Below are 229,315 nucleotides of genomic sequence, written 5' to 3'. Positions count from 1 at the left end.
TGTACGGAGAGGGCGTTGCGGGTGGCGGCGGGGCCGCAGTAGTAGAAGTTCGGCTGGGCCTCGTAGCGCACGTTGAGTTCCCGCTCGCCGTGCGACTTACGGTCGGCCTGCATCGACGCGGTGGGGGCGGCGTGCGCGGCGAGGGCCGGGCCGGCGATCCCACCGGCGGTAGCGGCAACACCGGCGACGGTCAGGGCGGTCTTGCGGATCAGATCGGTACGCATGAGGGTGCACCTTTCGATCAGGGGGATACGCGCACACCGCCGGGGGACGGCAGCGCGTGAAAGGAAGTCAAAGAAGGGGATTGCCCGGCGGCCGCACAAGAGGCTCTGCTCGGGTGTCCGGGGGATGTAACCAGCCCGGCGGGCTCCGCATTCCACGAGCCTCGGCCCGGGGGTCCGTCCGGGCGGGGGCCACGGCGGTCTGCCATGTACAACGACCCCGCCCCGCCACCCATTCCACCGACCCGGGTGACACCCTAGACTCCGACATCGCGGGCAAGCCGGACAGCTAGCCCCAGCGAACCACCCGAGTCAATCCGGGCATTCGGCGTCGAATAGGCGAAGCGGGACGGCGACCCGAGGCATACGACGATCGAGCGATATGCCTGTGAGGCATAAATATGACTCACAGGCATATCGCTCACTATGGCAAGTGGGGGCGGACGTAGCCGGTGGCCCGTACCTCGGCCTCGCGTCGACCGGGACCCCGCACCCAAGCCGGCCGCGTCAGGCGTCGCGCAGCAGCGCGACCACCGCGTCGCGGGCGGCGCGCACGGCGTCCCGGGACTGATCGGTGTGGTCCAGTGCGTCGAAGCCGTGCCGCCCGTCCGGTACGTCGAGGATCCGCACCGAACGGCCACTCGCCGCCGCGGCCGAGGTGAATGCCTCGATTCCGGCCAGCACCGGCGGCATGTCCCGACCCGCCCGGACCAGCAGGATCGGCAGGTCGCCGGCGGACGCCACGGCGTCGACCGGGTGGAACCGGGCCTCGACCTCCCAACCGGGCAGCGGCTCCAGCAGCGGATAGGTGCCGACCAGCCCGCGCAGCCACGACGGCGCGGCGCGCAGCCAGTCGCCCAGCAGCAGGCCGCCGCCGGAGAAGAACCAGAGCACCAGCCGGTCGGCGTCGACCCGGGGATCGGCGCGGACCTGCGCGACGGCCGCCGCGACGTCCTCGGCCGCGGCCGGGAAGCCCGTCAGCTCGTCCACCCGGTAACTGACGACCGCGGCGACGAGGCCCTGCTCGGCCAGGAGGGCGCCGTATCCGCGGTAGAGGAGCCAGTCGCGCGGGTCGGACGCGCCGGGTGGCAGCGGTGCGCCGTGGACCAGCACCACGGCGGACCGGGGTTCGTCACCCGCCGGCAGGTGCAGGTCCACCTGGCCGTGCCGCTCGACGGGGGCGGCCGGCGGGGACAGGACGAACGGTGTCCGGTCGAAGGGCGTCGCCATGCCCGGATGGTAGCCGCCGAGCCCCTGCTCCGACGCCCCGTCGACCGTCCACTCCGGATGAAATGGGACAGGTCGGCAGGTGGTCTGTCACCATGTCGGGCATGGAGATCTGGCACAACCCGTCCTGCTCGAAGTCCACCTGCGCCCGCGCCACTCTGGACGAGGCGCGGGTGCCGTACCGGCTGCGGGCGTACCTGGAGCAGCCGCCGAGCGCGGCCGAGCTGACCGAGGTGCTGCGCCGGCTCGAGGCGCGCGCGTGGGACATCTGCCGCACCGGGGAGCCGGCCGCGGTGGCCCGGGGCATGGCCGACTGGCCCCGCGACGACGCCACCGAGCCCCGCTGGATCGAGGCGATGGTGGCGCATCCGGAGCTCATCCAGCGGCCGATCCTGCTGCTCGACGACGGCAGCGCGGTGCTCGGGCGTACCCCCGGAGCACTCGACGAGGCGCTGCGCCGCGCCGCGGCCGAGCCCGAGCGCTGAGCCGCGCCCGCCGGGTCAGGCCTGCTCGCCGGCCGGCGTGCCGTTCCCCGCGGCCTGCGCGTGCCGCTCGCGCAGCCGGTCCCGGATCTCCTCCGGCGTGTACGACCGGCGGCGCCGCTCGGCGCGGGCGATGACCACGCCGGACGCCGCGACTCCGGCCAGGCCGGCCAGACCGAGTACCTTCCACCACCGCATCCGTTGCCGCATCGGCCTAGGGTAGACGCTCATGAGCATCAGCCTGGACGAGGCCGTCGACCTGACCCGTACCGGAGACCTGTGGGTGTTCCGTGGCCGGAGCGTGCCCGACCGCGCCATCCAGCTCACCACGAACAGCCCGGTCAACCACGTCGGCATGGCCGTGGTGCTGGACGACATGCCGCCCCTGATGTGGCACGCCGAGCTGGGCCGCTCGCTGCCGGACATGTGGACCGGCAACCACCAGCGCGGCGTGCAGCTGCACGACCTGCGCGACGCGGTCTGCGTCTGGGCCAACCGGTACGGCCAGCGGGCCTGGCTGCGCCAGCTCGACCCGCCCGCCGACGCGGCGATGGAGCAGGCGGTGCTGCGTACCGTCGCCCGGCTCGACGGCACGCCCTTCCCCTCCACCGCCCAGCTCGCCTGGCGCTGGGCGCGGGGCCGGGTGCCGCAGGTGCGGCTGCCGGGCCGCCGGGACCGCTCCGGGTTGCCGCTACCGGACCGGGCGCTGGAGACGGCGTACTGCGCCGAGGTGGTGGCGGTGAGCTACGAGGCGATGGGGCTGCTGCCGGCCGGCCGCCGTCCGAACTGGTACGACCCGGGTCGGTTCTGGAGCGGCGACGACCTCGACCTGGCCGGTCAGGCCAAGCTCGGCGCCGAGATCGAGGTGCACATCCCGCCGCGCTGAGGTTTGCCGACGCCCGCCGGCGGCAATTGGTGACGCCGTGAGAGCCTCCACCGATCTCGACACGCTGACCGACTTCTTCGACCGGTACGGCGTGGCGCTCACCGCCGGCGACGTACCCGCCCTCGCCGGCTGCTACGCCCTGCCCGGGCTGGTGGTCGCCGACACGTACAGCTTCTCCTTCAGCACGCTGACCGCCGTCGCGCTCTCCTTCGTCGGCGCCGCCCCGGACTACCAGGAACGGGAGCTGGTCGCGGCGAACGCGCTGATCGAGGACGTGCAGCCGGTCTCCGCGCTGCTGACCGAGGTGGCCGTGCAATGGGAGTTCCTGGACAGCCAGGGTCGGGCGGTGCCGGGCGAGCGGTACCGCTACCTGCTGCGCACCACCGAGGACGGTCCGGCCATCTGCACCGTCATCCGCGCGGCGTGACGCGACGGCTCTCGGGCGGCCGTTCGGTGGGCGGCGTCGGTGCGGGGCTGACCCGACCGGATCGGTCTCGTGCGGCCAGCCGTTTTCCGGCCCGTACCGGCCGGACGGACCGTACCGGGCGGGCCCTCTGCTGTCGGGCGTCCGCGCTGGCTAGGCTGGCGCGGCTGCTCCGACAAGGGGGACCTCATGTCCGACCGCTCGGCCCCACGGCCGGGGGCGCGATCCGCACCCGCCGTGCTGGCGTCGATGCCGTGGATCGTCGTGCTGCTTGGCGTCGGTCTGCTCGCCGTCCTGCTGGTGTTCGCCCTGCTCTCCTTCCGCGGACCGGAGCACGCGGCGGCGCCCGAGCCGGCACCGCCGATGTACCTGCCGAGGATGCCCGCCGTGACGTCGTCCGTGGCGCCACCGGCCGACGCCCCGCTGGTCGCCGTGGACGCCACCCCGTCGCGGACGGCCAGCGCCACCCCGTCGCCGCGGGCCAGCACCCGCCGGCCGGCCGCGACGCCGACGACCCGCGCACCGGCCGCCGGGTCCGGCCGGGTGAGCGCGGACTACCAGGTCACCTCCAGCGACCGGGACTCGTTCTCCGCCCGGCTGACGGTGCGCAACACCACCGGCGGGGCTCGGGAGTGGCGGGTGGAGCTGCTGTTCACGGGCAACGTCAAGTCGATCCGGGCGTCGTCGGACTCGGGGCTGTCGGTGCGTACGCAGGGCAGTGGCTGGTTCGTGCTGAGCGGCACCAAGCCCCTTCCGGCGGGGGAGAGCGCCGTGGTGTCCATGACGTTCGGCCGGACCGGCAGCGGTGACCGGCCGGGCCAGTGCACCGTCAACGGGGCGGACTGCACCATCGGCTGAGCGCCGGACGCGTCCGTACCATGAGGACGGTGCCGGCGCGCAGGCTTCCCGGCCCTGCCGATGGATGGCTACGCTCGCCCGACCGCACGGATGAGGGAGGGGCATGTCCGGCACGCGTCGCCGCTCGTCCCGGGCCGCCGCCACGGCGCTCGCCTCGTCGCCCTGGGTGCTGGTGGCCACCGGGGTCGTGGTGATGGTGGTGCTGCTGGTCGTCGCGTTGACCGTGTCCCGCGGCCACGAGCCGGAGACCGCCCGACCGGCTGACCTGCCCGCCACCATGGCGCTGCCCGACCTGCCGTCGAGCCCGCCGTCGCGAGCCCCGGTCGCCCTGCCCGCACCGGGCGCCCCGCAGCTCACCCCGCGCCGCAGCGATCCGCCGCCCAGCGGGCGCCCCGCGTCCCCCGCCGCGGGACGGGACACGCGACCGGAGTCGGCCCCGCCGCCCCCGCCCTCGCCCCCGTCGTCGGTCACCGGGCGATACCGGGTGATGGAGGCCTGGGACGACGGCTTCATCGGCGAGGTGCTGCTCGCCAACGCCGCCGCCGGTCCCCGCCCCTGGACGGTGCGCCTGGTGCCGCCGGCCGGCAGCCGCGTGGCCAGCTCCTGGGTGGAGGGTGCGCCGCAGGGAAGTTCCCGGATGTCCGACGGCGTCTTCACGTACACCAGTGGGGTGGACCTCGACGGCGGCGCGTCCGTGGCGCTGCGGTTCCACCTCGAACGCACCGGCGAGAACACCCGCCTGAGCGGGTGCGCCGTCGATGGCGCCGCCTGCGCCGGCCTCTGATCCACCCCCCTGTCCGGCGGCGCAGGGCGACCTCCCCGTGCGGCGGAACGACGGCGCGTTTCGCAAGGAGGCTGCTTTGTTGCGACCATGTTTGCAAGGTATTGCAGAATGTTTCGGCAAGAGCTAGCGTGCGGGCGAATCAGCGACCAGAGGAAGGCCGTCGATGAAACCCCCGCCGATATCTCGCAAGGCACTGCTCGCCTTGGTCTCCACCCTCACCCTCGCCCTCGTCGGCGTCCCGGTCGCCGTCAACCAGCTCGGCGCGGACGCCACCGACCGGACCCCCACCGTCGACACCCTGGCCGCGGCCGGCGCCGCCCAGTGGGGCGCCGAGCCCTCGACCGAGGCCCTGCTGAAAGCCGGCGCCGGCACGGGACGCGCCGAGCAGTTCTACTTCGTACTGCCGGACCGGTTCGCCAACGGCGACCCGCGCAACGACTCCGGCGGCCTCACCGGCGACCGCCTCCGCACCGGCCTGGACCCGAAGGACAAGGGCTTCTACCACGGTGGCGACCTCAAGGGCGTCATCGACAAGCTGGACTACATCCAGGGCCTGGGGACGACCGCCATCTGGCTCGCGCCGATCTTCAAGAACCGCCCCGTGCAGGGCAGCGGCGCGGACGTCTCGGCCGGCTACCACGGCTACTGGATCACCGACTTCACCCAGGTCGACCCGCACTTCGGCACGAACGAGGAGATGCGGAAGCTGGTCAAGCTCGCCCACCAGCGCGGCATCAAGGTCTACCTTGACGTCATCGTCAACCACACCGCCGATGTCATCAAGTACGGCGAGGACAAGTACGCGTACGTCGACAAGAAGACCTCGCCGTACACCGACGCGCAGGGGCGCGCCTTCGAGGACCGCAACTACGCCGACGGCACCCGGGACTTCCCGACGGTCACCGCGGACGCGGGCCCGTACACGCCGACCTTCGCCGCCCCCGCGGACGCCAAGGTGAAGGTGCCGGCCTGGCTGAACGACCCGACGATGTACCACAACCGGGGTGACTCGACCTTCGCCGGCGAGAACAGCGAGTACGGCGACTTCTTCGGCCTGGACGACCTGTGGACCGAGCGTCCCGAGGTGGTGCGGGGCCTGACCAAGGCCTACGGCGACTGGATCGCCAGCACCGGGGTCGACGGCTTCCGGCTCGACACCGTCAAGCACGTCAACCTCGACTTCTGGCCGCAGTTCAGCCAGGGCATCAAGCGGGCCGCCGACGCCGCCGGCAAGAAGGACTTCTTCATGTTCGGCGAGGTCTACAGCGCCGACCAGGAGGTGACCTCGACCTACGTGCGGCGCGGTGGCCTGCCGGCAACTCTGGACTTCTCCTTCCAGGAGGCCGCGCGCGGCTACACCGCCGCCGACGGCTCCGCCAAGGCCCTCGCCGACGTGTACGCCCGCGACGACCTGTACGCCGCCCGGGACACCGGCGCCAACCGGCTGACCACCTTCCTCGGCAACCACGACATGGGTCGGATCGGCTCCTTCATCGCCGCCTCCGGCGGTGACGACGCCACCCAGCTGCGCCGCGACCAGCTCGCCCACCAGCTGATGTTCCTCACCCGGGGCCAGCCGGTCGTGTACTCCGGCGACGAGCAGGGCTTCACCGGCCCCGGCGGCGACAAGGACGCCCGGCAGGACATGTTCGCCACCAAGGTGGCGGACTACCTCGACGACGACCTGATCGGCACCGCCCGCACCCACGCCGACGACCAGTACGACACCGGCCACCCGCTCTACCGCACCATCGCCGAGCTGGGCACGCTGCGCCAGGCCCACCCGGCGCTGCGTGACGGCATCCAGGTCACCCGGTACGCGGCCGACGGCGCCGGCGTCTTCGCCTTCTCCCGGATCGCCCCGGCCGACCGCACCGAGTACGTGGTGGCCGTGAACAACGCCGCCACCACGCAGTCCGTCTCCGTCGACACCTGGTCCGCCGGGACCGCCTTCACCGGCGTCTACGGCGGCGCGGCCACCGCCACCGCCGGCGCGGACGGCAAGCTCGGCCTGACCGTGCCGCCGATGGCGGCGGTGGTGCTCAAGGCCGGCCGGCCCATCCCGCAGGCCACCGCCGCGCCGGGCATCACCCTCAGCGCGCCCGGCGCCGACCCGGTCGCCACCCGGACCGCCGTCACCGCCCAGGTCACCGGCGACCCGCTGGCCACCGTCACCTTCGCCGCCCGGGTGCCCGGCGGCAGGTGGACGCTGCTGGGCAGCGCGCACACCGCCCCGTACACCGTCCACCACGACCTGACCGGCCTGCCCGGCGGGACGAAGGTCGAGTACAAGGCCGTCGTCCGCGACGGCAAGGGGCGGACCGCCGGCACCCGCGCCACCGGCGTGGTCGGCACCCCGGCACAGAGCGCCGCCCGGGACTGGGCGGTGGTGCACTACCAGCGTCCCGCCGGCGGGTACGACGACTGGGGCCTCTACACCTGGGGTGACATCGACCCGGCGTACGCCACCGAGTGGCCCAAGGGGCAGCCGTTCGCCGGTGAGGACTCCTACGGCCGGTTCGCCTGGGTCAAGCTCAAGCCGGGCGCGAAGTCGGTCGGCTTCCTTGTCGTCGACAAGAACGGCAACAAGGACGTCGCGAACGACCGCACCATCGACGTGACGCAGACCGGCGAGGTCTGGGTCAAGCAGGGCGATCCGACGCTCTACCCGACCCGGCAGGCCGCCACCGGCGAGCCCGACCCGGCGGTCGACGAGAGCACCGCGGTCATCCACTGGCGCAAGGCCGACAACAACTACGCCGGCTGGGGGCTGCACCTCTGGGACGGCGCCGCCAACCCGACCGACTGGTCCAACCCGCTCAAGCCGGAGAAGATCGACGCCTACGGCGCGGTCTTCCGGGTGCCGCTGGCCGCCGGCGCGACCGGGCTGAGCTACATCATCCACTCCGGTGACACCAAGGATCAGCCCGACGACCAGCGGCTGGACTTCGCCAGCGCCGGGCGTGAGGTCTGGCTGCTCGCCGGGGTGAAGGGCCGGCTGCTGCCGCCCAGCTCGTCCGGCCCCGCCCGGGACCTGGACATCACCAAGCAGAAGGCGCACTGGATCGACCGGTCCACCGTCGCCTGGCTGACTCCTCCGACCGACGGCAAGCAGTACGCCCTGGTGGCCGCCCCGGCCGGCGGGCTGAGCATCGCCGACGGCGAGCTGGCCGGGACGTACACCTCGCTGCCGCTGCGGGCGCAGCGCAACGGGCTCACCGAGGCCCAGCGCGCGGCCTTCCCGCACCTGTGGTCCTACCGCAGCTTCACGCTGGACCGGGCCGACCTGGCCAAGGTCCCGGCGGCGCTGCGCGGGCAACTGGTGGTGACCGAGCGCGACGCCGAGGGCGTGCTGCTCGGCGCGACCGGCGTGCAGATCCCGGGCGTGCTCGACGACGTCTACGCCCGGGCCACCGACGCCCGGCTGGGCGCCACCTTCGCCGGCCGGGTGCCCACCCTCGCAGTCTGGGCGCCCACCGCCCGGACGGTGTCACTCCAGCTCTTCGACTCGCCCACGGCCGAGCCGAGGACGGTGGCGATGAGCCGCAACGACCGCACCGGCGTCTGGTCGGTGCGCGGCACGAAGGCCTGGGCCGGCAAGTACTACCGCTACCAGGTCGAGGCGTGGCAGCCGGCGGCGCAGAAGGTGGTCACCGCCGCGGTGACGGACCCCTACTCGGTGGCGCTCGCGCCGGACTCGACACACAGCCAGATCGTCGACCTGTCCGAGGAGGCGCTGGCCCCGTCCGGCTGGGCGAGTCTGCGCAAGCCGCCGGCGGTGCCGGCGTCGAAGGCGCAGATCTCCGAGCTGTCGGTACGGGACTTCTCAATCGCCGACGCCACCGTGCCGGCGGAGAAGCGGGGCACCTACCTCGCCTTCACCGACCCGAACACGGCCGGCATGAAGCACCTGAAGGCGCTCGGCGACGCCGGGGTCAACTACCTGCACCTGCTGCCTTCGTTCGACTTCGCCACCATCCCCGAGCAGCGGGCCGCCCAGCAGCAACCCGACTGCGACCTGGCGAAGCTGCCGCCGGACTCCGACCAGCAGCAGGCCTGCGTGGCGAAGGTCGCGGAGAAGGATGGCTACAACTGGGGGTACGACCCGCTGCACTACACCGTGCCGGAGGGCGGCTACGCCGTCGACCCGGCCGGGGCGAAGCGGACCACCGAGTTCCGGCAGATGGTCGCCGGGGTCAACGGCGCCGGGCTGCGCGTGGTGCTGGACGTGGTCTACAACCACACCTCCGCCTCGGGCACCGACCCGAAGTCGGTGCTCGACCAGGTGGTGCCGGGCTACTACCACCGGCTGCTGGAGGACGGCAGCGTCGCCAACTCGACCTGCTGCGCCAACACCGCGCCGGAGCACGCCATGATGGGCAAGCTGGTGGTGGACTCCATGGTCACCTGGGCCAAGGCGTACAAGGTGGACGGCTTCCGGTTCGACCTGATGGGTCACCACCCGAAGGCGAACATCCTGGCCGTGCGGGCCGCGCTGGACCAGCTCACCCCGGCCCGCGACGGCGTGGACGGGAAGAAGATCCTGCTCTACGGCGAGGGCTGGAACTTCGGCGAGGTCGCCAACGACGCCCGGTTCGTGCAGGCCACCCAGGCCAACATGGCGGGGACCGGCATCGCCACCTTCAACGACCGGCTCCGCGACGCGGTGCGCGGCGGCGGTCCCTTCGACGGCAACCCCCGCATCCAGGGCTTCGCCTCCGGTCTCTACACCGACCCCAACGGTGACACCGTGAACGGGACGGCGGCCGAGCAGAAGGCGCGGCTGCTGCACCACCAAGACCTGATCAAGGTGGGGCTCGCCGGCAACCTGCGGGGCTACCGGTTCACCGACTCGTCGGGCCGGCAGGTCACCGGCGCCCAGGTGGACTACAACGGCTCGCCGGCCGGCTACACCGCCGCGCCGGGTGAGGCGGTCACCTACGTCGACGCGCACGACAACGAGATCCTGTACGACGCGCTGGCGTACAAGCTGCCGCAGGGCACCTCGGCGACGGACCGGTCGCGGATGCAGGTGCTGGCGTTGGCGACCACCACCTTCGGGCAGGGGGCGGGCTTCGTCACCACCGGCTCCGAGCGGCTGCGCTCGAAGTCGCTGGACCGCAACTCGTACAACTCCGGTGACTGGTTCAACCAGATCCGGTGGGACTGCGCGCAGGGCAACGGGTTCGGCGCCGGCCTCCCGCCGGAGCAGGACAACAAGGACAAGTGGCCGTACGCGAAGCCGCTGCTGGCCGACCCGAAGCTGGTGCCGGACTGCGCCGCGATCAACCTGGCCGACGCCCGGTACGCGGAACTGCTGCGGATCCGGGAGTCCTCGCCGGTGTTCGGGCTGGCCACCGCCGGCCAGGTGCAGCGGCGCGTCGCCTTCCCGCTCTCAGGCGAGAACGAGACGCCGGGCGTGCTGACCATGACCCTGGACGCCCGCGGGCTGGACGGGACGTGGAAGTCGCTGACCGTCGTCTTCAACGGCACGCCGGAGACGGCGAAGCAGACGGTGACCGGCCTGCGGGGTGCGGACGTCGCGCTGCACCCGGTGCTGATGAACTCGGCCGACCCGGTGCTCCGGACGGCCTCGTTCGACCGGGCGGCCGGCACGTTCACCGTGCCGGCGCGCAGTGTGGCGGTCTTCGTCCAGAAGTGACCCCATGACGGTCCGGCCCCCTGCCACCGAGGTGGCAGGGGGCCGGACCTGTGTGTGGATCCCGAGCTGACCGGCGGTCAGTTGAAGCAGTCCTTGACGGTGCCGGCGCAGTTGGTGGGGTCGTTGTTGGTCACGGTCGACTTGTCGTCGAGCTCGGTGCCGGCCTCGTCGCGGCCCTGGAAGCGCGGCCAGGAGTCCTTGTCCTTGCCGTGGTCCTTGCCGTGGTCCTTGTCGTGGTCCTTGTCGTGGTCCTTGTCCTTGCCGTGTTCCTTGCCGTGGTCCTTGCCGTGGTCCTTGCCGCGGTCCTTGTCGTGGTCCTTGTCGTGGTCCTTGTCCTTGTCGCGGCCGTTGGCGATGCCGCCGCCGTTCTTGCCGGCGGTGTTGTTGGCGATGCGGGACTCGCGGCGCTTCTTGTCGGAGTCGTCCCTGCCGTCGGCCGAGCCACCCTGGCCGTCGGCGGACTCGCCCTTGTCCTTGTCCTTGTCCTTGTCCTTGTCCTTGTCCTTGTGGTCCTTGTTCTCGTCGCGGGCGGACTCGCCCTTGTCCTTGTCCTTGTGGTCCTTGTCCTCGTCCCGGGCGGACTCGCCCTTGTCCTTGTCCTTGTGGTCCTTGTCCTCGTCCCGGGCGGACTCGCCCTTGTCCTTGTCCTTGTCCTTGTGGTCCTTGTCGTCGCGGGCGGACTCGCCCTTGTCGTTGGAGAACCAGTCCTTGTGGTCGGAGGATCCGTTGACCTTGAGGACGCCGACGTTGAAGATGCCGCCGCCGCTCTCCCGGGCGTGGTTGTTCTCCACCTCGCTGTCCTCGAGGTCGACCCGACCGAAGTTGGCGATGGCGCCGCCGTTGCCCTCGGCGTTGTTGCGGGTCAGCGTGACCTTCTTCAGGTGCGCGCTACCGCCCCGCTCGACCAGCAACGCACCACCGTCGGCGTCACCGTCCTTGCGGTCGTCCTTGCGGTCATCGTCCTTGCGGTCACCGTCCTTGCGGTCACCGTCCTTGCCGTCACCGCGGCCCTGCGGGCCACCCGGTCCCTGCGGGCCACCGGGAGCCGCGGCGGGGCCGAAGGCCGGTCCCTGGGGACCACCCGGTCCGCCCGGCCCACCCGGTCCACCCGGCCCGCCGGGTCCGCCGGGTCCGCCGGGCCCGCCGGGGCCCTGGTCGCCGTACTTGAACTCGGAGGCGTTGCCGCCCTTGAGCGTGAGGTCCTTCAGGGTCAGGTCGCCGCCCTCGGCGACCCGGAACAGCCGGAACGTCTGCTCGGAGTCCCGCTTGATCGTGGAGTCCTCACCCTTGATGGTGATCTCCTGCTTGATCGTCGGCAGGCCCGTGCCGGACTTGCGGTCGTAGCCGTCCAGCTCGTAGGTGCAGTGCGGGGCCAGCTTCAACGTGCCACCGTGATCCCGGTTCGCCCGGTCGACAGCCTCGATCAGCTTCTCGTCGTCACACGGCACCTCCCGCACCCGACCGTGCTCGTCACGATCCCGGTCCTTGTCCCGGTCGCGGTCGCTACCGGCCCGGTCGTCGTGTCCCTTGCCCTTGTCGTCGCGCTTGTCGGAGTCCGGGCCCGCATCGCTGACGTTCTGCTTCGGCGCCGCCTGCGAGTCGCTGGCCCGCTGCGGGTCGTCGGAGTTGTCGTTGCGGGCCGCCAGCCCGCCTAGTGCCGCCAGGCCGACGACGCCGGTCAGGCCGGCCACGCCGGTGGCGACCCACAGCTTGCGTCGCCTAGTCGACGACAGGGCCGAAGGGGCCCCGCCGTCGGGAGTCGTTAGGTCGTTGGACATCAGAGCCTTCCGCCCTTTCCTGCTACCAGACGGGCTCGTACCACCTGAGCGGTACGAGCAGCTACAAATGGGTTGCAGCCTGTTATCCACACCGTATGAGAAGGATCCTCGCGACGCGGACGTATCTGAGAAAACCCCGCATTTCCCTCACATTGGTCGGGTGGGTGCAGCGGGGTGCAGCGGGGCGCAGGTCGTGAAGAAGGTGGTGAGCAGCGCAAACAGCGGCGGGCCCCGCCACCGGTGCCGCGACGACGGAAACGTCGCAGACACCGGCGGCGGGGCCCGCCGGGGGTCGTACCGGGTCAGCCGGGCAGGCGCGGACCCGCCTCACGCTGCTCGGCGAGCCAGGTCTCCACCTCGTCCGAGCGGCGGGGCAGACCGGCCGACAGGTTCACCGCGCCGGTCGCGGTGACCAGGATGTCGTCCTCGATCCGCACGCCGATGCCGCGCAGCTCCTCGGGGACCAGCTCGTCCTCGGGCTGGAAGTACAGCCCCGGCTCGACGGTCAGCACGTAGCCCTCGCCGAGCGGGCCGTCGCGGTAGTGCTCCTTGCGCGCGTTGGCGCAGTCGTGCACGTCGATGCCGAGCATGTGGCTGGTGCCGTGCAGCGTCCACCGGCGGTAGACCGTCGACGCCGGGTCCATCGCCTCGTCCACGCTCACCGGGAGCAGGCCGAGGTCCTTGAGCGCCTCGGCGAGGACGCGCATCGCGGTCAGGTGGACCTCCCGGAACGCCACCCCGGGCTTGATGATGTCGATGCCGGCCTGCTGGGCGGCGTACACCGCGTCGTAGACCTGGCGCTGCAACGGGGTGAACCGGCCGTCGACCGGCAGCACCCGGGTGACGTCGGCGGTGTAGAGGTTGCGGTTCTCCACGCCCATGTCCATCAGCAGCAGCTCACCCGGACGGGTGGCGCCGTGGTTGTGCACCCAGTGCAGGATCGTGGCGTGCTCGCCGGCCCCGACGATCGAGCCGTACCCGACGTCGTTGCCGTCGTGCCGGGCGCGCAGCGCGAAGATCCCCTCCAGCAGCCGCTCGGAGACCCCGCGGTCGGCCGGCAGCCCTCGGGCCACGTCCTCGAAGCCGCGTACGGTCGCGTCGACGGCGTCCTGGAGCTGGGCGATCTCCCACTCGTCCTTGACCAGCTTCAGCTCGGAGATCGCGATGGCCAGCTCGCGGTCGCGGGCCGGCTGGCCGTCGGCGCGGGGGCCGTCCCAGGGCCGCACGGCCGCGTCCACCCGGGCGTCGAAACCGCGCAACACCCGGGTACGCCCCGGCGCCAGCCCGGCCAGCGCCGCGTCCAGCTCGGTGAGGTCCTCGGTCGGCAGGCCCAGCTCGGTCGACTTCTCCGACAGGGTGTGCCGCCGGCCGACCCACAGCTCGCCGTGGCGGCTGCGGAAGAACTCGTCGGTCTTCCGCGAGGACCGGGGCCGCATGTACAGCGTGGCGTCGTGCCCGGAGCCGTTCGGGCGCAGCACGAGCACGCTGTCCGGGTCGTGGTCGCCGGTCAGGTAGACGAAGTCGCTGCCCGGCCGGAACGGGTGGTCGGTGTCGTTGGCGCGTACCTTCTCGGTGCCGGTCGGGATGACCAGCGTCTCGCCCGGGAAGGCCGCCGAGAGTGCGGCCCGGCGCTTGGCGTGGTTGGGGACCTCGGGGCGCGGGCCGACCGGCAGCGTGGTGTCCCGCCAGCCCTGGCGCATGAAGTCCAGGAACGCCTGCGGGAAGTCCGGGTCGTGCGACTCGGTGCCGTCCGCCGGCTTTCCGCTCGTCCGGTCCTCGGTCATGGTCCGCTCCCTCCGCCTCGTTGCTGGTCCAGACGGTACCCGGCCGGTCCCGGCCGGAAGAGCCTGCGGTGCCGCGACGGCCGCTTCACACGCGTGGAAAGATGACCACCATGTGCGGACTCCTGGCCTTCTTCAGTGCGCGCGGCGACGCCGCCGCTCACCGCGACAACATCGCCGGGGCGTTGGAATGCCTGCACCACCGCGGCCCGGACGAGACCGGTGTCGAGGTGGTCGGGGACGCCTCCGGCCGGTACGCGGACGGGGTGTTCGCGCACAAGCGCCTGGCGATCATCGACGTGGCCTCCAGCCACGAACCGCTGCCGTACGCCGACGGCCGCTACCTGCTCACCTTCAACGGTGAGATCTACAACTACATCGAGCTGCGCGACGAGCTGGTGCGCACCTACGGCGCCCAGTTCGCCACCGCCGGCGACGGCGAGGTGATCGTCGCCGGCTACCACTACTGGGGCGAGCAGGTGCTCACCCGGCTGCGCGGCATGTTCGCCTTCGTCATCTGGGACCGGCAGGAGCGGCGTGCCTTCGGCGCCCGCGACTACTTCGGCATCAAGCCGCTGCACTACCTGGAGACCGCCGACGGGCTCTACCTCGCCTCGGAGAAGAAGGCGCTGCTGCCCTTCGCGCACTCGAACTACGAGGGCGACGCCGGCATCGACACGGCCAGCCTGAGCCACTACCTGACCCTCCAGTACGTCCCGGAACCCGGCACCCTGCACAAGGGGATCCGGCGGATCGGCTCGGGGGAGTACCTGACCTGGAGCCCGGGCGGGCGCATCGACGTGCGCCGGTGGTACCGCCCGGTGTTCCGGCCCGCCCCGGTCACCGACGAGCAGCGGCTCTACCAGGAGATCCGGGAGACGCTGCGGGAGAGCGTCCGGATGCACATGCGCTCGGACGTGCCGGTCGGCTCGTTCCTGTCCAGCGGGATCGACTCGACCGCGGTGGTGGCCCTGGCCCGGGAGTTCAACCCGAACATCCTCACCTTCACCGTCGGGTACGACGTGCCCGGCTACTCCGAGATCGACGTGGCCCAGGAGTCGGCCCGGCACCTCGACGTGACCACCATCCCGACCAAGATCGGGCCGCAGGACATGATCGACGCCCTGCCGAAGATCGTCTGGCACCTGGACGACCCGGTGGCCGACCCGGCGCTGGTGCCGCTCTACTTCGTGGCCAAGAAGGCCGCCGAGCACGTCACGGTGGTCCTCTCCGGCGAGGGCGCGGACGAGTTCTTCGGCGGGTACACGATCTACCGGGAGCCGCTCTCCCTCGGCGCGGTCAACGGTCTGCCGGACGGGGTGCAGAAGGGTCTGCGCGCGGTCTCCAAGGCGATCCCGCAGGGGGTCAAGGGCAAGAGCTTCCTGGAGCGCGGCACCACTCCGATCGAGCAGCGCTACTACGGCAACGCCCGGATGTTCACCGAGGAGGAGAAGCAGCACCTGCTGCGCCGCTACGACCCCTCGGTCCGCTACACCGACGTGACCGCGCCGATCTACGCCGAGTGCACCGAGCTCGACGACGTCACCAAGATGCAGTACGTCGACCTCTACACCTGGCTGCGCGGCGACATCCTGGTCAAGGCCGACCGGATCTCGATGGCCCACTCGCTGGAGGTGCGGGTGCCCTTCCTCGACCGGGCGGTCTTCGACGTGGCCGCCGGCATCCCGGTCGACCTGAAGCTCCCGCCCCGCTCGGACGCCACCAAGTACGCCATGCGCCAGGCGTTGCAGGGCGTGGTGCCGCCGGCCATCGTCAACCGCAAGAAGCTGGGCTTCCCGACCCCGACCCGGGTCTGGCTGCGCGGCGAGATGTACGAGTGGGCCCGGCACGTGCTGGCCACCTCCGGCGCGGGCGACCTGATCGACCTGTCGTACGCGCTGCGGCTGCTGGACGAGCACAAGCGCGAGGAGGCGGACCACTCCCGCAAGGTGTGGACCGTGCTGATCTTCTGCATCTGGCACGCCATCTTCGTGGCCAAGACCCTCGACCCCGGCATCCAGCGCAACCAGTCCGCCCTGCTCACCAAGCCCGTGGTCGGCTCCATGGTCCGCTGACGGCCGGGCCCGGCGCGCCCGGGGCGCGCCACCGCCGTTGATCAAGAGGTTTGCGTCGACCGGAGTCCGCTCCGGCGACGCAAGCCTCTTGATCGTTTCAGCGGCCCGTCGGTGGGCGGGAGGTCAGCGGCCGGAGCAGGTGACGGTGGGCAGGGTGTTGGCGCCGGTGGTGGTCGCGGTGAAGCCGAACGTGGTGGTGCCCTCGGGGGCGATCGTGCCGTTCCAGGCCGCGTTGGCGACCGTCACCGCCGATCCGGAGGAGTTCACCGTGCCGTTCCAGAGGCTGCTGATCGACTGACCGCTGGGCCACGTCCAGCTGGCCACCCAGCCGCCGTACGCCCGGGCGCTGTGATTCATGATCATGACCTCGCCCTGGAACCCGCCGGGCCAGGAGTTGAGCACCTTGTAGACCGCCATGCAGTCGCCGCCCGGCGGCGGCGTGGTCGGGCTCGGCGGCGGGGTGGTCGGCGACGGCGGGGGAGTGGTCGGGCTCGGTGGCGGCGTGGTGGGGCTCGGCGGCGGTGTGGTGCCGCCGCCGGAACCGACCCCGGTCACCTCGCCGTTGCCCCCGTCGAAGGTGACGTCCGAGCAGCCGAAGAAGTTCTCCTGGCTGTCCGAGCGGACCCAGCGGGAGTAGACGATGTGCCGCCCGCTCTTGCCGGAGGGCAGGTTGCCGCTGAAGTAGTAGTGCCCGTCGTTGGTGCCGACCGCGCCGCGCTGCGGCGGGTTGGTCACCGTCAGGAAGGGCTGCTCCTCCAGGTCGCTCCAGGCCAGCGGTCGGGTCGGGCTCCAGCTGTCCTTCGTGACGTAGAAGTAGAACGTGCCCGGGTGGTGGGCCCAGTTGCTGTAGCGGAAGTCCAGCCGCGCCCCGGCGGTCAGGTGGGTCACCGGCCAGTCGGTGCGGGCCAGGTCGTACCCGGCGAAACCGGGGTTGCCGCCGCTGCACAGCTTGCCGTCGGGGATGAAGCCGACGGTCCGGCCGCCGGCGTCGGAGCGGAGCACGCTGAACCAGTTGTAGAGGGAGTTGGCGCCGCTCTGCGCGACCGCCGCCGAGCAGGCCGGGTTGACCGGCCTGATCTCGCCGGTCGGGCTGAGGCCGTCCTTCCAGCACAGGTAGGTCCGGCTGCCCGGAGTCATCGCCGCGCCGTGCGCGGCGGCCGGATCTGGACCGGAGGTCAGGGCGACGGCGCCCAGGGCGAGGGTGGCGGCCGCGGTGAGCAGCGCGGCCGTACGGGAACGGATCACGAGGTTCTCCTGACCCGCGGGGCGGCGCGACGGCCGGCCCCGCTGTGACGAGCGGATGCGACGATCGCGGCGTCACGGCCGGCGGCCCGGGAATCGGAAGGGCCGGATGGCCGCGCACCGCCCTCGGTCCGCGTCCCGCGGACCGGTGCCCTCGCGTCGGCTCCAGCTCGGCGCCGGTGGTGCGGCAGCCCCCGCACCGGCCCGGCACGCGTCATCCCACCACGCCCCGGCGACCCGGCGCAATAGGCGTTGCTCGATACGTGGAGACGGGGCTTCGCGCCCGCCGTGGCGGGCACTGTGCCAGCCTGGTACGAAGCGACGGACGCTGGGAGGCGACGTGGGATACGCGGTGGTGCTCGGTGAGGCGCTGGTCGACCTGCTCGACGCCGAGTGCGAGGGCCGGCCGGTCTTCCGGCAGGAGATCGGCGGTGGCCCGCTCAACGTCGCCGTCGGGGTGTCCCGGCTCGGCGGCGCGGCCGAGTTCGTCGGGTCGTTCGGCGACGACGTGCTGGCCGGCCGGATCCGCGCCTTCCTCGCCGACGCCGGCGTCGGGCTGGCCGGCGCCGTCGCCGTCGGGGTGCCCACCACCCTCGCGGTCACCACGCACGCCGGGGCCGAGCCCGACTTCCGCTTCTACGGCGAGCCGCCCTCGTACGGCCTGCTCACCGCCGACAATCTGGACCTGGCCCTGATCGAGGGCGCCGACGTGCTCTACTGCGGGTCGATCGTGCTGCTCTGCCCGCCGGTGCTCGCCGCCGCGCGGCACGCCTGGTCGCTCGCCACCGGCCTGCGGGTGTTCGACCCCAACGTGCGGCCCCGGCTGCTGAACGGTGCGTCGACGCTGGACGGGCTGCGGGAGGTGGTCGCGGAGTTCGCCGCCGGGGCGCACCTGGTCAAGCTGAGCGAGGCCGACGCCGCGCTGCTCTACCCGCGCGAGCCGGTCGAGGGGGTCGCGGCGTATCTGCGCGAGCTGGGGGCGGGCACCGTCGTGGTCACCCTCGGCGCGGCCGGCGCGATCGTCGCGGCCGGCCCCGACCCGGTACGCGTGCCCGCGCCGAAGGTGCGCGCGGTCGACGCCACCGGCGCGGGCGACTCGGTGATGGCGGCGCTCATCGCCGACCTGCTGGTCGACGGGGAGCCGGCCGAGCCGACCGACTGGCACCAGCGGGTGGCGTTCGCGCTGCGGGTCGCCGGCCTGGTCTGCGAGTCGCCCGGCGGGGCGGTGTCGATGCCCACCCGCGCCGAGGTGCTGGCCCGCTTCGTCGACTAGCCGGCACTGGCCGCCCTCGACCTCGCCGTCCGCGCCGCCGTTCCGGCCCTGGACCGCCTCCTGGCCACCCTCCGCGCCACGGACCGACCGGCGCTCGGCGGTGGGCCGTCGCGGCCCGGGACGGCCGGGCGTCAGGGGGTGCCGTTGAGCTCGGCGTAGCCGCGGCGGGCGGCGATCAGGGCGGGTCGGGCGCCGAAGGGCGCCTCGGCGGCGACCCGCTCGGGCGGGGCACTGCCGGTGTGGGCGGCGCGGATCAGCCAGGCCAGGTCGACCAGCTGGCGGTGCTGGGCCCGGACGAACTCGGCGTCGACCGGGTCGCCGTGCCCGGGCACGACCACCGTCGCGGGCGTGGTGAGCCGCAGCAGCTCGGCCACCGCGTCCGGCCACTGCAACGGGTACGAGTCCTCGAAGGCGGGCGGCCCGCTCTGCTCCACCAGGTCCCCGGCGACCAGCACGTCGGCGTCGGGCACGTGCACCACCAGGTCGGCGTCGGTGTGCCCGCGCCCCGGGTGACGCAGCACCACCCGGCGGCCCCCGACGTCGAGCACCGCCTCGGTGAGCACGGTGTGCGTCGGGGCGAGCAGCTCCGTCCCGGCCACCTCGGCGGCGAATTCCGGCCGCTCGCCACGCAGCTCCTCGTACGCCTCCCGGCGCAGCGCGTCCGGCCGCTCGCGCAGCGCGGCGGCGGCCAGCTCGTGGGCGTACACCGGGCGGGGTGGGTCGGCGGCGAGGGTGGCGTTGCCGAAGCAGTGGTCGTAGTGGTGGTGGGTGTTGACCAGCGTCCACGGGTGGCCGGTGACCGCCCGGGCCGCCGCGGCCAGCTCGGCGGCCTGCCCGGCGGTGGAGAGGCTGTCCACCAGCAACGCCTCCCCGTCACCGACGACCAGGGTGACGTTGACGTCGAGCACCGGCTCGCGCAGCACGTGGACCCGGTCGGCGACCTCCACGAACCGGAGGGTCATGACACCCGCGCCGCACGCGCCACGAAGCGCTGCCGGTCGACCAGCGCCCGCTCCACCCGGCCCTCGGCCACCGTCTCGGCACCGTCGGTGACGGTGACCTCGAACACCAGCCGCCGCCCGGCGACCTCGGCCAGCCGGGCCTGCGCCACCACCGTCCGCCCGACCGGTGTCGCCGCGCGGTGCTCCAGCTCCACCCGGCTGCCCACGGTCGTCGAGCCGGCCGGCAGGTGGGTGGCGGTGGCCGCGACGGTGGCCGCCTCGGCGAGGGCGAGCAACCGGGGCGTGCCGAGCACCGGCACGTCGCCGGAGCCCACCGCCTGCGCGGTGTCGGCGTCGGTGACGGTCAGCTCGACCCGGGCGGTCAGCCCGGTCGGGAAGGGGTTGTCCGACTGCTCCTGCATGGGCTCAGCGTAGGTGTTCGGCGGCGGCCCCGGCCACGACGACGGCGAACCGGACCACCCACCGCCGGGCGGCCGGCGCGGCGGCCCGCGGTGGCCGGGCGGGCAGGGGGGCAGCCGGCCCGGTGGTCCCCGTCAGCCGCCGTTAACCTTGACCGCGATGGCCGTCGTGACTGACCCCCAGCCCCCCGCCCCCACCGGACCGACCGTGTCCGCCGACGGCGGGCGTCGCCGCGTGATCGCCATGGCGGTCTGGGGCGCCGCCTTCGTCGTCGCCTGGCTGGCCATCGGCCTGCCGACCGACCCGGCGTACGCGTTCGTCTGGATCTGGGCGGCGACGATCGCCTGGAACTCGTCCCGTCCGTGGCGCAGCCACCTGCACTTCGCCCGGGACTGGGTGCCGGTGGTGCTGCTGCTGGCCGCGTACAACCTCTCCCGGGGCTTCGCCGACAACGGGGCGACCCCGCACGCCTACGAGTTGATCGTCGCCGACCGGGTGATGTTCGGCTGGGCCACCGGCGGCGAGGTGCCGACGGTGTGGCTCCAGGAGCACCTCTACCGGCCCGACGTGCAGTGGTGGGACGTCCTGGCCAGTTGGGTCTACTTCTCCCACTTCGTGGTGGCGCTGGCCGCCGCCGCGGTGCTCTGGTTGCGTGACCGGGGCCGGTGGGCGGCGTTCATGCGGCGCTGGGGGTTCCTCTGCGCCACCGGGCTGGTCACCTACTTCCTCTACCCGGCCGCCCCGCCCTGGTGGGCGGCGCAGAACGGCCTGCTCACCGAGGTCGCCCGGATCTCCACCCGGGGTTGGAAGGCGTTCGGCATGCACGGTGCCGGCAACCTGCTCAACGCCGGGCAGATCGCCAGCAACCCGGTCGCCGCGATGCCGTCGCTGCACACCGCGTTCGCCCTGTTCGTCGTGCTGTTCTTCCTCCGGGCCACCCGGAAGCGGTGGTGGCCGCTGCTGCTGGCGTACCCGCTGGCGATGACCTTCACCCTGGTCTACTGCGGCGAGCACTACGTGATCGACGTGCTGGTCGGCTGGGCGTACGTGGGGATGACCTTCCTGGTGGTCGGGCTCGCCGAGCGCTGGTGGGCGGCCCACCGGGCCCGCCGCCCGCTGGCGGCCCCGCCGACCACGGCCACCCCGGCGGCGGTCTCCCCGGTCACGGCCCGGCCGATCGCCGCCCAGCGGGTCGCCGTCGAGTCGGCCGTCGCCGAGCGGGCCAGCGCGCCGGCCGGGCAGTCGGCGGAGCAGCGCGCCGGCCGCTGAGCCGGCAGCGAACGCGCCGCGCCACTCGTCGCACCGTCAGCGGGGACGTGTCGAGCCACTCGCCCCGACCGTCAACGGGGGACGGGCCGCGCCACTCGCCCGGACCGTCAGCGGGTGCGCCGTGCGGCGTGCGCCCGGGCGATCAGCTCCGCGGCGAGCGCCCACGCCTCGGTCAGGTCCCGGTCGTGCGCCGCGGCGCCCGAACCGCCCGCGGTGTCGGCGTGCACCGTCGCCAGCCGCAGCCGCCGCTGCGCCGGCCCCTGCACCACCCGCACGCTCTGGATCCGGGCGTACGGCACGATCGCCAGCTGCCGGGTCAGCAGACCGGAGCGGACGGCGAAGACGCGCTCGCCCAGCCCGGCACCGAGCGCCCGTACGCTGAGCGGCCGCAGCCAGCGGGCCCGGGCCGGCGGGGGCGTCAGCGGCAGGGCGGTCAGCCGCACCCCGGGCAGCACCTCGGCGACGATCTCCTCGCCGGTACGCAGGTCGCCGACGGGCAGCAGCCGGTCCGGCCGGTTCCGGTCGTCCTGCTCGCCACCGGAGTAGCCGGCCACCTCCAGCCGCAGCCGCAGCCAGCCCTTCATCCGCCAGAGCAGCGGCCAGGTCACCCCGACCGTCTGCACCCGGTCCAGCGGCACGGTCTGCACCCGGGTCTCCAGCAGGCCGTTGCGGACGCGCAGGCGGTCCTCCTCCCGGTCCAGCCGGAAGCTCCAGTCGTCGAGCACCCGGCGGACCGGTTGCAGGATCACGCCGGCCATCGCGGTCAGCGTGCTGGCCACCGCGATGAACGACCAGGAGCCCTGGGAGAGGAACTGGGCCGCCACGAAGACCAGGCCGAACGGGAGCAGGAACGCCTGCGGGGTGAGCAGCTGGCTGACCAGCAGGTCGGTGTTGCGGACGGCGTGCAGCGGACGGCCGGCCGGCTCCGGTGGCACCCCGGCGCGTGCGACGGCCGGCGCGACCTCCCCGCCGGCGGCCCGACCCGCCACGGCGAGCAGCCGCTGCCGCAGGGCCTCCGCCTCGGCCACGCCGAGGTACGCCAGCGGCGCCTCGGTCTTGCCGCCGCCGACCACCTCCAGCCGCAGCTCGGCCAGGCCGGTGAGCTGGGCGAGCAGCGGCCGGACCACCTCCACCGCCTGCAACCGCTCCAACGGGATCGCCCGGGTACGCCGCCAGAGCAGCCCCTCGTGCACCCGCAGCTCCCGCCCGACGATGTGGTAGCCGGTGTTCCACCAGCTGATCACCGCCAGCACGGTCGCGCCCAGCGCGAGCACCACCACCATCCCGGCGAACACCCCGAAGCCCACCCGGGACAGGGTCGACCAGGACAGGCCCGCGATCACCACGACCAGGGACTTCGCCCCGTGCAGCACCGGGCTGAGCGGGTGCAGCCGCTGCCGCGGCTCCTCCCCGGCCGGGCCGGGCACGGGGGGAGACCCGGGTGTGCCGGGCGGCGGGGCGTGGGCGGGCGAGCCGGGCGCCGGGCCGTGACCCCCGGGCACGGGACCGTATCCGGGCGGCGGGCCGTATCCGGGCGGCGGGCCGTGTCCGGGCGGCGGGCCGTGTCCGGGCGGCGGGCCGTGTCCGGGCGGCGGGCCGTATCCCGGCGGCGCGGGCGCAGGGCCGTGTCCGGGTGGGCCGGGTGCCGGGGCGGGTGCCGGTTGGCCGAAGGTGGAGCCGTATTCGGGGTGGCCCGATGTCGGACCGTGCTCCGGTGGGCCAGGCGTAGGGCCGTGGACCGGCGGGCCGGACGTCGGGCTGTGTGCCGGTGGGCCGGAGACCGCGGCGTGGAGCGGTGGGCCGGATGTCGGGCTGTGTGCCGGTGGGCCGGAGACGGGGCCGGGTCCGGGTGGGCCGGAGACCGGCTCGGGTCCGGGTGGGGCGGCCGGTGCGGACGGCTCCGACGGGGCCGGCGCGGGGCCGGTGTCGGGCCGGGCCGGTTCCGGCCCGCGCGGCCCGTCGTTCACAGCCCCTCCGCGCGGTCTTCGCCCAGCGCGGTGAGCCGGTCGCGCAGCCGGGCCGCCTCCTGCGGCCGCAGGCCGGGCACCCGGGCGTCGCTGGCCGCGGCGGCGGTGTGCAGCTGCACGGTGGCCAGGCGGAACGCCCGCTCCAGCGGCCCGGCGCTGACGTCGACGAACTGCATCCGCGAGTACGGCACGATGGAGAGCCGCCGGACCACCAGCCCGTGCCGGACCAGCAGGTCGTTCTCGCGCTCGGCGTAGCCCCAGGCGTGGACGGCCCGGACGATCGCCACCGCCCGCCAGGCGCCGAGCAGCAGCACCAGCCCCAACGCGACGCCGAAGGCCCAGTGACCGCTGAGCGCCCAGCCGAGGCCGAGACCGGCCAGCAGCACGGCCAGCACCATCGCGAGCCGGAGCAGTTCCACCCAGATCAGGTCGCCGGAGATCCGCTGCCACCGGACGGTGTCCGGCCAGGGTTCCAGGGCGCTGACCGGACGCTGAGGTGGCTCGGCGCCGGTCACCGGGAAGATCCGCTCTGCGCGCTCACCGTTCGAGCGTATGCGATCCCGGCAGTGGTGCGACCTCGCGCAGGAAGCCGCGCGCGTCGAGGAAGTCGCCGAGGGACGTCCGGTGCTGCGGGCAGGCCAGCCAGGTCTTGCGCCGCTCAGGGTCGTGCAGGCGGGGATTGTTCCAGCGCAGCGCCCAGACGGCGGGAGCGCGGCAGCCACGGGCCGAACAGATCGGTGCCTCGTCGGCGGTGCTGGAGTCGGTCACCCGGGGCAGTCTAGGCCGGGGTGCCGGAAGTTTGAGCGCCGGGCGACCACGGGGGGAGCCGCCCGGCGACGGGGTGAATCGTACACGCGCCGGACCCCTGTGTGTCCACCCTCGTTCAGCGATTCGGCGAACGGGACGGCGCGGCGGAAATCGGCTTCTCCCTCCATCGGCTCTCAGCCAGGCATGGGAGTCTTGACACGCACCACGCCGCGACGACCGATCATGCTGTGGAGGACCGGTGGCCCAGCCGACCACGCCCGACGCCCCGACCCCGAACGGGTCGGCCCCCGAGACGCCCACGCCGGTGAGCACACCGGTGAGCACGCCGGCGGAGGATGCCAGCCTGCTGGAACGGGCGCTGTTCGAGATCAAACGGGTCATCGTCGGCCAGGACCGGATGGTGGAGCGGATGTTCGTCGCGCTCCTCGCCCGCGGTCACTGCCTGCTGGAGGGCGTACCCGGGGTGGCCAAGACGCTGGCGGTGGAGACCCTGGCCAAGGTGGTCGGCGGCGACTTCGCCCGGGTGCAGTTCACCCCGGACCTGGTCCCCGCCGACATCATGGGCACCCGGATCTACCGGCAGTCCAGCGAGAAGTTCGACGTGGAGCTGGGCCCGGTCTTCGTCAACTTCCTCCTCGCCGACGAGATCAACCGGGCTCCGGCGAAGGTGCAGTCCGCGCTGCTGGAGGTGATGAGCGAGCGGCAGGTCTCCATCGGCGGCGAGACGCACCGGGTGCCGAACCCGTTCCTGGTGATGGCCACCCAGAACCCGATCGAGCAGGAGGGCGTCTACCCGCTGCCGGAGGCGCAGCGGGACCGGTTCCTGATGAAGATCGTGGTCGGCTACCCGACCGACGCCGAGGAGCGCGAGATCGTCTACCGAATGGGCGTCGCCCCGCCGGAGCCGGCGCAGGTCTTCACCACCGACGACCTGATCGCCCTGCAGCAGAAGGCCGACCAGGTCTTCGTGCACAACGCGCTGGTCGACTATGCGGTCCGGCTGGTGCTGGCCACCCGTACCCCGGCCGAGCACGGGATGCCCGACGTCGCCCGGTTCATCCAGTACGGCGCCAGCCCGCGTGCCTCGCTCGGCCTGGTCCGGGCCACCCGGGCGCTGGCCCTGCTGCGCGGCCGTGACTACGCGCTGCCCCAGGACGTGCAGGACATCGCGCCGGACATCCTCCGGCACCGGCTGGTGCTCAGCTACGACGCGCTCGCCGACGACGTGCCCGCCGACCACGTGGTGCACCGGGTCATGTCGACGATCCCGCTGCCCTCGGTGGCGCCCCGCCAGCAGGCGACCCCGGTGCCGCCGGTCAGCGCGCCGCCCGGCGCCGGCTGGCCCGGGCAGCGGCCGTGACCTCACCCGTGCGCCCGGCCGGCGCCGGCGGCGAGCGGACCGAGGCGGTGCTGTCCCGGTTGCAGCTGCTGGTCACCCGCAAGCTCGACGGCCTGCTCCAGGGCGACTACGCCGGACTGCTGCCCGGCCCGGGCAGCGAGGCGGGGGAGTCGCGGGAGTACCGGCCCGGCGACGACGTACGCCGGATGGACTGGCCGGTCACCGCCCGGACCACCACGCCGCACGTGCGGCGGACGGTGGCCGACCGGGAGCTGGAGACCTGGCTCGCGGTGGACCTGTCGGCGAGCCTCGACTTCGGCACCGGGCGCTGGCTCAAGCGGGAGGTGGTGATCGCCGCGACCGCCGCCCTGACCCACCTGACCGTGCGCGGCGGCAACCGGATCGGCGCGGTGATCGGCACCGGCGCGGAGACCGTGGCGCCCGCCGGCCGGTGGCGCGCCGCCCCGCCGCCGCCCGCCGGGCCGGGCGTGCTCACCCGGGTGCCGGCCCGCTCGGGACGCCGGGAGGCGCACGCGTTGCTGCGGGCCGTCGCGCACACCCCGGTCCGACCCGGGCGCAGCGACCTGGGCGCGCTGATCGACCTGCTCAACCGCCCGCCACGGCGGCGGGGCCTGGCGGTGGTGATCTCGGATTTCCTCGCGCCGCCGCAGCAGTGGGGCCGGCCGCTGCGTAAGCTGCGGGTCCGGCACGACGTGCTGGCGATCGAGGTGGTCGACCCGCGCGAGTTGGAGCTGCCGGACGTGGGGGTGCTGCCGGTGGTCGACCCGGAGACCGGGGAGCTGCACGAGGTGCAGACCGCCGATCCCCGGCTGCGCCAGCGGTACGCCGAGGCGGCGGCCGCCCAGCGCGAGGCGATCGCCACCGAGCTGCGCGCCGCCGGCGCCGGGCACCTGCGCCTGCGTACCGATCGAGACTGGCTGCTGGACATGGTGCGATTCGTGGCCGCGCAGCGGCACGCTCGCACCCGGGGGACGACGCGATGATCCGTTTTCTGCAACCGTGGTGGCTGCTGGCCCTGCTACCGGTGCTGGCCCTCGCCGCGCTCTACGTCTGGCGGCAGCGCCACCGCCGGGCGTACGCGATGCGGTTCACCAACGTGGACCTGTTGCGGACCCTGGCGCCGAAGGGCCTGGGCTGGCGGCGGCACGCCGCGGCCACCGCGTTCCTGCTCGCCCTGGTGGCGCTGGCCGCGGGGATGGCCCGCCCGGCGGTGGACACCCGGGAGCCCCTGGAGCGGGCCACCGTCATGCTGGCGATCGACGTCTCACTGTCCATGCAGGCCGACGACGTGGCGCCGAACCGGTTGGAGGCCGCGCAGGAGGCGGCGAAGCAGTTCGTCGGGGAGCTGCCGGAGAGTTACAACCTCGGGCTGGTCTCCTTCGCCAAGTCGGCGAACGTGCTGGTCGCCCCCACCAAGGACCGGGAGGCGGTGACGGCGGCGATCGACGGGCTGACCCTGGCCGAGGCGACCGCCACCGGCGAGGCGGTCTTCACCTGCCTGGAGGCGATCCGCTCGGTCCCGGCCGACGGCACGGCCGGCATTCCGCCGGCCCGGATCGTGCTGCTCTCCGACGGCTTCCGCACGTCGGGCCGGTCGGTGGAGGAGGCCGCCGCGGCGGCGCAGGCGGCCAACGTGCCGGTCTCCACCATCGCCTTCGGCACCGACTCGGGGCAGGTCGACATCAACGGTCAGCCGCAGCGGGTGCCGGTGGACCGGCTGGCGCTGGCGCAGCTGGCCGAGACCACCGAGGGCTACTTCTACGAGGCGGCCTCGGTCTCCGAGCTGAAGCAGGTCTACCAGGACATGGGCAGCTCGATCGGGTTCCGCACCCAGCCGCGCGAGATCACCCAGTGGTACGCGGGGGTGGCCCTGCTGCTCGCGCTCTGCGCCGGCGGGCTGAGCCTGCTCTGGTCGTCCCGGATGCTCTGAGGCCCGTCCGGGGTGCGAGCGGGACCCGTCCGGGGTGCGGGCGGGCGGGACGGGTGGCCGTGCGGCCGGTGGTGGTCAGTGACCGCCGCCGGCCAGGACGAAGACGACGGCCACCCAGACGGCGGCGAGGGTGAAGCCCAGCGGGGCGACGTAACGGCTCATGGACGGCTCCGGGTGGCGGCTGGACGGTCCGCGCGTGCGGGGGCGGACCGCAGGGGTTGAGCAGGACGCGCACACGAAGTCGTGACCGGGCGGCTCCACCGTGGGCCGTCCCGCGAGCGGGACGGCGCGGGCCGGCCACCCCGGCGGTGGCCGAGGCGGGCGGTGCGGGGAGCGGGAGCTGGGTCAGCTCGACCGACTGAGTCGTGGCTCAGCGGGGCTGACGGAGGGCCCGGCCACGACTGGGAGGATCGCTATCTCGCACAGCGATCACCTCCTGCGGTCGGCGGGGCCCGGAACGCGGGCCGGACGCCGACCCGCAAACGCCGATCATCGTACAACGGGGACGCTGCCGCCGCGTATCCGGCCGAGCGTCTGGACCGACCTGGCCGAAGGGTCGGCGAGGAGGGGCCGGGAGGGGCGTCCGGACCCCTCGGGCAGGGTCCCGGGCGGTCCGGGCGTTAGCGCTTACCTGTCGGTAACGCCTAGGCTCCGACCGACGCAGAGATCAGCTGAGCAGAGGGGGACCCGTGGCCCGTACCGTGCTGGTGACCGGCGGTAACCGGGGGATCGGCCTGGCCATCGCGCAGGCGTTCGCCAAGCAGGGCGACCGGGTGGCGGTGACCCACCGCAGCGGCGACGCCCCGGCCGGGCTCTTCGGCGTCCGGTGTGACGTCACCGACGCCGCGTCGGTGGACGCGGCCTTCACCGCCGTCGAGGCGGAGCTGGGGCCGGTGGAGGTGCTCGTCGCCAACGCCGGCATCACCGACGACACGCTGCTGATGCGGATGTCCGAGGAGCAGTTCACCACCGTGGTGGACACCAACCTCACCGGCACCTTCCGCTGCGCCAAGCGGGCGTCGACGAAGATGCTCCGGGCGAAGTGGGGCCGGATGATCTTCATCTCCTCGGTGGTCGGCCTCTACGGCGGCGTCGGTCAGGTCAACTACGCGGCCAGCAAGGCCGGCCTGGTGGGCGTGGCCCGCTCGATCACCCGCGAGCTGGGCAGCCGCAACATCACCGCCAACGTGGTCGCCCCCGGCTTCATCGACACCGACATGACCGCCAAGCTGCCCGACGAGCGTCGCGCCGAGTACCGCAAGGCCATCCCGGCCGGCCGGTTCGCCGAACCGGACGAGGTCGCGGGCGTGGTCACCTGGCTGGCCTCGGACGCCGCCGGCTACATCTCCGGCGCCGTCATCCCGGTCGACGGCGGCCTCGGCATGGGTCACTGAGCACGACGATGGAGGAAACTGCAATGTCCGGACTGCTCGCCGGTAAGCGGCTGCTGGTCACCGGTGTCATCACCGACGCCTCGATCGCCTTCTCGGTGGCGAAGCTCGCCCAGGAGAACGGCGCGCAGGTCGTGCTCACCGGCTACGGCCGGCTCTCCCTGGTCGAGCGGATCGCCAAGCGGCTGCCCGAGCCGGCCCCGGTGATCGAGCTGGACGTGACGAACCCGGAGCACCTGGCCGGCCTGGCCGACAAGGTGCGCGAGCACGTCGACGGCCTGGACGGGGTGGTGCACTCGATCGGGTTCGCCCCGCAGAGCTGCCTCGGCGGCGGCTTCCTCGACGCCCCCTGGGAGGACGTGGCCACCGCGCTGCAGGTCTCCACGTACTCGTACAAGTCGCTGGCCATGGCGGCGCTGCCGCTGATGTCGTCCGGCGGCGCCGTGGTGGGGCTCACCTTCGACGCCACCAAGGCGTGGCCGGTCTACGACTGGATGGGCGTGGCCAAGGCCGGCCTGGAGTCCGCCTCCCGCTACCTCGCCCTGCACCTCGGCAAGCAGGGCATCCGCAGCAACCTGGTCGCCGCCGGCCCGCTGCGCACCATCGCCGCCAAGTCGATCCCCGGCTTTGACCAGTTCGAGGACGCCTGGACCGAGCGCGCCCCGCTCGGTTGGAGCCTGACCGACCAGGAGCCGGCCGCCCGGGCCTGCCTGGCGCTGCTGTCCGACTGGTTCCCGGCCACCACCGGCGAGATCGTCCACGTCGACGGCGGCTACCACGCGATCGGCGCCTGAGCCACCGGCGCAAGCCGGTGCCCGCGGGGTGGCCGCCGGGCCGGCACGGCCGTCGGGGGAGAATGGGACCATGGCGTACGACGCATTGGTGCTGGTCTCCTTCGGCGGCCCGGAGCGCCCCGAGGACGTGCTGCCCTTCCTGCAGAACGTGACCCGGGGCCGGGGCGTGCCGCCGGAGCGGCTCGACGAGGTCGTCCAGCACTACCTGCACTTCGGTGGGGTCTCCCCGATCAACCAGCAGTGCCGCGAGCTGCTCGCCGCGATCCGGGCGGACTTCGCCGCGAACGGCGTCGACCTGCCGGTCTACTGGGGCAACCGCAACTGGGATCCGATGCTCGCCGACACGGTGGCGCGGATGCGCGACGACGGGGTCACCCGCGCGCTGGCCTTCGTTACCAGCGCGTACGGCGGCTACTCGTCCTGCCGGCAGTACCAGGAGGACATCGCCGCGGCCCGGGCCGCCGTCGGCGCCGACGCCCCGGTGATCGAGAAGCTGCGCCAGTTCTGGGACCACCCCGGCTTCGTCGAGCCGCACGTCGACGCGGTGCAGGCGGCGCTGGCCCAGCTCGACCCGGCGAAGCGGGACACCACTCGGGTGGTCTTCACCGCGCATTCCATTCCCGTCTCGGCGGCGGCCACCGCTGGCCCGCACGGCGGCCGGTACACCGCGCAGCTGGCGGAGGTCGCCCGGCTGGTGCACGCCGCCGCCGCGCCCGACCTGCCGTACGACCTGGTCTGGCAGAGCCGGTCCGGCCCGCCGCAGGTGCCGTGGCTGGAGCCGGACATCAACGACCACCTGACCGAGCTCGCCGAGTCCGGGGTGACCAGCGTGGTGGTCAGCCCGATCGGCTTCGTCTCCGACCACCTCGAGGTGGTCTGGGACCTGGACACCGAGGCGCTGGAGACGGCCAAGCGGCTCGGCCTGGACTTCGTCCGGGCGGGCACTCCCGGCACCGACCCGCGCTTCGTGGCGATGGTCCGCGAACTGGTGGCCGAACGCACCACGCCCGACGGGGAGCGGCTGCGCCGCCGCCTCGGTGAGCTGCCGATGTGGGACACCTGTCCCACGCCGTGCTGCGTGCCGGCCGCCCGCCGCCCCTGAGACCACCCACTCCGACACCCCCTGGGACGAGACGATGCAGGACCGCAAGCCGGTGCAGAGCTGGCTCACCGACATGGACGGCGTACTGGTGCACGAGGGCCAGCCCGTGCCCGGCGCCCCCGAGTTCGTCAAGCGGCTGCGCGCCTCCGGCAAGCCGTTCCTGGTGCTGACCAACAACTCGATCTACACCCCGCGGGACCTCCAGGCCCGGCTGGTCCGGATGGGACTCGACGTGCCGGAGGAGGCGATCTGGTCGTCGGCGCTGGCCACCGGCCAGTTCCTCGCCGACCAGCGGCCCGGCGGCACCGCGTACGTGATCGGCGAGGCCGGGCTGACCACGGCGCTGCACGCGGTCGGCTACGTGCTGACCGACTTCGCGCCGGACTACGTGGTGCTGGGGGAGACCCGCACCTACAGCTTCGAGGCGATCACCAAGGCGGTCCGGCTGATCAACGACGGGGCCCGGTTCATCTGCACCAACCCCGACGTCACCGGCCCGTCGGTGGAGGGCGCGCTGCCGGCCGCCGGCTCGGTCGCCGCGATGATCTCGAAGGCGACCGGGGTGGAGCCGTACTTCGTCGGCAAGCCCAACCCGATGATGATGCGCTCGGCGCTCAACACCATCAACGCGCACTCGGAGACCACCGCGATGATCGGCGACCGGATGGACACCGACATCCTCTGCGGCCTGGAGGCCGGGTTGGAGACCATCCTGGTGCTCACCGGGATCAGCAGCCGGGTCGAGGCGGAGCGCTACCCGTACCGGCCGTCGCGGATCGTCGACTCGGTCGCCGACCTCATCGACGAGATCTGACCGACCGGCGTCGTGGGCCGGCCGCGCGCCGGCCGGGCGTCCGTCGCCCGTGCCGGCCGGCACGGGTACGCCCTCAGGGGCGCAGCGGAGCGTTGCAGGCAGCGACCAGCGCCTGCCGGCAGGCGGTGGTGAGCGGGCGCAGCGCGGCGTCGCGCTGCTGGGCCTCGTAGTTGTTGATCGCCCCGCCCGGCGCGCTGTGCCCGGCCAGGGCGAGCACCCGGTCCAGCACGGCCGCCCGGGCGAAGAGCCGCCGGGCGCGCGGGTCGAAGCCGGGCGGCAGGTCGGTGGCGCCGTCCGGGCGGCGCAGCGCCGCGAGGGCCCCGGCCAGCTCGGGCCGCCACTGGGCCACGTCGAGCCGGGTCAGCGCGGCGGTCGTCTCGGCCAGCGCGGCGGCCAGCTCGGCCTCGGCCTCCGCCGCGCCGGGTGCCGCGAGCGACGCCTTCGGCGCGTCGGCCGGCAGCGGGTACACCCGCCAGAGCACGGTCTCCCAGGTCATCCCGGAACCGGACGTGTGCGTGCGCACCTCGGGGATCAGCCCCAGCGGCCCGGCCACCACCGCCTCGCCGGCGAGCAGCGCCGCGCCGGCGAAGTCGCCGGGGCCGGGCAGGCCGCGCGGGTCGCCGGGTGCCGGCAGCACCAACCGGATCTCGTCGGGCGAGAGCTTGGCCAGGCTGGGCAGCGCGTCGCGCAGCGGGACGTCGGTCCAGGTGCCGGGTGCGTCCGCGACCAGGTGCTCCTCGTCGCCGGCGATGGATTCGGCGACCTCGTCGTACGGCACCAGGCCGGCGCGCCAGGCGCGTACCCAGGCAACGAACCGGCTCGACCGGCGCGGGGCAAGGGTGGCCGCGCCCGTTGCGGGGGAGGACATGCCGAAAGGGTACGTGGTCCCCGCCTGCCCTGTCTCGACTGCCGCTCCGGCCGCGTCACCTGCCCCGAACTGCCCGCTTCGCCCCCACCCGCCCGGCTCCGCCGCCGCCCCGCCACGGCCCCGCCCGGCCGCACCACCCCGTTGATCATGAAGTTGTTGTCACTCGCTACGGCGTGTCGGGGCGATAAGTTCATGATCGACGGGCTCGGGCCGGGCCGGAGCGAGTGCGGCGGCGCGTCGGCGGGCGGCGCGCCGGGGCGGCGGTTAGTTTGATCGACATGGCGCGGCGATACGGCGAGGACGTGCTGGCGGGGGACTGGCGGCGGCGGAAGGTGACCCCGGAGGTCGACGCCGAGCCGGACCTGGTGGTCGAGGACGCCGACTCCGGCTTCTGCGGCGCGGTGGTCGGGTTCGAGTCCGGTGCGGTGGTGCTGGAGGACCGGCACGGTCGGCGGCGCAACTTCCCGCTGCTGCCGGCGGCGTTCCTGCTCGACGGCCGGCCGGTGACGCTGCGCCGTCCGACCCGTGGCCCGGTCCCGGCGGCCCGCCGGCGGACCGCCTCCGGGTCGATCGCGCTCGACAACGTCCGGGCGCAGGTGGCCAAGACGAGCCGGATCTGGGTGGAGGGCGTGCACGACGCCGCCCTGGTCGAGCGGATCTGGGGTGACGACCTGCGGATCGAGGGCGTGGTGGTCGAGCCCCTGGACGGCATCGACGCCCTCGACGCCGAGGTGCGCGACTTCGGCCCCGGTCCGACCCGGCGGCTCGGGGTGCTGGTCGACCACCTGGTGCCCGGCTCCAAGGAGAGCCGGATCGTGGCGAAGGTGACCTCGCCGCACGTGCTGGTCACCGGCCACCCGTACGTCGACGTCTGGCAGGCCGTGAAGCCCGCGGCGCTGGGCATCGCGGCGTGGCCGGTGGTGCCGCCGGGGCGGCCCTGGAAGGAGGGCGTCTGCGCGGCGCTCGGGGTGGCCGAGCCGGCGGACATGTGGCGGCACATCCTGTCCCGCGTCGACAGCTTCGCCGACGTGGAGACGCCGCTGATCAACGCGATGGAACGCCTGATCGACTTCGTCACCGAGCCCGGCTGACCGCCCGCCGGCTCCCGCTCGTCCGCCCGCCGGTGTGGCCGGGCCGGCGACGCGCACCCGAAGGGCTCAGGGCTCCTGGTCGGGGGTGCGGGTGAAGACGAACGTGGCGATGTCGAGGGCGACCGCCCGGCCGGCCTCGTCGCGGACCACGGTGAGGAGCTCGCCGTCCTGGGCGCCGGTGCGGCCCCGCCACCGGTCCGGACCCTCGGGGGTGAACCGGAGCACCGGCTCGCCGACCCGGCCGGCCCGCAGCTCGCCGGCCGGGTCGGCGCGGAACTCGAACTCGACGCCCATCCACCACCAGCGGCCGGTGAGCTCGGCCAGTTCCTCCGGGGGCGGCGCGGCGGCCGGTCGCCACGGCGTCACCGGCTCGGGCTCGGTGTCGAGCACCAGGGTGAGCAGCTGCCGGGCGAGCCCGCCGAGGTGGGCCGAGCGCAGGCCGTACGCGTTGGCGTAGCCGACCACGGCGGTACGGCTCGGGCGGTGCACGGCCAGCGCGGCGACGTACCCGGGCATCGAGCCGCCGTGTCCGACGTAGACCCGATCGCCCTCCCGGTAGAGCTCCACCCCGAGGCCGTGCCCGCCGGTCCACGAGTCCAGGTCGCTGATCACCACGGGCGCGCACATCTCGGTCAGCGTCTCCGGGGCGAGCACGGCCGGCGCGGGGTCGGCGAGGAACGCCGCCCAGCGGGCCAGGTCCGCCACCGTGGACCAGAGCTGCCCGGCGGGCGCCATCGCCCCGGTGTCGGTACGGGGCTCCTCCCGCAGCGTGTCGTGCCACGGGTGCACCACGTAGCCGCGGGCGTACGGCTCGGTGGCGTCGTAGGTGGTGCGGTGCATGCCGAGCGGCGTCAGGAGCCGCTCCCGGGTCAGCTCCGCCCAGGGCGTGCCGGTGATCCGTTCCAGCACCCCGCCGAGCAGCCCGTACGCCAGGTTGGAGTAGTGGTACGCCCGGTGCGGCGGGTACGCGATCTTGTCGGGGGTCAGCCCGGCGACCAGCGTGGCCAGGTCGCCGCCCTCGGTCCGCTCCCACCACTGCCCGTCCGGCTCGCGTTGCAGCCCGCCGGCGTGCCCGAGGAGCTGGCGCAGGGTCAGCGCGCCGACCGGCGTGCCGGGCAGGTGCCGCTCCAGCGGATCGTCCAGGGCGAGCCGACCGGCGTCGCGCTGCTGCATGACCAGGGTGGCCGTCATGGTCTTGCTGATCGAGCCGAGCCGGTACTGCAGGTCGGCGTCGGGACGCGGGTGGTCCCCGGCGGCGGCGAGGTGGGCCAGCGTCCCGTCGCGGACGACACCCAGCACCAGCGACGGGGCGCGGCCGGTGGACTGCGCCTGCGCCACCAGCGCGTCAGCCCGGCGGACGGTCTCGGGCAGCAGGGGCACGGCGTTCTCCTCGGTCGGTCGTGGCCTACCCCGGCGAGCTTACTGATCATGGGGGTCGGTGCGGCGTGCGTCGGCGTGTCACGATTGATTGGTGGACGCCGTGGTGTGGGTCGTACTGGGTGTGCTGTTGGGCGTCGCCGAGATCTTCACGACGACGTTCTTTCTGATCATGTTCGCGGCCGGCGCGTTCGCCGCCGCCGGGGCCGCCGCGCTGGGCGCCCCGGTCCCGGTGCAGGCGCTGGTGTTCGCCGCCGTGTCGGTGCTCTCGGTGGCGTTGGTCCGGCCGGTCATCGCCCGGCACGCGCGCAGCGCGCTGGAGACCGGCGAGCAGGCGTTCGGGGTGGAGGCGCTGGAGGGCGCCACCGCGCTGGTGCTGGAGCGGGTCGACGACGGGCACGGCCTGGTCAAGATCGACGGTGAGCTGTGGAGCGCCCGGCCGTACGACGCGACGCAGTCGTTCGAGCCCGGTGAGCGGGTGCAGGTGATCAAGGTCCGGGGCGCCACCGCCCTGGTGTGGCAGGACGACATTTCCTCCCCCGGCGAGCTGCCGGAAGCGAAAAGGTGAGCGGTATGGAGTTTGCAGCGGTCCTGTTGGTGGCTGTGGCCCTGATCGTCGTGGTGACGCTGGTCAAGGCGGTACGCATCGTGCCGCAGCAGCGTCAGGACGTGGTGGAGCGGCTCGGAAAGTACAAGCGCACCTTGAACCCGGGCCTGAACCTGCTGGTCCCGTTCATCGACGCGGTGCGTACCAAGGTCGACATGCGCGAGCAGGTGGTCAGCTTCCCGCCGCAGCCGGTGATCACCTCGGACAACCTGGTCGTGTCGATCGACACGGTCCTCTACTACAAGGTGGTCGACGCGGTCCGGGCCACCTACGAGATCGCCAACTTCATCCAGGCCATCGAGCAGCTCACCGTCACCACGCTGCGTAACGTGATCGGCTCGCTGGACCTGGAGCGGGCGCTGACCAGCCGGGAGGAGATCAACCGGCACCTCTCCGGGGTGCTCGACGAGACCACGGGACGCTGGGGCATCAAGGTCACCCGGGTGGAGATCAAGGCGATCGAGCCGCCGGCGAGCATCCGGGACTCGATGGAGAAGCAGATGCGCGCCGAGCGGGACCGCCGGGCGGCGATCCTGACCGCGGAGGGGCACAAGCAGTCGCAGATCCTCACCGCCGAGGGTGACAAGCAGTCCGCGGTGCTGCGCGCCGACGGTGACCGGCAGGCCCGGATCCTCCAGGCCGAGGGTCAGGCCAAGGCGATCCGTACCGTCTTCGACGCCATCCACCAGGCCAACCCGAGCCAGAAGGTGCTGGCCTACCAGTACCTCCAGGCGCTGCCGCAGATCGCGAACGGCACCGCGAACAAGGTCTGGATCGTCCCGGCCGAGCTGACCAAGGCCCTGGAGGGCATGGGCGGCGCGCTCGGCGGGCTGAGCCGGATGGTCGGCGACGAGCCGACGCCGGAGGCCTCCAACACCGCCAGCGAGGTCGAGCGCGAGGCGGCCGAGGCCGCCCGGGCGGCGGCCACCGCCGCCCAGGCGATCCACGACGAGGTACGCGTCGCCGAGGCGCAGGCCACCGGCGGCAAGGCCCCGCAGGGGCTGCCCGCTCCGGAGCCGGTCTCGCCCGAGAGCCTGGTGAACGACCCGTCGGACCAGCGCGCCCGCGGCTGATCCGGCGGCCGTCCGACCCCGGACGGCAAATGCGAGAAACACTCATACGGCGTCCCGGCGCCTGCCACGATCGGTCTGACGGACGGGTGGTGGCCAGGAGCCGGGGCGCCGGATGCGTCCCCGCGCCGCCCGTCGGAGCGAGCGAGGTGACCATGGACCCGGCGAAGCGGTTCTTCTCCAGCACCCCCGTCCCCGGCGCGCACGATCCCGCCGGCCCGCTGGGCACCCGCCGTACCGGTGGGGGGTTCGGGGTGCTGCCCTTCGTCGGCGACCCGGGCCCCGCGGCGCCGGCCACCAACGCGAGCTGGGCGTGGTCGCTGCGGCGTTTCGCCCGCGCGTCGGTGTGGCTGCTGCCCGCGTACGCGGTGCTGTACGGCGTGGTGGCGATGGCCAGCGACGGCGGGGTGGGCAACGACCCGTACCCGGCCGACGGCCGGCCGCTCTACCTGGTGGGCTGGGTGGCCGCGGTCTGGCTGGGCCTGCTCGCCCTGCTGGCGTTGACCGGGCTGCTCGCCGCCACCCGCGACCGCAAGGTGGCCGTCACCGGGCTGCTGGTCAGCATCGCCGGCACCGTGCTGATGCTGCCCTTCGCCGGGCTGGCCGAGCAGACCCCGGTCTTCGGCACCACCGCCCGGATGCTGGTCCTGGTCGGCGCCACCTTCTACAGCGCCGGCTGGCTGTTCACCGGCTGGTCGGTGGCCCGCTCCGGGATGTTCTCGATGGGTGACGGCGTGATGCTCATGATCGCCGCCCCGCTGCTCGGCCTCGGCGGCGCGCTGATCGGCTCGCTGCAGACCTTCGGCGCCATCTTCGTCCTGATCTCCGGCATCGGCATCGGCTACCGCTCCGGCCGGCTGGTCCCCGCCGCGATCGCCCGCGACGCCGCCACCGCCAGCGTCCCCACCTCGACCGGCGGCCCCCAGGGCCCCCTCCCCGCCGCCTGACCCGCCCGCCCCCCGCGCCCGCCTTCGCCGGCGCCCGCCTTCGCCGGTTGATCAAGAAGTTTGCGTCGGGAAATGGCCGCCGGCTGACGCAAAGCTCTTGATCAACGCCAGGCAGTCGGGCGGGCGGGGACAGGAGGGCCGTGACGGGGGTGCGGGGGGCGCGGCGGTGCAGAGGGAATGACAGGGCGGAGTGGGGACGGGAGGGGTGTGGGGCGGGGAGATGGCTGGCAGGTCACGGTGAGTTAGCTGACAATCGCGTGCCGGGGTGGCCCGCTTCACGAATTGCTGGCAATCCTGGACACCATGCCCCGACCCCGGTCGCCGCTGTCGCGGCTCTTCACCGTGCTGCTCGCCGGCCTGCTCGCCGGCCTCGTTCTCGCGGTCGCCGCGCTGCCGGGCAACCTGCTCGCGGGCTCCGTGACCAAGGCGGCCCTCGGGGCGTACGACGAGCTGCCGGCGGCGCTGCGCACGCCGGCCACCCCGCAGCGGTCCTACCTCTACGCCAACGACGGCACGACGCTGCTCACCACGTTCTACGACGTGAACCGCACGGACGTGCCGCTGGCCGAGATCGCTCCGGTGATGCGGCAGGCGATCGTCGCCGCCGAGGACCGGCGCTTCTACTCGCACGGCGGAGCCGACCTGCGCGGGCTGGCCCGCGCCGTCGTCGCCAACCTGACCGGTGGTTCGGCCCAGGGCGGCTCGACGCTGACCATGCAGTACGTCCGCAACGTGCTCAAGACCGATCCCAGCCGCACCGCCGAGGAGCGGCAGGCCGCCACCGAGCAGACCGTCGGGCGCAAGCTCCAGGAGATCCGTTACGCCACCGCGCTGGAGGACTCCCTGAGCAAGGACGAGATCCTCAACCGCTACCTGAACATCGCGTACTTCGGTTCCGGGGCGTACGGCGTCGCGGCGGCCAGCCAGCGTTACTTCGGCAAGGCCCCGGCGGACCTGACCCTCGGCGAGGCCGCCCTGCTCGCCGGCCTGGTCCAGTCGCCCGACGAGTACAGCCCGATCGACGGCGACGCCGAGGCGGCGCTGACCCGGCGCGGGTACGTGCTCGACGCGATGGTCGCCACCGGCGTGATCACCGAGGCCCAGGGGGCGCAGGCCCGGGCCGAGAAACTCACCCTGCGTCCGACCGCCCAGCCCAACGGCTGCGTGGCCACCCGGACCGACGACGCCGGCTTCTTCTGCGACTACGTGCGCCGGTGGTGGCTGGAGCAGCCCGCGTTCGGCGCCACCGCCGAGGAGCGGGAGCAGGCGCTGCGCCGGGGCGGCTACCGGGTGGTCACCTCGCTCGACCCGGACGTGCAGGCCACCGCGGCCAGCCAGGCCCGCAAGGTGTACGCCGACGACGACGCGCGGGCGGTGCCGATCGCGGCGGTCGAGCCGGGCACCGGCCGGGTGCTGGCGATGGCGGTCAACCGCCGGTACGGCGTGGGGGAGAACGAGACGGTCAACCCGCTGATCTCCGGCGGCGGCAGCGTCGAGGGCTACCAGGCCGGCTCGACGTTCAAGATGTTCACCATGCTCGCCGCGCTGGAGGCCGGCAAGCCCCTCGCCACCGGCTTCGACGCCCCCAGCCGCCTGCCCACCCGGTACGCCGCCGAGGGCGAGGGCAGCTGCGACGGCAGGTGGTGCCCGGCCAACGCGAACCCGGAGCGGATGGACGGCTACCGGATGATGTGGGACGGCTTCGGCCGCTCCGTGAACACCTACTTCGTCTGGCTGGCCGAGCAGGTCGGCCAGGACAAGGTGGTGGAGATGGCGCAGCGGCTGGGCATCACCTTCCGCGCCGAGGCCGACGCGGACTTCGCCGCGAACGACGCCGCCGACTGGGGCGCGTTCACCCTCGGCGTGGCCGCCACCACCCCGCTCGACCTGGCCAACGCGTACGCCACCGTGGCCGCCGAGGGGACGTACTGCGCCCCGACCCCGGTGGTGTCGGTGACCGCGCCGGACGGCACGAAGGTGCCGGTCGGCCAGCCGTCCTGCAAGCGGGTGCTGGAGGCCGACGTCGCCCGGGCCGCGACCGACGCGGCGCGCTGCCCGGTGGGGCAGCAGTCCGCGTACCCGCAGTGCAACGGCGGCACGGCCAGCGGGGTGGACCGGATCGTGGGCCGCCCGGTCGCCGGCAAGACCGGCAGCTCGGAGAAGAACGCCACCGAGACCTTCGTCGGGTTCACCCCGCAGGTGGCGGTCGCCGGGATCGCCGCCAACCCGGACGACCCGAGCGACGCCGTCGGCGCCGCGGTGCAGAGCAAGGTGATCGACGCGGTCGCCCGGATCATCCGCGCCGCGGTCGACGGCCAGCCGGTCCGCGACTTCACCGCGCCGAGCCGCGAGCTGGCCGGCAACCCGCAGCGCCCCGAGCCGAAGCCGGCGCCCCGCCCGGACGAGCCGCGGCGCGAGCAGGAGATCCCCGACGACATCCTGCGCTGGCTGCAGAGCCGCCGCGGCTGACGGCCGGCCGCACGATCGTGGACGGTCACCGTTCCCCCTCGGGGACGGTGACCGTCGCCGGGTCAGGAGGTGCGGCGCGGGCCGACCCGGAACATGCCGGTCATGTCGTCGTGGACGGCGTAGCCGAACCGTCGGTAGAGGGCGACCGACCCGCCCGCGGCGAAGAGCCCCACGAAGGTGCGCGCCGAAGCGCGGCCGGCGATCCACTCCTCCAGCCGACCGAGGATGGCGGCCCCCACCCCCCGGCGCTGCCGTTCCGGCAGCACGGCGAGGTCCTGCAGGTAGTAGTAGATCGCCCCGTCGCCGATCAGCCGGCCCAGCCCGATCACCCGGTCGCCCTCCACCGCCACCACGGCGTGCAGCGAGGCGGCCAGCGAGGCGGGGATCGCCGCCGGGTCGTACGCGTCGGCCCAGCCGACGGCGCGGGTCACCGCGACGAACTCCTCGACGGTGGGCAGCCGGTCGACCAGTCGGTACTCCATGATCGAAGCCTAGGTCGGTGCTGTCGATCCGAGTCGTGGGTTCCCGTAGCGCGGGCGCCGTGATCCGAGGGCGGCCAGAATGAGGGGGGCCGCTCGCGCCGCGGACCGCCACCGTGGGCCCGGACGAGGGATGTCCGCCGAGGGGAGTGCCGCCATGGCAGTGGACGTGGTGACGGAGATCGTGATCGACCGGCCGGTCGCCGACGTGGCGGCGTACGCAGGCGACCCCGGCAACGCTCCCACCTGGTACGTGAACATCGAGTCGGTGGAGTGGCGCACGCCTCCGCCACTGCGGGTCGGGTCCCGTCTCGCCTTCGTCGCGCATTTCCTCGGTCGGCGGCTGGCCTACACGTACGAGATCGTCGAGCTGGTCCCCGGCGAGCGGCTCGTCATGCGGACCGCGCAGGGCCCGTTTCCCATGGAGACGACCTACCGCTGGGAACCGCAGGGCCAGGGGAGCACCCGGATGACCCTGCGCAACCGTGGCGAGCCCCGCGGCTTCGCGACGGTGACCGCCCCGGTGATGGCGGCGGCGATGCGCCGGGCGAACCGAAAGGACCTGGCCCGGCTGAAGGCGCTGCTGGAGCGGGAGCGCGGCGGGTCGGCGCCGGGAGGCGGCAGGACGATCGCCTAGTGCGGTGTCCACTAACGTTCACCGGATTTGCGGTGGGTGTTGTGGATCCTCGCCGTGGCAGCGAGCGACTCCCCTCCGGGTGGTGGGGCGGGCCTCCGCGGGCCAACTTGACCCTTACGCCGCTGGTGGTGCGTGGGGCGGCGGGGGTCACGTCGGGACTGGCCGGCGCCGGGTAGGTGGCGGCCTGCTCGACGGTGCGTGACCACCTGGGGCAGCACGGCGGCTGTCTTGGTGGTGGGTCCGCCGCCCGGGGTGCGGGTGGCGATGGTGGCGGCCGCGACGAGGTCGCGGTGGCCGGAGAATCTGCAGTGTGGGCAGGACAGGGTCCGCCCTCGGGGTTTCGGTACCCGCCGTCGGCAGGTGGGGCAGGTGGAGGAGGTGCCGCGTTCGTCGACGAGCCGGACGGTGATGCCGGCCAGGGTGGCCTTTTCGGTGAGGACCTGGATGAGCCGGCCGATCTGCCACTGCCGCAGCCGCAGGTTGTGCCGCCGCCCGGTAGGCAGGTCGAGCACCCCGCGGGGGTCGCCGACGTGCAGCACACCGACGCGTTGGCGCACCGACCAGGACACGACGGTGCGGGCGGCTTCGTGCTGGGCCTGGCGGACCCGCCGCCGATGCCGACCCTCCACGAGGCGTGCCCGGCGGCGGTGCTGCCGCCACCGCCGGGATCCCCGCTCACCTGGCTTGGGTGCCCGGCGGGCGACGGCGCGGCGGCGGGCTCTGGTGTCGGCGAGGTGCATGCGGTGTTCGGCGCGGATCGCCCGCCCCCCGGACACCAACAGCCCCTCCCCGTCGGGGCCGGCTACTGCGTAGGGGTGGATGACCCCCAGATCCACCCCGGCCACCCGGGCCGGATCCGGCTCCTCACCGGGCGGGTAGGTCGTGACGGCGACTTCGGCGGTGACGTCGAGGAACAGCCGGCCGCCCTCGCACAGCAGGGTGATCGACCGGATCTGTTCCACCGGATAGGGCAGGTCTCGCCCCAGTCGGACCCATAGCGGCGGGGTGCCTCTGGCGGTGGGGATGCGCACCCTCCGGCCGTCGAGGGTGAACGTGCCGTGATACCAGCGCACAGGCACCAACCCACGTCGGCGACGCGGGAACCGCGCCGACAGGTCACCGCCGTTGCGGCGCTTCGCCGCCGCGAACCACGCATCCGAAAACCGGCGCAACACCGACCGGGCACCCGTGGAGTCAAGCTCGGCGAACGTGCCCGGCCCGGACGCCGCCAACTCCCGGCACAACTGCTGATAACCGACCAACGGCGCGTCCCTACGGCGGCGCCGCCAGGCGTTGACCTCCAGCACGCACGCCCACACGTCACCAGCGGAGCGGAGCAGCCCGAAGCACCGCCGCCGCTGCCCCGATGTCACCCGCACCGCGACGCGCGCGGTGCGATGCACGACCGGCGGCGCGGACGGATCCCGACGACGAGGCACGAACTGAACCCAACACCACCCCTACGACATTTCCCTAAGGGGCGGCGAACCCGGCGAACGTTAGTGGACACCGCACTAGCCGCCGGGTCGCGCCTGGTCCCCGGACCCGCCGGTGACCAGCGGCCGCACCAGCCGGTCCAGGGCGGCGGCGACCGCCGTCGAGTCGGCCTCGCCGTCGAGCACCCGGAGGTCGGTGAACTCCGGCAGCGCCCGGTAGGCGGCGTCGAGTGCGGCCAGGTGGCCCAGCTCCTCGGTGTCGATGCCCCGCTCGCGCACCCGCCGCTGCGCCAGCGTGGGCGACACCGCCAGGAAGCAGACCAGGTCGGGACGGGGGAAGAGCGCGTACGCCGCCCGGACCAGCCGGACGCCCCGGTCGCCACGGGCTCGCATGATCACGTACTGGCACCAGGTCCAGCGGTCCATCACGCCCACCCGGCCGGTCAGCCGGACCCCGGCGACCGCCCGGGCCACGGCCAGCCAGCGCACCGTCGCCTCCAGCGCCGGGTAGAGGCGCCGGCCGAACAGGTGCACACCGTCACGCCGCCCGAGCCGGTGGGCCAGCCGGTTCCACACCGGGCGGCCGCCGGCGTTCTCGAAGTACGTCGCCCCGACACCCCGCTCGGACAGCCGTCGGGCCAGCGCCCGGGCCTGCGTCGACTTGCCCGAGCCGTCGACCCCGAGCAGCGCGATGATCATGGGACGGGCCATGCCCCGGCACGCTAGCCGGCCCGGGCAAGAAAATCTCCGCCGAGCTGTCGGGAACCGTCGGCCCGCTCCGACCCACCCGTGAGAGCGCCCACCGGAGGCGCCCGGGCGTGAGGAGAGATCATGCGCAAGGTCGTGCACTGGGTCCACCAGTCCCTCGACGGCTTCATCGAGGGCCCGAACGGTGAGTTCGACTGGCCGTCGATGGGGCCGGAGCTGTCCGCGTACTCGCTGGAGCTGACCGACCGGGCCGGCGCCTTCGCCTACGGGCGCAAGGTCTGGGAGATGATGTCCTGGTACTGGCCGCGCGCCGAGTCGATCTCGACGGACCCGCACGACCTGGCCTTCGCGCCGATCTGGCGGCGGACCCCGAAGGTCGTCGTCTCCCGGACGCTGACCGGCGCCGAGTGGGACGCGCAGGTGGTCGGCGGCGACGACCTCGCCAAGGAGATCACCGCGCTCAAGGAGCAGCCCGGCGGCGACCTGCTGCTCACCGGCGGCTCCGGCGCCGCCGCCGCGCTGACCGCGCTCGGCCTGATCGACGAGTACCAGGTGATCGTGCACCCGGTCCTGCTCGGCGGCGGCCGGCCGGTCTTCCCCGGCGGCCCGGAGCGGCTGGACCTGCGGCTGGCCGGGTCGCGCGTCTTCGACGGCCGGACCGTGCTGCTGCGCTATGAGCGTGCGGCGGGGTGAGGGTGGCCCGGGTCGCCCCGGCGACCCGCCCCGGCCGCCGCACCACGGGCACCGGGCAGAATCGTCGCCGTGCCCGTCCACCAGATCACCGACCCCGACGACGACCGGATCGCCGACTACCGCGCGTTGACCGACGTCGAGCTGCGTACCCGCTGGGAGCCCCCGCACGGGCTCTTCATCGCCGAGGGGGAGCTGGTGCTGCGGCGGGCGCTGCGCGCCGGCTACCCGGCCCGGTCGTACCTGGTGGACGCCAAGCGCGTCGACCAGCTCGCCGACCTCGACACCGGCGACGCGCCGGTCTACGCCGCCACCCCGGACGTGCTCCAGCGGGCCACCGGCTTCCACGTGCACCGGGGCGTGCTCGCCTCGTTCCGCCGCAAGCCGCTGCCGGCCGCTGCCGAGGTGCTGGCCACCGCCCGCCGGGTGGTGATCCTGGAGGACGTCAACAACCACACCAACCTCGGCGCGATCTTCCGGGCGGTGGCCGGGCTCGGCGTGGACGCGGTGCTGCTCTCGCCGACCTGCGCCGACCCCCTCTACCGGCGCAGCGTACGGGTCAGCATGGGCGAGGTCTTCGCCGTCCCGTACGCGAAGCTGGAGCCCTGGCCCGACGCGCTCGCCGAGGTACGGGCGGCCGGCTTCACCGTGCTGGCGATGACCCCGGCCCCGGACGCGGTGCCCATCCAGCGCCTCGACGCCGCCCAGCGGGCCCGTGCCGCGCTGCTGCTCGGCGCGGAGGGCGCCGGGCTGACCCGGGCCGCGATGGAGGCCAGCGACGCCCGGGTCGTCATCCCGATGCGCCGTGGCGTCGACTCGCTCAACGTGGCCGCCGCCACCGCGGTGGCCTGCTGGGAGCTGGGCCGCGACGACCCGCTCTGAGCCCCCACGGCTGGCCACCGGGCCGGGCTGTCGTGGGACGGGGTCACGGACGGTAGCGTGTCGCCCGTGTTCCCTACCGTGCGTGAGGTCCTCGCCCTGGACCCGGTCCGCCACGGCGCGCCGCGCCTGGTCGCCGGGGACGCCGGCCTGGACGCGCCGGTCCGCTGGGTGCACGTCGCCGAGGTGCCCGACATCGCCACCCTGCTCGGCGGCGGCGAGCTGGTGCTCACCACCGGCATCGGGCTGCCCGCCGACGATGCCGGCCTGCGCGCCTTCATCGGCGACCTGGCCGACGTCGGCGTCTCCGGGCTGGTGGTCGAGCTGGGCCGCCGGTACGTCAGCGGGGTGCCCCGGGTGATGGCGGCCGCCGCCGAGCGGCGCGGCCTGCCCCTGGTCGAGCTGCGCCGGGCCACCCCGTTCGTCCGGATCACCGAGGCGGTGCACGCGCTGATCGTCGACGCCCAGCTCACCGAGCTGCGCGCCACCGAGGAGATCCACCAGCGGTTCACCGAGCTGTCGGTCGAGGGCGCCGGCCCGGCCGAGGTGGTCCGGCAGGCCGCCGAGCTGGCCGGCTGCCCGGTGGTGCTGGAGAACCTGTCCCGGCAGGTGCTCGCGTACGACCCGGCGGGGGAGAGCGCCGAGCTGCTGCTGGACGGCTGGGAGCAGCACTCCCGGCGGATCCGTCCCGCCGGTCGCACCGCGTACGACGCCGACAGCGGCTGGCTGGTGACCACCGTCGGCGCGCGGGGGCAGGACTGGGGCCGGCTGCTGCTGCGCTGGCCCGGCGGGGGCGACCTGGCCGCCGGGATCACGCTGGGCGGCCGGCCGACGGGCACCCCGCCGACCCGGCTGACGATCCTGGTGGAGCGGGCCGCCTCCACCCTGGCGCTGGGCCGGCTGATCCGGCGCGACGCCGAGGGCCTGGAACGGCAGATCCACCGCACCCTGCTCACCGCCCTGCTCGACCACTCCCGCCCGGTCGACGAGGTCGCGCTGCGGGCGCGGGCGCTCGGCGTCACGCTGGAACGCCGCCACCTGGTCGGCGTGGTGGTCCGGCACCGCCTCGACGACCCCGCCGCCGAGGGCGCCACCGGGGAGAGCGCCGTGGCGGCCGAGTCGGCCCCGGAGGCCGGCCCGGCGCGGCTGCGGGATCTCGCCGAGGCGGTGGGGCAGGCGCTGCGGGAGGCGAAGCTGACCGGGCTGACCAGCGCCGTCGACGACCAGGCGGTGGGCGCGCTGCTCGCCCTGCCCGACCCGGCCGCGGAGGAGCGGGCGCTGACCGCGTTCGCCGCCGCCCTGCGCCGGATCCGGCTCGACGCCGCCCCGGCCCGTCCCGCAGTGTCCGGCGCCCTACCGTCGGACGCGGTGATCGTCGCCGCCGGCTCCGGGGTGGGCGGCCTGCGGGAGGCCCGGCGGTCGCTGATCGAGGCCCGGCAGATCGCCGACGCGGCCCGCCGCGACCGCCGCGACCTGCCCATCTTCCGGCTACCCCACGTCGGGCTCGCCGGGCTGCTGCACCTGCTGCGCGACGAGCCCCGGGTGCAGACCTTCGTCGAGCGGGAACTCGGCGCGCTGCTCGCCCACGACGCCCGGCACCCCCGCGACCAGCTGCTCGGCACGCTGCGGGCGTACCTGGAACAGGGCCGCAACAAGTCGGCGGCGGCCGCGGCGGCGCACCTGTCCCGGCCGGCGTTCTACGAGCGGCTGGCCCGCATCGCCCGCATCCTCGACGTCGACCTCGACTCGGTCGAGGCCTGCCTCTCCCTGCACGTCGCCCTGCTCGCCCTCGACGCCATCCGCACCCCCTGACCCTGCGCGCCTCCCGGGCCTGCTGTCCTGTTGATCATGAAGTTGTTGTCGTCCGCCGCGGCGTGTCGCGGCAATAACTTCATGATCAACGGGAGTGGTGACGGAGGGGGACGGGGGTTAGGTGAGGGCGGTGAGGGCCTTGGCGTAGGGGGCGGGGACGAAGTTCGGGCCGCCGGGGGTGAAGACGTCCGAGGCGGCCGCCGCCGACCAGGCGGTTTCCGGGACCGCGTCGGCCAGGGCCTGGACGACCGGAGCGTCGCGCCACTGGTCCTGCTCGGCGAGCAGGCTCAGCGCCACCACCGACTCCTCCACCTCGCCGACGCACTCGAACGGCTTGTGCCCGTCGACGCCGAGCAGCTCCCGGTAGCCGGGGATCTGCGCCGGGTCGGCCAGCAGGTCGCCGCCGAAGATGCGCACCACCCGCTCGCGCGGCATGAACGGCGCCATGGCCAGGAAGACGAACCGGCACTTCGGGCAGTCGCGGCACCAGCGCTCGCTCGCGTCGCGCAGCTTGAACGCGGCGTTGCAGCTGGTCACCACCGCGTCGTACCGGTCGATCGCGGCGAAGAGCCGGGCGATGTGCAGCTCCGACAGCGAGCGCAGCAGCGAGAAGTACGGCTCGGTGAGACCGGCGTGCTCGGCCAGCGCCGCCCGCAGCAGCCCCTCCGCCTCGACGCCCTTGGACCACTGGTGGTTGATCTCGTGACCGTTCCAGATCAGGTTCGGGTCCGACGCGGAGCGCTCGTTGGACATCACCACCGGCCCGAGCCCGTGCAGGACGGCGGTGGCGACCGCGATCAGCGAGTTGATCGCGGTGACCGGGATGTGGCCGTTGAGCGCGCCGGCCGCGTTGAGGTCGAACAGCACCGGGTCGATCCGCCGCCGGGCCGCGAGGGGGGCGAGCCCGGACGCCTCGTTCACCGAGACGATCACGTGGTTCGGGTTGACCGAGAACGGCACCGGGTCGAAGCCGGCCCGGCGCAGCGCCTCCAGACTGACGATGGAGTCCTTGCCGCCGCCGACGGCCGAGAGCGGACGACGGTCGGAGTCGTCGTACTCGCGGGCCGGGGAGACGGTGCCGGAGGGCACCTCCGGGCGCAGTTCGAGCACGTGCGGCAGCTGGTTGCGGTAGGCGTACTCGGCCAGGCCCTTGGTGTAGACGGCGGTGACCAGCTCGGCGGCGGCCGCGCCCAGCGGCGCCGGCAGCACCAGCCGGCGCGGCGCGGCGGCCTTGTAGTAGCTGACCCCGGCGACCACGTGCAGCAGCTCCAGGACCCGGCCCAGGGTGGCCACGGTCTCGTCCGACGGCGGGTCGGCGGGCAGCGGCAGGGTGATGGCCTCGGTGAACCGCTGCTCACCGTCGGGACCGGTCAGCTTGTAGTCGAACAACGCCTCGCCGGTGGCGAGGTCGATCGAGTAGGACGGGAAGGTGAAGGCGTCCATCCGCCGGAGCTGCTCGTTGGGCACACGCCATACTAGGCCCTGGTTCGTCCGGCCGTGTCCGGCTGCGCCGGACCGTGCCCCGTGCCACGCCGTCGAGACCCCCGAGGAGAGAGCCCGTGCGCCTGTCTGACCTGCGCGGACGTACCGTCGCCGTCTGGGGGGCCGGCCGCGAGGGCCGGGCGGCCGTGACCGCCATCGCCGCGCACGGCCCCGCCGGCCTGGTCGCCGTGGACGACAGCGCCAACTTCCTCACCCTGCCCTGGGAGGGTCCGCTCGCCGAGGCCGCGCCCCTGATCACCGGGGAGGCCGGCTTCGACCGGCTGGCCGCCGCCGACGTGGTGGTCCGCTCCCCGGGCGTGCCGAACACCCACCCGTGGATGGTGGAGCTGCGGGCGCGGGCGGCCACGATCACCCAGGGCACCGCGCTCTGGATGGCCGACCACGCCGAGCGGACCGTCGGGGTCACCGGCAGCAAGGGCAAGAGCACCACGTCCAGCCTGATCAGCCACCTGCTCGCCGCGGTGGACCGGCCGAACGTCTTCGGCGGCAACATCGGGGTGCCCACCCTGGACCTGCCCGAGGCGGACCTGTACGTGCTGGAGCTCTCCAGCTACCAGTGCACCGACCTGACCGACTCACCCCGCGTCGCCGTGGTCACCGCGCTCTTCCCCGAGCACCTCGACGCGCACGGCGGCGAGGCGGAGTACTACCGGGACAAGCTCAACCTGCTGGCGTACGGCCCGCGGACCGTGGTGGTCAACGGCGCCGACCCGCGGCTGGCCGTGGAACTGGGCGACCGGGCCGCCGTGCGCGCCGGCCGGCCGGACACCGCGAACGTGGCCAGCGGCCCCGACGGCACACCCTGGTTCCACCTGGCCGATCAGCCGCTCTTCCCGCGCGCCGTGCTGCCGCTGGTCGGCCGGCACAACGAGGGCAACCTCTGCGTGGCGCTGGCCGTGCTCGACGCGCTCGACGTGGACGTGGTGGCCCGCAAGGACACCCTGGCCGTGGCGGTCGCCGAGTTCCAGGGGCTGGCCCACCGGCTCACCGAGATCGCCGATCCGTCCGGCCTCACCTTCGTCGACGACACTCTCGCCACCAGCCCGTACGCGGCCATGCACGCGATCGACGCGTACGAGGGGCGGCCGTTGACGGTGATCGTCGGCGGCACCGACCGGGGGCTGGACTACAGCCCGCTCGCCGCGCACCTGGCCGAGCGGGAGATCACCGTGATCGGCATCCCGGACAGCGGCCCCCGCATCGTCGAGGCGCTGGCCGGGCTGCCGGCGGTGCGTACCGAACTCGCCGAGGACCTGGTCGCGGCGGTCGGGCTGTCCCGCAAGCTCACCCCGCCCGGCGGGGTGGTGCTGCTCTCGCCGGCCGCGCCCAGCTACGGGCGGTTCCGCAACTTCGAGCACCGCTCCGAGGTCTTCGCCCAAGCGGTCGCCGACACCGCGCGGTGACCTCCGCCGAGGACCGGGCCGGGGATCCCGACCGCCCCCGCCCGAGCCGGCCCACCGCGCACCCCACCGACCGGTACGGTTCCAACACCGAGCTGTACGCCACCGCGGGCCTCGTCGAGGGCGTCGAGTACGCCCTGCGCTACTGCCATCGATGCGCCCCGGACGAGCCGCCCGGCTGCGCAACCGGGACGACGCGGACGGCGGTCCTCGCGCCGCACGGTGGCGGCATCGAGGTGGGCACGTCGGAGTTGTGCCTCGCGGTCGCCGGCTACCACCCGGCGACCCTGGAGCCGAGCACCGACGGCAGGGGCCTGCACCACTACTGGATGTTCGAGGGGCTGCTCGGCTCCGGCAACGCCGCCCTGCACGTGACCTCGGTGAACTGTGACGACCCGTGGGCCGAGTCGATCTGCGGTGGGGTCCGCCACGCCGTCGCCCTGCACGGCTGCACGACCCGGCAGGCCGGTGAGCCGGACGGGGCCGAGGCGGTGGTGATCGGCGGGCTGGACGCCGGGCTGCGGGACCTGCTGCGCCGGGAGTTGGCGAAGGTGGACATCACCGTCGCCCGGCGGGTCAACCGCGCCATCGACGGGACCAGCCCGCGGAACATCTGCAACCGGACGGCGTCGAGGGCGGGCGCCCAACTGGAGCTGACCACGCCGCTGCGCGAGGCGATGTTCGGCACCAACACCTGGGACGGACGCAAGCACAGCACCCGGCCGCTGTTCTGGGACTTCGTCTCCGCGACCCGGACGGCACTCGCGCTGCACGCCGACGCCTGACACCCCTGACCCGAGCGGCCCCTGATCCGAGCGGCCCGGGTGCGGCGTGGGTCAGTCGAGCACCTCGTGCAGGGCCCGCATCGCGCGGATCGCCGAGCGGATCTCCTGGAGGTAGCGCCCCGGGGTGAGGGCCGGCTCGGGCAGCCGGACCAGGTCGGGCAGGGCCGGGTCGACGCCGACGGTGTCGATCGCGCAGCCGTACGGCACCGCCAGGGTGCGCAGCGCGTCGCAGTGCTGGAACGGCACGTAGATCGGCGCGGTCACCACCAGCAGCGCGTCGCCGGGGGAGAGCCGGACGTGCCCGGCCCAGAACCGCTGGGTGTCCGCCGTGTGCGCACGCCGCCGCTCCGGCTCGCTGGACGGGGCGGCGAGCACCCGGACCGGCGGCAGCCCGTCCGAGCGGTAGGTCCGCGCGGACCAGGAGTGGTGCGGGTGGCCGGCGTCGTGCCCGTCCTCGTCGTCGGGCGCGGCGACTCCGAGGACCGCGCGGACCGCCGCGTCGAGGGCGTCGACCTCGGTGTCGGCCGCGATCCCCGCCCCGGCCAGCACGTCCCGCTCCACCTCGGACAGCGGCCGGAAGCTGCCGAGCACGGCCACCTCCCCGTCCACCGCCAACCCGTGCCGTACCAGGTGGGCCGCGAACGCCACGCGCCGCAGGCAGGCGTGCGCCAGCCCGCCCAGGACCACCAGGTGGGCGTACCGGGGGTGGGCCGGTCGCACGGGGCGAACCAGGCCGAGCGCCTCGGCCGTGGCGTGCACCAGCGCGGCGGTGCTCGGGTCGAGGGTCGGTTCCCGCGCCTCGGGGCGTTCCCGACCGCCCCGGAAGTCCCAGTGCCGGGCGGAGAAGTCGTCCAGCCCGGCCAGCACGGCCGTCAGGTCGCCGGTCGGCCACTCGCCACCGAACCGGGCGACCAGCGCCCGCAGCGGCGGGGACTCCACCCAGGCCCGCACCCCGCGGGCGAGCTGCGCGGGCGACGCGCCGGCCGGGCAGTTTGGCAGCGCCACGTCCGCGATCCGCACCACCGGATCGTACCGACGGCCGTGGCCACGAGGAGCCCTTGTGGATCGGCACTACGCTGGGCGCACCGAAGAGATCGGGGGCTGCCGATGACTGGCGACGTGCTCCGTCGACGTTCCACCGGGCGTACCGGGTCGGCCAGTGGACTGGTCCGGCTGATGGCGCACACCGACCCGGTGGCGCTGATCGGCATCACCCTGTCGATCGCGCTCTCCGTCACGCTCGACCTCACCAACGCCGCCAGCGGCGTCGAGTCGCTGCTGGCCGGGCTGATGGGCATCACCATCTCGCTGCTGGTGGACTCGCTGGCCCGCGCGGAGCGCCGGTTCCACCTGCGTACGCTGCTGGACGGGCCACCCTGGCTGGTGCAGGGCGCGCCGGAGATCGTCGTCGCCGTCCGGGAGGCGGTCGAGCGGCACCCGGGCACCCGGGTCGCCGAGGAGGCGCAGCGCCGCTACGAGCAGTTCCGGATCGAGGCCGAGCAGCTCGCCACGGGGCGGGTGGTCCGGCGGGGCGACGACGACGAGGACCTGATCGGCGCCACCCGCGACTGCACCCGGAGTCTGCAGGGGCTGACCAACCTGACGCCGCGGGCCAGCGGCGAGCTGAGCTGGTGGCGCAGCGAGATCGGGCGGCGCTACTGGGAGGCGAACCTGGCGGCCCTGGCGCGCGGGGTGCGGATCACCCGGGTCTTCGCCTACGCCACGCTCTCCGACCAGCTGGTCGAGCTGGTGGAGAAGCAGCGCCGGGCCGGGGTCCGGGTGGGCCTGCTGCCACTGGGTGTCGTCAGCCCGCACCTGCACGTCAATCTGACACTCTGGGACGGCTCGAGCTGCTGGGAGGCCAGGATGAGCGCGCACGGGGAGATCAGCGAGAACCAGTTCTCGGTCAACCGCGCCGACATCGACCGGCTCACCCGGGTGTTCGACCTGTGCGCGAACGTCGCGACCTTCGAGGACTGACCGCGCCGGCGGGCGGTGGAGCGGAGATGGGCCAGCCATGACGTGGAGTGCCGTGCTCCTGGTGACCGCCGTGGTCTGGGCGGTCAGCGTGATCCGTTCGGTCCGGCTGCGGGCGTTCGTCTACAGCCTGCCGCTGCCGATGACGCTGGCCCTGGTCACCACGGACCACCGGGTCGACGGCGCCCAACTGCTCGGCGTGCTCGGCCTCAACCTCTTCTTCGTCACCGTGGCGCTGACCCACCACCGGTTGCGCTGGCCGATCCTCCTGGCCGACCTGGCCGGGATCGCCGCCTACGTGGCGTTGAGCGCCGGCCTGCTGGCGGTCCCGGTGCCGTTCGGGCCGGCCCTGGCGGGCACGCTGGCGCTCTGGCTGCTCGCCATGGTGGTGCTGCGCCGCCGCGCCCGGGCGGTCGCGGCGGCACCGGAGCGGCCGGTCGACGCCCGCCCGGACAGCCTCCCCGCCCCGGCCAAGCTGGCGGTGATCTTCGCCGGGGCGGTGCTCACCGGCCTGCTCGGCCAGCTGCTGCGCGGGATGGTGGTGACCTTCCCCTACTCCGGCGTGCTGGTCGCCGTCGAGGCCCGTCGCCAACTGGTCGACTTCAGCCGGCACTTCGCCCGCAACAGCCTCGCGCTGGTCGGGTTCCTCACCGCCTACCACCATCTCCAGGACGCGTCGCCGGTCGTCGCCCTGGCCGGGGGCTGGGCCGCCTTCGCGCTGCTGGCCACCGCCCTGCACCTGCCCCGCCGCCGCCGCGCCGAACCCGCCCCGGCCGGCGCCACCCCGGAGGCGTCGGCCGGCCCCGCCCCGGCAGCGCCGGCCCGGCCCGCGCCGGACCCCTCGGCCCGGCCCGCGCCGGAGGGTGCGGCCGGCGCCCCGCGCGCCCGGCCCCGGCCGCGTCCGACCGCCGCCGAGCGCCGCGCGACCACCTGACACCGACGCCCGCCGGTCAACCCGCCGCGGCGACCAGCTCCGCGATCCGGGTCAGCGGCTCGGCGTACGCGGGCCAGTCCAGGCCGTCGACGCTGACCTCGGCCCGCCGGCGTACGCCGTCCACCGCGCCCGCCCTGGTCACCATCTCGGTCAGCACGCCGTACGACCAGTCGGGGCGGAGCAGGTCGCGCAGGGCGGGCACCTCGGGGCGCAGCAGCGCCAGCGCACCCACCAGCGCCGCGGCGGCCCAGTTGGACGTGCCGCCGACGAGCAGCGCGTCGCAGCCGACCACGCAGTGGATCCGCTCGCCCCGGTCCACCACCCGGCCCACCAGCTCCGCCGGCAGTCGGCCCATGCCGAGTTCGTTGCCGCCGTCGCCGATGCCGATCCGGTAGGCGGAACCGGCGGTGTAGAGCCGGTCCAGCGGCGCGGTGTGGGCGCCGATGTCCTCGCCCCGCATGTTGCGCGGGCATCCGTCGAGGCAGGGGCCGACCCGCTCGCAGGCGACCAGGTGCGAGAGCGCGGCGTAGCGGGGCAGGGCGCTGCCGGCCCAGTCGTCGTACCCCTGGACCGGCGCGACGTCCAGCGGCACGTCCGGTGCGGCGGCCCCGAGCGCGGCGGCGACCACCGGCGCGCAGGGCGCGTCGGTGACCAGCCGGACCTCGCCGCCGAGCGCGCGCAGCGCGGCGGCCAGCTGGACCGCCCCGATCGGACCGTCGGTCTCGGCCGCGGGCGGGTCGGCGGCCGGGATGTAGAACCCGGTGAGGACGGCGGCGTCGGGCGCCGCGGCGAGCGAGCGGGCGGCGGCGAGCAGGCCGCCGGCCGCCGGTACGGCCAGCCGCGCGCTGCCCCGGCCCACCTCCCGCGCGGCCGTCCGCTCCAGCTCCGCGATGGTCTGCGCCAGCCGCACGTCGGACCTCCTGCAACCCGGGGGACCGGCCCAGCGTAGGGCGAGCGGTCCAGCTGGCCGCCGCTCTGCGGAATGAGTCGCGGATCGCTTCGATGTCCACCGGAAAGGATTGCGAAGGAGGCGGGCCGCCCCGGAAACCGCACCCGGCGGGTTGACGCGCTGTCAGGCCGCCACCCCGGCTGCGCTACACAGTGACAGTTGTCCCTGTCGCCGGGTGGTGGAAGCGTGCGGGGAACGCGAATCCGCCGCCGCTGAAGGGTGCGAGATGACCTCCGACGACCTGCTGGCCCGACACCGGGCCGTGCTTCCGTCCTGGATGCCGCTCTACTACGCCGAACCGATCGAGCTGGTGTCCGGCTCCGGTCGCCGGGTGACCGACGCGCAGGGCCGGACCTATCTGGACTTCTTCGGCGGCGTGCTGACCAACATGATCGGCTACGACATCCCGGAGATCCGGGAGGCGGTGGAGCGCCAGTTGCGCACGGGCATCGTGCACAGCTCCACGCTCTACCTGATCCGGCAGCAGGTGGAGCTGGCGGAGAAGATCGCCCGGCTCTCCGGCATCCCGGACGCCCGGGTCTTCTTCACCAACTCCGGCACCGAGGCCAACGAGGCCGCCCTGCTGGTCGCCACCAACCACCGCCGCTCCCACCAGATCCTGGCGGTGCGCAACAGCTACCACGGCCGGTCGTACGCGGCGATGGGCGTCACCGGCAACCGGAGCTGGTCGGCGAGCGCGCTCAACCCGCTCCAGGTGGCCTGGCTGCACTCCGGCGAGCGGCTGCGCGGCCTGCTGGCCCGCCTGGACGAGTCCGACCGGATCGACGCGGCGGTGGAGGACCTGCGCGAGGTGCTGGCCACCCAGACCGCCGGCGACGTGGCCTGCCTGATCGCCGAGCCGATCCAGGGCGTGGGCGGCTTCGTGGCCCCGCCGGACGGGCTCTTCGCCGCCTGGAAGAAGGTCCTCGACGAGCACGGCATCCTGCTGATCTCCGACGAGGTGCAGACCGGCTGGGGGCGTACCGGCGAGCACTTCTGGGGCTACCAGGCGCACGGCGTCACCCCGGACCTGCTCACCTTCGCCAAGGGCGTCGGCAACGGCTTCGCCCTCGCCGGCGTGGTCGGCCGGGCCGACGTGCTGGAGTCGGTGCCGGCGATCAGCTTCTCCACCTTCGGTGGCAACCCGATCTCGACCGCCGCCGGCAACGCCGTCCTGGACTACCTGCGCGACCACGACCTGCAGGCCAACGCGGCCCGCACCGGCGCGATCCTCGCCGACGGGCTGCGCGCCGCCGTGGCCGGTCTCGACTGCGTCGCCGAGGTACGCGGCAAGGGGCTGATGCTCGGCGTCGAGTTCGTCCGGCCGGGCGGCACCGAGCCGGACCCGGCGCTGACCGCCCGTGTCTTCGAGGCGTGCCGGGCCGGTGGGCTGCTCGCCGGCAAGGGCGGCCTGCACGGCAACGTGCTGCGGATGGGCCCGCCGCTGACGCTGACCGAGGACGAGGCCCGCGAGGGGCTGGCCATCCTCGTCGGCGCCATCCGCTCCTGCGCCTCGGCGGAGGTGGCGGCATGAGCGGGACGGACGACGTGACGGTCATCGGGCACTTCGTCGACGGCAAGCGGGTCTCCGGCGGCTCCCCGCGGCGCGGGGACGTCTTCGACCCGGCCACCGGCCGGCGTACCGGGGAGGTGGAGCTGGCCTCGGCCGCGGACGTCGCGGTCGCGGTGGAGGCGGCCGAGCGCGCGGCACGGGCCTGGCGGGACGCGTCGCTGGCGAAGCGCACGGCGGTGCTGTTCGCCTTCCGGGAGCTGGTGCACGCCCGCCGCGACCGGCTCGCCGAGGTGATCACCGCCGAGCACGGCAAGGTGCTCGCGGACGCCGCCGGCGAGGTGCAGCGCGGCCTGGAGGTGATCGAGTACGCCTGCGGCATCCCGTCGGCGCTGCGCGGCGGCTTCAGCGAGAACGTCTCCACCGAGGTCGACTCGTACAGCCTCCGGCAGCCGCTGGGCGTGGTGGCGGTGATCTCGCCGTTCAACTTCCCGGTGATGGTGCCGCTGTGGTTCGTGCCGGTGGCGGTGGCCTGCGGCAACGCGGTGGTGCTCAAGCCGAGCGAGAAGGACCCGAGCGCCGCGCTGCTGCTGGCCGAGTGGTTCGCCGAGGCGGGCCTGCCCGACGGCGTGCTCAACGTGGTCAACGGCGACAAGGAGGCGGTCGACGCGCTGCTGGACCATCCCTCGGTGCGGGCGGTGTCGTTCGTCGGCTCCACCCCGGTCGCCCGGTACGTGCACCAGCGCGGGTCGATGGCCGGCAAGCGGGTGCAGGCGCTCGGCGGGGCGAAGAACCACATGGTGGTGTTGCCCGACGCCGACCTGGACCTGGCCGCGGACGCGGCGGTCAACGCCGGCTTCGGCTCGGCGGGGGAGCGGTGCATGGCGATCTCGGCGCTGGTCGCGGTCGAGCCGGTCGCCGACGCCCTGGTCGCGAAGATCGCCGAACGGATGTCCGGGCTGCGCACCGGCGACGGGCGGCGCGGCTGCGACATGGGTCCGCTGGTCACCGCCGCGCACGCCGACCGGGTCCGCTCCTACGTGGAGTCCGGCGTGGCGGCCGGCGCGGTGCCGGTGGTCGACGGCCGGGACGTCACCCCGGACGGGGAGTCCGGCGGCTTCTGGCTCGGCCCGACCCTGTTCGACCGGGTCACCCCGGACATGTCGATCTACACCGACGAGATCTTCGGCCCGGTGCTCAGCGTCGTCCGGGTCGGCTCGTACGACGAGGCGGTCGAGCTGGTCAACGCCAACCCGTACGGCAACGGCACGGCGATCTTCACCAACGACGGCGGCGCCGCCCGCCGGTACCAGCACGAGGTGGAGGTCGGCATGGTCGGGATCAACGTGCCGATCCCGGTGCCGATGGCGTACTACTCGTTCGGCGGGTGGAAGTCGTCCCTCTTCGGCGACCTGCACGCGCACGGCGAGGACGGGGTGCGCTTCTTCACCCGGGGCAAGGTCGTCACCAGTCGCTGGCTCGACCCGCGCCACGGCGGGGTCAACCTCGGCTTCCCCACCCAGACCTGAGCAACCGCAGCACGCCCGCCCCGGCCAGGTACGCCACCAGCGCCGGGACGGGCGTGCCGAGCGGCTCCGGGGCGGCCTTCGGGGTGGCGCTGTTGACCAGCAGCCCGCCGATGACGGCGGCGTACCCGGCGACGGTCAGCGCCGCGCGGACCCGGCCGGCCCGGCGAATCCGCCGCCCGGTGCGGTGCCGGGCGCTGCGCGTCTCGATCGGGCCGAAGACGGCGACCAGCACGGCCAGCACCGCGGTGAGCAGCAGCAGCCAGGGCACCCGCCAGCCCCACCAGGCGGCCGAGCCGGCTCGTGGGGTGGGCAGCAGGCCGACGGCGTCGAGCATTCCGATCAGCAGCACGGCGGCGGTCAGGTGCCAGAGGAAGACCGTCAGCACCACCAGGTTGACCGCGATTACCACCCGCCACGGTCGGGGCCGGCGCAGCCAGCGTCGCGCCGGGGCGCGCAGCAGCAGGATCAGCCCGAGCTGGGCGGCGGCGAGGGCGAGCAGCGCCAGGCTCGGCGGCGAGGCGTTGTCCAGCCGCTCCCCGGGCACTTTCAGCATCGCCACCGGCCACGGCCCGACGACGGTGAGCAGGATCAGCGCGGCCAGGCCCCCGACCAGCAGCGCCAGCGCCGTCGGCCGGGAGGTGGGCAGGCGTCGCCGGCGTACGCCCGGCCGGTCGGACCCCGACGGTGGGAGGGCCGTCTCTGCCGGGTCGGGCGGTGCGGTCTCGGACGGTCCGGACGGTGGCCCGGTCGCGGGGGTGCGGGCGTCGTACCAGGCGAAGCCGAGCTGGTGCACCGCCAGCCAGCCGAAGACGTAGTTGCCGGCGGCCAGCGTCGCCGGCCCGGTCAGCCGGCCGAGGTCGCCCAGCGCCACCAGGGCGACGAGCGCCAGCGGCACGGCGAGCCCGTAGCGGCGGTGCAGCGCGTACATCGGCGGGGTGAGGGCCACGACCAGCAGGTAGGCGACCAGGAACCACAGCGGGATGGTGGCGAACCAGATCACCGTGCGCACGTGGGTGGGGTCGGTGCCGCGCAGCCGGCCCAGCGCCGCGCCGACGGTGAGGACCAGCAGCAGCGCGCTGGTGGGGCGGACCAGCCGGGCGCTGCGGTCCAGCAGCCAGCCGGCCCCGTCGCCGCCGCGGGCCCGGTGGCGGGTCAGGGACGCCGCGTTGGCATAGCCGCCGACCAGGAAGAAGACCGGCATCACCTGGGCCAGCCAGGTGAGTGGGTACGCCCACGGCAGGTCGGCGAGCGCGGAGTGCCCGGTCGGCCGGCCGGCCGGGTCCCGGCCGATCACGGTGACGCCCCAGTGGCCGGCGACGACCATGGTGATCGCGAGCGCGCGGAGCAGGTCGACGTAGCGTTCCCGCCCTGCCGGCGTGCGCTCCGCGAGCTGGCCCAGGCGGCGCATGGGCTCAGGCTATGCCAGTGCGGTGCGACCGGTGGTGATAACGGATCGGCCGCCGGGTCTTGAAGTCGACGCGCTCCTGCCGTAGAAATTCTTCAACAGCAACAGGCAAACTGAAGAGAATCAACGTGCCTCGACCGGCGGACGCCACCGGATGTCAGCGGCGATCCGCCCCACCCGAACCGAGGAGAGCTGATGAACAGGCGTGAGATCCTGCGGCGTACCGCCGCCGCCGGCCTGCTGGCCACCCCCGCGGCGGGCCTGCTCGCCGGCTGCGCCACCGGCGGTGGCGACGACAAGGCCGACGGCGGCACCTACCAGGGCACCAAGAGTGAGCAGAACCCCCTCGGGGTCAAGGAGGACGCGCCACTCGAGGTGGTGATCTTCAACGGCGGCTTCGGCGAGGAGTACGCCAAGGCCCACGAGGCCATGTACAAGGAGAAGTACCCGAAGGCGGAGATCAAGCACTCGGCCACGCAGGAGATCAGCAAGACCCTCCAGCCGCGCTTCGTCGACGGCACTCCGCCGGACGTGGTCAACAACTCCGGCGCCGGCCAGATCGACTTCAACGGCCTGGTATCGCAGAACGCCCTCGCCGACCTCGGTGAGCTGCTCGCCGCCCCGAGCCTCGACATCCCCGGCAAGACCGTCAAGGACACCCTGCTGCCCGGCGCGGTCGAGGTCGGCTCGTACGACGGCAAGTTCCTGGTGTTCAACTACACCTACACCGTCTACGGCATCTGGCACTCCACCAAGCTGTTCGGCGAGCGCAACTGGTCGTACGGGAAGACCTGGGACGACCACATCGCACTGTGCAAGCAGATCAAGGCCGCCGGGATCGCCCCCTGGACGTACGCCGGCCTGCACCCGCGCTACATGAGCTGGCCGCTGATCGCCACCGCGATCAAGTTCGGCGGGCCGTCGGTCGCCACCGCGATCGACAACCTGGAGCCGAACGCCTGGAAGTCCGACGCGATGAAGGCCGCGGCCGACGCCTGGCACCAGATCGTCAAGGACAAGTACATCCTGGAGGGCTCGCCCGGCCTGGACCACAAGCAGTCGCAGACCGCCTGGTGCCAGGGCAAGGCCGCCTTCATCTCCTGCGGTTCCTGGCTGGAGAGCGAGCAGAAGGACGTCACGCCGGCCGGGTTCAACATGACGGTCCAGCCGACGCCGAGCCTGGGCAGCGGCGACAAGCTGCCGTTCGAGGCGGTCCGGGGCACCGCGGGCGAGCCGTTCATGGTGCCGGCGAAGGCGAAGAACGTCGCCGGTGGCCTGGAGTACTTCCGGACCATGCTGTCCAAGAAGGGCGCCCAGGACTTCACCAAGAAGGTCTCCAGCCTCACCGTGGTCGCCGGCGCCACCGACGGCGTCGAGCTGCCGTACGGGCTGAGCACGGTGGTGAAGGCGCTGGACGCGTCCGGCACCAACGGCTTCAACTGGGTCTACAACAACTACTACCGCAAGCTGGAGCGCAACCTCGTCGACGCCGCGTGCGGCGAGTTCTTCAGCGGCCGGATCGGCCCGGCGGAGTTCCTCGACCAGTGCCAGAAGGGCGCCGACTCGATCGCCCAGGACAGCTCGGTCAAGAAGTACAAGCGCACCGCGTGACATCCCGGCCGGTGGGGACCCCCGAGGTCCCCACCGGCCGACCGCCGGGAGTTGGGGCCCACCGTGAAACATGGCAAGTACCCGCTGATCATCACCTTCCTGGTGCCGCCGGTGCTGCTCTACGTCGTCTTCGTCGTATCGCCGTACCTGCAGGCGTTCCAGATCTCCACCACCGACTGGCTCGGCTACTCCGCCGACGCCAACTCCGTCGGGCTGGCCAACTTCCGTGCGCTCTGGCACGACGACTACGTCTGGAACGCGCTGAAGAACAACGCGATCCTGCTGGCCCTGGTGCCGGTGCTGACGATCGTCCTCGGGCTCTTCTTCGCCACCATGCTCAACATGGGCGGGCGCAAGGGCCGGGCCGGGGTGACCGGGGTACGCGGCAGCGCGCTCTACCGCACCGTCTACTTCTTCCCCCAGGTGCTCTCGGTGGTGATCATCGCGCTGCTCTGGAAGGAGGTCTACCACCCCAACAAGGGCCTGCTCACCAGCGCGTTGCACGCGGTGGGGCTCGCCTCGCCCACCTGGCTCGGCGATCCGCGGACCGCCTTCTGGTGCGTGCTGGCCGTGATGGTCTGGAGCAACGTCGGCTTCTACGTGGTGCTCTTCGGCGCCGCGATGTCGGCCGTGCCGAAGGAGATCTACGAGGCGGTGCTGCTCGACGGGGCGTCCCGGCTGACCACCCTGCGCCGGGTCACCCTGCCGCTGCTCTGGGACACCGTCCAGGTCGCCTGGGTCTACCTGGCCATCTTCGCCCTCGACGGGTTCATCCTGGTGCAGCTGATGACCAACGGCGGACCCAACTTCTCCACCGACGTGATCGGCGTGCGGATGTACGACACCGCGTTCGGCAGCGAGACCAAGTTCGGCTACGCCTCGGCGATCGGCGTGGTGATGTTCTTCCTGACCCTGTCGGTGGCGGTGCTGTCCCTGCGCGCCGGCCGACGTGACCGAATCGAGTACTCTTGACCACCCTGGACGAGGCCGCCCCGGTCGCCGCGACGACCGCGCGCTCGGCCGACCGCCCGGTCCGCCGCGAACTCGGCGTCGCCAACGTCTTCTCGCACGGCTTCCTGCTGGTCTGGACCGCGCTGACGGTCCTGCCGCTGGTGTGGATGTTCGTCAGCTCGTTCAAGAGCAACGGCGAGATCCTCGCCGACCCGTGGGGCCTGCCCGAGACGCTGCACTTCGACAACTGGGCCCGGGCCTGGACCGGCGCGCACATCGGCCGGTACTTCCTCAACAGCCTGGTGGTGGTGGCCGGCTCGGTCAGCCTGACCATGCTGATGGGCGCCACCGCCGCGTACGTCTTCGCCCGGTACGAGTTCCGGGGCCGGCAGTTCGTCTACTACCTCTTCGTCGGCGGCCTGATGTTCCCGGTCTTCCTCGCCCTGGTGCCGCTCTTCTTCGTGGTCCGCAACGCCGGGCTCTTCGGCACCTGGACCGGCCTGATCCTGGTGTACGCGGCGTACTCGCTGCCGTTCACGGTCTTCTTCATGACCGCCTTCTTCCGCACCCTGCCGACCTCGGTGGCGGAGGCGGCGCTGGTCGACGGCTGCGGCCACTTCCGGCTCTTCTTCCGGGTGATGCTGCCGATGGCCCGTCCGGGACTGATCAGCGTGGCGATCTTCAACTTCCTCAGCCACTGGAACCAGTTCCTGCTGCCGCAGGTGCTGATGCAGGGCGACGAGTCGAAGTGGGTGCTCGCCCAGGGGCTCTTCGCGCTCTCGGTCAGCCAGGGTTACGCCGGCGACTACGCTCGGCTGTTCGCCGGCCTCACCATCGCGGTGCTGCCCGTGCTCGCCGTCTACGTGGCCTTCCAGCGGCAGGTCCAGTCCGGTCTGACCGCCGGTCAGCTCAAGTGACTCCTGTCCGATACTGATCAGCACGGCCCGGCCCGCCGACTTGACCGGTAGGAAAAGTCCTACCTATGGTGGGCGCATGACCGTGACCCATGTGCAGCTGCTCTCCGTGCCCGTCAGCGACCAGGACCGGGCCCGTGACTTCTACGTCGACGTCCTCGGTTTCGACCTGGTCCGGGACAACCCGATGGGCCCCGGGCAGCGCTGGGTGCAGGTGGCCCCGAAGGGCGCCGCCACCGGTCTCACCCTGGTCACCTGGTTCCCGACCATGCCGCCCGGCTCGCTCAAGGGCCTGGTGCTGGAGACCGACGACCTCGACGGCGACGTGGCCGCCCTGCGCGACCGGGGCGTCGTCTTCGCCGAGGACGGCATCCAGGTCGCCCCGTGGGGGCGCTACGCCACCTTCGACGACCCGGACGGCAACGGCATCGTGCTCCAGTCCACCCGTGTCTGAGGCCGACGTCTTCGCGGCGCTGGCCAACCCCACCCGCCGCGAGGTGCTCCGGCTGCTGCGCGAGCGCGGCGAGCAGCCGGTGCAGCGGCTCGCCAACCACTTCGACATGCGCCGGCCCAGCCTGTCCGAGCACCTGCGGGTGCTCAAGGACGCCGGCCTGGTGACCGAACGACCCGTCGGCCGGCAGCGGCTCTACGCGTTGCGCCCGGAGCCGCTGCGCGAGGTGGCCGACTGGCTCACCCCGTACGAGCGGTTCTGGCGGGCGAAGCTGGCCGAGCTGCGCGACGTCCTCGACGGGATGCCCGATGACTGAGCCGACCACGACGATCCGGGTCGATGAGTTCCTGCCGCACCCGCCGGCGAAGGTGTGGCGGGTGCTGACCGAGCCCGACCTGCTCGCCCGCTGGCTGATGCCGAACGACGTCGTGCCGGTCGTCGGGCACCGGTTCACCTTCCGTACCGAGCCGCGGCCGGCCCAGGGCTTCGACGGCGTGGTGCACTGCGAGGTGCTGGAGGTGGATCCGCCGCGCCGGCTGCGCTGGGCCTGGCGCGGTGGGTCGCTCGACACCGAGGTGAGCTGGACCCTGGCCCCGGAGGGGCGCGGCACCCGGCTCTTCCTGGAGCACAGCGGCTTCGACCCCGACGACCCGGTGCAGCAGCGCACGGCCACCCTGCTCGGCGGCGGCTGGCGCTCGCACGTCTGGCGCCGGCTGGCGGAAATCCTCGCCACCACCTGACACCACCGCGCCGCCCCAGGGGCCAGGGCCGGCTCAGTCGGTGGCGGGGACCAGCAGGGCGTGCAGGGCGACGGGATCGGTCACCTCGGGCAGTTCCCGGGCGGCGAGCCAGGCCGCCCCGGCCGCCCCGTCGCCGGCCGGGCGCACCGGGGCGTCCGGCCAGTGCCGGTGCGCCTCGGCGCGGACCGCCGCCGCCAGCGGGGTGTCCCCGGTGAGCAGCCCACCGCCGAGCACGATCGGCGTGACCGCGCCGGCCGGCCGGATCCGCCCGGCGCTGTCGACCAGGTGCGCGGCGGCCCGTTCGATCAGCGCGACGGCCTCCGGCTCGCCCTCGACGGCGGCGGCCACCACCAGCGGCGCGAGCCGGGCCAGTTCGACCGGGGGCCGCCGGGTCACCGCCTGGATGAGCGCGTCGACGGTGTCCCTGGGGCGGGCCGCCACCTCGGCGGTGCCGAGCAGTTCGGTGAGCAGCCGGCGGCCCAGCGGGCCGGGCGTCCCGGCGCTGTCCAGGGTCGCCAGCAGCCGGCGGACCGCCTCCCGGCCCAGCCAGAAGCCGGAGCCGGCGTCGCCCAGCAGCCAGCCGTGACCGTCGGCGACCCGGTCCAGTCGCAGGTCGCGTACCTGGGCGGCGATCGCGCCGGTGCCGGCGATCAGCACGGTGCCGTCCGGGGCGGCGGTGCCCGAGGCGTACGCGACGAGGGCATCGCCGTGCACCGCGTACGGGCAGCGCAGGCCGGCCTCGGCCCAGGCCCGGTCGAAGGCGGCCCGCCCCGCCGGGTCGGCCAGCAGGCGGGCGGCGCCGGCGAGGCCGATCGTGCCGGCGCGTACCCGGGTCGGATCGACCCCGGCGAGCGCGCCGCGCAGCGCGGTCAGCAGCTCGGCGGCGGCGCGTTCGGCGCCGTGGCTGGTCGGATTGCCGCCGCCGGCCCGGCCGGTGCCCAGGCGTTCGCCGGCCAGGGTCAGCGCGGTCGCGCGGGTGGACGTACCTCCGACGTCGAGACCGACCACGACGGTGTCGGACATGCTCACGGGCCTCCCGGTGCGGCGGTACGGGTGGGATTCATGCTGGTCCGACCCGGGCCCGCAAGGCAAGATCGGCGGTCGGCGGGGCCGGTGTGCGCCAGGTAACAGTTTGAAAACTTCGCCCACGCTATTGACACGGAGGGGCCTTCAGTAAGAACTTTTACCACTAACAGTAAACACTCCTTTCCGAAAGGCGCTCCGATGGTGGATCATGAGGTGGACACTTCCGCGGGGACCGCGGTGGTCGACGCCGACACGGTCGACCGGCGGGGCGCCGACGGGGTGCTGGCCAGAGTCCGGGCCGGCGCCGGAGAGCTGACGGGGGCGTTGCGTCGGGTCGCCGAGCACGTGCTCAGCGACCCGGAGGCGGCCGCTCGGGCCACCATCGTCGAGCTGGCCGAGCGCAGCGGCACCTCGCCGGCCACCATCACCCGGTTCTGCCGCGCCATGGGCTTCGACGGCTACGCCGACCTGCGGCTCGGCATCGCCTCCGAGACCGGGCGGGCCCGGTCGGCCGGGTGGACCGTCGACATCGGACGCGAGATCCAGCCCAGTGACCCCCTGGAGCGGGTGCTCGACCAGATCATGGCCGCCGACACCCGCGCCATGCACGACACCGCCACGCTGCTCGACCTCGCCGAGGTGGAACGAGCCGCGGTGGCCATCGCCGGGGCGTCCCGGGTGAACATCTTCGGTGCCAGTGGCAGCGCCCTGGTCGGCGAGGAGATGCAGTTCAGCCTGCACCGCATCGGCGTGGCCGCCTGGGCCTGGAGCGACGTGCACGAGGGGCTGGCCAGCGCGGCGCTGCTCGGTGTCGGCGACGTCGCGCTCGGCATCTCGCACACCGGGCAGACCCGGGAGACCATCGAGATGCTCGCCGAGGCCGGCAGCCGGGGCGCGACCACCGTGGCGCTGACCGGCTTCCCGCGCTCGCCGCTGGCCGAGCTGGCCGACATCGTGCTGGTCACCGCCAGCCAGGCCACCACCTTCCGCCCGGACGCGCTCTCCGCCCGGCACCCGCAGCTCGTCGTGCTCGACCTGCTCTACATCGCCGTGGCGCAGCGCACCCACGACCGCGCCCACGCGGCCTTCCGGCGTACCGCCCAGGCCGTCGACGGGCACAAGGCCGCGAAGGGGGCCGCCTCATGATCAGCGCACAGGGGTACGCCGAGGCCGTCCGCCCGGTGCTCGACCGGGTGGTCGACTCGCAGACCGAGGCGATCGGCCAGGCCGCCGACCTGATCGTGGCCAGCCTGCGGGCCGGCGGAGTGCTCCAGGCCTTCGGCGCCGGGCACTCCGAGGCGTTCGCCGCGGAGCTCGTCGCCCGGGCCGGCGGGCTGGTCCCTACCAACCGGCTCTCCCTGCACGACCTGGTGCTGCACGGCGACGCGCCCCGCGACCTGCTCGCCGACCCGAAGCTGGAGCGCGACCCGGCCGTCGCCCACCAGCTGTACGCCCTCGCCGACCCGCACCCGGCCGACGTCTTCGTGGTCGCCTCCCAGTCCGGCATCAACGGCTCGGTCGTCGAGCTGGCGTTGCTGGTCAAGTCGGGCGGCCACCCCCTGATCGCGGTCACCTCGGTCGCCCACACCGCACGGGTGGCCCCGCGCCACCCGTCCGGCCACCGGCTCGCCGATCTCGCCGACGTCGTGCTGGACAACGGCGCGCCGTACGGCGACGCACTGCTGCCGCTCGAGGGCGGCGGCGCGGTCTGTGCGGTCTCCTCGGTCACCACCGCGCTGCTGGCGCAGCTGTTGACCGCGGAGGTCGTACGACGGTTCCACCAGGCCGGAGAGGTCCCCCCTATCTACCTCTCCGCCAACGTCCCCGGTGGGGACGAGCACAACCTCGCCCTCGAGTCGCGGTACGCCGGGCGTCTCCGGCGAACCGCCTGACCCGACACACAAGGAGAGACGACGATGTCGATTACCCCCGAGAACCCCGGCGATCTCAGCCGCCGGACCCTGCTGCGGCGCGCCGCCGCGGCGGGCCTTCTGGTCACCCCGGCCGCCGGCCTGCTCAGCGCCTGCGCCGGCAGCGAGCCGGAGAAGTCCGACAACGGCGGCACGGCGAAGAGCAAGGACAACCCGTTCGGCGTGAAGGACGGCAGCGCCGTCAAGGTGGTCGTCTTCAACGGCGGACTGGGCGACCAGTGGGCCAAGGAAGACAAGACCATCTTCAACGCCAAGCACCCGAACATCACGGTCAACATGTCTTCCACCCAGAAGATCAAGACCGAAGAGCAGCCGAAGATGGCGACGCAGCCCAGCGACCTCGTCATGAACTCGGGCGCCGACAGCATGGACCGCGCCACGCTGATCAACGAGGGCGCCATCGAGCCGCTCGACGACCTGCTCACCGCGCCCGCCTGGGACGGCGAGGGCACCGTGGCCGACTCGCTGCTGCCCGGCACCGTCTCCGACGGCACGCAGAACGGCAAGTTCTACGTGGTGAACATCGCCTTCACCGTCTGGGGCAACTGGTACAACGCGGCCAGGTTCAAGCAGGAGGGCTGGGAGGCGCCGAAGACCTGGGACGAGTTCTTCGTCCTGGCGCCGAAGATCAAGGCCAAGGGCATGGCGCCGTACGTCCACGACGCTGTGCACGGCTACTACCCGCGCTGGGCCCTGATGGCCAGCATCTGGAAGTCCGCCGGCAAGCAGGTCGTCGTCGACATCGACAACCTGAAGGACGGCGCCTGGAAGGCCGACGGCGTCCTCAAGGCGCTCGAGCCGTGGGAGAAGCTGGTCAAGGACAAGCTGCTCCTGCCGGGCAAGCTCGACCACACCCAGTCGCAGCAGGCCTTCCTCGACGGCAAGGCGGCGTTCATCCAGGTCGGCACCTGGCTGAAGAACGAGATGGCCGCCACCATCCCGCCGGGCTTCGAGATGACGCTCTCGGACTACTGGAGCAACCCGGGCGACAAGGCCGCCAAGGACGTGTTCGCCTCCTCCGGTGAGGGCTTCGTGGTCCCGAGCAAGGCCCCCAACAAGGAGGCCGCCAAGGAGTTCCTGCGGGCGATCCTGTCCAAGGCCGGTTCGGCGAAGTTCGCCGAGCTGACCAAGTCGCTGGCCTCCACCAAGGGCTCCGGCGACAACGTGCAGGACTCCGCGCTCTCCAGCGCGAACACCCTGATGAAGAACGGGACCTCGGACCTCATCTCGGTCAAGTTCCCGGACTTCTACGCCGACCTGGACAAGGAGAGCCAGAACCTCTCCGAGGAGCTGATGGCCGGCCGGCTCACGGCCCAGCAGTTCGTCGACAAGATGCAGGCGGCCGCCGACAAGGTCGCCAAGGACTCGTCGATCAAGAAGCAGACCCGCACCGCCTGATCCGACGGAGAGAGTGAGTCCAATGCGGCACGGAGTCGCGCGTTTCGTCACGGGCTTCCTGGCCCTGCCCGTCGCGCTGTACCTGTTCTACGTGGTGTGGCCGTTCGCGCAGGCGGCGGGATACTCGCTGACCGACTGGGGAGGGTACTCGGATTCCCAGCGCTTCGTCGGGCTGGACAACTACGTCCGGCTGTTCTCCGACGAGCTGATCAGGAAGGCGTTCTGGCACAACGTCTTCTTCCTGGTCACCGTGCCGCTGTTCACCATCGCGCTGGCCCTGTTCCTCGCGTTCCTGCTCAACGTGGGCGGACGCGAGGACAGGGCCGGCATCCGCGGGGTGTTCGGGTCGAGCATCTACAAGGTCATCTTCTTCTTCCCGCAGGTGCTGTCGCTGGTGGTCATCGCCGTCATGTGGCAGCAGATCTACCGGACCGACCAGCAGGGCCTGATCAACGGCCTGCTGACCAAGGTCGGCCTGGTCGACCCGCAGAACCCGATCGCCTTCACCGCCGACCCGGAGCCCTTCCTCGGCGTCCCGGCGGTGCTGTGGTGGCTGCTGCTCATCGCGGTCTGGAGCGGTGCCGGTTTCTACATGGTGCTCTTCTCGGCGGCCATGCAGTCGATCCCGAAGGACATCTACGAGGCGGCCCTCCTCGACGGCGCCGGCCGCTTCCACACCTTCTTCCGGGTCACCCTGCCCCTGCTCCGGGACACCATCTCGGTCGCCTGGGTCTACCTGGGCTTCATCGCCCTGGACATGTACGCCCTGGTCTTCGTCATGACGCCGAGCCAGGGCGGCCCGAACCACGCCAGCGAGATCTTCGCTTCGGTGATCCAGTTCAACGCGTTCCAGAAGGGCCAGTTCGGCTACGCCTGCGCGATCGCCGTGGCGCTGGCCATCTTCACCATCCTGCTGGCCGCCCTCCAGCTGAGGATTACCCGCCGTGAGCGGATCGAGTTCTGAGGAGGCCTGGACGATGAGCACGGTGACCCACACCTCCGGTCAGCGGCGACCCGATGCGGTGCCGCCGGCCGGTCCGGCAGCGAGCCGGCGGGCGGAAGCCGCCGCCAAGAGCGTCGGCGGCCGGATATTCAACGGCTTCTCGCACCTGTTCCTCGCGGTCTGGGCGATCATGGTGATCTACCCGCTGCTCTGGGTGGTGATGTCCGCACTCAAGACCGACTCCGAGGTGATCCGCGAGCCGCTGTCGCTGTTCCCCAAGTCGCTGCAGTGGGACAACTTCGCCCGGGCCTGGACGGCCGGGATCGACAGCTTCTTCCTGAACACGCTGCTGGTGCTCGTCTTCAGCGTGACCCTGACGATGCTGCTGGGCTCGATGGCGGCGTACGCGCTGGCCCGCTACGAGTTCCGGGGCAACCGGCTGATCTACTGGATGTTCCTGTCCGGGCTGACCCTGCCGATCTACCTCGCCGCGGTGCCACTGTTCAAGGGCGTCTACAACATGAACGTGGTGTTCCCGCTGCTCGGCCCGAACAAGCACCTCACGCTGATCCTGGTCTACGTGGCCTGGTCGATGTCGTTCACCGTTTTCTTCATGCATTCGTTCTTCCGGACGCTGCCCAACTCGATCGCCGAGGCGGCCCAGGTCGACGGGGCCTCGCACACCCGGGCCTTCTTCAGCGTCATGCTGCCGATGGCCAAGCCGGGCCTGATCAGCATCGGCATCTTCAATGTGCTGGGCCAGTGGAACCAGTGGTACCTGCCGACCCTGCTCATGCAGTCGGTCGCCGGCGAGCCGAAGCACCAGGTGATCGCCCAGGGGCTGATCGAGCTGTCGGTCAACCAGGGCTACAAGTCCGACTGGTCGGGGCTGTTCGCCGGCGTCACCATGGCGATGCTGCCGGTGCTCATCGTCTACATCGTCTTCCAGCGCCAGGTGCAGTCCGGCCTCACCGCCGGCGTCAGCAAGTAACCCCGCCCCACCTCCGGTCTCGACGCACTTCCCGGAAGTCGACGCACTTTCCCGGAAAGAGTGGCTATCCCGCCGCGGATAGCCACTCTTTCCGTGAAAGAGGGGCCGTGCCGGGGGTCATGGGTGCCAGGAGCGCCAGAGGGCGGCGTAGGGGCCGTCGGCGTTGACCAGGTCGTGGTGGCTGCCGATCTCGGTGATCCGGCCGTCGGACAGCACGGCGACCCGGTCGGCGTCGTGCGCGGTGTTGAGCCGGTGCGCGATCGCGATGACGGTGCGCCCGGTGAGCACGGCCGCGAGGGCCCGCTCGGTCCGCCGGGCGGTGGTCGGGTCGAGGGCGGCGGTCGCCTCGTCGAGGATCAGCGTGTGCGGGTCGGCGAGCACCAGCCGGGCGAGGGCGAGCTGCTGGGCCTCGGCCGCGCCGAGTTGCCGGGCCCCGTCGCCGAGCGGGGTGTCCAGGCCGTCGGGGAGCGCGGCGTACCAGTCGGCGCCGACGGTGCGCAGCGCGGAGCGCATCTGCTCGTCGGTGGCGTCCGGCGCGGCGAAGGCGAGGTTGTCGCGTACCGAGCCGATGAAGACGTGGTGTTCCTGGGTCACCAGGGCGATCCGGCGGCGGCGCTCGGCCGGGTCGAGGTCGGTGACCGGGCAGCCGCCGATGCTGACCACGCCCTGGCGGGGCGCGTCGATCCCGGCCAGCAGCCGGGCCAGGGTGGACTTCCCGGCCCCCGACGGGCCGACGACGGCCAGCCGCTCGCCGGGCCGGACCTCCAGGTCGATGCCGTGCAGCACGTCGTGGCCGGCGGCGTAGGAGAAGCGGGCCCCACGTACGACGAGTCGCTCATCACGAGGGCTGCGCGCGGTGCCGGGCGCCTCCGGCGGCACCAGGCCGACACCGAGCACCCGGGCGAACGAGGCGAAGCCCCGCTGCGCCTGCTCTGTCCACAGCAACAGCCGGTCCAGCGGTTCGATGGCCTGTTGCAGGTAGAGCGCGGCGGCCACCACCGCGCCCAGCGAGACGTCCCCCCGGGACAGCAGGTACCCGCCGACGAGCAGCGCCGCGGCGACCGGCAGCGGATAGCTGGCCTCCACCACGCTGAAGAAGACCGTCCGCAGCCCGAGCGTCGCGCGCCGCGCGGCCCACAGCCGGGCGATCCGCGTGGTGCCGCGGGCGATCCGCTCGTCGGCGAGGCGGAACGCCTCGACGGTGCGGGTGCCCTCGGCGGTGCTGGTCAGCGTCTCGGTCAGCGCGGCGGCGGCCGCGCCCTCGGCCAGGTACGCGGGGCTGGCCCGGCGCAGGTACCAGCGGGTCGCCGCCCCGATCGACGGCAGCCCGGCCAGCGCCGCCAGGCCGAGCAGCGGGTGCAGCAGGAAGACCGCCCCGAACAGCAGCGCCAACTGCACCGAGGCGATGACCATGGTGGGCACCACGTCGCGGACGGTGGTGCCGACGGTGGACACGTCGACCGAGCTGCGGGTGGCCAGTTCCCCGGAGCCGGCCCGCTCGACGACGGAGACGGGCAGCTCGAGCGTGCGGTGGACGAAGTCCTCGCGCAGCTCCGCCACGGCCCGCTCCCCGAACCGATGGCCCGCGTACTGGGCGTACCGGGAGAGCACCGCCTGCACCAGGACCGCCCCGCCGATCGCCAGCGCCAGCCGGTCGACGGTGGCCACCCCGGCACCCCCGGTGACCCGGTCGACGATGCGGCCCAGCAGCCACGGCGGGGCGAGCCCGGCGACCGCGGCGGCGCTGTGCAGCGCCAGCACGCCCAGGACGGCGCGCCGGTGCCGGCCGATCAGGTCGCGCAGCGCCCGGCGTACGGTGCCGCGGTCGGCCACCGGCAGTCGGCTCACCGGAGGGCACTCTCGGAGTCGGTGGGCCGGTCGACGTCCGGGTCGGCGCTGTCCCGGGCCACCAGCCGCCGGTAGTCGGGATCCCGGTCGAGCAGGTCGGCGTGGCCGCCGGTGCCGACGATCCGGCCGCCCTGCAGGTGGGCGACCGTGTCGGCCCGGCCGAGCAGCAGCGGCGACGTGGCCAGCACGAGGGTGGTCCGGCCGGCCCGCGCGGCCCGCAGCCGATCGGCGATCCGCGCCTCGGTGTGCGCGTCCACGGCGGAGGTCGGGTCGACGAGGATGAGCACCTCCGGCTCGGCGAGCAGCGCCCGGGCCAGGCGCACCCGTTGGCGCTGGCCGCCGGAGAGCGTACGGGCCCGGGCGTCGAGCGGGGTGTCGAGCCCGTCCGGCAGCGCCTCGGCCACGTCCTCGGCGGACGCGGCGCGCAGCGCCGCCACCACCGGCTCGTCGTCGGTCCCCGGCCCGCCCCGGTCGTCCTCGCCCGGTCGGGGGCGCAGGACGTCGCGCAGCGTCCCGGCGAACAGGTACGAGTCGTGGTCGGCGACCAGGATCCGGGCCCGGACCTCGTCCAGCGCGATCCCGGTCAGCGGCACACCACCCCAGGTGACGTCGGAGGCGACGTACCGGCCGAGCCGGTCGGCGAGCGCCAGCGCCTCGGCCGGGTCGTCCGCGGCGACCCCGGTCAGCCGCCCGGCGCGCACGGTCAGCCCGGTCACCGGATCGTGCAGGTCGGCGGGACCACCGGGCGCGGGCACCGCCTCCGACCGGCGGGCCGCCGGCACCCGACCCCGCTCACCGGGCGCGGTCCGGGGGCCGCCGACGTCGTCCGGGACCAGGTCGAGCAGGGCGACGATCCGGCGGGCGGCGACCCGGCCGCGGATCAGTTCGTGGCTGCCCTCCAGCAGGAACCAGACCGGCACGACGAGGGTCGCCACGTATCCGTAGACGGCGACCAGCTCGCCGATGCTGATCTCGCCGGTGACCGCCATCCGGGCCGCCAGCCACACCACCGCCGCGAGGAACAGCCCGGGGATCGCGACCGTTGCCGCGTCGATCCAGCTGTTGACGGCGCCGACCCGGTAGCCCTCGGCGAGCAGGTCCCGGGAGCGGGCGGCGTACCGGCGGGCGAACAGGTCCCGGCCGCCGACCCCGGCGAGGACGCGCAACCCGGCGACGATGTCGCCGGAGCGGGCGGTGAGGGCGCCCTGCTGCTGCCGGTAGACCGACTCGGCGCGGTCGAGGCGGCGCAGCAGCGGCCCGACCACCAGCCCGACCGCCGGCACGCCCACCAGCACGCAGAGGGCGAGGAAGGGGGAGATCGACCAGAGCACCACGGCGATGACCGCGTAGGCGACGACCGCGCCCACCCCCGGGCCGGTCAGCGTCAGCACCTGCGCCGTCCAGTCGATGTCGGAGCCGCCGACGGTGGCCACCTCGCCCGCGGCGACCCGGCGCGGCAGCACCGCGCCGATCCGGGACAGCTGCCGCAGCACGACGGCGGCCGAGCGGGCCTTGGCGTCCTCCCGGATGAAGGTCATCGTGCGGTGCCGCATGATGCCCAGGTAGGACAGGCCCACCCCCGCGACGACGATCGCCGCGACCCAGAGCCACAGGGCGCGGTTGTCGTGGGCGCGCAACCCGTCGTCGACCGCGCGGGCGATCAACCAGGGCCGCACCGACAGCCCGACCATCCAGGCCGTGCCGAGCAGGCTGCCGCGCAGCACCCGCCAGGGCTGGCAGCGGACCAGCCACCACATGTAGCGCAACGGCCCCCTAATGTCCGGAGTGCCGGGCTCGGAATGGGGGATCTGCGGGGGCACCCGCCCACGCTACCGACCGGCGCGATGATCCACCGACCCGTCCGTCGGCGTCCCGGCCCGCACCGCCGGCCCTGTCCGGCCGGCCGGGGCGGGTCTCGCCGGAAGCCGGGGGCGGCGGCGCGGGCGGGCGGATCGGTCGGTGTCACACGGGCGAGGCAGAATCGCATCCGTGCTGGTGGCGGTGGTGGCGGACGAGCGGGGCGGGGGAGTCCTCCAGCCCCTCGACGCCCATGGGCGTCCCGCCGGCGCGGCCGGCGCCGTCGCCGACCTCGCCGCCGCGGTCGCCGCGCGGGAGGCCGCCGAGCACCCGCGCTGGGTCTGGGCCTCGGGTGTCGCGCTCTATCCCGCGCTGCTGCGCGCCGGGGTGCGGGTGGAGCGCTGCCACGACGTCGAGCTGACCGAGGCCCTGCTGCTCGGCCACGCCGGCCGCTGGGGCGAGCCGCGCTCGCTCGCCGCCGCGCACGCCCGGCTCACCGGGGCGGCCGTGCCGCCCGACCCGCCGCCCCGGCCGCCCGCGCCGCCCGGGCACGGCCAGGTCGCGCTCTTCGACGCCGTCCCCGGGCCGCCGGGCCCGGGCATCGAAGCCCTGGTCGAGGTGTACGCCGACCAGCTCGCCCGGATCGCGGCCACGCAGCACCCGGGCCGGTTCCGGCTGCTGGTCGCCGCCGAGTCGGCCGGCGCGCTGATCGCGGTGGAGATGGGCGCCGCCGGCCTGCCCTGGCGCGTCGACGTGCACGACGCGATCCTCGACGAGCTGCTCGGCGAGGCGTCCCCGGTCGGCGGGCCGCCCCGCCGGCTCGCCGAGCTGGCCGCCCGGATCGCCGACGCCTTCGGCGTACGTCAGGTGCACGCCGACTCCCCGGCGGAGCTGCTGCGGGCGTTCGCCCGGGCCGGGGTGGAGCTGCCCAACACCCGGGCCTGGGTGCTGCGCGGCGTCGACCACCCGGCGGTGCCGCTGGTCCTGGAATACAAGGAGCTCTACCGGATCTGGACGGCGCACGGCCGGGCCTGGCGGGACGCCTGGGTCTCCGACGGCCGCTTCCAGCCGGAGTACGTCCCCGGTGGGGTGGTCTCCGGCCGGTGGGCCACCCGGGGTGGTGGCGCGTTGCAGATCCCCAAGGTGATCCGGCGGGCGGTGGTGGCCGATCCGGGCTGGCGGTTGGTGGTCGCCGACGCCGGTCAGCTGGAGCCCCGGGTGCTCGCGGCGGTCTCCGGCGACGCCCGGCTGGCCGCGGCCGGCGGGGCGGGCGACCTCTACGCGGCCCTGGCCCAGGACGCCTTCGCCGGTGACCGGGCGCGGGCCAAGGTGGCCCTGCTCGGGGCGATGTACGGCCAGACCGGCGGGTCGGCCGTGCCCGCGCTGGCGGTGCTCAAGCGCAGCTACCCGACCGCGTTCGGCTACGTGGAGGCGGCGGCCCGCACCGGCGAGGCGGGCGGCCTGGTCCGCTCCTGGCTCGGGCGCACCTGCCCGCCCGGCACGGCGGGGTTCGTCGACGGCGACGAGGCGGGCGTCGACCCGGACGTCGGCGCCGACCCGCAGTCCCCGCGTGCCCGGGCGGCCCGGTCCCGGGGGCGGTTCACCCGCAACTTCGTCATCCAGGCCACCGCCGCCGAGTGGGCCTCGACGCTGCTCGCCACGCTCCGGGGCGAGCTGGCCGGCACCGCCGCCGAGCTGGTGTTCTTCCAGCACGACGAGGTGATGGTGCACTGCCCGGCCGAGCAGGCCGAGGCGGTCGCCGCCGCGGTCGGCCGGTCCGGCGAGCGGGCCTCGGCGCTGCTGTTCGGGGACACTCCGGTCCGGTTCCCGCTGGATCTGTCCATCGTCGACTGCTACGCCGACGCGGCATAGCGCACAATTTTCCTATTTGCCCCGCTACCCGGCGCCGGGGGCGCTCGTTGGGTCCGGTGTGCGCAACGGGCCGGGCAGCTCTGCTCGGTCCGTCTTCACGACGGAGGTGGCGCAGCTGAACCGGATCGCAGGGATGATCATCGCAGCGGGCGGGGGACGCCGGATCGGCGGACCCGAGGCGCTGCTGCACCAGAGTGGCACGCCCCTGGTGAACCAGATGATCGACACGATGACCGAGGCGGGCTGCGAGCAGATCGTGGTGGTTCTGGGCGCGGCCGCCGACCAGGTGCGGGAGACCGCCGACCTGAGCCGCGTCACGGTGGTGGTCAACCGTGCCTGGGGCACCGGGGTCGGCTCCTCGATCCGGGCCGGCCTGGCCGCGCTCGCCGACGAGGGGGTCGAGGCGGTGGTGGTCGTCCCGGTGGACATGCCGGGCCTCACGCCCGCCGCGGTACGCCGGGTGGCCGCGCTGCCGTACCCGGACGTGCTGGTCTGCGCCACCTACGACGGGCTGCGCGGCTACCCGATGCTCTTCGGCCGGCGGCACTGGTCCGGCATCGCGACCCTGGCCAGCGCCGACGTCGGCGCCCGGCCGTACCTGCTGGCGCACAAGGACCAGATCGTCGACATCGCGTGCGATTCGGTGGCCGACGGCAGCCGGGTCGACACGCCGGAGCTGATGGCGCTCTACGGCCTGACCGTCCCGCCGCAGCGCGTCGGCGTCTGAGCCGTCCCCGGTACCCGGCACGCCGCCCGCTGCGACCGGTGCTGGTGGCCCCGTCGGCCAGTCTGGTCCTGGTGCCGCGATCCGGAGTGGATCACACGACGGGTGGCACCATCGTTCGGTCCAGGTCGAACAGGGCGGCGGCGCCGTCCCAGCACACCGCGCGCAACCAGTCGTCGCCCAGGTCGAGCCGGGCCAACCCGGCCAGTTGCTCGGCGTACGGGTAGGGGATGTTCGGGAAGTCGCTGCCCAGCAGCACCTTGCCGGCCAGCCCCAGCTCGCGCAGCCGGGGCAGCTCACCGGCGGGGAAGGGCACGAACCGGTCGAAGAACGGGGTGAACGCCATGGTGGTGTCGAGCCGCACCCGCTCGTACCGGTCCGCGAGGTCGAGGAAGGCGGCGTAGTCGGGCGCGCCGAGGTGGGCCACGATCGCGCTCAGCTGCGGATGCCGGGCCAGCAGGGCCGCGAAGCCCGCCGGCCCGGTGTGCGTGGTGCCGACCGGGGCGTGCCCGGCGTGCACCACCACCGGCACGGCCGCGTCGGCCAGCAGCCCCCACACCTTGTCCAGCGCCGGGTCGGTCGGTGCGAACCCGCCGACCTGGACGTGCACCTTGAACACCCGGGCGCCGCCGTCCAGCGCCTCGGCGACGTACCGGGGCGCGTCCGGCTCGGGGAAGAAGGTCGCCGAGGGCAGGCACTCCGGCGTGGCCCGGGCGAAGTCCAGCGTCCACCGGTTCAGCTCCGCCGCCATGCCGGGCCGGTGCGGGTACGCCAGCGCGCTGAACGCCCGTACGCCCATCCGCCGCAGGTGCGCCACCCGGTCGTCGTCGCTCCACCGGTACCGGATCGGCCACTCGGTGCCCACCAGCGGCCCGGCCGCGTCGAAGTACGCCCACACCCGGCGCAGCAGCCGGGGCGGCAGGAAGTGCACGTGCACGTCGGCCAGCCCGGGAATGCCCAGGTACCGGCAGAACGCCGGAACGTCGTCGTCGTCGGCCGGCACCGGCCCGCTGGTGGTCACACCTCGATATTGAACCGGTGCAGCACCGACGGCGCCACCAGCCCGACCGCGGCGAGCACGGAGAGCACGGTCAGCGCGGTGCGCAGCACGATCACCTCGGCCTTGCTGCCGGTCCGCAGGGCGATGCCGTTCGGCAGGCCGACCATCAGCCACATCCGCCGTTTGATCGGGATGGGCCACAGGATCGGCACCCCGGCCTTGGTGATCATGTCGCCGAGGATGTGCACGAAGCAGCCCACCCCGACGGCCAGGCCGATCATCGGATAGCCCCGGTCGCCGGGCAGGTTGGCGAAGGTGAACCAGGCGGCGGCGGCCGAGGCCAGCGTGACGATGACCCAGCCGGCGCGCTCGGCCCACTCGTCGAAGAGCCCGCGCAGGGCCAGACCGATCATGAAGAACAGGATGCCCACCACGGCCCACTTGCCGTACGCCGCGCAGAGCGCGGTGGTGCCCCAGCCGACGAGGACGGTGAACGGCAGGGTGTGGGTCAGCGTCCGGTGGCCGTTGCTGCGGCGCGGGTCCCGGCTCAACTTGGTGGCGTAGTAGACGCCGAGCGAGATCTTCTCCATCACCTCGGCGATGAAGAGCGAGAAGACCCCGAAGGTGCGGGCCACCGTCGCGCCGCCCTGGTTGCGGGTGACCTTGCCGGAGAGGTCGAGGTCGGGGAAGAGCGCCCCGCCGGCGCAGACCGCGGTGCCGACGGCCAGCGCCAGCGGCGACTGGTGGTAGTCGGCGAACTGGTCCAGCGCCCACGAGCCGGTCAGCCACACCGCCGCGCCGGACAGCGCGTGGGATGGTCCCATCATGTCGCGTCGCCCTCCCCAGGTTCTTGATCGACAAAACTACGCCACTGTGCCAGAGCCGCCGCCGAGGGGGCAATCACCCGGACGGTCCACAGGGGAGGGCGTCAGGCGGTGGGCCGGAAGCTCTGCCGGATCATCAGGAAGTATGTCGCGTTGACCTGCCAGTCGAACTCTTCTGTCAACCATGAGACGGTGTAGGCCCGGCCCGCCGCGACCGCCACGATCAACCGGGCGGTGTGCACCTGCACGCCGGCGGCGTTGAGCCAGGAGCACTCCCACAGCGCCCCGCCCCGGAACATGTCCAGCCGGGAGATGTCCACCCGGCGGTAGCCGGGCAGCGCCCCGTCGCCGGTCAACCGTCGCTCCTCGGCCCGCCAGTGGGCGACCGGGTCCGCCGGCGCGACGCCGGGGGCCACGCTGAGCACCCGTCCACCGCCCGGCTCCCGGAAGCAGGTCACCGTGCCGTCGGTGAAGCGCAGCCAGCGGGCCGGGGCGGCGATCCGGAAGCCGGTCGCGTCCTCGTACCAGGTCCACCCGGCAACCAGCGCGGGCTCGCCGGTCGGCGGGGGCACGGAGGGGACCGGGGTGGCGTCCGCCGGGGCGGGCGTGCCGCACGGAAAGGCGACGGGCCGGACGGCGGTCGCGCCCCCGCCGCCGCCTGGGGAGGGCGACGCCCGGTCGCCGCCGCCGCGCAGCGCCGCCGTGACCCCGGCGCCGACCAGCAGCGTGCTCGCCACGGCCACCGCGACCAGCCCCTGCCGCCGGCGGCGCGTGCCCCCCCGGCTACCCGGGACGACCGGGGCGGGTGCGGCGGCGGTCCACGGCACGACGGCGTCCCCCGGTGTCGGCGGGCTCGCCGCCCGCTCGCCCCCGCCCCCGGCTGGCGCGTCCGTCGGCGTCGGGGCGTCCGCCGGTGTCAGTGCGCCGCCCGCCGCCGGGCGGCCGGCCTCCCACGACGCGGGCGGCGCGGCGGCCGGGACGCCATCGGCGGCGGCGAGCGCCGCCCGCAGCAGCCGTTCCGCCTCGACCGCGGTCGGCCGTCGCCACGGGTCGCGCTGCAACAGCCCCTCCAGCACCGGCCGGAGCGGCCCGGCCCGGCGGACCGGGTCGGGCGGCTCGGTGGCCAGCGCGCTCAGCGTCGCCATCGCGGTGGGCCGGGCGTACGGGGACTGGCCCTCCACGGCCGCGTACAACGTCGCGCCCAGCGACCACAGGTCGGTGCGCGGGTCGGAGACGCCCTCCCGGGCCCGTTCTGGGGCGACGAACTGCGGTGAGCCGAACACCAGGCCCGGGCCGGTCATCAAGCCGTCCCCACCGTCGAAGGTGGCCAGCCCGAAGTCGGTGAGCATCACCCGTCCGTCGTCGGCGACCAGCACGTTGTGTGGCTTGACGTCGCGGTGCAGCACCCCGGCGGCGTGCGCGGCGCGCAGCGCGGCCAGCACCGCCAGCCCGATCCCCGCGACCCGCCCCGGCTCCAGCGGTCCCTCGGTGGTGAGGATCTGCTGCACCGAGCGGGACGGCACGTACTCCATCACGATCCACGGGCTGTCCCGGTCGTGCACGACGTCGTAGAGCCGGACCACGTTGGGGTGGTTCAGCCGGGCCGCGGTCCGCGCCTCGCGCAGCGTCCGCAGTCGCAGCTCGTCCCGTTCGGCCTCGTCGAGCCAGTTGGGCGGGACGACCTCCTTGACCGCGACGTCCCGGTGCAGCATCTCGTCGCGGGCCAGCCAGACCCGGCCCATCCCGCCGCTGCCGACCAGCTCGAGCAGCCGGTACCGCCCGGCGACCAGCAGTTGCTGCACGACGCTCCCCCTCGGCTACCCCCGAATACACGATATCCAGCGGCCTGCGGTTTCTCATCCACAGCGCGGTCCGGTCCGGGGGTGCCGTCAGGTCGGTGAGACCACCTCGGTGACCCGGCCGCGGAAGCTCTGCCGCACCACGGTGAGCTGCCCGGTCGCCGCGGCCCAGTCGTCATCCGCCGTGCTCCAGCCGAGCAACCACCCGCTGGCCTCGTCGCCGGGCAGCAGCCGCAGCGCGTGCTGCCGTTCGCCGAACGGGGCCGTCCAGCGGCACTCCCACTGCGCACCCCGGCCGGTGGCCGCGCCGATCCGCACCTTGGCGTAGTTCGGCAGCGTGCCGGCGTCGACCAGCCGGCGCTCCTGAGACCGCAGCCAGGCGACCGGGTCGGGATGCTCGGCGGTGACCGGCTCGACGCTGAGGGTGCGCCGACTGGACGGGTCCCGGAAGCAGGCGACCCCGTTCTCGGTGAAGCGGAGCCAGCCGACCGGCACCGTGACCCGCCAGCCCTCCTCCACGTGCCAGGTCCAGCCGGCGGGTGGGCGGAAGCCGCCGTCGGCGGTGCCGGGCCGGGCGACGATGGGCTCGCCGACCGGGTGGGGCCGCAGGCAGGGGAAGGGCGGGGGGTTCGGCGGATGGCCGCCGTCCGGCGGCGGCGGCCGGCCCGGTTCGCGGCCGTACGGTCGGTCCGGCCCGCCGTCCTCAGTGGAGGCGGAGCCGCCGGTCGGTGTGGCGGTCGGCGAGCCGTCCGCCTCGTCGTCGACGATCGCGAAGGCGGTGCCGATCCCGGTGGCCGCCGCCACGCCCAGCGCCGTCACCACCAGCGCCACCCGGCGCGGGGTGAGCCGCAGCCAGCCCAGGACGCGCGCGAGCACGGCGCCGAGGTCGACCCGCGGGGCCGGCCGGTCACCGGCCGCCGTGGCGGACTGGCCGGCGCGGGTGGCCGCGCCCTGCGCTTCGCCGGACCCGGCCGGACTCTCCTCGGCGGCGGGCAGCGCGGCGCCGGAGCGGCCCGGCGGGGCGTACGGCGACGACCGGCCACCGGACGATCCCGTGCCGCCACCGCCACCGCCGGCTCCGGACCGGTCCGGCAGGCCGGGCCAGGGCGGCGGTGGAGTCACGATGGTCGCCGAGCGGGCGACGGAGTGCACCACGGTGGGCGGCTCGGCGGCGGGCGGGGCCGGCGGGTGCGCGGCGGCCGCGATCAGTCGGTCGGCCTCGTCGTGGCGGATCCGTCGGCGCGGGTCCCGGCGCAGCAGCCCCTCCAGCGCCGGCCCCAGCGGGCCGGCGTGCGGCGCCGGGTCGGGCGGCTCGGTGGCCAGCGCCGCCAGGGTCGCCATCGCGGTGCTGCGGGCGTACGGCGAGCGCCCCTCGACGGCGGCGTGCAGGGTGGCGCCGAGCGACCACAGGTCCGCCTCCACGCTGGACACGCCCTCGGCGGCGCGTTCCGGGGCGACGAACTGCGGCGAGCCGAGGATCATCCCGGGCCGGGTCGTCAACCCGTCGCCACCGTCGAAGGTGGCCAGCCCGAAGTCGGTGAGCATCACCCGCCCGTCGTGGGCCATCAGCACGTTCTGCGGCTTGACGTCGCGGTGCAGCACCCCGGCGTCGTGCGCGGCGCGCAGCGCGGCCAGCAGCGCCCGCCCGATGCCGGCCGCGCGCACCGGGTCGACCGGGCCGGTGTCCTCCAGGACGGCCTGCAACGTCCGGGAGGGGACGTACTCCATCACGATCCACGGGTGGTCGTCGACCTGGACCACGTCGTAGACCCGGACCACGTTGGGGTGGTTGAGCCGGGCCGCGGTGCGCGCCTCGCGCAGCGTCCGCAGCCGCAGCTCGTCGCGCTCCGCCTCGGCCAGCCAGTGTGGCGGGACGACCTCCTTGACCGCCACCTCGCGGTGCAGGATCTCGTCCCGGGACCGCCAGACGCGGCCCATCCCGCCCCGGCCCACCAGTTCCACCAGGCGGTACCGGCCGGCGATCACTTCCTGCTGCACGGTTCTCCTCACCGTTGGCCGACGTACACCGTAGCCAATGGATCGGGGGAGACCTATCCGTCGTCGGGACCGGGCCGTTCAGCAGGCCGTCCCGTCCATCGCCAGCAGGTTGCCCTCCGGAATGGCGATCCGCGCTCGCCCGCCGGCCAGCAGCGCGGCGGCCCGCCGCGCCTGGAAGGCGCCGTGCTCCCGTTGGGCGGCGGCGTAGCTGCCCGCGGTGCGGGCCGCGATGGTCGCCCAGCCGTACCGCCGGCTGACCATGGTGCGGGCGCGGCGGGCCACCCGGCGGGCGAAGACCTCGTCCCGCAGGAGCTGGTCCACCGCGCCGGCGAGGGCGTCCGGGTCGCTGTGCGGGAAGGTCACCCCGGTGACACCGGGCTCGACGATCTCGGCCAGCCCGCCGGTGCTGGCCACCGCCAGCGGCGCGCCGGCCGCCGCGGCTTCGAGGGCCACCATGCCGAACGGCTCGTAGAGGCTCGGCACCACGGTCGCGTCGGTGGCGGCCAGCACCGCCGGGAGCTGGGTGGCGTCCATGAAGCCGGCGAAGCGGACGGTGTCGCCCAGGTCGAGCCGCCGCGTCTGGTCCACCAACTCCTCCCGGTACGGCCCGTCGCCGGCGATCACCACCCGCAACCCGGGGTGTCGCCGGCGCAGGTGTGGCACCGCGTGCACCAGGTGCTGGACGCCCTTCTCGTAGACCAGCCGGCCGGCGTAGCCGACCAGGGGGCCGTCCCCGGCGAACCGGGCGCGGGCCGAGGCGACCGCCCGGGGGCGGGCGTGCCAGACCCGGTCGTCGACGCCGTTGGGCACCACGTCGACCCGTCCGGCCGGCACCTCGAAGAGCCGGCTGACCTGCTCGCGCATGTAACCCGAGCAGGCGATCACCCGGGCGGAGGCATTGCTGAGCCAGTGCTCGACGCCGTGGATGGTGCGGTTCATCTCCTCCGGCAGCCAGCCCTGGTGCCGGCCGGCCTCGGTGGCGTGGATGGTGGTGACCAGGGGCAGGTCGAGGTGCTCGGCGAGGGTGATCGCGGTGTGTGCGACGAGCCAGTCGTGGGCGTGGACCACGTCGTAGTCGCCGGACTCGGCGGCGCGCAGCGCGGTGCGGGTCAGCGTGTGGTTGAAGGCCATCGTCCAGGCCAGCAGGGAGCCGGTGGCCAGCGGGAAGGTCACCGGGTCCTCGGCGGCGCGCAGCACGCGCACGCCGTCGGCGTACTCCTCCAGGGGCGCGCCCTCGGCGTGCCGGGTGACGACGGTGACCTCGTGCCCGGCGGCGGCCAGGGCCACCGACAGCGCGTGCACGTGCCGGCCCAGTCCACCGACGAGCACGGGCGGGTATTCCCAGGAGAGAATCAGCACCCGTTGGTGCCGGGCGGGGTGGATGTCGATCACGTCGGCGTCAGGTGACATGAAGCCCCCTTTGAGTTGTCCCCCGTACGTGCGGCGGAAGGCACCCCACCGGGTGCCCGCCGTCTCGCCTGGGTCGGGGCCCATCCTGCCGATCGCTGGATAACCAGCGGAGACGCCGTCGTTGCCGGGATGTAACGCCTGTTTAGCGCAGCCGGCGGACCCGCAGCAGCTCGGCCACCGACCACGCCTGGAACGGGCAGCCGGTCGCGGCGTGCGGCGGGGCGCCGTCGGCCGTCTCACTCACCGATCCTAGGCCATAATCGCCCAAATGGCCCTCAAGTCCGACCAAAAGGTCATCGGTGGGCAGACCGGCCTTCCGGTACGCGTCGACGAACGGTCCGATCAGCCACGGCCAGACGGTCCCCTGGTGGTAGGCGGTGTCCCGCTCGGCCGGCCCGCCCCGGTGCCGGGCCGCGAAGTCCGGGGAGTCGGGGGAGAGGCTGCGCGGGCCGAGCGGGGTGAACAGCCCGGCCGCCACCCGGCGCAGCACCGCCGGGTCCGGCTCCAGCGGGGCGTACGGCAGGGACCAGGCCAGCAGCTGGTTGGGGCGCAGCAGGTCGTCGTCGTGGTACGCCGCCCCGCCCAGCGGATAGGCCGGCGCCGGCGCGTCCACCACGTCGTGCAGCCAGCCGGCCGGCGACGGGAACCGCTTGCCGAACGCCTCCCGGGCCCGGGCGTGCAGCCGCCACAGCTCGGCCGCGTCCCGGCCGGCCAGCTCGGTCAGCTCGGCCAGGCCGGCCAGGCCGTTGACCCAGAGCGCGTTGACCTCGACCGGCTTGCCGGTGCGCGGCGTCACCGGCACTCCGTAGACCCGCGCGTCCATCCAGGTCAGCGCGGTGCCCGGAATGCCGCCCTGGGTGAGCAGGCCGTCGGCCGGGTCGACCGCGATGCCGTACCGGGTGCCGGCCAGGTGCGCCTCGACCACCGCGTGCAGCGCCGGCAGCAGTTCGTCGCCCAGGTCGGTGTCGCCGGTGAGCGTGACGTGCCGGCTCACCGCGTGCAGGAACCACAGCGTCGCGTCGACGGTGTTGTACTCCACCCGGCCGGTGTCGGCGGTGTTCGCCAGCATCCCCTCCGACAGCGTGGCCCCGTACGAGCGCAGCAGCGCCCGCCCCTCGTCGGCCCGCCCGGTGCACAGGAACAGTCCCTCGTACGAGGTCATCGTGTCCCGTGACCAGGCCCCGAACCAGGGGTAGCCGGCCACCACGTCGGGCCCGGCGGACGTGCGCACCACGAACGCGTCCGCGGCCAGGGTGAGGGTGGCCTCGACCGGGTCGGCCGGCTTCGCCGCCGCCACCACCGCCCGGTGCCGTCGGCGGGCCGCCGCGACCACCTCGGTCGCCGACGGCGGCTCGTCAGCGAGGTCACCGGCCCAGGCCAGCACCGACACCGTGTCGCCGGGGCGGTCCAGCGCGCCGGCGAAGCGGCCCGCGTACCAGAGGTCCTCCTCCGGGTGCAGCCCGCGCGCGGCCTCCTCGCGGTGGTGCACGCCGAGCCACCACTGCCCCTCGGGCGTCCAGTCCGGCCCGGCCAGCCGGAACGAGCCCTCCACCACCGCGCCGCCGTCGACCGGCTCCATCCGGGGCGCCGGGCCGTCCGCGCGGCGCTCGCCGTGCGCGTCCCGCCAGGTGCAGGCCGCCGAGAGCTCCAGCCGGACCGGGCCGCCGGCGACCAGCCGGTGCACCACCGCCACGCCGGGGCGGCCGTGGGTCATCGCCAGCTCCCGCTCGATCACCACGTCGCCGATCCGCCAGCGCCAGCGCGGCAGCCCGTCGACCAGCTCGAAGCGCTCCAGCAGCTCGAAGCCGCGCGGGTCGACCACGCCCGAGGACCACTCGTGCGCGCCGAGTCGCACCCGCGCCCCGGAGGGCAGGGTCACCGCCGGGTCGAGGCTCACCAGTCCCACCCGGCGGGACGCCGGCGTCTCGCCGGCCACCACCAGCAGGCCGTGGTAGCGCCGGGTGCGCAACCCGCTGACCGTGCCCATCGCGTACCCGCCCAGGCCGTCGGTGACCAGCCACTCCCGGGTCGCCCCGCCGGCCAGTTCGCCGCAGACCTGCGGACCGAAACCGATCTCGATCAACTACTTTCCTCCTGCGGCCGCGAGGTGTGACGCGCCACGACGACAATGGCCCTTGTGGTGAAGTACCCGGGCGGCGTCGAAGATGTGCACGTGTTCACCGACTCCTCGCCCTCCGACGCACCGTCCCCCGACGCCGAGCGGCTCCGGCTGGCCCAGGCCGACGCCCGGGAGCAGGACTGGCGCGCATGGGGTCCCTATCTGTCCGAGCGGGCGTGGGGGACGGTACGGGAGGACTACAGCGAGCACGGTACGGCGTGGGACTACTTCCCCCACGACCACGCGCGGTCCAGAGCCTACCGGTGGAACGAGGACGGCATGGCGGGCGTCTGCGACGACCGGCAGACCTTCTGCTTCTCCCTCGCGCTGTGGAACGGTGTCGACCCGATCCTCAAGGAGCGGATGTTCGGCCTCGGCGGCGACGGCGGCAACCACGGCGAGGACGTCAAGGAGTACTGGTGGTACGAGGACTCCACGCCCACCCACTCCTGGATGCGCTGGCGCTACCACTACCCACAGGCCGCCTTCCCCTACGACGAGCTGGTCGCGGTCAACGCGCTGCGCGCGCGGGACGAGACCGAGTACGAGCTGGTCGACACCGGGATCTTCGACGACGACCGGTACTGGGCGGTGACCGTCGACTACGCCAAGGCGTCCCCGACCGACATGTGCATCCTCGTCACGGTCGCCAACCGGGGCGACGAGGCGGCCACCCTGCACGTGCTGCCGCACCTGTTCTTCCGCAACACCTGGGCCTGGGGGCTGCCCGGCGCCGATCGGGTCCCCCGGCTGGTCGGCGAGGGCTCCCGGCTGGTCGGTGAGCACTGGGTGCTGGGCCAGGTCCTGCTGGAGGGCGACGGCGCGCCGACCCCGCTGCTCTGCGACAACGACACCAACGCCGAGCGGCTCTGGGGGCTGCCGGGGCGGTCGCCGTACCCGAAGGACGGCATCAACGACCACGTCGTGACCGGCGCCGCCACGGTCAACCCGGCGCGGGAGGGGACCAAGGGGGCGCTGCACTACGTCCTCGACGTGCCCGCCGGCGGCCAGCGGCAGATCCGGCTGCGGCTGACCCGCACCGCCCCGCCGCCCGGCACCTCCCCGCCGCCCCCGGCGGACCTGCGCGACGGCTTCGACGCCGTGCTCTGGGCCCGCCGGGCCGAGGCCAACCGGTTCTTCGCCGGGGTCATCCCGGCGGCGGCCAGCGCCGACGAGGCCCTGATCGCCCGGCAGGCGATCGCCGGGCTGATGTGGGGCAAGCAGTTCTACCACTTCGACGTCAAGCGGTGGCTGGAGGGCGATCCCGGCTCCGCGCCGCCGCCGGCCGGTCGCCGGCACGGGCGCAACAGCGCCTGGTGGCACATGAACAGCTTCGACGTGTTCTCCATGCCCGACCCCTGGGAGTACCCCTGGTACGCCGCCTGGGACCTGGCCTTCCACTGCGTCAGCATCGCCCGGGTCGACCCGGGCTTCGCCAAGGACCAGCTGCTGCTCCTGCTCCGCGAGTGGTACCTGCACCCCAACGGGCAGATCCCGGCGTACGAGTGGGCGTTCGGCGACGTCAACCCGCCGGTGCACGCCTGGGCGGCGCTGAAGGTGTTCGAGATCGACGGCGGGCGTGACCACGAGTTCCTGGCCCGGGTGATGCACAAGCTGCTGCTCAACTTCACCTGGTGGGTCAACCGCAAGGACACCGGTGGCAACAACGTCTTCGAGGGCGGCTTCCTCGGGCTGGACAACGTCGGCCCGTTCGACCGGTCCGCCGCGCTGCCGGTGGCCGGGGTGCTGGAGCAGTCCGACGGCACCGGCTGGATGGCGATGTACGCGCTCAACCTGCTGGACATGGCCATCGTGCTGGCCGAGCACGACCACGCCTACGTCGACACCGCCACCAAGTTCTTCGAGCACTTCGCGTACATCGCGGCGGCCGCGTACTCGCAGGGGCTCTGGGACGAGGAGGACGCCTTCTTCTACGACGTGCTGCGGCTCGCCGACGGCAGCCAGGTGCCGCTGCGGGTGCGTTCGGTGGTCGGGCTGCTGCCGCTGGCCGCCACCACCCGGCTCACCGCGCGTACCCTGCAACGCCTGCCCGAGCTGGGCGCCCGGCTGCGCTGGTTCCTCACCCACCGCCCCGAGTACGCCGACGTGATCGGCTCCCGCCGGCTCGGCCCGGACGGCCGTCAGCAGCGGCTGCTCTCCATGGTCGGCCCGGAGCAGGTGGTCCGGCTGCTCGCCCGGATGCTGGACCCCGACGAGTTCCTCTCGGACTACGGCCTGCGCACGCTGAGCCGCGCCCACCTGGACAAGCCCTTCTCGGTGACCCTGGGCGGGCAGGAGTTCGCCGTCGGGTACGAGCCGGCCGAGTCGACCAGCGGTTTGTTCGGCGGCAACTCCAACTGGCGGGGCCCGATCTGGATGCCGACCAACTTCCTGCTGATCAGCGCGCTGCGCGACTACGCCGCGTTCTTCGGCGACGACCTCCAGGTGGAGTACCCGACCCGCTCCGGGCGCAAGTGCACCCTGGACGAGATCGCCGACGACCTGTCGGCCCGGCTGATCTCGCTGTTCACCCGGGACGACTGGGGGCGGCGGCCGATCTACGGCGCCGCCCAGCTCTTCCAGACCCACCCCGACTGGCGGGACCTGATCTGCTTCCCGGAGTACTTCCACGGTGACAACGGCGCCGGCCTGGGGGCCTGGCACCAGACCGGGTGGACCGCGCTGGTCGCGGACCTCATCCTCACCCTGCGGCGCTGACCGGCCGGGTGAGAGTCGCCAATCCGTCACCTAACGGTGACCGGGGGTGATCGTCGCTAGCATCGACCGGGTGTCGCCCACCGACGGCCCGGACGCCGAGCCGGCTGGTTCGAACGCGCCGGCCGAGTCCAACGAGCCGGCCGCGCCGAACGAGCCGGCCGAGCCGGCCCGGGTCGTGGCGGCCGCCCGGCAGCTGGCCGAGGCCGAGGGGTGGGCGGCGGTGACCCGCCGCCGGCTGGCCGAGCGGACCGGGATCGACATCGAGACCCTGTACCGCCGCTTCCCCGATCCGGCCGCGCTGGTGGCCGCGGTGGCGCTGCGCGGCTTCGCCGACCTGGCCGCCGCCCTCGCCGCCGCCCGGGAAGCGGCCGGCGACGACGGCGCCTGGCCGGCGGTGGTGACGACGTACCTGGACTTCGCGTACGCCAACCCGGAGGTGTACGACGCCATGCTCGCCCACACCCCGGACCTCACCCTCGGCCGCGACCCGGCGCCCGGCGCGCCCCGCGCCGCCTTCGCCGAACTGCGCGCCGCGCTGACGCCGTTGGCCGTCGGCCGCGACCCCGACGCGCTCGCCGAGATCGGCTGGGCCCTCCTGCACGGCACGGTCATGCTGACCCGGGGCGGCCGGCTGCGACCGGAGACGCAGGAGCAGCGGGAGGAGTTGATCGCGGCCGGGCTGTTCGCCGCGCCCTGACCGACGGGGTCGCGTGTCGGGGGCCACGCGGCGGTGTAACCCGGATGACCGTCGCCGGCGGCGCGCAGTAGCGTGTCCCGGAGCCAGACCGGGAGGGAAACCGATGGAACAGCGCCGGGACGCGGCGGTGCTCGTCTTCGACGCCGACGACACGCTCTGGGAGAACAACGTCGTCTTCGAGCGGGTGATCGACGACTTCCTGGACTGGCTGGAGCACCCGACGCTGGACCGGGCGCAGATCCGGGCGGTGCTGGACGACATCGAACGCGCCAACGCGGTGGCCCACGGTTACGGCAGCAAGGTCTTCCTGCGCAGCCTCGGCGAGTGCCTGGAGCGGCTGCGCGAGCGGCCCGCCACCGAGCGGGAGCGCCGGGAGATCGACGAACTGGCCGCCGCGCTCGTCGCCCACCAGGTGGAGCTGATGCCCGGCGTCGCCGACACGCTGGACGCCCTCGCCGGCCGGTACGACCTGCTGCTGCTGACCAAGGGCGACCGGGAGGAGCAGCAGCGCAAGCTCGACGCCTGCGGGCTGCTGCACCACTTCGACGCCGCGCACATCGTGATGGAGAAGGACGTCGACACCTACCGCTGGCTGGCCCGGGAGCACGGCTTCGACCCGGCCCGCGCCTGGATGATCGGCAACTCTCCGAAGTCCGACATCCTGCCCGCCCGGGCCGCGGGCATGAACGCGGTGTTCATCCCGAACGACAACACCTGGGTGCTGGAGCACGACGAACTCGATCCGGCCGACGAGGGTGTGCTACGCCTCAAGGAGTTCACCGACCTGCTTCGGTACTTCTGAGCCCGCGCGGGCCGGTAATGTCCGGTAGGTGCCCCTGACGTTCCCCTCGCACCTGGCGCCGGTGCTGCCGCTCAAGCTGTGGCGACCGCGCTGGTTCGACGGGGTCGCGCTGGCCACCGGCGCGGTGTCGCCGGACGTCGCCTACCTGTTCACCGGCACCGGGATCGAGCTGGGCGGGCACACCCACACCGCGGGCGGGGTGCTCTGGTGGGGTCTGCCCGTCGCGCTGGCCTACGCCTGGATCGTCCGCCGCACGGTGGCCGGGATCGCGGTGCACCTGCCCGGCGACCGGCTCTTCGCCTGGCGGGATCACGCCGCCCTCGGCGCGGTCCGGCACCCCTGGCAGGTCACGGTCTGCTCGGCGCTGATCGGCGCGGCCAGTCACGTGCTCTGGGACCGGGCCACGCACACCGAGCGCTGGCTGCGCCTGGTCGGGATCGAGGACTTCCACGGGCACACCGGCATGTACTGGTGGTTCTTCTCGGACCTGGTCAGCACCGCCGTCGGCGGCGTCGTGGTGGTCGCCCTGGCGCTGCGGGCGGCCCGCCGGGGTGAGATCTTCCAAGGGGTACGACCGCCCGCGCCGCCGACGCGGCCCGCCGTCTTCTGGGCAGTGGCCCTGCCGGTCACCGCCGCCGGGGCGACGGTGCTGCCGCTGCTGCCGGCCGCCACCGTGCCCGCTCCCGCCGGGGTCCGACTGCTGCACCTGGCGGCCCTCGCGCTCATCGCCGGCGCCGCCGCGGCGGGAGCGCTCTCCGTCGGGCCGACGGACCCTGGCCGGACGGGTCGCTTCGAGGAGAAACAGCGTCAACCCGGGTAGCCGCGTTACGCGGACATGCCGCATTTCCTGATTGGTATCAATCACATTCGGCGGAGCCCCGGAATGCTTGTCCGAGCGGCGGCCGGATGCCTAACCTGGGCGCGCGTTCACGGCTCTTCGGGGTGAGTCGGGAACGCACCGAAGTCCGGTAGTTGGGCACCGTGGAGCTGAGTGCAGGCGGGCCGGCTCGCCGTGCTGAGCCCGGCGTGGGCGGCGTGCCACGCCCGCCGTGCTCGCAGCGGCGATTCCGCTACCACACCGGACGGCTGGTGGTCAGGGCCGGGGAGTTGCGGACCCGGTCCTGACCCGCCACCAGAACTGTTTAGCGCCGATCCCTCTTCTCCACCGGAAAGAGAAAGCGTCGCGAGCCTCTCCCGCGTTACATCGACCCGCCGAAATTGTGCGACGAGATCCGTCACCATTTCCGGGACACCGGGAAGACGGCCGGGATGCGATCATCTGGCGAATGGAACCAACTCCTATCGCCGGTGGCCCCGTCGGGACGACGACGGGCCGGGCGAAGCCGATCCCGCCGCCCAACCGGGCCTCCCGGTTGACCACCCTGCCCGCCGCGACCACGCAGGTGGTCGTCGTGACCGGCGACGGCTACAGCACCACCTACGCCACCTTGGAGACGTTCCACAAGGTCAACGGCCACTGGGTGGCGGTGTCGGCGCCGCTGCCGGCCCGGATCGGCTCGAAGGGCTTCAGCGACAACCACCTGGAGGGCGTGCCGAACACCCCCACCGGGGTCTACTCGTTCGGCCCGACCATGTACGGCATCGGCGCGAATCCCGGCGTGCGCTACCCCTACCACCAGGTCGTGCAGTACGACTGGTGGAACGAGAACCCGGACTCGCCCGCGTACAACACGTTCCAGCACACCACCACCAACCCGGGTGGTTGGAGCGAGGCGCTGTGGACCGAGAAGCCGGCGTACACGCACTTCGCGGTGATCACGTACAACATGTCGCCGAACGTGGCCGCGCCCGTTCCCGGGAAGGGCAGCGGGATCTTCCTGCACGAGTACAGCACCTCCGGCGGCAACGCCACGGCGGGCTGCGTGAGCATGTCCCACGCCAACCTGGTCTCGGTGTTGAAGTGGCTCGACCCGGCCCGCTCGCCGCGCATCGTCATGTGCCCGGTGCAGAACCTGGGCCGTTACTAGCCAGTTCCGGATCCACCAGGAGCCTCCGGCCGAACGGCCGGAGGCTCCTTCCGTTCTCCGTGCAGCGTCGTCGCGAAGTAGCCGCAAGATAGCAGCGCGCATATCGACGCTTCCTAGCCTCCACCCGACGTGTCTGTCGAGGACCGGAGGGTAATGATGAAGGGACGATCACGAGGTCCCCTTGTCGGGGGACTGGTGCTGGCCCTGGTGGCCACGCTGGGCGGGATGGAGGCCCTGCCTGGCCGACAACCCGACCAGCGGTTGGCGGATGCCGACCTGACGGCGGGCGCCCCGGAGGACGATGGTCTGTTCTCCAAGCTGGGTAACGCGGCACGCGACATGGTCGACGGTGGGCCGCGCAAGGCCCGGCCGGAGGCGGTCAGCGCCGGCCTGGCGGTGAACGAGAAGCCGCCGCCGGCGAAGAACTGGCCGCCGCAGAAGCGGGTCAAGGAGCTGACCGGCAAGCGGACCGCCAACGGCAAGGTCTATCAGCTCGCGGACGGTCGGACGCAGGCCGAGATCTCGATGGTGCCGCTGCACTACAGGGACGCCAAGGGCAAGTTCCAGACCATCGACACCACCATCCGCCCGGCCAGGGACAAGGGGTACGTCCAGGGCAACCGGACCAACACCTTCACCAGCCTCTTCGGTGACAGCTCCGACGAGCTGGCCCGCTTCGAGAAGGACGGCCGGAGCATCGAGCTGGGCCTGGCCGGCGCTGCCAAGAGCGTCACGCCGAAGGTTTCCGGCTCCACGGTCACCTACCCGGGCCTCGCCGGCGGCGCCGACGTCGTCTACGACGTCACCTCCACCGCGCTCAAGGAGAAGATCGTTCTGCACCGCGCCCCGACCGGGCCGGTGTCGTACACCTTCACCCTGGACACCGCCGGACTGACGGCGCAGCAGCGCCAGGACGGCTCGATCGCGTTCGTTCCGCGCGGCGGCGGCGAGCCGGCGTTCGTGATGCCGGCGCCGTTCATGTACGACGCGAAGGACGACAAGGCCTCTCCGCACGGCAAGGTGTGGAGCGACAAGGTCACCCAGCGGGTGCAGCAGATGTACGGGCAGACCAGCGTCACGGTGTCCGCGGACGCCGGCTGGCTGGCCGACCCGGCCCGCGTCTATCCGGTGGTGATCGACCCGACCATCAAGATCCAGCCAGTGCCGACCGACGCCCAGGACACCCAGATCTACCAGGGTGCGGCGACGACCCCACACGGCAACACGTACCAGCTGGGGGTCGGCACGGACAGCAGCTACTCGTGGCGGTCGCTGGTCAAGTTCCCCCTCGACCCGAAGATCGTTCCGCAGAACACCGCGATCGACGACGCCCGCCTGGAGATGTACTACGACCAGTCGCTGTACACCTGGCAGTACGACGTCCTGATGGAGGCGCGGCGGGTCATCGCCCCCTGGGACGAGACCACCGCCACCTGGGCGTCCATGAACACCAACATGACGACGACCGCCGCCGGCAACCTCGTGCAACTCGACGACGGTGACACCGGCACGTCGGTGAGCGGCACCTGGAACTACTCCACCAACGCCGAGCTGACCCCGCTGGCGGTGAAGACCGACTACCGGTACAACGACGACCTGGTCACCGGGAACACCCACACCTGGACCCCGACCATCACGGAGACGGGCGACTACAAGGTCGAGGTGCACTACGTCGGGGAAAGCGACCGGGCCAACCCCACCCCGTACAACGTCATCCACGCCACCGGTACCGCGACCCCCTCGGTCAACCAGACCACGCCGGTGGCGCGCGGCAGCTGGGCCTCGCTCGGCACGTACCGCTTCAACGCCGGCACCGCCGGCAGGGTGGTGCTCAAGGACGTCGCGGGCAAGTCCGTGATCGCCGACGCGGTGCGCTTCACCCGCTGGGGCGTGGCGAACAAGCCCCGCGCCATCTCCAGCGCCTGGAGCTCCTTTGCCGTCCGGGACGTGGTGCAGCAGTGGCTCACCGGTACGCCCAACCACGGCTTCATGATCAAGGCCGTGGACGAGGTCACCAAGAAGCGTGGCGGCGCCATCTTCGAGGGCTCCGAGTACAACTACATGAACGACCGGCGGGACTACAACCTGCCGAAGCTGGTCGTCACCTACGGCCGGCCCGGTGTGGCCGTGAGCCCGCCGACCACGGTCACCTCCACCGGCGCGGTCCTGACCTGGCCAGCGTATGTCGACCCGTCGACAAGCCCGGACGACGACGTCGTCGAGTACCAGGTGCACCGCAGCCTGGAGCAGGTGTTCGCCCCGTCGGCGACGACGCTGATCGCGCCGGTCTCGTCAGCCACCCGGACGTACCAGGACACCACGGCGGTCCCGACGCCGGCGGCCGAGACCGACCCGATGAAGCGCAAGTTCTACTACTACATGGTCGCGGCGAAGACCAGGGACGGGCAGGTCATCGCCGGCCCCACCCAGCCGGTGATGCTGCCGAAGGCCGGTCAGATCACCCGGATCTACCGCACGGCGGCGACCAACTCGACCGGCACCGACGGTGTCATCGACACCACGCTGGCGAACGGCACCACCATGAAGGACACCAACGTCGACGTCTACGACGGTGACCCGTACGTGGCGGTGGGCAACAACTCGGATCCCGCCACCGGGTACGGCGACACCCGTGGCCTGGTCAAGTTTCCCACCCTCAGCGGAATCCCCACCGACGCGCAGGTGGTGGACGCGGATCTGCGGATGTGGAACACCTACCTGTATCCGGGCACCGACCAGGACGAGTACGTCGACGTCTACCGGTTGAAGAACTCGTTCGACGAGAAGACCGCGACGTGGAACCGCCGCAACGCGACTGCCCTCTGGACGACCGCCGGCGGCGAGTACGACACCTCCTGGAAAGCGAGCTTCAACGGCTTCACCAACGACCCGGAGTGGGAGAGCTGGGACGTCACGACCGCGGTGAAGGGCTGGCACACCGCCCCGGAAACCAACTACGGCTTCCTGCTGCGCCAGCGTGACGAGGTCAACCAGACGGCGCGGGCGATGATGCTGTCGTCCGAGGCGAAGGAGCCGCTGCTGCGGCCGACGCTGGAGGTGACCTACCTCGAGCAGACCGCCGAGTCGACGTACTACGCGGCCTCGACGCCGCAGACGCTGACGCCGAACGCCACGTACACCCTCCCGGTGACCGTGTCGAATCCGACGCTGGCGCCCTGGAACACCACCGACTGGGAGCTGTCCTACGACTGGAAGCGGTACGGCGCCTCCGGTGTCCTCGAGGACCTTCCCGACGACAGCTACGAGCTGCGTACGCCGCTGCCGGCGAACGTGCTGGCCGGCCGCACGGTCGACATCACCGCCCAGGTGAAGACCCCGCCGTCGTCCACCGACGGCAACAAGCGCACCGAGTACGTGCTCAGCTGGGACCTGCGCAGCAAGCTCGACGGCCGGAAGCTGTCGGACACCGGCCCGATCAAGGGTCTGCCGCAGAACGTGGCGGTGGAGGAGCCGACCTCTGACCAGCTCGGCCTGGAGAAGTTCTACTCGTACGCGGGCAAGAACACCGGCGCCGGCGGCACGCTGATGAACAACCTGTACGCCGGCAACACCGTCTGGTCGTACAACGCGATCAACAACCCGTCGCGTGGCCTGTCGACGTTCGTCCGGATGTCCTACAACTCGCTGGACACCACCGACTCGGTCGCCGGTTTCGGCTGGTCGCTGCAGGCGTCGTCGATGATGCGCCTGGGCACCCCGCTGGACTTCCACCCCAACCCGAACCCGACGAAGGTCACCCTGACCGACGGCGACGGCACCAGCCACTGGTTCACCTGGGACGCGGCCACCTCCGAGTGGAAGAGCCCCAAGGGGGTCAACCTCTACCTGCAGAAGAACAGCCCGGTCGACTGCAAGCCCAACGTGCAGGAGCGCAAGGCCTGGGTGCTGACCAAGCCGGACCGCACGCAGTTCTTCTACGACTGCGAGGGCTTCCTCTCCAGCACGGTCGACAACAACGGCAACGAGATGCTCTTCACCTACGAGGAGCGCAAGAGCAACAACAAGCCGACCAAGTTCCTCAAGTACATCACCGACCCGACCGGCCGGATCACCCTGACCCTGGACTACTACGCCAAGGGCCAGACCTACGACTACATCAACGACACCACCTGGGCCCGGGTGTCCGGTGCGACCAACCTGACCAACCCGAAGATCATCGACCACGTCTCGCAGATCACCGACGTCTCGGGACGCAAGCTCACCTTCACCTACACGGACAAGGGTCTGCTCGGTGAGCTGATCGACGGCGCCGGCTCCACCAACGGCGCGCCGAAGACGTTCAAGTTCCGCTACGACATGACGCAGGGGAACAAGAACGTCAAGCTGGTCAAGGTCACCGACCCGCGGGCCAGCGCCACCGGCCAGGCCTACTCCACCGACCTGGTCTACAACTACCCGCAGGCCGGCGACGACCCGAAGTGGCACTGGCGGACCAAGTCCTACACCGACCGGCTCGGCCACCCGACGACCTTCGGCTACGTCGACCCGGATGCCACCAACAACATCCAGACGACGGTCACCGACGCGGAGAACCACGCCACCACCTACCTGATGGACGGCTACGGACGGTCCATCCAGACCACCAACGCCAAGAACGAGGTCACCAAGCTCGGCTGGGACGACGATCACAACGTCACCCGGCTCGAGGAGGCCAACACCGCCGTCTCCACCTGGGAGTACGACACCAAGACCGGTTACCCGACGGTGGTGAAGGACGCCGAGGCGGTCAAGAACGGCTGGCCGGGCACGGTGCTGACCTACCAGCGCCAGCTCAACGGCTACGTCGCCGAGGTGCTCACCAAGACCAGCTCGGAGGGTCGCAAGTGGAGCTTCGCGTACACCGCCGAGGGTGACATCGAGTCGGTCACCGATCCGCTGGGCAACACCACGGCGACCGCCGGCGACTACACCAGCACCAACACCTACGACGAGTGGGGCCAGCTCCTCACCGCCAAGGACGCCAGGGGCAACATCACCCAGTACGGCCCCTTCCACGTCAGTGGCTACCCGACGACCATCAAGGACGCCGGCGACGGGTTGTCGTACTTCACGTACGACGCTCGGGGCAACGTCACCGAGGTCAAGAACGGCAAGGACGCCAAGGTCACCCAGGCGTACGACACCTTCGGCCGCCCGACCACCAAGGTCGAGCCGGTGGACGCGGCCAACGGCCGATTCATCACCACCACGGCCCCGGAGTACGACCCGAACGACAACATCACGAAGGCGTACGCGGCCAACGGGACGGCGTCGACGTCGGTCTACGACCGGGCGGACCAGGTCCTCGAGACGCTGGCCCCGAAGGACGAGACGACCGACCCGGAGCGGAAGACCACCACGACGTACGACAAGGTCGGCAACGTCCTGACCGTCACGGAGCCGCAGGGCAACCTGACCGCGACGGTCGGCGACTTCACGACGACCACGAAGTACGACGTGATCTACCAGCCGATCGAGGTCAGCAACGGTCTCGGCCAGAAGGTCAGCACGGAGTACGACAACGTCGGCAACGTCAAGGTCCTCTACGACGCCAAGAAGAACGCCAGCGCCGCGGACGACTTCACCACGAAGTTCGACTACGACTGGAACCACCGGGTCGTCAAGACCACGGACGCGCTCGGCAAGTTCACCACCGCCCGCTACGACAAGGACGGCCTGACGGTCGGCAGCACCGACGCGGACGGCAATGAGTCGCTGGCGAAGTACGACCCCCGCGGCGCGCTGGTGGAGTCGAAGGTGCCGCACAGCAAGGACGGCGCCGGCACCATCACCTACCGCACCACGAAGTACGAGTACGACCAGGTCGGCAACGCGACGAAGGTGATCAGCCCGCGCGGTGTGAACACCGACGACGCCGTCGACGCCGACGACTTCGCCACCCAGAAGGTGTACGACAAGCTCAACCGGGTCGCGGAGGAGTGGTCGGCCTACGACAAGGACGACAGCCGCTACAACACGCCCAACAAGACCATCTACACGTACGACTCGGTGGGCAACCTGGAGAAGGTCAGTGCGCCGCCGTCGGACGGGCAGACGGTCCGCAACGACACCACCTACACGTACTACGACAACGGGTGGACCAAGACCACGTCCGACCCGTGGGACATCACCACGTCGTACGACTACAACGACCTGGGCCAGCAGACCAAGACCACGCTGACCTCGGCCGGCGGGTCGCAGTCCCGGACGATGACCTGGGACTACTTCCCGTCGGGCAACCAGAGGGGTAGGTCGGAGGACGGCCTGCCGGTCGGCAAGGACGTGGTCCTGGTCGACAACTCCGACACCCACAACACCGCCACCCAGGGCACCTGGACGAGCGGCGCCGCCACCGGCGCGTACGGCTACGACGTCGGCACGGCGCCGGCGGGCAGCGGGTCCGCGCAGTTCAACTGGCAGCTGACCATCCCGCGGGACGGCAACTACGAGGTGTTCGTCCGGCACCCGCAGGTGACCGGTGCCGCCACGGACGCGAAGTTCACCGTCACCCACAGCGGTGGCAGCGTCACCAGGACGGTGAACCAGACGCAGAACGCCGGCGCCTGGGTGAGCCTGGGCAGCTATGCCTTTACCGAGGACGGTGTCCAGAAGGTCACCGTCACCGACCAGGCGACAGGCAAGGTGCTCGCCGACGCGGTCAAGCTGGTGCGGGACAACGCCGCCGACGTCGACAACGAGAAGAAGGAGTTCACCTACCGGTACAACCCGAACGGGATGATGGCCGAGGTCAAGGACCTCAGCCCGGGCGCGCAGATCGACCGGTACGAGATCGGGTACGACGACCTCAACCAGATCGACTCGGTCAAGGAGTTCGTCGGGACGGCGACGACGCCGAAGAACACCACGTCGCTGACGTACGACCCGAACGGCAACCCGCTCACCTCGACCCACGACCTGACCTGGTCGAAGATCGAGTACGACGAGCGGGACATGGTCGCCAAGGTGACCAACGCCGACTCGGCGACCGCCGGTAACCAGCAGATCTCGACGTTCACCTACACCGCCCGTGGGCAGATGCTCAAGCAGGCCAAGCCCAACGGCAACACGGTGGACTTCGAGTACTACCTGGACGGCGCCACGAAGCGTCAGCTGGAGAAGACCTCCGGCGGGGCGACGGTCGCCGAACACAACCTGGAGTACTCGGCCAACGGGCACCCGTCCCGGGACGTTATGAAGTTGATGAACGCCGACAACTCGGCGGACCACATCGACAACACGTACGTCTTCTCCTACGACCCGCAGGACCGCATCAGCCGGCTCGACAAGACCGGTGACAGCAGCTCGGTGGAGTCGTACACCTACGACGCCAACAGCAACACGGTGGCGCAGACGATCGAGGGCGCGACCAGCACCAGCAAGTACGACCGGAACCGGCTGCACTCCACCACCTCCGGTGGGGTGACGTCGACGTACAACTACGACCCGTTGGGTCGCCTCGACACCATGTCGATCGGTGGTCAGCGGGCGCAGAAGTACTACTACGACGGGTTCGACCGGACGGCGAAGACCACCGCGGGTATCGGTGCGACGGCGAAGTCGACGACCTACGTGTACGACCCGTTCGACCGGACGGTGTCGCAGACGACGGGTTCGAAGACGACGGCGTTCACGTACCTGGGGATGGACAACCAGGTGCTGCGGGAAGAGGTCGAAGGTAAGGCGACCAAGTCCTACCAGTACGCGCCGTGGGGTCAGCAGCTAACCCAGATCAAGCACAAGGACGACGGCAGTCGGGAGTACTCGCAGTTCATCTACCGCCCGCGTGGCGACGTCGTCGGTATCACGAAGGAGGACGGCAAGACCCGAGCGACGTACGGCTACACGGCGTACGGCAAGGACGACGAGTCGCAGTTCACCGGTGTGGACAAGCCGGGTGCGCAGGCCGAGGGTGAGGAGCCGTACAACGCGTTCCGGTTCAACGCCTCCCGCTGGGACGCCGGCTCTGGCACGTACGACATGGGGTTCCGTAACTACGACCCGGGCCTGAACCGGTTCCTGACGCGGGATTCCTACGGCGGCGCCATGGCCGACATGGGGTTGGCGACGGATCCGTTCACCGGTAACCGGTACGCGTTCGCTGGTGGTAACCCGGTCAGCTTCGTGGAGTTGGACGGGCACCTGTTCGGGATGTCGTGGTCGGACGTCGGCCACGCCGCCCTGGACGTGGCGGGCATGGTGCCGGTGATCGGTGAGGTCGCCGACGTCGCCAACGGCATCTGGTACCTCGCCGAGGGCAACTACGTCGACGCGGCCATGTCCATGGCTTCCGCTATCCCGCTGGCCGGGAACGCGGTGGCCGCGGCGAAGCTCGCCAAGACCGGTAAGAAGATCGCCGACGGCATCGACACGACCAACGACACCCGCAAGGCCGCCGAAGCGGGCACCGCCGGAGCCAAGGGAACATCACCCACCGGCACGCCGCAACCCAAGCCCGCCGACAACCCCACCGCCCCGAAGAAGCCGGAATGCAACAGCTTTGTACCCGGCACAAAGGTGCTTTTGGCGAACGGAGATACCAAGCGGATCGAAGATCTCAAGGTCGGGGATCAGGTTGCCGCTGAAGATGTAGAGTCACGCTCCCTGCAGCGTCGTCCCATCACGAAGCTGATCACCGGGAATGGCATCAAGCACCTTTACACCATCGCCGTGGATGTCGACGGCCGAGCGGGCTCGAAGGTCGAGACGATCACCGCGACGGGCGGCCACCGGATCTGGCTTCCGGACGCAGGCGCATGGGTAGCGGTTGATAAGCTCAACGTTGGCGATTGGATGCAATCGGCGTCGGGCGCCTGGGTGCAGATTGTTTCAATCAAGCACTTCAGCCGTCATCAGCGGGTGCACAACCTCACGGTTGATGGCGTCCACACCTACTACGTCGTCGCCGGTGGCACTCCGCTACTGGTGCACAACGATGGTGAAGACCTGTGCGAGATTGCCCGCGAGGAGGCGCGTGACAGCGACACTAACAACACGGCCGTCTCCGCCGCGCGGGACACCTACACCGGGGAGGTTTTCACTGGTGAGAGTGGGGCGCTGCCCAGCTACGTCAATCCGGACCTCCGGCCTCGCCTTGAGGCGGCCCAGGACATGCAGGCCAGTGGCCACCATGTGGAGCCCTGGGACCCGGGCACGTGTGCGGAGTTCCATGCCTGCAACGAGGCTATGAACAACGGAGCCAAATTGGACGAGATTGAATACGGTACCGTCCGTAAGGATACCCTCGAAGGTTTCCCGTCCTGCGGATGGTGCCGAATCATCCTGGGCGGCCCGGGCGGTGCGCGTGACAGGACACGGCTGTGACGGAGGCTGGCGAGCATCTTGATCTGAGTGAGCTCCTGACGCGTAGCGGATGGCATCCGGGTCGTCGAGTCGACGTTGAAGACGTGCTGTCGGTATGGAGGCAAGGAGGCTATAGGGCCTCCAGTGCTGCCGTAGAGTTTGTCCAGGAGTTCAACGGGCTTGAGTTGGCGTATCCTCGGTATTTTCCCGAAGATGGCGTTGATGGCCTTTCGCTTGATGCAGTCTCTGGCACCAGGGGGATCAGTCAATCCTTGGTGAGAGAGTACGAGGAGAGGGTTCATGAGGAGCTATGTCCCGTAGGTAGGGCGGCATCGGGCCACATGACTCTTGTGATAGGTCCGTCTGGAAAGGTGTACGCAGGGTACGACAAGTACCTCGCTGTGTTCGGGGAAAACTGGCGAGAGGCGTTGAGTAATATAATCAATCGGGTTCAGCCACCTCGAATTCCTTGACAACGCTAATCTCGCCGAGGACGCGCAAAATGGTGACCGGAAGGAATGATTGAGCTGAATCGCGACTCGTAGCGAGCTACGGTAAGAAATGGAAGGGGCCCCATCGGATTCGTTTCCGGTGGGGCCCTCGTTTTCTTGAGCGGCGGGAAGCCGTACAACGCGTTCCGGTTCGACGCCTCCCGCTGGGACGCCGGCTCTGGCACGTACGACATGGGGTTCCGTAACTACGACCCGGGCCTGAACCGGTTCCTGACGCGGGATTCCTACGGCGGCGCCATGGCCGACATGGGGTTGGCGACGGATCCGTTCACCGGTAACCGGTACGCGTTCGCTGGTGGTAACCCGGTCAGCTTCGTGGAGTTGGACGGGCACCTGTTCGGGATGTCGTGGTCGGACGTCGGCCACGCCGCCCTGGACGTGGCGGGCATGGTCCCGGTGATCGGCGAGGTTGCCGACGTTGCCAACGGCATCTGGTACCTCGCCGAGGGCAACTACGTCGACGCGGCGATGTCGATGGCTTCCGCTATCCCGCTCGCGGGTAACGCGGTGGCCGCGGCCAAGCTGGCCAAGACCGGTAAGAAGATCGTGACTTCTATGACTTTGACCGACGGTGGGGCGAGGGCGAACTGGCGTCGATGCGCAACGGCAGCGGGGAGGAGTACAACATCGTCTTTACTGCGGATGGCGCTTTCATTCGGGGCACCTACAGCGACTCGCCGATGCACATGCACACCGGGGGTCGGCTCTGGCCCGGTCTCCTTGACGGGCTGCCGGCACAGTTCGAGCCGTTGGTACGCGAGCCCGCCTTCTGCTACGAGGACGGGACCATGGAAGCCACCTTCCTATTGTGGCGGAGCGTCACTGACGATCGCTGGCACGCCGGCAACGAGATCGACTTCTCGCCAGCGGACGAGGAGGAGGTCGACCCGGACGGATCCTGGCTGCTCGACATCCTCTGCGACGAGATCGTGGACGAGTACATCCAGCACGCCCAGGAGGTTTACGAGGTTGACCTCGACAGGGGTGCGGTCGAGCACATCGTCGCGCTGCGCCCTCTCACTGACGCTGTGGTTCGCGTGCTGAACCCTGACGGGCGGATGGCCGACCTGCGAGAGAGGGCGGCGGAGTTGGACTACCCGGTCGAATCGCCTGACCCCTTGCGCACCGAAACCCAGCTCATCTAGGTGCTTTGTCCATGGACGTTGGTGACAGGGCTGGGATCTTGAAATAGGTGAGGACCTCCGGGTGAGGTGGAGCGGGCATTGGGATACGAGGATAGTCGCGGCGAGTCCAGCCTGGCGGAGAGCCTGCCGCCAGGCTGGCTCCTGGGGCGTATCGTTGCGCAAACCCGACATGGTCAGGCGGAACCGGCGCTCCTACGTCTGCGTGAGGTGCTTTCTGTCGCAGTTCAGCTCGAAGCTGAAGGTAAGACGGAGCTGGACACATGGCGGCGGCGCCTTCCATCCTGGTTCGTAGATGCCAGTGAGGCTGTCGCGGACGACTCTGATGAGTCGCCTGTGGACGGGAGTGAGCTGGAGGATGACGCGTGGCCACTTGAGTCGTGGGCTGCGTGGTTTGACCGAACGGAAGATCCGGATGGTCTATCACGGTGTTGGCGGTGGTGGCATGCAGAGGCACGTGGGAACAGAATCGAAATCCTGCTCTGCGTAGATGGGTTCCCGTGTCCAGTTGACAGCCTCAGATGGGTTGTACAAGCGGCTGGTGCCACCTTCGTCGGCGACCTTGAGGCAACTGATGTGGAGACGCTGGCGGCGCGGGGAAGGCAGCCGCGACTGACGCTCTGGTCCAGCTGCTGAGCAGTGTCGCCAGCGACGGGGTCCGGACTCCGGAGTGCGACATGTGTCGTGCTTCGGTGTCCGGGCTCCGTGTTGTTGCATCAACGTGTACTCCTTCAGACGCCCAGTCGTAAGTTGGGTCATGCAACGTCGAGTTCACCGGTGTGGACAAGCCGGGTGCGCAGGCTGAGGGTGAGGAGCCGTACAACGCGTTCCGGTTACCGATTTCGCTTGGGACGCCGTCGTCCATTCCGCCCCCGATTCAGTTTATGTGTGCGTTCAGCACTCCATCGACGGTCCGGTGGTGGTCGACCTGCACGAAGGAGATTCCCCGGAGTTGGCGATCGAAGGGGCTCGAGAGGTCCTGTCCAGGTCGGTCGACCTCGCCACGCGAATCTGCCGGCAGGGCGCCGAGCGATCTATCGAGATTGAGGACGATGTGCCTGCCCTCCGAGGCAGCTTGGGAGAAGTGATCGACGGAAGTGACCCGGACGGGCCACCCTTTGAGACGGAGGTCGTTGATCATCTGGTCCTGGCTACCGAGGTGCTGGACTTCGTGGCTGCTCCGGACGAGTTGGATGAGTTGCAGGAGGTATTCGAGCGTGCCGAGGAGTTGGCGGAAGCTGCGAGGGAGATGGGAGAGAGAGACTTCCCGGGTGGTGAGTGGGAGGTCGTGGATTTTGTCGGCTTGGAGAATGAAGCCAGGCATGCTGATCTCGCCGAACTGCGGAGCGCCCAGCAGGGCGGGCGTGATCCGAACCCTGCCAGCCTGCTTGCCCGCAGTGAGTCTTTTGCTCGGCAATACGCTGATGTGATCGAGAAATGCTATTCGGATGAAGATGCGGGCCGCTCGTAAAGAGGGCTGATCTAAGCGGCGCCCGTCCCCCGGTGGGGACGGGCACCGCCTCGCGGGCAAGCATCCGCGTTTCTGGCGGTCAGGCCGTGATCGGGTAGTCCAGCTCCGCCGCCCGCTCCCGCAGATCCGCCAGTCGCTTCTGCGGATTGAGCGCCTGGATGACCTCATCGGTCAGGGGCTGCAGCGCGAGGATCTGCTCGACCACGGCTTTGTCCAGCTCGGTGTCGTAGACCGACCAGGCGTACTCCAGGTACTCCTCGGCGGCGCCGTCGCACAGGATGTCGAGCAGCCAGGCCCCGTCGGGATCAGTCTCCTCGTCGTCGGCGGGGGAGAGGTCGATCCCCTCGCCGGCGTGCCACCGGTCGTCCCCGGAGCGCCGCCAGAGCACGAACGTGGCGTTGAGCGCGCCGTCCTCGTAACAGAACGTGGGCTCGTGCACCAGCGGCGCGAACTGTGGGGGCAACCCCTCCAGCAGGCCGGGCCACAGCTGGCCGCCGGTGTAGTTGTGCATGGGGGAATCGTGGTAGACGCCGCGGATGAAAGCACCGTCGGCGGTGAAGACGATGTCGTACTCCTCGCCGCTGCCGTTGCGCATGGACGCCGCTTCGCTCTCGCCCCGTCTGCGGCTGTAGTCGTAGTAGACGCCGTCGACGATGGAGTCGAGCATCGCCAGGGCTCGGGAGCGGTCGCGGACCACATCGATTGGTGGCAGCTTGGCAGCAGTGTCGTAGACGGTCACCCGGCAAGGCTACGAGTCGGCGCTGGACCTGAGGTTGTGGTCGGTTGCTGAGCAGTACCTGCCGGTGATCGACGGGCCCGGACGCCGAGTGCGACGGGTGTTCTGCCCACTACGTCCGCTGGCCGTCGCCAGGAAGCCGGCGGCCGAGTCGGCAGGAGTGGCGCGACGGATGCGGCGAAAACTTCCTGCTCCGCCGATCGGATGAAGCGGGCCCCACCGAAGGTCAGCGGGGCTTGATCGAGTGGATCACCAGACCGGCCGAACGTAGATCGTGACACACTGGAGTCGCACGCCCCTCGCCCGTCCGGCTGCTTGGCGGACGACCTCCTCCGGTGTGGACTGATCTGGACCGCTCCCGTCGTTGTTTCAACCTGGCAACATTGGGGTAGTTCACTGATTGGCAACCGAGCAGGCGTGCGGCGATGACGATCACACCATGTGACCACGCGCCGGGAGCGCTCTCCGCTACCTTTTCGTTACGGTGACACACCGTCTGCGGCCATTGATATTCGTCACCTTCCGTTGCCCGATTTCTCCCTTGTTGCGCCGGCAACCGTCCACCTAACCTGGGCGCGCTCGGGTTCAACGGGGGAGCGGCGATGAAACTGCAGATTCGGCTTCTGGGCAGCATGGAGCTGCGCGTGGACGACCAGGTCGTCACGCCGGGCGCGGCCAAGCGGCAAGCCGTCCTCGCCGGCCTGGCAATGGAGGCGAACCAGTCGGTCTCGTTGCAGCGGCTGGCCGACATGGTGTGGGCCGACATCCCACCAGCCTCCGCGGTGGCGAATCTGCGTTCCCACGCCGCCGGCCTGCGCCGGGAGCTGGGCGACCGATTGGTCGCCCGGCCCAACGCGTACCAGCTGCGGTTGTCGCCGCACGAGCTGGACGTCACCGAGTTCCACCGGCTGGCGGGAGAAGGGCGGGCACTGCTCGCCACGGCCGATCCAGCTGGCGCCGTCACCACTCTCACCGCCGCGCTCGCACACTGGCGCGGGGCTTCGGGTGACGGCCTGCCTCGTGGCACCGTGCTGGACAGCCGGTGGGCGAGCCTCGACGAGCAGCGGCTCCAGGTATTCGAGGAACTCGCCGAGGCGCGGCTCGCCGCCGGCGAGCACGGTCAGCTCCTGCCCCAGCTACGCGTACACCTTGCCGCGCACCCGCTGCGCGAGCGTGCCTGGGGGCAGCTCATGCTCGCTCTCTACCGCTGCGGGGACGTCCCGGCGGCACTGACGGTGTATCGGGACGCCCGGGCCATATTGGACGAGGAGCTCGGCATCGAGCCGGGCGAGGAGCTGGCCAACCTGCACCGCGCGATGCTGGACCGGGCTTCGGAGCTGGCGTACACCCCGCCGGCCGTCCCGGTCACGACGACGACCCTGCCGGTCGCTCCGCCCCCGGCGCCGCCGGGCGACGCGCCGACGCCTGCGCCGTGGCCCGGCGGGAGCGTCGGCTGGACCGTCCCCCGAGAGCTGCCGGCGGACCTGGTCACCTTCGTCGGCCGCGCCCGGGAGACCGCCGAGGTGGTCACGGCTCTCGGCGGTACGGCGCCGGCAACGGTGGTGGTCACCGGCGCCTTCGGCAGCGGCAAGACCGCCCTGGCGGTACGCGCCGCGCACACCGTCGCGAACGCCTTCCCGGACGGGCAGGTCTTCGTCGACCTCGGCCACCAGCGTTCAGTGAGCCCGGGTGAGGTGCTGGCGCGGGTGCTGCGCGCGCTCGGAGTCGCCCCCGCCGACGTACCGGAGAACACCGACGAGCGGGCCGGCTGGTTCCGGTCGATGGTCGCCGGTCGCCGGCTGCTGCTGGTCGTCGACGGCGTCACCCGGGCCGCCCAGGTGCGACCGCTGCTCCCGGCCGGACCCGGTCCGGCCCTCCTGGTGGTCGGCCAGACCCGACTGAGCAGCCTGGACGGGGTACGGCGGGTGACGCTGCGCCCGCTGGGCGCCGCCGAGGCGCGTAACCTGCTCGGCACGCTCGCCGGCCCGCAGCGGCTTCTCGCCGACGCGACGGCCACCGCCGAACTGGTACGCCTCTGCGCCGGTTCGGTGCTCGCCCTGCGCATCGCCGGCATGCGCCTGGCGGCCCGCCCGGGCAGGTCGGTGGAGGCCCTGATCGGCCAGCTCGCCGACGGGCGGGAGCAGTTGGACCTGCTGGACTACGAGGACCTGTCGGTGCGGGCCAGCCTTGCGGCCGTCGTCGCCGCTGTGCGTGCCGAGGACGAGGTGGCCGGGCAGCTCCTGGTGCTGCTCGGCGCGGCGCCCGACGCCCCGCTCCAGCCCGACCGGGCGGCCCGGCAGCTCGGCGTCTCCGCCTCCCGGCTGCGTCGCGCCCTGGACGATCTGGTCGACGCGCACCTGGTCCATCGCGACGAGCCCGGCCGGTACCGGCTGCCGGGGCTGGTCCGGGAGTACGCCGCGGAACTGACCGCGGCGCGGCCCGTCGCGGCGCATCCGTTGACCGGTTGGCGGGTGGATCCGCTGGCCGCCTGACAGGTTGCCGATCGGAGTGCCAGCCACCGACGATCTCGCTCTGGCGGACTGTAGCGGGCGGTGACCCCGAGCCCTGACTCGTCAGCGCATTACCGCCCTGCAAACCGACGGGTCCAGTGCGGGGCCGGCCCGGTCGGACGGCGCCTGTGTCAGGAAGCCGAGCCGCGGACGATGGCCACCGCCACCCGGCAGAACTCGTCCATGTCCGGGTTGAACCCGGCCGCGATGTCCGGGTGCAGCCCGGCGCGGGTCTCGTCGAGCAGCCGCTGGCAGACCTGCTCGATCGGCTCGCCCGCGTAGCTGGCCCGGACCCGTTCGGTGGCCGCCTGCAGGGCCGAGGTCAGCTGATCCTCCAGCGCGCCGCGCAGCTTCTCCTGCACGGGATCAAGCGCGCTCGGATCGAGCGTGACATGTGGCTCCGACATCGGCGCTCCCTTCGTCGGCGTCCGCGGTACCCCACCGCGGTCGTCGGTCAAACCCCGGCCGGTACGGCGGCCACCCGGACCTGGTACGAGAAGTCCTCCGCGGGCTCCTCCGCGTACGACAGCCGCCGGATCTGCCGGTCGTCGTCGTAGAGCGCGACGTCGACCAGGACACCGAGATGGGCCAGCCCGATGTTGGCGACCCGCTTCTTGTCCTGGAGCACCGCGCACACCCCGCCGAGCAGGGTGCTGGCGTCCGAGGTGCGGTGCCCGGGCGGGCAGCGCAGGATCAGGTCGACCTCGACGGGCCCGGCCAGCGGCGTCCAGCCGGTGCGCTGGGCCGCGGCGCAGGCCGCCTGGAGCAGGGCGCGGACCCTCGTCGCCTGCCGGTGTCCGGCGGCGAAGATGGACAGCGCCTCGGTCTTGACCGGTGGCAGGCCGCTCACCTCGAACGTCAGGGCGAGAGCGCGGGTGTCCTGCACGACGGCACCTCCTCGTGGGGACGATCCTGCCCAACCGGTGGACCGGCGGAGGGAAGTTCGCGCGAGAACCAACCGTTCGGGCGGGCTGGGGTCGGCCGGAGGCGTATCGACTTCGACGGCGACGCGCTGGCTGGTGAAGCTCACCTGACGCTAGTCGACCCGGCGGGCGCGGGGTAGCCCCACCGCGCCCACCTGCTGGGAAAGCCCGAAGGTCAGGCCGGCCGACGCGGGGCGAAGGCGCAGAACTCGTTGCCCTCCGGGTCGGCGAGCACCCACCAGCCGACCGTCTCGTCGGGCTCGCGCAGCAGCGTCGCCCCGGCGGCGATCAGGGCGGTGGCGTCCGGGCCGGTCAGGTCGACGTCCCAGTGCACCCGGTTCTTGACCCGCTTGCGCTCCGGCACCGGGTCGAAGACCCAGTAGTCCCAGGGGAAGCCGGTTGCGCCGACCACCGAGGCGTGGCCCTCCGCCGTGGTCTTCACCCGGCCGCCCACCACGCCCGCCCACCAGGTGGCCTGGGCGGTCGGGTCGGCGCTGTCCACCACCATCTCGAACGGCCCGGACCGCCTGCCCTCGCGAGGCGCGAACGCGCAGAACTGGTTGCCCTCCGGGTCGGCGAGCACCCACCAGCTGATCTCGGCGTCGGGTTCCCGTACCAGCCGGGCGCCCGCGGCCAGCAGTGCCGCCGGGCCGGCGTCGGCCAGTCGCAGGTCGAGGTGGACCCGGGTCTTGCCGGTACGCGGCTCGGGCACCCGGTTGACCCAGATCGACTCCGGCCCGGCCCCGCCCGGCCGCGGGTCGACCCGGAAGTCACCGTCGCCGGTGTCGACCACCTCGCCATCGAGGATCCGGGCCCAGAACCCGGCCAGCGAGCGGGGGTCGGCGGCGTCCATGCAGAGGTCCTTGAAGCGCGCGATCATCCGGTCATCATGCCCGCCCACCCCGACAACAGGCCGCCCCGCCGCACTGCTGCGAGCCGCCCCGCCCACCTCATGATCCCCGGTTTGCGGCGTGTTGCGGTCTTACGCGAGCGGGACACCGCGACACGCCGCAAACCGTGACTCGCGAGCCGTCACCCGCGTGCCGCGAGCCGTGACCGGCGAGCCGCGAACCGCGAGCCCCGAGCCGCGACCAGGCGAGGCACGAGCCGCAAAACCGCGAGCTGTGACATCCGACCCGCGGCGCGGCGAGCCGTGGCCCGTGAGCCGCAAACGGGGCAGGTCAGCGGCGGCCGCGTTTGACCTCCTGGAAGGCCGGCATCCGCAGCAGCGGCAGCAGCGAGTCCCAGATGGTCAGCGCGTCGTCGAGGTCGGGCACCTCGGTCAGGATCGGCCCGTGGATGCCGCGCTCTGCGCCCGGCACCATCAGCACCGGCGCGCCGATGTCCGGGCCCGCCGACGCGTACGCGAGGGCGTGCGACTCGCGTACCGCCTCGTCCCAGCGCTCGTCGTCGAGGGCCGGCGCCGCCTCGCCCAGCCCGGCCGCGTCGACGGCCGCGGTCACGATCGACGCGGCGAGCGGGTTGCCCGCGTCGTGGCTGCGCGCGCCGAGTTCGGCGTAGAAGCGGGCGACGTCCTCGGGACGGCCCTGGGCGCGCAGCGCCTCGACCAGCCGCAGCGCCCGGCTCGACGCGGTCAGCACGTCGGCGAACTGCGGCGGGACGTTGCCCTCGTTGAGGATCGCCAGGCTGAACGCCCGCCACTCGACGCTGAGCCCCCGGGCCTCGGCGACCCGCACCAGCCAGCGCGAGGTTCGCCAGGTCCACGGGCAGGCGGGGTCGAAGAAGAAGGTCGCATCCATCGGCCGAGCCTACGGCGGGGCTGATCGACCCGCACCGCGTGATCTCCGGCACACCCGCGCGGGCAATGCGCGTCGTCACGCTGAGGTTTCGCGCCGTCGCGGGTCGGGCACTGTGGGCGCACGAAACGCCCGGACTTGGCGCGATTCCGCCGCCCACCGTCCCGGCCGTCTCGCCGTGCGCCGGGGCACGGGCCTTCCCCCGGTCTCTCGCCGAAGAAAGGGGGAGGGCGATGACGACAGACCCCGAAGCGACCCGACATCGGCGCCGTGCGGGCGTCCGGCTCGGGGCGGCGGCCGCCGCGCTGGCGCTGGTCGCGCCACTGGCGGCGTGCGGGTCCGATGGCGGAAGCGGCGGTACGCCCACGATCAACCTGTACTACCCGCCGGAGCAGAACCTCCAGAAGGTGGTCGACGACTGCAACGCCCAGGCACAGGGGCGTTACCGGATCGCCTACCGGGTGCTGCCGCGGCAGGCCGACGACCAGCGGGTGCAGCTGGTCCGTCGGCTGGCCGCGCAGGACCCCGGGATGGACGTGCTCGGCCTCGACGTCACCTGGACCCAGGAGTTCGCCAGCGCCGACTGGATCCGCGAGTGGACCGGCCAGGACAAGGCCGAGGTGGAGCAGGGCACGCTGACCGGCCCGCTGGAGACCGCCCGGTACGAGGGCAAGCTCTACGCCGCCCCGAAGAACACCAATGTGCAGTTGCTCTGGTACCGCAGTGACCTGGTGCCGCAGGCCCCGACCAGCTGGGACGACATGATCAAGGCAGCCCAGGACCTCAAGGGACAGGGCAAGCCGTACCAGGTGCTCACCATGGGCGCCCAGTACGAGGGACTGGTCGTCCTCTACAACACCCTGGCCGAGAGCGCCGGCGGGAAGATCCTCAGCGACGACGGCAAGCAGGCCGTGATGGACGACGGGACGGTCAAGGCGCTCGACCAGCTCAAGCGCTTCGCCACGTCGGGCGTGGCCTCGCCGTCGTTCAGCAACGCCACCGAGGACCCGGTACGGCTGGAGTTCCAGGCCGGCGGTGGCGCCTTCCAGGTCAACTGGCCCTTCGTCTACCCGGCCTTGCAGGAGGCGGACCCGGAGCTGGCCAAGAAGGTCAAGTGGGCCCGGGTGCCGGGCATCGACGCCAACACCCCGAGCAAGGTCACCATCGGCGGGGTGAACATGGCGGTCAGCGCCTACTCGAAGCACCCGACGGAGTCCTTCGAGGCGGCCAGGTGCATCCGCAACGAGAAGAACCAGAAGTTCTCCGCCATCAACGACGGCGTGCCGCCGACCATCGAGAAGGTCTACGACGACCCGGAGATGGCCGAGGCGTACCCGATGAAGGAGACCATCCTCGACGAGCTCAAGGAGCCGGCGGTCCGACCGCTGACCCCGGCGTACCAGAGCATCTCCACGGTGATGTCGGCGATCCTGTCGCCGCCGTCGGCGATCCAGCCGGAACGGACGGCCGACGAGCTGCGCGACGCGATCTCCGACGCCCTCCAGTCCAAGGGGGTCCTGCCGTGACCGAGCGAACCCAGCGCCGCCGGCCGACCGGTGGCGGCGACCGTCCGGAGGTGACGGCATGAGCATCAACGCCACTCCCACCGGGGCGGAGGTCGCGGCCGAGGCCGAGCGGCCCACCGGCCGGCACGCGGCGGTGCCCGCCCAGCGGGCCGGCCGCCGGGCGAAGACCCCGCTGAGCGAGAACAAGAAGGCCGAGCGCCGGCTGGGCTGGCTGCTCTGCGCCCCGGCCGCGCTGGTCATGCTGCTGGTGACCGCCTACCCGATCATCTACTCGGTCTGGCTGTCGCTGCAGCGCTTCGACCTGCGCTTCCCGGACCAGCGCGAGTTCATCGGGCTGGAGAACTACGTCACCGTGCTGACCAACGAGTTCTGGTGGACCGCGTTCGGCGTCACCATGCTGATCACGGTGGTCACCGTCGCGGTCGAGCTGGTGCTCGGCATGGGACTGGCGCTGATCATGCACCGGACGCTGGTCGGCCGGGGCATCGTCCGCACCGCGGCGCTGATCCCGTACGGCATTGTCACGGTGGTCGCCGCCTTCTCCTGGCGGTACGCCTGGACGCCCGGCACCGGTTACCTGGCCAACCTCTTCGACGGCAGCGCGCCGCTGACCGAGCGGGCCAGCTCGCTGGCGATCATCATGCTGGCCGAGATCTGGAAGACCACCCCGTTCATGGCCCTGCTGCTGATGGCCGGGCTGGCGCTGGTCCCGGAGGACCTGCTCAAGGCCGCCTCCACCGACGGGGCGACCGCCTGGCAGCGGTTCACCAAGGTGATGCTGCCGGTGATGAAGCCGGCGATCCTGGTCGCGCTGCTGTTCCGCACCCTGGACGCGTTCCGGGTCTTCGACAACATCTTCGTGCTGACGGCGGGCGGCAACGAGACCTCCTCGGTGTCGATGCTCGCCTACAACAACCTGATCCGGGGCCTCAACCTCGGCATCGGTTCGACGATGTCGGTGCTGATCTTCCTCACCGTGGCGATCATCGCCTTCGTCTTCGTGAAGCTGTTCGGTACCGCTGCCCCCGGCAGCGACGACGGGGAGAGGCGCTGACATGGCCGAAACCACCACCCGGGCGAAGCTGCGCTGGGGTCTGCTGGACGTCATCGTCGTCGTCTTCGCGCTGATCCCGGTGCTCTGGATCGCCTCGCTGTCGTTCAAGACCCCGGCAACCCTCACCGACGGGAAGTTCATCCCCCGCGAGTGGACGCTGGACAACTACCGGACGATCTTTGACACCGACCAGTTCGTCCGGGCGCTGGTCAACTCCATCGGCATCGCGCTGATCGCCACGCTGATCGCGGTGGTGCTCGGGGCGATGGCCGCGTACGCGATCTCGCGGCTGGACTTCCCCGGCAAGAAGCTGCTGGTCGGCGTCTCCCTGCTGATCGCGATGTTCCCGCAGGTGTCGCTGGTGTCGCCGCTGTTCGAGATCGAGCGGCAGCTCGGCCTCTTCGACACCTGGCCGGGCCTGATCCTGCCGTACATCACCTTCGCGCTGCCGCTGGCGATCTACACGCTGTCGGCGTTCTTCAAGCAGATCCCGTGGGACCTGGAGAAGGCGGCGAAGATGGACGGCGCCACCCAGGGCCAGGCGTTCCGGCGGGTGATCGCCCCGCTGGCCGCGCCGGGCCTGTTCACCACGGCGATCCTGGTCTTCATCTTCTGCTGGAACGACTTCCTCTTCGCGATCACGCTCACCTCCACCGAGCGGGCCCGCACGGTGCCGGTGGCGCTGTCGTTCTTCACCGGCGAGTCGCAGTTCGAGGATCCCACCGGGGCGATCTGCGCCGCCGCCGTGGTGATCACCATTCCGATCATCCTGTTCGTGCTCTTCTTCCAGCGCCGCATCGTCTCCGGACTGACCTCCGGCGCAGTCAAGGGATAGGTGGTAGTCGTGGCTGACATCGTGCTCGACAAGGTGAGCAAGCGGTTCCCGGACGGGACCGTGGCGGTGCAGGACGTCGATCTGGAGATCGCCGACGGCGAGTTCGTCATCCTGGTCGGCCCCTCCGGCTGCGGGAAGTCCACCACCCTCAACATGATCGCCGGGTTGGAGGACATCAGCTCCGGTGAGCTGCGCATCGCCGGGCAGCGGGTGAACGACAAGGCGCCCCGGGACCGGGACATCGCGATGGTGTTCCAGTCGTACGCGCTCTACCCGAACATGACCGTCCGGGAGAACATGGCCTTCCCGCTGCGGCTGCAGAAGCTGGACAAGGAGACCATCAACCAGAAGGTGGAGGAGGCGGCCAAGGTCCTGGAGCTGACCGCGCTGCTGGACCGCAAGCCGGCCAACCTCTCCGGCGGCCAGCGCCAGCGGGTGGCGATGGGTCGGGCCATCGTCCGCCAGCCCAAGGCGTTCCTGATGGACGAGCCGCTGTCCAATCTGGACGCCAAGCTGCGGGTGCAGATGCGCACCGTGGTGTCCCGGCTGCAGAAGCAGCTCGGCACCACCACCGTCTACGTCACCCACGACCAGACCGAGGCGATGACCCTCGGCGACCGAGTGGTGATCATGCGGGGCGGCGCGGTGCAGCAGGTCGGCCCGCCGCAGGAGCTCTACGACCACCCCCGCAACCTCTTCGTCGCCGGTTTCATCGGCTCCCCGTCGATGAACTTCCTGCACGCGGCGGTCTCCGACGGCACCCTGCGGACCGCGCTCGGCGACGTGCCGATCGGCGACCGGCTCCGCCGGCAGCTCGAAGGGGCCGACGCTCCCCGCGAACTGATCCTCGGCATCCGTCCCGAGCACTTCGAGGACGCCGAGCTGGTGGACGACGAGACCCGCCGCCGGGGCATGGAGTTCGAGGCGCCGGTGGACATCGTCGAGTCGATGGGCTCGGACAAGTACGTCTACTTCACCGTCGAGGGGGAGCGGGCCAGCGCCGCCGAGCTGGAGGAGTTGGCCGCCGACGCCGGCGCCGCCGACTTCACCGGTACCGGGGCCAGCCTGGTCACTCGCCTGTCGGCCGAGTCCCCGGTGACGGAGGGCACGAGCCGCCGGGTCTGGTTCAACCTGGAGAAGATCCACCTGTTCGACCCGTCCAGCGGGCGCAACCTGACCCTGCACGAGGGCCGGGCCGCGGGCGCGCTGGCCGACTGACGGTCGTCGCCGAGGGGCCGGTGGATGTCGTACCCCCGGCCCCTCTCGCGTTGCCGCCCCGGCCGCGGCCCCCCATTCTGCGGCTCAGTCTGGGGCACCTTCCCAGCCTCGGTATCGTCACCGATCGTCACACCGCCTTCGCCGCCCGACACCCAAGCCGCACGCTTTGCTCTGCTGCCGCCCCGGCAACAGTTACCGTCCGTCCCTGTCGCCGGGAGGGCAGCAGAGCAAAGCGTGCGAGGCGAGGGTGGCGAGGCAGGGAAGGCGTTCCGCATCCTGGCAGGTCACGGAGGTGGCGCGTGTCTCGGCGGCGGCGCCGGTTGCAGGTGGAGGTCAGCCCGATTACGGACCGTGACGATGCGGGTCGCGCGGAGCCGAGGTCACCAGGAGTGATGAAGGGGCAGGCCGAGGAAGTCGGCGTACCCGGTGAGGGCCGCCTCGACCCGGCCGCGCATCGAGTCGTCGAACGGGGTCAGCTGCCGCACGATCACGCTGACCCGGGCCCGGCCGATGGTGCGCTTCCAGGTGCCGACTACCCGGCCGCCGCGCACGATCGTGGACTGGAAGACGCCGTTGCCGCCGGGGACCACGGCCTGCCGATGCGCCGGGTCGAGCATCAGCGTGCGGTCCTTGTAGCCGAGCAGGTACTCGTCGAACCCCGGCAGCGCCAACACGTCGTCGGGCGCGGTGCGGGGCGCGTCGAGCAGGGCCGCGTCGAGCACGGCCGGCACCCCGTCCACCTCCACCGTGGCCAGGTCGTCGCCGGCCACCGCGATGCCCCGCCGGGTGTCCGTCGCGGTCAGCCCGGTCCACCCGGCGAAGTCCTGTCGAGTGGTCGGCCCGTGGGACCGGAAGTACCGCAGCGCCAGCAGGCCGAGCGCCTCGTCGCGTTCGGGACGGCGCGGCTCGGGCGCCCACTCGTCGAGCAGGGCGAACGTCTGCTCTGTCCCGACGTGCGGGGCGATGCAGGTGACGCCGCGCTGGCTCGCGTACCAGAGCAGGTGGTAGCCGCGCTGGCCGGACGGGTCGAGGCCGGCGGCGGTCAGGGTGGCCAGGCACTCGGCGCGGGTGAGCCGGCCGCCGCCGGCCAGCGCCGCCCCGAGCACGTCGGCCGCCCGGTCGGCGTCGGCCTCGGTGAGGCCGAGCGCGGCCCGGCGGGCCGCCGCGCCGCTCAGCGCCCGCACGCCGGTCACCTCGAGCATCCAGCGGGCGTCCCGCGGGGGTACGAGGTGCACGGTGCCCCGCATCGGCCAGGTCCGCAACGCCTCCCGGCGTTCCAGCGCCGCCCGCACGTCCGCCACCGTCCACCCGGGCAGCCGGGTGCCCAGCGACCACAGACCACTCGCCGCGTCCTGCGCCTGCATCGCGCCGAACCACTCGACCACGCCCGCGACGTCCCGCGGCCGGCCGCCCGGGTGCTCCCGCAACAGCAGGCTGGTCATCCGTAACGCCAACGCCTCGCCGCCGGTCAACCGCACAGTGCCGCCCTTCGCCCGGAAACGACGGTCAGCCTAGGCGGCAGCACCGACACCGATCCGGACACGCCGCCGGGCGGGCGGGCCGTGGCCCACCCGCCCGACGTCCACGATCATCGACCGTGGCGACCGCGGTCAGCGCCGTCGGCGTGCCGGCTCCGGCACGTCCGCGTCGACCCGCTCGCGGCGGACCTGCGCGTCGATCGGCTCATCCTCGACGATCTCGTCCTTGGTCAGCCGGACCCGCTCGACCGGCACCTGGTCCTTGCTGACCACCGGCCGCTCGGCGCGCAGCTCCATCTCACGCTGCTCGTCGCGGATGTCCGGCCGGACGTCGCCGCGGTTCGCCGCGGTGATCGGCTCGCGCACCACCCGTACCTCGTCGTGCTCGACCGGCACCGTGGTGTGCACGTCCTCGGTCACCACGTGCTTGCTCAGCCGGGCCTTGCCCGCCGGCTCGCTCTGGGTACCGACCCGCAGCCGCTCCTCGGACCGGGTCATCTCCGGCGCGCCGGGCCGCCGCTGCGGCTGCTCCTGCTGCTGCTGGAGCTGGTAGTGCCGGTAGAGCTGGGCGAGCTGGTCCGCGCCGAGCGGCGCCTCGGTGCCCGACTCGACGGCGGGCGCGCTGCGCACGGTCGCCTTGTCGTACGGCACCCGCAGGCGACCCTCGGCCATCCCGGCCCCGGCCAGCGGCGCCATGGACTCGTGGTGGCCCATCACGCCGGTCTTCACGCTGACCCAGGTGGCCTCGCCGGCGGGATCGGCCCAGACCTGGGCCACAGTGCCGATCTTGGCGCCCGAGCGGTCCTGGACGTCCTGCCCGTACAGCGAGCGGACCTGCTGTTCGGTGAATCGCATCGTTCGTCCTTCCTCTCGTGGGTCACGACCTGGCTACCCGGCCCGTCCAGAGCGCATTCGTGGGGACGTCCGTGGATAGCAGCAGCGGGAGGAGAGGTGGCGGAGGGGACGCATAAGTGTCGGGACATCGGGGATGCGCCGTCCGGGACCGTAGCGAAGAATGCGAGGTATGAGATGACCGCGTCAAGTGAGCCCGCCCCGCGCGCCCGCCCCGCCGGAGGTACCCCGGCCAAGACCAGTGCCGCCGCCACCTTCGCCCTGGTGTTCGGCGTGGCGGCGCTGTTCAGCGTGCTGACCGCCATCCTCGCCTGGATCGGTCTGCTGCTCGGGATCATCGGGGTGATCCTGGGGATCGTCGGGCTGAAGATGAGCCGCCGCCCGGGGGTGACCGGGCGGGGGGTGGCGATCGGTGGGCTGGTGCTCAGCGTGCTCGCGGTGCTGCTCGGTTTGGCCCTCGCGGCCGGGATCAGCACCTTCGTCAACGACGAGGGTGCGGTGAACCGCCTCCAGCAACAGGTCGACGACCTGCGCGACCGGCTCGACGACTGAGCCGGACGCGGTCCGCCGACCCGGTGCGCAGCTCCCCAGCTGACACGGGCCCTGATCGCGCTACGCCCGCTCTCGCGGGCGGAGCGCGATCCCCCGTTCAGGTCCATCGGGCGTCGGCGATGTCCCGGGCCGCCGGCACCCGTGCGACCAGGATCCCGGTCGGCGAGACCGGCGGGCACCGCCCGGCAGGGAACTTGCGCAAATCTTGAGCCGGCTACGTCCCGGCGCCGGGAGGGTGGACGCGGCCGAGGAAGTCGCGCATCAGGGACACCACCTCGTCGAGGTGGGTCTCCAGCAGCCAGTGGCCGCCGTCGAGCAGGTGCAGCTCCGCGTCCGGCAGGTCGCGCAGGTACGCGCGGGCGGCCCCCTCGGGCATGTACCCGTCGTGCGGCCCCCAGACGATCAGCGTGGGCGGCCGGTGCTCCCGCAGGTACGCCTGCTGACGCGGGAACCAGTCGACGGTGCTCCGCTGGTCGGCGAGCAGGTGCACGAGGTGGTCGGGGCCCGGCGGCCGGCCCACCTGAGCCCAGGAGAGCGTCCACAGGTCGGGGCTGATCCGCTCGGCGATCTCGCCGGGCACCTCGCCCAGGAACTCGGCGCGGAACCCGCTCTCCGAGACGTGCTCGGCCACCTCGGCCAGCGCCTGCGGGCTGGGGTCGGCCCACATCTTCTTCAGCGGCGCGTACTTCGGTCCATGCTGGTCCTCGTAGATGTCGCCGTTCTGGATGACCAGTGCCGCGACCCGTTCCGGCGCGCTCATCGCCAGTCGCAGCCCGAACTGGGAGCCGTAGTCCTGCAGGTAGATGGCGTAGCGGCGCAACCCGAGGACGTCGGTGAACCGGCGCAGGAAGTCGGCGTACCCGTCGAAGGTGTAGGCGAACGGCGCCGCGTCGGCCCGGGTGTAGCCGAAGCCCGGCAGGTCGGGGGCGAGCAGCCGCCAGCGGTCGCCGAGCGCCGGCATCAGGTTGCGGAACTGAAACGACGACGACGGGTAGCCGTGGGGCAGCAGCACCACCGGGGCGTCCACCGGCCCGGCTTCCCGGTAGAACGTGCGGATGCCGTCGACGTCGACGACCCGGTGCGCCACGGCAACGCCTCCCATGGCCCCGCCCTACCCGCCCCCGACCCGGACAAACCCCGCCCCCGGCGGGCCGACCGCGGGAGGGCCGCCCCGGATGGCCCGGATCCCAGAATTCCGTGCCGCTGGCGCCGCCCGGTTCAGCGCCGGTCGGCGGCGACCAGCTCGCGGGCGGCGGGCGCCACCTCGGCAGCGAATCGGCGCAGGTCGTCGGGGTCGTCGCTGCCGAGGATGAAGACGCTGACGCCGTCGCTCAGCGCCAGGTCCGCCAGTTCCTCGGCCCACTGCTCCGCGGGTCCGTCCAGCGGGCCGCGACCGACCGCGCCGAACCGTCCGGTGATGTTGAGCAGCCGCCGGACGTCCCGGGGCGACCGGCCGGCCTGCTGGGCCGCGTCGTCGATGATCCGGTTGCCGGTGGCCAGGTCGCCGGGTTGCAGGTAGCCCAGCGACGGGAGCCAACCGTCGGCCCGCCGACCGGTGAGCGCGAGCATCCGGGGTTTGTAGGCGCCCAGCCAGATCGGCACCGGATGGGCGGGGGCCGGGCCGCGCTTGGCGCCGTGCACCCGGTGGAACTCGCCGTCGACCCGCACGCCGCCGCGCGCGCCGGCGTCCCACAGTTGGCGGATGACGTCGATGGCCTCCGCCAGGGCCCGCACCCCCTGCGCGGGGGTGAGCCGACGGCCGCCCATCGCCTCGATGGCGTCCCAGAACGCGCCCGCCCCCAGGCCCAGCCGGACCCGGCCGCCGCTGAGCAGGTCGAGGCTCGCCACGCTGCGCGCGAGGACCGCCGGCGGGCGCAGCGGAAGGTTCGTCACGTTCGCCGACAGGCCGACCGTGCTGGTCCGCGCGGCGACGTAGCTCAGCAGCGTCCAGGTGTCGAGCAGCTTCGGCTGGTACGGGTGGTCCTGAAAGGTGACCAGGTCCAGCCCGATCTGCTCGGCCAGGACGGCGAGGGCGACGGTGCCCGCCGGGTCGTCGCTCGCCGGTGTGGTGAACGATCCGAAGAGCAGCGGGTGACCGTAGTCGCTCATCGCCGGTCGGCCTCCGGGTAGGGCGGGCACGAGGGCCGGCGCGTTCCGATGCTCATCCGCCTCTCCTTCCCGTCGCGGCCGCGGGCAGTCCATCGACCGCGTGCCGGATTGCCGGCGTCGACCAGGGCAGGCTCCGCGCGGCCGCTCGATCTTGCAGTTTGACACCGCATGTGACGGGTAGTCGCGGGAGCTGATCCGAACCGAGGAGGGACGTGCCGATGGACGGCCAGGTCAAGGTAGCGGTGGTCTACTACAGCGCGACCGGCATCACCTACCAGATGGCGCAGGCGGCCTGCGAGGCCGCCGGCGAGGCCGGCGCCGAGGTGCGCCTGCGCAAGGTACGCGAGCTGGCGCCCGACGAGGCGATCCGCTCCAACTCGGGCTGGCAGGCCCATCACCTGGAGACGCAGGACGTCCCCGAGGCCCAGCTCGACGACCTGTCCTGGGCTGACGTGGTCATCTTCGGCTCACCCACCCGCTACGGCATGATCGCCGCCCAGCTCAAGCAGTTCATCGACACCACCGGCCCGCTCTGGTCGCAGGGCGCCCTGGTGGACAAGGTCTACAGCGCCTTCACCTCCACCGCGACCTCGAACGGTGGGCAGGAGTCCACGCTGTTGTCCCTGTTCACGACCTTCTACCACTGGGGCGGCCTGGTGGTGACCCCCGGCTACACCGACCCGAGCCAGTTCGCCGCGGGCAACCCGTACGGCGCCTCGCACACCAGCAACAACGGGGAGACCGCCCCGGACCACCTGGCGCTCGGCGCCACCGCCCTGACCGCCAAGCGGGCGGTGCGCATCAGCGCCGCGGTCAAGCGCGGCCTGGCCGCGGGCTGACGTACGGGGCGACCGGCGGCCCGGGCGGGGGCTCTCGGCCCGTCCGGTCCACCGGTCGCCGCAACCCCTACCCGCGATCGGCCGGTCCATGCGCGGTCAGCGCCGGACGGGCCAGCAGGTGCCCGAGCAGGTCCGCCAGGACGGCCAGCCCGTCCCGGCTGAGCACCGACTCCGGGTGGAACTGCACCCCGGCGAAACCGGGGCCGCGCAGCGCGTGCACCGCCCCGTCGGCCGGGTCGCGGGACAGCTCCACCGGCCCGTACCGGGTGCCGAGCCGGTCGCGGTCGGCCAGGGCGGTGAAGGTGGAGTAGAAGCCCACCCGCCGGGACGTGCCGAAGACCGGGACGTCCCGCTGCAGTCCCTGGTACGGCGCCTCCCGCCGGTGCAGGGGCAACCCCAGCAGGCCGGCGAGCAGCTGGTGGCCGAGGCAGACCGCCAGCGTGGGCAGGCCGGCGGCGAGCCGGTCGGCCAGCAGCGCCCGCAGCGCCGCCATCTTCGGCTCGGTGATCGCGCCCGGGTCGCCCGGGCCGGGCCCCACCACCACTAGGTCGTACCCGTCGAGCGGGGCGGCCCGTTGCCACGGCCGGACGTCCACGGCGAGACCCAGGGCCCCGAGCTGGTGGGCGAGCATCCCGGTGAAGGTGTCCTCGCCGTCTACGATCAGCGCCCGCCGACCGGCCAGCCCCGCCAGCGTGGTCGCCCCGGGCACCCGTTGGTCGAGCCAGAACCGGGCCAGCGGCGTGTTCCGCGCGGCGAGCACCGCCCGCACCTCGGGGTCCTCGGCGAGCCGTACCGCCCGGGCGGGGTCGACGGCCGCCGCCTGCGGAGCCAGCCCCAGGGCGGCGAGCACTCCGGCCGCCTTGGCGTGCGTCTCGGCGACCTCGCCGGCGGCGGTGGAGTGCCGCACCAGGGTCGCCCCGACCGGCACCCGCAGCTCACCTGCGGGGGAGATCTCCGCCGTCCGGATCAGGATCGGCGCGTCCAGCGTCTGCCGGCCCTCGCCGTCGCGCCCGAGCAGGGCCAGCACGCCGGAGTAGTAGCGCCGCCCGGAGCGCTCGTGCCGGGCGATCACCCGGCAGGCGTTCTCCATCGGACTGCCGGTGACCGTCGGGGCGAACATCGTCTCCCGCAGCACCTCCCGGACGTCCTTCGAGCCGCGCCCGGCGAGCAGGTACTCCGTGTGCGCGAGGTGCGCCATCTCCTTCAGGTACGGCCCGACCACCTGGCCGCCGTGCTCGGCGACCGTGGCCATCATCTTCAGCTCCTCGTCGAGCACCATGTACAGCTCCTCGACCTCCTTGGGGTCGCGGAGGAAGCGCAGCAGGGCGGCGCGGTCCGGGGTCGCACCGGCGTGCCGGAAGGTGCCGCTGATCGGGTTCATCATCACCAGCCCGTCGTCGACGCTGACGTGCCGCTCCGGGCTCGCGCCGACCAGGATCCGGTGCCCGGTGTGCACCAGGAACGTCCAGTACGCGCCCCGCTCGCCGAGCAGCAGCCGGCGCAGCGCCACCAGTCCCGCCCGCAGCGGCGACCCCTGCACCGTCGCCCGCAGGGTGCGGTGGATGACGAAGTTGGCGCCCTCGCCGCGGCCGATCTCCTGGGCCAGCACCCGCTCGACGGTGTCGGCGTACTCCTCGTCGGCGACGTCGAACGCGACGCCCGTGGTGACCACCGGGGCCTGCGGGAGCGCGGCGAGCGCGTCGGCCAGGGCGATCCGTGCGTGCCCGGCTATCTCCAGGTACTCCAGCGGCGTGCCGTCGTCGACGCACTGGAAGCCCCGCTCGGCGATCTGCCGGTACGGCACCAGGGCCAGCGTGCGCGGGCCGGCCGCCCCGTCCGGCAGCGGCAGGTCGGCGAGCCGGTCGGCGGTGCGGACCGTACCCGTGAAGAGGTCGAGGTGCGCGGCGCCCTCGCGACGGACGAGCGCGAACGGGCCGGGGTCGGCGTCGTGCGCGAGGGCGGCGAGCAGGTCGTGCGGGCGGTTCATTCGGTGTCTCCTCCGGGCCGTCGGCGCCGCCCGTCGGGGCGGCCCGGGAGCCGGGGGAGAGACCGGCGGCCGCCTCGTCGGGCGGCCGCGTGGAAAGCTACGCGCGGAAGGTGGCCGCCGGGTCGGCGGGCCACCAGCAGGACAGGTGCGCGAGCATGTCGACCACCCTACGCGGCCCCCGCCGGGCGCGGAAGCCGTCCGAGGTACGCGTCGCGCGCCCGCCCGCGATCGAGGCTTCGCCGGGCCGGTCGGCGGGTACCGTGACCGGCGATGAACATTCTCGCTCTCGACCTCGGCACCTCCTCGGTACGCGGGCTCGTGCTCGACGCCGACGCGGGCCCGCGGCCGGGTGCGCTGGCGCGGCGCAAGGTTCACGTGAGCATCGGCGACCGCGGCTCGGGCACCCTCGATCCCGTGCAGTACCTGGCCTGCCTGGTCGAGTGCCTGGACGAGCTCGCCGGCGCCGGGCACCTGCGCGACGTGCACCTGGTCGCGGTCTCGGCGCAGTGGCACTCGGTGGTGCCGCTCGACCCCGCGGGTGCGCCGCTCGGGCCGGTCCTGACCTGGCTGGACACCCGCGCCATGGCGGCCCCCGGCAACGCCGGCCCGGCCGATCCGGACGCCTACCACGAACGGACCGGTGGGTGGTGGCACCGCGGCTACTGGCCGCTCCGGCTGCCCTGGCTGCGGGCGCGGTGCGGCAGCCGGATCGCCCGGTTCGTCGGCCTGGCCGAGTACGTCCTCGGCCAGCTGCTCGACACCGCGCCGATGTCGGTCTCCATGGCCTCCGGCACGGGACTGCTCGACCTGCGCACGCTGGCCTGGGACGCCGAGGCCTGCGAGCTGGCCGGGGTCCGCCCGGGCGAGCTGCCCGAGCTGGCGCCGACGGGGTGGAACGGGCGACTGCGCGCGGAGCACGCCGGTCGGTGGCCGCAGCTGGCCGGCGTGGCCTGGTCCGTCCCGGTCGGTGACGGGGCCGCCTCCAACGTGGGTTCCGGTTGTGTGGACGGGCGGCGCGCGGCGGTGACCGTGGGCACCTCCGCGGCGGTCCGGCTGCTGCATCGGCTGCCGGCCGGTGAGCCGCTGCCGCCGCTGCCCGAGGAACTCTGGCGCTACCGGGTGGACCACGAGTACGTGGTGACCGGGGCGGCCTACTCCTGCGGCGGCAACCTCTACACCTGGGCCAAGCGGGAGCTGCGGCTGCCCGAGGGCCCGGAGCTGTCGGCCGCGCTGGCGCGGGTGCCGCCGGACGGTGGCGAGGTGACGGCCGACCCCCGCCTGGGCGGCGACCGGCCACCCGGCTTCGCTCCGGCCGGTGCCGGCGAGCTGCGCGGGGTCGGCTTCGCCACCACCGGGGTGGAGATCCTGGCCGGACTGATGGCCGGCCTGTGCCGGATGGTCGCCGACGATCTGGCCGTGCTGGAGTCCACCGTCGAGACGCCGATGGAGGTGGTGCTGGGTGGGGGAGCGATGGCGGCCTCCGCCTGGTGGCGCTCGGCGTTCGCCACGGCGCTGGCGCCCCGCCCGGTGCGGCACCGTGCCGAGCCGGAGATCGGGGCGATCGGCGCGGCGCTGGTGGCGCTGGGCCGGGTGGCCGAGGCGGGGCGGCTGGCGATGACCGACCCGCCCGACGAGGGACGCGCTCCGGAGCGCTCCGGCGCCGCTTCCTGACCGGAGCTGTGCCACGCCCCGTTGACACAGCTCGCGGGCCTGGTTGGATGGACCCCGCTCCCTGACGCGGGGGAGGCGGGGGACCGAGGAGGCAGGTGTGGGCGCAGGTCCCGACCCGAGGCAGGGCGAGCGGGGTGGTCGGAGCCGGGGGACCGTCCGGGTCGTACCCCACCGGCGGCGCTCGCCGTTCCGGCTGCGCGACTGGCGGATGCGCACCAAGCTCGCCACCGTGCTGGTCATCCCGTCGGTGGCCTTCCTGGTGCTGGCCGGCGTGCAGACCGCGGCGCTGGTCGGGCAGACCACCGCGCTGAGCGACTTCGCCCGGCAGGTCGGCATCGGCCGGCAGATAGCCACCGTGGTGGACCGGCTCCAGCAGGAGCGGGACCGCTCCGCGGGGGAGCTGGCCGAGCTGCGCCGGGCCGGGAGCGAGGCCGACCGGGACGCGGCGGTCAGCGCGCTGCGGCCGTTGCAGGCGGCCACCGACCAGGCCGTCAGCGAGCTGCGCGGGGCCGCGCAGCCGCTGGCCGACGCCGACGCGTCCTGGCGGGTGGCGTACGGCGAGGCCCTGGAGGCGTACGACCAGGTGGTCTACATCCGGGCCGCGGTGCCGCCGGCGGTGCTCAACAGCGACACCATCCTGAGCAACTACCACCGGGCCATCGAGGCGCTGCTCAACCTGCTGGCGGAGCCCTCGCCGGGGGAGCAGCAGCCCGTGCTCACCGACGCCGTGCTGCGGTACGTGCAGCTCGCCCGGGTCAAGGAGCTGTCGTCGCGGATCCGCGGGCAGCTCTACGCCGCCGCCCGGGCCGGCCGCTACGACCTGGACGACCAGGTGACCCTCACCGACCTGCGGGCGCAGCAGCTGGCCGCGCTCGGCGCGTTCCGGGTCGCCGCCACCAACGATCAGGTTCGGCTCTACGACCGGACCTCGGTCGACCCGGCGTTCGTCGCGGCGATGAAGCTGGAGGAGAAGAGTCTGCCCACCGGCGGTGCCCGCGCGGAGGTGCTGCCCGCGCCGCAGTGGTGGGCCGCCAGCGAGCAGCGCCAGGAGCTGCTGCGCCAGCTGGAGGCGCGGGTGCTGGACGACGCGGTGACCCGGGCCGACACGGTCAGCGGCGACCGGCTGCGCACCACCCTGCTGGTGGTCGGCGGCATCGTGGTGGTGCTCGGGCTCGCCGTGCTGCTCGCCCTGCTCATCGGCCGGTCCATCGCCAACTCTATGCAGCGCCTGCGTGGGCAGGCCCTGCGGATCGCCCAGGTCGAGCTGCCGGACGCGCTGGACCGGCTCCGCTCGGTGCAGGGCGGCGTGCCCACCATCGACGTGCCGCCCCCGGTCGTCCGTTCCTCCGACGAGATCGGCGAGCTGGCCGAGGCGTTCGTCGCGGTGCACCGCAGCGCGGTCAGCGTCGCGGTGGAGCAGGCGGAGACCCGGCGCACCGTCAACGCGATGTTCGTCAACCTGGCCCGACGCAGCCAGGTGCTGGTGGAGCGGCAGCTGGAGCTGCTCGACGACCTGGAACGGGAGGAGGCCGACCCGGACCAGCTGGAGAACCTGTTCAAGCTGGACCACCTGGCCGCCCGGATGCGCCGTAACGACGAGAGCCTGCTGGTGCTGGCCGGCACCGAGTCCACCCGGCGGTGGAACCGCCCGGTCGGTCTCGGGGCGGTGCTGCTGGCCGCCAGCGCCGAGATCGAGCAGTACCAGCGGGTCCGCCGCGAGTCGGTGGCCGACCTGTACGTGGTCGGGCACGCCGTCGGCGAACTGGTGCACCTGTTGGCCGAGCTGCTGGAGAACGCCACCGCCTTCTCCCGGCCCGACACCGTGGTCCGGGTGGGCGCCCGGGCCGAGGGCGGCGGCGCGGTGGTGGAGATCGTCGACCAGGGGTTGGGGATGAGCCCGGCGGCGCTGGAACAGGCCAACATCGTGCTGGCCTCCCCGCCGGCCGCCGACGTGGCCGCCTCGGAGCGGATGGGCCTGTTCGTGGTCAGCCACCTCGCCGCCCGGCACGGCATCCGGGTCCGCCTCAGCGGCGGCGCCCAGGGCCTGCTCGCCCGGATCGAGCTGCCCACCGCGCTGCTGGCCGCCGCGCCCCCGGCGGAGCTGGACGGGCCGGTCTCACCGCGGATGCTGACCACGGCGGTGGCCGGCGCGACCCGGCCCGGCGGGCCGCGACGGCCGGCCGGTGCGCCGGCGCCGACGGAGCTGCCGGTGGCCGGCCGTCGTCCCGACCCGGCTCCGGTGGTGCCCGTGCAGGGGCGGCCGGTGCCGGTCCGCGCCGAGGACGTGCTGTCGCCGGCCGCGGGCGCCCCGGCCGCCGGCGGCGGCTGGTGGTCCCGCCAGGGGCCGGCATCGTCCGCCGCGGTGCCGGCCGGTGATGTGACGCCCGCGCCGCCCGCGACGCCTGTCATCGGGGGCACCAACGAACGGGGCCTGCCGGTGCGGGTGCCGATGGCTCAGCTCTCCGCGGTCACCGAGCCGGCCCGTCCGGAGGTTGCCACCACACGGGACGACCCGGACCCGGAGGCGGTTGGTGGCATGCTGTCGCGGCTGTACAGCGGGGTCCGCCGGGCCGAAGCCGAGGAGACCCGGGAGATAATCTTGCCGCCGTCGGGTGGGCACAGCGAAGGGGGACGACAGTGACGACGACCTTGAGCCAGGAGGCGCGGGACCTTAGCTGGCTGGTCAACGCGTTCGCGGAGCGGGTGCCGGGGGTGGCCCACGCCGTGGTGGTCTCCTCCGACGGGCTGCTGGTCGCGATCTCGGCGCACCTGCCCCGCGACCACGCCGACAAGCTCGCCGCGGTGACCTCCGGCCTGATGAGCATCACCGCGGGAGCGGCCCAGATGTTCGACGGCGACATCGTCAAGCAGACGGTCGTCGAGATGGGGCGCGGCTACTTCCTGGTGATGCAGATCCGCGACGGCTCGATCCTCGCCACGCTGGCCGCCTCGGACGCCGACATCGGCGTGGTCGGCTACGAGATGGCCCGGCTCGCCAAGCAGGCCGGTGAGATGCTCACCCCGGCGCTGCGCGCCGAGTTGCAGCAGGCGCTGCCCCGCTGACGACGACCGCTCCCGCCGTACCGGCGGGCCGGTCCCGCCCGGCCGGACCCGCCCGCCCCGGCGGGTCGGAGACCACCGGACCGCCCCCACGCGGTCCGGTGCGCCGGTCCCGGCCGGCGGGTGGCTCAGAGGCCGTTGTCGCTGATCACCTGCCGGTACCAGTGGGCGCTGCGCTTGGGGATGCGGCGCTGGGTGGCGTAGTCCACGTAGACCAGTCCCCAGCGCTCGTCGTAGCCCTCGGCCCACTCGAAGTTGTCCAGCAGCGACCAGACGTGGTAGCTCTCCAGCGGCACGCCGGCGGCGATCGCGCGGTGCGCGGCGGCGAAGTGGTCCCGCAGGAAGGCGATCCGGCCGGCGTCGTCGACGGTGCCGTCGGCGCCCAGGACGTCCGGGCAGGGCAGGCCGTTCTCGGTGACGGTGATCGGGATGGGGCCGTAGTCGCGGGTGACCCGGGTCAGGGTGTCGTACATCCCGTCGGGGTAGATCTGCTGCCACTCCGCCTCGGAGGTGGCCCAGCGCCGCACGGTGCCGCCGTCGGCGGTGACGTAGATCGGGGTGTAGTACTGCACGGCCAGCAGGTCGACCGGGCTGGAGATGATCTCCAGGTCGCCGTCGGCGATGCCCCGGACGAGCCGGCTGTCCCCGCCGAGGTCGGCCAGCACGTCGGCCGGGTACGCACCGGTGAGGACGGAGTCCAGGTACAGCCGGTTCTCGTACCCGTCGTAGAGCCGGGTCGCGGCCGCCGCGGCCGGAGTGTCGTCGGCCGGGTAGCACGGGTGCAGGTTGAACGCCGGCCCGATCCGCGCGGTGGAGCCGGTGGCCCGCAGGGCGCGCACCGCCAGCCCGTGCGCGAGCTGGAGGTGGTGGGCGACCAGGTACGCGGCATCCGGATCCTGCCGGCCCGGGGCGTGGTGGCCCCAGAGGTAGCCGTTCTGCACCACGGTCTTCGGCTCGTTGACGGTCAGCCACACCGGCACCTGGTCACCCAGGCCCCGGAACACGGCGTCGGCGTAGTCGGCGAAGCGGTATGCGGTGTCCCGGTTCTCCCAGCCGCCGGCGTCCTGCAACGACTGGGGCAGGTCCCAGTGGAAGAGGGTGACCATGGGTGCGATGCCGCGCTCGTGCAGGCCGTCGACGAGCCGGCGGTAGAAGTCGAGGCCGCGCTGGTTGGGTCGGCCGGTGCCGTCGGCCTGGATGCGGGGCCAGGAGACGGAGAACCGGTAGCTGCGCAGGTCGAGGTCGCGCATCAGGTCCAGGTCCTCGGACCAGCGGTGGTAGTGGTCCGCGGCCACGTCGCCGGTGTCGCCGTTGCGGGTCCGCCCCGGGGTACGGCTGAAGGTGTCCCAGATCGACTCGCCGCGCCCGTCCTCCTTGGCGGCGCCCTCGATCTGGTAGGCCGAGGTGGCCGCGCCCCAGCCGAAGTCGCGTGGGAAGCGCAGGGTGCCCGCGCCGGTGGTGGCGGTCGGGTCCCTGTCCGGCCGGGTGTCGCAGCCGGCCGTCACGGCGGCGGCCGCGCCGGCCACGGCGGCCCCGACCGGGGAGAGCCCGGCGCTGGCGGTGGCGGAGAGCGCGGCGCGGTGCAGCAGTCGCCGTCGGGTGAGTATCGACATCGGTGTTTCTCCTCAGGGTGCGGGCCACCCCGACGGCCGGGAGCGCTCCCAGCACCGGCATGCGGCGTTCCGGCCGCCTCGGGGCGGACCGCCAGCCTAGAGGGCCGCGCGGAGGCGGCCGGGATGGGGGAAGTGAGATGTGACGGGCGCCGTCAGTCGTCCGACGCGTCGGGCGGGGCGCAGATAGCGAGCGAGGCCGGCCGGGCGGCGTACGCGCCTGTCCCGTCGGCCTCTTTTCCCGTCGACTACGGGGGTTTAGTGTGGGGACGGGGGAGGGCAACCCCCGTCCCCACCTTGGTGCACACACGCACGAGTCGAATTGGCGTCCGCCGTGCGTGTCGCGCGGGAGCCGGGCCACGCGAGTGGCTCTGGTTCCACCTCCCTCCGTCACTGGCGGGTGTCGGCTGGCGACGGTGTCCGGGCTGGCCCGTCGTCAGCCTCTTGGCTTGCACCGCGGCCGGGCGACCACGGTCGTCGAACAATTGCATCTCCGTCGATGGAAGCGCTCCCATCGGCGATGCAGCGACTGTAACGCCCGTCACGGGTTTGTGAAAGCCCCAAAACGAGATCGAAACATCGATCGGTGTCTCACCTGCGGTGTTGTCGTGGGAGCGCTTCCATGGCAGACTGTCGAATCGACGCAGCGGAGCCAGCTCGCGTGAGCGTGGGTCGCCGAGGGCATCCGGATCTCCGGACGGCACCCCGAGGAACCGCCGCCGCCCCACGGGCGGCAGACCGGCGCAGTTCCGCACCGACCACCTTCCCGGGCGCCTCCGTCCCCCCGCGTTCCCTGCTCGCGTGGAGGCGCCTCGCCGGCGGCCCGTCAGGCTCCGGCCCTCATCCGAGGGAGACACCGCGCACATGAGACTCTGGGCAAGACGTCGCCGGACGGCGATGCTCGCCGCCACCGCGCTGGCCATCGGCGGGGTGACCCTGCCGGCCGGCGCCGCGCAGGCCGCCCCCGCCTGCGACGTGGTCTACGCGACCAACGACTGGAACACCGGTTTCACCGCCAACGTCACCGTCAAGAACCTGGGGGACGCACTCACCGGCTGGACGCTCAAGTTCTCCTTCCCGAACAGCTCCCAGCGCGTCACCCAGGGCTGGTCGGCGAAGTGGAGCCAGACCGGCAGCGAGGTCACCGCGACCAACGAGTCGTGGAACGGCAACCTCGGCACCGGCGCGTCGACCACCATCGGGTTCAACGGCGCGTACTCCGGCAGCAACCCGAAGCCCACCGCCTTCACCCTCAACGGAGTCGCCTGCAACGGCACCCCGGCCAACCAGCCGCCGACGGTGTCGCTGGGGCTGCCCACCGGGCCGTTCGAGGCGCCGGCCGACGTGCCGCTCACCGCCACCGCCGGCGACCCGGACGGCACGATCGCCAAGGTCGAGTTCTACCGCAACGGCCTGCTGGTCAACACCGACACCACCGCCCCGTACGGCTACACCCTCGAGGACCTGCCGGCCGGCAGCTACACCGTGCAGGCCAAGGCGTACGACAACGCCAACGGCGTCGCGGTCGCGGAGAAGGCGTTCACCGTCAACCCCGCCTCCGGTCCGGTGCTGGTGGCCACCCCGTCGGCGGTCAGCGTGACCGAGGGCGGCACCGGCACGGTCAACCTGAAGCTCAGCGCCGCGCCCAGCGCCAACGTGCCGGTGACCCTCACCCGCACCGGCGACACCGACGTCGCCGTCACCCCGGCGACCGTCACGCTCACCCCGGCCAACTGGAACACCGGGGTGACGGCCACCGTCGCCGCGGCCGAGGACGCGGACACCCTGGGCGGCACCGCCACCGTCACGGCCTCGGCCACCGGCTTCGCGCCGCTGGCGATCGCCGTCACGGAGATCGACAACGACACCCCGGGCGGGGACAACGCCTACATCAAGCGGTTCCTCGACCAGTACGGCAAGATCAAGAACTCCGGGTACTTCAGCCAGGAGGGCGTGCCGTACCACTCGGTCGAGACGCTGATCGTCGAGGCGCCCGACCACGGCCACGAGACCACCTCGGAGGCGTTCAGCTTCTGGCTCTGGCTGGAGGCGCAGTACGGCCGGGTCACCCAGAACTGGGCCCCGTTCAACAACGCCTGGACAGTCATGGAAAAATATATAATTCCGAATCATTCGGACCAGCCCACCGCCGGCGCGGCGGGCACCGCCCAGTACGCCGCCGAGTACAACCTGCCCAGCCAGTACCCGTCGCAGTTGCAGCCCTCCGTCCCGGTCGGCCAGGACCCGCTGCGCTCGGAACTGCAGAGCACCTACGGCACCGGTGACATCTACGGCATGCACTGGCTGCTGGACGTCGACAACACCTACGGCTTCGGCCGCTGCGGCGACGGCACCACCCGGCCGGCGTACATCAACACCTTCCAGCGGGGCACCCAGGAGTCGGTGTGGGAGACCGTGCCGCAGCCCTCCTGCGACACCTACGCCCACGGCGGCCAGTACGGCTACCTCGACCTGTTCGTCAAGGAGGGCAGCGCCCCCGCGAAGCAGTGGAAGTACACCAACGCCCCGGACGCCGACGCCCGCGCCGTGCAGGCCGCGTACTGGGCGCTGACCTGGGCCAAGGCCCAGGGCCGGGAGGCCGACGTGGCCGCCACCGTGGCGAAGGCCGCCAAGATGGGTGACTACCTGCGCTACGCCATGTTCGACAAGTACTTCAAGAAGATCGGCAACTGCGTCGGGGCCAGCACCTGCCCGGCCGGCAGCGGCCGGGACTCGGCGCACTACCTGATGTCCTGGTACTACGCCTGGGGCGGCGCGTACGACCCCAGCCAGAACTGGTCCTGGCGGATCGGCTCCAGCCACAACCACTTCGGCTACCAGAACCCGTTCGCGGCCTGGGCGCTGACCAGCGTGCCGGAGCTGAAGCCCAAGTCGCCGACCGCGGTCGCCGACTGGCAGAAGAGCTTCGACCGGCAGCTGGAGTTCTACACCTGGCTCCAGTCCGCCGAGGGCGGCATCGCCGGTGGCGCGACCAACAGCTGGGACGGCAGCTACGCCCAGCCGCCGGCCGGCACCGCCACCTTCTACGGCATGTACTACGACGTCGACCCGGTCTACAACGACCCGCCGTCCAACCAGTGGTTCGGCATGCAGGCCTGGTCGATGCAGCGGATCGCCGAGCTGTACCTGCAGACCGGCAACGCCAAGGCCAAGGCGCTGCTGGACAAGTGGGTGCCGTGGGCCATCGCCAACACCACGGTGGGCACCAACTGGTCGATCCCGTCGGACATGAAGTGGACCGGCCAGCCCAACAACTGGGACCCGGCCAACCCGCAGGCGAACACCAACCTGCACGTCGAGGTGACGGTGAAGGGCCAGGACGTCGGCGTCGCCGCCGCCTACGCCCGCACCCTGATCGCGTACGCGGCGAAGTCGGGCAACGTGTCGGCCAAGAACACCGCCAAGGGGCTGCTGGACGCCCTCCACGCGGCCAGCGACGCCAAGGGCGTCTCCACCACCGAGAAGCGTGGCGACTACCGGCGCTTCGACGACGTCTACAACGCCGCCGACGGACAGGGCCTCTACGTCCCGTCCGGCTGGACCGGGAAGATGCCCAACGGCGACGCCATCGCCGCCGGCAAGAGCTTCCTGGACATCCGGTCGTTCTACAAGAACGACCCCGACTGGCCCAAGGTGCAGGCCTACCTCAACGGTGGCGCCGAGCCGACCTTCAACTACCACCGGTTCTGGGCCCAGGCCGACGTCGCCATGGCGTACGCCGACTACGGCAACCTGTTCCCGAACGGGTGAGGTGACCCTCCCGGGTGGGTGGCGCGGCGCCACCCACCCGGGGGCCGACCGGGCCCGGGGGAGCGGACCGCCCGGTCGGCGGGCGGCCCGACTCCCACCGTCGGGCCGGGGGTGGGTCGACGGTTCGGTCGACGCAGCGGATCGGGCGACCCACCCCACCGCCCGCCGCGGCGTGCGTCAGGGAAAAGCCGCGAAAAAAGAGGGCGTCGCGGGATCACACGACGCCGTGCGACGGAGTACCGTGTTTCTCGGAGAGGCCGCTCCCCCCGTGGCGGCCTCTCCCTTAATTTTTCCCCCCGGTTCAGCTTCCGTCCGGGGTGACCGGGTGCCGCAGCCCCGGGTGGCCGGCCGGCAGCGACCGCCGGATCAGCACCCAGCTCACCGTCAGCGCCGCCGCCACCAGCGGCCAGGTCATCGCCGCCCGGGCCACCGTCAGCGCGACCACCTGACCGCCGAGGTACAGCGGCAGGAACACCGCCACCCGCAACGCGTACGTCGCCGCCCAGACCCAGCTGCCCCGCGAGTACGCCCGCAGCAGCGCCCGGTCCCGCCGCCACCGGCCCCGCTGCCGCAGCGCCACCCCGACCACCACCCCGAGCAGCGGCCAGCGCACCACGATGCTGACCACCCAGACCAGCGCGCTGGCCGCGTTGGAGAGAAGCTGCACCAGGAAGAAATCGGCGGCCCGTCCGGTGTAGAGCGCGATCAGCGCGGCGACGCAGACGGCGAGCAGCCCGACCAGCACCGACCTCGGCCGGTCGCCCCGGCGCAGCCGCCACCCGGCCACCGCCGTGCCGACCAGCACGGCCGCCGCCACCCCGCCGGCGATGGACCGCCCGGTCAGCAGCCAGCCGAGGGTGAACGCCACCGGCGGCAGGGTCGCGTCCACCGCACCGCGCCGCCCGCCCAGCAGGTCCGCCAGCGACTCCGGCCGCTCCGCGACCGCCGGCTCCCGTTCCGCCGTACCGCCCACCGTCACCTCCCGTGGTCCGGCCCCAACCTAGCCGGGACGCACCGGTGTCCCGCCGAGCGACCTGCCGGGAGTGCCGCTACGGTGTGCGGGTGCGCGCGACGGCAAGAGGTTGGACCGCGGTCTGGTTGGTCGTACTGGCTCTGGTCCAGGCGGCCGCTCTCATGGTGCTGTGGCGCTTCGCCGTGCACACCGGGACCGGCCAGTGGCTCGACACGGTCGCGTTGACCGGCAACCAGATCGGCCAGGACCGCATCGACGGGCCGGTCAACCGGATCCTCAACGCGATGTCGGTGGTGTCGCTGCTCGCCGCCACCGCCGTGATCGGCTTCATCGCGCTGATCCGTGGCCGCAAGGCGCTCGCCGTCGCGGCCACCCTGCTGATCGCGGGCGCGAACGTCAGCACCCAACTGCTCAAGTACGTCCTCGACCGGCCGGCGCTGGGCATCGACCCCGAACGGGACGCCGCCGGCAACAGCCTGCCCAGCGGGCACGCCACCATCGCCGCCTCGGTGGCGCTGGCGCTGATCCTGGTGCTGCCGCCCAAGGTGCGCCCGCTCGGGGCGTTCCTCGGCGTCGCGTACGCCGCCATCGCCGGCGTGGCCACCCTCTCCGCCGGCTGGCACCGGCCCAGCGACGCCGTGGCAGCGTTCCTCGTGGTCGGCGTCTGGGCCGCGCTGGCCGGGCTGCTCCTGCTGGTCTTCCAACGGGAGCAGGCGCAGGTCTCCGCCGAGGACGCCCACCGGGTCGCCGCGGCCCTGCTCGGGCTGGGCGGCCTGGCGGCCGTCGTCGCCAGCGGGCTGGCCCTGTCCTGGCTGCTCGACCAGCAACAGGTGCCGGTCGACGAGCTGAGCCGCCGTCCGCTCTTCATCGGGTACGCGGGCAGCGCCGCCGGCATCGCCGGCACGATGGCGGTGGTGGCCGCGCTGGTGCTGCTCCCGATGCACCGCCTGGTGCCCCGCTACAAGGGCTGATCAGCGCCGGTACGTCCCGACCATGGTGCCGCTGGCCAGCTCCCGGCCGGCCAGTGCCGCGTGCACGTCGGCGGCCTGCGGGGCGTCGGGCAGGTCGACCGGGCGTTCCAGGGCGTACAGGCGGAAGAAGTAGCGGTGCGCCTCGTCGCCCTTCGGCGGGTGCGGCCCGCCCCACCCGGTGGTGCCGAAGCCGTTGGGCCACTCCCGGCCGCCCTCGGGGACCAGCCCCTCCCCGACTCCGCCGGAGGTCGGGGAGATCCCGGTGACCAGCCAGTGCAGGAACGGGCTCCGCCCGGCGTCCGGGTCCTCGACCAGCAGCAGCAGCTCGGTCGTGGACTCCGGCACGTCGGACCACTGCAACGGCGGTGAGGCGTTCCCGCCGTCTCGCGAGAACCGCCCCGGCAACTGGTCGTGGTCGTTGAACGCGGTGCTGCGCAGCATGATGCCGGCCATCTGTCGCCCGCCCCCTCTCGTCGGCCCGGCGCGTACCCGCGACCGGCCGGCCGAAACCGACGTGGCAGGGTACGAGCACGACGACGGCGGGGGAGGATCGGCCCGGTGGAGACGGTACGGACGGCGTTCCGGGACGAGTGCGCCCGGCTCGACGGGGTGCTGCGCACCCTGACCGAGGCGGACCTGGGCCGCCCGACCCCCTGCCCACCCTGGGCCGTCCGCGACCTCGTCGCCCACGTCAGCACCGGCGCCGGCCGCCTGGTCGACATGCTCGCCGCGCCGGCCCCGCCCCGGGCGGAGGTGGACGCCGCCGGCTACTTCGGCGCGGCGAAGTTCACCCCGGAGGTCGACGCCGCGCGGGTCGACAACGCCCGCCGGGAGGCCCGTCGACCGGCCGACGCGGCGGCGACGGCCGGGGCCTTCACCGCCGCCTGGCGGGGCACCGACTCCGCCGTCGCGGCGCAGCCCGCCGACCGGGTGGTCCGCACCCGGCACGGCGACGCGATGACCCTGTCCGACTTCCTGGTCACCCGGGTGGTGGAGGTCGGCGTGCACGGCCTGGACCTGGCCCGGGCGCTGGACCGGCGGCCGTGGCTGACCCCGACCGCCGCCCAGGTGGTCGCCGACCTGCTCACCGGCGGCCGGCCCGTCCCGGCGCGGCTGGGCTGGGACCCGCTCACCCTGATCCGCAAGACCACCGGGCGGCTGCCGCTCACCGAGGCCGAGCGCGCCGAGATCGCGGCGGCGGATTTCCGCTGGCTCTCCTTCGCCGGCTGACCCGTCCGCCGGCCGGCCGGGTCGCCGGCTCCCCGGCAGGCTCGCGCCCACCGTGCCGGGCAGAGCGGTGGGTCGCCGCGCCGGCAGGGCAGGTGGGTCGCCTGCCGGGCAGGGCAGCGGGTCGCCTACCGGGCAGAGGAGCGGGCCGCCGTGCCGGGCAGGGCAGCGGGTCGCCGTGGACCGGGTCAGTCGCCGGTCCGGGGCGCGGGGATCGCGGCGACCGTGCGGCGCAGGTGCGCCAGGACGATCGGGTCGATGTGCCCCGGCACCAGCCGTTCCTCGAGGTTCTCCCAGCCCGCCCAGGAAGCGAGCGCCGCCTCCAGCGCGGGCCCGGCGACCGTCGCGGGCGCCGCAGCGCCCACCGGGTGGACGGCGGCCGTCAGCCCGGCGCCGCCGACCGGGTGGCCGGCGGCGGCCAGCAGACCGGCCACCTCGTCGGCGAGCGGGCCGGCCAGCTTCAGCAGCGTGGCCGGGTCGGGCTTGCCGAAGAGCATGGTGTGGATGTCGAGCAGCCGGTGCAGCTCCCCGACCGGGTCGAGGTGGTCGTCCACCCGCAGGTCGACCAGGTTGTCACCGGTGCCCGCGTACCCACCGCCGCGCTGGACCACCAGGAGGGCCGCGCTCTGGCGACCACGCCGGTCGCCCCCGGCCTGCTCACCGGCGCGCAGGGCGGCGAGCAGGCGCTGCGGGAACGGCAGCGACTCCCCGGCCAGCCAGCCGTCGCGCACCGCCTCGACGACCTGCGGGCCGGCCAGGATGTTGCCCTGGGTCGCCCAGCCGTCGCCGGCCAGGCCACCGGCCCAGCCGCCGCAGCGCGGGCCGGTCCAGGTGGCGCCGGGGCCGGTGGCGCCGACCACACCGAGCTGCCGGTCGTCCCGGCCCGGATCGGCGGCGACCAGTTGGGCGATCACGTCGGCGGCGGGGGCGCCCGCGCGCAGCAGCGCCAGCCCGTTCGGCCGGTAGGAGAGGTTGGCGTGGGCCTGGCTGGCCACCGCGCCCACCTCGGCCTCGGCCCCCGGCACCAGGGCGCCGGCGGCGAGGAACCTGCTGGCCACGGCGACGCCGTGCAGGCGGCCGTCGGCGGACCGGGCGACGAGGGAGAAGGTCACCGGTGAAGGTTAGCGTCGCCGTGGGGCACCCGGGAGTCCCCGCCGAGCGCGGCGCGCTGGCGCCCGGGACCGGAGTGGCCCACAACACCGACCGGCGATGGCTCACGCCGCCGACCGCAGTGGCCCACACCACCTGCTGGCCGTTGGCCCGGTCCGACCGGCGATGGCCCGGGCCGGTAGAGCAGATCTCGTGCGGGCACCGCCGTCCGTCCCGGCGGGCGCGCGGAACGCGTCGAGTGCCGCGGTGTTCCCGGCTCTTGTTCCCGTGCCGGCGAGCGGGCACGATCGACCGGATGACGAACCGATGGGGCATGACGGTGCCGCTGGGCGGCGTCCCGCTCGCCGACCACGCCGCGGTCTACGCGGCCCTCGACCGGGCCGGGTTCACCGACGTCTGGTCGTCGGAGGTCAACGGCGCCGACGCGTTCACCCCGCTCGCCCTCGCCGCCGCCTGGCAGCCGCGGCTGCGCCTCGGCACCGCGATCGCCCCGGTCTTCACCCGGGGGCCCGGGCTGCTGGCGATGAGCGCCGCCGCGCTCGCCGAGGCCGCCCCGGGGCGCTTCGCGCTGGGCATCGGCGCCTCCTCGCCGGTGCTGGTCGACGACTGGAACGCGATTCCGTTCACCGAGCCGTTCCGGCGCACCCGGGACGTGCTGCGCTTCCTCAGGGCGGCGCTGCGCGGGGAGACGGTGGACGGCGCGTTCGACACCTTCGCCGTACGCCGGTTCACCCTCGAACGCCCGCCGGCGGTGCCGCCGGCGGTGCTGCTGGCGGCGCTGCGCCCCGGGATGCTCCGGCTGGCCGCCGCGGAGGCCGACGGGGTGATCCTCAACTGGCTCGCCGCCGACGACGTGCCGAAGGCCCTCGCCGAGCTGGGCGGACGCGGCCCCGGCTTCGAGGTGGTCGCCCGGATCTTCGTCTGCCCCACCGAGGACGCCGGCTACGCCCGCACCCTCGGCCGGCGGCTGATCACCAGCTACCTGACCGTGCCGGCGTACGCCGAATTCCACCGCTGGCTGGGCCGGGAGAGCGCGCTCGGCCCGATGTGGACGGCCTGGGCCGCCGGGGACCGGCGGGGCGCCGGCGCGGCCGTGCCCGACGAGGTGGTCGACGCGCTGGTGCTGCACGGCTCGCCCGAGCGGTGCCGCGCCGAGGTGCGCCGCTACGCCGAGGCGGGGGTGGACGTGCCGGTGCTCGCGCTGCTGCCCACCCCGGAGCTGACGTCCGGCGGCGCCGCCGCGCTGGGCGACCTGATCGCCCGGCTCGGGCCGGCGGGGGAGGAGCGGGCGTGAACCTGACCGACCGGGTGGCGGTGATCACCGGAGCGGCCGGCGGCATCGGGTCGGCGCTGGCGCGCCGGTTCGCCGCCGAGGGCGCGGCGGCGCTGGTGCTGGCCGACCTGGACGCCAGCGCCACCGGCGCGGTGGCCGAGAGCGTCGGCCCGATCGCCCGGGCCGTCGCCGTGGACGTCACCGACGAGGACCAGGTCCGCGACATGGTCGCCGACACCGAGCGACGGTACGGCCGGATCGACCTGTTCTGCGCCAACGCGGGTGTGGCCACCGGCGGGGGCGTGGAGGCGGCCGACGCGGAGTGGGACCGGTCCTGGCGGGTCAACGTGCTGTCCCACGTGTACGCCGCCCGCGCGGTGCTGCCGGCGATGCTGGCCCGGGGCGAGGGCTACCTGCTGCACACCTGCTCGGCGGCCGGGGTGCTGACCGCGGTGGGCGACGCCCCGTACACCGCCACCAAGCACGCGGCGGTCGGGTTCGCCGAGTGGCTGGCGATCACCTACCGCGACCAGGGCATCCGGGTCAGCGCGCTCTGCCCGCAGGGGGTGGATACGCCGATGCTCGCCGACGGGTTGGCCGCCGGCCACCTCGGCGCCCGGGTGATCGCGGCCTCCGGGGCGGTGCTCACCCCCGACCAGGTGGCCGACGCGGCCATCGCCGGGCTGGCCGAGGAGCGCTTCCTGATCCTGCCGCACCCCGAGGTCGCCGCGTACGCCCTGCGCCGCGCCCAGGACCCCGACGGCTGGCAGGCCGGCCTCCGCAAACTCGTCCGCCGCCTCCGCGCCTGACCGCTTCCCCTCCCGCGCCCTCCCGCCGGCTTGCTCATTGATCAAGAAGTTTGCGTCTCGGCGGGCCGGTTTCCTGACGCAAACCTCTTGATCACCGTGGCCGGAGCCCGCTGGCGGTGCCCGGCTCGCGCATGGGCAGGGGCGCTGGGTGGGGTCAGGGGCGCCAGCGGAGGGGGCCGGGGTGGACCGACCAGAGCAGGCGGCGCCAGCGGGGGCGGGCGGCGCGCAGGGCCGCCACGTACTGCTCGGCGAGCGCCGTCGCCTTGTCGGCGTGGGCCGGGGTGGCGCTACCGGGCGCGAAGGCGACCTGGTTGAGCAGGACGGCCAGCTCGTCCACGTCAGGTCCGTCCACCATGGCCGGTGCGGTGGCGACGGCCGGGCCGTACCCGGCGTATCCGGCGTGGTCGGTCTCGCCGGTCCGGTCGACAATCGCAGGAGCGGTCGGAGGAGCGGTCCGGTCGGCGGTCGTGGTGGCGCGGGCGTCGGCCAAGGTTCGTCGGGCGTGTCGGGCCACCTCCGTGGCGGCCAGGTCGCCGCCGACCGGCCGGCCCGCCAGGCGCAGCGCGTCGGTGACCTCCCGCCAGGCGCCGGCGATCCGCTCGCCGGGGTCGCCTCGTTCCCGGCGGGCCCGGGCCTGCGCCCGGCGCATCCCGGCCAGCGTGGCCAACGCCGCCCCGACCAGCAGCAGCAGGCCGGCGACGGCCACGGCGACCAGCACCGGCGTCGACACGCCCCGGTCACCGGCGGGACCGTCCGCGGCGGCCACCGCCGGCGGGGTCGCGGTGGGCTCCACGGTCGGCTCGGGCACCTCCGACGGGGGCGGGTCGTCCGGCGTCGGCCGGAAGTCCTCCTCCACCGGGCGGGGCTCGGTGTCCGGCCGGGGCAGCGGGTCGAACGGCACCCAGCCGACGCCCGAGAAGAGCACCTCCGGCCAGGCGAACGCGTCGGCGGCCCGGACCGGACCGTCGCCGCGCGACTCGAAACCCACCACCACCCGGGTCGGCAGGCCGGTCAGCCGGCCCAGCACCGCGAACGCCGCCGCGAACTGCTCCGACGTGCCGCGCTGCCCGCCGCCCCCGCGTGGTCCGAAGAGGAAGAAGTTCAAGTTCGGGTACGCGTGCCCGCTCGGCGCGTCCGCCACCACCCGGTAGTGCTCGGCGAGGAACTGCTCGATCGCGGCGGCCCGCGCGTACGGGGCACCGTTGTCCTCGGCGAGCTGGCCGGCGAGCTTGCGCAGCGGCTCCGGCGTACCGTCGGCGACCCGCAGCACCCGCGCCACCTCCGCACCGGCCGGCACGTCGGCGGTGGCGAGCAGGTTCGCGTCCGGCCGCTCCCGCGCCGAGGTGACCGTGTACCGCAGTCCCGGGCTCAGCCCTTCCGGGCGGATCAGCGTCCCGGTCGCCGGGTCGTACGCCACCCGCGCCCCGGTGACCTCGCGCGGGGTGGCCACCGCCGGCAGCAGCCGTCCGGTCAGGCCGGCCACGGTGATCTCCTGCTGGACGGTCTCCACCGGCCCGGTGTGGGATGTCGTGGCGGGCAGGATCCGCCCCGCGTTGCGGTACGTCGCGCCGACCCGCCAGGTCACCCCGTCGTAGTCGCTGAGCACCGCCAGCCGGATCCGGCTCTCGGCCCCGGCCGGCGCCCGGGTGGTCACGTCCAGCAGCTCCTGCTCCGGGTTGAGCGCCCAGCCGGAGATCCGGATCAGCGGGTTCTCGTCCAGCGACTCCACCCGCGGCGGCTCCACGTAGCGGCGCGGGTCCACCGGCCGGTCGTCGACCCGGGCGGCCAGCAGCGGCCCGAGCAGGGCGGCCAGCCCCACCACCACCGCCAGGCCGAGCGCGGTGCCCGCCACCAGCCGGGCCCGCACGGCCGCCCGGACCGACGGGGCCAGCCCGGCCGTCGGGTCGGCCGCCCCCGGCGCGCCCCGCCGGTCGGAGGCGGCCAGCCCCAGCGCGACCGCGCCGGCGAAGGCCACCGACGGCCAGGTCGCCGGGTCCGCGTTCGGCCCCACCACGTAGAGCGCGCCGGCGTAGAGCAGCGTCGGCGGCAGGAAGCCGAGCAGGGTCCGGCCGGCGCGCAGCGCCACCTCCGCGCCGGTCAGCCCGGCCAGCCAGGCCGCCACCAGGGGCACCAGCACGGTGTCCGGCGCCGGCTCGACCGGGATCATCGCGGTGAGCAGGCGGGGGATGCCGTTGCGGGCCGCGTCGGCGACGATCGGCCCGAAACTGCCCGGCAGGTCGGCGTGCCGGGCGGCCAGGTGCAGCGAGAACGCCGTCCAGCCGGCCATTGCGGCCACCGACACCGGCGCCACCAGCCAGGAGGGCAGCCGCCGGGCGGCCACGCTGACCAGCACCGAGCCGACCGCCGCGCCGAGCATCAGCCGGGTCAGCAGGTCGTCGGCGTACACCCGACCGAGCACCACCCCGGCCAGCGCGGTCATCACGACCAGCGCCACCGGCACCGGCACCGCGCGCAGCCCCCGCCGTACCGTCGCGCCCCGACCGTCGTCCGGCGGCGCCGCCGAACCGGACGCGGCCGGGCGCGCCTGCGTCGTCACCACCGGCGGACCCCGTCCCACTCGGCGGCGAACCCGGCGCCGTCGGCCACGTCCAGCACCACCAGGCCCGCCGCGGCGGCCGGCATCGGCCCGTCCGCGCCGAAGACCGCCACCACCACCGACGGGTACGCCCCGCGCAGCGCGCCGACCTGCCCCAGGTCAGCCCGGCCGCCCGGCCCGGTGAGAAAGACCAGCGTGTCGCCGGCCCGGTCCTGCCGCAGCCGGCTCGCCGAGGTGTGCAACGTGTCGGCATCGCCGTCGGTCAGCTCCACGGCGGCCAGCCGGTCCAGCGGCGGCTCGCCGGCCCGGTCCTCCCCGGGCGCCACCAGCAGCAGTGCCACCGGCAGGTCCTCCCGGACGGCGGCGGTGACCACCGAGGCGGCGGCCTCGCAGGCGGACTCGAAGGACTCGGCCACCCCGTCCACCCGCTGCGGGTGGGCGCGGGCCCGGTTGTCCAGCAGCACCACGATCCGGGGCAGGCTGGTGTCCACGTTCTCCCGCACCATCAGCTCGCCGACCCGGGCGCTGGTGCGCCAGTGCACCCGGCGCAGCTCGTCGCCGACGACGTACTCGCGCAGCGAGTCGAAGGTGATCGACCCGTGCGGCACGCTGTCCGACCGGCCGTCGAGGCTGCGCCCCGCCCCGGTGGGCACCGCGGTCAGCGGGTGGATCCGCGGGTGCACCCAGACCGGCACCGTTGCACCGTACGGGCGGGAGAGCGCCACCAGCCCCAGTGGATCGCGCCGGGTCACCCGCAGCGGGCCGACCGGCACCACGCCCCGGCGTCGGGTCGGCACCTCGTACCGGACGGTGGTGTCCCGCCCGGGACGCAGCCGCAGCACCGGCACGGGCACCGTCGCCGCGCCGCACCGGTCCTCGGCCAGCAGGTTCGCCGCCCGCAGCCGCCCGGCGTTTCGGACCGTGACCGTCATGTGGGCCGGCTCGCCCCGGGCCACCCGGTCCGGGTCGGCGCTGCGGGAGACCGCCAGGCGGGGCCGCCAGGCGGCGGTCGCCACGGCGTAGCCGACCGCCACCGCGGCCGCCGCGCCGAGCAGCGCCAATTCCGGGTACGCGAAGCGGAAGCCGACGCCGAGCAGCAGCACGGCGGCGACGAGCAGCCCGACGCCGCGGGCGGTGATCCCCATCGACGTACGGCCGTCAGCTGTTCGCCGGGGCCGGCTGGCCCGACGGCAGCGGCACCGGCACCGACGCGATCGCCTGGCGCAGCACCTCGGCGGGGGTCGCCCCGCGCACCTGCGCGTCCGGGGTGAGCAGCAGCCGGTGCGCGAAGACCGGCTCGGCGAGGGTCTTCAGGTCCTCCGGCATGATCCAGCCCCGGCCGTCGATCAGCGCGTACGCGCACGCCGCGCGGGTCAACGCGATCACGCCCCGGGGGCTGACCCCGACCCGTACCTGCGGATGGTTGCGGGTCGCGGCGGCCAACCGGACCGCGTACGCGTAGAGCGGCTCGGCGATGTGCACCCGGCGGGCCATCCGGACCATCTCCCCGACGGTGGCGGTGTCGGTGACCGCGCTGAGCGAGTCGGGGGAGCGGACCGTCGCGCCGCGCAGCACCTCCACCTCGACCGCCTCGTCCGGGTAGCCCACCGACAGCTTCACCAGGAAGCGGTCCAGCTGCGCCTCCGGCAACCGGTAGGTGCCGTCCATCTCGACGGGGTTCTGCGTGGCCACCACCAGGAAGGGCTGCGGCACCGGATGCCGGACGCCGTCCACGGTGACCGTGCGCTCCTCCATCACCTCCAGCAGCGCCGACTGGGTCTTCGGCGAGGCCCGGTTGATCTCGTCGGCGATGACGATGTTGGCGAAGACCGGCCCCGGGTGGAACTCGAAGCCCCGGGTGGCCTGGTTGAAGATGGTCACCCCGGAGACGTCCGAGGGGAGCAGGTCCGGGGTGAACTGGATGCGGCGCCACTCACCCTTGACCGTCGCGGCGATCGCCCGGGCCAGGGTCGTCTTGCCGACGCCGGGCACGTCCTCCAGCAGGACGTGCCCCTGCGCGAACAGCGCGGTCAGCGCCAGCCGTACCACCTGCGGTTTGCCCAGCACGACCGCGTTGACGTTCTCCGCCAGCCGGGCGGCGAGGGCGGCGAAGCCCTGCACCTCCGGGTGGGTGAGCGGTTCCTGGGTGCTGTTCACGGTGGTGGTGCTCCTCGACTGGCTGGTGCGGCGTCAGCAGGTGGGCAGGACGTTGATGTTGTCGCCACCCTCCAGGTTGAGCCACGCCCACGGGATGTAGTTGCGTCCGGAGTACTCGACCTGCACCCACCAGGTGCTGCGCTTGTTGTCGTTGTAGATGTAGGCGTAGACCTCTTCGCCCGACTTCTTGCAGTACGCCTTGAGTCGGGTGCCGGGCCTGGCCCAACCGACCTGCCTGTTGTTGTCCTGCCGGGGCACGGAGAAGACCTCGTTGCCGTTGCGGCCGGCCACGTCGTTGTCGCAGTAGCTCGCCTCCGGTCCGGACGCGCCGTTGTTGCAGGTGGCGACGCCGTACAGCGGGTCGGTGGTCTGCGCCCGGTTCGCGGTGCCCTTGCCGGCCGCGTTGCTCGCCGTGACCGTGAACGTGTAGGCCGTACCCGGCGTCAGGCCGGGCATCGTGATGCTGGAACAGGGGCCGGACCTCGCCGCCTCACCGGCGGTGCTCAGCGAGCAGGTGGCCTGCCCGCCGCCCGCGTCGACCGTGAAGGTGACGGTCGCCGCGGTGGCGGTCGCCGACGAGCCGGTCACCGTCACCCGGGGCGCCGCGACCGTCCGCGCAGTGGTGCTGGCCTCCGGGCCGGGGCCGGCCTCGTTGACCGCCTTCACCTTCACCGTCACGCTCTGCCCGTCGCTCAGCCCGGACTCGATCTTCTGCGTGTCGGTCACCTCGCTGACCTTGCCTCCGACGTCGACCAGGTACTTCGTCACCGGGCGGCCGTTGTCCAGCGCCGACGACCACTGCACGGCGACGGTGCCGCGCTGGTCGGCGACCGTGGTCGCCCGCAACTCGGCCGGCTGCCCCGGCGGGGCGAACGGCACCACCGTGTTGCTCACCGGCGAGGCCGCCGAACCGGCGCCCTTGTCGTTGACGGACACCACGGTGAAGGCGTACTGGGTGCCGTACTCCAGCTCACCGGCCGGCACCACCAGCTCCGTCTTCGCCGACTCGCCGGCCGGGGCGTTCGTGCCGGCCGAGGTCGCGGTCACCGCGTACTTCGCGATGGTGTTGCCCTGCCCGTTCGCGGCCGGCCACTTCACCAGCACCGTGCCGTCCGGCCGGGCCTCGGCGGTCACGCCGGCCGGCGGGTCCGGCACCGCCGCCGTCGGGGTGACCGGGTTGCTCCGCCGGGCCGGGCCGGCGCCCTTGGCGTTCACCGCGTGCACCGCGAACGTGTACGACTCGCCGTTGGTCAGGCCGGTGATCTCCACCGCCCGCTGGTTGGCGCCCACCTCGTGCTTCTGGCCGCCGCCCTCCACCACGTACCTGGTGATCTCGGCGCCGTTCGCGGCCGCCGGCTTCCAGCTCACCCGGGCCTGCGCGTTGCCGGCGGACGCGGTGACGCTGCGCGGCGCGCTCGGCTTGCCCACCTTCGGCTTCTTCGGCGGAGGCGGTGGCGGGGGAACCGGCGGCGGGTCACCGCCGAGCACGTCGTTGGCGTACTTGTTGACCTCGCGTACCTGGTGCTTGTCGTCGACCACGCGAGCGGTCGACGAGTCGGGCGCGTTGATGAACAGGTGGTTCTCCCGCACGTCCAGCTCCAGCGGGCCGGTCATCCCCTTGCCCCGGATGGTGTCGACCAGCTTGCCGGCGCCGTCGAACGCGTAGACCGTCCCACTGGCCTCGTCGGCGCAGTAGAACCGGCCGGCCCAGGCCACCGCCGCGTTGAGCCGGTCACCGCTGCCCGGCACGGTGAACTGGCGTACCTCGCTGCCGTCGGCCACCACGTGCACCCGCCGCTCGCCGCCCACCGTGACCGGCACGGCCGGGCCGCTGGTCCGGGCCGGCAGCGTGCCCGCGGACGACATGGCCAGCGGGGTGCGCACCGTCTCGCCGGCGCGGACGGTGACCAGCGACGCCGAGGTGCGGTCCAGCACCGCCACGCCGTCGTCCAGCGTGGACACCACCAGCTCGTGGCTCGGCTCCGCGACCGTGTACGTCTCGACCTGCTTCGGGCTGAGGCCGCCGCCATCAGTGGGGGCGGCGGGCAGCTCCGCCGCGGTGACCGCCGAGACGGTGCCCTCGCTGGGGATCGCGATCCAGAGCCGGCCCTTGCCGTCGAACGCGCCGCCGGTGATGCCCGGCGGGTAGCGCACCGGCTCACCCACCGGGGTCAGCGAGCGCGGGTCCAGCTGCCGGACGATGCCCTGCACGGCGTCGACGACGAACGCCGCGTCCTCGTGCAGCACGACGTTGACCCCGAGGCCGGGCGTGGTCCGGGTGGTCGCGGTGATCTGGAGGGTGGCCAGGTCCAGCGAGCTGACCTGGCCGGTGTTCAGGTCGCGCAGGATGAGCAGCCGATCGGTCTGGGTGACCTGCATCGGGTGCCGCCGCGCGCCGGGGATCTCCATCCGGGTGTCGACCCGCGCGGTGACGCCGTTGACCCGGGCCATCTCGCTGCGCGCCGCGCTCCACAACCAGCTGCTGGCGTCGTAGTTGGCCACCGCGTTGTCGGCGGCGCCCAGCCCGAGCACCGTCAGCCCCATCGCCGCCAGCAGCGCACCCACCGTGCCGATGGTGACCAGCCCGCCGCGCATCCGGGAGCGGCGTGGCGGTGCGGCGGTGTCGGTCACGGTGCTCCGCCCCGGGTCGTCGATGGTGGCCACGTCCGGCTGCCTCCCCGTCTGGCTGTCCAGGTGGCGCGCCGTGTCCCCGGCGACCCTCCCCTGAGCCGTGGGACATCATATGGGCCGCGCCGGCACCGGGGAACCCGCTGGGTCCCCCTGTGGACACCCAGCGTGTGCGCCGTGGACGGTCGGTCAACCCGCCGGCGTCCGCCGCTCCCGGTCCGTGCAGACCTGTCCCGACGTGGCGAAGGCGTCCGTGGAGTACACCGCCAGCACCGTGAAGCAGTAGTCCACCGTGGAGCTGAGCCCGTTCACGGTGTAGGTCGTCTGTCCCGGGTCGACGGTGGCCATCACGCCGAGCGCCTTACCGGCGCGCCCGCCGGCGACCATGATCGGCACCCCGCCACCCGCCGGGTCGGACCAGGTGATCGTGACGCTCGTCCCGTCGTCGCGCAGCTTCAGGCCGGTGGGCGGGGCGCCGGTTGCCTTCGCCGCCCCCGGTGTGCCCCTGGTCGGCGCAGGCGGCACGCCGGGCTCGTCGCGGTCCAACGCCACCGCGCCGACGACCCCCGCGACCCCCAGCACCACGACGCCCGCCACGACGGCCAGCACCACGCGACCCCGCCCGCGCCGCTCCGGCGGCGCCTCGACCGGGTACGCCGGCGGCGGCTGGTACACCGGCGGATACATCGTCTCCTGGCGCGGCTGCTCGACGGGGGCGTCGGCCTCCTCCTGCACCACCTGCGGCGGCATGTCGTACGCGACCAGCGGCTCGTCGACGAGTTCCAGCGGCCCGTCGGTGTCGGTCTGGCTGCTGCCGTCGTCGTCCTCGGCCGGCTCGTCGCGGCTCGGGGCGGTGGTCAGCGGCTGCGGCGGCGCGACGCTGCTCCACGGGGGCGCGGTCAGCCCCCACGGTGGCGCGCTGACCGGTGGGGTGCTCACCGGCGTGGAGCTCACCGGGTGGTGCGGTGCCGGCGGCCTGCTGGCCACGGGCGGCATCGACGGACGGTGCACCTGGAGGGCCGGCGGGGTGCTGACGGGGTGGTTCGATGCTGGTGGGGTGCCGACGGGTTGGTTCGGTGCCGGCGGGGTGCTGACCGGGTAGGCGGGCGCCGGCGGGGTGCTAACCGGGTAGGAGGGTGCGGGCGCGGCGCTTGTCACGGGGGGCGCGCTGAGGTGGTGGGCCGGCGGGGTGACCGCATGGTGCTGGGTTGGCGGGGCGCTCACCGGGTTGGCCGGGGTGCCGGGCGCGGGGGCCGCACTGACGGGGTGGGTCGGCGGGGCGACCGGACGGTGCGGTGGTTGCGGGGCGCTGATCGGGTGCGTGGGCGCCGGGACCGGCGGCGCGCTGATCGGTGGCACGGGTGCCGGCGGGACCGGCGGTGCAGGCAGCGGCGTGACCGGTGGTCCGGGTGGTGCGCTGACCGGCGGTGCGGGTGGCGTGCTGACCGGCGGGATGGGGGCCGCACTCACCGGCCGCACGGGGACCGGGGGAGCGCTGACCGGGTGCACGGTGGCCGGGTGCGCGGAGACCGGTGGTGCGTTGACGACCGGCGGTGCGGGTACTGGTCGGGCGGTCGTGGGCGGTGGGGGCACCGGGGGTGCGCTCACCGGCGGGCCGCTGACGGGCTGGGATGCCCCGGCGTGCGGCGGCGCGCTGACCGGGCCGGGGCTGACCGGTCGGGAGTTGACGGGCGGGGTGCTGACCGGGGCGTTCGTCGGTCGGGTCGTCGCCCGGGTCGTTCCCGCCTGGCGCTGGGCCTCCTCGCGCAGGAGCGGATCTATCTGCTGGACCTGGATGGTCGGCCGGTCCCAGCCGTGCGCCTTCGGGACCGTCGGCCGCGGGACCTCCGTGCCGGCCGGCTCCGTCGATCTGTCAAGCGGCGTGACCGGTGACGGATGCGACGGGGTGGCACCGGTGGTCACCGGACTCGGCGTGGTGCCTCCGGTGGTCACCGGCGTACCCGTGGCGGGCCGGTGGTCCGGCGGAAGTGGCGTCGGCGCCGCGTCGACCGGCGGCGCCGGAACCGTCGGAGTCCGGCTCGGCACCTGGGGTGCCGGTGGCACGATCGCGGGCGCCGTCATCGGGCCGGGCGGTACCTGTGCCCGCGGAGGGACCGGGGGTGGTGGCACCGCCGTCCGGGCCGGCGCGGGCTGCGGAGCCGGCGGCGTTGCGGCGGCCGGCCCGGGCGCCGGCGGCAGGGGCGACGTGGCGGCGGGTCCGGACCGCGCATCCGCCGGCGCGATCGGGGGCACGGCCGGGGCCCGCAGGTGCGGCGGCGCCCACGGTGACGTGTTGGGGGCGGCGGCGTCGACGTGCGCGGGTGGCCCGGGTCGGGGCGGAATGGGAGCGGGTACCACGGGTGGCTGCGGGGTCGGCCGGGCGGGCGGATGCGGCGCGGGCGGGGCCGACCGGGGCACCGGCACCTGGGGTGCCGGCGGCACGGAGAACTGCCCGTGCGGCGCGTGCGGAAGCTGCGAGGCCGCGACGGGCGGCGGTGGCGCGGGTGGTGCCGGCGCGGGCGGCACCCGGCGTGCGGGCGAGGCCTGCGGTGGTGCGGAGACCTGTTGAGCGAGGGGCGGCGCCTGGGGCGCCGGCGGTACGGTCCGCTGCGGGGGCACCGGCGCCGTGGGTTGCTGCCGCACCGGCGGTACGACCGGCCTCTGCTGCGGCATGCCGGTCGTGGGCGCGGAGAACGCGCCGCCCGTGCTCGGCGCGGTGCTCGGCGGTCCGGCCTGCCGAACGGCGGGCGGCCCGGAGTGCCGGAGCGGAACCGGTCCGGGCTGCGGAGCCGGCCCGGGCTGCGGGGCGACGGGCGGGGGCATCGCCGGTGCCGCGCCGCCGAGGTACTGCCGGGCCGCCCGTACCGCGGGGTGGTGCTCACCGAGCACGGCGGGCCCGGCGGTGGCCACCCGGGTGTAGTTGCGGCGGGCCTCGTGCCGGTTGCCGAGCTCCTCGGCCACCGACCCCAGATCGAAGGAGATGGCCAGCATCAGCGGCTCGCTGCCGGTCCACCGGCGCTCGCCTGCCGCGTACGCCTCCTCCAGCACCCGCCGGGCGGCGGTCGGGTCGTCGGCCTCGCGGTGCATCCGTGCCAGCAGGTGGGCGGTGCCCAGCACCTCCGGGTGGTCCTCGCCGTACGCCGGCCGGACCGAGGCGATCGTGTCGGCCAGCAGCCGGCGGGCGGCGGGCAGATCACCGGCGGAACGGAGGGCGAGCGCCCGCTGCTGGGCGGCGACGAGGGGGGAGGGTTGTGACACGTGAGCAATGCTGCCGGTAGACGGTGCCCGGACGCTACCCGCCGGACGGCACGCCCCCGCCGATCCTGGCCGCCCCATGCCTCTGACCTGGGCAGATGTCGCGACATTGCACCGGGCCGGCGGCGATGTGCATGATCCATCTCGGCCGTGTACAGTAATGCCCCGTGCGGCCCACCAGGGGCGGCTGACCGGCGGGAGAGCCGGCGACGCCGACAGGGTAGGCTGGACGAGTAGGTCCGGGTGGCGGAATGGCAGACGCGCTAGCTTGAGGTGCTAGTGCCCGTATAGGGCGTGGGGGTTCAAGTCCCCCCTCGGACACGACCCATAACCCCACGGTGCGCGCTGAGATCAGCTTCAGCGCGCACCGTTTGCGTTTCTGGCTGGTACGTGAGTCGGAGGCCGAGCTGACGCTTGACCTCGGCCTTGTCAGCGGGGTCTGCGTCGCGGAGCACGGTTCGGCTCCGGCGTCGAGGGCTGCTCGGTTGCGCTCAAGCTTGGCGTCGCAGTCGGCGATGGTTGCCCGGGCTGCGGTGCCAAGGGCGGGTAGATCATCAGTGGCCGGGGCGTTAGCCACAGCGCTGATCGTTCGTTCGATGCGGTCCGGCGCGGAGGCGGAGGCCAGCCAGGTGTCGAGCGGGTCGGTGAGGGCGTCCTCCCGCAGGTAGACGTTGTTCTTTGTCCGCCCCGACGGCAGACCATGGCACCCCAACGCCGTCACCCAACGCTTCCGCCGCCTCGTCAAACAAGCCGGGCTGCCACCCATCCGACTGCACGACCTGTGCCACGGCGCCGCCACCCTCGCCCTCGACGCCGGCGTCGACATCAAAGTCGTCTCCGACCAACTCGGGCACTCCACCACCACACTCACCCGAGACACCTACCAGAGCGTGGTCAAACGCCTGCACCGCTAGGCGGCCGTCGCCGTCGCCGACAAGATCGCCACCAAACGGCGGCGCGGCGCGTGACGAGGTTCTCCTACTGGACGCAGGCGGCGACACCGCCTGATCGACTGTCGGGCCACACACCCACGGATCCGAGGAGGAGTTCTTCGCCCGGCTACGCGAGGCAGGGGTGCTGGTCCGACTGACGCAGCAGCACCGATCCTCGCAACATCACCGGGTACGCGCTGGCGCTTCCCGGCGCACGCACTCCCGGCAGGCAGCCGGTGTACTTCGGCGGGGGCCGGTTGGCGCCCGACATGACCCGCCGGTCAGGGCTGGTACTGGCTGCGGGTGCGGGGCAGCCACTGGGGATGGTGGTCCCGCATGTAGCGGATCAGTCCCTCGCGTAGGTCGCAGCGCAGGTCCCAGGCGCTGGCGCCGTCCGCGGCCGAGGCCTGCACCTGGATGACCACGGTCTGCGGGGTGGCGTCGACCATCTGGAGCACCCACTGGTCTCGGTCCCACAGCGGTGAGGACTCGACCAGTCGGCGTGCCTCCCGGCGCAGGTCGTCCAGGTCGGCGGTGTGGTCGACATGGATTTGGATCTTGCCGACCACCCTCGACTCGTTCCGGGTCCAGTTTTGGAACGGCCGCTCAGCTTGATCTTTAACCCCGAGGGTCCTGTGGGGACCCCGATCGATCACGGAAACAGCCCTTGGTTGATGATCTTCTTGTCTAGGGAAGAGCATCAATAACCAAGGGCTGTTCTGGTGACCAGTGTGCATGACCGTCGTCCGGCTGATGCCGTCGGGGAGCTGGACAGGTTCCGGCGAGAGTTCTATGACTGTTTGACTGCTCGGGCTGATGCGTTGTTCGACCTGACGGACGCGGTGTTGTGCGCCGATGGGCCGGTCCGGTCGTTGGTGGAGTTGTCGCTGGTAGGTGAGCACCGTCGGGGTCACGGGGCGTTGTATGACGCCCTCGCCTGCGGGCGGCTGGACATCGACCGGTTGCGCACCTGCCTCGCGGCGGTGCCGTTGCCACGGGCGGCTGATGGCCGTCTTGTTCTGGCGGTGGACGTCACCTGCTGGCTGCGGCCGGACGCGCACACCTCACCGCAGCGGATCCTGTGTCACACCTACGGCCGCGGCAAGGACCAGCACATCCCGGTCCCCGGTTGGCCGTATTCGATGATCGTGGCGTTGGAGTCGGGCCGAAGTTCGTGGACGGCGCCGTTGGACGCGCAGCGGCTGGCGCCTGGTGATGACGCGGCCACGGTCACCGCTGGGCAGCTGCGAGACATCGTGGGGCGGCTGATCGCGGCCGGGCAGTGGCGGCCCGGGGACCTGGAGATCCTGGTCGTGGCCGACGCCGGCTACGACGCGCCCCGGCTGGCATTCCTCCTGCGTGATCTGCCCGTGCAGGTCCTCGCGCGGATGCGCTCGGACCGGGTACTGCGCCGGGCCGTGCCACCTCGGCAGCCCGGGACGATCGGCCGGCCACCCCGCCACGGCGGCGAGTTCATCTTCGGTGATCCCGCCACGTGGGGTGAGCCGAACGCGGCCACCGTTGCCGACACCCGCCTCTACGGCACGGCGTGGGCCCGCGCCTGGGACCGGCTGCACCCCCGGCTGACCCACCGCAACGCCTGGATCGACGCGGCGAAGGCGCTGCCGGTCATCGAGGGAACCGTCATCCGCCTGGAAGTCGACCACCTGCCCAGCGGCGCGACCCCGAAACCGGTCTGGCTGTGGTGGTCCGGCATCGACGCCACCAGCGCTGATGTCGACCGACTCTGGCAGACGTTCCTGCGCCGCTTCGACATCGAACACACGTTCCGCCTGTTCAAACAGACCCTCGGCTGGACCTGCCCGAAGATCCGCACCCCGCAGGCCGCCGACCGCTGGACCTGGATGATCCTCGCCGCCCACACGCAGCTTCGCCTGGCCCGCGCCCTGGCCGCCGACCTGCGCCGGCCCTGGGAGAAACCCGCGCCACCGCAGCGTCTCTCGCCCGCCCGCGTCCGCCGAGGGTTTCGGCACCTGCGCGCGAAGGCCACCTGTCCGGCCGGCGCGCCCAAACCCTCCCGACCAGGACCGGGACGACCACCCGGCCGCCGCAACAACCACCCCACCCCGCGCTACGACGTCCACGCCGCGACCACCACGAACGCCAAGAAACCGGCCGCAAAGAAGCCGAAGTCCGTCAATCCCCGTCCACGCCGCACAGGTTAAAGATCAAGCTCAGTGAAGTACGTGGTCGGCAGGATGAGTACCCGGTCGTCCCAGAGCCGGATCACCACGTTGGTCAGCTTCACCTCCTCGACCCGGCCCCATTCGCCGTCCACTACCAGCACGTCGCCGACGTGCATCCCGTCGGCGAAGGCTATCTGGATGCCGGCGAACGCGTTGCCGAGCGCGGTTCGGGCGGAGAGGCCGATCACCGCGCCGATCACGCCGGCCGAGGTCAGAATGGAGATGCCGGCGAGGCGTACCGGCCGGAAGGTGATCAGGATCAGGCCGATCGCGACGACGGTAACCACGGCGACGGTGAGCCGCCGCACGGGGCGGATCTGGGTCCGGGCCCGCCGGATCCGCCGGCTGGTGACCAGATCGCTGGGCAGCTTGGCGAACGCGACCGTTTCGACAACATTCAATGTCCGGATCACCAGCCACGCGCTGAGGGCGATCAGGACCAGCAGGGCGGTGTGCCGCAGATAACGCTGCCACTCGGCCGGTCCGGGCGGCAGTGCGTAGTACAGCGCCCCGACCAGCAGGGCCGCGGCCGCCGGGCGGCGGCAGGCGTGCCGCAGCGGCTCCAGCAGCCACTTGTAGCGGCCACGGGCAGCCCGGCGGATCAGCACGCCGGTGACCAGGTCCACGACCACGGCCGCCGCCAGCGCAGCCAACACGATCAACGCGGTACGCATCAGAAGCCGTTCACCGTGATCCCGATGCCGCCTCTCCTGAGCTCGACCGCACTCCCCGCTTCAGGGTGTCATCGGATCCGGTGGCGAGCGGCGGATATCGGGAATGCCAGACGGCCGTGACGGACGTCCGGCGACACGCCACTGCTTGAGCCGGTTGAAGCAGCGCTCCACGACGTTGCGCTGCTTGTAGATCACCTTGTCAAGGCCGGTGGCCGCCCCGCCGGCGTGCAGGCAGGGTGGGCCGCCACGGACGAGACCTACGACGAGCCCGGCTACCGGTGAGGAGCACCGATGACCCACAGTGAACAGCGCCGCCCGGAACTCGTCGTCGGACTGGTGGCGACCCCGCCGGACCACCCGGCCCGGGTGGCCGCGCGGCTCACCGCCGAGCTGGCCGGCCGGCTCTCCGAGCGGGTGGACGCCGGCGTGCGGTGGACCGTCCGGAAGGCTGGGGTGAGGTGGCGCCGCGCCGCGACGGCGGCGTTGAGGCGCTGCTCGACGATCTTGCCCAACGGCGCATCGACGATCGGTGGGACGTCGCGATCTGCCTGACCGACCTGCCGCTGCACACCGAGCGGGTGCCGCTGGTCGCGCAGACCTCCGCCCGGCGCCGAGTCGCGATGGTGTCCCTGCCCGCGCTGGGCCTGGGCCAGCTGCGTGCAGCCCGCGCGGCCGTTCCGGATCTGGTGAGCCGACTACTCACCGACGCTTCGGACTGCATTGCCGGAGAAGACAGCCACGACGGTTGCTGCCATCCGTGGAAGCCCGGCGTCCGCTGTATGACTTTTCGACTACGTCGAGCGGCACGTCGTCCGGCACGTCGACGGAATCGCTGAACGGGGCGTTCATTCCTCCGCCCGGCGCGGCGGCGGCGCAGATCAGGTGGTGGCGGCCGACTTGCGGTCGGCCGGTACGGGGTGGGCGGCGGATCGGGCCGCCCACCCGGGCATCGGGTCAGTAGCGACGCAGGATGCGCTTGTCCGCGTCCAGGCCGCGGTCCAGCTTGATCACGATGAACTCGTTGTTGTCCGCCTGTCCGGCCGTCCGGCCCGCGGAGAACGGGAAGTTGTTGTCGTTGAGGACGGCCAGCGTGCGGTCGTCGAGGATCACCACGTCCTCGATGGTCTGGAACGGGAACGTGAAGGTGCCTTCGAACCCGCCGACGTGCCGCGGGTTGGCGATGTTCATCAGGTCGGCGACCAACGTCTTGTCGAGGCGGCCGTCTTGGTCCCGGTCGCGCTTGTCGGCGAGGTAGATCTTCTTGACCTTCGCCGTGGCGCCCTGGCCGTTGTCCCGCTCGATGATCAGGAGACGGTCGCGGTCGACCATGATCGTGTCACCGATCGAGTGGTTGGGAGCGTCGAGCGCGTAGGTCCAGCGCCGAGCGGTGTATGCGTTCGTCTTGACGTCGAACTCGTTGAGCCGCAGGGTGCCCGCCGGGTCGCCGGCGACCGTACCCTCGAGCAGCGGGTAGAGCGTGCCGCCGTCGGGCGACTGGGCCATGCCCTCGAAGCCCTTGCTGCTGGCGAGGTTGGCCGGGGTCGTGCCGCGGGTCGGGTTCTCGGGAGCGAACACGCCCGGCAGCGGCGCCGGCGCCTGCAGTAGGCGGCCTGCCCGGTCGAAGTGCAGCAGGTACGGGCCGAATTCGTCACCGATCCAGTACGTGCCGTCGGCCGTCCGGGTGATCGATTCGACGTCGAAGTCGGCGCCGGTCAGCACGCGGTCGGCGCGGGTGAGCGGGAATGGCACCTTGCCGTACGGGTCGGTCAAGTTGATGCCACCGACCACGTCGACGGCGCCGTTGGTGAAGTCGGGCGCGACCCGCTGGACACGCAGCAGGAAGTCGGCACTGTTGGCCTTGTTGCCGAAGCCGTTGTCGGACAGCACGTCGAAGGTGCCGTCGGTGTTGCGGAGGACGCCACTGAACCCCTGGATCGGTTGCTCGGCGAACGGCGGGATGATGCCGTTGATGGGGGCAGTGCCGAGCGACGAGCCGGACGGTTCGCTGCCGGGAACGAAGGTCGTTGCCGGCAGTGCGGCGAACTTTTGCAACTCGGCCCGGTCCCACGTGCTCCGCTCGGCTGCGGACGCGGCGCCCGGCAGCGTCAGGGTCAGGGCGGCCATGGCCGCACTCAGGCCCACCCGCTTGCTTAGTGCCATCGATCCTCATCTCTTCAAGATTGGCCAGGTGTGTCTCGGTCGTGATCCGATGGCAAGGTAGAGGGGCGCAGTGAATTCGGATTGGCCAAAGGGGAATGCGCGTCCAAACCGTGTGATGACCCTTCTTGGCGACCTCGGCTTCGCACGCGACCTAGCGTCTGCGCCGTCATGGACGCGTCCTGAGGCCAGCCCGGGCCGAGGGCGACGCCCACAGGCCCTGGGCATGCTCGGCGCCGGCAAGGTGGGCACGGTGCTCGCGCGGCTCGCACTGGCGGCGGGCTGCGGGGCGCTCGTCGCCGGTTCGGGCGACCCGGCGAGGATCGCCCACCGCACTGACCAGGACTTCCTGCTCGGTGACCTCTTCGGCAACTCCGACGTGGTCACCTATCGCTGCTTTCGAGACGGCTAGGATTACAGCTCGCCGGTGGAACTGAGCCAACCTCCTTGTCCGCCGGGGCAGCCTCACCGCTTTGCGGCGGCCCGGTGTTAAAGCCCCAATCCTCGTCGCCGGCACCATGACAGCCCTCGGCGAAGCGCCGTTCGTCGACGTTCCAGCACCCGTCTCGGCGCGCTGCGCCAAAGTCGCCGAGGTCAGGGGAACTGCCGACGGGCCAATACGCGCGGTGATCGAGGCCGAGGCCGACCGGCGCGACGCACCGGCGTACGCATGGTCGGGGCCGACGAGCGATGGGAGCTGCTGACAGGGCTGAGCCCTGCCCGGGTGAGCCCACCGGCACGGTACGGCCGTGTCGTCACTGGTTGCCGCGCTGCGCGCCGCCTGGGTCGGCGGCCGGGTTCTCGTCCGCCGGCGAGGTGCCGCCCGACGAGATCCCGGCGACGCCCATCGGGGACTGGAACTGCTCGTCGGGCTTGGCCGGGTCGGCGTGGAGCTGGTCCGGTGCGCCGGGTCCGGGGTCGGCACCGCCGGCGTGTTCGTCGAGTTCGTTGGGCGGGGAGGGATCAACCGGGTTCGTCATGCGGACCAGGTACCACCACGGGAGCCGGCGAAACTCGACCACGGGATGGAGGTCGGGTCATCCGGGGCGGGACGGCCCGACACTGCGGGATCGGCCGACCCGGGCATTCGAGCTGGACCTCGGTGAGCCGGAGGCGTTGGGGGTGGGTTGCCTCGGAGATCAGCAAGATCATCGGGCATACGCCGGGCGCGACTGATGCCGACTAGGGGCTATCAACCGCGTAGGGCAGGGGAAGAACTCGCTCGGGTCAGGCGGCCAATCCGTCCGATTGGAGTTGATCAGGAGAACGCCGGAGGGGTTCAGGGTTCGAGTACCTGGCGTCCACTCAGTGGCAGGTCAGCCGTCCTGAGTGGGGCGGTTGTGTGGCCGGCCGGTCGACCTGGGAAATCGGAATGTGATCTTGATGCGGCCCTCATGGTTTCGCTGTGCCATTTCGATCATGGAGAATCCGACGGAGACTGCGGTCAGTATGGCCAGTGCGGTCAGCGCTTGGAGGTTGGCGGTGGCGGGCGTCAGTGCTGTCACTACCAAGGTCTGAGCGATCCGTGGCGGGTCAACGTGACGTGACAGCCGCCAGCGGAACCCCTGGTCCGCCAGCAGGTAGATAATGACGCCGCCGAAGAGGGCGAAGTGCGGGAGCAGGTAGACAGGGGCCCCGTCGAGCAGACCTTGGCTGCCCAGCACGGACATCGTCTTGCCCAGCCCGAGCGCGACCAGCACGACCCCGGCGACCATCGGCAGATGCAGAAGCGCGTAGGCGTCGGCGGCAAGTCTCGAGCGTCGTGCCGGTTCGCTGGCGGCCAGGGCCGGCTCGCCGTGGACCGCGGTTGTGCTGAAGTAGATCCACCAGAGTGCGGCGAGCAGCGCCGTGCCGAGACCGGCCGCGACGATGATCTGGGCGGAGATCGGTGTGTACACGGCGGCTGTGCCCATCGAGATGACCGCCTGACCGAGCGCGATGATGATGATCAGGCTGTACCGGTCGGCCCAGTGCTTCGCAGACCAGGCCGGCGGCAAGTGGGGCCCGACCAGTCTGTTGCCGACCAGGTCCACGGCGATGGCGGCGAGCCATAGCCCGGCACGGACCGGCGTCAGCAGCCGGACGTCGCCCGCCGGCTGCGGGATCAACGCGGCAGCCAGCAGAATGACCAGCGCGAGCATCGTCGGCACCGCGCTGCGCGCCACGCTGGCCCGCTGCGTGGGGGCCTGCCGGACGACGACAGTCCAGGATGTGCCGAGGAACAGCAGCCGGATCAGGGCGTAGCAGGCCACGAAGACAAGGGGCCCAGACAGACCACCGACGGCATCGTTGAATGCCTGCGGGCTGGCCAAGGTGATGAACGTGGTGAGTGCGACGACCAGCACCATCACCAGGCGCACCACGGGGTGCTCCGAGCGGACCCCGATACCCAGCCAGGTGTAGACGCACCAGGCGAGCCAGAGCACAACCAGCACCAGCAGCCCGCGCACCACCCCCCGCCAGGTCGGATCGCCGGACATAACAGCGGTAACCTGCAGGAACGCGTATACGAAGACCAGATCGAAGAAGAGTTCCTTCGGCGTCACACCGCCCTGCTTCAGCACGGGCTGAATCTCAGCGTGCAGTTGGCGGTGCCGGTGCCGGAAGACAGTCGCGTCGGCCAGCGCCATCGCGCCCACCGCGGCGGTGAGCAGGCCCACCTGGACCAGCACAGGAAGCTGAAGCGCGATCGGTGCGAGTGACCCGACGAGGATGACTCCGAGGACGGGTGACCGGCCCAGCAGGCGCAGCGTACGCAGCTCGAACAGAATCAGCCCGACAAGGTAGAGGATCACCCCGCCGTAGAGCACCAGCAGTCCCATCCTCCCGATCGGCATCTCCGACGCCAGCCGCAGCTCGTAGAGCGCGGTGTGCAGGCCGAGAGCGACGAGGACGAGGCCGGCCGTCATGAGCAGGTGCAGGAAGCTGTACGCGTCGCGTCCAAGAACGGTTCGCCGGGCCTCCGACACCCCTGCCATCGCCTGCTCCGCCGCGAACCTGGCGATGTCGAAGTAGGTCCACCACAGCGCCCCGGCAAGGACCACACCGAGCAGCGTGCCGGCCAACACCTGAACAGTGAGAGGTTGGGCCACTGCCGCCCCTTGGCTCAGGCCAATCGAAATGATCGCCTCGCCGAAACCGATCAAAATGATCAAACTGTGCCGCTCGGCCCAGTACGAGATGGACTTGATGTGCCAGCTGGCGCTGCCCAGCAGTAGCGTCCCGGCGTAATCGGCGACGATCACGCAGGCCACCAGCGTGAAGCGGACCCATTCGCGGGTCACCTCGCCGTGGACATGATCGGGAAGGATGGCGGCAGCGAGCAGCGCCAGCGAGCCCGCCAACCTCGCGGGCCAGGCTTTCCGAAGATTTCGCCGGGTTCCCGGTTCCACCACTCCGGCGGCGGTAGCGACGAAGAGAGGGCCATTGCGTGCAATCACGTAGCAAACCGCGAACACAACAGGCCCGTTGAGCCCACCTTCGCGGTCGACGAAGGCTTCCCGGGCCGTCAGAGCCATCACGAACAGCGTCGCGCTGATGCCAAATATGAACAACGGCATGACGCCCCGGTCCAGTCGGACCACGTTGCCGAGCCAGGCATAGGCCGCCCAGCAACCCCACAGCAGCACGAGCAGCAGCAGACCCCGAGGAACGCCCGCCGGATTGAACTGCTCGACCGCCAGCCCGGTGACGTTCAAAAACGCGAAAACGAAGATCAGGTCCAGGAACAGCTCCAGCCGAGTGACGCTGCCCTCCCCACGCGCCACCCGGACCGGACCGAAGCCTCCCACCGCCTCACTCTGTCAACCAGCCGACCCCGCAACAGGCGATCCGCCCAAGTCGCCCGCTGCGCCCGCCCGCACTCCCCGCGCCAGACGAATCTCACCGAACCGGGATGCCGCCGCGGTCCGCGACGGCCGGCTCATCGCCCGCCCGTCGTTTTCCAGCTCCAGGCCGTCCGCAAAGCCCGCACCGCCGGCACCCCCCCCACTGCACCTGACCACCACGAGATGGGTCAGTCCATCCTTGCTCCGCCACGCGTCACTCCTGCCCAAAGTTTCCGCGAGGCATCGGCGTGCAGGCTTGCGGAGGGCCTCAACCTGCGCCTCGTCTGCTTGTGTTGCCACCTGAGCGGAATTCTCACTCGCCGGACCGCTGTCCTTCACATGATCTTCAGGAGCCAGGCGGTCGGACTGTCGACGCTGTCGGGACTACTTCGTCTCGATCAAAGCAGGTGTGGCAGTGGCGGACGCATCCCCCATCAGCCGGCGACGGTTCCTGACCCTCGCGGGCGGTACCGCCGGCATGGTTGCCGTGAGCCAACTGGTCGCGGAGCTTCCTGCGGCGTACGCGGACGAACTGGACCCGGCGCCGTTCACCCTCGGGGTCGCGTCCGGCGAGCCGGACCACGAGAGCGTCGTGCTGTGGACGCGGCTGGCGCCGGATCCACTGAACGCGGTTGACGGCGGGATGTCGGCGTATCCCGTTCAGGTCGCCTGGGAGGTGGCCCGCGACCCGCAGTTCCGTCACGTGGTCCAGTCGGGTGAGGTGACGGCGGCCCCGGGGACGGCGCACACCGTGCACGTGGTCGTGGGCGACCTGGCCCCCGACCGTTGGTACTGGTACCGCTTCCGCGCCGACGAGGTGTACAGCCGCACCGGACGTACCCGGACCATGCCGCCACCCGGCGCCAAGTCCGACCACATGCGGTTCGCCTTCGTCTCCTGCCAGTCCTGGGTCGGCGGTCCCTACCCGGCCTACCGGGACCTGGCCGCACAGGACCTCGACTTCGTCGTCCACCTCGGCGACTACATCTACGAGACCACCAACGGCAGCCTCACCGAGTTTCGCCGGCTGCACGCGCTCTACAAGACCTCCCCGGACCTGCGCGCCGCCCACGCCCGGTTCCCGTTCGTCCTGACCTGGGACGACCACGAGGTGCAGAACAACTACGCAGGCTCCATTCCGCCCGGCCCGGCCGACGGCCGGCCCTTCCTGGAGCGACGCGCCAACGGCTACCAGGCCTACTACGAGCACCTGCCGCTCCGCCCCGAGCAGCGCCCCACCGGGCCTGACATGCTCATGTACCGCCGGGTCAACTTCGGCCGGCTGGCCCAGTTCAGCGTGCTCGACACCCGGCAGTACCGCAGCGACCAGGCGCTGGGGGACGGGCGTAAGGAACCGACCGGCGAGGTCTTCGATCCGACCCGCACCATGACCGGCCCGGAGCAGGAGCGGTGGCTGCTCGACGGGCTGAGCCGGTCGAAGGCACGCTGGAACGTCATCGCCCAGCAGACCATCATGGCCGCTTTCGACTACGACCTCGGGCCCGGGCAGATCGTCAACCTGGACCAGTGGGACGGGTATCCGCCGGCGCGGTCCCGCATTCTCGACTTCATCGCCACGCGGCAGGTCTCGAATCCCATCGTCCTCAGCGGGGACTGGCACACCCACTGGGTCAACGACCTGAAGACCGACTTCACCGACCCGGGCTCGAAGACGGTCGCCACCGAGTTCGTCGGCACGTCGATCTCCTCCGGCGCCGGGTGGGACGCCGACGTCCGGGCCGGCCTCGCGGCCAACCCGCACGTCAAGTTCTACAACGGCAGCTATCGCGGTTACGTGATCTGCGACGTCACCGAGCAGCGCTGGCGGACCGACCTGCGCATCGTGTTGAACGCCCGAGACGCCGCCTCGCCGGCCTACACCATCGCCGCGTTCGAGGTGCTCGGCGGCGCACCGGGAGCGCACCGGATTGACGCCGGCGACGGCATCATCGCCCGGGTCACCGACGCAGCCACGGGCGCCGCCCTGCCCAACGTGCAGGTGACGGTGACCGCGACGGACGACATCCCGCCGGTGGCGAGCACCACGGACCCGTCGGGCGAAGTGCTCGCCTTCGCCCCGCCCGGCAGGTACACCGTCGCCGTGAACGGGGTCGGCTACGAGCCGGTCAGCCATCCCGTGACTGTCATCGAAGGCGTGCCGACAAAGCTCGACCTGCCGCTGCACCGGGCCGCGACCAGGGCCGGCGCCGGTCGGACGATCCCCGGACCCCAGTCCCAGGCCGGCACGGCCGACCTGGTGCTCGGCAACGACCTGATGGCGCTGGCCGTCTCGGCCGGCACCGACGACCCGCAACTGTCCGGAGTCACCGTCGGCAAGCCACTGGACCTGGCTGCGGTCGGACACCTCGACCAGCTCGACTGGATCAACCTGCCGTACGCCTCGGCGACGCAGCCCCGCGGCGGCAACGCCTGGCAGCAGCGCACCGTCCGGTCCACCACCGTGGAGGTGCTCTCCGCCGGCGGCTCGGCGGCGACCGTACGAGCCACGGGCGCCAGCACCGCCGTGCCCGACCTGCGGGTCGTCACGACCTACACCATCCAACCGAACGAGCCATGGGTGACGGCGGAGAGCGCCTTCACCAACCTCGGCACGGCGCCGCGCACCTTCTGGACCGGCGACGCGCTCGACCACGACGGCGCCGGCCAACGCAGCGGCGTCCCGGGGCACGGAACCATCACCAGTGGCACCCCGGCCGACTACCCGCCCACCGCGCCCTGGCTCGGAATGACCGGCTCGGACCGGCAGACCTACGGACTGCTCTACGAGGACACGAGCTTCGTCGCGTACGCCGCCTACAACTGGGTGATGAGCCAGCGGCAGGTGACCCTCGCGCCGGGCGAGACATTCACGCTGCGGCGCCGGATCGCGGCCGTCGACTGCGGCGACGGCGCTGACCCGTTCGCGGTGCTCGACCGACTCTGACGGTTCGACGTGGGCGGGCAGCGGAGAACTGCCCGCCCGTGCTCGTCGACCCGCCATGAATGCCTCGACCACCTGCCCGTAGTCGGTGAGGCCTACCTGCGGGACCGCTTGCGTCCAGACCGAGCCCGTGATCGCAGACCGTCTCGAACAGTGGCCGAAATGGCCGAGCCGCGAAGTCGGGGCGCACGCGCAAAGCCAGCAGCAGGCGCCAGCCCGGGTCCAGCGCCCGGGCGAAGACTGGATTCGACAGCGCCGACCAGTCAGGTTCCAGAATGCTCTCTCTTGTGGTGGCCGTACTCGCCCTGCTCGGCGGCATGACATGGCTTGTCATGAGTCAGCCGGGTGCGGGCAATCCTGTGCTCAATCGACCGCTGATCGCGACGGGGCTGCTGTTCTGCGTGATCACCGCCGGTCTTCACGCTCATCGCGGCGGTCGTGACCTGGCCGTGACCAGGTGAACTTTCTCCGAGAACACTCGACCCTCCCGCGGCGCGGACCCTAACCTGACGATTCGGAGAACACCGGGTAACGGAAGGTAACGCGATGACCGCCACCACGGTCGACATCAAAACCAGACCCGACGGCACCCTCGTCATCCACCCCTACGGCGTCCTCGACGCCGCGGACGCCCTCGGGCTGCGCCGCACACTGGTCCAGGCCATCCGGCACACGCGGCCTCTGCGCCTGGTCATGGACCTCGCCGACGTTCAGGACCTCGACCCGATCAACCTCGGTACTCTTGCGGCCGCCTGCCACCTCGGTGACGACCACAAGGTCGCCGTCTACCTCGATCACTCCTCCGCGTCCCTCGCGGACCTGCTGGCAGCCGCAGGCGTTCCCCGGAACCGCCTGCGGCACATCACCTGACTTCGAGCATGAGTTGCCTCGACAACGCCGGAACGTGCCGGTAAGGGTGGCGTGCGCCCGCCTCGGTCTTCACCGCGGCGACCTGCCACACCACCGGCACGACGTGCGGCGGCATTCCACCGGTCCCGTCAGCAGCGAGCGGGTCCGGGGCCAGGCGGGTCCACAGTACGACGCCGTCGGGGAGCGGATCCCCGGAGGCGACCCCGAGCGTGAACGGTTCATCGGTGAAGTCGGGCTCTGCCCACCAGGTGCGGACGAGAAGCCGGCGATGGCCGCGGCAACACCTGCTCCTGCCGCGCCTGTCAGTCCCAGGAGTGCGCGCCGGCTGGCTGATCCTGGTCGTGACCACGTCTGGTTCCGGCTAACGGGCAGTGGGCCCAGCCTTCACCCGGCTCGGGGTGTCGCGGGCGGAGGCGGTGCAGCTGTTCCGTCACCGACCAGCCGCCCGTCAGGCACCACAGGGCGATGACCGGGTCGCAGATGGCGCAGCCGTGCGACGAGCCGGGCACGAACGGGATGATTGGGGCTCCCTCAGGTGGTGGAGGACATCCCAGGCGGTGTGCAGCAGCCAGCCGACGCCGATCCATGTCCAGGACCTCAGCCCCCGCCATGCGACGTAGACCATCAGGGCGACGAAGGGGAATTCCCATGCCCCGACACCACCGCCGCTGAGGTACGCCGCTCCGGCACCGCCCACCATGACCGCGTTGACGTGGCGTCGGTGCGGCTCGCGGATCAGCGCGTTGAGGCCCACGTACAGGGCGCCGATGAGCAGGGGCACGAGAATCGTCATGGCGGTCGAATCTAGGGCCGAGTCGGTGCCCCTGACAGGGGGCGGCGAGCCGACAGTCGACGGATTCGCGCCAGGATGTTCCCATGCACGATGTGGTGGTACTCGCCTACGACGGCGTCGTCCCGTTCGACCTGTCCGTGCCGGTGGAGGTGTTCGGTCGGGTGCGCCTGGCCGACGGCCGTCCGGCCTACCGGGTCCGCGTCTGTGCGGCCACGGCCGAGGTACGCGCCGGCGCGGTCGGCCTTCGGGCGCCGCACGATCTCACTGCGCTGGCCGAAGCCGGCACGGTAGTCGTACCGGGAATGGCCGACCTCGACGAGGCGGTGGACGTCGGGATACTGGAAGCTCTTTCCGCCACTGCGGCCCGGCTGGTGTCGATCTGCACCGGGGCTTTTCTGTTGGCCGCCGCCGGGCGGCTCGACGGTCGCCGGGCCACCACCCACTGGGCCGCCGCGGCCGAGCTCGCCCGCCGCTGTCCCGACGTCACCGTCGACCCCGACGTGCTGTTCGTCGAGGATGGACCCGTGCTCACCTCCGCGGGCGCGGCGGCCGGACTCGACCTGTGCCTGCACATCGTGCGCAGCGACCACGGCGCCGCGGTCGCGGCCGAGACCGCGCGGAGCTGTGTCATGCCGCTGGAGCGCGCGGGCGGCCAGGCGCAGTTCATCGCGCACGAGCCGCCCCCGCCGGCCGAGAACGGTCTGCAACCGCTGTTGGCCTGGCTGACCGACAATCTGCATCGTCCGCTCACTCTGGCCGACATCGCCGCGCACGCCGCGATGAGCACCCGATCCCTCAGCCGGCATTTCCGAGACCAGACCGGCACCACGCCGCTGCGGTGGCTGAACCGGCAGCGGATCCGCCGCGCGCAGCAACTGCTGGAACGCACCGACCAGCCAGTGGAACGAATCGGGACGCTCGTCGGCTTCCCCTCACCGACGGCCTTCCGCGAGTCCTTCCGCCAGGTCGTCGGCGTACCGCCCCGCGTCTACCGCGCCGCGTTCCCACCCGCCGAGCGGCGACAATCGCGGGTCGCGCAAGGCAAGGTCACGACCCGCCGTCTATGACGGTCTCGGATGGAGAGCGCCGCGGCTTCTGGTGAATGCGGGTGAACGGTGCAACGTTCCTGATACAACGAGCGGTTCGCTCCCGGCTCCGCGATGGTGCGCTGGCGTACCGAGCCGAGGAAGCGGTGGTACAGCGGTAAGGGCGGGGTGGCGAGGTCACGGCTCGCGGCCGCCAGGCAGGAGCCAAGGCAAACAGCCAGATTGGTTCGTGCCCTCCGACGGTCGTGTCCGGATAGGGCCAACCGCGCTCACGGTACCGGTCCGGCAGTGGGTCACCGCCGTGGCGGCGCTCGCCACCGTATGGCTGGTGTGCGCCTGCTGCGGGTTCGCCGTGGTCCTCGACGAGAATGATGACTTGCTCTGCTTCGCCGCCCGCGACAGCGAGGTACTTCCACTGCCGCCAACGCTGCACCTGAGGTCAGCCGACAATTGCGCCGACGGCGGCAGCAGCGGCAACTGCACGGCGGTTTGTGGTGACGGCCACCAACGGAGCCACCCGCGCGGCGATGGTAGCCCAACTCGTCGACCACCTGCGCCGCCTCGGGTGGCCCCTGCTGCTGCAGCACTCCGTCTATCACGGCTGCCGCGAGACCGGCGGAATCCTGCCGTGGACACCACACTACCTGTGGCTGTACGCCGACGCCGAGCCCATGCCGGCACGGCCGGCAACCCCTCCCGAGGCAGTCATCGTCTACATCGGCCACGTTGGGAAAGAAGACATCCCTCTTAGGTCACGCGACGGCAGCGGCCTCACTCCTTTCACGACCGGGCGCCGGGCTTGATCCGGTTGTTGTGACACTGCGTAGCGCCGCAGTCGGCGGCATGAGAATGCCCGATGCCGGCCCCTCGACGCAGCGAAGCGAAGCACCCGGATGCCGGGCGACGTCGCGCGAGGGAGCGAGGACTCAGCGGGCGGGCACCGGCTCGGACGACGGCCGCCACCCTCGCCTGATCAGCCCGTAGACCCACGAGTCAGAGACCTCGCCGTTCACGACGCAGTCTTCGCGCAACGTCCCTTCACGCACGAACCCGAGCTTCTCCAGCACGCGGGCAGATGCCACGTTGCGTGTATCGGTCTCCGCCTGGACGCGATTCAGGTCCAGCGTGTCGAATGCCCACCGCAACAAAGCGCGCACGGCCTCCGTCGCGTAGCCGTGGCCCCACGCTGCATCGTCGAAGCAGTAGCCCAGCGATGCGCTGCGGTAGTCCGGATTCCAACGGGTCAGGCTGCACCAGCCGATGAACGCCCCGTCGGAGTCACGATCCACGGCAAGCCGCGCCCCGGTGCCCCCCTCTGCCATCTGCCGGCAAGCCGTGATGAACCGCTCAGAGCGGACGCGTTCGCTCCACGGTGGCGCGTCCCAGTAGCGCAGCACGTAGGCGTTGCTGTGCAGCGCGAAGAGGTCGTTCGCATCCGCGTCGTCGAAGGGACGCAGTCTAAGGCGAGGGGTGTGCAGCGTGGGGGTGGGCAGCGCCATGGGCGTCATGTTCCCTCCTGATTGGTGGCCGATCAACCAGACATCCGGTCCCGGCCACTCGCAATGGGTTTTCCCGGCGGGCGGAAGGACGCACGCTCATCGGCACGTCCGGATGTATGCACCCCGGGCGATCACCTTCGTGGCCGGTATCGGGCCGGCCCTGACCTTCGTTCGCGCCCGGTCATGAGCGACCGCGCGCGGACCGCCGCGTGATGCAGTCCGGGGCAAGGCCACCTTGCCTCTCGCTCCGGCTCAGGCCCACGGCGGCGGCTGATAGCAGGACGAACGAGAAATCCCTGTGAGTTCTGCGGTCCAGCGCAATGCCGATCTTGACGCGACGAGCGATTTCCCCGCGGCTGATGCCCAGCCCTCTGGGTGATGAGCCGTTCGGGGCCAAGGGGCACGGGGTCGTTGAAGATGACCGAAACCTGGACGGGCCAGGGGCTTTCGGGAGGGGACGGGGCGAGCAGTTCACAGGATGAGTCGAACCGGTTGCGCCGGTCGATCAACGGGTCGAGAAGGACGCGGGCGACAAGGGAAGAGGAGTTGCCGGAGTAGCCCTCCAGCAGGATCGGATCCAGGTACCGGACCGGGACGCGATCGTGAACGGTGGTTTTGCTGGTGCGGTCGCAGGAAACGCAGGCGACCAGGAGCCAGATGTCGAGGAGTTTGCCGGCGGCATTGACGCGGAACTTCCCGTCGCCGGTGCTGGCGAGGCCGTAATGGCAGTGGACGCAGCGGAACGCGAGCAGGGGAAGGAGCGTGCGCCGAACGGTCTGGGACAGCACGATATGAGGACGCGTAGACATGATCTCTCTTAAGACCTGACGAAAGGCATGGGAAAAGAGCCGACGGCGACGTCGGCGACCGATGCACGGGGAAGGTGTCAGGTCTAAAGAGCAGGCGGCGTCACGCGGGGTGAAGTCCTCTTGTGAGTGGGTCGGAGAAGAAGATCCAGTTAGAAGGTAAGGCGGGAGGGGCTGGCAAGGCCACCCAATTTTTCCTGGTGCCGAACACTGAGGGGCGAAGTCAGCGAGCTGGGCGTCGACCACGCGCCGGTCGCCGCCGCGGCCCCTTTCTGCCGTATTCCGGCCGCCCCCCGGGTGGGACTTGTTCCCTCCCGCTGGCCTTCACCCTGGCAATGAGAGTGCGGCTGGTCGTCATCGCGGCAGGTCCCGCCCCCAACCGGGAGAACTCCTTCGAGTGAGTAGTCACTGGCCGGTCTCCGGGCGGCGCGTGCGGACACCGTCGCCTGACGTGGCTGTCTCCGGCCCCCGCGGTCAGTCGTCGATCGCCTGGTAGACAGCGGTCCAGAAGTCGTGCCACATCGGCAGCCTCTGGTCGCCCGCGTGCGCCCGCTGCATGATGAAGATCGTCGTCATGTCCTCGGCGGGATCGTTGCACCAGGCGGTGCCGTAGTAGCCGGGCCATCCGTAGCTCCCGACCGATGGGCCGAGGTGCGTGCGGGTGCGGACCGACATCCCGAAACCCCAGCCCATGGTGTCGAAGTACCCAGGCCAGAACCCGGAGACCGCCTTCTGGGTCGGGGTCAGGTGGTCGCTGGTCATCAGGGTCACCGACGGCCGCGAGAGCACCCGCTCGCCGCGGTAGGGGCTGCCCGCGAGCAGAGCCGTGGCGAAGGCAAGGTAGTCGTCGGCGGTCGAGACGAGCCCGCCGCCACCTGATTCGAACGCCGGTGGCCGACTCCACTGCCCGTCGGGGACGTCTTCGACGACCGGCTCGCCGGTGGCGGTATTGTCGCGCCGCCGACCGGGCGCAACGCGAATCGACGAGGCGCGGTGTGCCGAATCAAGTCTCGAGCGGACTACGCAGCCGGCTGATCAGTAGTGGGCGAGGATCTGCGTGACAGGGTGGCCGAGAAGGGTGGCCACGTCGGCGAGTTCCTGGGCATCGAGTTCGTACTTCGCGCGAGTCGGGTTCATGGCGCACACCTCGAATCGCGCGAAGCCGACCGGCCAGTCGAAGCGGAGTGTGACCAGTGAGACGACCGCAGCGCAGCACGGCACCGTCGTATCCAGGTTGTCGAAACTCTCGCCGCTCTCCTCGATCAGATCGTAGAACCACTCGATATCGATCTCCCCGACGCAGCGCGAGCACGTGATCCGCGTGGTGTTCTCGCCGGCGTCGATCAGAGTGACTTTGTCGTAGAAATCGTGGTCGACATGCTCGACGTCGTCGTCAGGACCGGAAAATAGCCGAGCGACGTAGGCCACGGCCGCGGCAGCGGCCTCGGGGGTGGGCTGCCAGTTCAGGTCCGTCGGGATCAGGCGGATGTATCCATCACTCACGGCAGTCAGGATGCCTTGCCTGATGCCCTCATCAACGCCCGGGCTCGAGATCGCACTGTTCCTGGACTTCCTTCGGGCACTGCGAAGGCATGAGCTGGTGCTAAGCCAGCGGGACGAATGCCGTTCCGAATGGAACACCCGCCACCTCCACGCCGTCCGCGAGCGCACCGGCAGCCGCGGCTGAGCCTATGGGGATACGCACATACCGCGCTCGGGTGTCCCTCGCCGACTCTTAGCGTCCTGTCGTCGGCAAGACCGCGCGCCGAGCGCAGGCGCACGCCCGTCACGCACCGCGACGCTCGGTTGGCGGCATGAGCGAGCGCTCGTCCAGCCCAGCGCCGGCGCCGCATCCGGCGCTCGTCTTATGGATAGCCGGGCTGCGGAGATGAGCCGGCATACCGCGGCCAGCCACTGGACGGATGTCGGCGAGAATCTCCACGTGCGTCATCTGAGTCGGGATCAGCTCTCCGCTTCACCGCTGCCCGCCGGCCCCTTGGCCGAGGCGTGGAGCACCTACCTGACGTGCTGGGCGCAAGGGCGGCGCCGTGACGCCTTGGCCAGCGCTAGCCAATTCGTTGACCTCCTGTCTGCCGCAGGGCTCGGCCCCTGCGCGGCTTTCGCCCGGTGGGTGTGCGCGATGCTGTTCGACAGCAGTGACTGGTGGGCCGGACAGTGGGGCGGCGGCATGATCCTGCGCAATGCCCGCTGGGAACGGCCAGCGGAGCTGGCGTTGACCGTCCACCCGATCGTCGTTCGGGTCCTCCTGCCCTACCTGATCGACGGGCTGCACGAACAGGACGGCCCACACCTGCGCTGGATGTATCAGTTCGCAGTCGGCCAGAGCTACCGGCTCCCTCCCCGCGAACGGCACCAGATGACGGCCGCCATCGAAGCCCGGTGCGGGCTCGCGGCACCACCGATCGCGTTACTGCAACACGCCGCCGACGACCCTAGAGCCCGTCGCATGCTGCGGGACGCGGAGACCGACTGACCCACGCCAGGCCATCGCCGCAGCAGCGACCAGCACGCCGGAAGCGCGCCTGTTCGTCTCCCTGCCCCCGGCACACCCGCACAGCCCGCGACCCCCCGCGCGAGTCGCGGCATGAGCGTGCGCTGGGCCAGCGGGTCAGAGGTGTGAGCGCCTTCTATCGGAGCTCGAGTTTGGGTGCGGGTAGTCGATCGTCTCCGAAGGAGAAGAGGCGCCGCAGCTCCAGGCGCAGTTGTTCGATCTCGTGGTTGTCTAGGTGGAGCCTGACCGGGTACGTCGCCGACCGTGTTCCCCAGGTTCGGGCCGCTTCGTCGGTCAGCTGTAGGCGTAGCGTCCGCCGGGTCAGCATGAGCGCGACCAGCCCTTGGAAGACCGGTACGTGGTGCTCGGTGAGCAGGCAGTAGCCGTCGTCGTCGCCGGGGTCGTACTCGTCATGCGCTGGGTCGAATGCCTGAAACTCCAGGATGCGGGGCCGGTCGTCGAGGTCGCGGCCGGCCAGAGCCACGCACAGGACGGCGCCCTCGTCGCGCATCGACAGTTCCGACGCGGTGAAGCCGGTCCGGGCCCGGCGTAACAGCGCCGCGGTGAGCCGCCGTATCGGCCCGGGGGCCTCACCCGGGCCGTAGGGCCGGCCGCTGTCGACCTCGATGATGTGCTGGACGTGTTCGACGGCCATGTCGAGCATGCTGTAGGTCAGCTCGGTGACCCCGTTCGGCCCGACGAACCGTAGGGCAACGTCACCGGCCGTGGTCGGTCCGTGCTGTTGCCACCAGCCAGCCAACGGCGCCGCCAGGACCGACAGATCGCGCATCTCGTCGGCGGTGAACCTCACGACGTCGCCAACGCGATCGATCTCGATACCGTTGGCAGCAACGGCCCTGGCCGCGGCGACCAGCATTCCCCCCGGGTCCACGGTCTGACCACGGACGACCAGGCTTACCCCGAATCCCACCGGCACGCGACGAAGCGTAGACGTCGGTCACGTACCGCATCAGCCCACGGCCGAAGGAGACCACCCAGACCAGCCGATCAAGCAACGGTGGCAGCGACGTGCATGAACGCGGCAGATCCGCGACCAGATCACCGCCGCTCAACCATTTCCCGATGGCGGTATCGCCCTCCAGCTTGCGTTCGTGGTCGGGCCCCGCCGCGCCTGGCCGAACTTCTGGAAGGCCACGATCGACTCGCTCGGCTCAATCTTGGGGCGTGACGCCGGTGCCCGCGAGTGGAACGCACGCGACGGCCGCATCACAGACCTCGGGCTGCACTGCGTCATCGACCCCTCCGCGGGCAACCAGGTCACCATCGCGATCCGAGCCTGCACCGTCGGCAATCAAGCGGTCCGCTGACGCGACGGCGACGCCGCCGCACGACCCGGCTCGACGCAGGATCAACGGTCAGCGCAGACCGATGCCGTGACGCCACAGGCACGGGCCCGGCTCACGGTGCGCGGCATGTCAGGGCGGCATCAGGACTTGGAGTCGGCCCTACTGGTAGGGCATGTATCTGACCGTCCTCGGCTACCGCGGCCAGAGGGACCGCTCCTACGGCAAGCGCATCAGCCTCACGCCCGACGGAACCAGATGGCCTGGGTCTGTAGCCGGTGCTCACGGGCAGAATAGTGGCGTGCCAGTCGTCCCGCCGTCCTCGGGGACATCACGACGCAGGATGTTGATGCCACCGTCAACGCGGCGAACAAGGCTATGAACGGAGGCGGCGGTGTGAATGGCGCCATCCATGGCCGCGGAGGCTCGGCGAGGGGACCTCTCGACCAGACCTGGGCGATGCTGCGTGCGTTGCTCGCCGGATCGTAATTTGCACCCGGACCCACCTCGACGCCGCGTCGCGTCGATGATCGGAGACACTTTCACCGTGCGAAACGACCTCGACCAGATCGAAGCGGCGTTCGTCGGCACGCCACTGGCCGGCCTGCCGATCGGGCACGGCCCGTCGGGCACTGTCCTCGTCGCCGACATCGACCCCAATCGCCTGCACGAGGCCTGGCAGGCTGCCGACGCACTGGTGCCGGTCATCGGACGCCGGCCCGTCATGGTCACCGACGACTTCGACGACACGCTGAGGATCCGGCCCGAGCCCGAGCCGGGTCCGTCGGAGTCGGAGCTGCGCGCGTTCGCCGAGGCGGCCGAGTCTTCCGAACCCTGGCTGGCCTACCGCCACTACAGCGAGGACGACGAGGTCGACGAGGGCGGGGTCGAGTACTACGCGCGTGGCATGGCCGGCGTCGACCTGGACCTGACGGCCCTGGTGTCGGATGTGGCGCTGCCGACTCCGCGCCAGGCGCTGGAGCGGGCGCTGTACGATCGGCTGCTCGCCGACGCCGACCTGTACGCCCGGGTGCTTGGCAGCGTGCGGTTCGTGACACAGACCGACTACTGGTACACGCCTGACAGCGTCCTGCTCATGTTGCTGCCCACCAGCGACGTCCGCAGCTCGGGGTACTGGGTGGACTTCTTCGGTGCGCTCACCCGGGAGTACCAGTGGACGCTCGCCAAGGTGTTGGCGCAGTGGCGCCACCGGTGGGACGCCCGCCTGGTCGCGTCGTGGGGCACCATGCTGCAGTTCCAGGTGGGTCGTCGGCCGGCACCGGGTGACGAGGCATGGAACGCGGCCGGCCAGCTCAAGGCGCTCGCCCCGAACCTCGACCTGAGCCGGTGGGAGGTCGCCGTTGCCTTGCCCGCCGGTGACGCGTGGTTCGTGCACAACCGGCCCTGACAAACTCGACCAGACCGTAACCCCCCGAGCTCGGCCATCGCCTGCCGACTGAGCCGCTCCTTGAGGTCGTGGCCCCAACTCGGCCGAGCCGCCCCCTCATCGGCGAAGCCGCGAGCGCTGGCTATGTCCTGGAGGCCATGTACGCGGCCAGGATGTAGTTGGGGTGCCGGTCGAGGTTCTTGCGGGCCCGGTCGTAGCGCATGGTGGTTCGCGGGGCGGCGTGGCGGGCGGCGATCTGCACGTCGCGCAGGCTGACACCGGCGCCGAGCATGGTCGTCACGAACGTGTGGCGCAGCATGTGGGGATGCATCCTCGGCATTCGGATCCCTGCGGCCTGGGTCCGGTGCTTGAGCCGGCGGGTGGCGGCGTGCCGGTCCATCCGCACGCCGACGGTGTTGCGCAGGATCGGTCCGCTGGTGCGGTCGTCGACGGCCTTGTCGTAGCTCGGCCGCAGCCGGTGGCAGCGGGACGAGCACGCCCTTGCCACCCGCGGACGACGGGCGGCGGCGCGAGCCCATGGTCGCGGATCATCCACCGCGACTCGACCTGTCACAGGGCGGCGTCCACCGCGTCCGAGGCGCTGATCGTCCCGCAACGGGACGTGTCGATCGTTCGCCTGAGAGAGGTTGCGCAGCCTCGCGTTGATGCACCTCATCCTCCTCATGCACACGATTCGACAGATCTCGGGTGCGGAAAGGTCAGGAACGGGACGGCGCTCCACCGGGCTACGTGATCGGGTTGCCCGGCCGGGCGTCGGTCAGGATGGCCGAGCGTGGTTCGGACAGTCGTCGCCGTAGGTCGGCGGCACGGAGCGAGTCGATCGCCATCACGGAAACGCTGGTGGCGGTCAGGATAGTCAGCGCCAGCAGCGGCGACAGCGGGCTGGTCACCAGCGCGAGGACCATCACGAACAGGATTCCGACAACGCGGACCCAGCGGACCTCGCGCTGGACACGCCACCAGAATGCCTGGTTGGCAAGAAGATAGACGATTGTCCCGGCGAAGAGGATGGCGTGTCCCAACGGGGTACGCGCCGGTCCTGACGGTTCGCTCAGCACGTCGAGAATCTCACGCAGGCCGACGGCGAGCAGCATCAGCCCGGCAATCATCGGCAGGTGGAGGTAGGCGTACGCGTCGCGGGCCAGCGCCGCCCGCTGATCGCCAGTGCGGGCTTGCAAGGTGCGCTCTCCGACAACGGCGTCGGTGTCGAAGTACGCCCACCAGAGCGTGGCCAGCAGGACCATGCTGGTGACGATGGCACCGACGACCGACCACGAGATGGGGCGGCCGGAAACCGCCACTCCCGTTGAGATGATCGATTCTCCCAGTGCAATGAGGATGATCAGGGCATACCGGTCGCTCCAGTGTCTGGCCGAACTCACGCACCAGAACCGCAGGACGAGGTAGCCGCCGGCGAGGTCGACGACGATGGCTGCCAGCCAGAGGCTCGCCACCAACTGCCCCAGCACCTCCGGAGCGTCCGGTCGCGCGGACGTCAGGGCGGCGACCATCAGCAGGACGAGCGCCGTCAAGGTCGGGACGCTCGCCCGCAGCACGTGTGCGGGTGGCGCCCGGTCCGGGCGGCCAACAAGCCGGAGCGCGGCCAGGTGCAGTAAGCGGAGGGCGATGTAGCAGGCGACGACGACCGTCGGCCCGGGCAGGCCGTCCGGCACGTGATCGAACGCCTGCGGGATGGCGATACCGATGGTCAGGGCCAGCGCCACGACCAGCAGGACACTCAACCGGACGGGGATGGACTCGCTGCGCAGGACGTTTCCTACCTGCGTGTAGCGGGACCAGGCGATCCACAGCAGGGTGAGCACTGCCAGTGCCTGGGCGACCCCCGGCCCGGTGGGATGCCGGCTCGTCAACACCGTGACCTGGATGAACGTATAGACGACCACCAGATCCAGGAACAGCTCCTTCGGCGTGACCCCGGTGCCGGTGGTCCGGTCGGCCGCCCCCGCCACCCGTTCGTGCAGCGCGCGGTGCCGCCGACGGAAGACGGTGAGGTCAGCCAGGACCATACTGGCGAGAAGGGCGGCAAGCAGCCCTACGGCACCCACCGCCGGCAGGTGGACCGCGACCGGCACCGCGGCACCCACCAGAACGACCCCCAGCAACGGGCTCCGACCCAGCAGGCGAATGGTGCGGTACTCGAGAGCCACCATGCCAAGCAGGTACAGAAGGACACCTCCGTAAAGGACCAGCGTGCCCAGCTCGTCCCACCTGGCTGCGTCGGCGGGCTCGACCGAACTCAAGGCACGTTTGAGCCCCAGCGCGAACAGGGCGAGGCCGACAATCATCGGAAGGTGCAGGATCGTGTACACGTCGCGGCCGAGTCGTGACCTGGCGGATGCCGGCTGCTGCTCCAGTGCCCGCTCGGCGGCGAATCCGGCGATGTCGAAGTAGCGCCACCAGAGCACGGCCACCACGATGAGGCCCAGCGCCGAACCCCCGATGACCGACCAGGTGATCGGGGGATCACCGATCAGGCCGCGGCTGGTGCCGATCGAGATGATCGTCTCGCCCAGCGCGATGAGCATGACCAGCCGGTGCCGCTCTGCCCAGTGCGGCACGGAGGCGATTCGAACGCCACCCATGCCGATCGCTCGTACGCCGATGAAATCGACAGCGGCTGCGGCGAAGAATAGGGCCAGCCGGACAGTCTCACCGTCGATGCCCGAGGGTAGGAGACGAGGAAGTAGCGCGCCGCACAGCAGCAGAACCGCGCCGCCGGCAAAGGGCAACCACCTGCCGAGGACGGACGCTCGGATCGGCTGCTCGCCTGATCCGGCGTACGTCAGGATCAGCAGTGCAACGAGCCGGGCAAGCAAGAAGGCGACGACGAAGATCAGCGGCCCGAACAGGCCTCCCGGCCGGTCGGTGAAGGTCACCGGCGCGGCGATGCCGATCAACAGGATCGTCGCGGCCACGCCGAACATGACCAGCCGAATGATTCCCCGGTCTACCCTGACGAGATTGCCGAGCAACGCATATGAGCTCCAGCATCTCCACAGCAGCAGGATCACCAAGACGCCTTGGAACACGCCCTCGACTCGGAAGTTCTCCGCCATGAGGTTCGTCGCAGCGAGGAATGCGTACACGAAGACCAGGTCGAGGAACAGTTCCAACTTGGTGACGCCGGCAGCCCCGGTGGAGAAGTGAAGGTTCCCGAGGACTCGCGCAAGGCGCTGGTGCCGCTGCCGCACCGGCCGCCTCCTGCTCACCTTTCCCACTCTGCCAACCGCCGGCTGACCGGATGGCGGGTTTGGCAAGTCCGTCCAGCACACACCTTCGAGCGCGCCCGCATCGACGCCCAGGTACGCGACCTGTCTACCACCCGCGACCGACTCGATTCGATCATCAGCGCCGCGCGCGAACGGAGCCGGCCCGCACCACCGAACCTGACTGGGGGTTCTACCTCGCCAACCGAATCCCAGTCCGCATGACAGGACTACGCAGACCGGGTTGACCGAAGTCATCAATTGGCGCGACGGCCAGCAAGCGACGGCCGATGCTCACCTGCCGGTTGCACATCCATGAGGCGATCCGGTGATACCGCCCTGACGGGCGTTACATTCCCGCCATTGCGGGTGCGCCTCAGTCCCGGTGCGGCCCCGCGATTTCGCCCGACCCGCGGGCGATCAGCCGGGTCGGCACGAGGTGGGTCCTCGGCTGCCACTGCTCCCCGTCGAGGCGGCGGAAGATCAGGGAGGCGGCGACCCGGCCCATCTCGGACGGGTTCTGCGCGACGACGGTGACGCCCGGCTGGAGCAGGTCGGCAAGGGGGAAGTCGTCGAAGCCGACGAGGGCGACTTGCTGCTGCCGGCCGAGTTGCTGCAGCGCCCGGATGGCGCCGATGGTGACGAGGTTCTGCGAGGTGAAGAGGGCGGTCGGCGGGGACTCGCGGGTCAGCAGCCGGCGGGCCGCCTCCTCGGAGTCGCGCTCGGTGTGCAGGTCGTGGACGATGTTCGCGGCATCGGGCCGGATGCCGTGGTCGCTGAGCGCCTCCTTGAAACCCCGGAAGCGCTGCCGGGCGGTGGAGATCGTCTGGAGGTCGCCGAGGTAGGCGATGTCCCGGTGGCCGTGCCGGACCAGGTGGTGGGCAGCGGCGGCGGCGCCGTCGTGGTTGTCGGTGAGGACGGCGTCGACGGGCAGCCCGACCGGGGGCCGGTCGACGAACACCACGGGGGTGCCGGCGTTGACGTCGCCCATCAGGTAGCTCTGGTTGTCGCTTGCCGGCACCACCACCAGGGCGTCGGCCTGCCGCATGGTGAACGCCCGGACCAGGTCGCGCTCCCGCTCGGGGCTCTCGTCGACGCTTCCGGCGAAGATCAGCACCTCCCGTTCGCGGGCGGCGTCCTCCAGCGCCCGGTGCAGCGCCGAGGAGAAGGGGTTGGCCAGGTCCTCGAGGACGGCGGCGATCGCCGCGCTGCGGCCGCCAGCGCGCCGCAGGCTGCTGGCGGTGAAGTTCGGACGGTAGTCGAGCTGCGTGATCGCCCGCTGCACGGCCGTGATCTTGGACGGGGAGACTCCCGGTTCGCCGTTGACCACCCGGGAGGCAGTCTTCGTGCTCACGCCAGCGAGCAGGGCGACGTCCCGTAGCGTGGGCCGAGCCCGGGCAATCGTCGAATTGGAAACCGCACCGTCCATGAGCGCTCCTAGCGGAGGCGACGCCGGGGACCGCGGTACCTGCCGCGGCCCCCGGACTGCTGATGATCGGGTCCCAGGTTATCGCCACACGGACCGCAGCGGCCGGACGGTGAGTGACCGCACCAGCACCTCCCCACCCTCGGCGAAGAGCCGCGTCTGGTCGCTGCCCGGCGCGGGGAAGATCTGGTCGGTGATGGTGGTCTGACCCGCCCCGCCGAACACCTCGACGGAGGAGCGGTCCAGGTAGATCGTCATGCGCACCCGGTCGCCATCGACGGAGAGCGGGCCGGAGTGCACGCCGGGGAAGAGCGGGCTGAACCCGACGTCGCCGGACCGGGTCCGGTCGACGTAGAGGCGCCGCGCGGCGGCGTCGTACCCGATCACGGTCCGCTCGCCGTCTCCGCCGCGTACGTGCAGGCCGAACCGGTCGGCGTCGCGGAGTTCGAACTCGGCCTCGATCTCCAGCACGGTCCCGTCGGCGGCTGCCGGCAGGTCCCGCACGCCGGGTCCGACGACGGCGTCGCGCAGGGCGTACGCGCCGCCGGCCCCGCGGAGCCGGCGGATCTGGCTGACCGGTCGCTGGACGAGCTGCACCTCCCCGTCGATCGTGGCGAGCCCGAACTCCCGGGGCAGCGCCATCGCGCCACGCCACGGGGAGGTGGGGATGCCGCCGGCGTACTGCCAGTTGTTCATCCACCCGACGAGCACCCGCTCGCCGCCCGGGACGCCGTTGTACGAGATCGCGGCATAGTAGTCCTTGCCGTAGTCGACCCAGTCGTAGCGCTCCAGTTCGCTGCCGGCCGGCCGGTCGGCGAACATGACGTGGTCGACGAGGATGTGGCCCCAGCCGCCGGAGTTGAAGTCGTTGATCTCCAGGTGGGCCCGCCGGCCGGCCAGGTCACGGACGTCCCAGGCGACCCAGTCGAGGCGTTCGCTGTCCTTGCCGGTGGCGGTGCGGACCACGTCGTCCTCGACGACCAGGTTGACCGCGGTCTCCACCGACCGAGGCAGCACCGGTTCGTCGGTCGCGATCAGGTGGTCGACCAGGAGGTGCCCCCAGCCGCCGGTGTTCTCGTCGACGATGCGCAGCTGGGCGCTGCGGCCCCGGTACTCGGCCACGTCCCAGCTGCGCCAGTTCACGAAGCCGGAGAAGTTCCCGGTGCCGGTGCGGACCACCTCGCCGTCGACGAGCAGTTCCACCACCGTCCGCGCGCTCGCATCGACGTGACCGCCGGCGCCGACGAGCACGCTGAGGTGGTTCCGGTCGATAGGGAACGCCGGCGAGGTGAGCGTCCCGGTCGTCGTGTCGGCCTCGTAGAAGGTGGTGAGCAGTTTGTCGCCCACGTGCCCGCGTTCCGAGCGGGCGGGACCCACCACCGGCGTCCGGCCGCGCAGCCCGTCAGTCGCCGTCCAGCCCGCCTGCTCGTACGTTTGGCCGTCGGGCAGCTCGAAGTCGAGCACGGTCTCGGCGCCCTCGGGCACGAACTCGGTGGTCGCGCCGGGCAGGTGCGGGTGCGCGCCACCGCCGACGAGGAGGTTCAGGAAGTCCTGGTCGAGGGTGAACTCGGGGGAGATCATCCGCCCTTTCGGGGTGTCGAAGCCGAGGAAGCTGTTCACCAGGGAACGGCCGCGGAAGCCGCTGACCAGCTGCTGGCCGGGGACCGTCCCCGGGTAGGGGGCGGTGCCGAAAGGCCCGGGGGCCAGCGTCGGGTCGTTCTCGATCGTCCAGCCGGCGTAGTCGCCGTCAAAGTCGGCGAAGAGTGTTCCGGCCGGGGGCTCCGGCTCGCCGGTCACCATGTTGTCCGCGGTGAAGGTGGTCCCGTCCCAGTCGCCGACGAAGTACTGAGCGCCCGACCCGCCGGCCACTGACCCCGGGTTCAGGTTGACCACCAGCACCCACTTGGTGCTCTGCGGGTCGCCGTCGACCGGCACCTCGAACAGGTCCGGCACCTCCCAGACCCCGCCGGTGGCGTTGGCCGGGCCGAAGTCGCTCAGGTAGGTCCACGCCTTGAGGTCGGCGGAGCGGTAGAAGCGAACCTTGTGCTCGGTGGCCAGCACGATCGCCATGACCCAGTAGCCGGCCTCGGCGTCCCAGAAGACCTTCGGGTCGCGGAACTCCCGCGACCCGAGGTCGAGCACAGGGTTCCCGGCGTACTTCGTCCACGTCCGGCCGTGGTCGATGCTGTAGGCCAGCGACTGGGCCTGGATGCCGGTAGCCGGGTAGGCGCTGGTGTAGACGGCGACCATCGCCGGCACGCCAGGGCGGCCGAAGCCCGAGGTGTTCCGCTCGTCGACGACGATCGACCCGGAGAAGATGTGCTCGTCGGCCGAGTAGGGGAGCGCGACCGGCAGCTCCTCCCAGTGGAACAGATCGCGGCTGACCGCGTGGCCCCACGACATGTTGCCCCACTGCGCACCCTCGGGGTTGTGTTGGTAGAAGAGGTGCCATTCGCCCTGGTACCAGACCAGCCCGTTCGGGTCGTTCATCCAGTTCCGCTCGGGACTGAAGTGGATCTGCGGGCGGTACGGCTCGTCCCTCGTGCCGCCGGTCGCACCGCTGGCGGTGGCGCCGGGCATCGCCGCCACCACGGCCGCGGCCGCGCATGCGGCCAACCATCGTCGGATTCTCATCCACATCCTCCGTCCGTCATGGACGCCGGCCGTCCGGCCGGCGGTGGGCGCCCGGGTCCCCGCGCTGGACACCGTCAGTGGTGGGGCGCCGGGTGCAGCGATCCTGCGGCTGCTTGACATCGATGTCAACAGCGCGGGTACGACTGCGAGCAGCAACTGGAAAAGTCGTTGTCATGCCATTGACATCTTCGGGTACGTCACTGGAAACTGCGCTGACATCGTTGTCAACACTGCTTCCCGGCAGGGCGCCGGGGACGGTTCCGAGGGAGAAGACATGATCCAGCGCATTGGCCGTCGCCCTACGGCGCTGCTGGTCGCCGCCGCGGCGGCGACCAGCATGGTCGTCAGCGGTTGCGGCGGCTCCGGTGACGAAGGAACCGGCGGCGGCGCCCCGACCGTGGCCGTCTCGCTGATCACCAAGAACTCCACGAACCCGTTCTTCGTGACCATGCAGCAGGGTGCGAAGAAGGCCGCCGACGCCGAGGGCGTCAAGCTCACCGTCGCCGCGGGCAAGGAGGACGGCGACGAGGCCGGCCAGGTGCAGGCCATCGAGGACGCGATCGCCCGGGGGGACGAAGGCATTCTGATCACCCCGAACGGTCCCGGGGTGAACCCCGCTATCAAGAAGGCCCGTGACGCCGGGCTCTACGTGATCGCCCTGGACACCCCGCCCGACCCGGCCGACACCGTGGACATCACGTTCGCCACCGACAACTTCAAGGCGGGTGAACTCGTCGGCAAGTGGACGGCGGCCCAGCTCGCTGGCAAGCCGGCGACCATCGCGCTGCTGGATCTGTTCAACGACAAGGTCGTCTCCGTCGACTACAACCGGGACCAGGGCTTCCTGGCCGGGATGGGCATCGACACCGCCGACAAGAAGAAGAACGGCGACGAGGCGAAGACCGGCAACTACTCCGGCGGCACCTACACCATCGCCTGCAACGAGCCGACCCAGGGCGCCGAGGACGGCGGTCGCACCGCCATGGAGAACTGCCTGACCAGGAACCCCGACATCAACGTCGTCTACACCATTAACGAGCCGGCCGCGGTCGGCGCGTACAAGGCGCTGCAGGCGGCGGGCAAGACCCAGGGCGTCCTGGTCGTCTCCGTCGACGGCGGCTGCGACGGCGTACGGCATGTCAAGGACGGCGTCATCGGCGCCACCTCACAGCAGTACCCGCTGAAGATGGCCGAACTCGGCGTGCAGGCCATCAAGAAAATTGCGAACGACGGTGAGAAGCCGCAGGTCACCGGTGGCCTCGACTTCTTCGACACCGGCGTCACCCTGGTCACCGACAAGCCGGCCACCGGGGTCGAGAGCATCACCAGCGCCGACGCCACCGGGCGCTGCTGGGGCTGAGTCCACCGCTGTCCCGGTCGAGGCGCCCGGGAACTCGCATCCCGCGCCCTCGACCGGGCAGTCGTCCGCCTCCGTCGACCACCCCAGGGAGCAGCCCGTGACCACGACCACTCCACCAACCAGCGCAGCGCAGCAGTTCGCGCTGCGCCGGCACTCACCGCTGCAACGCGTTCAGCACCTGCTGCACGCCCACCCCGCGATCAGCCCGTTCCTCGTGCTGGTTATCGCGTTCGTCGTCTTCTCCACCCTCAACCCCCGCTTCGCCGCGCCGAACTCCCTGTCGCTCGTCCTGCAGCAGGTGGCCGTGATCGGCGCGCTCGCCGTCGGGCAGACACTCATCATCCTCACCGCGGGGATCGACCTGTCGGTCGGCGCGATCGCCATCCTGGCGATGATGCTCTCGGCGAAACTGGCCGAGGGGCAGGGGCTGCCGGGCGTACTCGCCGTTCTGCTCGCCATCGCTGTGGGCGCCGCGGCGGGCGCGCTCAACGGCGGGCTGGTGACCCGGCTGAAGCTGCCGCCCTTCATCGTCACCCTGGGCACGCTCAGCGTCTTCACCTCCATCGGGCTGCTCTACTCCGATGGCCAGAGTGTCCAGGCCACCGATCTGCCGCCCGTGCTCAGCTGGACCGGGGAATCCTTCCCGGTGGGCGAGTTCCGGATCACCTTCGGCGTCGTCGCGGTCGTGCTCATCTACCTGGTGGTGGGCTACGCCCTGGCCAAGACCGCCTGGGGCCGGCACGTCTACGCGGTCGGCGACGACAAGGAGGCCGCGCGGCTCGCTGGCATCCGGGTCGACCGGGTGCTGCTGAGCGTGTACCTGGTGGCGGGAGCCATCTACGGCATCACCGCCTGGATCCTCATCGGACGGGCGGGCGCGGCCAGCCCGAACGCCATCACCGACGCCAACCTGGAAAGCATCACGGCTGTGGTGATCGGCGGCACCAGCCTCTTCGGCGGCCGGGGAGTGCTGCTTGGCACTCTCCTCGGCGCGCTGATCGTCGGGTTCTTCCGCAGCGGCCTCTCCCTCGCCGGCGTCGACGACCAGTACCGGGTGCTCGCCGTGGGCCTGTTGGTGATCCTCGCCGTGGCCGTCGACCAGTGGATCAGAAAGGTGCGAGCATGACCGCCACCACGCACAGCCCAGGCAGCCGCCCGCCCGCGGCAGAACCGGCGCAGCGTACGCCAGTGCTCTCGGCCCGCGGGTTGGTGAAGACCTTCGGCAAGGTCGTCGGGCTGGACGGGGTCGACCTCGACCTCTATCCCGGCGAGGTGCTCGCCGTGATCGGCGACAACGGCGCCGGCAAGTCGACGCTGATCAAGTGCCTCACCGGCGCGCTAAGCCCGGACGCTGGAGAGCTGTTCCTGGAGGGCCGGCCGGTGCACTTCAAGCGCCCGCAGGATGCCCGGGACGCCGGTATCGAGACGGTCTACCAAACCCTGGCCGTCGCCCCGGCGCTGGACATCGCGAGCAACCTCTTCCTTGGACGGGAGAAGCGCCGCCGCGGACCGCTCGGCTCCGTCTTCCGGATGCTCGACCAGCAGGGCATGCGCCGCGAGGCCGCCCAAGCCCTCGCCGACCTCGGCATCGGCACCCTGCAGAACGTCGCGCAGGCGGTCGAGACGCTCTCCGGAGGCCAGCGGCAGGCCGTCTCGGTGGCGCGGGCCGCCGCCTTCGGCAGCAAGGTGATCGTGCTCGACGAGCCGACCGCCGCGCTCGGGGTCAAGGAGTCCAACCAGGTGCTCAGACTGATCGAGGAACTGCGGTCCCGCACACTCCCGGTGATCCTCATCAGCCACAACATGCCGCACGTGTTCGAGGTCGCCGACCGCATCCACATCCAACGACTGGGTCGCTGCGCCGGCGTGGTCAGCCCGTCGTCGCACACCATGGCCGAGGCGGTGGCAATCATGACCGGTGCCACCACCCTCGAACAGACTCCCGGCCACGCAACGAGCTGATCCACGGCCCGGCACAGCATCGATGCCATCCAGAAAGGAGAGACGTGATCACCGTCGTGGGTGAGACCCTCGTGGATCTGATCGAGGAGACAGCGGGGACGATGGCGGCGTACCCCGGGGGAAGCCCCGCGAACGTGGCCACCGCTCTGGCCCGACTCGGTCAGCCCACCACCCTGCTGACCCAGATCGGGCACGACGCCCACGGGCGGATGCTCCGCGCCTACATCGAGCGCAACGGCGTACGCCTAAGCCAGCAGTCGATCCTGAACCTCGCGCAGACAAGCGTGGCGACGACGCACCTGAATCCCAAGGGCCAGGCCACCTACGACTTCAACATCGAATGGCAAGCCTTCCCTGGGCAGATGGTCGAGGATGCGCACGGCGATTGCCTGCACACCGGATCGCTCGCCACGGTCCTACAGCCGGGAGCCGACGACGTGCTGGCACTGGTGCGGCGGGCACGCCCGTCGACGATGATCAGCTTCGATCCGAACTGCCGTCCCTCAGTGACCGGCGACCCGATCGGCGCCCGAGGAAGAATCGACGCCTTTGTCAGTTTGAGCGACGTCGTCAAGGTCAGCGGCGACGATCTGGACTGGATCTACCCGGGCCGCCCCTACCAGGAGGCGGGGCGGAGGTGGCTGGCCCTCGGCGCACACGTTGTGGTCGTCACGCTCGGCGAGCTGGGTGCATGGGCGGCGACCCGCCGGCACGAAGTCGAAGTTGCGGCGCACCATACAGATGTGGTGGACACCGTCGGGGCGGGGGACGCCTTCACCGCCGGGATGCTCGCCGCGCTCAGCGAGGCCGACCTGCTGAAGGCGGAACGGCGCAGCACACTCGCCGCCGCTGACCGCGCCGTCCTCACCGAAGTGGTCGAGTTCGCCGCCGAGGTAGCGGCACGCACATGCGCTCGTCGCGGCGCCAACCCTCCCGTCCGCGCCGAATTGAGCGTCCCTCGAGCAGAAGTCAGCCTGGGAATGCTTCGTACACGACGGGGTGCAGAAATCGATTGAGGCAGTCGGCTACCAGGCCCACGACGCCGACGGCGTGGAACACCACACAATGGCCCTCGACGGCTTGCATCAAAGTGACGAACGCCGCCGGCCGGATCGGCTGTGTCGGTGTCTTCATGCCCCAAGACCGGTGGCCCACCAGCGATCCGAAGGGCGGACGGTGGGTCGTCAACGGCTAATGGCGCGGATGACGTCGGCCTGGGACCTCACCGATAGGCGAAGAGGAATGCGTCCTCGATGTTTTGGCCGGGAGGTGCAGCATCTCGGCCTCGACGGTGAAGCCGGCGGCGTCCAGCCAGGCTGTGACCCAGCCCGGTGGGCGGCGGTGCACGTAGACGTTCATCGGGTAGCCGCCGTAGCCCTCCGTCTTGAGCCGGCTGCCGTCGCCGGCGTGGAAGCCGAGCAGCATGACCCCGCCGGGCCGCAGCACTCGGTGGAACTCGGCGAACACCCTGGGTACTCGTCGTCGGGGATGTGGATCAGGGAGAACCAGGCGAGCAGGCCGGTCAGGGTATCGTCGGCCAGTTCGGGGCCCGTCATGGAGCCGACCTCAGAACGGCTCCATCGCGGCAGCCACCGCAGCTTGGACCTGTGGTGGACGGGGCGACGGTGCTGACCATGTCGGCCTGAGCCCGGGTGGCCGACTGCGGGGTGGGCGCGCCGATCACCAGGCGCAGGGCGCGTAGTCCTTCAGGAAGCAGCCGTACAGGTCTTCGCCCTGTTCGCCGCGGACGATCGGGTCGTAGACCCGGGCCGCGCCGTCGACGAGGTCCAGCGGGGCGTGGAAGCCGGCGTCCGCCAGCCGCATCTTCGTCGGGTGGGGTCGCTCGTCGGTGATCCAGCCGGTGTCGACGCTGGTCATGAGGATGCCGTCGGCCAGCATCTCCTGGGCGCTGGTCCGGGTCAGCATGTTCAGCGCGGCCTTGGCCATGTTGGTGTGCGGGTGGCCCGGCCCCTTGTAGCCGCGGGCGAACTGGCCCTCCATCGCTGACACGTTCACCACGTATTTGCGGCGGGCGGTCGCTGCGGCCATCGCCGGTCGCAGCCGGCTGACCAGCACGAACGGCGCGGTCACGTTGCACAGCTGCACTTCGAGCAGTTCGACCGGGTTCACCTCGTGCACCCGCTGCACCCAGCTGTTGACGGGGTCGAGGTCCGGCACCAGACCGCCGGCGTCGATGGCGGTGGCTGCCGCGATCCGTTCCGGCGAGGCGGAGCCGCTGGTCAGCGCCAGTGCGGTGAGCGCGTGCGCGGTGATCGCCGGCTGCGGTGGGGCGTTCAGGCTGCCGGCCGGGTCGCTCCGGCCGGTCGGTTTGGCGAACGTGATCATCTCCGGCAGCGGGCCGTCCGGCAGGGCCGCCGCCTCTGCGGCGACGAGCTGCGCGTACGCCCCGGGCGTGCGGCGGACGGTCTGCGCCGCGTTGTTGATCAGGATGTCGAGGGGTCCCTGGCCACTGACCGAGTCAGCGAGGGCGATCACCTGGGCGGGGTCGCGCAGGTCGATCCCGACGATCCGCAGGCGGTGCAGCCAGTCCGCGCTGTCGGGCATCGCGGCGAATCGGCGGACCGCGTCGTGCGGAAACCGCGTGGTCACCGTGGTGTGCGCGCCGTCGCGCAGCAGCCGCAGCGCGATGTACATGCCGATCTTCGCCCGGCCGCCGGTGAGCAGCGCGCGCCGGCCGGTCAGGTCGGTGCGGGCGTTCCGGCGCTCCCGGTTGAGCGCGGCGCAGGGCGGGCAGAGCTGATGATAGAAGGCGTCCACCTCGCGGTAGCGCTGCTTGCAGACGTAGCAGCCGCGCGGATTGTGCAGGAAGCCGGCCGTGGTACCGACGGTGGGGGAGGCGAGCGGGATGCCCTGGGTCTCGTCGTCGATCCGGCCAGGGGCGCCGGTGGCGGTGGCCGCCGTCACCGCGCGGTCGGCCGCCGCGATGGCATCCCGCCGTTCCTCGCGTCGCCGCTGCTTGATCACCTTGTAGAGCTTCGCGGTGGCCCGTTGCACCCGCACCACGTCGGGGTGATCGGGAGGCAGGTCCTCCAACGCCTCAAAGACGCTGAGACAGGTCTCCAGTCGGCCGCGGTCAATGCCGTATTGACCGTTTTCTGTAATTTTGTCCGCCGTCATGCCGCCGCTGTCTCATCCCGTTCCCTGCGCCGGATCTATCCGGCCCACCCCAAGTCCGACCCGGAACTGTACGCACCGCACGGCCTTCGACGCATCCCGCGTCAGATCATCAGCCCAATTACCGTCGAGGCCAACCTCGCTCGGGTCTACCGAGCCTTGCATCTCCAGCCACGCCGAACTCGGGACGACCATGGGCAGGCCAGCCAGCGGGCACCGTTTGCGTTTCAGCCCGGGGTCCGCGTCGCCGGCACACCTCGGCCTTGTCGGCCAGGTCGGCGTCGCGGAGCACGGCGGCGATGTCGCCGAGTGCGGTCACCAGGGCCCTGATCTCTGCTCGGCTCATCCGGCGGGGTGGTGCCCGCGTTCGCGCATAGATCTGCTTCCGCGCGAGCGCGTTCCGCCTGGTTCTGCGCGATCCAGTCGGTGACCACAGCCGGGTCCGCTCCGGCGTTGAGGGCGGCGCGGTAGCGCTCCAACTCCGGCGGTCTGCGACCCTGGCGGCCGCGACCACGTGAACGCCGCATCGGCGCCGAACGCCAGCCCGCACCACGGGAACGGGCCCCGGCGTTCAACGTCCAGCATTTCCAACCTCGATCCGAGAACGAGACCGGCTATCCGTAGGGATTGGCCGGCGCGTTCACCTGTCGCCAGGACTCGACATCGAGGTAGGGAATCTCCTCGTTGTTGACCGGGTCGCGGCCGATACGCTGGCTGTACCGGCCGGTGACCTCGACCCAGGTGTCGTCGGCCAGGCCGGCAGGCGCATCGCCGGTCATGCCGACCTTGACCGGCCGGCCGTCCGCCGCGCAACACGACATGATCATCCGAGCGAGGATCGGCTCGCCGCCGGGGCCGGGGGTGATGAAGCCGGTGAACTGGACGCGGCGGTCGCCGAGCGACCGGCCCTTGTCGAACAGGGCCAGGGCGGCATAGTCGATGACCGAGATCGGCGCGGGATCACCGGCGGGCAGCGGGGAATAGTCGTAGTTCTGCTCGGCGGTGAGCGCGGTGCCGGACTGGCCGGCGGCGTACGAGCCGAGCGCGGGCGGGCTGACCAGCAGGAGCCCGAGGACGGGCAGGAGGAGCAGCCAGGCGACGCGCGGCCCGTGATGGCCGTGGTGTCCATGGTCGTCGTGCCCGGGTGCGGTGGCCGCAGCGGAACCCACCGCGCCGTCAGGATCAGCCGGGGCGGGTGGCTGCTGCTCGTCGGCTGCGCCGGATGTGGCGGCGGCCGCGGGTCGCAGTTCGTACCAGAGGGTCATCACGGCGGTGATGATCAGCAGCAGGCTGGCGCCGATGAGGAAGGGGCGAAGTCCCTCCTTGACGTAGCGCAGATGCAGGTCGGTGAGGCTGGCCCGGAGGACCGCGCCGCCGAAGAGGATCATGATGCAGGCCTGGGCTTGGCGGTTCACAGCAGCACCGCCCCGGTGCCGACGGCGACCGCGACCGCGACCGTGAAGGTGGCGGGGGCGAACCGGGCGGCGAAGCGGCGGCCGAAGACTCCGGCCTGCATGGAGATGAGTTTGAGGTCGACCATGGGACCCACCACGAGGAAGACGAGCCGGGAGGTGAGGGAGAACTGCGACAGCGAGGCGGCGACGAACGCGTCTGCCTCCGAACAGATGGATAGCAGGACGGCCAGCACGGCAAGTGCCAGCACGGAGAGCACCGGCTGGTCGGCGAGGGTCTGCAGCCACCGTTCAGGTACCAGGACGTTGATGCTGGCCGCCGCCATCGCGCCAACGACGAGGAAGCCCCCGGCGTGGACCACGTCGTGCCGGACGGCGGACCAGAACGCCTCGCCCCGTCGAAGGCCGTCAAGCTCGGGCCGGCGTGGTAGCCGGATCCAGTCCGCGCGTCCCAGGCGTAGCCACAACCAGCCCATCAACATGGCGACGACCAGGCTGGCGACGGCGCGGGCAGGGACCATCTCGGGGTTGTTGGGGAAGGCGACCGCGGTGGCGACGAGCACGATCGGGTTGATCGCCGGCGCGGCGAGCAGGAAGGCCAGCGCCGCCGCGGGGGTGACCCCACGGCGGATCAGGGACCCGGCGATCGGCACGGCGCCGCACTCACATCCGGGCAGGACGACACCGGCGGCGCTGGCCACCGGCACGGCGAGGGCCGGATGCTTCGGCAGGGCACGCGCCCAGAAGGACCGCGGTACGAACACCGCGATCACGGCCGACAGCAGCACGCCGAACACCAGGAACGGGACCGCCTGCACCATCACCGACACGAATACCGTGGTCCAGGTCGCCAGGGACGGCGCGGACAGCAGGCCGGCGAGTGGGTCCCGCAGGACGATCAGGAGGATCAGCAGCGCGGCGAGCACCTCGACGCTGCTGATCCGGTCGGCGATCACCGCCCGCACGGCGGCACCGCGGGAATGCGGCGACTCGTGGCTGACCGGAGGTTCGCCGGGCGGCTCTTCACCTGATGGGGCGATGCGCTCGGGAGCAGTCACACCGATTCCGTTCCGGTCTGTACAGCGTCAGCGAATGGCAGCAGGGGCCGACTCCGGACACCTTCCGGGCTGCTGGTGCGGATGAGTGTATAGAGGAGTGCCGTTCGTCGGGTGACTGTCGGCATTCCGGTTCAAGCGTGCGGCCGTGGCGCGGCGGTAGGGCGAGCAACGGGCCGGCCTTCGACCGCCACGACAGTTCGACCGGCCCGACCGGCGCTGCCCGCTACCATGAACGCCGCGACGAGCCGCAGTGCGACAGGGACAGTTCGAACCGGCGGACCGTCCCCGGTGCTGCCGTGACCGCACGGCGTGCCGTCGACGAGAGGGGTCCAGGCGGTGGTCAAGTCGATCCCCGGCGCTGCTCGCAACACCCGGCAGCGCGGCGAGGTCATCACGCTGCTCGAGGAGTCCGACGAGTTCCGCAGCGCGCAACGCCTGCACGCGCAGCTGCGCGACCGGGGTGCCGGGGTGGGTCTCACCACCGTCTACCGCACCCTGCAGACCCTCGTGGACGCCGGTGAGGTGGACATGATGCGCCTGCCGTCGGGTGAGCAGATGTTCCGCCGGTGCAGCCGCAGCCACCATCACCACCTCGTCTGCCGGCACTGCGGACGTACGGTGGAGATCGTCGGCCCTGCCGTGGAGTCCTGGGCGAGCCGGACAGCCGCCCAGCACGGATTCACCGCCGTCGACCACACGCTCGAGATCATGGGTACGTGCGCGAACTGCACCACCCGATAGGTCAGAGCCCACCGCTGGTCAGGCCCACCAACCTCCAGCGAACACGCCCCGTGCCATTGACGCCACCGAGCGTGCGTGATGTGCTCATGACGCGACGCTAACGACAACCGTGATCGTTACCGTCTAGGAGGAGGAGCATGTCTCTCACCGTGCCACCGAGCCTGTTGCAGGCCGCCGAGTCGGGCCCCGTCGATGACGAGGCCTTCGTGTCCTGCGTTCGCGATTCGCTGCCGTACGCCTGGCAGGTCGTCAGCCGGGTCGTGGCGGACCTGGGGTCGTCCGACGCCGAGTTCGCCGACAACGTCGTCCCACCGCCGAGCGAGGCCGAGCGGGGTCAGCTCCTGCGTGCCCTGGCCAGCGACGCCATCCGGGCCGGCCTGGAGCGCCACTTCGGCGTCAAGCTGGCCTTCCAGAACTGCCACCGCGTCGCGGCGTTCCGTCCCTCCGCCGTCGACTCCGACACCTACCGCCGCTTCGTCTCCGTCCGTGGTCAGCTGCTCAACCAGTCTCCCGAGCTGCGTGACTGCTGACCCGGTGACCGCCCGGCGAGCAGGCCGGAACGTGGACGTCCATCTGTTCCTGCTCGCCGGGCACCGCCCGGGCGCAACCCAGGCCACGGCTCTCGCCGACGCCCACCGGTACGGCCGCGCCGCCGAAGCCGCCGGGTACGCCGGGGTGTGGATAGCCGAGCACCACTTCATCTCCTACGGCGTGTGTCCCTCGGCGGTCACTTTCGCCGCGCACCTGCTCGGCGCCACCCGGACCATCACGGTCGGCACCGCCGCCTGCATCCTGTCCAATCGCCACCCCGTCGCCCTCGGTGAAGAGGCGGTGCTGCTCGACGAGCTGTCCGGCGGCCGGTTCCGCCTCGGTGTCGGCCGGGGCGGCCCGTGGGTGGACCTGGAGGTCTTCGGCACCGGCCTGGACCGCTTCCACACCGGCTTCCACGACGCACTGGAGCTTCTTAACCGATGGTTGTCCGGCGCACCGACGGTGGCCGGCAACGATCGATTCCCCTTCCGGCCGGTGCAGGTGGTGCCACGGCCCACCCGGCGGATACCGGTGTGGGTCGCGGCGACCTCGCCGCCGACGGTGGAGCTCGCGGCCCGGTACGGCATGCCGCTGCTGCTCGGCCTGCACGCCGACCTCGCCGAGAAAGCGAGCCAGCTCGACCATTACGCACGGGTGGCCGCCGCGCACGGCCACGATGGCCGGCGTGTCGGCCATGCCAGCGCCCATCTGGCACACGTCGAGGACGACGACGGGCGGGCCGCCGACGCCGTCCGCGCCGGACTCCCGGCGCTGCTGGCCGGGACCGGCGAGTACGTCCGCCTGGACGGCGCCCCGGCGGGCCGACGAGACCTGGCCGCCTATGTGGAACGCCTCATCGCCATCCATCCCGTCGGCTCGCCCCGCCGCTGCAGGGACGCGTTGGACGAGGCCGCCGCCCTGCCCGGCGTGCGGCACCTGCTGCTGCTGGTGGAAGGCGTCGGTGGTCGCGATCGTACGCTCGACACGATTCATCGCCTCGCCGCGGACGTGCTCGACTGACGACACAACGGCGATTTGCCGCCGGAACGGCCGTGCGAGGCGTTACAGTGCCGTACGTGGAAACGATTACCGTTAACGTTGTCAGGTGGGTGCGGTGAAGGTCGCGTTCGTCGGCAAGGGCGGCAGCGGGAAAACCACCCTGGCCGCGCTGCTCGCCCGCCACCTCACCGAGCAGGGGCGGCCGGTGCTGGCCATCGACGCCGACATCAACCAACACCTCGCAGCGGCCCTCGGCGGACCGGTGGGTAGCGCCGAGACGGCGAGCCCGCTCGGCGAGCGCCTGCCGCTGATCAAGGAATACCTCCGCGGCCGTAATCCCCGCATCGGCAGCGCCGCCGAGATGGTGAAGACCACCCCGCCGGGAACCGGCTCGCGCCTGCTGCGTGTGGTCGAGAACAACCCGGTCTACGCGTCGTGCGTCCGGACCGTGAATGGCGTGCGGCTGGCGGTGACCGGCGAGTTCACCGCCGAGGACCTCGGCGTCGCCTGCTACCACTCCAAGGTCGGCGCGGTCGAGCTGCTGCTCAACCACATGCTCGACGGCCCGGGCGAGTACGTGGTGGTGGACATGACCGCCGGCGCCGACTCGTTCGCCTCGGGGCTGTTCACCCGTTTCGACCGCACCTTCCTGGTCTGCGAGCCGACCGTGCGTAGCATCGGCGTCTACCGCCAGTACGCCGGATACGCCCGCGACTACGGCGTGGCGCTGTCGGTCGTCGGCAACAAGGTCGAGGATGCCACCGATGTCGAGTTCCTCCGCGAGCACGTCGGCCAGGACCTCCTCACCTGGGTGAGCCGCTCGACCTACGTGCGACGAGCCGAACGGGGCACGGTGGGGCCGCTGGACGAACTCGAAGCAGCCAACCGAGCCGTGCTGGGGCAGCTGACGGATGCCGTCGACCGCACGGCCCAGGACTGGGAAGCCTTCACCCGCTGGGCCCACGAGTTCCACCGACGCAACGCCGCAGCATGGGCCAACGAACGCGCCGGAGCCGACCTCACCACTCAGATCGACCCCGACTTCCGAATGGGTGCGCAAACCTTCAACCTGCCGACCGCCGTCACCGCCTGACCGGCGGTGGCGGGCCGCGCCGAGCGTCCGCGCCACCGAACCACCGAGGACGGCCATACCGATACGTGCCCCAGCCGCGGTCCACGCGGCCAGCCGCCTCATCGCGTACATCGCCGGTCCGTTGTCACTGTCGCCGCCGCGCCCCGACCGCGCGGGTAACCCGCCGGCGGTCGGGGCAGGCGTGCGCCCGGATCCGGTGCCGCGGTCGTGCGGGCGCGTCGGCTCTCTTGACCGCCAACTTGCTGCTTTACTATGGTACTAGTAAAGCAGCAAGGGGCTACCGTGTTCGTCTTCCGGCTCGACACCCACTCCGGCGTGCCGCCGTACCTGCAACTCGTCCAGCAGGTCCGCCAGGCGGTGCTGCTGGGCTTTCTCCAACCCGGTGACCGCCTCCCGCTCATCCGCGAGGTGGTCGAGGACCTGGCGATCAATCCGAACACCGTCGCCAAGGCGTACCGGCAGATGGAGCAGGAGAACCTGGTCACCGGCCGGCCCGGCCAGGGCACGTTCGTCAATGAACAGCAGTCGGCCGCGATGTCGGCATCGACGTACACGTCGCTGCGCCGCGGCCTGGCGACCTGGTTGCGCCGCGCCTACGCGGCCGGCCTCGACGAGCAGGCGGTCAACGCGCTTTTTACTTCCGTCCACCAGCAGACGAGGAATGAGGACGTGGCGTGACAGGGACCGAGTTCGCGCTGCGCACCGACGGTGTGGGCAAGCGGTACCGGAGGGGCTGGGCGCTGCGCGACTGCACCCTGGCCCTGCCGGCGGGCGGCGTGATCGCCCTGGTCGGGCCGAACGGCGCGGGCAAGACCACGCTGCTGCGCCTGGTCGTCGGGTTGCTGGCACCGAGCACCGGCACGGTGGAGGTCCTCGGCCACGACGTCACCGCCAGCACCCCGCAAACTCTGTCCCGGGTCGGGTTCCTGGCCCAGGACCACCCGCTGTACAAGCGCTTCACCGTCGCCGAGATGCTCCGCTTCGGCCGGGCCTGCAACCTGCGGTTCGACCAGGGGCTGGCCGAGCGCCGGCTGGCGAAGCTGGGCATCCCGCTCGACCGCAGGGCCGGTACGCTCTCCGGCGGGCAGCAGGCCCAGGTCGCGTTGGCTCTGGCCCTGGCGAAGCGGCCGGACCTGCTTGTCCTCGACGAGCCGGTGGCCAGCCTCGACCCGCTGGCCCGGCACGAGTTCCTGCAGGTCCTCATGGGCGCGGTGGCCGAAGGCGGGGTGACCGTCCTGTTCTCCTCCCACGTCGTGCACGAGCTGGAGCGCGTTTGCGACCACCTGGTCGTGCTCAACCACGGCCGGGTCACGCTCACCGGTGACATCGACACCCTCCTCGCCGAGCACCGGCTGCTCGTCGGCCCGCGCACGGCCACCGACCTCGACCGGGCCGGCGCCGTCGTGGAGGCCGTCCACAGCGACCGGCACACGACCCTGCTGGTACGCGACGGCGCGATCCCGGCCGCGCCTGGGTGGCAGGCCCAGCCGGTCGCGCTGGAGGACCTGGTGCTGGCGTACCTGCGCCGGCCGTCCGAGCCGAGCGCCGCGGTCACGTCGGGGGTGGCGGCATGACGTGGTTGATCTGGCGCCAGCACCGGACCGAGGTCTGCGTCCTGGGTTTGCTTGTCGGCATGTTCGGCATTGCCCTGCTCGTGCTCGGGACGCAGGCCCACGACCTGTTCCCCGGCGGTCCCGCCCGGTGTGCGGGAGAGGCCGGTATCAACGAGGCCTGCGCGGCATCCTTCCGCCGGCTCGACGAGGAGTACGGGTACGTCGAGAACCTCCTGGCGGGCTTCTATCTGGTCCCCGTCGTCATCGGTGCGTTCCTCGGTGCGCCGCTGCTCGCGCGCGAACTGGAGGACGGCACCTGGCAGCTCGCCTGGACGCAGGCCGTGCCGCGGATGCGCTGGCTGGCGGCCAAGCTCGCGGCACTGGCCGGCGTCACCGTCACGCTCACCGGGATGTTCACCGCGGTGCTCACCTGGTTCCGTCAGCCATTCGACGCGTGGGAAGGGCGGTTCCAGTACGACGCCTTCGACCTGGAGGGACTTGTTCCGGTGGCGTACGCGCTGTTCGCGTTCGGCGTCGCCACCGCCGCGGGGGCGATCCTGCGGCGCAGCCTGCCCGCGTTCGGCGTCGCGTTCGGGGCGTTCCTCGCCGCCCGGATGCCGGTGGCGCTGTTGGCCCGTCCCGCGTACGCCACGCCGCTCACCACCATGGAGCCGGTCCCCGTCGGCGGCTCGAAGGACCAGGCGGGGCACCGGCCCGTGCCCAGCTTCGCTGACTGGATGATCGAACACGGCTACGCAGACGCCACCGGGCGCAGGCTGAGCTGGACCGAGTACTACGAGCTGGAGGGCGCCGCCAACCGGGCCGGCACCAACCTCAACCAGTTCCTGCACGCGCGGGGCATCCAGCAGTTCGGGGTCTACCACCCGGCCGACCGGTTCTGGACGTTCCAGCTCATCGAGGCGGCCCTGTTCATCGCCGTCGCGGCGGTCCTGATCGGTGTGGTGGTGTGGCGGGTACGGCGCCGTATGATCTAGTGCCCTGACCACAAACGTTCACGGTGTTGGTTGACACGCTGTTCGGCTTGTCGGCCGGGCGGCGTGTCGACGTTCACGCTGTGGGGTCGAGGGTTCGTTCGTACTCGGCGGGACTGCGGTAGCCGAGGGCGGAGTGGCGACGGCGGTGGTTGTAGAAGGCGATCCAGCGGAAGATGTCGCGTCGGGCGTCGGCCTCGCTGTTCCAGCGTCGATGGTCGACGGCGAGTTCGCGTTTGAGGGTGGCGAAGAACGCCTCCGCGAGTGCGTTGTCGAACGATGAGCCGATGCGGCCCCTGGAGCGGCGTACGCCGTGGCGGTGGCAGGCGTCGGCGAAACCGGCGCTGCCGTACTGGGCGCCGCGGTCGCGGTGGAAGATCACGCCGTGGACCCGGCCACCGCGGGCGGCGACGGCCGCGTCGAGCGCGTTGATGACGAGGTCGGTACGCATGTGGGTGTTCAGTGACCAGCCGATCAGCCGGCGGGTGGCGATGTCGATGACGGTGGCCAGGTAGAGGAACCGGTCACCGACCCGCAGGTAGGTGATGTCGCCGCACCAGCGCTGGTCGGGTGCGGTCGCGGTGAAGTCGCGGCCGAGCAGATCCGCCACCGCCGGCGCCGCCGGGTCCGATCGTGGTGCGCTTGCCCCGGCTAGGTGGCGACCCACGACGGCACGCTGGCTCATGATCCGCTCCACCCGCTTACGGTTGACCCGCACACCTTGATCACGCAGCTCGGCGGTGACCCGCGGCGAGCCGTAGGTGCCGCCCGACGCGGCGTGCACCGCCGTGATCTGCGCGGCCAGGACATCCTCGGCGGCGGCCCGCGCCACCCGGGTCGGCTCGGCGGCGATCCACCGGTAGAACCCCGAGCGGGACACCGCCAACAGCCGGCACAGCCGCTTGACGCCGTAGGCGGCGCGGTGGGCGGAGATGAACCGAAAGCGGCTGGTCACCGATCCATCTCCTTGGCGAAATAGGCGGCTGCCTTGCGCAGGATCTCCTTCTCGACCTGCAACTCGGCGACCTGCCGACGCAGTCGGGCGATCTCGGCGTCCTTGTCCGCCACCGACAACCCGCCACCAGCCGGCACCGGGACCGAACCCGACGTCTGATGCTCGTGCTTGCGGACCCCAGTTCCGCAGCGTCTCATGGCTCATACCCAACTCGCGCGCGACCTCGTTGATCGGCCGCCCGCACGAGCGCACCAGGTCAACCGCGTCGCGCCGGAACTCTTGCGTGTACTTCGATGGACGCCCCAACGGGGACACCCCTTCATCTGGACTCAAGATCCAGTTCTCAGGGTGTCCACATCTGCGGGGGAAGCCCAGCCCTACGGTGCGCGGGCACCTGCGCCGTGTGGCCGAGGACAGCGGTGTGGGCGTCAGTGGCGGTTGCTACCCGGCCCCGGGTACGGCTCGGCGAGGTGGTTCCAGTGGCAGCAGATGGTGGCCGAGCCGTCAACGACGACCGGATTCAGTCTTCAGGCGCCGCCGAAATGAGCACCTCGCGCGGCCCGGGTGAGAGTCCTTGCCATGCCAGGGAGCCGAGTTCGGTGCCGGCGGTGTGGAAGGCGAGGAACCAATCGGCAGCGTGAGCAAGGCTGTTGGTGAGCAGGCGGCTCTCGGGTGAGGGGTCGACCGGGAGGAACCGCACGACCTTGGCCATCCGCGCCGGCGACGGTGACGCTCCACTGGTCGGCCTGCCGCTGATCTGCATCGGGCGTGCTTTCTGGCTGGGCAGTGCCGCCCGGTCCCCGCTGCCGGCCCGCATGCCCTCGCGAAGCGCGGGCGAGGTGGCGCGTTGGCCGAAGACGAGGCGTACGACGGACCCTGGGATGGCTCAGGTCCGTGTGTGGTTGGTTAGCATGCCCGGCGATGATGTTTCTTCTTCGCTCCCTGCGGCTACGCCGCGCCGCCCGTAAGCATTTCGGCTGGCAGAAGCTGCGCCCCACCCAGATGCGCGCGATGCGCACGCTACTGGCCGGCCGCGACGCGCTGGTCGTGCTGCCCACCGGGGGCGGGAAGTCTGCTGTGTACCAGGTCCCCGCCACGCTGCTGCGCGGCCCCACGGTGGTGATCTCACCGCTGCTGGCATTGCAGCAGGATCAGGTCGGCAACCTCAACGACCGGGACGATCCGGCGTTGCGGGCGGTTCGGATCAGTTCAGCGGAGAGCCCGAGCAAGCAGGCGGCGGCGCTGGCCGAGCTGCGCTCGGGTGCTGCGAAGTTCCTGTTCATCACGCCGGAGCAGCTCAGTTCGCCGGAGCGGCTGGCCGAGGTCCGCGCGCTGCGTCCGGCGCTGGTGGCGGTTGACGAGGCGCACTGCATCTCGTCGTGGGGCCACGATTTCCGCCCTGACTACCTCACTCTCGGTCACCTTATCCGCGGCCTGGGCCGCCCGCCGGTGGTGGCGCTGACCGCCACGGCCTCGCCGCCGGTGCGCGAGGAGATCACCGCGCGGCTCGGCATGCGTAAGCCGCGGCTGGTTCTATCCGGTTTGGACCGTTCGAACCTATTCGTCGCCGCCGTGCATTGTCCCAGCGAGGACTACCGCTGGCGGAGACTGCTTACCCTGCTCAAGGAGGCCGACCCGCCCGGTATCGTGTACGTGCCGACCCGGCGTGCCGCCGAGGACCTCGCGCAACGGCTGTCCGACGCGGGTTATCCCGCGCAGGCATACCACGGCGGCATGGCGGCCGGGGTGCGTCGCCGTCGTCACCAGGATTTCCTCGCCGACCGGGTGCCGATCATGGTTGCCACCTCGGCGTTCGGCATGGGCATCGACAAGCGAAATATCCGTTGGGTAGCACACGTGGCGTTGCCCGACTCACCGGACAGCTACCTCCAGGAGATCGGGCGGGCAGGGCGCGACGGTGAGTTGGCCCGGGCGTTGCTGCTCCACCGAGCCGAGGACGTTGCCTTGCAACGCTTCTTCAACGGCGGCGCGCCTGAACTGGGAGAGCTGCGAGCCGTCGCAGCCGCCCTGCATCGCGGCCCGCTCATCCGCACCGCTCTGGCGAAGGTCACCGGCCTGAGCCAGCGCAAGGTCGCCAGCCACATCAGTCTGCTTGAGCAGGTCGGTGCGGTAGCGACGGGGCCCAAGGGTGAACTCAGCGTCGCTCGGTATGCCCCCTTGCCCGACCAGGCGGCTCGGGAGGCGCTGGCCGAGTACGCCCGCTATCAGGCCGGGCAGCGTTCGCGTACCGACATGATGCGGCGCTTCGCCGAGAGCCCCGGCTGCCGGATGCAATCGCTGCTGGGCTACTTCGGAGAGCAGTTGAGCCGCCCCTGCGGGCACTGCGACAACTGCCACGGCGGCACCTCAGAGGTGCTCCCGGAAGACGGGCCGTACCCACTGCACAGCATCGTGCGGCACGCCAAATGGGGATCAGGCATGGTCCTCGGGTACGAAAAGGACCGCATGACCGTGCTCTTCGACGACGTAGGCTACAAGACCCTGTCAGTCTCCGTCGTGCAAGCGCAAGGCCTGCTGGCACTCGCCGCGGATGGCCGCTAACCCCTCTTCGCCCGCCGCGCCGATGCCACGGCCATCAGTCTGGTACGTCCTGTGTCGCGGGGCGGCGCATGCGCCGGGCGAATCGGCTCCTCGGGGTGTTCGCCACGGCCTATCCCTCCGATTGTCATGATCGTTATCTCGCCTGGACCTGGCGTGCCACGTCTCGGCTGCCGGGGCCGCCTACGGGGGCAACTGACGGTGTCAGCGAGAGTGCCGGGTTGCCGGCTGCACCGACTGCCACCTTCAGGCATCCGGCCTGCGCGCTCAACGCCATCACAGGGCGTAGGCGCTGTTCGGGCGAAACGGGCGGGACCCCGGGGGACGGGGGACGGGATCCCGCCCGCACCGAGGTCGCGCAGCCCGGCCTCTTAATGAACAGGCGCCGAGGAACAGGGTGCTGTTACGGAAAGCCGCCAACGCGCGCAACGAGACGAAGGGCCGTCGCCGGTCGGGGCGTCGTTCTCCCACAGCCCGTCCTGCTGTGCCACCCGCGCACGTCCGCCTACCAGAGCGGGCGGTGCTCCCAGGCAGCCCGCAGCGATGTCGCCGTCCCTCCCGCGAGAGGCCCAGTTCAGGACGTTCTCCGAGCCGGGGTTGCGCACTTTAGTGGCAGCCGGACGTCCCGGTCGGCCTCAGGCTCTGGGCGCCGCCACGGCGGCTTGGGCATCGACGATTCCCCAGCCGTAGATCGGCGTGTAGACACCACGCAGGCCGAGCGGGGTGCGAGCGGTCGACATCAGTACCGAGTACACGTTGTCGAGGCGGCGCTGCTGGGCGAAGAGCAGGGCTGCCACCCCCGACACGTAGGGCGTGGCCATCGACGTGCCGGCGTAGGCGTCGTAGTTGCCCTGCCCGCAGGTGTCCGAGCCGGTACCTAGCGGGACGCTGGACCACACGTCGTCGTCGCAGTTGACGAGGCCAGCACCGCCGGGGGCGGCGATCGCCCTGAGGTCAGCTTTCACGCCGAGGTTGGAGTACCACGCCTTCACCTCGTTGCGGTCCGTGGCGGCGACGCAGAGGGCGCCGGCTTCCCACGCTGGGGTGTCGCAGAGCGGTGCCGTCTCGTTGCCGGCGGCGGCGATGACGGCCACGCCCTTCGCGTGCGCGTAGGTGATCGCCTGCGTCGCGGCCGACTCCAGCCCAGTGAGGGTGAGCGCCTGGGAACCCGGCAGCGCGCCGAGACTGAGGTTGATCACCTTCGCGCCGTGGTCGGCTGCGTAGCGGATACCCGCGGCGATGTCGGCGAAGCTGCCACTGCCCGCCTCCAGCACCTTGATCGGCATGATCTTCGCGTCGGGGGCAACGCCCGCGATGCCGACCCCGTTGCCGGTGGCCGCGGCCGCGATGCCCGCTACATGCGTGCCGTGCTCGTCGCCGGCGTCGGGCTTGCCGTTGGGGCCCCGCCAGTCGCCGTTGCCGCAGGAAGTCGCACCGCAGTCGACGAAGGTGGCGCCGGGAACGAGCTTGGATGTCATATCCGGGTGGTTGAGGTCGACGCCGGTGTCGACAACCGCGATCACCACACCGGCTCCCGTGCTGGTCGCCCAGGCCTGTTCGGCGTGGACCTGCCGCAGGCCCCACTGCTTGTCGTACAACGGATCATTGCCAGCCGCCTGGGCGGGCGTCGCGGCGACGGCCACGAGGACAGTGGCCAGCGTGGTGCCGGCGAGTAACTGCGTGATCGACATGAGACCTCTCCTCAGGATGCAACGGCGCTTCATCTGTAGATCGATGATCATGTGCGAAACGCAACAGCGAAGGCAGCTGATCACCGCCAGGCGACACCTCAAGCCGGGCAATCCGTACGAGCTGATGTAGCCGGCCGGGTCATGTTGCGGCAGTCCTTGAGTGCCCACACCCGGTCGGGGCCGTGCTTGCTCAACGCAGTAACGCCAGGTGGTCTTTGCTGGTGGAGCCTTATGACCGAGGGGGATGCGGCCGATCGGTAGGCAGATCCCAGTCGGGCGCTGACACGCTCCTCTTAATCCATACCGGCCGGTCCTTCACGTCCTGCAGGCCGCAGATTGCTCGGTGCGTTGCTGATGTTGGTCATCGGGCGGCAGGGTCATGCGCCTCCGTCCGGCGGTTGGCCCGGCCGAGACACGCGCCGGTGGGCGCGCATCGTTCGCTCCTTGGCCTCCGCAATCCCGATGCGAAAGAGGGCGGACTGGAGGGCGATGCCAGCATCGGCTTCGTGGGCGGGCGGGGTGATGGCGCTGTAGTTCGATGCGTCGGCGACTCGCGCCCTGGCGGATGGGCGGGTTGTCATGGGAGAGGTCCTCCGAGAGTTGGTCGTGCGCCGGTTGCTCCGGCGGGCATGAAGAAGCGGCCGGTGCCGTCGGGCACCGGCCGCTGGTTGAGCAGGGCGGGCGTTACATCTTTGCGGTTGTCATGTCTCTCGGCAGCCTCGACATGGGCGAGCGCTGCTTGATGGCGGGGGTTGCTGCTGTGCCTTCGCGTGAACCAGCAATGCTGTGGAGAGCACCTTCTTCACACCGAAGAGGTCTGGTTCGATCCCAGTATCGCCCGCCCATACAATATGGACATTTCGTTCTAGGTGAAGCAGTGTGCGGGGCGCGTGCCCCATGTCTGACTGTTCGGCGGGGGCGGCCGGGGTTGACGAAATCGGGCGTGGGAACCGTCACACCGTGCCAGATTGCGGCCGCGGCGGCGGCGCCGGCCGCGGCGCTGGGAGGCCGGACCTGCGCGCGCGCCACTGGCTCGGGCTGTCGCCGAACCGGTGGCGAAACCATCGGGTGAACGCGCTTGGCGCCGCGAAGCCGAGCAACTCCGATATCTCGGTCATGCTGTAGCGGTCGTTGGCGAGGTAGCGCTCGGCCAGTCCGGCGCGTGTGGAGTCGACGATCGTGGTGAACGTTTCGTCGGCGCGGGACAGGTGCCGGTGGAGGGTGCGCCGGTCGAGGCCCATGGCCCGGGCGACCTCGTCGGCCGAGCACCGGCCGGTCGGCAGCAGGACCTCCACCAGTTCCCGTACCCGGTGCGAGGTGTCCGCGCCGCTCCGCGCGGCCAGCGACCGGAGCGCCTGGGTGGCCTGCGCCCGCCCGTCCTGTTGCGCGGCCGCGTTGCGGGCGTCGAGGTCCCGGGCGTACATGACGAGGCCGGTGAAGTCGTGCCCGAAGTGCAGCCGGTCGCCGAGCAGCCGGGCGTGCGTGTCGACGTCGGCGGGGGCGCCGTGCGAGAAGCACACCGACAGCGGCCGCCAGGTGGGGCCGAGGAAATCCCGGATGATTCCGTACAGCGCCGCCACGGCCAGTTCCTCGCCCTGCCGGGACGGCACGGGCTCGCCTAGCTCCAGCCACAGGCGTACGGTCGCCAGCCCGTTGACCTCGGACAGCCGGATCCGGATCGCCTCGTTGTAGCTGTGTTCGTAGCGCATCAGCAGCCCGAGGGCGCTGCGTAGGTCGGGCTCGTCCCGCAGGACGAGGCTCAGCGGGCCGAGCGTGGAGGGCTGGCGGTACTCGGCGAGCCGCAGGCCGAAGTCCTCATGGCCGGACGCGCGTGCCGACAACTCCAGAAGGCGGGCGACGCGCGTCGCCGGCACCCACTTGTCCGGGATCGCAAGATCGGCCGGATCCAGGTCGATCGAGCGCATCAGCGCGCCGGGGTCCAGCCCGAGGGAGAGCGCCAATTCCAGATAGCCGCTCAGGGACGCGTAGCGGATCGACGGCCTCAATATCACCACAGGCACCACCTGTCCCAAACCGCTAAGAAAGTTGTCCCAGGAAGTAAAGCATGTGATCACCGTCACGCCTACTGTTGCCAGGGTCGCGGGCCGGCGCAGCGGCGCTGGCCAGCGCAAATCGGAAAACTACGGAGGAGTCGATGGTGGCGAAGGCCATTCGCTTCTACCGGGCCGGCGGCCCGGAGGTGATGCAGTGGGAGTCGATCGAGGTTGGCGAACCACGGTCGGGTGAGGTCCGCGTACGGCATCTCGCGGTGGGCCTGAACTTCGCCGACACGTACTTCCGCAGCGGCCTCTACCCGGCTGAACTGCCGGCCGGCATGGGCGTCGAGGCTGCCGGCGTCATCGAGGCGGTCGGTCCGGACGTCACGGGATTCCGGGTCGGCGACCGGGTCACGTACACGGGCAGCCCGCTCGGCGCGTACAGCACCGAACGAGTGATGTCGGTGGCCCCGCTGATCAAGTTGCCGGACGCCATCCCGTACGAGACGGCCGCCGCCATGACGATGCGCGGCCTCACGTCCGCGTACCTGCTGCGGCGCATCGCGCCGCTCTCTCCGGGCGACACGGTGCTGCTGCACGCCGCGGCGGGCGGGGTCGGACTCATCTTCACGCAGTGGGCCAGCCTGCTCGGCATCACCGTGATCGGCACGGTCTCCACGGATGAGAAGGCCGAGGTCGCGCGCGCTCACGGGTGTGCCCACACCATCGTCTACCCGCGCGAGAACGTCGCGGCCCGGGTGCGCGAGCTGACCGACGGGGCCGGCGTGCCGGTGGTCTACGACAGCATCGGCCACGCGACGTTCCACCAGTCCCTCGACGCGCTGAAGCGGCGCGGGCTGCTGGTCTGCTTCGGCACCTCGTCCGGCCCGGTGCCGCCGATCGACGCGATGCAGCTGGCGATCAAGGGCTCCCTGTTCGTCACGCGGCCGGCGCTGGCCGACTACATCGCCGACGAGAGTGAGCGGGCGGCGTTGGCCGGCGAGCTCTTCGGCCACGTCTCGTCCGGACGGATCAAGATCCAAATCAATCAGCGGTACGCGCTGGAGGACGCCGTGCAGGCGCACCGCGACCTGGAGGCCGGCCGCAGCATCGGCTCCTCGGTCTTCTCCGTGGAGACCACCGGCAACTGACCTCACCACCCCCGAAGGAGGCACGCATGCAGGGCACCATCGACGACACCGCGCCGGTCGGCGCGTTCACCGCCGGCTCCATCGAGGTCCATCCGTTGACTGTCCACATCGGCGCGGAGCTGCGCAACGTGAGCCTGGCCGACGCGGCGCACGACGCCGACGTCTTCGCCGAGATCAAGGCGCTCCTGCTCCGATACAAGGTGCTGTTCCTGCGCGACCAGGACATCAGCCGGGCGGATCACGTCGCCTTCGCCGAGCGGTTCGGTCCGTTGGAGGACCACCCGGTGGCCGGCAGCGACCCCGACCACCCCGGTCTTGTACGCATCTACAAGGACCTGGACAGCCCCGCGGAGCACTACGAGAACGCGTACCACTGTGACGCGACGTGGCGGGAGGCGCCGCCCATGGGCTGCGTGCTGCGATGCGTCGAGACGCCGCCGGTCGGCGGGGACACCATCTGGGTGAACATGGCCGAGGCCTACCGGCGGCTGCCTGCGGACATGAAGGCCCGCATCGACGGCCTGCGGGCGCGGCACAGCATCGAGGCGTCGTTCGGCGCGAACATGCCGATCGAGCAGCGGCTGGCGCTGCACGAGCGGTTCCCCGACGCGGAGCACCCGGTGGTGCGCACCCACCCGGAGACGGCCGAGAAGGTGCTTTTCGTCAACGCCTTCACCACGCACTTCACCAACTTCCACACCCCGGCGAACGTGCGGTTCGGCTTCGACTACACACCCGGCGGCAGCGAGCTGCTCAACTACCTGATCCGGCAGGCGGCCGTCCCGGAGTACCAGGTGCGCTGGCGCTGGACGAAGAACAGCTTCGCGATCTGGGACAACCGCAGCACCCAGCACTACGCCGTGCAGGACTACTGGCCCGCCGTGCGCAAGATGGAGCGCGCCGGGGTCATCGGCGAGAAGACCTTCTGATCCTTCTGATCACCAACTCGGTTAGGAGACCCCTGTGCACTTCCTCGACGACTCGCTCTTCCCGGAGAACCAGGAGAAGCTCGTCATCACCGCGGCGCCGTACGGGCCCGAGTGGGAGCCGGCCGACTTTCCGGAGGACCTCCCGGTCACCATGGACCAGCACGTCCAGGCCGCGGTGGACTGCTACAACGCCGGCGCCAGTGTGCTGCACATCCACGTACGGGAGCTGAACGGCAAGGGCTCCAAGCGGCTCTCCCAGTTCAACGAACTGCTCGGGCGGCTGCGCGAGGCCGTGCCCGACATGATCCTCCAGATCGGCGGCTCCATCTCCTTCGCCCCGGAGAACGAGGGCGAGGAGGCCAAGTGGCTCGAGGACGAGGCGCGGCACATGCTGGCCAACCTCGACCCGGCGCCGGACCAGGTCACGATCGCTATCAACACCAACCAGATGAACATCGTCGAGTTAATGACCGCCGATGACATCGCCGGCACGTCCATCGAGCGGCCGGCGCTCTACGAGGCGTACCGGAACATGGTCGTGCCGGCCGAGCCCGCCTGGGTGGAGGAGCACCTGCGCCGCCTGCGGGCCGCCGGCATCCAGCCGCACTTCCAGCTCGCCACCGTCGCGCAGCTGGAGACGGTGGAGCGCCTCATCCGCCGCGGCGTCTACACCGGGCCGTTCAACGTGACGTGGGTGGCCATCGGCGGCGGCTTCGACGGCCCCAACCCGTACAACATGATGGAGTTCATCCGCCGGGTGCCCGACGGCGCGTGCCTGACGCTCGAATCCATCATGCGCAACGTCCTGCCGATCAACACCATGGCCATCGCCATGGGCCTGCACACTCGCTGCGGCAACGAGGACAACCTCTGGTACCGCAAGGGCGAGAAGATCGCATCGGTACGGCAGATCGAGCAGCTCGTACGGATCGCGGACGAGCTCGGCCGTCGCGTCGCCGACGGCAAGGAAGCGCGCGACATCTACAAGATCGGCGAGTTCTGGGACAGCGCCGACGAGGCCCTGGCCAAGCTGGGCTTCCCGCCGAACCGCAAGCCGGGCCAGCTCGGCTTCACCTTCCACGCATAGCTCCTCAACACCCCCACCCCCAGTTCATCCCCTGGAGCGACCATGGCTGTGAACGTCAGTGAGGACGTCCCTGTCCCCACCTCCACTCCCGCCCGGATCTCGCGGGTCTTCCCGTGGGTCGTCTTCGCGCTCACCTTCGGGCTGCTGCTGTCGGACTACATGTCGCGGCAGGTCCTGTCGGCCGTGTTCCCTTTCCTCAAGGACGAGTGGGGGCTCACCGACACGCAGCTGGGCAGCCTGACCAGCATCGTGGCCCTCACCGTCGGCATCCTCGCCGTGCCGCTGTCACTGGTCGGCGACCGCTGGGGGCGGGTGAGGTCGGTCATCGTCATGGCGGTGGTCTGGAGCCTCGCCACCATCGGCTGCGCGCTCGCCACCGGTTACGGACAGCTGCTCGCCGCCCGCTTCCTCATCGGCGTGGGCGAGGCCGCGTACGGCAGCGTCGGCCTCGCGGTCGTCCTCGCGGTCTTCGCCGCGCACCGACGGGCGTCGCTCACCGGCGCGTTCATGGCCGGCGGCTCGTTCGGCTCCGTGCTCGGCGTCGCGCTCGGCGGCGTGCTGTCCGTGCAGCTCGGCTGGCGTTGGGCCTTCGCCGTGATGGGCATCTTCGGCCTGACGCTTGCGCTGCTGTACTGGATGCTCATCAGCGAGCGCAAGCTGGCGGCGAACAAGGTCGACGACGACGCCGACACCGGGCCCAAACTGGCCGCCGGGCAGCAGCGCGCCCGCCTGCGTACGCTCTTCTCCACGCCCGCGGTCGTCCTCGCGTACGTCGGCGGCGGCCTCCAGCTCTTCATCGCCGGCTCGCTGTTCGCCTGGCTGCCGAGCTACTTCAACCGAGCGCACGGGATGGCGCCGGACAAGGCCGCCAAGCTCGCCGCGCTGTTCATCCTCGTCATGGGCGCCGGCATGATCGTTTGCGGCGTCGTCACGGACCGGGTCGGGCGGACCCGGCCGATCAGCAAGTGGACCACCGCCATCGCCTTCGCGGCGGTGACGCTCGTCTTCCTCGGCGTGGCCTTCGCGGTGAAGCCGGGCGGGTTGCAGATGCTGCTGCTCGCGGTGGGCTGCTTCTTCGCCGCCGGCACGACGGGGCCCACCGGCGCGATGGTGGCCCGGCTCACCCACGAGTCGATCCGGGCCACCGCGTTCGGCACGTACACCTTGTTCAACAACCTGCTCGGCCTCGCGGCCGGTCCGATCGTGACGGGCATCCTCGCCGACCGGCTGGGCCTGGCGACCGCCATGCGGTACGTCCCGTTCGTGGCCGCGGCGGCGATCGTCTTCCTCATCCTGGGGCGGCGCGCCTACCCGGCCAGCATCGCGCGCCTCGACGCCGCAGGCGGAGGCAAGGCGTGACCTTCGGCTCGGGCACGGTGATCGTCACCGTGCCCGGGCTGCGGGGGGAGGTGGCCGACCACTGGCAGACCCGGCTCGCCGCCGACCTGCCGAACGTGCGGCCCGTCCCGCCGCTCGGCCGCGACAACCCCAGCCTGGTGGACCGCGTGGCCGCCGTCCAAGACGCCGTGAAGTCCGCCGGGGCGCCGGTGATCCTGGTGGCGCACAGCGCCGGCGTCATCGTCACTGTCCACTGGGCCGCCCGCTCCGGCGTACCGGATGGGATTGTGCGCGGCGCGCTGCTCGCCACGCCGCCGGACCTGGCGGCGGAGCTGCCCGCCGAGTACCCGTCCCTGGCCGTGCTCGAGCAGCGGGGTTGGCTGCCGGTCCCGCTGGCGCCGCTGCCGTTCCCCAGCATCGTCGCGGCGAGCGCTGACGACCGCCTCGGCGAACCGGCGCGGGTCCGGGCGCTCGCGGACGCCTGGGGCAGCCGGTACCGCGACCTCGGTGCCGTGGGCCATCTCAATCCCGCGTCCGGCTACGGCCCCTGGCCCGCGGCCGAACCGCTGATCAAGGAACTCGACACCGTGGAGGCACCCCGATGACCCTGAACCTGGCCACGCTGCTCGAGGACAGCGCCCGCCGGCACCCCGACCGCGACGCGGTGGTCCTCGGCGACACCAGGCTGACGTACGCCCAGGTCAACGGCGCCGCGAACCAGGTGGCCGGCCTGCTGGCCAGCCGGGGAATCCGGCCGGGCGACAAGGTAGCGCTGTCCTGCCCCAACCTGCCGTACTTCCCGATCGTCTACTACGGCATCCTCAAGGCCGGCGCGGTGGTCGTACCGCTGAATGTCCTGCTCAAGGGCCGCGAGATCGCCTACCACCTGGCCGACTCGGACGCGAAGGCGTACCTCTGCTTCGAGGGCACCGCCGATCTGCCGATGGGCGCCGAGGGCTTCGCCGGCTTCCAGCAGACCGACGGGTGCGAGCACTTCTTCCTCATCACCGCGGACCCGGGCGCCGCGTCGCCGATCGACCGCGCGCAGACGCTCGGGCGGGCCCTCGCGGGCCAGCCGGCCACCTTCGACACGGTGGACACCGGCGAGACCGACACCGCCGTCATCCTCTACACCAGCGGCACGACCGGCCAGCCGAAGGGCGCCGAGCTGTCGCACGCCAACCTGGTGCTCAACGCGCTCACCTGCAACCGCCTTTTCGGCGCGCTGGCCACCGACCACGAGCGTCACCTCATCACGCTGCCGCTGTTCCACTCGTTCGGGTCGACGGTGCAGATGAACGCCGGCTTCGCGGTCGCGTCGACGCTGGTGCTGCTGCCGCGCTTCGCGGCCGATCAGGCGGTGGCGCTGCTCCAGCGGGAGAAGATCACGTTCTTCGCGGGCGTGCCGACGATGTACTGGGGGCTGCTCGGTGCCCTGACCGAGGACGTCGACGTGGCGGAGATCGCCCGCAACATCCGGGTGGCGGTCTCCGGCGGCGCGTCACTCCCGGTGGAGATCATCAAGCAGTTCAAGGAGCGGTTCGGCGTTCAGATCCTCGAGGGGTACGGCCTCTCGGAGACCTCGCCGGTGGCCACCTTCAGCGACCCCGAGCGGGACCCGCGCCCTGGCTCGATCGGCGTGCCGATCTGGGGGGTCGAGGTCAAGCTGATCGACCCGGAGTGGAAGACGGTCGAGGGCATCGACGAGGTCGGCGAGATCGCCATCCGCGGGCACAACATCATGAAGGGCTACTACAAGCGGCACGGGGCGACCGTCGAGGTGACGCGGGACGGCTGGTTCCGTACCGGCGACCTGGCCCGGCGCGACGAGGACGGCTTCTACTACATCGTCGACCGCGCCAAGGACATGGTCATCCGCGGGGGGTTCAACGTGTACCCCCGCGAGATCGAGGAGGTCATGCTCACCCACCCGGCGGTCTCGCTGGTCGCGGTCATCGGTGTGCCGGACGAGAGCCACGGCGAGGAGGTGAAGGCGTTCGTGATCAAGAAGCCGGGCGCGGAGATCACCGAGGACGAGCTCATCGCCTGGTGCAAGGAGAACATGGCGGCGTACAAGTATCCGCGCATCGTGCAGTTCACCGACGCGCTGCCGATGACCGCCACCGGCAAGATCCTCAAGCGCGAGCTGGCCGGCAGGTGACCACCACCGACGTCAACGTCGACGTCGCCACGCCCACCGCGGGCCGACTCCGTCCGCTCACGCTGGCGCCGGCGCTCGCCGCCGTCGCCGTGGGCCTCGGGGTCGCCGCGGTGGGGCATCGGTTGGTGCCCCAGGTCGGGGTGCTCACCTGGGCCGTCGGCGTGGGAATCGTCGCCACCAACCTGAATCTGCTGCCCCCGGCGGTCAGGCCCGCCCTCGGCCTGTTGACCAGAAAACTGCTCCGGATCGGCGTGACGCTGCTGGGGTTCTCCATCTCGCTCGCGGCCGTGGCCGCGCTCGGCGCGCCGGTCATCGCCGTCGTCGCCGTCACCCTGGTGGCCACGCTGCTGTTCACCGTCTGGCTGGCGCGGCGGCTGCGGGTGGGCGGACCCCGCGGCCTGCTGATCGGCACCGGCGTCGCCATCTGCGGCGCCTCCGCCGTCGCCGCGATGGAGGAGACCGCGGGCGGCGACGAGGAGGACGCGACCGCCGCGATCGCGCTGGTCACCCTGTGCGGCACCGCCGCCATGGTCGCGCTGCCCCTGCTGCGCGGCCCGCTGCACCTGACCGACCTTCAGTTCGGCGTATGGACAGGTGCCAGCGTGCACGAGGTCGGCCAGGTCGTCGCCGCGGCCAGTCCAGCCGGGGCGGCGGTCGTGGCGACCGCGATGGTCGTCAAGCTGACCAGGGTGCTGCTGCTGGCGCCGGTGGTGGCGACCGTGAGCATGATCCGCAGGTCGGCGGCGGCCGGCACCGGCGCCCGCCGGCCACCGCTGGTGCCGCTGTTCGTCCTCGGCTTCCTCGCCTGCGCCGCGCTGCGCAGCACCGGCGCTGTCCCGGTCGCCGTGCTCGGCTGGATCGGCGCGGCCCAGGTGGCCACGCTCGGCGCCGCCCTGTTCGGCATGGGCGCCAGCGTCCACCTCGGCACCCTCGTCCGGCGCAGCGGGCCACCGCTGGCGGTCGCGACCCTATCGACTCTGTTCATCACCGGCATCGGGCTCGCCGCGGCCCTGATCGTCCCTTCGTAGCGATACTCACTGGAGTGAAGATGACGGCGTTCGACCTGTACCGGCTCTCCGACGACCACGAGGCCCTGCGCCAGGCCGTCCGCGCGGTCGCGCTTGACAAGATCGCACCGTACGCCGCCGAGGTCGACGAGACCTCGTCGTTCCCGCAGGCGGCGTACGACGCCCTGGTCGCCACGGACTTCCACGCACCGCACGTCCCAGAGCAGTACGGCGGCGCGGGCGCCGACGCGCTCGCCACCTGCATCGTGGTCGAGGAGGTGGCCCGGGCCTGCGCCTCGTCGTCGCTGATCCCGGCCTGCAACAAGCTCGGCAGCATGCCCCTCATCCTCGGCGGCTCGGACGACCTCAAGCGCCGCTACCTCGAACCGCTGGCGCAGGGGCGGACGACCTTCTCGTACGGGCTGTCGGAACGCGAGGCGGGCAGCGACGTCACCTCGATGCGCACCCGCGCCACGCCCGACGGCGACGGCTGGGTCCTCAACGGGCAGAAGTCCTGGATCACCAACGCGGGCGTCTCGGAGTTCTACACGGTGCTCGCCGTGACCGACCCGGACGGCCGGCGCGGCGCCAACATCAGCGCGTTCGTCGTCGAGAAGACCGACCCTGGGTTCTCCTTCGGGGAGAAGGAGCGCAAGCTCGGGATCAAGGGCTCGCCCACCCGGGAGCTGCTCTTCGAGGACGTGCGGCTGCCCGGCGACCGGATGATCGGCGCGCCCGGCGAGGGCTTGAAGATCGCCCTGAAGACGCTCGACCACACCCGCGTGACGGTCGGCGCGCAGGCGGTCGGCATCGCCCAGGGAGCGCTGGACTGCGCCCTCGCGTACGTCCAGGAGCGCAAGCAGTTCGGCAAGCGGATCGCGGAGTTCCAGGGCCTCCAGTTCATGCTCGCCGACATGGGCATGACGCTGGAGGCGGCGCGGCAGCTCGTCTACGTGGCGGCGGCGAAGTCGGAGCGTGACGACCCCGACCTGGCGTACTTCGGGGCGGCCGCCAAGTGCTACGCGTCGGACGTGGCCATGAAGGTGACCACGGACGCGGTCCAACTCCTCGGCGGGTACGGCTACACGCAGGACTTCCCGGTCGAGCGGATGATGCGCGACGCCAAGATCACTCAGATCTACGAGGGCACCAACCAGATTCAGCGCATCGTCATGGCCCGTCACCTCCTGACTGGAGGACCCGCATGATGGACCAAGCGGCAGCCACCGACCCATTCACCCGGTCAAGGCAGGCGATCCTCCTCGAGGCGCAGGGCCGGTTCGATGACGCCGAGGTGATGTGGCGGGAGATCGTGGCAACGGACGACCGGTTGGCCAGGTTCGCCCGGTACCGGCTCGTCGCCTTGCTGGACCGGTTGGATCGGTTGGCGGACGCCGAGCGGGAGTGGCGCGACGCGATAGCCGCGGGCGACTCGTTCGCCCGTGTCTACCTCGCCGTCCTCCTGGAGCGGCTGGGCCGGCTGGCCGAGGCGGAACAGCAGTGGCGGGAGGCGGCAGCCGCTGGTGATCGACGCGCGCGGTCGCGGCTCGCGGACCTGTGGCAGCGGCGCGCCCAACTCGTCGAGATGCCAAATCTGCCGGGACAGTAGCGACCGCACGGCCGCCGGAGCAGCCCGCAAACCGTGAACCCGGCGGCCGTCACCGTTGTCTACTCCACCACGGTCACGGTCAGGGCACCTGCTGCGGCGAACCCGGCCACGGTCAGCGGTCCGGCCAGCCGTCCGCCGTCCTTGAGGGCTTCGGGCATCATCGCGGTGGCCAGCACGGTCAGCACGGCCCCAGCGGCGAACGCCTTCAGGTACTCGCCCTCGGCTGTGGGTGCGCCCCGCTGCATGGATCCTTTCTGCCAGGATGGCGGCCATGTTCGACGGGGAGTTGGCGATCCAAGGGTACGAGCTGCCGGACGGCGCGCGGCTTGTCGACGGCACTGTGCTGCTTGATCGGCCCGGGTTCTGGCCGGTGTATCTGGCCTACATGGGCGGGGCGGTATATGACACGTCGGCGGCATTCGACGTACCCGAGTCCGCACGTTCCGACATGGAGCGGACGCTGCTGGACCGGGCGCAGTGGCCGGTGTTGTCGGTGCGGCTGGCACCGGCGCATAGCAAGTGGTGGCGGTGGTTACGCATCGTCAATCGCAACATGCCCGACGATGGCGGGCTCGACGTGCTGGTCACTTCGGATCTCGGCGGGTCGGCTGTCCGGATCGCCGGGTTGGGCGAGTTCTACGGGCCGGGGTTGTGCTGGAAAGAACTGTGGGCGCTGGCGGACATGCCCGATCCCGTGCTGAGCCGCGAGCAGCGCCTGTTGCTGGGGTTGCCGTTCGTGGGCGACGGGGTGGTGCCGGCTGATGCCCGTACGGTCGTTGCGGCGGCATTGCGGTCCGTGGGTGCGACGGGCAACGTCGACACGCTCGTCAGTGATCTCGTGGATCCGGCGGAGGGGTGGGGCGCTGGGATGTGGGTGATCCGGCACGGCGTACGGATGTGTCTGGCCCGGCACGCGCTGCGGCACATGCAGGACACGTCGCTGAACGAGCTGCGGGAGGTCGACCTGGCGTTCGGTGCCCGGTTCTTTCGAAGTCGATCGGGTAGCCGGGAGTATCGGCCGCGAGCGGCGGGCCGAACGGTGCCGCGATGGCGGTTCGAGGTGGTCGAGGCCCGGGCGGACGGCGTGGGTCTGCGGCTACTGGGCCGCCTCGACGGTGAGATCCGAGACGGGGAACCGGCGCGGCTGGTGGACGGTGTCGCCGAGGTACCGATCGCCGCGGTTCGGGTCGGGGAGGACCTCGCGACCCGGAATCTGTTCCTGACGATCGACGCGGAAGTGCCGCCGCCGGCGCCAGGCGCGCAGCTGCTTCCTGCGGATTCTCCTTAAGAGACGGGTCCATCGGCGGAGCCGGGCAATCTCTGCCGTCACGTGCCGACGTGCAGACGAAGGGCTGCTGGCCGAGATCCGAGGCCCCACGTTCGGACGGTACTCGTCCCGGCATAGTTCACCGCTGACCGGGATCCACGGCATCCGGATCCGCCGCGGTGAGGTGGGGTTGCCGCCAGCGCACCCGTTAGCGTGGGTAGGCAGTGATGCCGGGCGCCAACCGGCTGAGCAGGCCCGGGGTGGATACTCGGATGCGGTGGTCGGCTGTTTAGCTGATCGTTGTTGCATGATGTTGCTGGTGCCCGCCGATGTGTTGCGCCCCCGCCGCCCAGACGAGCACTTCGCCGACGAGGCCGAAGCGGCCCGCCAGGCCGGGATCGATGTCGCGGTGATCGACCACGACGCCTTCGTTCGCGGGCAGGCGGACGGGACGGCGGTCGGCACGGTGCCCGAGGGTGCGGATGCGGTTTACCGGGGGTGGATGCTGCGAAGTGAGCAGTACGCAGCATTGGTGCGTGCCGTCGCGGGTCGCGGTGTGAGCGTGCGGACCAGCCCCGAGCAGTACCGGCGGGCACATGAGCTTCCTGGTTGGTACTCCGCGCTTGCGGGCCACACTCCGGAGTCGGTCTGGACTTCCGGCGACGATCGCCGCGACTTCCTCCAAGCGTGCGCGGCCCTCGGCGCCGGCCCGGCAGTGCTGCGTGACTACAGCAAGTCGATGAAGCACTATTGGCATGAGGCGTCGTTCATCCCGGACGTGGCTGATCGCGACGCGGCATGGCGGGTGGCCAGCCGGTTTCGGCAGTTGCGTGGTGACGACTACGCCGGCGGCTTTGTGCTGCGCCGGTTCGAGTCGTTCGTCGGGGCGGAGGTGCGGACCTGGTGGGTCGAGGGTTCCTGCCGCTTGGTCACCGCGCACCCGGATACCCCGGAGCACCAGCCAGCCGCGGAGTTCGAACTGACGGCCGTGGAAGCTTCGGTGCGGGCCTTGGACCTGCCGTTCGTGACGGCGGATTTCGCACTGCGTGACGATGGTCGGTGGCGAATCGTCGAGATCGGCGACGGCCAGGTCAGCGACCGGCCACGCAGCACCCCGGCTGCCGACCTGATCGCGGCTCTCAACACCGAGGACCGCTGACCACGTAACAGCGCCACCGGCGGCTCGCCCACCGACCCGGCACTCAATGAGATCCCGTGCAGGGATCTGCCGCCGTCCGGGCGTTCAGTGGGGAAACGCGCGGGGGATGCGTGCGCTGAGCAGTTCGTCGCGGAACGCTTGGATGCGGGTGATGACCTGTCGCCTGCCGATGGTGTTCTCGATGCGGTCGAGGTACAGGCATCGGGCGGCGAGTTTGTCGAGGTCGACGGTGAAGTAGATCGCCATCAGCGGGTTGACGAACAGGTCGCCGCCGCCGGTGCGCCGGGTGAACCGGACGTCGCCGAACGCGCCGCTGGTGGCGGCGGCGATCTGTCCCTGGACGATGCTCGGCCGGTCCGGGGTGGCGGCCTGGGCGTCGGCGACGGCATCCCGGTACAGCGCCGCCTCCGGGCTGGAACCGGGAATGGACAGGGCACCGAGGTAGCCGCCGTGGCGGTCGAGTGCGGCGAGGTTCTCCAGCACCTGGACGTGGTTGACGCCGTCGTAGGCGTCGATGCCGAAGCCGAGACTGGTCACCAGCTTGACCGGCACGTCCAGCGCGGCCACGGCGGCCAGGCTGGTGATGTCCTCCACCGGGGTGCCGAGATCGCTTTCGTCGCCGCGCAGCAGGACATCGGTGCCGCCATCGACCAGCACCACCGCATCGATGTTGAGTTGCTCGACCAGGTACCGGTACGCCGCCCGTAGCGGTTGGACACCCAGCGGCGGAAAGGCGTACACGGTCGACGGCAGCTCCTGAGCCGCCTGCCACCGGGCGAGGGTGCGTTCGGGGAAGTACCAGTCCGGGCTGCCAGTGTTCGGCTGCACCGCCGCGACGTGCTCCGCTACCCACGCGTCCCGGTCGATCAACTCGAGCTCGGAGAAGGACAGGCTGGCCAGGTGCACCTGTGCGCCGCCGCGCCACAGGGCGAACGCCAAGGGCAGCCCGGCGTACACGTCGAACCCCCCGCCCGCTCCGGCGATGAGGATGCTGCGCGCCGGAGCCAGCGCGGCAAACAGCGGCGGAACGGCCAATGAGAACGCACCGGGATCGGCCGGCAACGCGGCAGGGTTCATCACCGCTCAATGATCAGCCACGCCCGTGCTATCCAAGCCACCGCAGCCCACCGCGACCGGCAACAGCGCGGACTCGTCCGCGGTCAGGTCTGGGCCGCCCTGCGGCACCTGCTCGAACGGCTCGCTGGTAAGCGAGAACGCGTGGCCGTTCTGGTGCTTGAACACCACAGCGTGGAAGGTGCCACCGCCTGGGTTGCCGACGCCGATTCCGGTCGACAGCGGGCCGACGTGAGCCGTCCGAGGCATAGCAACCACATGTGTCAGGTCGCGTCTGGCCCAGATGCCTGCCATGCCGACACGGCTGACTGAAGGACCCGGCGCCGTCAGGCCATTGCGGGGAGGATGATCCGCTCCAGTACCCCGAGCGGGGTCCGCCACTGGTCGGGGTCGTCGTAGTTGCCGGCGGTAATGGCCACGGTGAGGTCCAGGTCGGGCAGGACGAACAGGCGCTGCCCGCCGTTGCCCATGCCGGCTACCAGCCGACGGCCCTCAATGGATTCGATGTACCACTGGTAGCCATACTGCGCGCCCCAGCTGGTCTGCAGGCGTGGCTGGAGCATCGTGCGGATCCAGTCCTCGGGGACGATTTGCTGACCGTCCCAGGCTCCCTCGGCCAGCATCAGCTCGCCGAGCCTGGCCAGGTCGCGGGGCGCGAGTCGCAGCCCGGACGCGGCGGAGGCCACTCCGTCCGCGCCGGTCATCCATCCGAAGTTGTCGATTCCCAGTGGCGCGAACAGGACGGCCTGCCCGTACTGCGGCAGCGACTGCCCGGTGCCATCGGCGATCAGTCGGCCGAGCAGGGCCGTGGCACCGCCGCAGTAGGTCCATCGGGCGCCGGGCGGCTCGATGATCGGCCGCTCCAGAATGTACCGGTACCGGTCCGGCGCCAGCTCCATCGCGATCTCGGCGTTGGCCGGGCTGTTGTACGGGAGATCTTCGCGCCATTCCACGCCCAACGACATCGTCAGCGCGTGCTCGACGGTGAGCCGGGCACGCTGGGGGTCGGCCGCCAGGTCGGGGTACTGCGGGAACCCCCGCAGGAGCGGCTCCGCCGGCGGCGGGACCAGCCCTTCGCCGTGCGCGATGCCGTACAACAGCGCGGTCACGCTCTTGGTGACTGACCGGATGTCGTGCAGCGTCTCGGGCCCGAACTCGACGACGCCCAGCGAGTCGCCCCAGGCGAAGTCCTCGCCGGTTCCGTAGTACTCCAGCAAGGTTTGGCCACCGCGAACTGCCGCGACGGCGTGCAGACCGCTGACCTGGCCAGCTTGGAGTATCTCGCTGAGGCGGGCACGCAACTGCGTCGTCATGGGGCACTCCGAGAGGGCGATGTCGGCCAGCGGAACTGCACGCTCGTTATACCGGAGTTTCCGCTTTGGAGCGGCCCGAGCGGGAGGGGCCAGCCCGGCCCGCCGCAGCTGCCCGCCGCGGCCATGATTCGGTCGCGAGAGACGGCCACCTCTTGGCTCAGCCTCGACGTCGACGTCCAGGACTGTGCCGGCCCGTTTGCGTACCACACCTCGATGAGGTCGCTGTCGCAGTCGCAGGACAGCATGAACTCAAGCATCAGGATCCCTCTTTCCGTCGTCGGCGGGCGTGGCGGAATGTCGGGCATTTGACCTGGTGCCGGGGTCGATCGAGGCGGGCCTTGCAAGAGTTGGGGCGCCGGTTCTGCGAAAAGCCGATGGATATCTGGGCCCGATTCGAAGAGGCAAGGAATCGTGCGTCGTTCGACGCTTACTCGAGGGGTTTCAGCCTTGCGGAGTCACGCTCACATGGCGCAACGGGTCGGCGCCAAGCAGTGATCGAAGTAGCGTGGGCCGGTCCTTACGGCCGGCCCACACCGCTGACGGCCCGGGCGCACTCCGCCGCTGGGAGTCGTCCTTGCAGGAAGGCCGCGAATGCGGCGAGTTCATCCGCCTGCCCGATCCGTCCCACCGGGTGCAGCGCGCCGGCAGCACGGATGGCGCCTCCTTTGCGTTCGGGCCCACGGCGCCGCGCAGTAGTGGGGTGTCAATGCCGCCGCTGATAAGCGTCGGTCCGCAGACTCGTTGCGGGCTGCAGGCGCCGGGCGCCAGGGATTCGCTGATCCCCGGTGCCCTGCCCGCAGAGCTGCTGCGCTGGTCCGGGGCGGCCACCCGCAGCCCGAGGCCTGTCGCGTTCGCCTGGGGGGAGTGGGGGGCGCCTCGTGGCTCTCCGTCACTCACGCTTGACGGCACCACGGTCCTCGATGTTAGGTAGCCCTAACCTAATCGACACGGGGTTGGTGTTGCTGTTCCTCACTGCGCTGAATGCGACCGATGCGGTCACCGAAGGGTTCCTGCCGGCCGCCGCGCGGCTGGGGCTACCGGTCGTGATCCTCACCGACCAACCCGACCCGCACATCGCCGCATACTCGGACCATCCGTACCCTCCCGAGGCGGTGGTCGCCTGCGCGGTCCGGGATGGGCGCGAGGTGATCGACGCGGTGCACCGTGCCGGTCCTGCGACCGGCCTGCTCACCAACAGTGATCACCTCCAGGTGCCCACCGCCCAGGCCGCCCACTTTCTCGGGTTGCCGGGCAAGGACTGGCGAGCCGCGCTGCGCTGCAAGGACAAGGCGCTGACCCGGAGGGCGCTGGCCGACTGCGGGCTCGACCGGACCGCGGCGGCGGTGCTTGCGCCAGGGGAGGGCCCGCCGGCCGCGATGGTGTACCCAGCCGTGGTCAAACCCCGGCAGGGGGTGGCCAGTGAGGACGTATACCTGGTCGTAGATGCCGACGAGTTGGCCACCCGCCTCGAGGAGATCCGCCGTCGGCGTCCGGATGTCGCGCTCGTCGTGGAGGAGTACCTCAGCGGCGAGCTGTACACCTTCGACACGCTCGGCGACGCCGCGGACCTGGCCGTGGTCGGGTCCTGGCAGACCACGCTGGCGTCCCCACCGACGTTCGTGGAGCGGCGGCTGGACTGGTCGCCGGCTCTCGACCCGGCCGTACGGGAGTCGTTGCTGGCGCAGTTGCGCGCGCTCGGCGTGGGGCTGGGCGCCTGCCACACCGAGTTCGTGCTCTGCGACGACCGGCCGCGCATCATCGAGGTCAACTACCGGTTGATCGGCGACCGGATGGATCTCGTCCTCGCCCGGCTGCTGGACGTGCCGCTGTTTGAGCACGTCATCCGACTGCATCTCGGCGAGCCGCTCGACGCCCTGGCGCTGCCCGATCCGGCGGCGGTGCCACGGCACGCCGCCGTGGAGTACGTCTGCGCCGACCGTGCCGGAACTCTGCGCGAGGCGCCCGGCCGCGTCGACCTCACCGTCGGGGAGGTGCGGCTGAGCGCCCGTCCGCTTCGTACCGTGGGTACCAACGCACCGCTGCGCGGCACGAACCGCGACTATCTGGCGGCGGTCGAGGCGATCGGGCCGGACCGGTGCGCGGTCGACGCGGCCATCGCGGAGTTCCGGGCGGCCCACCGCTGGGTGATCGCATGAGCGATCGGTACGAACGGCAGGTCATAGCGCGGGTCCTCGACGCGCTGCTGCGCGAGGACCACCTCGGCCTGAGCAGCCGGGGTCGGATGGCCGGCGAGGGCTGCTGGGAGGTGCCCGACCTGCCGGCGCCGGGCGCGAGCCTGCTCCTCGCGGTACGCCCGGACGGTTTCCTCGCCGATCTGCGGGTCGCCGCCGCGTCGCTGCGGGTGCGCCGCCCCGACGGCGACGTCACGCTCGACCGGTTGTCGGCCGTCCTCGCGGCCCTTTCCCCACCTGATGACGAGGAAGCCGAGGCCGGCTGGGCCGCGTTCACCGACGAATGCCAACGTGATCTCGCCGCCCGCCGGTTGGCGGCCGTCGTCGTCGCGTCACTGCGGCAGGCAGTAGGCGACCAGCTACCGCAGGGCCCGCACGGCAGCCTGCTGGTGGAGGCGCTCGCCGCGCACACCGATCACCCCGTGCACCCGACCAGCCGCTGCCGCCATGGGCTGAGCCATGAGGAACTGCGCGCGTACGCGCCGGAGTTCGCTCCGCGCTTCGCGCTGCGGTGGGCCGCAGTGCCCAGTGCGACCGTGATCGGTACCTTGCCCGACTGGTGGCCCACGCCGGCCATGGTGGGACTAGCCGACGACGCCGGCCCGTTGCTGCCGGTGCACCCGCTGACCGCCGCGCGACTGGACCTGCCGCTGGCACCCGAGCCGTACCTGGACGTCACGCCGACCCTGTCCATGCGCACCGTGGCGGTGCTCGCCGACCCCACCGCGCACCTCAAGCTGCCGCTACCGACGGCTACTCTCGGCGCCCGTAACAGACGCACCATCGCACCCGGCACGCTCGCCGACGGGGCCGCCGCTCAGCGGTTGCTGGAGGAGATTGCCGCGCGGGAGCCGTCCTTCAGCGGGCGGATCCGGCACGCGGACGAGTCCAGCTACGGGCATGCCGGCGACGAGAACCTCGCCTGGCTGCTGCGGCGGTATCCGTCGCATCCCGCTGACGCAACGGTGCTGCCGGTCGCCGCACTCACTGCCGACGGCCCGGCCGGCCCGCTCGCCGCGCTGCTACCGGCCGGCGTCCTGGACGCCTATCTCGACCTGCTCATCGACTGGCACGTCGCGCTCTGGCTGGGCTACGGCGTGGCGCTGGAGGCGCATCAACAGAACATCAGCCTCGTGATCGCCGCCGACGGTGGCGTGTCGCTGCTGTACAAGGACAACGACGCCGCACGCATCGACCTTCCGCGGCTGGCCTCCGCCTTGGGGCAGCCGCTCACCGCGGACGCCTTCGCCGACCGTCGGATCGCCGTCAGTGACCCGATCGAGCTGGCGGACATGTTCACCACCATCACCCTGCACCTGTGCGCGGCGGCACCCCTGTACGCGCTGCGGGAACGCGGCATGGACGTCGCCGATCCGGCGACCGCCCTGAGATCGCGACTGCTGACCGCGCTGGACCGGTGGACAGATCCGGCCGACCCGGGCAGCGTGGCTGCCGCCAGGCTGCTCGTCGAGCACGTCCTGCAAGCCCCGCGACTGCCGATCAAGGCAATGGTCACCGCCGGCACACTGCTTCCCAAGCAGCGCCTGGGCTGCGCCGACATCAACAAGTACTACCGGCGTACCGGACCCAACTACCTGGCCGGGGCGCGGCGGTGACCGTACCTTCAAGCCAGCGGCGTTGTCGCCGCGGGCCGGATCGCCTTCCTGCTCGCGGTCCGACAGCGCCGACCGCGCTCGGCGGTGCAATTGCGACAACGGCCGGCATCCTGCTTTCCGAGGTCGCCTCTCCTGGAGCGGTCATGACGTCAACACCCACGATGGACGGCCCAGTGGTGCTGGCCGACGAGGCCGCCAGCCATACCCTGCTCGGCTGTCTCACCCGCGAAGTCGCCGGTCCCGAGGGGCAACTCGCGCTCACCGACGACGGGCAGATGATGGTCCACCTCCCGTGCCGGGGCGAGTTGCTCCGAGTCCGGGTCGCCCGTCGCTCGGTCGTCGGAGCTCACCGCTTCACGGGCCCGGTGCACCAGCTCACCGCCGAGGGCTGGCAGGCCATCGACACGCCGGCGCTGGCCGCCCTCGTCGCCGCCGAGCTCGAGCGGCGCACGGGAGTGCCCAACGAGGAGTTCATCACCCAGGTCACCATTAGCCGCGACGCTCTCGCCCGGGTACTACGCCAGCGGCCGGTCGACGACCCGCACCGCATCGCGGACCCGGCAATCGCCCGTTACGTCGCCTCGGAACAGGCCCTCGTGTACGGCCACCCGCGCCACCCCGCGCCGAAGTGGCGCACCGGCGACGAGGACGCCTGGGACACCTACGCCCCGGAACTCCGCGCCGCGTTCCCGATGCGCTGGCTCGGCGTGCCACGGGAACTCGTCGAGGAGGACAGCGCCGACGGCGCCGGCTTCGACGCGCACCTGCGGCTCACGCCACCCGAGCTGCCGCCCGGCCACCTCGCGCTGCCGGTTCACCCCTGGCAGTGGCGAATGCTGACCCGTGCCGAGATCGCCCCCCGAGTCGCCCGCGCACTGGCCGACCGCACCCTGGTCGACCTCGGCGAGGCCGGCCCACCCGTCGTGCCGACCGCGAGCGTCCGGACCCTGTACGCCCCGGACGCCGATGTCTTCGTCAAGACCAGCCTGCACGTACGGATCACCAACTGCCTGCGCAAGAACTCCCGCTATGAACTGTCCGGCGCGGTTCACCTGACCCGGCTGCTCGCACCGCTGGCTGCCCGGTGCGCCGCCGGCCTTCCGGACACGTTCGCGCTGCTGCCGGAACCGGCGTACCGCACCGTCGGTCTCGACACCGACACGGCCGAGGCGCTCGGCGTCATCGTGCGCACCGGCCTCCGCCGGCATCTTCAGCCCGGGCAGACGCCCCTGCTGGCCGGCGCGCTGGCCACCGCCGACCTGCGCACGGGCGTCGGCGCGGTGCTGGGTCAGGGCGACCCGGCCGGCTGGTGGCACGCCTACCTGACGCTGCTCGTACCGACCGTGCTGCGACTGTGGGCCGAGCACGGCGTCGTACTCGAACCTCATCTGCAGAACGTGCTCGTCGTCGTCGACGCCACCGGCCGGCCGGTCCGCGTCCTGCTGCGCGACCTCGAAGGCACCAAACTCGTCACCGACCGGCACGCGGCGACGCTCGCCACGCTGCCGCCACAGGTGGCCACCGCCGTCGGCTACGATCCGGAACGCGCCTGGCACCGGGTGGCGTACTGCCTGTTCGTCAACCACCTCACCGAGCTGGCCGGAGCCCTCGCCGACACCCGACCCGGCATCGAGCCGCTGCTGTGGGAGATCGCCCGAGACATCGTCGCCACCACCGCCGCCGACCTCGGCGCGCCACCGCCACTGGATGCTCTGCTGGCCGGCGTACCGCTACCGGCCAAGGCGAACCTGCTGCTGCGCTGGCAACGCCGCGCCGACCGACACTGCGGGTACCTTCCCTTCCCCAACCCGCTCGCCGCTCCACTGGAGCCCCGATGATCACCCCCACCGTGCGCGCCGCCGCCACCGCCGTCGACGGCCCCACGTACCTGTACGACCTGGCCCACCTCGACACCCACCTGGCATCCATCCGCGTCGCCCTGCCCAAGCGGGTCGAGCTGCTGTACGCGATGAAAGCCAACCCCGACGAAAGGCTGCTCGCCGTCATCGCCCAGCACACCACTGGCATCGAGGTCGCCAGCGGCGGCGAACTGGCCCACCTGACCAGCGCCCTGCCCGGCGTTCCGGTCGCGGCGTTCGGCGGCCCGGGCAAGACCGACACGGAGATCAGCGCCGCACTCGCCGCCGGTGTGCACCGCTTCCACGTCGAGAGCCCGCAGGAACTGCACCGCCTCGACGGACTCGCCCGGGCGGCCGGACGCGTCGCGGACGTACTGCTGCGGGTGAACCTGCCCATCACCGCCCGCGATGGCGCGGCCCTGGTCATGGGCGGAGCGCCGTCGCCGTTCGGCATGGACCCCACCGACGCCGACGACTGCGTCCGCCAGATGCACCACCTGCCCGGGCTGCAATTGCGTGGGGTACACGCGCATCTCGCCAGCGGGCTGACCGCCGCCGACGCGGCCGCCACCGCCAACGGGATCGTCGACTGGGCACTGCGCTTCGCCGCCCGAAACGACCCGACCGCCGCCGAGGTCAACGTCGGCGGCGGCATGGCCGTCGACTACACGGAGCCGGACACCCGATTCGACTGGTCGGCCTACGGCAGCGCGCTGCGCCCGCTCCTCGCCGCGCATCCCACGCTCACCCTGCGGATCGAGCCCGGCCGGGCAGTCGCCGCCTACTCCGGCTGGTACGCCACGCGCGTGCTCGACGTGAAACGCAGCCGGGGCGAGTGGTTCGCCGTCGTCGCCGGCGGCACCCACCACCTGCGTACTCCCGCTGCCAAGGGCCACGACCAGCCCTTCGTCGTTCTACCCATCGACGGCGCCAGCCCCGCCACCGACGGCGGCCCGGTCACCGTTGTCGGCCAACTGTGCACGCCCAAGGACGTCCTCGCCCGACGTGCCCCGGTCCGCCTCGCGATCGGCGATGTGGTCGTCTTCGCCATGGCCGGCGCCTACGCCTGGAACATCAGCCACCAGAACTTCCTCATGCACCAGCCGCCCGTGGTGCGATACCTCGACCCGGTCCGGTGAACCGTTGCCGAACGCGAGGCTGTGCGCCTGGCAGGATCGCTTGGGCCTGCTCGAAGGTCGCGTCGTCGATGAGCGCGCTATCCGAGCATCCATGTTGGGTCCGGGCCTCCTTCAGCCCTCGAATCCGCCGGCCATTACCGTTGATCACCTTTCGGGGTCGAGTTGGTGTTCGAGGATGGTCTGGGTGATCGGGGGGCGGTCCCAGAGGGCGAGGAGTTCGTTGGCGATGGCCACGATCGGGAGTGGGTGTCGGTTGCCGTGCGCCTCGATGGCCGCCGCAGACAGGCTGCGCGGGACGGCGCCGGCATCGAGGAGAACGTGCCACTCCTCGGGCCCGAGTTCCAAATACTCCAGCCCGCTCAGCTTGGCGATCTCGAAGGGGTCGGCGAGCGTGCCGGGGTAGGCGGTGAGCGTCCGCAGGCGGGGCAGCCCGGTGATGGGGCTGATGCTGAGCGGCTCACCGTCCCAGACGCCGATGCTCAGGACCTCCAGCCTGGGATGGGCGGCGGCCTGGACGCTTGTCAGGCTCCGGATGTTGACCCTGGCCACGGCCGGCGGCTGGTCCCCGCGGTGGCTGGCGTGCCCGTTGCTGCGCCGGTGCACCACCAGGTCGGTGAGGGAGTCGGCGAGCAGGCTGGCGCCGATGTTCTGCTCGTGGTCGAGCATGATGATCTGCCCCACGTGTCCGCGCGGGCCCGGTGTGAGGTCGACGGCGATCCGGTCGCCGCCGCCGTTGTCGCCGAAGGCGATCCAGCCGGGCGAGCCGACCACCCCCTGCACCGCGGCGTCGGGCGGGGTGACGACCGCCGCTGTTGCCGCGAACCGCCACGGGCACGGACGGGATGGCGCATCGGCGATGTACAGCTCGTCGAGCGGGAAGAGTTCGCAGCCGACCGCACGCGCGACGCGCTCCGCTGCCGCATAGTCGTCACCCCAGTCCTGCCACCGCCCCCGCGTCACCCGGTAGAGCGCCTTGAGCTCGTCGGGCAGCGCAACGCCGAGGCGCGCTTCCGCAGCAGCGATCTCCGCCTCGGTAGCGCCGGTGGCGCCGGGGATCCGCTCGCGGAGCGTCTGCTCCAGCAACGCGGGATCCACAGACAGGGCCGGCACCGCCCCGGGCACCAGATTGGGAGAGCGGCGCCAGGGCTCTGGGACGGCGCCCTCGACCAGGAGGAGCGAACCCGGGTACGGCCCGATGCCGGCCTCTACAGCCGGGCCGAAAGTGAGCAGGTAGAGCACGGTTCGCCCGGTCGCCGACATCTCCACCACGAACGAGATGCTGTCGAGACCAACGTCGGCCAGCGCGCCCTGCACCCGCTCCACCGCGTCGACCTCGTCCTGCATGTCCTCGACCTGGAAGGCTCGACCCGGCGGCGGGAACCGCGGCGGCAGTGGCAGACTCCACGCACGGTGGCCGATCTGTCCCGCCAGGTAGCCGCCGGGGACGGCGAGGCCCTGCGCGTTACCCGCCCGCAAAAGCCTCAGCAGCGGCTCCCAAGTAGCGAAATCATGGATTGAGGGCAACGATGGCCTCCAGCCGCTCAGGGATCGTGGTGAAGGTGAGTATCACGGAACCACCACCCCTTTGGGCGGCTCGCTGTGAGCCACGCGCACCGGCCCTGCACCGCCTGCTGGTCGGGGCGCCCGCGATGCCGGCATCATCATGGTGCTGTTTTCCCCCGGAGCCACCCTGCCCACGAAATAACGGTCGTGCTCCAGGCCGGGGTGCACCTGGCGCTGCTCGCGGCGTTCATCTTCCTCGCCGCGATTCGTTAGCGGCGGGCGTCCGGGGTCCGGCGGGTGCGGTCCTCCGCCGGACCCCGGACGCCCGCCGCTGGCCCTAAGCCGCTAGGACGGTGCCGGCCAGGACCAGGTACACCAAGCAAACGCCCAGCGTCGCCAGGAGCATCAGGGCCGCCTTCGCCCCGGTCGATTGATCACTCCATGTCCACTTAGCGAACCAGGCCGGGCCGTGACGCGCAGCTCGCCCGCGACGGTGCCGTCACCGGCCAGGGCCACGCCCCGGTGGTGGGGTTGTCGTACCACGACGTGCCAGTCAGTCGAAGACACCCCCGGTACCGACAGTCCTCAGAGGACAGCCGTGGCTACCTGACGATGCCCGTGGACCGGCGTGCCGCCTGGCAGGGCCGGGCGGTCGGCCCTCGGTCCCGCCTGGCGGTTCCGGGCACAGCGCGGCGATCCGGGCGGAGCCGACATCCGAGCTCCCTCTTCCGAGCGACCTCCTACATGGATATGCTCCGATACCCCGATGTCTCACGCTGCCCCACCGGGGCCGGGGGTGCGGTGGCTGGCCGGGTGGAGGGCGCATGCGCAGGGCACTGGCGGGTCTGCTGGTGGGAGTCGTCGGTGCCGTCGGGCTGAACGCGGTGCCCGGGGTGGCCTCGGTGGCGTCGGACGACCCGCACATCGCCGGGCCGTTGACGATCCAGAGCGTGCCGAACGGGCGCATGGTCGACGTCGACGGCGGCGAGATGCGGGACGGCCGGAAGATCCAGGAGTGGACGTACAACGGCTCCGGTGCCCAGCAGTGGCGCCTGCGCCGGGCCGGCAGCCATCACCAGATCGAAGCCGTCACCGACCCGGCGTTCTGCCTCGGCCGGGAGCACGACGGCGACCTGGCTCGGGTCGTCCTGCGCCGCTGCGCCGACGGGCTGACCGACTGGGCCTTCCAGGCGCTGGGCGGCGAGCGCTACCGGATCACGAACCCGGCCGGGGATCTGCACCTGCACGTGTGGAACGAGGTGCCGACGAACGGGCGGGAACTGGTGGTGAGCGTCAATGGTGAGACCGGCGCGCAGTGGTACCTCACCGACCTGGCGGTGCCGCGCCGCGCGATGCCCGCCGATCCCCGCTTGGACCAGCTGAGCTTCCTCGTGGCGCACAACGCGATGGCCAACAGCGACGAGGGGTTCTGGGGGCGCTTTCCGAACCAGTCGTACCGGCTGCGCGACCAGCTCTACCACGGCATCCGAGGGCTGCAACTGGACGTGCACGCCTACCGCGGCGACGTGCGGATGTGTCACGGGACGTGCTGGGGCAACGAGCGGACGCTGAGCGACGGACTGCGGGATGTGGTGGGCTTTCTCGACGGAAACCGGGACGCTGTGGTCACCGTCTTCCTCGAGGACTACACGAGCGTGGACGAGCTGCGCTCGGCCGTCGAGCGGGTGCCCGGCCTGCCGGGCCTGCTCTTTCATCCGGGCCGGTCCGGCGTCCGCGACCATGGTTGGCCGCGCATGTCCGACCTGGTGTCGAGCAACCGCCGGCTGCTCATCTTCTCCCAGCGTCCGGGGCGGGACGGCTTCGGCGTGATGTATGACCGGGACTGGACCGCCGAGAACTACTGGTCCCTGGAGGGTGGCGGCGCGCTGGACTGCTACAGCCGGTGGCACGAGGTCCCGCTGCCGAAGGAGGAACCGGGATTCCGGCGGTTGCACGTGATGAACCACTACCGCAACATCCCGACCGAGTGGGCGGCCACCGCCGACAACGGCGCGAAGCTGTCGGACCGGGTGCGGCACATCTGTGGCCCATCGGCGCGACGCAAGCCCAACTACGTCGCGGTGGACTTCTACCAGAAGCCTGAGGGTGGAGCGACCTGGGACCTGATCCGGGAGCTCAACACGTACTGGTGAGCAACGAGGCTCGGCGATCGGGCCCCAGGTGGAGATCTGCGCGGTGATGGTCATCCGTTGCCGGTTCGGGCCCCAGGCTTGATCCAGTCGAAGGTGCGCTCGACCGCGCGCTGCCAGTTGTCCCGCTCCTCGGCCCGGACGGCGTCGTCCATCTGGGGCACCCACCGGGAGGCGAGGTGCCAGTTGCTGCGCAGTCCCTCCAGGTCGGGCCAGTAGCCGACCGCCAGCCCGGCGGCGTACGCGGCGCCGAGGGAGACCGTCTCGGCGACCATCGGGCGCACCACCGGCACCGCGAGCACGTCGGCGACGAACTGCATCAGCAGGTTGTTGGCGGTCATCCCGCCGTCCACCCGCAGCGCCGTCAGCGCCAGGCCGGAGTCGGCGTTCATCGCGTCGACCACCTCGCGGGTCTGCCAGCCGGTGGCCTCCAGCACCGCGCGGGCCAGGTGCCCCTTGGTGATGTACGACGTGAGCCCGACGATCAGCCCGCGCGCCTCGCTGCGCCAGTGCGGCGCGAACAGCCCGGAGAAGGCCGGCACGATGTAGCAGCCCCCGTTGTCGTCCACGGTGCGGGCGAGGGTCTCGATCTCCGGCGCGGTGCTGATCAGCTCCAGCCGGTCGCGGAACCACTGCACCAGGGAGCCGGTGATCGCGATGGAGCCTTCGAGGGCGTAGACCGCCGGCTGGCCGCCGATCTGGTAGCCGACGGTGGTGAGCAGCCCGTGGCTGGAGTGCACCGGTTCCGTGCCGGTGTTGAGCAGCAGGAAGCTGCCCGTGCCGTAGGTGCACTTGGCGTCGCCCGGCGCGAAACAGGTCTGGCCGAACAGGGCGGCCTGCTGGTCGCCGAGCGCCGCCGCGATCCGCACGCCGGGCAGGACGGCGGTCGCGGTGCCGTACACCTCGGACGAGGAGCGGATCTCGGGCAGCATGGCGGCCGGGATGTCGAAGAAGGCCAGCAGGTCCGGGTGCCAAGCGAGCGTGCGCAGGTCCATCAGCATGGTCCGGCTGGCGTTGGTCACGTCGGTCAGGTGCAGACCGCCGTCGGGGCCGCCGGTGAGGTTCCAGATCAACCAGCTCTCCATCGTCCCGAAGAGCACCTCGCCGCGGTCGGCGCGCTCGTAGAGCCCGGGCGTGTGGTCGAGCAGCCAGCGCAGCTTCGGGCCGGAGAAGTACGTGGTCAGGGGCAGCCCGCAGCGCTGCCGGACGTCCTCGGCGCCGGGCGCCTGGGCCAGCTTCTCCACCAGCGCGTCGGTGCGGGTGTCCTGCCAGATGATCGCCGGCGCCACCGGGACGCCGGTGCGTCGGTCCCACACCACCGTGCTCTCCCGCTGGTTGGCGATGCCGATCGCGGCGATCTGGCCGGCGACGATGCCGGCCTCGGCGAGGGCCCTCGGCACCACCTTGCCGACGTTGCGCCAGATCTCCAGCGCGTCGTGTTCCACCCAGCCGGGCCGGGGGAAGTGCTGTTGGTGCTCCCGCTGCGCCACCGAGACGAGGTTGCCCCGGCGGTCGAACACGATGCAGCGGGTCGAGGTGGTGCCCTGGTCGATGGAGACGACGTAGCTGTCAGTCATTCCTCGTCCTCTCTGGCCTGGCGGGGAGCAGGTGGACGGATCACCAGCGTGCGGCGCCGAGATCCCGGGACACTGCGCGGGCGGCGTCGCGGACGTACGCGACGAGCGCCGGGCGGGGTTGGCCCTGCCCGTCGCAGACGCGGTCGACCGGGCCGGAGAGCCCGATCGCGCCCACGACGAGGCCGCCGTAGCCGCGGATGGGTGCGGCGATACCGGCCTCGCCGAGGGTCATCTCCTCGATCTCGGCGCCCCAGCCGTTTTCCCGGATCTTGGTCAGGGCCTGGCTGAGGGTCCGGGCGGTGACCACGGTGCGCCGGGTGTACGGCTCAGGTTCGCCCTGCATGACGGTGTTGGCGGCGCCGACGTCGTAGGCGAGCAGGACCTTGCCGAGCGCGGTGGCGTGCGGGGGGAGCAGGGACCCGACGTCGAGGGTCTGGAGGGTGTCGTCGGGTCGGAAGACGTGGTGGACCACCAGCACCTTGCCGTCCAGCAGGGTGCCGATGCGGACGGCCTCGCCGCTGCGCGCGGCCAGCGGGTCGGCCCAGTTGATCGAGCGTGAGCGCAGTTCGTTGACGTCGAGGTAGCTGGTGCCCAGGTGCAGTAGCGCCGCCCCGAGCTGGTACTTGCCGGAGGTCTTGTCCTGCTCCACGAAGCCGACGTCCTGCAGGGTGCGGACGATGCCGTGCGCGGTGCCTTTGGGCAGGTCGAGGGACCGGGCGATCTCCCCGATGCCGAGCCGGCCGGAGCTGCTGGCGAGCAGGCGGAGGATCGCCGCGGCCCGCGCGATGGACTGCACCTGACCCGGCATGGGCCGGAATGCTAACGGCATTTCGGCCGCCGCAACAGTGTTCGACATTGTCGACCGGGGTTCGTTGACCTGGTCTCGCGGGTTTCCTACGGTTCACCACACGGTGACGTCCGACGCCTCGGCGTAACCGACCGGCCCTCCGCTTCCCCCGAACGGAGAAAGCCGTCACCCCCCACCACCTCTGGAGGCACCCATGGCGCAACGGTTGAAAGTCCCCGGGCTCGTCGGCGAGTTGGCCGCCGAGTTCGCCGGCACCGCGATCCTCATCCTGTTCGGCGTGGGCGTGGTCGCCCAGGTGGCCGCAGCGGGGACCGGAGAGTTCGACAGCATCGCCTGGGCCTGGGGCCTCGGCGTCACGCTCGGCGTGTACGTGGCGGGCCGGATCAGCGGCGCGCACCTCAACCCCGCGGTCACCCTCGCCCTGGCGGTCTTCAAGGGCTTCTCCTGGCGCAAGGTGATGCCGTACGCGCTGGCCCAGACCGCCGGCGCGTTCGTCGCGGCCCTGATCATCCGCTGGAACTACAGCGAGGTGCTGTCCCGGTTCGACCCGGGCCTGACCAGCAAGAGCCAGGGCGTCTTCTCCACCCTGCCGGGCGCCGGTGTGACCGAGTGGGGCGCGCTGCGCGACCAGATCATCGGTACGGCCATCCTGCTGTTCCTCGTCCTGGCGGTCACCGACGCGCGTAACTCGCTGCCCGCCGGCAACCTCGCCCCGCTGATCGTCGGCCTGATCGTGGTGGCGATCGGCATGGCCTTCGCCGTCAACGCCGGCTACGCCATCAACCCCGCCCGCGACTTCGGCCCCCGCCTCGCCTCGTTCCTGACCGGTTACGAAACGGCCTTCCAGGACACCAGCGGATATCCGTACTTCTGGGTGCCCATCGTCGGTCCGCTCGTCGGTGGCGTCATCGGCGCCGGCCTCTACGAGCTGATCATCGGCCGCTTCCTGCCCAGCGAGGACGAGCTGGAGCCGGGCGCCCTGGCCACCGAGAAGGCCGCGGCCGAGGACGAGCTCGCCCGCGTCTGACATCGCCGACCTGAATCCTCACGACGAACACAGAAGGAGACACCCGAATGGCTGACTTCGTCGGCGCGGTCGACCAGGGCACCACCAGCACCCGATTCATGATCTTTGATCA

187 protein-coding genes, 1 tRNA gene and 4 pseudogenes (1 of these 192 only partly in view) are annotated in these 229,315 nt (G+C 72.0%); 113 read left to right on the top strand and 79 right to left on the bottom strand.

Translation table 11 applies throughout. The features are described 5' to 3' along the window. Window positions 1-224, bottom strand: a pseudogene (locus ACTMTB_RS17365) (C39 family peptidase); the annotation flags it as partial. A 504-nt stretch (window positions 225-728) separates the two neighbouring features. Then, the gene (locus tag ACTMTB_RS17360; protein WP_441146795.1) at window positions 729-1,451 is read right to left on the bottom strand and encodes a hypothetical protein; all 723 of its coding nucleotides are present in this window, start codon (window positions 1,449-1,451) and stop codon (window positions 729-731) included. A 101-nt stretch (window positions 1,452-1,552) separates the two neighbouring features. Between ACTMTB_RS17360 and ACTMTB_RS17355 the strand changes: the two genes are divergently transcribed. Next, window positions 1,553-1,933, top strand: a complete 381-nt coding sequence (locus ACTMTB_RS17355) for an ArsC/Spx/MgsR family protein (protein WP_441146793.1) — start codon at window positions 1,553-1,555, stop codon at window positions 1,931-1,933. Window positions 1,934-1,948: 15 nt separating this feature from the next. Here the strand turns inward: ACTMTB_RS17355 and ACTMTB_RS17350 are convergent, their stop codons facing one another. Beyond that, window positions 1,949-2,128: a hypothetical protein gene (locus tag ACTMTB_RS17350; protein ID WP_179806561.1), complete on the bottom strand. Its 180-nt coding sequence runs from the start codon at window positions 2,126-2,128 to the stop codon at window positions 1,949-1,951. Between the two features lie 31 nt (window positions 2,129-2,159). Here ACTMTB_RS17350 and ACTMTB_RS17345 point away from each other — a divergent pair, with 31 nt between their 5' ends. From ACTMTB_RS17345 to pulA, 5 genes are all read left to right on the top strand, one after another. Beyond that, window positions 2,160-2,816 carry a hypothetical protein gene (locus ACTMTB_RS17345; protein ID WP_441146791.1) on the top strand — a complete coding sequence of 219 codons (657 nt, stop codon included), beginning with the start codon at window positions 2,160-2,162 and terminating at the stop codon, window positions 2,814-2,816. Window positions 2,817-2,853: 37 nt separating this feature from the next. Continuing rightward, window positions 2,854-3,243 (top strand): hypothetical protein, encoded by a 390-nt coding sequence (locus ACTMTB_RS17340; RefSeq protein ID WP_441146789.1) that lies wholly within the window; start codon window positions 2,854-2,856, stop codon window positions 3,241-3,243. Window positions 3,244-3,429: 186 nt separating this feature from the next. Then, on the top strand, window positions 3,430-4,098 hold the full coding sequence (locus ACTMTB_RS17335; RefSeq protein ID WP_441146787.1) for a cellulose binding domain-containing protein: 669 nt from the start codon (window positions 3,430-3,432) through the stop codon (window positions 4,096-4,098). 103 nt (window positions 4,099-4,201) lie between these two features. Further along, window positions 4,202-4,882 (top strand): cellulose binding domain-containing protein, encoded by a 681-nt coding sequence (locus tag ACTMTB_RS17330; RefSeq protein WP_441146785.1) that lies wholly within the window; start codon window positions 4,202-4,204, stop codon window positions 4,880-4,882. A 163-nt stretch (window positions 4,883-5,045) separates the two neighbouring features. Continuing rightward, a complete protein-coding gene (pulA, locus tag ACTMTB_RS17325) occupies window positions 5,046-10,544 on the top strand; it encodes a pullulanase-type alpha-1,6-glucosidase (RefSeq protein ID WP_441146783.1) in 5,499 nt (1,832 codons plus the stop codon). Between the two features lie 77 nt (window positions 10,545-10,621). Here the strand turns inward: pulA and ACTMTB_RS17320 are convergent, their stop codons facing one another. Together ACTMTB_RS17320 and ACTMTB_RS17315 are read right to left on the bottom strand one after the other, a co-directional pair. Next, on the bottom strand, window positions 10,622-12,322 hold the full coding sequence (locus ACTMTB_RS17320; RefSeq protein WP_441146781.1) for a hypothetical protein: 1,701 nt from the start codon (window positions 12,320-12,322) through the stop codon (window positions 10,622-10,624). A gap of 302 nt (window positions 12,323-12,624) precedes the next feature. Next, the gene (locus ACTMTB_RS17315; RefSeq protein WP_441146779.1) at window positions 12,625-14,106 is read right to left on the bottom strand and encodes an aminopeptidase P family protein; all 1,482 of its coding nucleotides are present in this window, start codon (window positions 14,104-14,106) and stop codon (window positions 12,625-12,627) included. Window positions 14,107-14,216: 110 nt separating this feature from the next. Between ACTMTB_RS17315 and asnB the strand changes: the two genes are divergently transcribed. Then, a complete protein-coding gene (asnB, locus tag ACTMTB_RS17310) occupies window positions 14,217-16,178 on the top strand; it encodes an asparagine synthase (glutamine-hydrolyzing) (protein WP_441146777.1) in 1,962 nt (653 codons plus the stop codon). 123 nt (window positions 16,179-16,301) lie between these two features. Here the strand turns inward: asnB and ACTMTB_RS17305 are convergent, their stop codons facing one another. After that, window positions 16,302-17,423: a lytic polysaccharide monooxygenase auxiliary activity family 9 protein gene (locus ACTMTB_RS17305; RefSeq protein WP_441146775.1), complete on the bottom strand. Its 1,122-nt coding sequence runs from the start codon at window positions 17,421-17,423 to the stop codon at window positions 16,302-16,304. Window positions 17,424-17,760: 337 nt separating this feature from the next. Here ACTMTB_RS17305 and ACTMTB_RS17300 point away from each other — a divergent pair, with 337 nt between their 5' ends. After that, window positions 17,761-18,693 (top strand): PfkB family carbohydrate kinase, encoded by a 933-nt coding sequence (locus ACTMTB_RS17300; protein ID WP_441146773.1) that lies wholly within the window; start codon window positions 17,761-17,763, stop codon window positions 18,691-18,693. Window positions 18,694-18,824: 131 nt separating this feature from the next. Here ACTMTB_RS17300 and ACTMTB_RS17295 read toward each other — a convergent pair whose 3' ends face one another. Then, window positions 18,825-19,655 carry an MBL fold metallo-hydrolase gene (locus ACTMTB_RS17295; protein ID WP_441146771.1) on the bottom strand — a complete coding sequence of 277 codons (831 nt, stop codon included), beginning with the start codon at window positions 19,653-19,655 and terminating at the stop codon, window positions 18,825-18,827. Next, on the bottom strand, window positions 19,652-20,056 hold the full coding sequence (locus ACTMTB_RS17290; RefSeq protein WP_441146769.1) for a thioesterase family protein: 405 nt from the start codon (window positions 20,054-20,056) through the stop codon (window positions 19,652-19,654). The genes ACTMTB_RS17295 and ACTMTB_RS17290 overlap by 4 nt, the downstream gene beginning before the upstream one ends. 157 nt (window positions 20,057-20,213) lie before the next feature. Here ACTMTB_RS17290 and ACTMTB_RS17285 point away from each other — a divergent pair, with 157 nt between their 5' ends. After that, window positions 20,214-21,323, top strand: a complete 1,110-nt coding sequence (locus ACTMTB_RS17285) for a phosphatase PAP2 family protein (protein ID WP_441146767.1) — start codon at window positions 20,214-20,216, stop codon at window positions 21,321-21,323. Between the two features lie 107 nt (window positions 21,324-21,430). Here the strand turns inward: ACTMTB_RS17285 and ACTMTB_RS17280 are convergent, their stop codons facing one another. From ACTMTB_RS17280 to ACTMTB_RS17270, 3 genes are all read right to left on the bottom strand, one after another. Further along, a complete protein-coding gene (locus tag ACTMTB_RS17280) occupies window positions 21,431-22,825 on the bottom strand; it encodes a PH domain-containing protein (protein ID WP_441146765.1) in 1,395 nt (464 codons plus the stop codon). Window positions 22,826-23,286: 461 nt separating this feature from the next. Continuing rightward, the gene (locus tag ACTMTB_RS17275) at window positions 23,287-23,814 is read right to left on the bottom strand and encodes a PH domain-containing protein (RefSeq protein ID WP_441146841.1); all 528 of its coding nucleotides are present in this window, start codon (window positions 23,812-23,814) and stop codon (window positions 23,287-23,289) included. A 13-nt stretch (window positions 23,815-23,827) separates the two neighbouring features. Next, entirely contained in the window at window positions 23,828-24,058 is a 231-nt protein-coding gene (locus ACTMTB_RS17270) for a hypothetical protein (RefSeq protein WP_088961310.1), read from the bottom strand. 238 nt (window positions 24,059-24,296) lie between these two features. Between ACTMTB_RS17270 and ACTMTB_RS17265 the strand changes: the two genes are divergently transcribed. The 7 genes from ACTMTB_RS17265 to ACTMTB_RS17235 all read left to right on the top strand — a co-directional run bounded on the left by ACTMTB_RS17265 (window position 24,297) and on the right by ACTMTB_RS17235 (window position 31,449). Further along, window positions 24,297-25,418, top strand: coding sequence for an AAA family ATPase (locus ACTMTB_RS17265; protein WP_441146763.1), 1,122 nt, complete (start codon window positions 24,297-24,299; stop codon window positions 25,416-25,418). After that, entirely contained in the window at window positions 25,397-26,401 is a 1,005-nt protein-coding gene (locus ACTMTB_RS17260; protein ID WP_441146839.1) for a DUF58 domain-containing protein, read from the top strand. Before ACTMTB_RS17265 ends, ACTMTB_RS17260 begins: the two co-directional genes overlap by 22 nt. After that, the gene (locus ACTMTB_RS17255) at window positions 26,398-27,348 is read left to right on the top strand and encodes a VWA domain-containing protein (protein WP_280838282.1); all 951 of its coding nucleotides are present in this window, start codon (window positions 26,398-26,400) and stop codon (window positions 27,346-27,348) included. The genes ACTMTB_RS17260 and ACTMTB_RS17255 overlap by 4 nt, the downstream gene beginning before the upstream one ends. A gap of 689 nt (window positions 27,349-28,037) precedes the next feature. Continuing rightward, window positions 28,038-28,742 carry a 3-oxoacyl-ACP reductase FabG gene (gene fabG, locus ACTMTB_RS17250; RefSeq protein WP_441146760.1) on the top strand — a complete coding sequence of 235 codons (705 nt, stop codon included), beginning with the start codon at window positions 28,038-28,040 and terminating at the stop codon, window positions 28,740-28,742. 23 nt (window positions 28,743-28,765) lie between these two features. Continuing rightward, window positions 28,766-29,533, top strand: a complete 768-nt coding sequence (gene fabI, locus ACTMTB_RS17245; RefSeq protein ID WP_154936082.1) for an enoyl-ACP reductase FabI — start codon at window positions 28,766-28,768, stop codon at window positions 29,531-29,533. Between the two features lie 70 nt (window positions 29,534-29,603). Then, on the top strand, window positions 29,604-30,635 hold the full coding sequence (locus tag ACTMTB_RS17240) for a ferrochelatase (RefSeq protein ID WP_441146758.1): 1,032 nt from the start codon (window positions 29,604-29,606) through the stop codon (window positions 30,633-30,635). Between the two features lie 34 nt (window positions 30,636-30,669). Further along, the gene (locus ACTMTB_RS17235; RefSeq protein ID WP_154936084.1) at window positions 30,670-31,449 is read left to right on the top strand and encodes an HAD-IIA family hydrolase; all 780 of its coding nucleotides are present in this window, start codon (window positions 30,670-30,672) and stop codon (window positions 31,447-31,449) included. 73 nt (window positions 31,450-31,522) lie between these two features. Here ACTMTB_RS17235 and ACTMTB_RS17230 read toward each other — a convergent pair whose 3' ends face one another. After that, on the bottom strand, window positions 31,523-32,317 hold the full coding sequence (locus ACTMTB_RS17230) for a hypothetical protein (protein WP_154936085.1): 795 nt from the start codon (window positions 32,315-32,317) through the stop codon (window positions 31,523-31,525). A gap of 278 nt (window positions 32,318-32,595) precedes the next feature. Here ACTMTB_RS17230 and ACTMTB_RS17225 point away from each other — a divergent pair, with 278 nt between their 5' ends. After that, complete coding sequence (locus tag ACTMTB_RS17225; protein ID WP_441146755.1) at window positions 32,596-33,408, top strand: DUF3097 domain-containing protein; 813 nt, start codon at window positions 32,596-32,598, stop codon at window positions 33,406-33,408. A gap of 66 nt (window positions 33,409-33,474) precedes the next feature. Here ACTMTB_RS17225 and ACTMTB_RS17220 read toward each other — a convergent pair whose 3' ends face one another. Next, window positions 33,475-34,788, bottom strand: a complete 1,314-nt coding sequence (locus tag ACTMTB_RS17220) for a serine hydrolase domain-containing protein (RefSeq protein ID WP_441146753.1) — start codon at window positions 34,786-34,788, stop codon at window positions 33,475-33,477. Between the two features lie 91 nt (window positions 34,789-34,879). On the opposite strand from ACTMTB_RS17220, the gene ACTMTB_RS17215 reads away from it, so the two are divergent. The 4 genes from ACTMTB_RS17215 to ACTMTB_RS17200 all read left to right on the top strand — a co-directional run bounded on the left by ACTMTB_RS17215 (window position 34,880) and on the right by ACTMTB_RS17200 (window position 39,878). Beyond that, window positions 34,880-35,353 (top strand): NfeD family protein, encoded by a 474-nt coding sequence (locus ACTMTB_RS17215; RefSeq protein WP_441146751.1) that lies wholly within the window; start codon window positions 34,880-34,882, stop codon window positions 35,351-35,353. 5 nt (window positions 35,354-35,358) lie between these two features. Beyond that, window positions 35,359-36,465, top strand: a complete 1,107-nt coding sequence (locus ACTMTB_RS17210) for an SPFH domain-containing protein (protein WP_280838289.1) — start codon at window positions 35,359-35,361, stop codon at window positions 36,463-36,465. Window positions 36,466-36,617: 152 nt separating this feature from the next. Further along, a complete protein-coding gene (locus ACTMTB_RS17205) occupies window positions 36,618-37,409 on the top strand; it encodes a hypothetical protein (protein ID WP_441146749.1) in 792 nt (263 codons plus the stop codon). Between the two features lie 303 nt (window positions 37,410-37,712). Next, window positions 37,713-39,878, top strand: a complete 2,166-nt coding sequence (locus tag ACTMTB_RS17200; protein ID WP_441146747.1) for a transglycosylase domain-containing protein — start codon at window positions 37,713-37,715, stop codon at window positions 39,876-39,878. A 62-nt stretch (window positions 39,879-39,940) separates the two neighbouring features. On the opposite strand, the gene ACTMTB_RS17195 is transcribed toward ACTMTB_RS17200, so the two are convergent. After that, window positions 39,941-40,360, bottom strand: a complete 420-nt coding sequence (locus tag ACTMTB_RS17195) for a GNAT family N-acetyltransferase (RefSeq protein WP_441146745.1) — start codon at window positions 40,358-40,360, stop codon at window positions 39,941-39,943. 154 nt (window positions 40,361-40,514) lie between these two features. On the opposite strand from ACTMTB_RS17195, the gene ACTMTB_RS17190 reads away from it, so the two are divergent. After that, a complete protein-coding gene (locus ACTMTB_RS17190; RefSeq protein WP_441146743.1) occupies window positions 40,515-40,994 on the top strand; it encodes an SRPBCC family protein in 480 nt (159 codons plus the stop codon). Window positions 40,995-41,005: 11 nt separating this feature from the next. Here the strand turns inward: ACTMTB_RS17190 and ACTMTB_RS17185 are convergent, their stop codons facing one another. Continuing rightward, window positions 41,006-42,367, bottom strand: coding sequence for an RNA-guided endonuclease InsQ/TnpB family protein (locus ACTMTB_RS17185; RefSeq protein WP_441146741.1), 1,362 nt, complete (start codon window positions 42,365-42,367; stop codon window positions 41,006-41,008). A 141-nt stretch (window positions 42,368-42,508) separates the two neighbouring features. Beyond that, window positions 42,509-43,141 (bottom strand): dTMP kinase, encoded by a 633-nt coding sequence (locus tag ACTMTB_RS17180; RefSeq protein WP_441146739.1) that lies wholly within the window; start codon window positions 43,139-43,141, stop codon window positions 42,509-42,511. A 120-nt stretch (window positions 43,142-43,261) separates the two neighbouring features. On the opposite strand from ACTMTB_RS17180, the gene ACTMTB_RS17175 reads away from it, so the two are divergent. The 3 genes from ACTMTB_RS17175 to ACTMTB_RS17165 all read left to right on the top strand — a co-directional run bounded on the left by ACTMTB_RS17175 (window position 43,262) and on the right by ACTMTB_RS17165 (window position 46,519). Then, window positions 43,262-43,831, top strand: coding sequence for a dihydrofolate reductase family protein (locus tag ACTMTB_RS17175; protein WP_441146737.1), 570 nt, complete (start codon window positions 43,262-43,264; stop codon window positions 43,829-43,831). A 69-nt stretch (window positions 43,832-43,900) separates the two neighbouring features. Continuing rightward, window positions 43,901-44,710 carry a TrmH family RNA methyltransferase gene (locus ACTMTB_RS17170; RefSeq protein ID WP_088964527.1) on the top strand — a complete coding sequence of 270 codons (810 nt, stop codon included), beginning with the start codon at window positions 43,901-43,903 and terminating at the stop codon, window positions 44,708-44,710. 27 nt (window positions 44,711-44,737) lie between these two features. Beyond that, window positions 44,738-46,519, top strand: a complete 1,782-nt coding sequence (locus ACTMTB_RS17165) for a PucR family transcriptional regulator (RefSeq protein WP_441146837.1) — start codon at window positions 44,738-44,740, stop codon at window positions 46,517-46,519. Between the two features lie 117 nt (window positions 46,520-46,636). On the opposite strand, the gene ACTMTB_RS17160 is transcribed toward ACTMTB_RS17165, so the two are convergent. Continuing rightward, window positions 46,637-47,986, bottom strand: coding sequence for a hypothetical protein (locus ACTMTB_RS17160; protein WP_441146734.1), 1,350 nt, complete (start codon window positions 47,984-47,986; stop codon window positions 46,637-46,639). A 92-nt stretch (window positions 47,987-48,078) separates the two neighbouring features. On the opposite strand from ACTMTB_RS17160, the gene murD reads away from it, so the two are divergent. Together murD and ACTMTB_RS17150 are read left to right on the top strand one after the other, a co-directional pair. Next, entirely contained in the window at window positions 48,079-49,425 is a 1,347-nt protein-coding gene (gene murD / locus ACTMTB_RS17155; RefSeq protein ID WP_441146732.1) for a UDP-N-acetylmuramoyl-L-alanine--D-glutamate ligase, read from the top strand. Beyond that, on the top strand, window positions 49,422-50,207 hold the full coding sequence (locus ACTMTB_RS17150; RefSeq protein WP_441146730.1) for a poly-gamma-glutamate hydrolase family protein: 786 nt from the start codon (window positions 49,422-49,424) through the stop codon (window positions 50,205-50,207). The genes murD and ACTMTB_RS17150 overlap by 4 nt, the downstream gene beginning before the upstream one ends. A 51-nt stretch (window positions 50,208-50,258) precedes the next feature. On the opposite strand, the gene ACTMTB_RS17145 is transcribed toward ACTMTB_RS17150, so the two are convergent. Then, window positions 50,259-51,227 carry a hypothetical protein gene (locus tag ACTMTB_RS17145; RefSeq protein WP_441146729.1) on the bottom strand — a complete coding sequence of 323 codons (969 nt, stop codon included), beginning with the start codon at window positions 51,225-51,227 and terminating at the stop codon, window positions 50,259-50,261. Between the two features lie 87 nt (window positions 51,228-51,314). Here ACTMTB_RS17145 and ACTMTB_RS17140 point away from each other — a divergent pair, with 87 nt between their 5' ends. Beyond that, a complete protein-coding gene (locus tag ACTMTB_RS17140) occupies window positions 51,315-52,187 on the top strand; it encodes a hypothetical protein (RefSeq protein WP_441146727.1) in 873 nt (290 codons plus the stop codon). A 37-nt stretch (window positions 52,188-52,224) separates the two neighbouring features. Beyond that, complete coding sequence (locus tag ACTMTB_RS17135; RefSeq protein ID WP_441146725.1) at window positions 52,225-53,118, top strand: hypothetical protein; 894 nt, start codon at window positions 52,225-52,227, stop codon at window positions 53,116-53,118. A 16-nt stretch (window positions 53,119-53,134) separates the two neighbouring features. Here ACTMTB_RS17135 and ACTMTB_RS17130 read toward each other — a convergent pair whose 3' ends face one another. Further along, on the bottom strand, window positions 53,135-54,028 hold the full coding sequence (locus ACTMTB_RS17130; protein WP_441146723.1) for a glutamate cyclase domain-containing protein: 894 nt from the start codon (window positions 54,026-54,028) through the stop codon (window positions 53,135-53,137). A 265-nt stretch (window positions 54,029-54,293) separates the two neighbouring features. Here ACTMTB_RS17130 and ACTMTB_RS17125 point away from each other — a divergent pair, with 265 nt between their 5' ends. Together ACTMTB_RS17125 and ACTMTB_RS17120 are read left to right on the top strand one after the other, a co-directional pair. Next, window positions 54,294-55,601 (top strand): aspartate aminotransferase family protein, encoded by a 1,308-nt coding sequence (locus tag ACTMTB_RS17125; protein ID WP_441146721.1) that lies wholly within the window; start codon window positions 54,294-54,296, stop codon window positions 55,599-55,601. A 14-nt stretch (window positions 55,602-55,615) separates the two neighbouring features. Beyond that, window positions 55,616-57,106, top strand: a complete 1,491-nt coding sequence (locus ACTMTB_RS17120; RefSeq protein ID WP_441146835.1) for a CoA-acylating methylmalonate-semialdehyde dehydrogenase — start codon at window positions 55,616-55,618, stop codon at window positions 57,104-57,106. Here ACTMTB_RS17120 and ACTMTB_RS17115 read toward each other — a convergent pair. Continuing rightward, window positions 57,078-58,514, bottom strand: a complete 1,437-nt coding sequence (locus ACTMTB_RS17115; protein ID WP_441146719.1) for an acyltransferase family protein — start codon at window positions 58,512-58,514, stop codon at window positions 57,078-57,080. The genes ACTMTB_RS17120 and ACTMTB_RS17115 overlap by 29 nt on opposite strands. 192 nt (window positions 58,515-58,706) lie before the next feature. Here ACTMTB_RS17115 and ngcE (ACTMTB_RS17110) point away from each other — a divergent pair, with 192 nt between their 5' ends. The 6 genes from ngcE (ACTMTB_RS17110) to ACTMTB_RS17085 all read left to right on the top strand — a co-directional run bounded on the left by ngcE (ACTMTB_RS17110) (window position 58,707) and on the right by ACTMTB_RS17085 (window position 63,178). Next, entirely contained in the window at window positions 58,707-60,122 is a 1,416-nt protein-coding gene (ngcE, locus tag ACTMTB_RS17110; RefSeq protein ID WP_441146717.1) for an N-acetylglucosamine/diacetylchitobiose ABC transporter substrate-binding protein, read from the top strand. 63 nt (window positions 60,123-60,185) lie between these two features. Next, window positions 60,186-61,094 (top strand): carbohydrate ABC transporter permease, encoded by a 909-nt coding sequence (locus ACTMTB_RS17105; RefSeq protein ID WP_441146715.1) that lies wholly within the window; start codon window positions 60,186-60,188, stop codon window positions 61,092-61,094. Next, entirely contained in the window at window positions 61,091-61,990 is a 900-nt protein-coding gene (locus ACTMTB_RS17100; protein WP_357607639.1) for a carbohydrate ABC transporter permease, read from the top strand. The genes ACTMTB_RS17105 and ACTMTB_RS17100 overlap by 4 nt, the downstream gene beginning before the upstream one ends. 76 nt (window positions 61,991-62,066) lie before the next feature. After that, window positions 62,067-62,441, top strand: a complete 375-nt coding sequence (locus ACTMTB_RS17095) for a VOC family protein (protein WP_280838309.1) — start codon at window positions 62,067-62,069, stop codon at window positions 62,439-62,441. Next, window positions 62,434-62,754: an ArsR/SmtB family transcription factor gene (locus tag ACTMTB_RS17090; protein WP_441146712.1), complete on the top strand. Its 321-nt coding sequence runs from the start codon at window positions 62,434-62,436 to the stop codon at window positions 62,752-62,754. The genes ACTMTB_RS17095 and ACTMTB_RS17090 overlap by 8 nt, the downstream gene beginning before the upstream one ends. Continuing rightward, complete coding sequence (locus tag ACTMTB_RS17085) at window positions 62,747-63,178, top strand: SRPBCC family protein (RefSeq protein WP_441146710.1); 432 nt, start codon at window positions 62,747-62,749, stop codon at window positions 63,176-63,178. Before ACTMTB_RS17090 ends, ACTMTB_RS17085 begins: the two co-directional genes overlap by 8 nt. Window positions 63,179-63,211: 33 nt before the next feature. On the opposite strand, the gene ACTMTB_RS17080 is transcribed toward ACTMTB_RS17085, so the two are convergent. Then, the gene (locus tag ACTMTB_RS17080; RefSeq protein ID WP_441146708.1) at window positions 63,212-64,201 is read right to left on the bottom strand and encodes an N-acetylglucosamine kinase; all 990 of its coding nucleotides are present in this window, start codon (window positions 64,199-64,201) and stop codon (window positions 63,212-63,214) included. Window positions 64,202-64,402: 201 nt separating this feature from the next. Between ACTMTB_RS17080 and ACTMTB_RS17075 the strand changes: the two genes are divergently transcribed. The 5 genes from ACTMTB_RS17075 to ACTMTB_RS17055 are packed head-to-tail and all read left to right on the top strand — an operon-like array spanning window position 64,403 to window position 69,467. Next, the gene (locus tag ACTMTB_RS17075; protein WP_346533176.1) at window positions 64,403-65,350 is read left to right on the top strand and encodes a MurR/RpiR family transcriptional regulator; all 948 of its coding nucleotides are present in this window, start codon (window positions 64,403-64,405) and stop codon (window positions 65,348-65,350) included. After that, window positions 65,347-66,096 carry a sugar isomerase domain-containing protein gene (locus tag ACTMTB_RS17070; protein WP_154936112.1) on the top strand — a complete coding sequence of 250 codons (750 nt, stop codon included), beginning with the start codon at window positions 65,347-65,349 and terminating at the stop codon, window positions 66,094-66,096. Before ACTMTB_RS17075 ends, ACTMTB_RS17070 begins: the two co-directional genes overlap by 4 nt. A gap of 24 nt (window positions 66,097-66,120) precedes the next feature. Beyond that, window positions 66,121-67,533, top strand: coding sequence for an N-acetylglucosamine/diacetylchitobiose ABC transporter substrate-binding protein (gene ngcE / locus ACTMTB_RS17065; RefSeq protein WP_441146706.1), 1,413 nt, complete (start codon window positions 66,121-66,123; stop codon window positions 67,531-67,533). A 22-nt stretch (window positions 67,534-67,555) separates the two neighbouring features. Next, the gene (locus ACTMTB_RS17060; protein ID WP_441146704.1) at window positions 67,556-68,497 is read left to right on the top strand and encodes a carbohydrate ABC transporter permease; all 942 of its coding nucleotides are present in this window, start codon (window positions 67,556-67,558) and stop codon (window positions 68,495-68,497) included. Between the two features lie 13 nt (window positions 68,498-68,510). Continuing rightward, the gene (locus tag ACTMTB_RS17055; protein WP_441146702.1) at window positions 68,511-69,467 is read left to right on the top strand and encodes a carbohydrate ABC transporter permease; all 957 of its coding nucleotides are present in this window, start codon (window positions 68,511-68,513) and stop codon (window positions 69,465-69,467) included. Window positions 69,468-69,584: 117 nt separating this feature from the next. Here ACTMTB_RS17055 and ACTMTB_RS17050 read toward each other — a convergent pair whose 3' ends face one another. Together ACTMTB_RS17050 and ACTMTB_RS17045 are read right to left on the bottom strand one after the other, a co-directional pair. After that, window positions 69,585-71,315 (bottom strand): ABC transporter ATP-binding protein, encoded by a 1,731-nt coding sequence (locus ACTMTB_RS17050; RefSeq protein ID WP_441146700.1) that lies wholly within the window; start codon window positions 71,313-71,315, stop codon window positions 69,585-69,587. After that, window positions 71,312-73,039 carry an ABC transporter ATP-binding protein gene (locus ACTMTB_RS17045; protein WP_441146833.1) on the bottom strand — a complete coding sequence of 576 codons (1,728 nt, stop codon included), beginning with the start codon at window positions 73,037-73,039 and terminating at the stop codon, window positions 71,312-71,314. The genes ACTMTB_RS17050 and ACTMTB_RS17045 overlap by 4 nt, the downstream gene beginning before the upstream one ends. A gap of 235 nt (window positions 73,040-73,274) precedes the next feature. On the opposite strand from ACTMTB_RS17045, the gene ACTMTB_RS17040 reads away from it, so the two are divergent. Together ACTMTB_RS17040 and ACTMTB_RS17035 are read left to right on the top strand one after the other, a co-directional pair. Then, window positions 73,275-74,984 (top strand): bifunctional 3'-5' exonuclease/DNA polymerase, encoded by a 1,710-nt coding sequence (locus ACTMTB_RS17040; RefSeq protein ID WP_441146698.1) that lies wholly within the window; start codon window positions 73,275-73,277, stop codon window positions 74,982-74,984. A 133-nt stretch (window positions 74,985-75,117) separates the two neighbouring features. Continuing rightward, complete coding sequence (locus tag ACTMTB_RS17035; RefSeq protein WP_441146697.1) at window positions 75,118-75,711, top strand: nucleotidyltransferase family protein; 594 nt, start codon at window positions 75,118-75,120, stop codon at window positions 75,709-75,711. A 91-nt stretch (window positions 75,712-75,802) separates the two neighbouring features. Here ACTMTB_RS17035 and ACTMTB_RS17030 read toward each other — a convergent pair whose 3' ends face one another. The 6 genes from ACTMTB_RS17030 to ACTMTB_RS17005 all read right to left on the bottom strand — a co-directional run bounded on the left by ACTMTB_RS17030 (window position 75,803) and on the right by ACTMTB_RS17005 (window position 84,822). Further along, window positions 75,803-76,729 (bottom strand): amidohydrolase family protein, encoded by a 927-nt coding sequence (locus ACTMTB_RS17030; protein WP_441146696.1) that lies wholly within the window; start codon window positions 76,727-76,729, stop codon window positions 75,803-75,805. Then, window positions 76,726-77,535 (bottom strand): metal-dependent hydrolase, encoded by an 810-nt coding sequence (locus ACTMTB_RS17025; RefSeq protein ID WP_210779445.1) that lies wholly within the window; start codon window positions 77,533-77,535, stop codon window positions 76,726-76,728. The genes ACTMTB_RS17030 and ACTMTB_RS17025 overlap by 4 nt, the downstream gene beginning before the upstream one ends. A 101-nt stretch (window positions 77,536-77,636) precedes the next feature. Beyond that, window positions 77,637-79,334: a protein kinase domain-containing protein gene (locus tag ACTMTB_RS17020; RefSeq protein WP_441146695.1), complete on the bottom strand. Its 1,698-nt coding sequence runs from the start codon at window positions 79,332-79,334 to the stop codon at window positions 77,637-77,639. A gap of 87 nt (window positions 79,335-79,421) precedes the next feature. Then, a complete protein-coding gene (locus tag ACTMTB_RS17015) occupies window positions 79,422-81,329 on the bottom strand; it encodes a serine/threonine-protein kinase (RefSeq protein ID WP_441146693.1) in 1,908 nt (635 codons plus the stop codon). Window positions 81,330-81,407: 78 nt separating this feature from the next. Then, on the bottom strand, window positions 81,408-82,739 hold the full coding sequence (locus ACTMTB_RS17010) for a glycosyltransferase family 4 protein (RefSeq protein ID WP_441146692.1): 1,332 nt from the start codon (window positions 82,737-82,739) through the stop codon (window positions 81,408-81,410). Between the two features lie 142 nt (window positions 82,740-82,881). Beyond that, window positions 82,882-84,822, bottom strand: coding sequence for an amylo-alpha-1,6-glucosidase (locus ACTMTB_RS17005; protein WP_441146691.1), 1,941 nt, complete (start codon window positions 84,820-84,822; stop codon window positions 82,882-82,884). 45 nt (window positions 84,823-84,867) lie between these two features. Between ACTMTB_RS17005 and ACTMTB_RS17000 the strand changes: the two genes are divergently transcribed. From ACTMTB_RS17000 to ACTMTB_RS16955, 10 genes and pseudogenes are all read left to right on the top strand, one after another. Then, a complete protein-coding gene (locus tag ACTMTB_RS17000; protein WP_441146689.1) occupies window positions 84,868-87,576 on the top strand; it encodes an MGH1-like glycoside hydrolase domain-containing protein in 2,709 nt (902 codons plus the stop codon). A gap of 70 nt (window positions 87,577-87,646) precedes the next feature. Next, window positions 87,647-88,273 carry a TetR/AcrR family transcriptional regulator gene (locus ACTMTB_RS16995; RefSeq protein WP_441146687.1) on the top strand — a complete coding sequence of 209 codons (627 nt, stop codon included), beginning with the start codon at window positions 87,647-87,649 and terminating at the stop codon, window positions 88,271-88,273. Between the two features lie 103 nt (window positions 88,274-88,376). Then, a complete protein-coding gene (locus tag ACTMTB_RS16990; RefSeq protein ID WP_441146685.1) occupies window positions 88,377-89,075 on the top strand; it encodes an HAD family hydrolase in 699 nt (232 codons plus the stop codon). Window positions 89,076-89,103: 28 nt separating this feature from the next. After that, a complete protein-coding gene (locus tag ACTMTB_RS16985; protein WP_441146683.1) occupies window positions 89,104-89,895 on the top strand; it encodes a DUF4184 family protein in 792 nt (263 codons plus the stop codon). A 466-nt stretch (window positions 89,896-90,361) separates the two neighbouring features. Next, window positions 90,362-91,063 (top strand): L,D-transpeptidase family protein, encoded by a 702-nt coding sequence (locus ACTMTB_RS16980; RefSeq protein ID WP_210779498.1) that lies wholly within the window; start codon window positions 90,362-90,364, stop codon window positions 91,061-91,063. Between the two features lie 225 nt (window positions 91,064-91,288). Continuing rightward, complete coding sequence (locus ACTMTB_RS16975; protein WP_441146681.1) at window positions 91,289-100,384, top strand: golvesin C-terminal-like domain-containing protein; 9,096 nt, start codon at window positions 91,289-91,291, stop codon at window positions 100,382-100,384. Continuing rightward, entirely contained in the window at window positions 100,381-100,836 is a 456-nt protein-coding gene (locus ACTMTB_RS16970; protein ID WP_441146679.1) for an SUKH-3 domain-containing protein, read from the top strand. Before ACTMTB_RS16975 ends, ACTMTB_RS16970 begins: the two co-directional genes overlap by 4 nt. Window positions 100,837-100,971: 135 nt before the next feature. Next, window positions 100,972-101,196, top strand: a pseudogene (locus ACTMTB_RS16965) (RHS repeat-associated core domain-containing protein); the annotation flags it as partial. 275 nt (window positions 101,197-101,471) lie between these two features. Further along, complete coding sequence (locus ACTMTB_RS16960) at window positions 101,472-102,020, top strand: hypothetical protein (protein ID WP_441146844.1); 549 nt, start codon at window positions 101,472-101,474, stop codon at window positions 102,018-102,020. Between the two features lie 916 nt (window positions 102,021-102,936). Beyond that, window positions 102,937-103,488, top strand: a complete 552-nt coding sequence (locus tag ACTMTB_RS16955) for a hypothetical protein (protein WP_441146677.1) — start codon at window positions 102,937-102,939, stop codon at window positions 103,486-103,488. Window positions 103,489-103,567: 79 nt separating this feature from the next. Here the strand turns inward: ACTMTB_RS16955 and ACTMTB_RS16950 are convergent, their stop codons facing one another. Further along, window positions 103,568-104,227 carry a hypothetical protein gene (locus ACTMTB_RS16950; protein ID WP_441146675.1) on the bottom strand — a complete coding sequence of 220 codons (660 nt, stop codon included), beginning with the start codon at window positions 104,225-104,227 and terminating at the stop codon, window positions 103,568-103,570. 599 nt (window positions 104,228-104,826) lie between these two features. On the opposite strand from ACTMTB_RS16950, the gene ACTMTB_RS16945 reads away from it, so the two are divergent. After that, complete coding sequence (locus tag ACTMTB_RS16945; protein ID WP_441146673.1) at window positions 104,827-106,716, top strand: BTAD domain-containing putative transcriptional regulator; 1,890 nt, start codon at window positions 104,827-104,829, stop codon at window positions 106,714-106,716. A gap of 149 nt (window positions 106,717-106,865) precedes the next feature. On the opposite strand, the gene ACTMTB_RS16940 is transcribed toward ACTMTB_RS16945, so the two are convergent. The 4 genes from ACTMTB_RS16940 to ACTMTB_RS16925 form a co-directional block, all read right to left on the bottom strand. Beyond that, window positions 106,866-107,141, bottom strand: coding sequence for a hypothetical protein (locus ACTMTB_RS16940; protein WP_357618676.1), 276 nt, complete (start codon window positions 107,139-107,141; stop codon window positions 106,866-106,868). A gap of 47 nt (window positions 107,142-107,188) precedes the next feature. After that, on the bottom strand, window positions 107,189-107,620 hold the full coding sequence (locus ACTMTB_RS16935; protein ID WP_210776490.1) for a hypothetical protein: 432 nt from the start codon (window positions 107,618-107,620) through the stop codon (window positions 107,189-107,191). Between the two features lie 212 nt (window positions 107,621-107,832). Further along, a complete protein-coding gene (locus tag ACTMTB_RS16930; protein ID WP_441146670.1) occupies window positions 107,833-108,537 on the bottom strand; it encodes a VOC family protein in 705 nt (234 codons plus the stop codon). Window positions 108,538-108,838: 301 nt separating this feature from the next. Continuing rightward, window positions 108,839-109,417: a mycothiol-dependent nitroreductase Rv2466c family protein gene (locus ACTMTB_RS16925; protein WP_441146668.1), complete on the bottom strand. Its 579-nt coding sequence runs from the start codon at window positions 109,415-109,417 to the stop codon at window positions 108,839-108,841. 230 nt (window positions 109,418-109,647) lie between these two features. Here ACTMTB_RS16925 and ACTMTB_RS16920 point away from each other — a divergent pair, with 230 nt between their 5' ends. Genes ACTMTB_RS16920 through ACTMTB_RS16905 form a run of 4 tightly spaced genes read left to right on the top strand, consistent with a single transcriptional unit; the run spans window position 109,648 to window position 114,047 of the window. Continuing rightward, entirely contained in the window at window positions 109,648-110,940 is a 1,293-nt protein-coding gene (locus tag ACTMTB_RS16920; RefSeq protein WP_441146666.1) for an ABC transporter substrate-binding protein, read from the top strand. A gap of 58 nt (window positions 110,941-110,998) precedes the next feature. Beyond that, window positions 110,999-111,994: a carbohydrate ABC transporter permease gene (locus tag ACTMTB_RS16915; protein WP_154936138.1), complete on the top strand. Its 996-nt coding sequence runs from the start codon at window positions 110,999-111,001 to the stop codon at window positions 111,992-111,994. Window position 111,995: 1 nt separating this feature from the next. After that, on the top strand, window positions 111,996-112,829 hold the full coding sequence (locus ACTMTB_RS16910) for a carbohydrate ABC transporter permease (protein WP_280838339.1): 834 nt from the start codon (window positions 111,996-111,998) through the stop codon (window positions 112,827-112,829). A 9-nt stretch (window positions 112,830-112,838) separates the two neighbouring features. After that, window positions 112,839-114,047, top strand: a complete 1,209-nt coding sequence (locus ACTMTB_RS16905) for an ABC transporter ATP-binding protein (protein WP_357618441.1) — start codon at window positions 112,839-112,841, stop codon at window positions 114,045-114,047. Window positions 114,048-114,427: 380 nt separating this feature from the next. Here ACTMTB_RS16905 and ACTMTB_RS16900 read toward each other — a convergent pair whose 3' ends face one another. Beyond that, window positions 114,428-115,489, bottom strand: coding sequence for a winged helix DNA-binding domain-containing protein (locus tag ACTMTB_RS16900; RefSeq protein ID WP_441146831.1), 1,062 nt, complete (start codon window positions 115,487-115,489; stop codon window positions 114,428-114,430). A 168-nt stretch (window positions 115,490-115,657) separates the two neighbouring features. Then, on the bottom strand, window positions 115,658-116,380 hold the full coding sequence (locus tag ACTMTB_RS16895; RefSeq protein WP_441146663.1) for a YsnF/AvaK domain-containing protein: 723 nt from the start codon (window positions 116,378-116,380) through the stop codon (window positions 115,658-115,660). Window positions 116,381-116,554: 174 nt separating this feature from the next. Here ACTMTB_RS16895 and ACTMTB_RS16890 point away from each other — a divergent pair, with 174 nt between their 5' ends. Further along, window positions 116,555-116,929: a hypothetical protein gene (locus ACTMTB_RS16890; RefSeq protein WP_357612643.1), complete on the top strand. Its 375-nt coding sequence runs from the start codon at window positions 116,555-116,557 to the stop codon at window positions 116,927-116,929. Window positions 116,930-117,143: 214 nt separating this feature from the next. On the opposite strand, the gene ACTMTB_RS16885 is transcribed toward ACTMTB_RS16890, so the two are convergent. Next, complete coding sequence (locus ACTMTB_RS16885; protein WP_441146661.1) at window positions 117,144-118,031, bottom strand: alpha/beta fold hydrolase; 888 nt, start codon at window positions 118,029-118,031, stop codon at window positions 117,144-117,146. Window positions 118,032-118,147: 116 nt separating this feature from the next. Next, window positions 118,148-119,038, bottom strand: a complete 891-nt coding sequence (locus tag ACTMTB_RS16880) for an LLM class flavin-dependent oxidoreductase (protein ID WP_441146659.1) — start codon at window positions 119,036-119,038, stop codon at window positions 118,148-118,150. Window positions 119,039-119,256: 218 nt separating this feature from the next. On the opposite strand from ACTMTB_RS16880, the gene wrbA reads away from it, so the two are divergent. Next, window positions 119,257-119,877 carry an NAD(P)H:quinone oxidoreductase gene (gene wrbA / locus ACTMTB_RS16875; protein WP_280838344.1) on the top strand — a complete coding sequence of 207 codons (621 nt, stop codon included), beginning with the start codon at window positions 119,257-119,259 and terminating at the stop codon, window positions 119,875-119,877. A 67-nt stretch (window positions 119,878-119,944) separates the two neighbouring features. Here wrbA and ACTMTB_RS16870 read toward each other — a convergent pair whose 3' ends face one another. Beyond that, window positions 119,945-121,864: a chorismate-binding protein gene (locus ACTMTB_RS16870; RefSeq protein ID WP_441146657.1), complete on the bottom strand. Its 1,920-nt coding sequence runs from the start codon at window positions 121,862-121,864 to the stop codon at window positions 119,945-119,947. A gap of 270 nt (window positions 121,865-122,134) precedes the next feature. Here ACTMTB_RS16870 and ACTMTB_RS16865 point away from each other — a divergent pair, with 270 nt between their 5' ends. The 3 genes from ACTMTB_RS16865 to ACTMTB_RS16855 all read left to right on the top strand — a co-directional run bounded on the left by ACTMTB_RS16865 (window position 122,135) and on the right by ACTMTB_RS16855 (window position 126,598). Next, a complete protein-coding gene (locus ACTMTB_RS16865) occupies window positions 122,135-123,535 on the top strand; it encodes an FGGY family carbohydrate kinase (protein WP_441146654.1) in 1,401 nt (466 codons plus the stop codon). Window positions 123,536-123,632: 97 nt separating this feature from the next. Beyond that, the gene (locus ACTMTB_RS16860) at window positions 123,633-126,176 is read left to right on the top strand and encodes a nitrate- and nitrite sensing domain-containing protein (protein WP_441146652.1); all 2,544 of its coding nucleotides are present in this window, start codon (window positions 123,633-123,635) and stop codon (window positions 126,174-126,176) included. Continuing rightward, the gene (locus ACTMTB_RS16855; RefSeq protein ID WP_088961379.1) at window positions 126,173-126,598 is read left to right on the top strand and encodes a roadblock/LC7 domain-containing protein; all 426 of its coding nucleotides are present in this window, start codon (window positions 126,173-126,175) and stop codon (window positions 126,596-126,598) included. The genes ACTMTB_RS16860 and ACTMTB_RS16855 overlap by 4 nt, the downstream gene beginning before the upstream one ends. A gap of 125 nt (window positions 126,599-126,723) precedes the next feature. Here ACTMTB_RS16855 and ACTMTB_RS16850 read toward each other — a convergent pair whose 3' ends face one another. Then, the gene (locus ACTMTB_RS16850) at window positions 126,724-128,208 is read right to left on the bottom strand and encodes a GH1 family beta-glucosidase (RefSeq protein WP_441146650.1); all 1,485 of its coding nucleotides are present in this window, start codon (window positions 128,206-128,208) and stop codon (window positions 126,724-126,726) included. A gap of 861 nt (window positions 128,209-129,069) precedes the next feature. Here ACTMTB_RS16850 and ACTMTB_RS16845 point away from each other — a divergent pair. Next, window positions 129,070-131,976: a glycoside hydrolase family 48 protein gene (locus ACTMTB_RS16845; protein ID WP_441146648.1), complete on the top strand. Its 2,907-nt coding sequence runs from the start codon at window positions 129,070-129,072 to the stop codon at window positions 131,974-131,976. A gap of 301 nt (window positions 131,977-132,277) precedes the next feature. On the opposite strand, the gene ACTMTB_RS16840 is transcribed toward ACTMTB_RS16845, so the two are convergent. Further along, window positions 132,278-132,949, bottom strand: a complete 672-nt coding sequence (locus ACTMTB_RS16840) for a DUF3159 domain-containing protein (RefSeq protein WP_441146646.1) — start codon at window positions 132,947-132,949, stop codon at window positions 132,278-132,280. Window positions 132,950-133,032: 83 nt separating this feature from the next. On the opposite strand from ACTMTB_RS16840, the gene ACTMTB_RS16835 reads away from it, so the two are divergent. Further along, window positions 133,033-133,920 (top strand): phosphatase PAP2 family protein, encoded by an 888-nt coding sequence (locus tag ACTMTB_RS16835; RefSeq protein WP_441146829.1) that lies wholly within the window; start codon window positions 133,033-133,035, stop codon window positions 133,918-133,920. Here the strand turns inward: ACTMTB_RS16835 and ACTMTB_RS16830 are convergent, their stop codons facing one another. Then, a complete protein-coding gene (locus ACTMTB_RS16830) occupies window positions 133,921-134,373 on the bottom strand; it encodes a YbhB/YbcL family Raf kinase inhibitor-like protein (RefSeq protein ID WP_441146644.1) in 453 nt (150 codons plus the stop codon). A 96-nt stretch (window positions 134,374-134,469) separates the two neighbouring features. Between ACTMTB_RS16830 and ACTMTB_RS16825 the strand changes: the two genes are divergently transcribed. Then, window positions 134,470-135,150, top strand: a complete 681-nt coding sequence (locus tag ACTMTB_RS16825; protein WP_441146827.1) for a maleylpyruvate isomerase family mycothiol-dependent enzyme — start codon at window positions 134,470-134,472, stop codon at window positions 135,148-135,150. 185 nt (window positions 135,151-135,335) lie between these two features. On the opposite strand, the gene ACTMTB_RS16820 is transcribed toward ACTMTB_RS16825, so the two are convergent. Beyond that, window positions 135,336-136,259 carry a DUF1028 domain-containing protein gene (locus ACTMTB_RS16820; protein ID WP_441146642.1) on the bottom strand — a complete coding sequence of 308 codons (924 nt, stop codon included), beginning with the start codon at window positions 136,257-136,259 and terminating at the stop codon, window positions 135,336-135,338. Between the two features lie 311 nt (window positions 136,260-136,570). On the opposite strand from ACTMTB_RS16820, the gene ACTMTB_RS16815 reads away from it, so the two are divergent. Both ACTMTB_RS16815 and ACTMTB_RS16810 read left to right on the top strand, forming a co-directional pair. After that, the gene (locus ACTMTB_RS16815) at window positions 136,571-137,551 is read left to right on the top strand and encodes an LLM class F420-dependent oxidoreductase (RefSeq protein WP_441146825.1); all 981 of its coding nucleotides are present in this window, start codon (window positions 136,571-136,573) and stop codon (window positions 137,549-137,551) included. Further along, window positions 137,548-138,339, top strand: a complete 792-nt coding sequence (locus ACTMTB_RS16810) for an SDR family oxidoreductase (RefSeq protein ID WP_441146640.1) — start codon at window positions 137,548-137,550, stop codon at window positions 138,337-138,339. Before ACTMTB_RS16815 ends, ACTMTB_RS16810 begins: the two co-directional genes overlap by 4 nt. Window positions 138,340-138,493: 154 nt before the next feature. Here the strand turns inward: ACTMTB_RS16810 and ACTMTB_RS16805 are convergent, their stop codons facing one another. The 5 genes from ACTMTB_RS16805 to ACTMTB_RS16785 form a co-directional block, all read right to left on the bottom strand. Beyond that, window positions 138,494-140,917 carry a transglutaminaseTgpA domain-containing protein gene (locus ACTMTB_RS16805; protein WP_441146638.1) on the bottom strand — a complete coding sequence of 808 codons (2,424 nt, stop codon included), beginning with the start codon at window positions 140,915-140,917 and terminating at the stop codon, window positions 138,494-138,496. Beyond that, window positions 140,893-142,041: a DUF58 domain-containing protein gene (locus tag ACTMTB_RS16800; RefSeq protein WP_441146636.1), complete on the bottom strand. Its 1,149-nt coding sequence runs from the start codon at window positions 142,039-142,041 to the stop codon at window positions 140,893-140,895. Before ACTMTB_RS16800 ends, ACTMTB_RS16805 begins: the two co-directional genes overlap by 25 nt. Before the next feature lie 13 nt (window positions 142,042-142,054). Next, window positions 142,055-143,053 (bottom strand): AAA family ATPase, encoded by a 999-nt coding sequence (locus ACTMTB_RS16795; protein ID WP_441146634.1) that lies wholly within the window; start codon window positions 143,051-143,053, stop codon window positions 142,055-142,057. A gap of 33 nt (window positions 143,054-143,086) precedes the next feature. Next, window positions 143,087-145,648, bottom strand: coding sequence for a fibronectin type III domain-containing protein (locus tag ACTMTB_RS16790; protein ID WP_441146823.1), 2,562 nt, complete (start codon window positions 145,646-145,648; stop codon window positions 143,087-143,089). Window positions 145,649-145,870: 222 nt separating this feature from the next. Then, the gene (locus ACTMTB_RS16785) at window positions 145,871-148,939 is read right to left on the bottom strand and encodes a tetratricopeptide repeat protein (RefSeq protein ID WP_441146632.1); all 3,069 of its coding nucleotides are present in this window, start codon (window positions 148,937-148,939) and stop codon (window positions 145,871-145,873) included. A 234-nt stretch (window positions 148,940-149,173) separates the two neighbouring features. Between ACTMTB_RS16785 and ACTMTB_RS16780 the strand changes: the two genes are divergently transcribed. Both ACTMTB_RS16780 and ACTMTB_RS16775 read left to right on the top strand, forming a co-directional pair. After that, a tRNA-Leu gene (locus ACTMTB_RS16780) sits at window positions 149,174-149,257 on the top strand. A gap of 350 nt (window positions 149,258-149,607) precedes the next feature. Beyond that, complete coding sequence (locus ACTMTB_RS16775; RefSeq protein WP_441146630.1) at window positions 149,608-149,850, top strand: tyrosine-type recombinase/integrase; 243 nt, start codon at window positions 149,608-149,610, stop codon at window positions 149,848-149,850. A 299-nt stretch (window positions 149,851-150,149) separates the two neighbouring features. Here the strand turns inward: ACTMTB_RS16775 and ACTMTB_RS16770 are convergent, their stop codons facing one another. Next, on the bottom strand, window positions 150,150-150,437 hold the full coding sequence (locus ACTMTB_RS16770) for a hypothetical protein (RefSeq protein WP_441146628.1): 288 nt from the start codon (window positions 150,435-150,437) through the stop codon (window positions 150,150-150,152). Window positions 150,438-150,590: 153 nt separating this feature from the next. On the opposite strand from ACTMTB_RS16770, the gene ACTMTB_RS16765 reads away from it, so the two are divergent. Further along, complete coding sequence (locus ACTMTB_RS16765) at window positions 150,591-152,054, top strand: NF041680 family putative transposase (RefSeq protein ID WP_441146626.1); 1,464 nt, start codon at window positions 150,591-150,593, stop codon at window positions 152,052-152,054. Here the strand turns inward: ACTMTB_RS16765 and ACTMTB_RS16760 are convergent. Continuing rightward, window positions 152,051-152,749: a mechanosensitive ion channel family protein gene (locus ACTMTB_RS16760; protein WP_441146624.1), complete on the bottom strand. Its 699-nt coding sequence runs from the start codon at window positions 152,747-152,749 to the stop codon at window positions 152,051-152,053. The two genes, ACTMTB_RS16765 and ACTMTB_RS16760, sit on opposite strands and share 4 nt — an antisense overlap. Window positions 152,750-153,180: 431 nt before the next feature. Here ACTMTB_RS16760 and ACTMTB_RS16755 point away from each other — a divergent pair, with 431 nt between their 5' ends. After that, window positions 153,181-153,585: a hypothetical protein gene (locus ACTMTB_RS16755; protein ID WP_441146622.1), complete on the top strand. Its 405-nt coding sequence runs from the start codon at window positions 153,181-153,183 to the stop codon at window positions 153,583-153,585. Between the two features lie 118 nt (window positions 153,586-153,703). Here the strand turns inward: ACTMTB_RS16755 and ACTMTB_RS16750 are convergent, their stop codons facing one another. Next, window positions 153,704-154,909 carry an esterase-like activity of phytase family protein gene (locus ACTMTB_RS16750; protein ID WP_441146621.1) on the bottom strand — a complete coding sequence of 402 codons (1,206 nt, stop codon included), beginning with the start codon at window positions 154,907-154,909 and terminating at the stop codon, window positions 153,704-153,706. Window positions 154,910-155,132: 223 nt separating this feature from the next. Between ACTMTB_RS16750 and ACTMTB_RS16745 the strand changes: the two genes are divergently transcribed. Next, window positions 155,133-155,318 (top strand): hypothetical protein, encoded by a 186-nt coding sequence (locus ACTMTB_RS16745; protein ID WP_441146619.1) that lies wholly within the window; start codon window positions 155,133-155,135, stop codon window positions 155,316-155,318. Window positions 155,319-155,661: 343 nt separating this feature from the next. Here ACTMTB_RS16745 and ACTMTB_RS16740 read toward each other — a convergent pair whose 3' ends face one another. Both ACTMTB_RS16740 and ACTMTB_RS16735 read right to left on the bottom strand, forming a co-directional pair. Continuing rightward, window positions 155,662-155,886, bottom strand: a complete 225-nt coding sequence (locus ACTMTB_RS16740; protein ID WP_441146617.1) for a hypothetical protein — start codon at window positions 155,884-155,886, stop codon at window positions 155,662-155,664. Between the two features lie 336 nt (window positions 155,887-156,222). Further along, window positions 156,223-158,697 carry a low temperature requirement protein A gene (locus tag ACTMTB_RS16735; RefSeq protein WP_441146615.1) on the bottom strand — a complete coding sequence of 825 codons (2,475 nt, stop codon included), beginning with the start codon at window positions 158,695-158,697 and terminating at the stop codon, window positions 156,223-156,225. 451 nt (window positions 158,698-159,148) lie between these two features. On the opposite strand from ACTMTB_RS16735, the gene ACTMTB_RS16730 reads away from it, so the two are divergent. The 3 genes from ACTMTB_RS16730 to ACTMTB_RS16720 all read left to right on the top strand — a co-directional run bounded on the left by ACTMTB_RS16730 (window position 159,149) and on the right by ACTMTB_RS16720 (window position 162,544). Beyond that, window positions 159,149-161,677, top strand: a complete 2,529-nt coding sequence (locus ACTMTB_RS16730; protein ID WP_441146613.1) for an alkaline phosphatase D family protein — start codon at window positions 159,149-159,151, stop codon at window positions 161,675-161,677. A gap of 272 nt (window positions 161,678-161,949) precedes the next feature. Continuing rightward, entirely contained in the window at window positions 161,950-162,135 is a 186-nt protein-coding gene (locus ACTMTB_RS16725) for a hypothetical protein (RefSeq protein ID WP_441146611.1), read from the top strand. An 85-nt stretch (window positions 162,136-162,220) separates the two neighbouring features. Continuing rightward, window positions 162,221-162,544: an STAS domain-containing protein gene (locus ACTMTB_RS16720; protein ID WP_357606698.1), complete on the top strand. Its 324-nt coding sequence runs from the start codon at window positions 162,221-162,223 to the stop codon at window positions 162,542-162,544. Here the strand turns inward: ACTMTB_RS16720 and ACTMTB_RS16715 are convergent. Both ACTMTB_RS16715 and ACTMTB_RS16710 read right to left on the bottom strand, forming a co-directional pair. Beyond that, window positions 162,537-162,893 (bottom strand): PhoD-like phosphatase N-terminal domain-containing protein, encoded by a 357-nt coding sequence (locus ACTMTB_RS16715; protein WP_441146608.1) that lies wholly within the window; start codon window positions 162,891-162,893, stop codon window positions 162,537-162,539. The genes ACTMTB_RS16720 and ACTMTB_RS16715 overlap by 8 nt on opposite strands. Continuing rightward, window positions 162,847-163,337: pseudogene (locus ACTMTB_RS16710) on the bottom strand (DUF6010 family protein). Before ACTMTB_RS16710 ends, ACTMTB_RS16715 begins: the two are co-directional and overlap by 47 nt. 83 nt (window positions 163,338-163,420) lie before the next feature. On the opposite strand from ACTMTB_RS16710, the gene ACTMTB_RS16705 reads away from it, so the two are divergent. Both ACTMTB_RS16705 and ACTMTB_RS16700 read left to right on the top strand, forming a co-directional pair. Then, window positions 163,421-164,404 carry a GlxA family transcriptional regulator gene (locus ACTMTB_RS16705; RefSeq protein ID WP_441146606.1) on the top strand — a complete coding sequence of 328 codons (984 nt, stop codon included), beginning with the start codon at window positions 163,421-163,423 and terminating at the stop codon, window positions 164,402-164,404. A gap of 473 nt (window positions 164,405-164,877) precedes the next feature. After that, the gene (locus ACTMTB_RS16700) at window positions 164,878-165,186 is read left to right on the top strand and encodes a hypothetical protein (RefSeq protein ID WP_441146604.1); all 309 of its coding nucleotides are present in this window, start codon (window positions 164,878-164,880) and stop codon (window positions 165,184-165,186) included. 123 nt (window positions 165,187-165,309) lie between these two features. Here ACTMTB_RS16700 and ACTMTB_RS16695 read toward each other — a convergent pair whose 3' ends face one another. The 4 genes from ACTMTB_RS16695 to ACTMTB_RS16680 all read right to left on the bottom strand — a co-directional run bounded on the left by ACTMTB_RS16695 (window position 165,310) and on the right by ACTMTB_RS16680 (window position 168,191). Beyond that, window positions 165,310-165,882 carry a GNAT family N-acetyltransferase gene (locus tag ACTMTB_RS16695; RefSeq protein ID WP_441146602.1) on the bottom strand — a complete coding sequence of 191 codons (573 nt, stop codon included), beginning with the start codon at window positions 165,880-165,882 and terminating at the stop codon, window positions 165,310-165,312. Between the two features lie 131 nt (window positions 165,883-166,013). Further along, window positions 166,014-166,691 carry a DUF1062 domain-containing protein gene (locus ACTMTB_RS16690; protein ID WP_441146600.1) on the bottom strand — a complete coding sequence of 226 codons (678 nt, stop codon included), beginning with the start codon at window positions 166,689-166,691 and terminating at the stop codon, window positions 166,014-166,016. 471 nt (window positions 166,692-167,162) lie between these two features. Further along, entirely contained in the window at window positions 167,163-167,669 is a 507-nt protein-coding gene (locus tag ACTMTB_RS16685; RefSeq protein WP_441146821.1) for a serine hydrolase domain-containing protein, read from the bottom strand. A 54-nt stretch (window positions 167,670-167,723) separates the two neighbouring features. Next, on the bottom strand, window positions 167,724-168,191 hold the full coding sequence (locus ACTMTB_RS16680; protein ID WP_441146598.1) for a hypothetical protein: 468 nt from the start codon (window positions 168,189-168,191) through the stop codon (window positions 167,724-167,726). A gap of 637 nt (window positions 168,192-168,828) precedes the next feature. Here ACTMTB_RS16680 and ACTMTB_RS16675 point away from each other — a divergent pair. Next, on the top strand, window positions 168,829-169,182 hold the full coding sequence (locus ACTMTB_RS16675; protein ID WP_441146596.1) for a hypothetical protein: 354 nt from the start codon (window positions 168,829-168,831) through the stop codon (window positions 169,180-169,182). Between the two features lie 154 nt (window positions 169,183-169,336). Here ACTMTB_RS16675 and ACTMTB_RS16670 read toward each other — a convergent pair whose 3' ends face one another. Beyond that, on the bottom strand, window positions 169,337-170,137 hold the full coding sequence (locus tag ACTMTB_RS16670; RefSeq protein WP_441146594.1) for a hypothetical protein: 801 nt from the start codon (window positions 170,135-170,137) through the stop codon (window positions 169,337-169,339). A 175-nt stretch (window positions 170,138-170,312) separates the two neighbouring features. On the opposite strand from ACTMTB_RS16670, the gene ACTMTB_RS16665 reads away from it, so the two are divergent. The 3 genes and pseudogenes from ACTMTB_RS16665 (at window position 170,313) to ACTMTB_RS16655 (ending at window position 171,912) form a co-directional block, all read left to right on the top strand. After that, window positions 170,313-170,528: a hypothetical protein gene (locus ACTMTB_RS16665; protein WP_441146592.1), complete on the top strand. Its 216-nt coding sequence runs from the start codon at window positions 170,313-170,315 to the stop codon at window positions 170,526-170,528. 306 nt (window positions 170,529-170,834) lie between these two features. Further along, window positions 170,835-170,930: pseudogene (locus ACTMTB_RS16660) on the top strand (O-acetyl-ADP-ribose deacetylase); the annotation flags it as partial. Between the two features lie 121 nt (window positions 170,931-171,051). Beyond that, window positions 171,052-171,912 carry a DUF4253 domain-containing protein gene (locus ACTMTB_RS16655; protein ID WP_441146590.1) on the top strand — a complete coding sequence of 287 codons (861 nt, stop codon included), beginning with the start codon at window positions 171,052-171,054 and terminating at the stop codon, window positions 171,910-171,912. Window positions 171,913-172,033: 121 nt separating this feature from the next. Here the strand turns inward: ACTMTB_RS16655 and ACTMTB_RS16650 are convergent, their stop codons facing one another. From ACTMTB_RS16650 to ACTMTB_RS16635, 4 genes are all read right to left on the bottom strand, one after another. Next, window positions 172,034-172,399, bottom strand: coding sequence for a tyrosine-type recombinase/integrase (locus tag ACTMTB_RS16650; protein ID WP_441146588.1), 366 nt, complete (start codon window positions 172,397-172,399; stop codon window positions 172,034-172,036). 238 nt (window positions 172,400-172,637) lie between these two features. Beyond that, window positions 172,638-175,124, bottom strand: a complete 2,487-nt coding sequence (locus ACTMTB_RS16645; protein ID WP_441146586.1) for a low temperature requirement protein A — start codon at window positions 175,122-175,124, stop codon at window positions 172,638-172,640. 391 nt (window positions 175,125-175,515) lie between these two features. Then, window positions 175,516-176,568, bottom strand: a complete 1,053-nt coding sequence (locus ACTMTB_RS16640) for a LacI family DNA-binding transcriptional regulator (protein ID WP_441146584.1) — start codon at window positions 176,566-176,568, stop codon at window positions 175,516-175,518. A 78-nt stretch (window positions 176,569-176,646) separates the two neighbouring features. Continuing rightward, a complete protein-coding gene (locus ACTMTB_RS16635) occupies window positions 176,647-179,199 on the bottom strand; it encodes a GH32 C-terminal domain-containing protein (RefSeq protein WP_441146582.1) in 2,553 nt (850 codons plus the stop codon). A 274-nt stretch (window positions 179,200-179,473) separates the two neighbouring features. Here ACTMTB_RS16635 and ACTMTB_RS16630 point away from each other — a divergent pair, with 274 nt between their 5' ends. The 4 genes from ACTMTB_RS16630 to ACTMTB_RS16615 all read left to right on the top strand — a co-directional run bounded on the left by ACTMTB_RS16630 (window position 179,474) and on the right by ACTMTB_RS16615 (window position 183,537). Beyond that, on the top strand, window positions 179,474-180,559 hold the full coding sequence (locus tag ACTMTB_RS16630; RefSeq protein ID WP_441146580.1) for a substrate-binding domain-containing protein: 1,086 nt from the start codon (window positions 179,474-179,476) through the stop codon (window positions 180,557-180,559). Window positions 180,560-180,656: 97 nt separating this feature from the next. Then, a complete protein-coding gene (locus tag ACTMTB_RS16625) occupies window positions 180,657-181,685 on the top strand; it encodes an ABC transporter permease (RefSeq protein WP_441146578.1) in 1,029 nt (342 codons plus the stop codon). Continuing rightward, complete coding sequence (locus ACTMTB_RS16620) at window positions 181,682-182,521, top strand: ATP-binding cassette domain-containing protein (RefSeq protein ID WP_441146576.1); 840 nt, start codon at window positions 181,682-181,684, stop codon at window positions 182,519-182,521. The genes ACTMTB_RS16625 and ACTMTB_RS16620 overlap by 4 nt, the downstream gene beginning before the upstream one ends. 44 nt (window positions 182,522-182,565) lie before the next feature. Then, window positions 182,566-183,537 carry a carbohydrate kinase family protein gene (locus tag ACTMTB_RS16615; RefSeq protein WP_441146574.1) on the top strand — a complete coding sequence of 324 codons (972 nt, stop codon included), beginning with the start codon at window positions 182,566-182,568 and terminating at the stop codon, window positions 183,535-183,537. A 175-nt stretch (window positions 183,538-183,712) separates the two neighbouring features. On the opposite strand, the gene ACTMTB_RS16610 is transcribed toward ACTMTB_RS16615, so the two are convergent. The 4 genes from ACTMTB_RS16610 to ACTMTB_RS16595 all read right to left on the bottom strand — a co-directional run bounded on the left by ACTMTB_RS16610 (window position 183,713) and on the right by ACTMTB_RS16595 (window position 188,126). Beyond that, entirely contained in the window at window positions 183,713-183,988 is a 276-nt protein-coding gene (locus ACTMTB_RS16610) for a hypothetical protein (RefSeq protein ID WP_441146572.1), read from the bottom strand. A gap of 213 nt (window positions 183,989-184,201) precedes the next feature. After that, the gene (locus ACTMTB_RS16605) at window positions 184,202-185,659 is read right to left on the bottom strand and encodes an SDR family NAD(P)-dependent oxidoreductase (RefSeq protein ID WP_441146570.1); all 1,458 of its coding nucleotides are present in this window, start codon (window positions 185,657-185,659) and stop codon (window positions 184,202-184,204) included. Window positions 185,660-186,270: 611 nt separating this feature from the next. Further along, entirely contained in the window at window positions 186,271-187,071 is an 801-nt protein-coding gene (locus tag ACTMTB_RS16600; RefSeq protein ID WP_441146568.1) for a TIGR03943 family putative permease subunit, read from the bottom strand. Continuing rightward, the gene (locus tag ACTMTB_RS16595) at window positions 187,068-188,126 is read right to left on the bottom strand and encodes a permease (protein WP_441146566.1); all 1,059 of its coding nucleotides are present in this window, start codon (window positions 188,124-188,126) and stop codon (window positions 187,068-187,070) included. Before ACTMTB_RS16595 ends, ACTMTB_RS16600 begins: the two co-directional genes overlap by 4 nt. A 336-nt stretch (window positions 188,127-188,462) precedes the next feature. On the opposite strand from ACTMTB_RS16595, the gene ACTMTB_RS16590 reads away from it, so the two are divergent. From ACTMTB_RS16590 to ACTMTB_RS16560, 7 genes are all read left to right on the top strand, one after another. Beyond that, window positions 188,463-188,867, top strand: coding sequence for a Fur family transcriptional regulator (locus tag ACTMTB_RS16590; protein ID WP_441146564.1), 405 nt, complete (start codon window positions 188,463-188,465; stop codon window positions 188,865-188,867). 137 nt (window positions 188,868-189,004) lie between these two features. Then, window positions 189,005-189,397 carry an SCO5389 family protein gene (locus ACTMTB_RS16585; protein ID WP_441146563.1) on the top strand — a complete coding sequence of 131 codons (393 nt, stop codon included), beginning with the start codon at window positions 189,005-189,007 and terminating at the stop codon, window positions 189,395-189,397. 31 nt (window positions 189,398-189,428) lie between these two features. Further along, window positions 189,429-190,418 (top strand): LLM class flavin-dependent oxidoreductase, encoded by a 990-nt coding sequence (locus ACTMTB_RS16580; RefSeq protein WP_441146561.1) that lies wholly within the window; start codon window positions 189,429-189,431, stop codon window positions 190,416-190,418. Window positions 190,419-190,503: 85 nt separating this feature from the next. Beyond that, complete coding sequence (locus tag ACTMTB_RS16575) at window positions 190,504-191,490, top strand: nucleotide-binding protein (protein ID WP_441146558.1); 987 nt, start codon at window positions 190,504-190,506, stop codon at window positions 191,488-191,490. A gap of 282 nt (window positions 191,491-191,772) precedes the next feature. After that, window positions 191,773-192,168, top strand: coding sequence for a GntR family transcriptional regulator (locus ACTMTB_RS16570; protein ID WP_053656509.1), 396 nt, complete (start codon window positions 191,773-191,775; stop codon window positions 192,166-192,168). Further along, a complete protein-coding gene (locus tag ACTMTB_RS16565; protein ID WP_441146556.1) occupies window positions 192,165-193,064 on the top strand; it encodes an ABC transporter ATP-binding protein in 900 nt (299 codons plus the stop codon). The genes ACTMTB_RS16570 and ACTMTB_RS16565 overlap by 4 nt, the downstream gene beginning before the upstream one ends. Next, window positions 193,061-194,038 (top strand): ABC transporter permease subunit, encoded by a 978-nt coding sequence (locus tag ACTMTB_RS16560; RefSeq protein WP_441146554.1) that lies wholly within the window; start codon window positions 193,061-193,063, stop codon window positions 194,036-194,038. Before ACTMTB_RS16565 ends, ACTMTB_RS16560 begins: the two co-directional genes overlap by 4 nt. A gap of 73 nt (window positions 194,039-194,111) precedes the next feature. Here ACTMTB_RS16560 and ACTMTB_RS16555 read toward each other — a convergent pair whose 3' ends face one another. Together ACTMTB_RS16555 and ACTMTB_RS16550 are read right to left on the bottom strand one after the other, a co-directional pair. Further along, entirely contained in the window at window positions 194,112-195,305 is a 1,194-nt protein-coding gene (locus ACTMTB_RS16555) for an IS3 family transposase (RefSeq protein ID WP_441146819.1), read from the bottom strand. A gap of 205 nt (window positions 195,306-195,510) precedes the next feature. Further along, the gene (locus tag ACTMTB_RS16550) at window positions 195,511-195,753 is read right to left on the bottom strand and encodes a hypothetical protein (RefSeq protein WP_441146552.1); all 243 of its coding nucleotides are present in this window, start codon (window positions 195,751-195,753) and stop codon (window positions 195,511-195,513) included. Window positions 195,754-195,911: 158 nt separating this feature from the next. On the opposite strand from ACTMTB_RS16550, the gene ACTMTB_RS16545 reads away from it, so the two are divergent. Next, complete coding sequence (locus ACTMTB_RS16545; RefSeq protein WP_441146550.1) at window positions 195,912-197,552, top strand: RecQ family ATP-dependent DNA helicase; 1,641 nt, start codon at window positions 195,912-195,914, stop codon at window positions 197,550-197,552. 632 nt (window positions 197,553-198,184) lie between these two features. Here the strand turns inward: ACTMTB_RS16545 and ACTMTB_RS16540 are convergent. Next, window positions 198,185-199,291 carry a S8 family peptidase gene (locus ACTMTB_RS16540; protein WP_441146548.1) on the bottom strand — a complete coding sequence of 369 codons (1,107 nt, stop codon included), beginning with the start codon at window positions 199,289-199,291 and terminating at the stop codon, window positions 198,185-198,187. 902 nt (window positions 199,292-200,193) lie between these two features. Further along, window positions 200,194-201,372, bottom strand: a complete 1,179-nt coding sequence (locus tag ACTMTB_RS16535) for an AraC family transcriptional regulator (protein WP_441146546.1) — start codon at window positions 201,370-201,372, stop codon at window positions 200,194-200,196. A 26-nt stretch (window positions 201,373-201,398) separates the two neighbouring features. Between ACTMTB_RS16535 and ACTMTB_RS16530 the strand changes: the two genes are divergently transcribed. The 9 genes from ACTMTB_RS16530 to ACTMTB_RS16490 are packed head-to-tail and all read left to right on the top strand — an operon-like array spanning window position 201,399 to window position 210,519. After that, window positions 201,399-202,388: a quinone oxidoreductase family protein gene (locus ACTMTB_RS16530; RefSeq protein ID WP_441146544.1), complete on the top strand. Its 990-nt coding sequence runs from the start codon at window positions 201,399-201,401 to the stop codon at window positions 202,386-202,388. A 26-nt stretch (window positions 202,389-202,414) separates the two neighbouring features. Continuing rightward, window positions 202,415-203,317: a TauD/TfdA dioxygenase family protein gene (locus ACTMTB_RS16525; RefSeq protein ID WP_441146542.1), complete on the top strand. Its 903-nt coding sequence runs from the start codon at window positions 202,415-202,417 to the stop codon at window positions 203,315-203,317. Window positions 203,318-203,351: 34 nt separating this feature from the next. Then, the gene (locus ACTMTB_RS16520) at window positions 203,352-204,404 is read left to right on the top strand and encodes a 3-keto-5-aminohexanoate cleavage protein (protein WP_441146540.1); all 1,053 of its coding nucleotides are present in this window, start codon (window positions 203,352-203,354) and stop codon (window positions 204,402-204,404) included. Window positions 204,405-204,446: 42 nt separating this feature from the next. Further along, window positions 204,447-205,763, top strand: coding sequence for an MFS transporter (locus ACTMTB_RS16515; RefSeq protein ID WP_441146538.1), 1,317 nt, complete (start codon window positions 204,447-204,449; stop codon window positions 205,761-205,763). Beyond that, window positions 205,760-206,347: an RBBP9/YdeN family alpha/beta hydrolase gene (locus ACTMTB_RS16510; RefSeq protein WP_441146536.1), complete on the top strand. Its 588-nt coding sequence runs from the start codon at window positions 205,760-205,762 to the stop codon at window positions 206,345-206,347. Before ACTMTB_RS16515 ends, ACTMTB_RS16510 begins: the two co-directional genes overlap by 4 nt. Then, window positions 206,344-207,903 (top strand): long-chain-fatty-acid--CoA ligase, encoded by a 1,560-nt coding sequence (locus ACTMTB_RS16505; RefSeq protein ID WP_441146534.1) that lies wholly within the window; start codon window positions 206,344-206,346, stop codon window positions 207,901-207,903. Before ACTMTB_RS16510 ends, ACTMTB_RS16505 begins: the two co-directional genes overlap by 4 nt. After that, complete coding sequence (locus ACTMTB_RS16500; RefSeq protein WP_441146532.1) at window positions 207,900-208,931, top strand: YeiH family protein; 1,032 nt, start codon at window positions 207,900-207,902, stop codon at window positions 208,929-208,931. Before ACTMTB_RS16505 ends, ACTMTB_RS16500 begins: the two co-directional genes overlap by 4 nt. A gap of 20 nt (window positions 208,932-208,951) precedes the next feature. Then, on the top strand, window positions 208,952-210,118 hold the full coding sequence (locus ACTMTB_RS16495) for an acyl-CoA dehydrogenase family protein (RefSeq protein WP_441146530.1): 1,167 nt from the start codon (window positions 208,952-208,954) through the stop codon (window positions 210,116-210,118). After that, window positions 210,118-210,519, top strand: coding sequence for a hypothetical protein (locus ACTMTB_RS16490; protein ID WP_441146528.1), 402 nt, complete (start codon window positions 210,118-210,120; stop codon window positions 210,517-210,519). Before ACTMTB_RS16495 ends, ACTMTB_RS16490 begins: the two co-directional genes overlap by 1 nt. 59 nt (window positions 210,520-210,578) lie before the next feature. On the opposite strand, the gene ACTMTB_RS16485 is transcribed toward ACTMTB_RS16490, so the two are convergent. After that, on the bottom strand, window positions 210,579-210,764 hold the full coding sequence (locus ACTMTB_RS16485) for a hypothetical protein (RefSeq protein WP_441146526.1): 186 nt from the start codon (window positions 210,762-210,764) through the stop codon (window positions 210,579-210,581). Window positions 210,765-210,790: 26 nt separating this feature from the next. Here ACTMTB_RS16485 and ACTMTB_RS16480 point away from each other — a divergent pair, with 26 nt between their 5' ends. Further along, window positions 210,791-211,807: a hypothetical protein gene (locus tag ACTMTB_RS16480; RefSeq protein WP_441146524.1), complete on the top strand. Its 1,017-nt coding sequence runs from the start codon at window positions 210,791-210,793 to the stop codon at window positions 211,805-211,807. Window positions 211,808-212,093: 286 nt separating this feature from the next. Further along, the gene (locus tag ACTMTB_RS16475) at window positions 212,094-212,945 is read left to right on the top strand and encodes an ATP-grasp domain-containing protein (RefSeq protein WP_441146522.1); all 852 of its coding nucleotides are present in this window, start codon (window positions 212,094-212,096) and stop codon (window positions 212,943-212,945) included. A gap of 84 nt (window positions 212,946-213,029) precedes the next feature. On the opposite strand, the gene ACTMTB_RS16470 is transcribed toward ACTMTB_RS16475, so the two are convergent. Genes ACTMTB_RS16470 through ACTMTB_RS16460 form a run of 3 tightly spaced genes read right to left on the bottom strand, consistent with a single transcriptional unit; the run spans window position 213,030 to window position 215,332 of the window. Further along, window positions 213,030-214,022 (bottom strand): DUF1152 domain-containing protein, encoded by a 993-nt coding sequence (locus ACTMTB_RS16470; RefSeq protein ID WP_441146817.1) that lies wholly within the window; start codon window positions 214,020-214,022, stop codon window positions 213,030-213,032. 6 nt (window positions 214,023-214,028) lie between these two features. Continuing rightward, the gene (locus ACTMTB_RS16465) at window positions 214,029-214,313 is read right to left on the bottom strand and encodes a hypothetical protein (protein ID WP_441146520.1); all 285 of its coding nucleotides are present in this window, start codon (window positions 214,311-214,313) and stop codon (window positions 214,029-214,031) included. Window positions 214,314-214,345: 32 nt separating this feature from the next. Continuing rightward, on the bottom strand, window positions 214,346-215,332 hold the full coding sequence (locus ACTMTB_RS16460) for a serine hydrolase domain-containing protein (RefSeq protein ID WP_441146518.1): 987 nt from the start codon (window positions 215,330-215,332) through the stop codon (window positions 214,346-214,348). Between the two features lie 956 nt (window positions 215,333-216,288). On the opposite strand from ACTMTB_RS16460, the gene ACTMTB_RS16455 reads away from it, so the two are divergent. The 4 genes from ACTMTB_RS16455 to ACTMTB_RS16440 all read left to right on the top strand — a co-directional run bounded on the left by ACTMTB_RS16455 (window position 216,289) and on the right by ACTMTB_RS16440 (window position 222,138). Further along, the gene (locus tag ACTMTB_RS16455) at window positions 216,289-217,488 is read left to right on the top strand and encodes an ATP-grasp domain-containing protein (RefSeq protein WP_441146516.1); all 1,200 of its coding nucleotides are present in this window, start codon (window positions 216,289-216,291) and stop codon (window positions 217,486-217,488) included. Further along, window positions 217,485-219,140, top strand: coding sequence for an IucA/IucC family protein (locus ACTMTB_RS16450; RefSeq protein ID WP_441146514.1), 1,656 nt, complete (start codon window positions 217,485-217,487; stop codon window positions 219,138-219,140). Before ACTMTB_RS16455 ends, ACTMTB_RS16450 begins: the two co-directional genes overlap by 4 nt. 143 nt (window positions 219,141-219,283) lie before the next feature. Then, entirely contained in the window at window positions 219,284-220,978 is a 1,695-nt protein-coding gene (locus ACTMTB_RS16445; protein WP_441146512.1) for an IucA/IucC family protein, read from the top strand. Further along, the gene (locus ACTMTB_RS16440; RefSeq protein ID WP_441146510.1) at window positions 220,975-222,138 is read left to right on the top strand and encodes a type III PLP-dependent enzyme; all 1,164 of its coding nucleotides are present in this window, start codon (window positions 220,975-220,977) and stop codon (window positions 222,136-222,138) included. The genes ACTMTB_RS16445 and ACTMTB_RS16440 overlap by 4 nt, the downstream gene beginning before the upstream one ends. A 144-nt stretch (window positions 222,139-222,282) precedes the next feature. Here ACTMTB_RS16440 and ACTMTB_RS16435 read toward each other — a convergent pair whose 3' ends face one another. After that, window positions 222,283-223,482, bottom strand: coding sequence for an SMI1/KNR4 family protein (locus ACTMTB_RS16435; protein WP_441146509.1), 1,200 nt, complete (start codon window positions 223,480-223,482; stop codon window positions 222,283-222,285). A gap of 983 nt (window positions 223,483-224,465) precedes the next feature. Between ACTMTB_RS16435 and ACTMTB_RS16430 the strand changes: the two genes are divergently transcribed. Beyond that, window positions 224,466-225,794, top strand: coding sequence for an RICIN domain-containing protein (locus ACTMTB_RS16430; protein ID WP_441146507.1), 1,329 nt, complete (start codon window positions 224,466-224,468; stop codon window positions 225,792-225,794). A 50-nt stretch (window positions 225,795-225,844) separates the two neighbouring features. Here the strand turns inward: ACTMTB_RS16430 and glpK (ACTMTB_RS16425) are convergent, their stop codons facing one another. Together glpK (ACTMTB_RS16425) and ACTMTB_RS16420 are read right to left on the bottom strand one after the other, a co-directional pair. After that, window positions 225,845-227,368: a glycerol kinase GlpK gene (gene glpK / locus ACTMTB_RS16425; protein ID WP_441146505.1), complete on the bottom strand. Its 1,524-nt coding sequence runs from the start codon at window positions 227,366-227,368 to the stop codon at window positions 225,845-225,847. Window positions 227,369-227,408: 40 nt separating this feature from the next. Next, entirely contained in the window at window positions 227,409-228,176 is a 768-nt protein-coding gene (locus ACTMTB_RS16420) for an IclR family transcriptional regulator (protein ID WP_441146503.1), read from the bottom strand. Between the two features lie 193 nt (window positions 228,177-228,369). Here ACTMTB_RS16420 and ACTMTB_RS16415 point away from each other — a divergent pair, with 193 nt between their 5' ends. Both ACTMTB_RS16415 and glpK (ACTMTB_RS16410) read left to right on the top strand, forming a co-directional pair. Next, window positions 228,370-229,203, top strand: coding sequence for an MIP/aquaporin family protein (locus ACTMTB_RS16415; protein WP_441146501.1), 834 nt, complete (start codon window positions 228,370-228,372; stop codon window positions 229,201-229,203). A gap of 47 nt (window positions 229,204-229,250) precedes the next feature. Further along, window positions 229,251-229,315, top strand: the beginning of a protein-coding gene (gene glpK / locus ACTMTB_RS16410; protein ID WP_441146499.1) for a glycerol kinase GlpK. The gene runs 1,450 nt beyond the window's last position; only the first 65 of its 1,515 coding nucleotides appear in the window; it begins with the start codon at window positions 229,251-229,253; its stop codon lies off the right edge, out of view.

The organism is Micromonospora sp. L32 (assembly GCF_052068055.1).
GTDB lineage: Bacteria > Actinomycetota > Actinomycetes > Mycobacteriales > Micromonosporaceae > Micromonospora > Micromonospora purpureochromogenes.
This window is presented reverse-complemented; position numbering and strand designations above follow the sequence as displayed.

What these genes read in the sequence shown, in the direction of transcription:
- ACTMTB_RS17360 (WP_441146795.1), bottom strand. Translation starts at nt 1,451, where the DNA reads ATGGCGACGCCCTTCGACCGGACACCGTTCGTCCTGTCCCCGCCGGCC.
- ACTMTB_RS17355 (WP_441146793.1), top strand. Translation starts at nt 1,553, where the DNA reads ATGGAGATCTGGCACAACCCGTCCTGCTCGAAGTCCACCTGCGCCCGC.
- ACTMTB_RS17350 (WP_179806561.1), bottom strand. Translation starts at nt 2,128, where the DNA reads ATGCGGTGGTGGAAGGTACTCGGTCTGGCCGGCCTGGCCGGAGTCGCG.
- ACTMTB_RS17345 (WP_441146791.1), top strand. Translation starts at nt 2,160, where the DNA reads ATGAGCATCAGCCTGGACGAGGCCGTCGACCTGACCCGTACCGGAGAC.
- ACTMTB_RS17335 (WP_441146787.1), top strand. Translation starts at nt 3,430, where the DNA reads ATGTCCGACCGCTCGGCCCCACGGCCGGGGGCGCGATCCGCACCCGCC.
- ACTMTB_RS17330 (WP_441146785.1), top strand. Translation starts at nt 4,202, where the DNA reads ATGTCCGGCACGCGTCGCCGCTCGTCCCGGGCCGCCGCCACGGCGCTC.
- pulA (WP_441146783.1), top strand. Translation starts at nt 5,046, where the DNA reads ATGAAACCCCCGCCGATATCTCGCAAGGCACTGCTCGCCTTGGTCTCC.
- ACTMTB_RS17320 (WP_441146781.1), bottom strand. Translation starts at nt 12,322, where the DNA reads ATGTCCAACGACCTAACGACTCCCGACGGCGGGGCCCCTTCGGCCCTG.
- ACTMTB_RS17315 (WP_441146779.1), bottom strand. Translation starts at nt 14,106, where the DNA reads ATGACCGAGGACCGGACGAGCGGAAAGCCGGCGGACGGCACCGAGTCG.
- asnB (WP_441146777.1), top strand. Translation starts at nt 14,217, where the DNA reads ATGTGCGGACTCCTGGCCTTCTTCAGTGCGCGCGGCGACGCCGCCGCT.
- ACTMTB_RS17295 (WP_441146771.1), bottom strand. Translation starts at nt 19,655, where the DNA reads ATGACCCTCCGGTTCGTGGAGGTCGCCGACCGGGTCCACGTGCTGCGC.
- ACTMTB_RS17290 (WP_441146769.1), bottom strand. Translation starts at nt 20,056, where the DNA reads ATGCAGGAGCAGTCGGACAACCCCTTCCCGACCGGGCTGACCGCCCGG.
- ACTMTB_RS17285 (WP_441146767.1), top strand. Translation starts at nt 20,214, where the DNA reads ATGGCCGTCGTGACTGACCCCCAGCCCCCCGCCCCCACCGGACCGACC.
- ACTMTB_RS17255 (WP_280838282.1), top strand. Translation starts at nt 26,398, where the DNA reads ATGATCCGTTTTCTGCAACCGTGGTGGCTGCTGGCCCTGCTACCGGTG.
- fabI (WP_154936082.1), top strand. Translation starts at nt 28,766, where the DNA reads ATGTCCGGACTGCTCGCCGGTAAGCGGCTGCTGGTCACCGGTGTCATC.
- ACTMTB_RS17240 (WP_441146758.1), top strand. Translation starts at nt 29,604, where the DNA reads ATGGCGTACGACGCATTGGTGCTGGTCTCCTTCGGCGGCCCGGAGCGC.
- ACTMTB_RS17235 (WP_154936084.1), top strand. Translation starts at nt 30,670, where the DNA reads ATGCAGGACCGCAAGCCGGTGCAGAGCTGGCTCACCGACATGGACGGC.
- ACTMTB_RS17230 (WP_154936085.1), bottom strand. Translation starts at nt 32,317, where the DNA reads ATGTCCTCCCCCGCAACGGGCGCGGCCACCCTTGCCCCGCGCCGGTCG.
- ACTMTB_RS17225 (WP_441146755.1), top strand. Translation starts at nt 32,596, where the DNA reads ATGGCGCGGCGATACGGCGAGGACGTGCTGGCGGGGGACTGGCGGCGG.
- ACTMTB_RS17210 (WP_280838289.1), top strand. Translation starts at nt 35,359, where the DNA reads ATGGAGTTTGCAGCGGTCCTGTTGGTGGCTGTGGCCCTGATCGTCGTG.
- ACTMTB_RS17205 (WP_441146749.1), top strand. Translation starts at nt 36,618, where the DNA reads ATGGACCCGGCGAAGCGGTTCTTCTCCAGCACCCCCGTCCCCGGCGCG.
- ACTMTB_RS17200 (WP_441146747.1), top strand. Translation starts at nt 37,713, where the DNA reads ATGCCCCGACCCCGGTCGCCGCTGTCGCGGCTCTTCACCGTGCTGCTC.
- ACTMTB_RS17195 (WP_441146745.1), bottom strand. Translation starts at nt 40,360, where the DNA reads ATGGAGTACCGACTGGTCGACCGGCTGCCCACCGTCGAGGAGTTCGTC.
- ACTMTB_RS17190 (WP_441146743.1), top strand. Translation starts at nt 40,515, where the DNA reads ATGGCAGTGGACGTGGTGACGGAGATCGTGATCGACCGGCCGGTCGCC.
- ACTMTB_RS17180 (WP_441146739.1), bottom strand. Translation starts at nt 43,141, where the DNA reads ATGGCCCGTCCCATGATCATCGCGCTGCTCGGGGTCGACGGCTCGGGC.
- ACTMTB_RS17175 (WP_441146737.1), top strand. Translation starts at nt 43,262, where the DNA reads ATGCGCAAGGTCGTGCACTGGGTCCACCAGTCCCTCGACGGCTTCATC.
- ACTMTB_RS17140 (WP_441146727.1), top strand. Translation starts at nt 51,315, where the DNA reads ATGACTGGCGACGTGCTCCGTCGACGTTCCACCGGGCGTACCGGGTCG.
- ACTMTB_RS17135 (WP_441146725.1), top strand. Translation starts at nt 52,225, where the DNA reads ATGACGTGGAGTGCCGTGCTCCTGGTGACCGCCGTGGTCTGGGCGGTC.
- ACTMTB_RS17125 (WP_441146721.1), top strand. Translation starts at nt 54,294, where the DNA reads ATGACCTCCGACGACCTGCTGGCCCGACACCGGGCCGTGCTTCCGTCC.
- ACTMTB_RS17115 (WP_441146719.1), bottom strand. Translation starts at nt 58,514, where the DNA reads ATGCGCCGCCTGGGCCAGCTCGCGGAGCGCACGCCGGCAGGGCGGGAA.
- ngcE (WP_441146717.1), top strand. Translation starts at nt 58,707, where the DNA reads ATGAACAGGCGTGAGATCCTGCGGCGTACCGCCGCCGCCGGCCTGCTG.
- ACTMTB_RS17095 (WP_280838309.1), top strand. Translation starts at nt 62,067, where the DNA reads ATGACCGTGACCCATGTGCAGCTGCTCTCCGTGCCCGTCAGCGACCAG.
- ACTMTB_RS17085 (WP_441146710.1), top strand. Translation starts at nt 62,747, where the DNA reads ATGACTGAGCCGACCACGACGATCCGGGTCGATGAGTTCCTGCCGCAC.
- ACTMTB_RS17080 (WP_441146708.1), bottom strand. Translation starts at nt 64,201, where the DNA reads ATGTCCGACACCGTCGTGGTCGGTCTCGACGTCGGAGGTACGTCCACC.
- ACTMTB_RS17075 (WP_346533176.1), top strand. Translation starts at nt 64,403, where the DNA reads ATGGTGGATCATGAGGTGGACACTTCCGCGGGGACCGCGGTGGTCGAC.
- ACTMTB_RS17070 (WP_154936112.1), top strand. Translation starts at nt 65,347, where the DNA reads ATGATCAGCGCACAGGGGTACGCCGAGGCCGTCCGCCCGGTGCTCGAC.
- ngcE (WP_441146706.1), top strand. Translation starts at nt 66,121, where the DNA reads ATGTCGATTACCCCCGAGAACCCCGGCGATCTCAGCCGCCGGACCCTG.
- ACTMTB_RS17060 (WP_441146704.1), top strand. Translation starts at nt 67,556, where the DNA reads ATGCGGCACGGAGTCGCGCGTTTCGTCACGGGCTTCCTGGCCCTGCCC.
- ACTMTB_RS17055 (WP_441146702.1), top strand. Translation starts at nt 68,511, where the DNA reads ATGAGCACGGTGACCCACACCTCCGGTCAGCGGCGACCCGATGCGGTG.
- ACTMTB_RS17035 (WP_441146697.1), top strand. Translation starts at nt 75,118, where the DNA reads ATGATCATCGCAGCGGGCGGGGGACGCCGGATCGGCGGACCCGAGGCG.
- ACTMTB_RS17025 (WP_210779445.1), bottom strand. Translation starts at nt 77,535, where the DNA reads ATGATGGGACCATCCCACGCGCTGTCCGGCGCGGCGGTGTGGCTGACC.
- ACTMTB_RS17010 (WP_441146692.1), bottom strand. Translation starts at nt 82,739, where the DNA reads ATGTCACCTGACGCCGACGTGATCGACATCCACCCCGCCCGGCACCAA.
- ACTMTB_RS17000 (WP_441146689.1), top strand. Translation starts at nt 84,868, where the DNA reads ATGGCCCTTGTGGTGAAGTACCCGGGCGGCGTCGAAGATGTGCACGTG.
- ACTMTB_RS16990 (WP_441146685.1), top strand. Translation starts at nt 88,377, where the DNA reads ATGGAACAGCGCCGGGACGCGGCGGTGCTCGTCTTCGACGCCGACGAC.
- ACTMTB_RS16980 (WP_210779498.1), top strand. Translation starts at nt 90,362, where the DNA reads ATGGAACCAACTCCTATCGCCGGTGGCCCCGTCGGGACGACGACGGGC.
- ACTMTB_RS16975 (WP_441146681.1), top strand. Translation starts at nt 91,289, where the DNA reads ATGGAGGCCCTGCCTGGCCGACAACCCGACCAGCGGTTGGCGGATGCC.
- ACTMTB_RS16960 (WP_441146844.1), top strand. Translation starts at nt 101,472, where the DNA reads ATGCGCAACGGCAGCGGGGAGGAGTACAACATCGTCTTTACTGCGGAT.
- ACTMTB_RS16945 (WP_441146673.1), top strand. Translation starts at nt 104,827, where the DNA reads ATGAAACTGCAGATTCGGCTTCTGGGCAGCATGGAGCTGCGCGTGGAC.
- ACTMTB_RS16940 (WP_357618676.1), bottom strand. Translation starts at nt 107,141, where the DNA reads ATGTCGGAGCCACATGTCACGCTCGATCCGAGCGCGCTTGATCCCGTG.
- ACTMTB_RS16930 (WP_441146670.1), bottom strand. Translation starts at nt 108,537, where the DNA reads ATGATCGCGCGCTTCAAGGACCTCTGCATGGACGCCGCCGACCCCCGC.
- ACTMTB_RS16925 (WP_441146668.1), bottom strand. Translation starts at nt 109,417, where the DNA reads ATGGATGCGACCTTCTTCTTCGACCCCGCCTGCCCGTGGACCTGGCGA.
- ACTMTB_RS16920 (WP_441146666.1), top strand. Translation starts at nt 109,648, where the DNA reads ATGACGACAGACCCCGAAGCGACCCGACATCGGCGCCGTGCGGGCGTC.
- ACTMTB_RS16915 (WP_154936138.1), top strand. Translation starts at nt 110,999, where the DNA reads ATGAGCATCAACGCCACTCCCACCGGGGCGGAGGTCGCGGCCGAGGCC.
- ACTMTB_RS16910 (WP_280838339.1), top strand. Translation starts at nt 111,996, where the DNA reads ATGGCCGAAACCACCACCCGGGCGAAGCTGCGCTGGGGTCTGCTGGAC.
- ACTMTB_RS16900 (WP_441146831.1), bottom strand. Translation starts at nt 115,489, where the DNA reads ATGACCAGCCTGCTGTTGCGGGAGCACCCGGGCGGCCGGCCGCGGGAC.
- ACTMTB_RS16895 (WP_441146663.1), bottom strand. Translation starts at nt 116,380, where the DNA reads ATGCGATTCACCGAACAGCAGGTCCGCTCGCTGTACGGGCAGGACGTC.
- ACTMTB_RS16890 (WP_357612643.1), top strand. Translation starts at nt 116,555, where the DNA reads ATGACCGCGTCAAGTGAGCCCGCCCCGCGCGCCCGCCCCGCCGGAGGT.
- ACTMTB_RS16885 (WP_441146661.1), bottom strand. Translation starts at nt 118,031, where the DNA reads ATGGGAGGCGTTGCCGTGGCGCACCGGGTCGTCGACGTCGACGGCATC.
- ACTMTB_RS16880 (WP_441146659.1), bottom strand. Translation starts at nt 119,038, where the DNA reads ATGAGCGACTACGGTCACCCGCTGCTCTTCGGATCGTTCACCACACCG.
- wrbA (WP_280838344.1), top strand. Translation starts at nt 119,257, where the DNA reads ATGGACGGCCAGGTCAAGGTAGCGGTGGTCTACTACAGCGCGACCGGC.
- ACTMTB_RS16870 (WP_441146657.1), bottom strand. Translation starts at nt 121,864, where the DNA reads ATGAACCGCCCGCACGACCTGCTCGCCGCCCTCGCGCACGACGCCGAC.
- ACTMTB_RS16865 (WP_441146654.1), top strand. Translation starts at nt 122,135, where the DNA reads ATGAACATTCTCGCTCTCGACCTCGGCACCTCCTCGGTACGCGGGCTC.
- ACTMTB_RS16850 (WP_441146650.1), bottom strand. Translation starts at nt 128,208, where the DNA reads ATGTCGATACTCACCCGACGGCGACTGCTGCACCGCGCCGCGCTCTCC.
- ACTMTB_RS16845 (WP_441146648.1), top strand. Translation starts at nt 129,070, where the DNA reads ATGAGACTCTGGGCAAGACGTCGCCGGACGGCGATGCTCGCCGCCACC.
- ACTMTB_RS16830 (WP_441146644.1), bottom strand. Translation starts at nt 134,373, where the DNA reads ATGGCCGGCATCATGCTGCGCAGCACCGCGTTCAACGACCACGACCAG.
- ACTMTB_RS16815 (WP_441146825.1), top strand. Translation starts at nt 136,571, where the DNA reads ATGACGGTGCCGCTGGGCGGCGTCCCGCTCGCCGACCACGCCGCGGTC.
- ACTMTB_RS16800 (WP_441146636.1), bottom strand. Translation starts at nt 142,041, where the DNA reads ATGGGGATCACCGCCCGCGGCGTCGGGCTGCTCGTCGCCGCCGTGCTG.
- ACTMTB_RS16790 (WP_441146823.1), bottom strand. Translation starts at nt 145,648, where the DNA reads ATGCGCGGCGGGCTGGTCACCATCGGCACGGTGGGTGCGCTGCTGGCG.
- ACTMTB_RS16760 (WP_441146624.1), bottom strand. Translation starts at nt 152,749, where the DNA reads ATGCGTACCGCGTTGATCGTGTTGGCTGCGCTGGCGGCGGCCGTGGTC.
- ACTMTB_RS16750 (WP_441146621.1), bottom strand. Translation starts at nt 154,909, where the DNA reads ATGGCACTAAGCAAGCGGGTGGGCCTGAGTGCGGCCATGGCCGCCCTG.
- ACTMTB_RS16745 (WP_441146619.1), top strand. Translation starts at nt 155,133, where the DNA reads ATGCTCGGCGCCGGCAAGGTGGGCACGGTGCTCGCGCGGCTCGCACTG.
- ACTMTB_RS16740 (WP_441146617.1), bottom strand. Translation starts at nt 155,886, where the DNA reads ATGACGAACCCGGTTGATCCCTCCCCGCCCAACGAACTCGACGAACAC.
- ACTMTB_RS16725 (WP_441146611.1), top strand. Translation starts at nt 161,950, where the DNA reads ATGCTCTCTCTTGTGGTGGCCGTACTCGCCCTGCTCGGCGGCATGACA.
- ACTMTB_RS16720 (WP_357606698.1), top strand. Translation starts at nt 162,221, where the DNA reads ATGACCGCCACCACGGTCGACATCAAAACCAGACCCGACGGCACCCTC.
- ACTMTB_RS16705 (WP_441146606.1), top strand. Translation starts at nt 163,421, where the DNA reads ATGCACGATGTGGTGGTACTCGCCTACGACGGCGTCGTCCCGTTCGAC.
- ACTMTB_RS16695 (WP_441146602.1), bottom strand. Translation starts at nt 165,882, where the DNA reads ATGGCGCTGCCCACCCCCACGCTGCACACCCCTCGCCTTAGACTGCGT.
- ACTMTB_RS16690 (WP_441146600.1), bottom strand. Translation starts at nt 166,691, where the DNA reads ATGTCTACGCGTCCTCATATCGTGCTGTCCCAGACCGTTCGGCGCACG.
- ACTMTB_RS16675 (WP_441146596.1), top strand. Translation starts at nt 168,829, where the DNA reads ATGCTGTTCGACAGCAGTGACTGGTGGGCCGGACAGTGGGGCGGCGGC.
- ACTMTB_RS16640 (WP_441146584.1), bottom strand. Translation starts at nt 176,568, where the DNA reads ATGGACGGTGCGGTTTCCAATTCGACGATTGCCCGGGCTCGGCCCACG.
- ACTMTB_RS16635 (WP_441146582.1), bottom strand. Translation starts at nt 179,199, where the DNA reads ATGAGAATCCGACGATGGTTGGCCGCATGCGCGGCCGCGGCCGTGGTG.
- ACTMTB_RS16630 (WP_441146580.1), top strand. Translation starts at nt 179,474, where the DNA reads ATGATCCAGCGCATTGGCCGTCGCCCTACGGCGCTGCTGGTCGCCGCC.
- ACTMTB_RS16620 (WP_441146576.1), top strand. Translation starts at nt 181,682, where the DNA reads ATGACCGCCACCACGCACAGCCCAGGCAGCCGCCCGCCCGCGGCAGAA.
- ACTMTB_RS16605 (WP_441146570.1), bottom strand. Translation starts at nt 185,659, where the DNA reads ATGACGGCGGACAAAATTACAGAAAACGGTCAATACGGCATTGACCGC.
- ACTMTB_RS16585 (WP_441146563.1), top strand. Translation starts at nt 189,005, where the DNA reads ATGTCTCTCACCGTGCCACCGAGCCTGTTGCAGGCCGCCGAGTCGGGC.
- ACTMTB_RS16560 (WP_441146554.1), top strand. Translation starts at nt 193,061, where the DNA reads ATGACGTGGTTGATCTGGCGCCAGCACCGGACCGAGGTCTGCGTCCTG.
- ACTMTB_RS16550 (WP_441146552.1), bottom strand. Translation starts at nt 195,753, where the DNA reads ATGCAGATCAGCGGCAGGCCGACCAGTGGAGCGTCACCGTCGCCGGCG.
- ACTMTB_RS16545 (WP_441146550.1), top strand. Translation starts at nt 195,912, where the DNA reads ATGATGTTTCTTCTTCGCTCCCTGCGGCTACGCCGCGCCGCCCGTAAG.
- ACTMTB_RS16540 (WP_441146548.1), bottom strand. Translation starts at nt 199,291, where the DNA reads ATGATCATCGATCTACAGATGAAGCGCCGTTGCATCCTGAGGAGAGGT.
- ACTMTB_RS16525 (WP_441146542.1), top strand. Translation starts at nt 202,415, where the DNA reads ATGCAGGGCACCATCGACGACACCGCGCCGGTCGGCGCGTTCACCGCC.
- ACTMTB_RS16515 (WP_441146538.1), top strand. Translation starts at nt 204,447, where the DNA reads ATGGCTGTGAACGTCAGTGAGGACGTCCCTGTCCCCACCTCCACTCCC.
- ACTMTB_RS16505 (WP_441146534.1), top strand. Translation starts at nt 206,344, where the DNA reads ATGACCCTGAACCTGGCCACGCTGCTCGAGGACAGCGCCCGCCGGCAC.
- ACTMTB_RS16495 (WP_441146530.1), top strand. Translation starts at nt 208,952, where the DNA reads ATGACGGCGTTCGACCTGTACCGGCTCTCCGACGACCACGAGGCCCTG.
- ACTMTB_RS16490 (WP_441146528.1), top strand. Translation starts at nt 210,118, where the DNA reads ATGGACCAAGCGGCAGCCACCGACCCATTCACCCGGTCAAGGCAGGCG.
- ACTMTB_RS16485 (WP_441146526.1), bottom strand. Translation starts at nt 210,764, where the DNA reads ATGCAGCGGGGCGCACCCACAGCCGAGGGCGAGTACCTGAAGGCGTTC.
- ACTMTB_RS16480 (WP_441146524.1), top strand. Translation starts at nt 210,791, where the DNA reads ATGTTCGACGGGGAGTTGGCGATCCAAGGGTACGAGCTGCCGGACGGC.
- ACTMTB_RS16475 (WP_441146522.1), top strand. Translation starts at nt 212,094, where the DNA reads ATGATGTTGCTGGTGCCCGCCGATGTGTTGCGCCCCCGCCGCCCAGAC.
- ACTMTB_RS16470 (WP_441146817.1), bottom strand. Translation starts at nt 214,022, where the DNA reads ATGAACCCTGCCGCGTTGCCGGCCGATCCCGGTGCGTTCTCATTGGCC.
- ACTMTB_RS16465 (WP_441146520.1), bottom strand. Translation starts at nt 214,313, where the DNA reads ATGGCAGGCATCTGGGCCAGACGCGACCTGACACATGTGGTTGCTATG.
- ACTMTB_RS16460 (WP_441146518.1), bottom strand. Translation starts at nt 215,332, where the DNA reads ATGACGACGCAGTTGCGTGCCCGCCTCAGCGAGATACTCCAAGCTGGC.
- ACTMTB_RS16450 (WP_441146514.1), top strand. Translation starts at nt 217,485, where the DNA reads ATGAGCGATCGGTACGAACGGCAGGTCATAGCGCGGGTCCTCGACGCG.
- ACTMTB_RS16445 (WP_441146512.1), top strand. Translation starts at nt 219,284, where the DNA reads ATGACGTCAACACCCACGATGGACGGCCCAGTGGTGCTGGCCGACGAG.
- ACTMTB_RS16440 (WP_441146510.1), top strand. Translation starts at nt 220,975, where the DNA reads ATGATCACCCCCACCGTGCGCGCCGCCGCCACCGCCGTCGACGGCCCC.
- ACTMTB_RS16435 (WP_441146509.1), bottom strand. Translation starts at nt 223,482, where the DNA reads ATGCAGGACGAGGTCGACGCGGTGGAGCGGGTGCAGGGCGCGCTGGCC.
- ACTMTB_RS16430 (WP_441146507.1), top strand. Translation starts at nt 224,466, where the DNA reads ATGCGCAGGGCACTGGCGGGTCTGCTGGTGGGAGTCGTCGGTGCCGTC.
- glpK (WP_441146505.1), bottom strand. Translation starts at nt 227,368, where the DNA reads ATGACTGACAGCTACGTCGTCTCCATCGACCAGGGCACCACCTCGACC.
- ACTMTB_RS16420 (WP_441146503.1), bottom strand. Translation starts at nt 228,176, where the DNA reads ATGCCGGGTCAGGTGCAGTCCATCGCGCGGGCCGCGGCGATCCTCCGC.
- ACTMTB_RS16415 (WP_441146501.1), top strand. Translation starts at nt 228,370, where the DNA reads ATGGCGCAACGGTTGAAAGTCCCCGGGCTCGTCGGCGAGTTGGCCGCC.